This window comes from Paenibacillus sp. 276b, from assembly GCF_900107875.1.
GTDB lineage: Bacteria > Bacillota > Bacilli > Paenibacillales > Paenibacillaceae > Paenibacillus > Paenibacillus marchantiae.
Genome location: NZ_FNRR01000003.1, coordinates 230,687 through 461,372, shown reverse-complemented (window position 1 = coordinate 461,372; position 230,686 = coordinate 230,687). Strand labels below are relative to the sequence as shown.

At 48.3% G+C, this 230,686-nt stretch carries 195 protein-coding genes and 1 pseudogene (2 of these 196 cut by a window edge); 127 read left to right on the top strand and 69 right to left on the bottom strand.

The genetic code is table 11. The features are described from left to right. Positions 1-2,478, top strand: the 3' portion of a protein-coding gene (locus tag BLV50_RS18030; protein ID WP_090809200.1) for a DUF2339 domain-containing protein. It extends 90 nt beyond the left edge of the window; 2,478 of the gene's 2,568 nt are visible here — the last part of the coding sequence; its start codon lies beyond the left edge, outside the window; it ends in the stop codon at positions 2,476-2,478. A 413-nt stretch (positions 2,479-2,891) separates the two neighbouring features. On the opposite strand, the gene BLV50_RS32830 is transcribed toward BLV50_RS18030, so the two are convergent. Continuing rightward, positions 2,892-3,047 carry a hypothetical protein gene (locus tag BLV50_RS32830; RefSeq protein ID WP_170867836.1) on the bottom strand — a complete coding sequence of 52 codons (156 nt, stop codon included), beginning with the start codon at positions 3,045-3,047 and terminating at the stop codon, positions 2,892-2,894. Between the two features lie 222 nt (positions 3,048-3,269). Here BLV50_RS32830 and BLV50_RS18025 point away from each other — a divergent pair, with 222 nt between their 5' ends. Further along, entirely contained in the window at positions 3,270-3,941 is a 672-nt protein-coding gene (locus BLV50_RS18025) for an FHA domain-containing protein (protein WP_090809198.1), read from the top strand. Between the two features lie 156 nt (positions 3,942-4,097). Then, positions 4,098-4,676: a class I SAM-dependent methyltransferase gene (locus tag BLV50_RS18020; protein WP_090809196.1), complete on the top strand. Its 579-nt coding sequence runs from the start codon at positions 4,098-4,100 to the stop codon at positions 4,674-4,676. Between the two features lie 226 nt (positions 4,677-4,902). Here BLV50_RS18020 and BLV50_RS18015 read toward each other — a convergent pair whose 3' ends face one another. Genes BLV50_RS18015 through BLV50_RS18005 form a run of 3 tightly spaced genes read right to left on the bottom strand, consistent with a single transcriptional unit; the run spans position 4,903 to position 8,744 of the window. Continuing rightward, a complete protein-coding gene (locus BLV50_RS18015; protein WP_090809194.1) occupies positions 4,903-7,227 on the bottom strand; it encodes a carbohydrate-binding domain-containing protein in 2,325 nt (774 codons plus the stop codon). 22 nt (positions 7,228-7,249) lie between these two features. Next, positions 7,250-7,933 carry a DUF4956 domain-containing protein gene (locus BLV50_RS18010; RefSeq protein ID WP_063567759.1) on the bottom strand — a complete coding sequence of 228 codons (684 nt, stop codon included), beginning with the start codon at positions 7,931-7,933 and terminating at the stop codon, positions 7,250-7,252. Beyond that, positions 7,926-8,744 (bottom strand): polyphosphate polymerase domain-containing protein, encoded by an 819-nt coding sequence (locus BLV50_RS18005; protein ID WP_063567760.1) that lies wholly within the window; start codon positions 8,742-8,744, stop codon positions 7,926-7,928. The genes BLV50_RS18010 and BLV50_RS18005 overlap by 8 nt, the downstream gene beginning before the upstream one ends. A 251-nt stretch (positions 8,745-8,995) precedes the next feature. Here BLV50_RS18005 and BLV50_RS18000 point away from each other — a divergent pair, with 251 nt between their 5' ends. The 3 genes from BLV50_RS18000 to BLV50_RS17990 are packed head-to-tail and all read left to right on the top strand — an operon-like array spanning position 8,996 to position 11,343. Beyond that, positions 8,996-9,673, top strand: coding sequence for a response regulator transcription factor (locus tag BLV50_RS18000; protein WP_063567761.1), 678 nt, complete (start codon positions 8,996-8,998; stop codon positions 9,671-9,673). Beyond that, the gene (locus tag BLV50_RS17995; protein ID WP_063567762.1) at positions 9,673-10,974 is read left to right on the top strand and encodes a sensor histidine kinase; all 1,302 of its coding nucleotides are present in this window, start codon (positions 9,673-9,675) and stop codon (positions 10,972-10,974) included. Before BLV50_RS18000 ends, BLV50_RS17995 begins: the two co-directional genes overlap by 1 nt. A 45-nt stretch (positions 10,975-11,019) precedes the next feature. Beyond that, complete coding sequence (locus BLV50_RS17990) at positions 11,020-11,343, top strand: hypothetical protein (RefSeq protein ID WP_231952847.1); 324 nt, start codon at positions 11,020-11,022, stop codon at positions 11,341-11,343. Between the two features lie 127 nt (positions 11,344-11,470). Here the strand turns inward: BLV50_RS17990 and BLV50_RS17985 are convergent, their stop codons facing one another. Further along, positions 11,471-12,238: an SDR family NAD(P)-dependent oxidoreductase gene (locus tag BLV50_RS17985; RefSeq protein ID WP_063567763.1), complete on the bottom strand. Its 768-nt coding sequence runs from the start codon at positions 12,236-12,238 to the stop codon at positions 11,471-11,473. 195 nt (positions 12,239-12,433) lie between these two features. Between BLV50_RS17985 and BLV50_RS17980 the strand changes: the two genes are divergently transcribed. Next, on the top strand, positions 12,434-13,072 hold the full coding sequence (locus tag BLV50_RS17980; RefSeq protein WP_063567764.1) for a TetR/AcrR family transcriptional regulator: 639 nt from the start codon (positions 12,434-12,436) through the stop codon (positions 13,070-13,072). An 18-nt stretch (positions 13,073-13,090) separates the two neighbouring features. Here the strand turns inward: BLV50_RS17980 and BLV50_RS17975 are convergent, their stop codons facing one another. The 4 genes from BLV50_RS17975 to BLV50_RS17965 form a co-directional block, all read right to left on the bottom strand. Next, the gene (locus tag BLV50_RS17975; protein WP_063567782.1) at positions 13,091-13,603 is read right to left on the bottom strand and encodes an acyl-CoA thioesterase; all 513 of its coding nucleotides are present in this window, start codon (positions 13,601-13,603) and stop codon (positions 13,091-13,093) included. Between the two features lie 128 nt (positions 13,604-13,731). Further along, entirely contained in the window at positions 13,732-14,058 is a 327-nt protein-coding gene (locus BLV50_RS17970; protein WP_090809193.1) for a helix-turn-helix domain-containing protein, read from the bottom strand. Continuing rightward, on the bottom strand, positions 14,006-14,473 hold the full coding sequence (locus tag BLV50_RS32510) for a hypothetical protein (protein ID WP_063567766.1): 468 nt from the start codon (positions 14,471-14,473) through the stop codon (positions 14,006-14,008). The genes BLV50_RS17970 and BLV50_RS32510 overlap by 53 nt, the downstream gene beginning before the upstream one ends. Before the next feature lie 184 nt (positions 14,474-14,657). Next, the gene (locus BLV50_RS17965) at positions 14,658-15,281 is read right to left on the bottom strand and encodes an acetate uptake transporter (protein WP_063567767.1); all 624 of its coding nucleotides are present in this window, start codon (positions 15,279-15,281) and stop codon (positions 14,658-14,660) included. A 472-nt stretch (positions 15,282-15,753) separates the two neighbouring features. On the opposite strand from BLV50_RS17965, the gene BLV50_RS33700 reads away from it, so the two are divergent. Both BLV50_RS33700 and BLV50_RS17955 read left to right on the top strand, forming a co-directional pair. Continuing rightward, on the top strand, positions 15,754-20,949 hold the full coding sequence (locus tag BLV50_RS33700; RefSeq protein WP_090809191.1) for a rhamnogalacturonan lyase family protein: 5,196 nt from the start codon (positions 15,754-15,756) through the stop codon (positions 20,947-20,949). A 346-nt stretch (positions 20,950-21,295) separates the two neighbouring features. Next, positions 21,296-21,472 carry an aspartyl-phosphate phosphatase Spo0E family protein gene (locus BLV50_RS17955; protein ID WP_053782597.1) on the top strand — a complete coding sequence of 59 codons (177 nt, stop codon included), beginning with the start codon at positions 21,296-21,298 and terminating at the stop codon, positions 21,470-21,472. Between the two features lie 118 nt (positions 21,473-21,590). On the opposite strand, the gene BLV50_RS17950 is transcribed toward BLV50_RS17955, so the two are convergent. Then, positions 21,591-22,520, bottom strand: a complete 930-nt coding sequence (locus BLV50_RS17950; protein WP_064641662.1) for a response regulator — start codon at positions 22,518-22,520, stop codon at positions 21,591-21,593. 447 nt (positions 22,521-22,967) lie between these two features. Here BLV50_RS17950 and BLV50_RS17945 point away from each other — a divergent pair, with 447 nt between their 5' ends. Next, the gene (locus BLV50_RS17945; RefSeq protein ID WP_063567770.1) at positions 22,968-24,386 is read left to right on the top strand and encodes an alanine/glycine:cation symporter family protein; all 1,419 of its coding nucleotides are present in this window, start codon (positions 22,968-22,970) and stop codon (positions 24,384-24,386) included. A 207-nt stretch (positions 24,387-24,593) separates the two neighbouring features. On the opposite strand, the gene BLV50_RS33825 is transcribed toward BLV50_RS17945, so the two are convergent. Beyond that, on the bottom strand, positions 24,594-25,052 hold the full coding sequence (locus tag BLV50_RS33825) for a methyl-accepting chemotaxis protein (protein ID WP_371121638.1): 459 nt from the start codon (positions 25,050-25,052) through the stop codon (positions 24,594-24,596). Positions 25,053-25,719: 667 nt separating this feature from the next. Between BLV50_RS33825 and BLV50_RS17935 the strand changes: the two genes are divergently transcribed. Then, entirely contained in the window at positions 25,720-26,412 is a 693-nt protein-coding gene (locus tag BLV50_RS17935) for a Crp/Fnr family transcriptional regulator (protein WP_063567772.1), read from the top strand. Positions 26,413-26,564: 152 nt separating this feature from the next. Here the strand turns inward: BLV50_RS17935 and pepT are convergent, their stop codons facing one another. Next, the gene (gene pepT, locus BLV50_RS17930; protein ID WP_079695424.1) at positions 26,565-27,803 is read right to left on the bottom strand and encodes a peptidase T; all 1,239 of its coding nucleotides are present in this window, start codon (positions 27,801-27,803) and stop codon (positions 26,565-26,567) included. Between the two features lie 318 nt (positions 27,804-28,121). Between pepT and BLV50_RS17925 the strand changes: the two genes are divergently transcribed. After that, complete coding sequence (locus BLV50_RS17925) at positions 28,122-29,156, top strand: NADH:flavin oxidoreductase/NADH oxidase (RefSeq protein ID WP_063567774.1); 1,035 nt, start codon at positions 28,122-28,124, stop codon at positions 29,154-29,156. Between the two features lie 181 nt (positions 29,157-29,337). On the opposite strand, the gene BLV50_RS17920 is transcribed toward BLV50_RS17925, so the two are convergent. Beyond that, positions 29,338-30,120: a class I SAM-dependent methyltransferase gene (locus BLV50_RS17920; protein WP_090809189.1), complete on the bottom strand. Its 783-nt coding sequence runs from the start codon at positions 30,118-30,120 to the stop codon at positions 29,338-29,340. 328 nt (positions 30,121-30,448) lie between these two features. On the opposite strand from BLV50_RS17920, the gene BLV50_RS17915 reads away from it, so the two are divergent. The 8 genes from BLV50_RS17915 (at position 30,449) to BLV50_RS17880 (ending at position 42,560) form a co-directional block, all read left to right on the top strand. Continuing rightward, positions 30,449-30,871, top strand: a complete 423-nt coding sequence (locus tag BLV50_RS17915) for an SRPBCC family protein (RefSeq protein ID WP_090809187.1) — start codon at positions 30,449-30,451, stop codon at positions 30,869-30,871. Between the two features lie 216 nt (positions 30,872-31,087). Continuing rightward, a complete protein-coding gene (locus tag BLV50_RS17910) occupies positions 31,088-34,186 on the top strand; it encodes an ATP-binding protein (protein WP_090809185.1) in 3,099 nt (1,032 codons plus the stop codon). A 98-nt stretch (positions 34,187-34,284) separates the two neighbouring features. Further along, positions 34,285-35,445 carry a response regulator gene (locus BLV50_RS17905; protein WP_063567778.1) on the top strand — a complete coding sequence of 387 codons (1,161 nt, stop codon included), beginning with the start codon at positions 34,285-34,287 and terminating at the stop codon, positions 35,443-35,445. A 27-nt stretch (positions 35,446-35,472) separates the two neighbouring features. After that, positions 35,473-36,819 (top strand): cryptochrome/photolyase family protein, encoded by a 1,347-nt coding sequence (locus tag BLV50_RS17900; RefSeq protein ID WP_090809183.1) that lies wholly within the window; start codon positions 35,473-35,475, stop codon positions 36,817-36,819. 250 nt (positions 36,820-37,069) lie between these two features. Beyond that, a complete protein-coding gene (locus tag BLV50_RS17895; RefSeq protein WP_063567780.1) occupies positions 37,070-38,245 on the top strand; it encodes an acyltransferase in 1,176 nt (391 codons plus the stop codon). A 624-nt stretch (positions 38,246-38,869) separates the two neighbouring features. Further along, entirely contained in the window at positions 38,870-40,453 is a 1,584-nt protein-coding gene (locus tag BLV50_RS33820; protein ID WP_371129264.1) for an HNH endonuclease, read from the top strand. 285 nt (positions 40,454-40,738) lie between these two features. Next, positions 40,739-41,398, top strand: coding sequence for a TVP38/TMEM64 family protein (locus tag BLV50_RS17885; protein WP_063568231.1), 660 nt, complete (start codon positions 40,739-40,741; stop codon positions 41,396-41,398). Between the two features lie 88 nt (positions 41,399-41,486). Further along, on the top strand, positions 41,487-42,560 hold the full coding sequence (locus BLV50_RS17880; protein WP_063568230.1) for a DUF1835 domain-containing protein: 1,074 nt from the start codon (positions 41,487-41,489) through the stop codon (positions 42,558-42,560). Between the two features lie 55 nt (positions 42,561-42,615). Here the strand turns inward: BLV50_RS17880 and BLV50_RS17875 are convergent, their stop codons facing one another. Beyond that, positions 42,616-43,134 (bottom strand): cupin domain-containing protein, encoded by a 519-nt coding sequence (locus BLV50_RS17875; RefSeq protein ID WP_063568229.1) that lies wholly within the window; start codon positions 43,132-43,134, stop codon positions 42,616-42,618. Between the two features lie 147 nt (positions 43,135-43,281). Here BLV50_RS17875 and BLV50_RS17870 point away from each other — a divergent pair, with 147 nt between their 5' ends. Next, positions 43,282-44,289, top strand: coding sequence for an NAD-dependent epimerase/dehydratase family protein (locus BLV50_RS17870; RefSeq protein WP_072733789.1), 1,008 nt, complete (start codon positions 43,282-43,284; stop codon positions 44,287-44,289). Positions 44,290-44,449: 160 nt separating this feature from the next. On the opposite strand, the gene BLV50_RS17865 is transcribed toward BLV50_RS17870, so the two are convergent. Further along, the gene (locus BLV50_RS17865) at positions 44,450-44,623 is read right to left on the bottom strand and encodes a CsbD family protein (protein ID WP_064506464.1); all 174 of its coding nucleotides are present in this window, start codon (positions 44,621-44,623) and stop codon (positions 44,450-44,452) included. Between the two features lie 191 nt (positions 44,624-44,814). Here BLV50_RS17865 and BLV50_RS17860 point away from each other — a divergent pair, with 191 nt between their 5' ends. The 13 genes from BLV50_RS17860 to BLV50_RS32820 all read left to right on the top strand — a co-directional run bounded on the left by BLV50_RS17860 (position 44,815) and on the right by BLV50_RS32820 (position 59,883). Beyond that, positions 44,815-45,747 carry a cysteine peptidase family C39 domain-containing protein gene (locus BLV50_RS17860; protein WP_072733788.1) on the top strand — a complete coding sequence of 311 codons (933 nt, stop codon included), beginning with the start codon at positions 44,815-44,817 and terminating at the stop codon, positions 45,745-45,747. 43 nt (positions 45,748-45,790) lie between these two features. Beyond that, positions 45,791-47,584: an RNA polymerase sigma factor gene (locus BLV50_RS17855; protein WP_090809181.1), complete on the top strand. Its 1,794-nt coding sequence runs from the start codon at positions 45,791-45,793 to the stop codon at positions 47,582-47,584. A gap of 685 nt (positions 47,585-48,269) precedes the next feature. Then, positions 48,270-48,716: a DUF1641 domain-containing protein gene (locus BLV50_RS17850; protein ID WP_024629786.1), complete on the top strand. Its 447-nt coding sequence runs from the start codon at positions 48,270-48,272 to the stop codon at positions 48,714-48,716. A gap of 23 nt (positions 48,717-48,739) precedes the next feature. Next, positions 48,740-49,921, top strand: a complete 1,182-nt coding sequence (locus tag BLV50_RS17845) for an NAD(P)/FAD-dependent oxidoreductase (RefSeq protein ID WP_063568226.1) — start codon at positions 48,740-48,742, stop codon at positions 49,919-49,921. Between the two features lie 341 nt (positions 49,922-50,262). Further along, the gene (locus BLV50_RS17840) at positions 50,263-50,907 is read left to right on the top strand and encodes an SDR family oxidoreductase (protein WP_079695434.1); all 645 of its coding nucleotides are present in this window, start codon (positions 50,263-50,265) and stop codon (positions 50,905-50,907) included. Between the two features lie 54 nt (positions 50,908-50,961). Continuing rightward, positions 50,962-51,711, top strand: coding sequence for a response regulator transcription factor (locus BLV50_RS17835; protein ID WP_090809179.1), 750 nt, complete (start codon positions 50,962-50,964; stop codon positions 51,709-51,711). Next, positions 51,708-53,084, top strand: coding sequence for a sensor histidine kinase (locus BLV50_RS17830; RefSeq protein ID WP_090809177.1), 1,377 nt, complete (start codon positions 51,708-51,710; stop codon positions 53,082-53,084). Before BLV50_RS17835 ends, BLV50_RS17830 begins: the two co-directional genes overlap by 4 nt. A gap of 78 nt (positions 53,085-53,162) precedes the next feature. After that, positions 53,163-53,960 (top strand): PepSY domain-containing protein, encoded by a 798-nt coding sequence (locus tag BLV50_RS33520; RefSeq protein WP_063568222.1) that lies wholly within the window; start codon positions 53,163-53,165, stop codon positions 53,958-53,960. Positions 53,961-54,101: 141 nt separating this feature from the next. Continuing rightward, positions 54,102-54,728, top strand: coding sequence for a PepSY domain-containing protein (locus tag BLV50_RS17820; RefSeq protein WP_218135406.1), 627 nt, complete (start codon positions 54,102-54,104; stop codon positions 54,726-54,728). A 289-nt stretch (positions 54,729-55,017) separates the two neighbouring features. Further along, the gene (locus BLV50_RS17815; protein ID WP_090809173.1) at positions 55,018-56,520 is read left to right on the top strand and encodes an RICIN domain-containing protein; all 1,503 of its coding nucleotides are present in this window, start codon (positions 55,018-55,020) and stop codon (positions 56,518-56,520) included. Positions 56,521-57,230: 710 nt separating this feature from the next. Then, positions 57,231-58,016, top strand: a complete 786-nt coding sequence (locus BLV50_RS17805; protein WP_063568220.1) for an ABC transporter ATP-binding protein — start codon at positions 57,231-57,233, stop codon at positions 58,014-58,016. Position 58,017: 1 nt separating this feature from the next. After that, positions 58,018-59,679: a hypothetical protein gene (locus BLV50_RS17800; RefSeq protein ID WP_063568219.1), complete on the top strand. Its 1,662-nt coding sequence runs from the start codon at positions 58,018-58,020 to the stop codon at positions 59,677-59,679. 33 nt (positions 59,680-59,712) lie between these two features. Next, a complete protein-coding gene (locus tag BLV50_RS32820) occupies positions 59,713-59,883 on the top strand; it encodes a hypothetical protein (RefSeq protein WP_177031212.1) in 171 nt (56 codons plus the stop codon). Between the two features lie 51 nt (positions 59,884-59,934). Here BLV50_RS32820 and BLV50_RS33695 read toward each other — a convergent pair whose 3' ends face one another. After that, positions 59,935-61,149, bottom strand: a complete 1,215-nt coding sequence (locus tag BLV50_RS33695) for a Leu/Phe/Val dehydrogenase (protein ID WP_177031211.1) — start codon at positions 61,147-61,149, stop codon at positions 59,935-59,937. A 350-nt stretch (positions 61,150-61,499) separates the two neighbouring features. On the opposite strand from BLV50_RS33695, the gene BLV50_RS17790 reads away from it, so the two are divergent. Continuing rightward, the gene (locus tag BLV50_RS17790) at positions 61,500-62,015 is read left to right on the top strand and encodes a DUF2179 domain-containing protein (protein ID WP_053782622.1); all 516 of its coding nucleotides are present in this window, start codon (positions 61,500-61,502) and stop codon (positions 62,013-62,015) included. A gap of 246 nt (positions 62,016-62,261) precedes the next feature. Next, complete coding sequence (locus tag BLV50_RS17785; protein WP_090809169.1) at positions 62,262-63,689, top strand: pectate lyase family protein; 1,428 nt, start codon at positions 62,262-62,264, stop codon at positions 63,687-63,689. Positions 63,690-63,847: 158 nt separating this feature from the next. Here BLV50_RS17785 and BLV50_RS17780 read toward each other — a convergent pair whose 3' ends face one another. From BLV50_RS17780 to BLV50_RS17770, 3 genes are all read right to left on the bottom strand, one after another. Beyond that, a complete protein-coding gene (locus tag BLV50_RS17780) occupies positions 63,848-64,861 on the bottom strand; it encodes a substrate-binding domain-containing protein (RefSeq protein WP_090809167.1) in 1,014 nt (337 codons plus the stop codon). A gap of 203 nt (positions 64,862-65,064) precedes the next feature. Next, positions 65,065-66,249, bottom strand: coding sequence for a glycoside hydrolase family 130 protein (locus BLV50_RS17775; RefSeq protein WP_090809165.1), 1,185 nt, complete (start codon positions 66,247-66,249; stop codon positions 65,065-65,067). Between the two features lie 2 nt (positions 66,250-66,251). Then, on the bottom strand, positions 66,252-67,433 hold the full coding sequence (locus tag BLV50_RS17770) for an AGE family epimerase/isomerase (protein WP_090809163.1): 1,182 nt from the start codon (positions 67,431-67,433) through the stop codon (positions 66,252-66,254). A gap of 223 nt (positions 67,434-67,656) precedes the next feature. Between BLV50_RS17770 and BLV50_RS17765 the strand changes: the two genes are divergently transcribed. The 5 genes from BLV50_RS17765 (at position 67,657) to BLV50_RS17745 (ending at position 73,059) form a co-directional block, all read left to right on the top strand. Further along, entirely contained in the window at positions 67,657-68,970 is a 1,314-nt protein-coding gene (locus tag BLV50_RS17765; protein ID WP_063567577.1) for an ABC transporter substrate-binding protein, read from the top strand. A gap of 248 nt (positions 68,971-69,218) precedes the next feature. Further along, positions 69,219-70,106 (top strand): carbohydrate ABC transporter permease, encoded by an 888-nt coding sequence (locus BLV50_RS17760; RefSeq protein ID WP_072733955.1) that lies wholly within the window; start codon positions 69,219-69,221, stop codon positions 70,104-70,106. Beyond that, positions 70,103-70,942 (top strand): carbohydrate ABC transporter permease, encoded by an 840-nt coding sequence (locus BLV50_RS17755; protein WP_063567578.1) that lies wholly within the window; start codon positions 70,103-70,105, stop codon positions 70,940-70,942. The genes BLV50_RS17760 and BLV50_RS17755 overlap by 4 nt, the downstream gene beginning before the upstream one ends. Positions 70,943-70,964: 22 nt before the next feature. Then, positions 70,965-72,002, top strand: a complete 1,038-nt coding sequence (locus BLV50_RS17750) for a glycoside hydrolase family 130 protein (protein WP_072733776.1) — start codon at positions 70,965-70,967, stop codon at positions 72,000-72,002. A gap of 115 nt (positions 72,003-72,117) precedes the next feature. Beyond that, positions 72,118-73,059 carry a glycoside hydrolase family 113 gene (locus BLV50_RS17745; RefSeq protein ID WP_090809436.1) on the top strand — a complete coding sequence of 314 codons (942 nt, stop codon included), beginning with the start codon at positions 72,118-72,120 and terminating at the stop codon, positions 73,057-73,059. Positions 73,060-73,271: 212 nt separating this feature from the next. Here the strand turns inward: BLV50_RS17745 and BLV50_RS17740 are convergent, their stop codons facing one another. After that, positions 73,272-73,853 (bottom strand): NAD(P)H-dependent oxidoreductase, encoded by a 582-nt coding sequence (locus tag BLV50_RS17740; protein WP_090809161.1) that lies wholly within the window; start codon positions 73,851-73,853, stop codon positions 73,272-73,274. A gap of 207 nt (positions 73,854-74,060) precedes the next feature. Then, complete coding sequence (locus BLV50_RS17735; protein ID WP_063567581.1) at positions 74,061-74,672, bottom strand: TetR/AcrR family transcriptional regulator; 612 nt, start codon at positions 74,670-74,672, stop codon at positions 74,061-74,063. Positions 74,673-74,836: 164 nt separating this feature from the next. Here BLV50_RS17735 and BLV50_RS17730 point away from each other — a divergent pair, with 164 nt between their 5' ends. The 33 genes and pseudogenes from BLV50_RS17730 to BLV50_RS17580 all read left to right on the top strand — a co-directional run bounded on the left by BLV50_RS17730 (position 74,837) and on the right by BLV50_RS17580 (position 106,844). After that, positions 74,837-75,868 (top strand): phosphotransferase family protein, encoded by a 1,032-nt coding sequence (locus BLV50_RS17730; RefSeq protein ID WP_143038135.1) that lies wholly within the window; start codon positions 74,837-74,839, stop codon positions 75,866-75,868. Positions 75,869-75,895: 27 nt separating this feature from the next. Beyond that, positions 75,896-76,894, top strand: coding sequence for a glycosyltransferase (locus tag BLV50_RS17725; RefSeq protein WP_090809159.1), 999 nt, complete (start codon positions 75,896-75,898; stop codon positions 76,892-76,894). A gap of 53 nt (positions 76,895-76,947) precedes the next feature. Beyond that, positions 76,948-77,232, top strand: a complete 285-nt coding sequence (locus BLV50_RS17720) for a hypothetical protein (protein ID WP_063567583.1) — start codon at positions 76,948-76,950, stop codon at positions 77,230-77,232. Between the two features lie 111 nt (positions 77,233-77,343). Next, complete coding sequence (locus tag BLV50_RS32810) at positions 77,344-77,505, top strand: hypothetical protein (protein WP_162842465.1); 162 nt, start codon at positions 77,344-77,346, stop codon at positions 77,503-77,505. Positions 77,506-77,603: 98 nt separating this feature from the next. Further along, positions 77,604-79,538: a ribosomal protection-like ABC-F family protein gene (gene abc-f, locus BLV50_RS17715; RefSeq protein WP_090809156.1), complete on the top strand. Its 1,935-nt coding sequence runs from the start codon at positions 77,604-77,606 to the stop codon at positions 79,536-79,538. 413 nt (positions 79,539-79,951) lie between these two features. Continuing rightward, the gene (locus BLV50_RS17710) at positions 79,952-80,419 is read left to right on the top strand and encodes a hypothetical protein (protein ID WP_090809431.1); all 468 of its coding nucleotides are present in this window, start codon (positions 79,952-79,954) and stop codon (positions 80,417-80,419) included. Beyond that, on the top strand, positions 80,419-80,694 hold the full coding sequence (locus tag BLV50_RS17705; protein ID WP_090809154.1) for a hypothetical protein: 276 nt from the start codon (positions 80,419-80,421) through the stop codon (positions 80,692-80,694). Before BLV50_RS17710 ends, BLV50_RS17705 begins: the two co-directional genes overlap by 1 nt. Before the next feature lie 6 nt (positions 80,695-80,700). Beyond that, positions 80,701-82,098, top strand: coding sequence for a glutathionylspermidine synthase family protein (locus BLV50_RS17700; protein ID WP_090809153.1), 1,398 nt, complete (start codon positions 80,701-80,703; stop codon positions 82,096-82,098). Continuing rightward, a complete protein-coding gene (locus tag BLV50_RS17695; protein ID WP_090809151.1) occupies positions 82,080-82,484 on the top strand; it encodes a DUF350 domain-containing protein in 405 nt (134 codons plus the stop codon). Before BLV50_RS17700 ends, BLV50_RS17695 begins: the two co-directional genes overlap by 19 nt. Before the next feature lie 60 nt (positions 82,485-82,544). Continuing rightward, positions 82,545-83,492: a nucleoside hydrolase gene (locus tag BLV50_RS17690; RefSeq protein ID WP_063567588.1), complete on the top strand. Its 948-nt coding sequence runs from the start codon at positions 82,545-82,547 to the stop codon at positions 83,490-83,492. 209 nt (positions 83,493-83,701) lie between these two features. Continuing rightward, entirely contained in the window at positions 83,702-84,190 is a 489-nt protein-coding gene (gene lspA / locus BLV50_RS17685; protein ID WP_063567589.1) for a signal peptidase II, read from the top strand. 297 nt (positions 84,191-84,487) lie between these two features. Further along, the gene (locus BLV50_RS17680; protein WP_090809429.1) at positions 84,488-85,693 is read left to right on the top strand and encodes an ABC transporter substrate-binding protein; all 1,206 of its coding nucleotides are present in this window, start codon (positions 84,488-84,490) and stop codon (positions 85,691-85,693) included. 25 nt (positions 85,694-85,718) lie between these two features. Next, positions 85,719-86,585: a carbohydrate ABC transporter permease gene (locus BLV50_RS17675; protein ID WP_063567591.1), complete on the top strand. Its 867-nt coding sequence runs from the start codon at positions 85,719-85,721 to the stop codon at positions 86,583-86,585. Then, positions 86,585-87,412 (top strand): carbohydrate ABC transporter permease, encoded by an 828-nt coding sequence (locus BLV50_RS17670; RefSeq protein WP_053782648.1) that lies wholly within the window; start codon positions 86,585-86,587, stop codon positions 87,410-87,412. The genes BLV50_RS17675 and BLV50_RS17670 overlap by 1 nt, the downstream gene beginning before the upstream one ends. 2 nt (positions 87,413-87,414) lie before the next feature. Beyond that, a pseudogene (locus BLV50_RS32505) lies at positions 87,415-87,528 on the top strand (carbohydrate ABC transporter permease); the annotation flags it as partial. A 306-nt stretch (positions 87,529-87,834) separates the two neighbouring features. Next, the gene (locus tag BLV50_RS17665) at positions 87,835-89,241 is read left to right on the top strand and encodes an MATE family efflux transporter (protein ID WP_063567592.1); all 1,407 of its coding nucleotides are present in this window, start codon (positions 87,835-87,837) and stop codon (positions 89,239-89,241) included. A 292-nt stretch (positions 89,242-89,533) separates the two neighbouring features. Next, complete coding sequence (locus tag BLV50_RS32805; RefSeq protein ID WP_177031210.1) at positions 89,534-89,701, top strand: hypothetical protein; 168 nt, start codon at positions 89,534-89,536, stop codon at positions 89,699-89,701. Between the two features lie 214 nt (positions 89,702-89,915). After that, positions 89,916-90,779 (top strand): Rpn family recombination-promoting nuclease/putative transposase, encoded by an 864-nt coding sequence (locus BLV50_RS17655; protein WP_090809149.1) that lies wholly within the window; start codon positions 89,916-89,918, stop codon positions 90,777-90,779. 225 nt (positions 90,780-91,004) lie between these two features. Next, entirely contained in the window at positions 91,005-91,715 is a 711-nt protein-coding gene (locus BLV50_RS17650; RefSeq protein WP_072733766.1) for a response regulator transcription factor, read from the top strand. Continuing rightward, entirely contained in the window at positions 91,712-93,217 is a 1,506-nt protein-coding gene (locus BLV50_RS17645) for a sensor histidine kinase (protein WP_090809146.1), read from the top strand. Before BLV50_RS17650 ends, BLV50_RS17645 begins: the two co-directional genes overlap by 4 nt. A gap of 58 nt (positions 93,218-93,275) precedes the next feature. Then, entirely contained in the window at positions 93,276-94,382 is a 1,107-nt protein-coding gene (locus BLV50_RS17640; RefSeq protein ID WP_079695466.1) for a DUF5050 domain-containing protein, read from the top strand. A 129-nt stretch (positions 94,383-94,511) separates the two neighbouring features. Continuing rightward, positions 94,512-95,420: a LysR family transcriptional regulator gene (locus tag BLV50_RS17635; protein WP_090809144.1), complete on the top strand. Its 909-nt coding sequence runs from the start codon at positions 94,512-94,514 to the stop codon at positions 95,418-95,420. Between the two features lie 395 nt (positions 95,421-95,815). Next, complete coding sequence (locus BLV50_RS17630; RefSeq protein ID WP_256337986.1) at positions 95,816-96,988, top strand: M20 family metallopeptidase; 1,173 nt, start codon at positions 95,816-95,818, stop codon at positions 96,986-96,988. Between the two features lie 4 nt (positions 96,989-96,992). Next, positions 96,993-98,417 (top strand): YfcC family protein, encoded by a 1,425-nt coding sequence (locus BLV50_RS17625; protein WP_256337985.1) that lies wholly within the window; start codon positions 96,993-96,995, stop codon positions 98,415-98,417. Between the two features lie 251 nt (positions 98,418-98,668). Further along, the gene (locus BLV50_RS17620; protein ID WP_064641719.1) at positions 98,669-99,556 is read left to right on the top strand and encodes an oxygen-dependent tRNA uridine(34) hydroxylase TrhO; all 888 of its coding nucleotides are present in this window, start codon (positions 98,669-98,671) and stop codon (positions 99,554-99,556) included. Positions 99,557-99,569: 13 nt separating this feature from the next. After that, positions 99,570-100,217 (top strand): helix-turn-helix transcriptional regulator, encoded by a 648-nt coding sequence (locus BLV50_RS17615; protein ID WP_090809140.1) that lies wholly within the window; start codon positions 99,570-99,572, stop codon positions 100,215-100,217. An 84-nt stretch (positions 100,218-100,301) separates the two neighbouring features. Continuing rightward, positions 100,302-100,505 carry a PD-(D/E)XK nuclease family transposase gene (locus BLV50_RS33815; protein ID WP_072733761.1) on the top strand — a complete coding sequence of 68 codons (204 nt, stop codon included), beginning with the start codon at positions 100,302-100,304 and terminating at the stop codon, positions 100,503-100,505. Then, entirely contained in the window at positions 100,495-100,902 is a 408-nt protein-coding gene (locus tag BLV50_RS17605) for an Rpn family recombination-promoting nuclease/putative transposase (RefSeq protein WP_090809138.1), read from the top strand. Before BLV50_RS33815 ends, BLV50_RS17605 begins: the two co-directional genes overlap by 11 nt. Positions 100,903-101,255: 353 nt before the next feature. Continuing rightward, the gene (locus BLV50_RS17600; protein WP_090809136.1) at positions 101,256-102,305 is read left to right on the top strand and encodes an ABC transporter substrate-binding protein; all 1,050 of its coding nucleotides are present in this window, start codon (positions 101,256-101,258) and stop codon (positions 102,303-102,305) included. A 150-nt stretch (positions 102,306-102,455) separates the two neighbouring features. Further along, the gene (locus tag BLV50_RS17595; protein ID WP_371129269.1) at positions 102,456-103,316 is read left to right on the top strand and encodes an ABC transporter permease; all 861 of its coding nucleotides are present in this window, start codon (positions 102,456-102,458) and stop codon (positions 103,314-103,316) included. A 2-nt stretch (positions 103,317-103,318) separates the two neighbouring features. Then, the gene (locus tag BLV50_RS17590; RefSeq protein WP_063567603.1) at positions 103,319-104,113 is read left to right on the top strand and encodes an ABC transporter ATP-binding protein; all 795 of its coding nucleotides are present in this window, start codon (positions 103,319-103,321) and stop codon (positions 104,111-104,113) included. A 140-nt stretch (positions 104,114-104,253) separates the two neighbouring features. Then, complete coding sequence (locus BLV50_RS17585; protein ID WP_072733757.1) at positions 104,254-105,432, top strand: winged helix-turn-helix domain-containing protein; 1,179 nt, start codon at positions 104,254-104,256, stop codon at positions 105,430-105,432. Between the two features lie 71 nt (positions 105,433-105,503). Beyond that, a complete protein-coding gene (locus BLV50_RS17580) occupies positions 105,504-106,844 on the top strand; it encodes an MFS transporter (RefSeq protein ID WP_072733756.1) in 1,341 nt (446 codons plus the stop codon). A gap of 94 nt (positions 106,845-106,938) precedes the next feature. On the opposite strand, the gene BLV50_RS17575 is transcribed toward BLV50_RS17580, so the two are convergent. Both BLV50_RS17575 and BLV50_RS17570 read right to left on the bottom strand, forming a co-directional pair. Next, positions 106,939-107,520 (bottom strand): hypothetical protein, encoded by a 582-nt coding sequence (locus tag BLV50_RS17575; protein ID WP_072733755.1) that lies wholly within the window; start codon positions 107,518-107,520, stop codon positions 106,939-106,941. Between the two features lie 28 nt (positions 107,521-107,548). Then, a complete protein-coding gene (locus BLV50_RS17570; protein WP_072733754.1) occupies positions 107,549-108,082 on the bottom strand; it encodes a hypothetical protein in 534 nt (177 codons plus the stop codon). Between the two features lie 234 nt (positions 108,083-108,316). On the opposite strand from BLV50_RS17570, the gene BLV50_RS17565 reads away from it, so the two are divergent. The 5 genes from BLV50_RS17565 to BLV50_RS33120 all read left to right on the top strand — a co-directional run bounded on the left by BLV50_RS17565 (position 108,317) and on the right by BLV50_RS33120 (position 116,785). Next, positions 108,317-108,814: a DUF6385 domain-containing protein gene (locus BLV50_RS17565; protein WP_072733753.1), complete on the top strand. Its 498-nt coding sequence runs from the start codon at positions 108,317-108,319 to the stop codon at positions 108,812-108,814. Between the two features lie 48 nt (positions 108,815-108,862). After that, complete coding sequence (locus BLV50_RS33505; protein WP_244552129.1) at positions 108,863-110,410, top strand: DUF6385 domain-containing protein; 1,548 nt, start codon at positions 108,863-108,865, stop codon at positions 110,408-110,410. 80 nt (positions 110,411-110,490) lie between these two features. Further along, positions 110,491-112,863, top strand: coding sequence for a glycosyltransferase family 2 protein (locus BLV50_RS17550; protein WP_072733752.1), 2,373 nt, complete (start codon positions 110,491-110,493; stop codon positions 112,861-112,863). Further along, positions 112,820-114,724, top strand: coding sequence for a tetratricopeptide repeat-containing glycosyltransferase family 2 protein (locus BLV50_RS17545; protein WP_072733751.1), 1,905 nt, complete (start codon positions 112,820-112,822; stop codon positions 114,722-114,724). Before BLV50_RS17550 ends, BLV50_RS17545 begins: the two co-directional genes overlap by 44 nt. A 51-nt stretch (positions 114,725-114,775) precedes the next feature. Beyond that, complete coding sequence (locus tag BLV50_RS33120) at positions 114,776-116,785, top strand: glycosyltransferase (RefSeq protein ID WP_072733750.1); 2,010 nt, start codon at positions 114,776-114,778, stop codon at positions 116,783-116,785. A gap of 84 nt (positions 116,786-116,869) precedes the next feature. Here BLV50_RS33120 and BLV50_RS17535 read toward each other — a convergent pair whose 3' ends face one another. The 4 genes from BLV50_RS17535 to BLV50_RS17520 are packed head-to-tail and all read right to left on the bottom strand — an operon-like array spanning position 116,870 to position 121,182. After that, positions 116,870-117,541, bottom strand: a complete 672-nt coding sequence (locus BLV50_RS17535) for a class I SAM-dependent methyltransferase (protein WP_072733749.1) — start codon at positions 117,539-117,541, stop codon at positions 116,870-116,872. After that, on the bottom strand, positions 117,538-118,971 hold the full coding sequence (locus tag BLV50_RS17530) for a glycosyltransferase family 4 protein (protein ID WP_072733748.1): 1,434 nt from the start codon (positions 118,969-118,971) through the stop codon (positions 117,538-117,540). The genes BLV50_RS17535 and BLV50_RS17530 overlap by 4 nt, the downstream gene beginning before the upstream one ends. 1 nt (position 118,972) lies before the next feature. Next, a complete protein-coding gene (locus BLV50_RS17525; protein WP_083584678.1) occupies positions 118,973-119,884 on the bottom strand; it encodes a glycosyltransferase in 912 nt (303 codons plus the stop codon). After that, entirely contained in the window at positions 119,884-121,182 is a 1,299-nt protein-coding gene (locus tag BLV50_RS17520; protein ID WP_072733747.1) for a hypothetical protein, read from the bottom strand. Before BLV50_RS17520 ends, BLV50_RS17525 begins: the two co-directional genes overlap by 1 nt. A gap of 429 nt (positions 121,183-121,611) precedes the next feature. On the opposite strand from BLV50_RS17520, the gene BLV50_RS17515 reads away from it, so the two are divergent. The 4 genes from BLV50_RS17515 to cydC are packed head-to-tail and all read left to right on the top strand — an operon-like array spanning position 121,612 to position 127,854. After that, positions 121,612-123,027, top strand: coding sequence for a cytochrome ubiquinol oxidase subunit I (locus BLV50_RS17515; protein ID WP_072733746.1), 1,416 nt, complete (start codon positions 121,612-121,614; stop codon positions 123,025-123,027). Continuing rightward, the gene (cydB, locus tag BLV50_RS17510) at positions 123,011-124,027 is read left to right on the top strand and encodes a cytochrome d ubiquinol oxidase subunit II (protein ID WP_072733951.1); all 1,017 of its coding nucleotides are present in this window, start codon (positions 123,011-123,013) and stop codon (positions 124,025-124,027) included. The genes BLV50_RS17515 and cydB overlap by 17 nt, the downstream gene beginning before the upstream one ends. 1 nt (position 124,028) lies before the next feature. Further along, positions 124,029-125,903 carry a thiol reductant ABC exporter subunit CydD gene (gene cydD / locus BLV50_RS17505; protein ID WP_072733745.1) on the top strand — a complete coding sequence of 625 codons (1,875 nt, stop codon included), beginning with the start codon at positions 124,029-124,031 and terminating at the stop codon, positions 125,901-125,903. A gap of 1 nt (position 125,904) precedes the next feature. Next, entirely contained in the window at positions 125,905-127,854 is a 1,950-nt protein-coding gene (gene cydC, locus BLV50_RS17500; RefSeq protein ID WP_072733744.1) for a thiol reductant ABC exporter subunit CydC, read from the top strand. A gap of 200 nt (positions 127,855-128,054) precedes the next feature. Here the strand turns inward: cydC and BLV50_RS17495 are convergent, their stop codons facing one another. The 4 genes from BLV50_RS17495 to BLV50_RS17480 form a co-directional block, all read right to left on the bottom strand. Then, the gene (locus BLV50_RS17495; RefSeq protein WP_063567347.1) at positions 128,055-129,014 is read right to left on the bottom strand and encodes an MraY family glycosyltransferase; all 960 of its coding nucleotides are present in this window, start codon (positions 129,012-129,014) and stop codon (positions 128,055-128,057) included. Positions 129,015-129,119: 105 nt separating this feature from the next. After that, on the bottom strand, positions 129,120-129,797 hold the full coding sequence (locus BLV50_RS17490; protein WP_079695485.1) for a hypothetical protein: 678 nt from the start codon (positions 129,795-129,797) through the stop codon (positions 129,120-129,122). A 1-nt stretch (position 129,798) separates the two neighbouring features. Further along, complete coding sequence (locus BLV50_RS17485) at positions 129,799-130,668, bottom strand: ATP-binding cassette domain-containing protein (protein WP_090809132.1); 870 nt, start codon at positions 130,666-130,668, stop codon at positions 129,799-129,801. 7 nt (positions 130,669-130,675) lie between these two features. After that, positions 130,676-131,062 (bottom strand): GntR family transcriptional regulator, encoded by a 387-nt coding sequence (locus tag BLV50_RS17480; RefSeq protein WP_072733740.1) that lies wholly within the window; start codon positions 131,060-131,062, stop codon positions 130,676-130,678. A 251-nt stretch (positions 131,063-131,313) separates the two neighbouring features. Between BLV50_RS17480 and BLV50_RS17475 the strand changes: the two genes are divergently transcribed. Together BLV50_RS17475 and BLV50_RS17470 are read left to right on the top strand one after the other, a co-directional pair. Continuing rightward, positions 131,314-132,018, top strand: coding sequence for an ABC transporter ATP-binding protein (locus BLV50_RS17475; RefSeq protein ID WP_090809130.1), 705 nt, complete (start codon positions 131,314-131,316; stop codon positions 132,016-132,018). After that, complete coding sequence (locus tag BLV50_RS17470; protein ID WP_090809128.1) at positions 132,018-134,342, top strand: ABC transporter permease; 2,325 nt, start codon at positions 132,018-132,020, stop codon at positions 134,340-134,342. The genes BLV50_RS17475 and BLV50_RS17470 overlap by 1 nt, the downstream gene beginning before the upstream one ends. A 248-nt stretch (positions 134,343-134,590) precedes the next feature. Here BLV50_RS17470 and BLV50_RS17465 read toward each other — a convergent pair whose 3' ends face one another. Further along, positions 134,591-135,406 carry a hypothetical protein gene (locus BLV50_RS17465; protein ID WP_072733737.1) on the bottom strand — a complete coding sequence of 272 codons (816 nt, stop codon included), beginning with the start codon at positions 135,404-135,406 and terminating at the stop codon, positions 134,591-134,593. A 63-nt stretch (positions 135,407-135,469) separates the two neighbouring features. Beyond that, entirely contained in the window at positions 135,470-135,787 is a 318-nt protein-coding gene (locus tag BLV50_RS17460) for an ArsR/SmtB family transcription factor (protein ID WP_090809126.1), read from the bottom strand. Between the two features lie 161 nt (positions 135,788-135,948). On the opposite strand from BLV50_RS17460, the gene BLV50_RS17455 reads away from it, so the two are divergent. Continuing rightward, positions 135,949-136,323 (top strand): polyketide cyclase, encoded by a 375-nt coding sequence (locus BLV50_RS17455; RefSeq protein WP_090809125.1) that lies wholly within the window; start codon positions 135,949-135,951, stop codon positions 136,321-136,323. 379 nt (positions 136,324-136,702) lie between these two features. Here BLV50_RS17455 and gntK read toward each other — a convergent pair whose 3' ends face one another. The 4 genes from gntK to BLV50_RS17435 form a co-directional block, all read right to left on the bottom strand. Further along, positions 136,703-138,253, bottom strand: a complete 1,551-nt coding sequence (gene gntK / locus BLV50_RS17450; RefSeq protein WP_090809123.1) for a gluconokinase — start codon at positions 138,251-138,253, stop codon at positions 136,703-136,705. Positions 138,254-138,528: 275 nt separating this feature from the next. Further along, a complete protein-coding gene (locus tag BLV50_RS17445; protein WP_063567342.1) occupies positions 138,529-139,356 on the bottom strand; it encodes a carbohydrate ABC transporter permease in 828 nt (275 codons plus the stop codon). A 19-nt stretch (positions 139,357-139,375) separates the two neighbouring features. Then, positions 139,376-140,242, bottom strand: coding sequence for a carbohydrate ABC transporter permease (locus tag BLV50_RS17440; RefSeq protein WP_063567357.1), 867 nt, complete (start codon positions 140,240-140,242; stop codon positions 139,376-139,378). A gap of 129 nt (positions 140,243-140,371) precedes the next feature. Further along, positions 140,372-141,646, bottom strand: coding sequence for an ABC transporter substrate-binding protein (locus tag BLV50_RS17435; protein ID WP_063567341.1), 1,275 nt, complete (start codon positions 141,644-141,646; stop codon positions 140,372-140,374). Between the two features lie 322 nt (positions 141,647-141,968). Here BLV50_RS17435 and BLV50_RS17430 point away from each other — a divergent pair, with 322 nt between their 5' ends. The 5 genes from BLV50_RS17430 to BLV50_RS17410 all read left to right on the top strand — a co-directional run bounded on the left by BLV50_RS17430 (position 141,969) and on the right by BLV50_RS17410 (position 148,209). Then, the gene (locus tag BLV50_RS17430) at positions 141,969-142,736 is read left to right on the top strand and encodes a GTP cyclohydrolase II (protein WP_090809121.1); all 768 of its coding nucleotides are present in this window, start codon (positions 141,969-141,971) and stop codon (positions 142,734-142,736) included. Positions 142,737-142,995: 259 nt separating this feature from the next. Beyond that, on the top strand, positions 142,996-143,574 hold the full coding sequence (locus tag BLV50_RS17425) for a glycerol-3-phosphate responsive antiterminator (protein WP_063567339.1): 579 nt from the start codon (positions 142,996-142,998) through the stop codon (positions 143,572-143,574). Positions 143,575-143,597: 23 nt separating this feature from the next. After that, complete coding sequence (gene glpK / locus BLV50_RS17420) at positions 143,598-145,085, top strand: glycerol kinase GlpK (RefSeq protein WP_090809119.1); 1,488 nt, start codon at positions 143,598-143,600, stop codon at positions 145,083-145,085. Between the two features lie 392 nt (positions 145,086-145,477). Beyond that, positions 145,478-147,136 carry a glycerol-3-phosphate dehydrogenase/oxidase gene (locus tag BLV50_RS17415; protein WP_090809117.1) on the top strand — a complete coding sequence of 553 codons (1,659 nt, stop codon included), beginning with the start codon at positions 145,478-145,480 and terminating at the stop codon, positions 147,134-147,136. A gap of 68 nt (positions 147,137-147,204) precedes the next feature. After that, the gene (locus tag BLV50_RS17410) at positions 147,205-148,209 is read left to right on the top strand and encodes a Gfo/Idh/MocA family protein (protein WP_090809115.1); all 1,005 of its coding nucleotides are present in this window, start codon (positions 147,205-147,207) and stop codon (positions 148,207-148,209) included. A 115-nt stretch (positions 148,210-148,324) separates the two neighbouring features. Here BLV50_RS17410 and BLV50_RS17405 read toward each other — a convergent pair whose 3' ends face one another. Beyond that, entirely contained in the window at positions 148,325-148,612 is a 288-nt protein-coding gene (locus BLV50_RS17405; RefSeq protein WP_062321783.1) for a winged helix-turn-helix transcriptional regulator, read from the bottom strand. A 424-nt stretch (positions 148,613-149,036) separates the two neighbouring features. Between BLV50_RS17405 and BLV50_RS17400 the strand changes: the two genes are divergently transcribed. Further along, positions 149,037-149,423, top strand: coding sequence for a DoxX family protein (locus tag BLV50_RS17400; protein ID WP_177031209.1), 387 nt, complete (start codon positions 149,037-149,039; stop codon positions 149,421-149,423). A 180-nt stretch (positions 149,424-149,603) separates the two neighbouring features. Here the strand turns inward: BLV50_RS17400 and BLV50_RS17395 are convergent, their stop codons facing one another. The 3 genes from BLV50_RS17395 to BLV50_RS17385 all read right to left on the bottom strand — a co-directional run bounded on the left by BLV50_RS17395 (position 149,604) and on the right by BLV50_RS17385 (position 151,276). Next, positions 149,604-150,122: an AbrB/MazE/SpoVT family DNA-binding domain-containing protein gene (locus tag BLV50_RS17395; RefSeq protein ID WP_064641751.1), complete on the bottom strand. Its 519-nt coding sequence runs from the start codon at positions 150,120-150,122 to the stop codon at positions 149,604-149,606. 105 nt (positions 150,123-150,227) lie between these two features. Then, entirely contained in the window at positions 150,228-150,908 is a 681-nt protein-coding gene (locus tag BLV50_RS17390) for a CidB/LrgB family autolysis modulator (RefSeq protein ID WP_063567333.1), read from the bottom strand. Then, positions 150,905-151,276, bottom strand: coding sequence for a CidA/LrgA family protein (locus BLV50_RS17385; protein ID WP_063567332.1), 372 nt, complete (start codon positions 151,274-151,276; stop codon positions 150,905-150,907). Before BLV50_RS17385 ends, BLV50_RS17390 begins: the two co-directional genes overlap by 4 nt. Before the next feature lie 287 nt (positions 151,277-151,563). Here BLV50_RS17385 and BLV50_RS17380 point away from each other — a divergent pair, with 287 nt between their 5' ends. After that, on the top strand, positions 151,564-152,448 hold the full coding sequence (locus BLV50_RS17380; RefSeq protein WP_090809111.1) for a cidABC operon transcriptional activator CidR: 885 nt from the start codon (positions 151,564-151,566) through the stop codon (positions 152,446-152,448). 193 nt (positions 152,449-152,641) lie between these two features. Here the strand turns inward: BLV50_RS17380 and gcvPB are convergent, their stop codons facing one another. The 12 genes from gcvPB to BLV50_RS33690 form a co-directional block, all read right to left on the bottom strand. Further along, complete coding sequence (gcvPB, locus tag BLV50_RS17375; protein WP_090809109.1) at positions 152,642-154,210, bottom strand: aminomethyl-transferring glycine dehydrogenase subunit GcvPB; 1,569 nt, start codon at positions 154,208-154,210, stop codon at positions 152,642-152,644. A 27-nt stretch (positions 154,211-154,237) separates the two neighbouring features. After that, positions 154,238-155,638, bottom strand: coding sequence for an aminomethyl-transferring glycine dehydrogenase subunit GcvPA (gene gcvPA / locus BLV50_RS17370; protein ID WP_090809107.1), 1,401 nt, complete (start codon positions 155,636-155,638; stop codon positions 154,238-154,240). 48 nt (positions 155,639-155,686) lie between these two features. Beyond that, positions 155,687-156,469, bottom strand: coding sequence for an SDR family NAD(P)-dependent oxidoreductase (locus BLV50_RS17365; RefSeq protein ID WP_090809106.1), 783 nt, complete (start codon positions 156,467-156,469; stop codon positions 155,687-155,689). Then, positions 156,462-159,593 (bottom strand): beta-galactosidase, LacZ type, encoded by a 3,132-nt coding sequence (locus tag BLV50_RS17360; protein ID WP_090809104.1) that lies wholly within the window; start codon positions 159,591-159,593, stop codon positions 156,462-156,464. The genes BLV50_RS17365 and BLV50_RS17360 overlap by 8 nt, the downstream gene beginning before the upstream one ends. Before the next feature lie 31 nt (positions 159,594-159,624). Next, positions 159,625-160,437, bottom strand: a complete 813-nt coding sequence (locus BLV50_RS17355; RefSeq protein ID WP_076287438.1) for a carbohydrate ABC transporter permease — start codon at positions 160,435-160,437, stop codon at positions 159,625-159,627. Next, entirely contained in the window at positions 160,437-161,423 is a 987-nt protein-coding gene (locus BLV50_RS17350; RefSeq protein ID WP_063567326.1) for a carbohydrate ABC transporter permease, read from the bottom strand. The genes BLV50_RS17355 and BLV50_RS17350 overlap by 1 nt, the downstream gene beginning before the upstream one ends. Positions 161,424-161,447: 24 nt before the next feature. Continuing rightward, on the bottom strand, positions 161,448-162,710 hold the full coding sequence (locus BLV50_RS17345; RefSeq protein WP_090809102.1) for an ABC transporter substrate-binding protein: 1,263 nt from the start codon (positions 162,708-162,710) through the stop codon (positions 161,448-161,450). Between the two features lie 129 nt (positions 162,711-162,839). Next, positions 162,840-164,024, bottom strand: coding sequence for a response regulator transcription factor (locus BLV50_RS17340; RefSeq protein WP_090809100.1), 1,185 nt, complete (start codon positions 164,022-164,024; stop codon positions 162,840-162,842). Further along, entirely contained in the window at positions 164,002-165,747 is a 1,746-nt protein-coding gene (locus BLV50_RS17335) for a sensor histidine kinase (RefSeq protein ID WP_090809098.1), read from the bottom strand. Before BLV50_RS17335 ends, BLV50_RS17340 begins: the two co-directional genes overlap by 23 nt. Positions 165,748-165,940: 193 nt before the next feature. Further along, on the bottom strand, positions 165,941-167,647 hold the full coding sequence (locus tag BLV50_RS17330; protein ID WP_090809096.1) for an amylo-alpha-1,6-glucosidase: 1,707 nt from the start codon (positions 167,645-167,647) through the stop codon (positions 165,941-165,943). Positions 167,648-167,939: 292 nt separating this feature from the next. Beyond that, entirely contained in the window at positions 167,940-169,928 is a 1,989-nt protein-coding gene (locus tag BLV50_RS17325) for an LTA synthase family protein (RefSeq protein ID WP_256337984.1), read from the bottom strand. 307 nt (positions 169,929-170,235) lie between these two features. Continuing rightward, positions 170,236-170,733 carry an antibiotic biosynthesis monooxygenase family protein gene (locus tag BLV50_RS33690; protein WP_090809094.1) on the bottom strand — a complete coding sequence of 166 codons (498 nt, stop codon included), beginning with the start codon at positions 170,731-170,733 and terminating at the stop codon, positions 170,236-170,238. A 366-nt stretch (positions 170,734-171,099) separates the two neighbouring features. On the opposite strand from BLV50_RS33690, the gene BLV50_RS17315 reads away from it, so the two are divergent. The 3 genes from BLV50_RS17315 to BLV50_RS17305 all read left to right on the top strand — a co-directional run bounded on the left by BLV50_RS17315 (position 171,100) and on the right by BLV50_RS17305 (position 175,883). Then, the gene (locus BLV50_RS17315; RefSeq protein ID WP_090809091.1) at positions 171,100-173,421 is read left to right on the top strand and encodes a helicase C-terminal domain-containing protein; all 2,322 of its coding nucleotides are present in this window, start codon (positions 171,100-171,102) and stop codon (positions 173,419-173,421) included. 166 nt (positions 173,422-173,587) lie between these two features. Further along, positions 173,588-175,066: an alpha-amylase gene (locus tag BLV50_RS17310; RefSeq protein ID WP_090809089.1), complete on the top strand. Its 1,479-nt coding sequence runs from the start codon at positions 173,588-173,590 to the stop codon at positions 175,064-175,066. Between the two features lie 202 nt (positions 175,067-175,268). Next, positions 175,269-175,883, top strand: a complete 615-nt coding sequence (locus BLV50_RS17305) for a hypothetical protein (RefSeq protein ID WP_090809087.1) — start codon at positions 175,269-175,271, stop codon at positions 175,881-175,883. A gap of 87 nt (positions 175,884-175,970) precedes the next feature. Here BLV50_RS17305 and BLV50_RS17300 read toward each other — a convergent pair whose 3' ends face one another. After that, positions 175,971-176,717: an MBL fold metallo-hydrolase gene (locus tag BLV50_RS17300; RefSeq protein WP_090809085.1), complete on the bottom strand. Its 747-nt coding sequence runs from the start codon at positions 176,715-176,717 to the stop codon at positions 175,971-175,973. A 204-nt stretch (positions 176,718-176,921) separates the two neighbouring features. Here BLV50_RS17300 and uxaC point away from each other — a divergent pair, with 204 nt between their 5' ends. The 4 genes from uxaC (at position 176,922) to BLV50_RS17280 (ending at position 182,708) form a co-directional block, all read left to right on the top strand. Next, the gene (gene uxaC, locus BLV50_RS17295; RefSeq protein ID WP_090809083.1) at positions 176,922-178,364 is read left to right on the top strand and encodes a glucuronate isomerase; all 1,443 of its coding nucleotides are present in this window, start codon (positions 176,922-176,924) and stop codon (positions 178,362-178,364) included. A gap of 200 nt (positions 178,365-178,564) precedes the next feature. Then, entirely contained in the window at positions 178,565-179,107 is a 543-nt protein-coding gene (locus BLV50_RS17290; RefSeq protein ID WP_063567315.1) for a MarR family winged helix-turn-helix transcriptional regulator, read from the top strand. Continuing rightward, positions 179,104-180,831, top strand: coding sequence for an ABC transporter ATP-binding protein (locus tag BLV50_RS17285; protein ID WP_072733715.1), 1,728 nt, complete (start codon positions 179,104-179,106; stop codon positions 180,829-180,831). The genes BLV50_RS17290 and BLV50_RS17285 overlap by 4 nt, the downstream gene beginning before the upstream one ends. Next, positions 180,828-182,708: an ABC transporter ATP-binding protein gene (locus BLV50_RS17280; protein WP_090809081.1), complete on the top strand. Its 1,881-nt coding sequence runs from the start codon at positions 180,828-180,830 to the stop codon at positions 182,706-182,708. The genes BLV50_RS17285 and BLV50_RS17280 overlap by 4 nt, the downstream gene beginning before the upstream one ends. A gap of 100 nt (positions 182,709-182,808) precedes the next feature. Here BLV50_RS17280 and BLV50_RS17275 read toward each other — a convergent pair whose 3' ends face one another. Beyond that, positions 182,809-183,399 carry a hypothetical protein gene (locus BLV50_RS17275; RefSeq protein ID WP_063567312.1) on the bottom strand — a complete coding sequence of 197 codons (591 nt, stop codon included), beginning with the start codon at positions 183,397-183,399 and terminating at the stop codon, positions 182,809-182,811. 239 nt (positions 183,400-183,638) lie between these two features. Here BLV50_RS17275 and BLV50_RS17270 point away from each other — a divergent pair, with 239 nt between their 5' ends. Next, positions 183,639-184,766 (top strand): serpin family protein, encoded by a 1,128-nt coding sequence (locus tag BLV50_RS17270; protein ID WP_143038133.1) that lies wholly within the window; start codon positions 183,639-183,641, stop codon positions 184,764-184,766. A gap of 13 nt (positions 184,767-184,779) precedes the next feature. On the opposite strand, the gene BLV50_RS17265 is transcribed toward BLV50_RS17270, so the two are convergent. Continuing rightward, positions 184,780-185,361, bottom strand: a complete 582-nt coding sequence (locus BLV50_RS17265) for a GNAT family N-acetyltransferase (protein ID WP_090809078.1) — start codon at positions 185,359-185,361, stop codon at positions 184,780-184,782. A gap of 84 nt (positions 185,362-185,445) precedes the next feature. After that, positions 185,446-185,985 (bottom strand): TetR/AcrR family transcriptional regulator, encoded by a 540-nt coding sequence (locus BLV50_RS17260; RefSeq protein ID WP_256337983.1) that lies wholly within the window; start codon positions 185,983-185,985, stop codon positions 185,446-185,448. A 264-nt stretch (positions 185,986-186,249) separates the two neighbouring features. Between BLV50_RS17260 and BLV50_RS17255 the strand changes: the two genes are divergently transcribed. Together BLV50_RS17255 and BLV50_RS17250 are read left to right on the top strand one after the other, a co-directional pair. Next, positions 186,250-188,481 carry an MMPL family transporter gene (locus BLV50_RS17255; RefSeq protein WP_090809073.1) on the top strand — a complete coding sequence of 744 codons (2,232 nt, stop codon included), beginning with the start codon at positions 186,250-186,252 and terminating at the stop codon, positions 188,479-188,481. 278 nt (positions 188,482-188,759) lie between these two features. Beyond that, a complete protein-coding gene (locus tag BLV50_RS17250) occupies positions 188,760-189,713 on the top strand; it encodes a nucleoside hydrolase (RefSeq protein WP_063567354.1) in 954 nt (317 codons plus the stop codon). A gap of 161 nt (positions 189,714-189,874) precedes the next feature. Here BLV50_RS17250 and BLV50_RS17245 read toward each other — a convergent pair whose 3' ends face one another. The 3 genes from BLV50_RS17245 to BLV50_RS17235 form a co-directional block, all read right to left on the bottom strand. Further along, positions 189,875-191,593, bottom strand: a complete 1,719-nt coding sequence (locus BLV50_RS17245; RefSeq protein ID WP_090809071.1) for a methyl-accepting chemotaxis protein — start codon at positions 191,591-191,593, stop codon at positions 189,875-189,877. Between the two features lie 272 nt (positions 191,594-191,865). Next, positions 191,866-192,603, bottom strand: a complete 738-nt coding sequence (locus BLV50_RS17240; RefSeq protein WP_177031208.1) for a DUF3105 domain-containing protein — start codon at positions 192,601-192,603, stop codon at positions 191,866-191,868. 267 nt (positions 192,604-192,870) lie between these two features. Continuing rightward, positions 192,871-193,785 (bottom strand): zinc ribbon domain-containing protein, encoded by a 915-nt coding sequence (locus BLV50_RS17235; RefSeq protein WP_090809067.1) that lies wholly within the window; start codon positions 193,783-193,785, stop codon positions 192,871-192,873. Positions 193,786-194,088: 303 nt separating this feature from the next. On the opposite strand from BLV50_RS17235, the gene efeO reads away from it, so the two are divergent. Genes efeO through BLV50_RS17220 form a run of 3 tightly spaced genes read left to right on the top strand, consistent with a single transcriptional unit; the run spans position 194,089 to position 198,213 of the window. Continuing rightward, entirely contained in the window at positions 194,089-194,985 is an 897-nt protein-coding gene (efeO, locus tag BLV50_RS17230) for an iron uptake system protein EfeO (RefSeq protein ID WP_090809066.1), read from the top strand. A 4-nt stretch (positions 194,986-194,989) separates the two neighbouring features. After that, complete coding sequence (gene efeB / locus BLV50_RS17225) at positions 194,990-196,264, top strand: iron uptake transporter deferrochelatase/peroxidase subunit (RefSeq protein WP_090809064.1); 1,275 nt, start codon at positions 194,990-194,992, stop codon at positions 196,262-196,264. A 53-nt stretch (positions 196,265-196,317) separates the two neighbouring features. Further along, positions 196,318-198,213 (top strand): FTR1 family iron permease, encoded by a 1,896-nt coding sequence (locus tag BLV50_RS17220; RefSeq protein WP_256337982.1) that lies wholly within the window; start codon positions 196,318-196,320, stop codon positions 198,211-198,213. A 165-nt stretch (positions 198,214-198,378) separates the two neighbouring features. Here BLV50_RS17220 and BLV50_RS17215 read toward each other — a convergent pair whose 3' ends face one another. Then, entirely contained in the window at positions 198,379-199,440 is a 1,062-nt protein-coding gene (locus BLV50_RS17215; RefSeq protein ID WP_090809062.1) for a LacI family DNA-binding transcriptional regulator, read from the bottom strand. 506 nt (positions 199,441-199,946) lie between these two features. Here BLV50_RS17215 and BLV50_RS17210 point away from each other — a divergent pair. From BLV50_RS17210 to BLV50_RS17130, 15 genes are all read left to right on the top strand, one after another. Further along, positions 199,947-200,840, top strand: a complete 894-nt coding sequence (locus BLV50_RS17210) for an ABC transporter permease (RefSeq protein ID WP_240321538.1) — start codon at positions 199,947-199,949, stop codon at positions 200,838-200,840. 16 nt (positions 200,841-200,856) lie between these two features. Next, positions 200,857-201,738, top strand: a complete 882-nt coding sequence (locus BLV50_RS17205; RefSeq protein ID WP_079695531.1) for a carbohydrate ABC transporter permease — start codon at positions 200,857-200,859, stop codon at positions 201,736-201,738. 56 nt (positions 201,739-201,794) lie between these two features. Further along, a complete protein-coding gene (locus tag BLV50_RS17200; RefSeq protein ID WP_090809058.1) occupies positions 201,795-203,402 on the top strand; it encodes an ABC transporter substrate-binding protein in 1,608 nt (535 codons plus the stop codon). 98 nt (positions 203,403-203,500) lie between these two features. Next, the gene (locus BLV50_RS17195) at positions 203,501-204,982 is read left to right on the top strand and encodes a glycoside hydrolase family 32 protein (RefSeq protein ID WP_090809056.1); all 1,482 of its coding nucleotides are present in this window, start codon (positions 203,501-203,503) and stop codon (positions 204,980-204,982) included. 19 nt (positions 204,983-205,001) lie between these two features. Continuing rightward, complete coding sequence (locus tag BLV50_RS17190) at positions 205,002-205,895, top strand: ROK family protein (protein ID WP_090809055.1); 894 nt, start codon at positions 205,002-205,004, stop codon at positions 205,893-205,895. Positions 205,896-206,303: 408 nt separating this feature from the next. Beyond that, on the top strand, positions 206,304-206,648 hold the full coding sequence (locus tag BLV50_RS17185) for a Na-translocating system protein MpsC family protein (RefSeq protein ID WP_024632855.1): 345 nt from the start codon (positions 206,304-206,306) through the stop codon (positions 206,646-206,648). Positions 206,649-207,125: 477 nt separating this feature from the next. Continuing rightward, positions 207,126-208,196, top strand: coding sequence for an ABC transporter substrate-binding protein (locus BLV50_RS17175; RefSeq protein ID WP_063567243.1), 1,071 nt, complete (start codon positions 207,126-207,128; stop codon positions 208,194-208,196). 107 nt (positions 208,197-208,303) lie between these two features. Next, a complete protein-coding gene (locus BLV50_RS17170; RefSeq protein ID WP_090809051.1) occupies positions 208,304-209,242 on the top strand; it encodes a nucleoside hydrolase in 939 nt (312 codons plus the stop codon). Positions 209,243-209,441: 199 nt separating this feature from the next. After that, entirely contained in the window at positions 209,442-210,260 is an 819-nt protein-coding gene (locus BLV50_RS17165; protein WP_063567190.1) for an ABC transporter permease, read from the top strand. A gap of 4 nt (positions 210,261-210,264) precedes the next feature. After that, positions 210,265-211,056, top strand: coding sequence for an ABC transporter permease (locus BLV50_RS17160; RefSeq protein ID WP_024632851.1), 792 nt, complete (start codon positions 210,265-210,267; stop codon positions 211,054-211,056). An 18-nt stretch (positions 211,057-211,074) separates the two neighbouring features. Next, the gene (locus tag BLV50_RS17155; RefSeq protein ID WP_063567191.1) at positions 211,075-212,133 is read left to right on the top strand and encodes an ABC transporter ATP-binding protein; all 1,059 of its coding nucleotides are present in this window, start codon (positions 211,075-211,077) and stop codon (positions 212,131-212,133) included. 120 nt (positions 212,134-212,253) lie between these two features. Further along, positions 212,254-214,011: an adenine deaminase gene (locus BLV50_RS17150; protein ID WP_090809049.1), complete on the top strand. Its 1,758-nt coding sequence runs from the start codon at positions 212,254-212,256 to the stop codon at positions 214,009-214,011. Between the two features lie 522 nt (positions 214,012-214,533). Beyond that, positions 214,534-215,274 carry an HAD family hydrolase gene (locus BLV50_RS17140; protein ID WP_090809045.1) on the top strand — a complete coding sequence of 247 codons (741 nt, stop codon included), beginning with the start codon at positions 214,534-214,536 and terminating at the stop codon, positions 215,272-215,274. Between the two features lie 337 nt (positions 215,275-215,611). Beyond that, a complete protein-coding gene (locus BLV50_RS17135) occupies positions 215,612-216,091 on the top strand; it encodes a Dps family protein (protein ID WP_090809042.1) in 480 nt (159 codons plus the stop codon). Between the two features lie 128 nt (positions 216,092-216,219). Beyond that, positions 216,220-217,425 (top strand): nitric oxide synthase oxygenase, encoded by a 1,206-nt coding sequence (locus BLV50_RS17130; protein WP_090809040.1) that lies wholly within the window; start codon positions 216,220-216,222, stop codon positions 217,423-217,425. A gap of 343 nt (positions 217,426-217,768) precedes the next feature. Here the strand turns inward: BLV50_RS17130 and BLV50_RS17125 are convergent, their stop codons facing one another. Then, positions 217,769-219,040 carry an MFS transporter gene (locus tag BLV50_RS17125; RefSeq protein ID WP_177031206.1) on the bottom strand — a complete coding sequence of 424 codons (1,272 nt, stop codon included), beginning with the start codon at positions 219,038-219,040 and terminating at the stop codon, positions 217,769-217,771. 257 nt (positions 219,041-219,297) lie between these two features. Between BLV50_RS17125 and BLV50_RS17120 the strand changes: the two genes are divergently transcribed. From BLV50_RS17120 to BLV50_RS17105, 4 genes are read left to right on the top strand one after another with little or no spacing between them, the layout of a single operon-like run. Then, positions 219,298-220,407, top strand: coding sequence for an ABC transporter ATP-binding protein (locus BLV50_RS17120; protein ID WP_063567198.1), 1,110 nt, complete (start codon positions 219,298-219,300; stop codon positions 220,405-220,407). After that, positions 220,397-221,230: an ABC transporter permease gene (locus tag BLV50_RS17115; protein ID WP_024632841.1), complete on the top strand. Its 834-nt coding sequence runs from the start codon at positions 220,397-220,399 to the stop codon at positions 221,228-221,230. The genes BLV50_RS17120 and BLV50_RS17115 overlap by 11 nt, the downstream gene beginning before the upstream one ends. Then, a complete protein-coding gene (locus tag BLV50_RS17110) occupies positions 221,205-222,011 on the top strand; it encodes an ABC transporter permease (RefSeq protein ID WP_063567199.1) in 807 nt (268 codons plus the stop codon). The genes BLV50_RS17115 and BLV50_RS17110 overlap by 26 nt, the downstream gene beginning before the upstream one ends. Then, entirely contained in the window at positions 222,008-223,081 is a 1,074-nt protein-coding gene (locus BLV50_RS17105) for an ABC transporter substrate-binding protein (protein ID WP_063567200.1), read from the top strand. Before BLV50_RS17110 ends, BLV50_RS17105 begins: the two co-directional genes overlap by 4 nt. Before the next feature lie 365 nt (positions 223,082-223,446). Here the strand turns inward: BLV50_RS17105 and BLV50_RS17100 are convergent, their stop codons facing one another. Both BLV50_RS17100 and BLV50_RS17095 read right to left on the bottom strand, forming a co-directional pair. Beyond that, positions 223,447-223,947 carry a hypothetical protein gene (locus BLV50_RS17100; RefSeq protein WP_063567201.1) on the bottom strand — a complete coding sequence of 167 codons (501 nt, stop codon included), beginning with the start codon at positions 223,945-223,947 and terminating at the stop codon, positions 223,447-223,449. Positions 223,948-224,136: 189 nt separating this feature from the next. Beyond that, positions 224,137-225,180, bottom strand: a complete 1,044-nt coding sequence (locus BLV50_RS17095; protein WP_090809036.1) for an AraC family transcriptional regulator — start codon at positions 225,178-225,180, stop codon at positions 224,137-224,139. Between the two features lie 134 nt (positions 225,181-225,314). Here BLV50_RS17095 and BLV50_RS17090 point away from each other — a divergent pair, with 134 nt between their 5' ends. Next, a complete protein-coding gene (locus BLV50_RS17090) occupies positions 225,315-225,947 on the top strand; it encodes an NAD(P)H-dependent oxidoreductase (RefSeq protein ID WP_090809034.1) in 633 nt (210 codons plus the stop codon). A gap of 114 nt (positions 225,948-226,061) precedes the next feature. Here BLV50_RS17090 and BLV50_RS17085 read toward each other — a convergent pair whose 3' ends face one another. From BLV50_RS17085 to BLV50_RS17075, 3 genes are all read right to left on the bottom strand, one after another. Next, a complete protein-coding gene (locus BLV50_RS17085) occupies positions 226,062-227,063 on the bottom strand; it encodes a cation diffusion facilitator family transporter (RefSeq protein WP_090809032.1) in 1,002 nt (333 codons plus the stop codon). Between the two features lie 199 nt (positions 227,064-227,262). Then, a complete protein-coding gene (locus BLV50_RS17080; RefSeq protein WP_090809030.1) occupies positions 227,263-228,033 on the bottom strand; it encodes a DODA-type extradiol aromatic ring-opening family dioxygenase in 771 nt (256 codons plus the stop codon). Continuing rightward, positions 228,033-228,710: an alpha/beta hydrolase gene (locus BLV50_RS17075; RefSeq protein WP_090809028.1), complete on the bottom strand. Its 678-nt coding sequence runs from the start codon at positions 228,708-228,710 to the stop codon at positions 228,033-228,035. The genes BLV50_RS17080 and BLV50_RS17075 overlap by 1 nt, the downstream gene beginning before the upstream one ends. Before the next feature lie 212 nt (positions 228,711-228,922). On the opposite strand from BLV50_RS17075, the gene BLV50_RS17070 reads away from it, so the two are divergent. After that, the gene (locus tag BLV50_RS17070) at positions 228,923-229,471 is read left to right on the top strand and encodes a helix-turn-helix domain-containing protein (RefSeq protein ID WP_064641803.1); all 549 of its coding nucleotides are present in this window, start codon (positions 228,923-228,925) and stop codon (positions 229,469-229,471) included. Positions 229,472-229,690: 219 nt separating this feature from the next. Here the strand turns inward: BLV50_RS17070 and BLV50_RS17065 are convergent, their stop codons facing one another. Next, positions 229,691-230,410, bottom strand: a complete 720-nt coding sequence (locus tag BLV50_RS17065) for a 3-ketoacyl-ACP reductase (protein ID WP_064641804.1) — start codon at positions 230,408-230,410, stop codon at positions 229,691-229,693. A gap of 74 nt (positions 230,411-230,484) precedes the next feature. After that, positions 230,485-230,686: the end of a DUF4097 family beta strand repeat-containing protein gene (locus tag BLV50_RS17060; protein ID WP_177031205.1), read on the bottom strand. 701 nt of this gene lie beyond the right edge of the window; only the last 202 of its 903 coding nucleotides appear in the window; the start codon falls outside the window, past its right edge; the stop codon is at positions 230,485-230,487.

The window sequence follows — 230,686 nt, the reverse complement described above, 5'->3', positions numbered from 1 at the left end:
TCCGATGACCTGATCGTGCAGAACGAACAACTGCGAACGCAATATGAAGCGCACCAACTCAAGCTGCAACAGCTTGAAGTACGCACACGGAAAATGGAAGAGGAGAATGCCCGTCTTCGCATGGCTCTATCCGAACAGATGCTGGATGAGAAATTGAATCTCATTCGTGTATCCCAGGAGAAGATGGAGACCTACTTTCGGGGAAAGACGAGTGTACATAATGATCGGCTCGTGGCGCATGAGCACCGCGCCAAAGTGAATTTGAATGCCATATTCAACCGAGCTTCAGAGGAACTTCAGGGTGACGCCAATGAGATGAAGGAAAGAATTGCTCATCTGGCTGCTGAGGTGCAGGAACGTATTGCATTGCATAGGCAGACCCTGTGGGAGAGGGAAGAGGCGCTGCGCGGACAGATGCAACAAGGATATGAGCATATGGCAGAAGAAGGCTTAAGCGAAGAGACCATTCAGCGGCGCATTCGCCAGAATCGGATGGAGATGAAGATTGGCCTGAGCTGGATCAACAAGGTCGCCATCCTGCTGATCATTCTTGGCGTTGGTGCAGCCTTTCAGTACTCCTACAAGACCTGGTTCAGCGATGAGGTGAAAGGCGTAGCGTTCTTCCTGCTTGGTGCGCTTATGCTTGCCGGGGGTGAGTGGCTGTTCCGGCGTAAAAGACAGACGTTCGCGATGGGGCTGCTGGGAGGTGGGATTTCCGTTCTATTTGGCTCGATCTTCTACAGTTACTTTTTACTGCATATTATCGGGTTATATACGGGACTTGCCTTGTCGGTGTTGGTTTCGGCCATATCCGTGCTGCTATCGTTGAGGTATCAGTCCAGGACCATCTGCTCACTTGGTTTGGTTGGAGGATATCTGCCGTTAATCTCCTATGTGGCCTATTTCGGCCTTCAAGGCTCGGCTGTGTATGTGGCCATGATTTATCTGTTGCTCCTGAACGGAATTATTGTATGGATTTCATTTGGCAAACGGTGGCCAATCGTGCACTATATCAGTTTTCTGTTCAACACACCGTCCATGCTCATCCTGTTATGGCTCTCACCAAGTGAGAAGATCGGCATGGTGTATTCCATTGTGACATTTGCATTATATCTCGGCATTACACTGGCGTATCCGTTTAAACATCGGGTGAAGTTAACCTGGTGGGACTTTGCACTGCTCGCCATGAATACGAGCATCAGCTGCCTGATGTTATATGTATTGTTCGATGCAGCGGGCTGGAATGACGCACAAGGTTTGCTTGCTCTGATTTTTGCTCTGGTCTATTTCGGGCTCGCCCGTTTTATCCAGCAGAGGATGCCTCAGGAAAAGCAGACCCTTCTATTGTTCTACGTGACTTCACTGACCTTTGCCATTCTGATTATACCGTTCCAGTTTGGTGCGAAGTGGCTGTCTATGGGCTGGCTGATCGAAGGAATTCTGTTGGTTACGCTCGGACATCTGAAGCGGTTCAAGTTGGTGGAACGTGCTGGATGGGGAATCGTGCTTCTGTGCATGTTCACCTTTGTGTACTATGACGTGCTGGTGCTGTTCATCATGGGGGAGCAATCCTATTTCATGCTAAAATACTCCTGCATCACGCTGGGTGCGCTGCTTATTACACTCTATTACGCCTTGGATCGCAACGGCTCCCTATCCGGAGAGAAATATCATTATAGCCAGATAGAGCTTGGCTTTTTGAATGCATTCAAGTACATCACACTCGCCAATCTGTGGTTATATGTGCTGTATGAATCGAATGAATTGTATATGAAAGCAGTTGATGACTCATTCCTGTTATACCTGTTCTACAAATGGCTGATGTTCGCTGCGCTGACCATTGCCATGGCCTATGGATTGAGTAAAGTGAGGCTTTTGCGTGATCGGATCGTGCAGGGTTACATCGTCTTCCTGCATGCGGTGGGCTGTTGTATTGCACTGGCAGTAACGTTATCCATGCCGGCACTTCAGCCGGATGTTCAGCAGCACACAGCGGCTGAAGTCGTAGGTTTACTCGTATTAATTATCTTTAATGTGGGCGTGTTTTTTGCAGGAAGGGATCTGCTGATCACGGCAATCCGCGGGCAGTTCAAGAGCGTTGAATGGTATCCGGTGATCGCAGGGTTCTATCTGCTGGGTGTCATCACCATGTTCTTGACGGTCCAGTTCCATTGGGGAGATGTAGGGCTGATGTTCAGCCTAATCTATCTGCTGCTTGCGATCCTGTATATCGCCTACGGGTTCCGAAGAAAATATGTGATGATTCGGCGCCTCGGTCTGGGCCTGACGTTATTTTCCACCGGGAAAATGGTGTTCTATGATGTGGGATTGCTTACATCGGGCAGCAAGATCATTGCCTATTTCAGCTTTGGCATACTGCTGCTTGGCATTTCTTATCTGTATCAGAAGGTGTCGAGTCGGATGGAGGAAATTCAGGCTAGAGAGATAGAACAGTCTAATGAATCCGATCTGCCGTAGGATAAAAAACCAATTTCAGGATATTCGATACATCATTCACAATTTTTGGGGGGAGGGATACAACATGGGATTTGATCTGAGTATCATGTTATGGCAATTATTATGGATTGCTGGCTCTGTAGCTCTTATTGTGTATGGGTGGAGGAAACTTGGTATCAGAAAAAAGCGGCGCTGAGGGCGGGGGATGCCGTTGCAACATCGCTTTTGACATAAGTCATTATCGGATGAACTGATTGGTATCCATATCATAAATATGCATTAAAATGAGGCTCTTGAGCGCTGGTTTTTAGCGTCCAGGGGCCTTATTCTGATGAACGGATTATGATCTGAACCTCATTCAGAATAGCATGACCCAGCATAAGATGACATTCGTGAAACGTTTTTTCTGTTGATCACGTTATAATAGAGTATACTTACGGCTGGGTATTCAGTTGCAACCATGAAGTTTCGGTTGTGGTTGTGCCTTTCAGTGATTCTCCGTGATCATCATTGATGCGGGAGAGCACTGTTAATGTAATGGATAGGGTGAAGGCGAGCAGCACATATATGAAAATGTTTTTTTTGTTCATGATGAGGGACCTCTCTTGTTGATTGGGCTAGGGCATGGATACGACTGTTATGAGAAAAAAGGCACAACGTCTGGTATAGTAGAGAAAAGCATATAACGATGCCTGTATACACTATATAAATTATTATGGATGCAAACAATGGAACAAATCTGATGAATTTATCATTATTTATGAACGGGACGCTCATAGAGATAGAGTGATATTTGAAGGTGGGAGAATAACATGCGGGAGACGGCAAAAATCGTCATTCGTACGCCAGGGCAGGAAAGTGACGGTTCGTTCGCTTATGTCAGCCAGGGGCGTTCTATTACAGTGGGGCGTTATACGGGTGGAGATGAACTGGACTTGTCTGTCTACAATCAGTTGATATCGAAGCGGCATTGCCGCATTCATTATGATGTGCAGCAGCAACTTTGGATTGAGGATCTGGATAGCAAAAATGGAACGGAATTGAACGGGCATCGCCTCGTTCCTTATGAGAAATACCCATTTGCCGAAGGAGACAGCTTGACCCTGGTCAACGGCTTGATTCAGCTTCGCGTAGAAGGGGACCTCGAAGAAACGAGAGAATATCGGCTATCTGACCTGCTGGGCGAGGGCGTGCGTTTACAGGATCACCTGCAAACGGTGCAGATTGGAGAAGTGGAGATTCCACTGTCCAAGAAAGAGTACCAACTGTTCAAGCTATTGTACAGCCAGTTGGATCACTTTGTGACACGGGAGCAGATTGTTGGCCAAGTGTGGCCGGAGCGAAGCATGCTGGAGAGTGAACCGGTAGGCATTGACGAGATTAACTCGCTGATCTACCGGACGAATCGCAAGCTGGGCGTACATTTTACAATCAAATCGGTGTACAAAAAGGGTGTATACATGAAGTCCCATGTGCCGGACTGAATGCGTGGAATGAGCAGCGGGATGGAATGGAGATACAGCCAAAATAGAATAACAAGAAGGAAGCTTCTGTCAGGTTTTTTAGACCTGGGGAAGCTTCTTTTGTTATGATGAAAGTGCAAATGCCACCTCTTAATTAAAATCCAAAGGGTTGAGGTTATGTTCATATTTCAATTTATCCCATGGCTGATTGCTGTGGTGACACTTATATCGGTAGTATCCATCGTGCTGGTCAGTTGGAAAAATGGAATCTCACCGATGCCCACATCCAGCATCGTCAGGCAGGCAGTCATTCAAGAGGTCAACCGTATTCGCGGTTACGGTGACGTGATTGAAGCAGGCTCCGGCTGGGGAACGCTCGCACTGGACGTAGTGAGGCATTGTCCAGGCAAACGGCTAACGGGTATTGAGAATTCAATTGTTCCCTTATGGGCCTCCCAACTGATTGCTTTTCTAAGTGTCCGTTTACGGCGAGCGAAGGGAAAGCGCCACTCTCTGGAGGGACGGTTGCGATTCATCCGTGGCAACATCTATACCAGTTCATATGAACACGCAGATTGCGTCATCTGTTATTTGTTTCCTGGAGCAATGAATCGACTCGTCGACAAGTTCACTCGGGAGCTGCCTCCGGGAGCAAAGGTGATTAGCGTCTGTTTTGCATTGCCAGGCAAGGTACCGCTACGGACAATCACATGCCGGGACACGTTGCGTACCAAGGTGTATGTATATACGTTTTGAGTACTAACAAACCTACCGCATATTAAAAGGTGAATAATTAAGGAATGCAGCATTTAATGAACATCAGCAACGTTATTCCTTCATCCAATGGGAGCGGATAGCTTGTACGAGCTTCTTTAGAACAAAATAGCAAAAACAAGGGATGTCCTCCGTCATATTCATGACGTATGGGACATCCCTTGTTTTTAATCATTTATTTGTTGGCTTTTATGACCTGAATCTTAACTTACTTCGCGGTATCCGTAGTGCCCGTTGTACCTGTAGTATCGGTTGTTGTACCCGATTGCGGTCTGTTTCTTCCGCCGCCGAATCCACCTTGGCCACCGCCTCCACCTGGACCCATACCTGTATTAGCAGTTGTAACACCAGATTCATTCACCCAAGTTACATTGCTTGTGGATTGGAAGGCAACCACTTTGGTTCCACCACTATACGTTCCGTCTGTATAGAGTCCATCCACTGCTTTGCCCGTCGATGTTCCGCCGGAGTAAATCACGTAAGATCCATCCTTCTTCAGATCAGGGGAACTAACCACAACAGATTGATAATCTTTCGCTGGAGCAAAGGTCAGGATGTTATTGCCTTCACTGTCTTGCACATGAACGAGTGTGCCTGCTTTTTGTGTTTCAGGGTATGTCATCACGATTGTATTTTGAGTTGATGTATCGGATGTACCTTGTGCCATGCCGGAACTGCCGGCAGCGACCAAATATCCACCACTCATCTCGAATGTACCATCATAGTCGAGTGGACCGTTGCCATTATCCGTTGGACCGTTCACAATGACCGTTCCGTCTGTCATATAGATGGAGCCATTCGAATCCAGTCCATCGCCGCCTGCATTTACGGTGAGGGAACCGCCGTTGATATGAAGCTCACTGTTGCTGGCGGATTCACCCGGCATACCACCTGGCTCACCGCCTTGTGGGCGAGCATTGCTATTCGCGTCTGTACTTTGATTGGACTGATCCGTAGTTGATGTTGTGCCAGTCGTCTCTGTAACAGAAGCGTTGGAAACTGCAGTTGTATCGGTATCGGCTGCTTTAGTACTGTCATCTGCAGTGGTTGCAGCATCGGCATTAGCATCAGCGTCAGTTGCAGTTATGTCACCCGAAGCATTCACGCCATCATCTGATGCAGTCACATCCACATCCCCATCGTTCAGGGTGATGATTGCACCTTCAAGGCCTTCATAGCTCTTGGCAATGGTGATCGTTCCGCCGTTAATGGTAAGCGCCTGATCTGCATGAATCCCGTCATCACCGGATTCAATGCTGAACTTGCCGTCATTGACAATTACATTGTTGTTACTGTGCAGGGAATCATCCATGGAATCAATGGTATACGTACCGCCATTGACGGTGAGGTCAACTCCAGCTTTAAGTGCTTTGGCACTCGTCGTTTCTTCTTCTGTTGTTGTGCTTGTGTCTGCATCCGCATTGGAATCAGCAGGTGCTTTGGCATTTGTAGAGCTGGATGGAGCTGCGCCTGTTGCATTCGTGCCATTATTGCTCGGCATATCAGCAGGTGGTTCACCATCCGGAGGTGTACCCATATCGGTTGGAGGTGTACCGCCACCCCATCCGCCGCCACCGCCGCCAAATGGCCCTTCTTCTACTTTTTCTGGTGCATTGGCACTGCCGCCTCCGGTTACGATGTTAAATGTGCCGCCATCCGTAACCAATGCGGTTTCCGCTTGAATGCCGTCGCTGCCGCTCTGGATGTTGAATGTACCTCCAGCAATGGCAACGAAGCCTTTAGTCGTATCCGTATCGTTTGTGGATTTAATGCCGTCACCTTCTGAATCAATGGTAATGGTACCGGCTTGAATGGCCACCATATCTTTACCTTTGATGCCATCATCCGCAGATTTGACGTTAATTGTGCCACTGACGATTTTCAGATCATCCTTGCTCGTAATACCTTCATTGTAGTTGCCTGTAACCGTCAGCTTGCCTGTACCATTGAACGTCAGGTCTGCCTTGCTGAAGATGGCTGCATCCGGCTCATCCGTTGTAGCGTCGGCGTATACGTATGTCTTGCCATCGGAGACAGCATTCTCGGTTCCTTCCTCCAGCGTAATGATAGCTTTGCCCGCTTTCTGGATATAGATGGCTGCACTGTCGTTATCATTGATTGTTGCCCCGTTTAATACGAGATGTACGGTGCCCTTATCAGCAACATTAACTACAATCTGTCCATCGGTAAGTTTGCCGCTAAGTACATAGGTACCTGCTGCGGAGATGGTTACTGATCCGTTTGCTGCTTTTGCACCCGATCCTGTGATGGAAGCGGTCGTCCCGTTCAGCTTAATCGTTGTGGAATCTGTTGCACTCCAGCTAACGTTGGTATCGTCTGCATCCATTGTGACCAGATCGGCATACTTCACCGAGGTTTGTTCACTGACGGATACGGTTTTGGTTGTCCCTGTCGTTGACACTGCGGCGTTTGCAGTGCTGCTGGTTGCTGCCGGAGCGCTGCAAGCTGTAACCATTGCAGTAATCATCGCGACGGACCACAGTTTGCTGCCAGTTATGATTTTCTTTTTCATATTATATCGTTCCCTTCGAATTTTAATATTCAGTGGCTGTTGGACTCATAGTTAACGAGATATCCAGATTACCGTTTCGGGTACGGATCATGTCGAGGAATTCTTTTTGATTGACACTTTCATGAATGGTTACGTTGTAGACCAGCTCGTACAGACTGCCAAGTTCGGTTGTTCTGATTTTTTTGAGCTCATGTACGACATTGAATTTGTGGAATACTTCGTCCAGTGCTTCTTCGTAACTCAGATTCTCGGGAATAGTCACTTTCAACGTTTTTTGCTGGCTTTTCTTCGCTCCGAAGTTGAAGCGGCTCAGGACAAACATCAGTACACACAGGATGATGGTGAACATTACGGCATAACCGAATGCGCCTACACCGCAGGCAAGACCGGAAGCCATGGTGAACAAAACATAAGCAATATCTTTCGGGTCACCAGGCGCACTTCTGAATCGGATGATGGAGAAGGCACCGGCGAGGCTGAATGCACGGGCAATGTTGCTGCCGATCAGAAGAATGATAATGGCTACGATGACTGGCAAAACAACCATGGTTAGCGTAAAGCTCTGGGAGTAGGTGCTTTGATTGGTCTTCATGTATGTCAGGCTGATAATGGCCCCCATAATGATGGCAAGGCCGATGGTAACAATGGCATTGCTGAAGGTCAGAGTTGTATCGGTTAGTGCGGAACTAAAGATGGAATCAAGCATACAGGACACGCTCTCTTTCTGTGATTGTTTTTTCTTGTTCTATGGATGGGTTGAAATCGGTACCCGGCAGCAATTCTCGTTCAGTCTGGTAGTTCAGGTTGGTTGTTCTGGCCAGATGTCTGTACTCATTGCCGTATTTCGAGAATCCGGTGCGGTAAAGACCGTGTTCGGATAACAGTTGGGAGAGCCACATCGGAACGGTTTTCTCGGCTTTGACTTCCATCAGCCAGCGTCCGTCTTTCACCAGCGGCTCACCATAATCTCCTTGCTCCAGCTTCAGATCGTATCTACGACTGCGGATGTTGGTATCAAAGGTGATGCGGAGATCGCGGCTGTTCTTGTCGAACAGTGCCTTGCGTTCATACGCCAGATATACTTTTGGTTCCAGATCGTACAGCCGGAGGAAATACTTGATCTCTTCGACAACCTGTTTGTTCATGTAATCGGCGAGATCAGGTGCTTTGCCTGTCCGAACAAATTCGTAGGCTTCATCCAGCTTCAGGGCAGTTCGGCGTTTGTTCACCAGGCCAAATACTTTCTTTTTGATCTCCAGATATACCTTCGCATTCTCTTCAGGAACTCCGTATGCCCGCAGTCTCAGCTTCTCCTTGTATTTAGGTTTAGAGAGACTTGCGCGGATCAGGGAGTCCTGCGGAGTGTCGAAGTACAGATTGCTGATGGAGTAAAACTCGTGTTTCTTGTTAAAGGCGTCCAGTTCCATATACTTCAGCAGATCGGTGTAGAAGTTCTCGTATTGCTCATCTGTCAGGAGATACTTGCTCTCATATCGGTTGAATACTTCAATTGCCATTGGGGTTCAGTCCTTTCATCCATGTTTTGTATGTTTTGTTGCATCGTGTATTGCTTCCATGTTTGTATCTTAGAGCGCCAACCTTGAATGAATCTTAAATGATTTTACATTCCGTTGATCTTTTTTTACCTTCCTTTAATAGTTCGCGAAAAAACTGAAATTAAGATTGATTCAAGGTTCGGTTGCTACAATCGTTGGTATAATAGATTGACATATATCGAAACCAATTCATGCAGAGGAATGAAGAACCGATGAGAATACTAATTGCGGAAGATGAGGTTCATTTGGCAGAAGCCGTATCGCAAATATTGAAAAAACACAATTACTCTGTAGACATGGTGCATGACGGGAGATCGGGTCTGGATTATGCGCTAAGTGGAATCTATGATCTGTTGCTGCTGGACATTATGATGCCGGAAATGGACGGGATTACCGTGCTGAAAAAACTGCGCAGCGAAGGCAATCATACGCCTGTCATTCTGCTCACAGCCAAAGGAGAAATTTCAGACAAAGTGACCGGGCTGGATTATGGAGCCGATGATTATATAGCAAAGCCCTTTGCCACGGAGGAATTGCTCGCACGGATTCGGGCAGCCTTGAGAAGGAAGGGAGAAGTTGTTCCAGAGGATGGACTGAAGTTCGGTGACATCGAACTGAACACGACGCAGCTGAAGCTGAGTGTGCAAGGCAAGGAGATCAAGCTGAATCTGAAAGAAAATGAACTGCTGGAACTGCTAATCACGCGCAAACAGGCCATTACTTCCAAAGAGCAGATTATTGAGAAATTGTGGGGTTTCGATTCGGAAGTGGAGTATAACAATGTGGAGGTGTACATCTCGTTTTTACGCAAAAAATTAACCTTCCTGAACTCCTCGGTCCGCATCAATACGATTAGGGGTGTGGGGTACGTACTTGAGGTGACGTCCTGATGTTCAAGAAACTCAGAAACCGATTTCTGATCGTGAACCTGGTATCCATATCAATTATGATGCTGGTTGCCTTTGCCACGATCTACATCATTACGTACCAGAATGTACAGCGGGAAACCAACATGGAACTGTTCAAAGTGTCGGATTTCTATCATGGGCCTTACAACTCCAGCAAGATGCCTCGCGGTGATGACAGAGATTCGGGGACGGGATCACTACCGTCCGATTCCATTGCGAATGGAGCTCCAGGGAGTGATCCGAATTCACCGCCAGGACGCTCTGTATCGTTCATGGTCAAGACGGACAGTGAATGGAAAATCACGGATGCACACTCCAGGTTTGATATGGATGACACGTTCTATACTGAAGCTTTGCAAAAGGTGAATAAAGTCGACGATCTGGATCGCAAGACCGGACAGTTTACACTCAATGGAACGGACTGGGCTTATGTGATCGACCCGAGCAGCACAGGGCATATGATTGTGTTCATCGATGTGACGGCCCAACAGGGCATCCTTACGAATCTGATTTATACTTTTGCCGTCGTAGGTTTGATCATGCTGATCGTCATCTACTTCCTGAGCCGTTATTTCGCCAATCGATCTATTACCCCGGTTAAGGAAGCCTTTGAAAAGCAAAAGCAGTTCATAGCCGATGCTTCACATGAGTTGAAAACGCCGCTGGCGATCATTAATACCAACACAGATGTGCTTCTCGCGAACCGGGAGGATACGATTGAGAATCAAGCCAAATGGCTGCATTACATCAAGTCGGAGACGGAACGCATGTCGGGACTGACGAATGATCTGTTATATCTGACTCAAATTGACGATTCAAGATCCTCGATGATTCATGCCAAATTCAATATGAGCGATGCGGTGGAGACGATTATCTTAACGATGGAGGCCGTGATTTTTGAGAAAAATATATCTCTGGACTACAGCATTGAGCCGCAGCTCATGGTCCATGGCAACAGCGAACAGATCAAGCAGGTCATTCTGATTTTGCTCGATAATGCTGTGAAATACTCCAGAGCCAAGGGCTCGGTCAACGTATCGTTGAAGAAACAGAACAATGACGTTGTGCTGGCCGTTTCCAACACGGGAGAAGGCATTGCGCACGAACATCTGGACCGGATCTTCGATCGCTTCTATCGCACGGATGCCTCCAGAGCACGGAAACATGGTGGACATGGATTGGGTCTTGCGATTGCAAGGTCGATCGTGGAGCAGCACAAAGGTGAGATTTACGCCCGCAGTGTAGTAGGGGAAGGTGCAACATTTTACGTTCGTTTATCCTAGGGATAAGGAATAAGGCATGTCTGTTCTGGGTTAACCTATGCTACAATGGCAACAGAACGTATGAATCAAGGAGCTGACTTTAACGTGACTGAAGCAAATTCAATGAATGAACAGGAAATGAAGGCATATATTGCAGAGAAGACGAAGGCAAGCGAAGCGAATATCGCTCTTGTCCTGAAGCATGAGCAGGCGTACATTAACAAGGCGCATGAAAATGCCAAAGGCGACGTGGATATCGACGGTGACGATCTGGCCGACTACATTTTGAGCCGCAAAGATGTAAAGCTGGATGAACTAACCGTTGAAGGCATACTGGATGCTGAAATGGACTACTTGATGGAAAAAGGTCTCGCAGGCTACGTGGATTAAATTTAAATCAATCTATTAAAAAAATGACCTCAGCCTCCACGTTATTGTGGGAATTGAGGTCATTTTGGATTGTACACTCGGAAATACCTTTTAAAGCGTCAGCCAAGTTAGGCTAGCCCCATTCTTCTTATTGACCCATCATACCGCCATCGACAGTATAGAGCGAAGCGGTGACATACGAAGCTTCTTCGGATAACAGGAAGTTCATGATGGCTGCGACTTCTTCCGGTTCACCATAGCGGCCCATCGGAATTGCGGATACGGTAGCTGATTGATAATCTTCCACATTACCGGAGTTTGCTTCGATTTGACGCATCATACGGGTATTAATGGTGCCTGGCAATACCGCGTTAACCCGAATACCATGAGGCGCGAGTTCATTCGCTGCTGTGCGGGTGAGGCCAATCACGGCATGTTTGGACATAATATATGGAGATACGGCTGGAGCACCCATCAGACCTGCGAGGGAAGAGGTATTCAGAATCGCACCAGATTTTTGTTTTTTCATGACAGGGATGACGTTCTGCAAACCAAGGAATACGCCGCGCACATTGACGTTATATACGAGGTCGAGCGCTTCAACGCTCAGATCCTCGATCAGTCCGGTTGGACCTTCAATGCCGGCATTGTTGGCAAAATAATCGATACGACCAAACGTATCAAGTGCTTGCTGCACATAGTTTTTCACGTCGGCTTCCTGAGATACGTTTGCTTTCACTGCAATGGCGTGCTCTTTGTCGAGTTTCAGATCCGTGATGGTTTGCTGGATGGCTTCTTCGTTCAGGTCGACCAGCACCAGATTAATTTTGCGTTCAGCAAGGCGGCGTGCCAATTCTTTACCGATGCCTCCGGCTGCTCCTGTAATAACGGCTGTTTGGGTATATGATGTACTCATCATGTATTCGCTCCTTATAAAATGAAATCAGGTGAACTGTGAGTGAACATTCAACCTGTGGTCTATCGTTCCTATCTCAATGTTAAGATATACATAGTAATGTGACAATCATCATTGACAGCGCATATGTCAGCTATCGGACAGAGATGTAAGCGGTGTTCATTTAGGTTACAATAATGGACAGAGGAGGTGGAAATGTTGATTATCGAACACCCTCAGGATCGGAGAGCACGAAGAACGCAGGATGCCATCATTGCTGCGGCAGTTTCTTTGATATTGGAAAAGGGAGCTGAAGCCGTCACGATTCGTGACATTACGGAGCGGGCAGATTATAACCGGGGAACGTTCTATTTACATTTTCCTGGTAAACCCGAGCTATTGCAATTCATTCTGGATGATTTCATGCAGGGCGTGGGACAAGCTTATGCATCACCTTACGCGGAGTTAAAAGAAGTGGATATGACGGCATTGCTGCCATCAACGATGCCTGTATTTGAATATATCGAAGCACATCAGGATATCTTTCGAGCCTTGATGACGATGCATGGGGATATGGGAACGAGACTCTGCAATATGTTCAGAACATATTTAACCGAGGATTTTGTATTGGTGACCGAAGATAGCGACTACACCATTAATTACGATATCATGCTAAGTTACCTGGTATCTGCGACCGTTGGTGTGATTATGCACTGGGCGGAGATTGGGTTCAAGTATTCTTCCCACTACATGGGAGAACAGTTGACCGCGCTAATTAACATCAAACCGACCCGTCTCCTGATTGAACCAGGGCAGAAGGGCCGGACCATTCATGAACGCATGCTTCAGGACTAAATAGCGTGCCTGATTCTCTTATTCCCAAGGATAACTAACGGTGAGGAAGTCGGCGAAGTTCTTGCTTTCTGCCCGCCGTTGTTTCCGCATGGCCGCCCGGGCTGGAGCAGTCTCGTATAATTTCTTCTCTTCCTCCGTCTCCGGAATGATGCGAGGGACAATGAGTTTACGGTTATTTTCATCCAAAGCGACAAAGGTAAGGAATGCGGTCGCCGCAATCTTCTTCTCCCCCGTCTTCAGATCCTCGCGGATCACCTTCACAAAAATCTCCATCGAACTTCGTCCCGTCCACGATGCGAAGGATTCCAACGTCACCGAATCCGTCGGATTAATCGGATACAAGAAATCGACCGAATCGGTCGAAGCCGTAACGGTATTTACCCGGCACAACTTGGATGCGGCGATGGATGCAATGTCATCGATATAGGACATGAGTTTGCCGCCAAACAAGGTATTATGGTTATTTACATCGGTTGGAAATACTCTTGCCGTCTTGAAACAACGTGTTTCGCGCACATACTTTCTCTCCACTTGATCTAATTCCGTAGGTTTAGGTATCTCTCTCATTCTTTGTAGTCCTCCTGACAGTATAGCTGATGGACGCTGCAAGATATGCCGCGTCCATCCTCTCTATATGTTAGTTCTAGTATAGGTGTCGGTCACTTCTTCCTCGCCATCAGGAACCAGTCAAAGCGCAAGCCAAGCGCAAAAGCCACCTTCTGGAGCGTATCGAAGCGCGGAATCTGCGCGGAGCTCTCCAGACGGGCAATAGCCGACTGCTTGAGTCCTGCTCGTTCACCGATATTATCGGAAGCTAAGGCGCTTCTAGCGTCGACGACATGCCGTCTGATGTACCAATATAATAGACTGTCATACACTGTTACATTTCGAATCCTTTTTTGTGAATAATCAGTCGTAACGGATTTTAATGTTTTATGCGTTAGCTTCAGTGACGCTATTGGAAGCGAATGCAGACCACTTTGCATTTACACCACTGGAACAATGGAATGAGATGGTATAATCACCACCGCGCATACCTTGCGGATAATCCGCCGTGCTTCTCCAAGTATATGCTGCTCCCGGCTTAACAGTAGCTGCAATATACTCTAATCCTGATGAGTGTGTCATCGTAACAGTTAGATTGCTTGTTCCATTGTTTAGGAAGTAGAATTTACCATGTCCGTAACCAGCTGGAACCGAGAAATAAGCGGGGACGATAGAAGTAGCAGCGCTCACAGTTGTGAGCGGCTGTTGGTTACCAACAGAGAACGGAGTAACAATTGGTGGCGTTGTCTCATCTGCCGGATTTGCTTGGACGCTATCAGCGCTAACTACTGCTGGAATCGCCAAAGTTGCGGCTAGTGCTAAGGATAAAACTGCCGATCTTGCTTTGTTTCTCATTTGTTATAAACTCCCTCACCTAGTAGAATGTTGTATATGACATGTTAATATTATACTTTTTTTCAGAAAAAGAAATAAAAAAATGGTAAAAAGTAAAAAAGAAGCTGTATCCCTATTCAAGTGAAGCATAATTCAAAAAAACCGCCAGGCGCGGACCGGCGCGCTGGCGGTTTGATGCTGTATATTAAGCCTTGGGTCTGAAAATGCCAGCCGGCTTGCCGATGGGCAAGAACGTATAGCCGAAGTGAGCGTTCAGTACGGAAGCACCTGTGCCGTACAACGACACGATTCCGATTCCCATTTCAGCATAAGCTGCGATGGTATGGAAGATATGAGGAGCTACGCCGAAAGCGTCAAAGGTCAGGCCAAGGAACAGGAAGTCAATGAGAATGAAAATGATGAGCAATACTTTGTTGGCTTCCACGGCACCCAGCGTCATGAACAGGGTGAACACGAGGTATCCGGCAAAAGCAAATCCGAGCTGCTTGCCATCTGCCTGTTCCGCAAGAGTGGAGCCAAACACGCCCATTTTGATCAGCCAGTTGGCACCCATCGCGAACCAGAAGAATGCGTATGCGCCGAAGGCAGTTGTACCAAAGGTATTGTTGCGTTTGGAATCTTGAATGCAAGCGAACAGCTGGGCAAAGGCACCGAGGAAAATCGCCCAAGGAATGGCGTAGCTAAGGCCGTCTGTAATGCCAAGCTTTTGGGAGGAAGCGACCAGAGTGACGATGGCCAACCCAAATAATCCCATCGCGCTGGGATCGGCGTTTATGATTTTGACTTTAGTCTGTGAATCGGTTTGCATGGTGTTGATGAGCCTCCAAATAATCAAATCAGGATGATCCGTTCGAACTGAACCGTCCTCTATACTTCGTATTTCGTATCCGCCTGGTCCGGACACACACATCGCCCTATTGTACCTGAATGTATTTCGTATGAAAAGGGATTTTATTACCTTTGGGGCATTATCCCTTCCCTTGTAAGGCTTGTGTTAGAGATCAAGAACGAAGAGATCGGTTTTTTGGTGGAAAAAGACGGAAAATTACATGTTCATTCCCTGGAAGAAGGGATAGTATCGAGGGGAAATGAAAACCTTTGCCTCAAAGTTTACTGATGTGAAGCATTAAAGAATTTGAAAATTAAAAATTAAAGAGGTGATCCGTTAATCAAAAAGTAGTTCTTTTTTTAAACGACAAAATGCAAGCGCTTACTTATGGGTTGTACCATCGTTCTGGCTTTAATCATTCTATGATGAGGAAACGAAAGGATGGGTGTTCATGATCGCGAAGACGCGGCAGGTTGGTTTGGTTTTGCTCCTATGGGTATTTACAATTTCCAGTCTGGGGTGGGGAACAATGTTTGGCACACCAACAGCAAGTGCAGCCGTATCGGCTGATGAAGCTGCCGGTGGAGGCACTTATAAATTCGATTTTGGTTCAGGAGCTGTTGCGAATGGATATACAGGTGTGGACGCAACATCTGCTTATTCGGCGGAACGTGGCTATGGATTCACCGATGTATCCAAGGTAACGGTACAGGATCGGGGTACAAGTGATCCGATAAAATCCGATTTTGCCAAAATCGCCGATGGGAGCGGATTTAAGGTGGATTTGCCAAACGGTGATTATACCGTCTCCCTTGTCGCTGGCGACAGTGCAGGCAACACAGATATTGCGATCAAAGTGGAGAGCATGAACAAGGTTCAGCAGAATACCAAGCCAGCGGGTGAATATCTGGAGATGAGCTTCGATATTGCCCTGGTGGATGGGCAGATGAACTTTGAATTCTCCGGAACGGCCGCTAATATCAATGCGCTCGTGATCACCAAACAACAGGAACGCGAGGCAGGGAACAAACCTGCTGTGTACCTTGCGGGTGACTCCACGATGCAGACGTATAATCCATATTGGGAGCCCCAAGCGGGTTGGGGACAAATGTTCCCGTCCTTTTTCAGTGATGCCGTGGAGATTAAGAACCATTCCATCGGTGGACGCAGCTCCAAATCCTTTATTTTCGAAGGCCGATTAGATGAGGTTCTGCGCCTCATTCGTCCGGGAGATTATCTGTTCGTGCAGTTCGGACACAACGATGCAACGATCAGTGTTCCTGACCGTTATGCTTCACCCGCCGATTACAAAAACTATCTGAAAACCTACATAGACGGCGTGCAGCAGCGGGGAGCTACCCCAATTCTGGTCACCCCAATGGGTCGCAGGGACTTTAACGCAGACACAGGCAAGTTCAATGTATCCTTCCCTGAATATGTGCAGGCGATGAAAGAGGTGGCTTCGGAGAAAAATGTGAAGCTGATTGATCTGAGCGCACTCAGCATTGCGTACTATGATTCCATTGGACCGGAAGCGACATTGTCTGTTTTCCTCCATGTATCACCAGGCATCTATCAGGCATTCCCGAACGGGGCAACGGACAATACGCACTTCCAGGAATATGGAGCGATTCAGATTGCCCGTCTGGTTGCAGGTGCGGTTCGTGAACTGGATCTGCCATTATCGGAAGCGGTTCAGGATGCTGAAGTTCCGGCTGAATCGCCAGCCAAACCTGCTGGGCTGAAGGCAGGCAGCATCAGCAACGCGGGAGCGGTATTGAAATGGACGGCGGATGACACCGCAGACATCTACAAAGTATACCGTAAGCTCTCAACAGAGCCGGAAACTGCTTACAAACTGGCAGGAACGGCAACCGTACCTACTTTAACGCTAAGCGGTTTGGTTGAAGGTAAGTCGTACACGGTTCGAGTAACGGCTGTGAATGGCCGCGGCGAATCCGATCCTTCGGATGAAGTCAGCTTCACCACCAAATCGGCAACGTATCGATATGACTTTGGCCCGGTAGGTTCTCCGGTTGCTGAAGGGTATACGGAAGTCAATCGGAATACGTTGTATACACCAGAACGCGGTTATGGATTAACGTCTTCCGCCAATATGGCGGATCGGGATCGTGGCAGTGCGACGGATAACCTGCGTCGTGACTTCGTGATCTATTTTAACGGATCATATGAATTCAAAGTGGATCTGCCGAATGGTACCTATTCGGTCAAGACGTACACTGGGGACTGGATTGGGTCAGCAAAAACCAACATTAACATCGAAGGCAAAGATTATGGAACCGTATCTTCAGGTGCCCAGAATATTGCCGAAAAAGTGATCAACCAGATTACCGTGCAGGACGGGCAGATGAATCTGGTCTTCAGTGGGGCTACGGCGCATCTCAACGGACTTGAGATTACACCTGTATTGGTGGCCCCTTCCAATCTGAAACTGAATGGCCTGGATCTGGAGAGTGATCCGATCACCGCTGCATTGTCGTGGGATGCTATTGCCGATGACGTACAGTATAAGGTATACCGTCAGTCAACTGGAGCGGCCAAGGCCGAGCTGCTGGGAACCACGGATGCAACAACCTATACCGATAATAAGATTGACCTGGGCATGAATTATGTATATACGGTAACGGCTGCGGATCGTACAGGTACGGAATCGGTAGCATCCAATGCATTGCCTGTATCGACGATTGATTCATCTGTAGACAAGGCAGAGGTTCCTTCAGGTCTGTCGTTACAAAGCATCAACAAAAATGACGTCTCCATCACTTGGACGGAATCAACAGGAGCGCGTGCATACCAAATCTATCGTGCTGTGAAGCAGGATGGACCGTATGATCTAATCGCTCGCACCAAGGAGACGGCATACACAGACTCCACCATTCTCAGCACCATTCCTTATTTCTATAAAGTGGCGTCTGTGAATGCGGGAGGGGTCTCCGAACTTTCGGCTGCACTCGAAACACCAGTAGCAACGACGCTGAATCGTGAAATGGAGTATCTGGACCGTGCTCCGGTGGCTGTAAAAACAGAAAACGGCAACTATATCGGCTGGCGCATGCTAGGCTTGGATGCCGAGACCATTGCTTTCAATCTGTATCGGGATGGTGTGAAGCTTAACGATGAACCGATAACGGGAAGCACCAACTTTACGGATGCCGAAGGTACGGATGCATCCAAATACCGGGTCATGACGGTAGAAAAAGGCATTGAAAAAGCGGCAACGAAGGAATTCGGCGTTTGGCAGGAGCAATACCTGTCTGTACCTCTGCAAAAGCCTGCTGATGCCTATACGAAAGACGGGCAGCCGTATTCGTATTATGCGGGTGATGCCAGCGTGGGCGATGTCGATGGTGATGGCGAATATGAGATTGTTCTGATGTGGTCGCCAAACAACGGCAAGGATAACTCCCAATCCGGATATACCGGTATTGTCTATATGGATGCCTATAAGCTGGATGGAACAAGATTGTGGCGCATCAATATGGGGCCGAATATTCGTGCGGGTGCGCACTACTCTCCATTCCTGGTTTATGACTTCGATGGTGATGGCAGAGCCGAACTGATGATGCGTACCGCAGATGGTACCGTCGATGGACAAGGAAAAGTCATTGGAGACGCCAATGCAGACCACCGGAACAGTTCCGGTTACGTTCTGCTTGGTGATGAATTCCTGACGGTGTTCGATGGTGAAACCGGAGCAGCACTGGATACGGTGGAATATGATCCGCCGCGTGGAGATGTTGCTTCCTGGGGCGATGGCTATGGAAACCGGGTGGACCGTTTCCTGGCAGCGGTAGCGTATCTGGATGGCGAACATCCAAGTGCCATGTTCAGCCGTGGATATTATACGCGTACTGTGCTGGCATCCTACAATTTCCGTGATGGAAAGATAAGCAAAGTATGGCGTTTTGACTCAAGCGACGATGGCTACGGCGAGTATGCAGGCCAAGGGAATCACAATCTCTCGGTTGCAGATGTGGATGGCGACGGCAAGGATGAGATTACATTTGGTGCGATGGCCATCGACGATAATGGCAAACCGCTCTACAATACGAAACTCGGTCATGGCGATGCCATGCATCTGAGTGATCTGGACCCGACACGTCCAGGACTGGAAGTATTCGACGTACACGAACATAAAGATTCTAAGTATGGTATGGAAATGCGCGATGCGGCTACAGGTGAAATCCTCTGGGGTGTGTTCACAGGCATCGATACCGGACGTGGCATGGCTGCCGATATTGATCCGAACTATCCGGGAGCTGAGGTATGGGCTGCAACCATTACCAATGCTGAGCATATTCCAATCACCGGGCTATACAGTGCTCAGGGGAAACTGATCACGACGAAGATTCCATCGTCCACCAACTTCGGCATCTGGTGGGACGGTGACCTGCTGCGTGAGCTTCAGGATGATATTCGTATCGACAAATGGGATTATGAGAACCAAACGACAGTTAATCTGCTGACGGCAACAGGTGCAGCTTCGAACAATAGCACCAAAGCGAACCCGAGTTTGCAGGCAGATCTGTTTGGAGACTGGCGTGAAGAAGTGATGTGGCGCAGTCAGGACAGCTCGGAATTACGCATTTATACGACGACAGATGAGACGGATGTGCGTATTCGCACGTTGATGCATGATCCGGTCTACCGCCTTGGGGTAGCTTGGCAAAATGTAGCCTATAACCAGCCGCCACATACCGGCTTCCATCTTGGAGTAGGCATGGAGCAGCCAGCGGCACCGAATATTCGTTATGTAGGTGGTCCGCAAGAAGTAGAAGATACGACACCTCCGGTCATTACAGGCATGCCTGCGGAACAGATGAGTGAAGAGGATGTACTCCAAGTTGATGTGAAGGCAGAAGATCCGGAGTCCGGGATTACTCTTCTGGAGTTGACTTGGGACGGTGAGGCCGTAGAACAGGGTGATGAGATTGCACTGACGGGTCTGGTGGGAAAACACACCTTTACAGCCAAAGCAGTTAACGGCGCGGGACTCATCACCGAGCTTTCCGTGGAAGTGACAGTCATCGCCGCAGACCAAGCCACAGGTGCACCGGGTGTACCTTCCTTGTCCGACGATAACCAACATGGCGACGGTTTGGCGGATGGAACATACACCATCACCATGAATATGTGGTGGGGGAATAACGGTACACAGTATAAATTGTATGAGAACGGTGAACTGATCGATACGCAGAAGCTCACGGCTTCAAGCCCTTCTGCCCAAAAGGCATCCACGGATATTTCGGGTCGGGTAAACGGTACGTATGTATATACTTGCGAACTAATCAATTCAAAAGGGACGACCGAATGCGCTCCGCATACCGTAATCGTTCGTGATGCAGCACCAGGGAAGCCGGTGCTCTCTCATGACAACTGGGATGGGGATGGAAACTACACGATTACGATGAATATGTGGTGGGGCACAAATGCCACCTCCTATCGTTTGTCTGAGAACGGTCAAGAGGTCGACAGCCAACCGTTGACTGCAGCATCTCCGAATGCACAGACAGCAACAGCAGTGATCAAAGATCGTGCACCTGGCGAGTATGAGTACGTTGTGGAATGGATTAACGAAAGTGGATCGGTTTCTAGCGAAGTCATCACAGTGAAGGTCACACATTGATTAAAGTGATCTAACGATAAAGCACCTCTCTATCGATATAGGGTAACCCCTTGGGTAAGCCTTAGATAGAGAGGTGTTTTTTTTGGTTTTTTTAACATACACAATAATGACACAACTGTTTGATTATGAAGTTAGTGGGGAAAATTTGCTCGTGAAATTGTAATCCAACCTTCAATTAGGCGTTGCAGAGCCATTTTCGGATCGTCTTCTAGGGATAGCTATAGAGACTTTCAAAAATTGGAGAAGGATACAAAACATCCATGTGAACTATGCCATATGTTAATCCAACTATAGATTGACAGGAAAACCTAAAATGTAACACAGAAATAGGGAGGGATTAGACGCGATGGTTATGAGTTTGGAATTGAAAAATCAAATAGAGAAAGCCAGACATAACCTTCATATGTTGGTAGAGCATAACGAGGGTAGATTTGGACATCCCGATGTGCTTCAGCAGTCCATGGTACTGGATGAATTGATCAATGAGTATAATCGAATGCACTTAAGCAAGCCGAGGGCTTGATGGATATAGATGAGCTTTTTTTGCATGCGCACATGATAATAGCTGGAATAGACAGCAGGAAGAACGAATGCTGTATCATTCCAGTTCAATCATGAGCGCATGTTTTTTTTGTTACTCCTCAATGCAACAGCCGCTTGGCTTCCAGATAAAGTACCTGAACGAACTTTTTGGTATTAATGCGGGTCTGAGACAAGGAGGGCTCCACATTGTTTTGTAGTTCCAGCATTTTCTTGCGAATCTCCGTAAAGTCAAAGAACTTCGACGCGTAATTCTCAAACTTCGGATGTGTGTAATCCGTGAGTCCGAGCGATACGACATGGCTTAATGTTTGGAAAATTGCACGGCGAACGCGCTGCTCAGATGCTTTAATCTCCTTCGTTACTTCCGCTGGTGAGGCATCGGAACCCAGTTTGCGTATGGCTACATTCTGGAAGATATCCTTAAGTGATGGGAACGTGTATGGAGAGAGCTTATGCTCCTCCGTTTCAATCTGCTCCAGGTATTCCAGCATGTCCAGCAAATCTCTGCTGCCCGCTTCTCCGATCATGCCCATCTCGGATAGTAGGAAATGTCCTGCTGTGGTAATCGTTTTGTCGGGGGCTGGTGTTGAAGCACGTTCGGAAGATTGCAGTCTGGACAGTCCTTGCAGCGTACGCTGAATATCTGCGATGGATTGCTGCATACGCAGACGTTCGTCCACCAGACGCAGAACAGACAGGATCTCCAGCCGATTAATCGGCTTCGTAATATAATATTCGATGCCAAGCGAATAGGCTTCCCCGATCATATTTTTCGACTCAATCTGGGAGATCATCACGATCTTGCCATCGAACCTTCCTTCAAGTGCACGTATCGTCTGAATCCCGTCTCGCTGCGGCATGAGCAGATCAATCAGCAGTACATCCACCTTATGCAGCTCCAGCAGTTCAGCATGAATATGAGCCCCATCTTCAGCTTCCCCCGCAATCTCGCCGAGCCCCTCATCTTCAATAATATCCATCAGCATGGATCGAACCCCAGGATCATCATCCACAATAAAATAACGCATTTCCGTGTCCTCCTTTCTGATTAAGTTAACTCCTATATATTCCGTTCTCTGCATCTATAAATGATCTTTCCCTGCTATTAATGTCCCCTATTATCATACTTGGTTGTATATCCCGATGTGAAGACCCGTGCATGCTAACAAATATGTCAGATAAAGTGACAGTGAATGGATAAACGTTGCTTATTTATAAAAAATTTAAATGTTTCTGTGTAGGTATTTGTCGGTTTCCGTAGATGCCCCTGTAGTATAGGTAACATCCGAAAATGTGGATTCCGAGATATGCAGAATGGTACAAACGATCTCTTAACCTATCGTACTTCAGCAGAAAACGGTCCGTCTGAGGCGATAGAACTGCATGCCTTTATGAAGTAGTATGAGAATTTCTCGCTCAGTCATACAACTGGGGAACGCTTTTTAACGAACCATCAACGAAAAGGGGCATTGCCAATGGAGCAAACAATACAAGATATTATTGCAGTTTTCAATGATTTTCTATGGTCCAAGCTGTTAATCATCTTGTTGGTCGTATGTGGTTTGTATTTTACGACCAAGACCCGGTTCATGCAATTCCGCATGATTGGAGATATGGTGAAAGTGCTCAAGGAGCCAAAGAGCAAGGAGCCCGGCAAAATTTCGCCGTTTCAGGCATTCTGTATCAGTATGGCAGCGCGCGTGGGAACCGGGAATATTACCGGTATTGCACTGGCAATCGCACTGGGGGGACCAGGGGCTGTATTCTGGATGTGGGTTATCGCGATTTTTGGTTCGGCTTCGAGTTTTGTGGAGAGTACGCTTGCTCAAATTTATAAAATCAAAGATAAGGGCGGATTCCGCGGGGGTCCTGCTTATTATATGGAGCGTGGCCTCGGGAAACGATGGATGGGGATATTATTCGCAATTCTCATCACGTTGTCGTTCGGTTTGGTCTTTAATGCTGTGCAGTCCAACACGATTACAGTGGCATTCAAAAATTCATTCGGCATCGATCGGTTGACGGTAGGTATTATTATGGCCGTTGTGTTTGCGGCAATCATCATGGGTGGTGTTAAACGGATTGCCAAGGCGTCCGAATACATCGTCGTTGTTCTTGCTGTGCTGTATATTGGCGTGGCTGCATTTGTTGTTCTGTCGAACATCACACAGCTTCCGGCCATGATTGCGCTGATTGTGAAAAATGCCTTCGGCATTGAACAGGTCGCTGGTGGTACACTTGGAGCCGCGCTGATGAATGGTGTCAAACGTGGTTTGTTCTCCAATGAGGCGGGTATGGGTAGTGCGCCGAATGCTGCGGCTACGGCGGATACAACACATCCGGTTAAACAAGGGCTTATTCAGGCGTTTGGCGTGTTGACGGATACCTTGGTCATTTGTACAAGCACGGCCATGATTATTTTGCTATCAGGTGTATACAAAGGTTCCAATCTGGGTGGAATTGAATTAACTCAAGCGGCATTAAGTGTGCATATGGGTTCATGGGCGTCCGGATTTTTGGCAGTCATGGTGTTCCTGTTTGCCTTTAGTACGCTCATCGGGAATTATTACTACGGGGAGACCAATATTGAGTTTATCAAATCCAATAAAGGTTGGCTGTGGGTATACCGTGTGTGTGTTATCGCGATGGTGCTGTTCGGTGCCGTTGCCAAGGTCCAGCTGGTATGGGATTTGGCCGACCTATTCATGGGGCTGATGGTTGTGGTGAATCTGATTGCCATCCTGATGCTGTCCAAGGTGACATTCGATGCGCTGAAAGATTACAAGAAACAAAAGGCCGAAGGACGTGACCCGATCTTTACTCGGGACCGTATTCACATTCCGGGCGAAGTGGAATGCTGGGAGTCGGAGGCCGAGGTAGTAGGAACAAAATGAAGTGAAGTTGCTAAATAACGAAGAAATAACGGATACAAATACAACAAGAGATCCACATACACTACGATAAAAAGACAAATGAAACAGGACTTAGAATTTCCGTCACGGGGACGGGGATTCCAAGTCCTGTTTATTACATATAAAGTAGTTAATGTTCAGTATATCTGGTGGAATGGGTAACCATCCTATCGGGAGATGTACCTGCCCTTAATCGTTCACAGAGTAACTGATGAGTTGTTCAGACAGAGCTTTCATGCGTTCTCCGGCTTCATTCAGCTTCTCGATGACATCCGTAAAGGAGGATACGAGCGTGGCTTGCTCTTGAGAAGAAGCTGCAATCTGGGATACTTCGACTTCCATCTGTTTAATAACCTGTTGTACATCTTTTAAGCTGATATCAATATCGCTGGTAGCCTGTTTGGCATCGACAGAAAGTTTGCGCACTTCCGTTGCGACCACACCAAAGCCTGCTCCGGCTTCACCTACACGCGCAGCTTCGATAGCGGCATTAAGCCCAAGCAAGTTGGTCTGTTCCGAGATTTCACGAATGAACCCGGCAACCTTGTTGATCTGAGACGAATTCTTTACCGCCAGGCGTGTATTCTCCAGAATCTGTTCGCTGGTGGCCTGCAATTCCTCCGCATGAGCGGCAACGTGCTGGACCATTTCAACCAGGTTTCCATTAATCGTTTGGTTTTCTTGTATAATAGCTTCAAGCTGATTCTGGTTCGATTGATCATACGATACGCAGAAAATAGCAACGACCTGATGATTGTCATCAAAGATCGGTATATTAAGGACATCCAGCTCAATACCGTAGTATTCTGCCGGCAGGTGGGTCAGAGAGGCTTCGTTTCCGTTCTTGAGAGCGGTGAAGTTCTTATATCCATCCAAAAGAGGATCGCCTTCGTTGAATCCGAGATTGAACTTTTCAGTGGAGACAGAATACAATACCTTCTCGTGATCATACACCGTTAGACTGGCTGGTTCTCTAAGAATCAGACGGATATAAGGCATTACTTTCAAAAGGGCATCTACAACGTTCATAGTAGGTCGAACCATCCTTTCTTTATTTGGATTCTAAATTAGCAGTTGTAACTATGCTTATCGCTTTATCTTTCATCGGATAAGAGTGCGCTATCATGTACTCCATTTTCCATAAAATATTGTCATTTTGAAGGCTTAATTTTAGAATATTTCCCATTTGAATGAATGTATTGGATATAAAATCTAGTTGTAACTATTTTTATATCAAGATATTTGTACGAACCTATATCGTTTATGGGACATGTGTCCATTGTATATGTAGATTCACACAGGGGGTTTATCCGAGATGAGAGAAATTATGGACTTTGGATTGCTGCGCCAGCTTGCGCGGGAGCATGGCCTGGATCAGGTGCTCGACGAACCTGCGCTTGCTGAATTAAGGTTGCTCGAAGCCTCCAAAGGTGAGATTATATGTGCCAAAGGTGAACGTCCCGAACGATTATATTTTCTCGTCCAGGGTAAGCTCAAGATTTATACAACACTGCCGAATGGAAAGTCTTTGTTGCTTCGTTTCAGTATGCCTCCTGCGCTGGTAGGTGATCTGGAGCTGGTCAATGGCAAGGAAGCCAAAAACACGGTGGAATCCGTCAATAAGAGCCTGCTGCTCGGCGTAAGCTATCGCTATCTCAAGAATACATATGCTGAAAACCCGAAGTTTCTCCATTTTATGCTCAGTCATGTGACCCACAAATTATATACCTTCTCGAATCTGTCGAGTCTTAATCTGCTTTATCCTGTCGAGAGCCGTTTTGCAAGCTATTTGCTGTCCACGATGGAGCAGGGGGAGCAGATCACAGAAGAAATCCAGACTTCCAAGCTGACAGAACTGGCGGATATGCTGGGCACGAGCTATAGACATTTGAACCGAGTGATCCATGACCTCCGCGACCGTGAAATCATCCGCAAAGAACAGCGCAACATTGTCATCTGCAATCTGGAGCAGTTGCGCGAAATTGCGGGAGGTAATATGTACGAATAAATAAGGATAGTTCTGCTATTTTACAGCATTCTTAAACCATTAGTACGACAAAAACACCCTCTGCATGTCCTATGCCAGAGGGTGTTTTGCATCCACCTGTCGGTGGATGATCCATTTGAATTGCTGTGCTGTAGCTTTATGTTTGAATTGGATTAAATATCTCCACGCTGTTCAAATAATTGAGCAATTTCCACGATGACCTGTGTGGCCTTCACCATATTATCAACCGATACATATTCGAATTTGCCGTGATAGTTCTCTCCGCCCGTGAAGATGTTGGGTGTAGGCATACCCATGTACGAGAGCTGGGAACCGTCTGTACCTCCCCGAATTGGGCGGATGACAGGCTCGATATCCAGGCGAGTCATCGCTTCATGTGCAATATCGACGATCTGGCGCACAGGTTCGATTTTCTCACGCATGTTATAGTATTGATCATTCAATTCAATGGAAATGCTTTTCTCGCCATATTTGCTTTTCAATTCGCCCACGACATCCAACAAATACGCTTTACGTTTCTCAAACTTCTCCCGGTCGAAGTCCCGGATGATGTAGCTCATCTTGGTCAGTTCGACGTCTCCCTCGATAGATAACAAATGATAGAATCCTTCATAACCTTCTGTGAATTCGGGAGCTTCCTCCGCAGGCAGTCGGCGGTTCAACTCCATCGCAATTTTAGCGGAATTGACCATCTTGTTTTTGGCTGTGCCCGGGTGCACGTTGGTGCCCCGTACTGTGATTTTGGCAGCAGCCGCGTTGAAACTTTCGTATTCCAGCTCACCGAGAGGTCCGCCGTCCACCGTGTAGGCATATTTGGCGCCAAAAGCAGGCACATCGAACTTATGCGGCCCACGGCCAATCTCTTCATCCGGGGTAAAAGCAACACGAATCTTTCCGTGTTTTAATTCCGGGTGTTCAATCAGGTAGGCCATTGCCGTCATGATCTCGGTAATACCGGCTTTATTGTCCGCACCAAGCAGTGTTGTGCCATCTGTTGTAATCAGAGTGTGGCCTTTATATTCACGCAGTTCAGGGAAATCAGTGGTGGATAACACTACATCCAATTCCTGATTCAGCACAATATCCTGTCCATCATAGTTGTCGATGACCTGTGGTTTGACATCTTTGCCTGTGAAGTCGGTTGCTGTATCCAGATGTGCGAGGAAACCGATCACTGGAACATCCTTGTCGGTGTTGGATGGCAATGTCGCCATTACGTAGCCGTTATTATCCATGGTCACTTCCTGCAATCCAATGGATTTACATTCTTCAACCAGGTATTTACCCAAGACCAGCTGGCCTGGTGTGGAAGGGCAGGTTTCACTATTTTCATCAGATTGCGTATCCATTTGAGCATAGGTTGTCAGTCTTTGAATTAAAATATCTTTCACCAGTAATCGCTCCTTCGGCTCGGTTTATTATAGTTGGGTATATTATAACCTGTATGTCTGTATGGCTATCATATCATGTTTTAGATTCATTTCGAGTTGTGGTGAATGCATCAGAGGAAAGGGTCGACTAGGTATAAAAAAGGGTACTATCTCACAAAAAAGTACGTACTTGTATTTCTATAGGTTAGGTTCATAATAGTGATTGAGGATTTGAAGCAGGACGACAACTGCGGCAAGCATGGGCAGCTGTTTTCCGATCTGGAAAACAAGGAATTGCCTCAACATATATCATCATATTGAATAGGAGATGTAATTGAAATGACAGAGAAATTATTTTCCCCGTATCAATTCAAGGGACTTCAACTAAATAACCGTGTCGTCATGGCACCGATGTGCCAATATTCCGTTACTGCCAAAGATGGTATTCCGAACGATTGGCATCAGGTACACTATGTAAGCCGTGCGGTTGGGGGTACAGGATTGATCGTGATTGAGATGACGGATGTTGATCCGGACGGACGTATTACCGACAATGATTTGGGCATCTGGTCAGATGAACACATTCCTGCCTTTACCAAGCTGGTGGATGGCATTCACGCTTATGGCTCCAAGGTGGCGATTCAGATCGCGCATGCTGGACGTAAAGCAGAGGATGCGGCTCGACCTGTAGCTCCATCGGTGGTTACCTTCCCTGGAGAGAGCTTCAATACGCCACATGCTTTAACTACAGAGGAAACACAAGCCATGGTACAGAAGTTTGCGGACGGTGTACGCCGCGCAGTAGCTGCTGGGGTCGATGCTATTGAGCTGCATGGTGCACATGGTTACCTCATCCACCAGTTCCATTCTCCGCTGATGAACCATCGCGAGGATGCGTATGGACAGGATCTTTCCCGTTTTGGTGTCGAGATTATTCATGCAGTGAAAAAAGAAATGCCTGAAGATATGCCTCTGATTATGCGGATTTCGGCAGTGGAGTACGCTGATGGCGGATATGATATTGATCATACCATTGAAATTTCCCGTGCCTATCAGGCAGCAGGCGTGGATATATTCCACATTAGCTCCGGTGGTGAAGGGGCTTCCGGACAACGTAAACCGGGTAACTACCCTGGTTACCAAGTGCCTTTTGCTCGTCGTTTCCGTGAAGAACTGAACGTTCCTGTCATTGCGGTAGGTATGCTTGAGGATTCAGCACTGGCTCAAGCAGTTATCGGCAACGGTGATGCAGATCTGGTCGCGGTTGGCAGAGGTATGCTGCGCGATCCTTACTGGGCGACTCATGCAGCTCTGGAACTGGGTGTTAGCAAAGATAAAGCGCCTGTTGCACAGCCATATTCCCGCGGATACTGATCTTAATTAGAACATTTATATAAATGCAATTAAAAAGGGATGTCCCATAAGTCATGAACATGACGGAGGACATCCCTTTTCTGTATCATTACGATCTAACGAACCGTAGGCACGTTTCTTCCTCGATCTTGGATCCTTCCCGGTGAGATCGATTCGTTAGCGCTTTGGCCTGAAAGTGAAATCACTTCGAGGGTATTCCTCGTGTAGCTTCAAACACAAATTTCTGATCAGAACGCGAAGGTGCCTGTTTGGGATCGAAGTCAGCATATACAACTACGTCGATGAAACCGATCTGTTCCAGAATCATACGCAGCTCCTCCACACCGTACCAACGTAATGCAAGTTGTTGCAGTTCTGTGGCTATGAGGGTGCCATGGCGCCACTTTTCATAGCGAATTAAACTTACTTTGTACTGCTGAAGCATATTGACTTCGATGTCTTTGCTCTCCATTGTAATCGTATCGCCGTCCGGTAATTTAACAGTCGAGGTGCCTGAGTAGTATGAAGTCGTATTTGTTACATCGGGTAGAAAGAGGTCCAGCACAAGTCGACCTCCCGGTTCCAGATGTTGATACAGATTACGCAGGGCCTTTATGGAAGCCTGCCTGTCTTGAATAAGCAGCAGGGAGCCTGCGGCAATTATAATGACTTCATACCGGTAAGGAAGATCAAGTGTCTCCAGATCAGCAGCGAACAATTCAGGCATGGGCAATTCCCGCATGGAGCAAAGAGCACGGCATGAATCGAGCATATCCGTTGAATAATCAAGACCGTCTACGTTCAAACCAGCCTCAAGTAATGGAATCAGCACTCGACCTGAGCCAGACATCGCTTCCAGGATGCGTCCATTGCAGTTCGTCAGATAATTACGGTAAAATTCAATATCGCCTCCAAGGGAGTGGCCAACAGGCTTGGTGGCATTATAAACCTCAGTACATAATGGACCATAATAACTAAAAGACATGTAACGTTTCCTCCACAACATAATTAAAATGAGAATGTGGAAGGGACTAGCTACGAAATGTTTATCCCTTCCGGCAACGGTTGGAATTGAATTTTTCAGAGCAGACTATCATAGGGAATCACGCACCTTTTGTGTAATATATTCCAATTATAGGGTGGGGTTGAGAGTGGGTCAACAGAGTACCTGCCATAATACCTGTTGTTAGCAGAATTTATTTGACACTCATCACTTCATTTCGAACAATAAGTTAAAAGGGGATTTTGCATCAATTCCATGAGCGATAAATGGAATGATGCAAAATACTGATATATATCTAGGAGGAGATATCATGGAATCTTCAAGTGCATTGCCAGATATTCGGGAGCAGCTGTTGCTTCACGCGCCTGTGGAGAAAGTATGGGGGATTGTATCGACGTCAAAAGGCTTGGAATCATGGTTTATGCCAAGCAATCTAGAGCCAGTGGAAGGGCATGAATTTATACTGGAAGCTGGACCCTTCGGAAAATCACCGTGTAAAGTTACGGAAGTTCAGCCGCCACGCAAGCTGTCATTCCAATGGGGTAAGGACTGGACGCTTACGTTTGAACTGACGGAGCAAGGACAAGACACCGACTTTACCTTGATTCACAGTGGCTGGGACGCGGACAAACTGACTGAATTTGGACAGGCTCATGCCATCATTCGTGAACGGATGGAGCAGGGATGGACTGGAATTGTGCAGAAACTGGCCCAGGTCGTTGGACAAGCGTAAGGAAACGAGAAAAGTAAAACAGATAGCCAACAAGTTCAAAAAAGTCACAGGTCCTACTCCGGTCTGCATTCCGGTAGCTGAGCCTGTGGCTTTTTTGACGTTAAAATATCATGTAAGAACTATTTCCGTCAGCAACAGAAACGTGTAACATGGAGTTATAGGTATAAAACGACAAAATTAGACGTCTCTCGCCATGGAGGCGGAAGGATTACATAGATGAGAAAACACTGGATTATGCTCACCATTAGCTTTATATGTATTGTTGTTTTTCCTCTGGGTTCCATTGTACAAACGTTATTTACCGAGCGCGGCAACCCTCATGCGAATGATGGGGTTATGGACCTGACCGGCTGGAATTTCGATAGACAGGGGGCTGCTTCCCTGGATGGTACGTGGGATTTCTATCCGGGCCAATTGTTGGCACCCGTTGACTTTGAGGCGGATGTCTCCGGACGCAAGCCACTTTCCAAGCCTCTCCCCATCCATGTCCCATCCCGATGGAATGGAACTCTTGGAGAGGCGCACGGGTATGGGACCTATCATTTGCGTGTTCGCATTCCCCCGAGATTAGAGAAGAACGATTATGGGATACGTACTCAAAATATCCGCATGGCCCATCGTTTATTCATAGATGGCAAAGAGATTGGCGGCAAAGGGCTGCCAGGTACAACGGAAAATACCGATATTCAGCTCAATTTGCCTTTTACGGGATTTACCTCCATAGAAGGTGATGTCGCAGATATTATCATTCAGGTATCGAATTACAGCTACTCGTCTGGCGGCATTGTTGCATCCATTTTGTTCGGAGACGAGCACAGCATTCTGAAAGGCCAACAGCAGGACTGGCTCAAGGATCTGATGACACTGTTCGGATTTATTCTGCCAGCGGCCTTCTTCCTGATGCTCTTCCGGCTGCGGCGCAGTGAAAAAGAGCTTCAGTATCTGGGATTATTCAGCCTATCCGGTGCGTTGTACGCATTGACTCATGGAGAGAAGTTGCTGGGAACACTGTTACCGTTCTTACCGAATAATGATATTCTGCGGCTGCAATTAATCAGCGCAGCTCTTGCGTATTATTTCTTGCTCCGTTATATGGATGCACTGGTACCTGGAGCTGTTCATCAATGGTTTGTTCGCTTGGGTGTGGTTCTGGTACTCGTCCAATGCACGGTGGGTCTAACATTGTCTCCTGTTCTGTTCTCCATGCTGGAGCTGCCCATGCTGCTGATCTCACTCGTGGTGATTGGTTACACGCTGCGAGCCATGCTCCATTGGCTGAAAAGTCGACCGAATGACGGTCATTTTGTCTTGATGAGCATGATGAGTATATTCATGGTGGTTGTGCTGCACACCGTTGGTGCTTTCACTACCGTGGATACGACATTTCTAGCACTGTATGAGCTGCTGTTATTTGTCTTTGCACAGATGATTCTAACAGCGATTCGGTTTGCACAGTCATTCCGTGAAGTTGAAGCGTTGTCTGAACGTTTACTTGCCATCGACAGTCTCAAGGATGAGTTTATGGCGAATACGTCCCATGAACTAAGAACTCCCCTTCACGGCATCATTAATATAGCTCAATCGATGCTGGAAGGGGCGGCCGGGGCGGTCACACCCAAGCAGGCCAAAAATCTGTCCATGATCACCTCAACTGGAAAGCGGCTTTCGCTGCTGGTAAACGATATTTTGGACTTTTCCAAGCTCAAAAATGGTGAAATTGAATTAAAACGGAGTGCTGTGGACCTCGAATCAGTTGCCCGATCGGTCGTTGAAGTCTCTGGTTTTACCTTTGAAGATAAACCGGTTGTACTGATCCAGCAATGGCCTCCAGCGTTGCCGTTGGTTGAAGCGGACGAGGATCGCCTAAGGCAGATTCTGTACAACCTGCTGGGCAATGCGTATAAGTACACGAAGCAGGGTGAGATTCGTATCTATGCTCGTGTGGATGGAGCTATGGTGACGGTATCTGTCGCTGATACAGGTGTCGGTATCACCCAAAATAAACTGGAAGACATATTTCAGTCTTACGAACAGGGCAATGGAACAAGTGAGAGGGTTAACGGGGGAACTGGTCTTGGACTGAGTATCACTCGCAAACTAGTCGAGCTTGGCGGAGGGACCATCTGGGTAGATTCGGAGCCAGGTGAAGGTTCGACCTTTCATTTTACCCTGCCAGTTGTGCAGTTTCCTTTGCTGCAAGCGAGTTCGAGGCCTGTTGCAGCCCAATATGTATCTACTCAAGAAAGAAGAACGCAGGATACGGCAGCAGCAATGGATTGGGATGAGACGGATGATAATCTGGAAGCAGAGCATACCATTCTGATTGTGGACGATGATCCTGTGAATCGACAGGTATTGTTCAATCTTCTATCCACGGAACGTTACCGTGTCATTGCAGCAGATAGCGGGGCAGCAGCACTGAAGCTTCGTGAAGAACACCCCTCCATTGATCTTGTCATTACAGACTGGATGATGCCGCAAATGTCCGGGCTTGAGCTGTGCCGTAAGCTTCGTGAGAACAGTTCCTTGTCCGAGTTGCCCATTCTAATGCTGACAGCTCGCGGGCTGCCAGAGGATATCAAAATGGGATTCCAGGCAGGAGCAAATGATTTTCTGAGCAAACCTGTGGATGCAGGTGAATTGCGTGCAAGAGTACGGACGTTAATTGAGATGCGTACCTCGGTACAGGAGGTTGTTCGTACGGAAATGGCTTTTTTGCAGGCCCAGATCAAACCGCACTTTCTATATAACGCGCTCAACGTCATCATAGCGACATGCGCCGTCAATCCGGATAAAGCGACCGATTTGCTTATTGAACTGAGTCATTACTTGCGAGGAAGTTTCGACTTCCAGAACCGCGACCAACTGGTTCCACTAGCGAAGGAACTGGAGTTAGTGGAGTCCTATGTACATCTGGAACAAGCACGTTTCGAGGAACGTTTGGTGGTCCATTATGATATCGACCCAGATGTTCGTCTTTACCTGCCACCGCTTAGTATTCAACCGCTTGTGGAGAATGCGATTCGTCATGGGGTGATGGAACGTGCTGCAGGCGGCATGGTTAACCTGGGCATTACCAGGGAGGATGAACACATCGTCATTGTGGTACAGGATGATGGAGTAGGCATACCTCCTGAGCGTTTGGCTCAGGTAAGTTCAGGGCGAATCGAAGGTCCTGGAGGTGTAGGGCTACAGAATATTAATCGGCGCCTGTTGTCTTTATATGGTCAAGGGCTGGAGATTCAGAGTCATTCGGGGAAAGGAACGCTAATACGGTTTCGCATACCTGTGGAGAAGAAAAATGGTTCCAAATAATGGGCCGAGTTAGGCGAATTTGGTTAACAGATTATTAAACGAATGCCAAGATAATCGGTATTCCCATTGAATAATTCACGGCAGGAGGCTGGAAGAGCATGAAAGCCATTGTAATCGATGACGAGAAACCGGCGCAGCTTCATCTGGAACGCCTGTTACGATCGGATGGGCGGATTACCCCCGTGCAGTGTTTTTCAACAGCCCGTGCCGGTCTGGATTTTCTGGCAAAAGAGCGTGTGGACGTTGTGTTTCTGGACATTGGCATGCCGGAAATGAATGGACTGGAAGCGGCTGAATATATACAGCAATTGGACAGCAGTATTCGCATTATATTTATAACGGCTTACGCCGATCATGCGGTTGAAGCCTTTGAACTTCAGGCGCTGGATTATGTGCTGAAGCCGGTAAGTTCAGCGAGGCTTGCCAAAACGATCGATCGCATTGCCGCAGGCATGATATCCTCATCCTCTCAGGTTGCTGCAACCGCTGAGGTTCAGGAATCTGAGGCTGTGGAGTTGGATACCCGTGTGCCTGGATTGCTTACTTTTAAACATCTGGATATCTACAGAAGCCTGGATCAGGAAGCAGAGAAGCACAAGTGGCGCACAGCCAAATCGCAAGAACTGTTTGCTTTTTTGTTTCACCATAGAGGGGATTGGGTAAGCAAAGAGATTCTGCTCGATAAGTTGTGGGCGGATGTCTCGCAAGAGAAAGGGCTAACGCATCTGCATACTTCCGTTTATCAGATCCGTAAACTGCTGAAAGAATGGAACATGACGGGCAAGTTGGAATACAACATGAACCGCTATCGTTTGTTATCGGGTAATCTGGTGAGTGATGTAGAGCAGTTCGAGCAAGGTATGGCATACGCTGACGTTACATCAGACAATGTCGATCAACTGCGGGATATCGTCCCCCTCTACCGTGGTGACTATCTGGAGGAGCATGATTATCGCTGGGCTCAAGCCAAAGCGAGAGATCTGAGAAGTAAGTATATAGGACTGGTTATGGATATCGCGGAATGGGACATGAAGCATGGACGGGGCAAGGAAGCGATGGAGCAGTTGAGTGAACTACAGGAACGGGAGCCATATGCCGAAGAAATCTGCCGATTAATGATGAGGGTAAGTGCATCCATGGATGATCAACAAGCCATACTCAGAATATATCATTCATTTACGCTGACCCTGCTTGAGGAACTGGGACATCAACCGGAGCCGGAGACAAGCAGGCTGTATGAAGATTTAACGGCAAAGTAGGCAGAAGTTCAGGCAGGAGGATGAAGCATGAAGTTATTCATACATCGCAAAGATTTGCGCACAGATGACCTGGTCGCATTCGATTATTTACTGCACCAGGATGCAGAGAGTCTGCATGTGCTCATCTATGATCCGTTTCTGCTGCGGCAAGGTCGTGAACAGGAACATAGTGGAGTGAATTTTCTACAGCATGCTGTAGAGCTTGGTAAGCGGTACCGCAAGTCAGGCCGTACGCTGCACATGGCTTATGGCAAACCAGCTGAGGTGATTGATTATATTCTCGAACAGATGCAAGGTCGTATAGATGAAGTTGTAGTTCATCGGGATATGACCCCATATGCAATTGAACGGGACCGTGGAATACGCAAGGTAACCGAGGAACGAGAAGTCACATTTACGCAGCTGACGGATCATCTGCTGATGGATTTGAAGGGATTCGCTGATTTTACGGGCAAGTCCGAGCCATATAAAGTATTTGCTGCCTTCCACCGACGCTGGGTGGAATTCATGAATGAGCATCCTAATCCAGCTTCAACCACTACGGTTGCAGAGGTGAAGGTCAGTGATCAGCAGATAGAATGGCCAGAGACCTTCCAGGTACCACAACAATTGCTGGCATATGATGTATCTGATTTGAATGATCCTCATCTAATGTTGGGTGGGTTTTTATCTGATAGAATTGCCGATTACGGCGACCATCGGGATGAATATGAAGCTTATGAACCGAGCCGGCTCAGTTCTTATGTAGCTGTGGGGGCTGTATCCATCCGCAAGATGTACGATGCTGCGAAACGCACGGAGCATTCGGACGAGTGGATCAGACAATTGTGCTTCCGCGACTTCTACCTGTATCGGGCAGTGTATGAGAGTCATTATTTTACATATGAAAAGGTATATGATCTGTCGCTGCTCAGCGAGGTTCACTTCGAACGATGGTGCAAGGCCGAAACAGGCATTCCGATTATCGACGCAGCGATGACGGAACTGAATGAGACTGGACATATGCCGAATCGGCTTCGTATTTTGACCGCAATGTTTCTTACCAAAAATCTGCAGTGCCCATACACGCTGGGTGAAGCGTATTTCAGACGTAAGCTCCGTGACTATGACAATATTCAAAACCGGGGCAACTGGCTGTGGTGTGCATCACTTGGCGAGAATGCAGCTCCATACTTTCGGGTGAACAATCCGGTGACACAGTCAGAGAAGTATGATCCCCAAGGGGATTATATCCGCAAATGGCTGCCTGACCTGAAGGGTTTGCATAGCAAAGAGATTCATCAGCCTCGCCAGGATGCCATTGTGGATCTGAAAACCTCAAGACAATCGGCTATTGAGATCTATAAACAAATTCTAGCTAGTCGTCAGCATTGAAGTTTACCATTTTCATCCCAGTGAACCAGCAATATTTTGGACAGATACGAAGCAAGCTCGCAGGCCGCGTCATAGCGGTCTTTTTTACATATATAGACATGAAAAGACTGTGAAACATGTTGAATATTTAGGAACTTTTAAGAATTTGGACTACCCATCTTAAGCTTTATGCTTTTTAATAGATAGTGTGCTTATCGTATTAAGTCATCTTAGACATATCAACGAAACATATTAAGGAGAAACGCTAATTATGAGTGAAACAATCAAAAGAGAGCGAATCCCAGAGCTGAATCTCGTGCGGGCAATGGCTATCATCGGCGTGCTGTGTGTGCATTCCACTTCATATGCGACGGTGGACATGACGGGTTCAGGGTATTACTGGCTGTACAATTTTATTAATATTTTTATGAAATATGGTACACCAACGTTTATTTTCATGAGCAGTTTTGTACTGTTCTATAACTATTATTCTCGCCCGCTAGATAAGAAGCTGGTCAGCAATTTTTACAAAAAAAGATTTGTTTACATTTTACTACCGTATTTTCTATTTTCATTAATGTATTTTGTTATCCTGCACTTCACGCATTATCAGGGCCGTCCGTTCGGTGAATCAGCAGTAAGCTTCATAACGAAACTGTTCACTGGCAAGGCGTATACGCATCTGTACTTTGTATTTATTAATATGCAATTCTATCTTTTATTCCCGTTGGTATTGTGGCTGCTTAAGAAATATCCCTCAGTTGTCAAATGGTCGGTACCGATTGGGTTGCTCATTCAGTGGGCATTTATCGTAAGTAATAAATATGGCTTCCAGGTGCCGAACAAGGGAAGTTGGGCATTCTCGTATTTCTCTTATTTCATGCTGGGTGCATTTATCGGGGTATACTTTCCGAAGATTAAACAATGGTTTGTCATTAGTCGGGAAAATGCAACCAAAGCTCGTGTAGTTTCATGGATTTTGCTGTGGGCGGTATGGATTTTTGCCGGACTCGGCCATGTATACATTTATTATCTGTTGCGCCTGAAGATTGCGACATATAACACGCTGTGGTACGAGTTTTTCTGGAATCTGCATACGTTCGCCTGTGCGTTGGTGCTCATTCAGATTGCGTACCTTCTCTATCGTAAAGGACCATCGCTGATCGTTAAGCCGCTCAATCGGCTTGGGGCACTGTCCTTCGGTATTTATCTGATTCATCCATTCTTCCTGTTGATCTATCGGAATTATCCACCACAAACCGGGGTATCCTGGCTGATTCACCTGTGGTACGCCGGAGGTTTTGGTGTGGCGTTAATCGCATCGTGGATTGTGGTTGGACTCACGGCAAGATTTGTTCCGTTTGCATGGGTAATATTCGGCAATTTGCCAAAACCGAAGCCACGTCTGGTACCACAACAAAACTCGGGACAACTCGACGTTCGTTAAAATATTTATGCTAATACAGGAATAATAAACCGTTTCTTGGTCGACCATTAGGGTTGAGCGGGGAACGGTTTTTTTGATTGCCGATTAGATTCATACATGGGGAACGGATGTTTCTTTTTCATAAGCGAAGGGTAATGAGAAGGCGGAACACATTTTAAATAATTTATAAGTCTAATCTAGGTTTGAATAAAAAATACACACTAACGGAGAGGGCAGAAAAAACCTGAAGAAGCGTAGCGCTCGCCTTTAGCACCGGATTTTACCTTTTAAAAAGGGGATTAAAGAAATCTGGGGGTAACAGCGATCGGAAGGTTGTTCTGCCAGCGTAGTAAAACAGTGTAAATTCATTTATTCAATGGATGTATTGACTTTTAAGAACAGGATTAAGGTGAGAACAATGACAACATGTGAACAATGCGGGAAACCGATGCAAGATATATTGGAATACGTGGAACACATCCTTCACGAATGCGTGGGGCAGACCCAGGAGTACAAGACAAAAGACTATGGGACATCTGGCTATGAGTGTGTTGGCGAGCAGATGTGATACAATAGAAAGAAACCGGATTCATACGGAACCGAGGTGACAACATGGAGATGGGCTCGGCCCCTTTCCGGCAGGAAATGACGGAACATGAAGCGCAACTGACCAAGACATGTATGTATTGCGGGCAAAAGCGACCTTTGTCCGAATTTCGACGAAGAACCGGAAAGCGGGCTGGCCCGGGAGCCAGACGTGGCGCTTGTCGTCACTGTCGTCAGCTCGGTGGACAAGCCGATAACGATAATACCTCACTCCGGCCTACGGATGAGGCGATAAAGAGTCATAAAGGTGCTGCGGCTGCACGGCCTTCTGCATCTGCAAGTCATACAGCAGAACGGATCGTGGATACAGCAAATAGTACGCCTTCTGTTGCTTCTACTTCAGAAAGACATGGGGAGTCTAAGCCGTCCGTATGTTCATCTTCTTCGATGGAAGGTGAAACGGCTGACTTCGTTGCTTCTTCAACTGTTTCTTCGCCTTCGGGCAACCGCAAGAAGAGGAGAAGGAGGAGAAAGGCGAAGCGCCCAGAGCTGCATTCGGGTAATGAGCAAACGGAGCCGCTCTCCGGAACTGAGGTGGAGAGCGAGAAGGTAGATCAGCCGCAGACGAGGGCTGATCTGCAAGAAAGGGATTCGCAGACGCATACAGCGAATGCTGATCCATCTGCGAAGCGTGCCCGCGCGCGTATAGCCGCTGGCACGGATCGGGCCGCCGAGCAGGAGATTGCGGCGGCCAAAGCTCTGCTGCCAGCTAAGCCGCAAGGCCCGGCAGCAGAGCCAGGGGCTGCGGATCAGCCGACCGCAGCCAAACGCAAACGCAAGCGGCGCCGCAAACGTGCTGCCGCGCTGCTGTCCGGCGCAGGACAGGCCCGCAGCATAGCTGAGGCCAGTGCGCCTAACCTGAGCGACCGTGGCGATGCCTCGGTCGCCGGACCCCCAGCGGCGGCCGCACAGCCTGCCGCTGCTGCAAAGCCCGCCCCCGGCCAAGCGCCGGGCACGGCCATGGAGGCTGCGCCTCCTGCACCCGGGCGCCAGCCAGGCTCGCCCGGGTCGAAGCCGCGCCCGGCACGCAAGGAGCGTGCGCCTAAGGCAGGCGGCGAAGACGCAGCCCGTGCCGGATCATCCGGGCAGCGGGCGCCTGCACATTCCAGCCGCAGTCACGGGGCTGGAACGGAAAGCCGTCCTCGCCGTCATACTCCGGCGGTGCCTGTAGCGATTGATCCGGATGATCCGTCATCGCTTCGGACGAATCGGCAGGGCATGGTGCGCATGCGTGGCAAGACGGACAAAGGGCGGCGCTGGCATCAGGAAGTGGATATGGAGCTGGCGGTCACGTTGGTCAAGGAAAAAGCCGCTGTTGTGGTTAATCGGTACACGATCCGTCGATTGTTTAGCAACAAGGATTTCAAACGGTTTATTTTGACCCGTGATAACTATACCTGCTACTTCTGTGGATCGTATGGAGACACGATTGACCATCTTCTGCCACGAGCTAAAGGTGGGCATACCACCCCACTTAACTGTGTCTGCGCCTGCAATCTGTGCAACCAGTCCAAAGCAGCGATGGATGCCGAAGAATTCATGCGTTCCGGTATTCCCGAGTGGAATGCTGCGCATCAGGAAGAGCTGAATGAATTGGCAATGCAGGAAGCTCAGCTAGAATAAACGGTTTATGCGAAATACAAATACTTCCCCAAGCTTGTTCACCATGGGTTTCAAGCGGGGTATCCGATATAGAGAGCACACCAAGACTGAACGGGTCAGGGTGTGCTTTTTTGTTTTTTAGCTTCGCTGGTGAAATTTCTTCAAATTGACAACGGTACAGCGCTCATATGTACGTTATACTGGGGAGAAGTGAGTCGTGAAACTTCACATCGGTTTACCAGATGTATTTTATAATGGGCACCACATCTTTAGTAAATTTGAACTGTATAGATTGGAGGGAAGCAGATGAACCCGGCATCTTTGGACATCATGTCCTATATTACGGAAGAGAATATTCGTTTTTGGCTGGAGAAGTTTCGCTCCCTGGGCCCTTTACCGGCAATTTTGCTTACCTTTATGAAATCGTTCGTGCCCCCGCTGCCTACACTGCTCATTGTTGGGGTTAACGGAGCGGTGTACGGGCTATGGGCAGGATTTTTATATTCATGGATCGGGATGGTACTCGGCTGTACCGTTACGTTCCTGATTGTACGGGAGATTGGGAAGTCGGCTTTTGTGGAACGTTGGGCTAATAAACCCCGTGTGCAGCGCAGCATGGTATGGATTCGGCGGAATGCATTCAGTTATGTGTTTTTGTTGAGTATTTTTCCGGTTGGTCCGTTCGTCATTATTAATGTAGCGGCAGGTATTGCGCGGATGAGATTAATGTCCTTCCTGCTTGCGGTGAGTTTTGGTAAAGCCATTATGATCTTCTGTGTGACGTATATCGGTTCCAATGTAGCTCAGTTTATGGAGCACCCTGTGCGATGGGGCGGCGTGTTGTTGTTTATCGCGGTATCCCTTTGGGCAAGTCGGAAGCTGGAGCGGCATTTTACCCGTTCGTCATCCAATCGTGAGGAAATGAATGATCTGAGTCACTCCTCTGGAAAGTCTATTTCGTCGTAAACTTACGATGATACAAATACGTACGTTCGATTTTGTATGGTTTAGTCGCAGATAACCATCGGTTTAGACTGTTTGGAGGGGGATAAACATGATTGACAATATCTTTGATTTTGATCAGGAGCTGTACCGTATGGATGAGGACGAGCTGCGTTCGTTATTGCGTACGCTCTATCTCAGCGCAGATATGGCAGTCAGTGATCAGTCAGCGGAAGAACATTCTGTTCATTTTGCAACGAAAATACAGTCGATATTTAAGACATTGGATGAGAATCGGAACCGGGAGAAAGCGGAGCAACAGGCATTAAAGGCACAGATACCACGTGAAATTCATATAGCGATTGGTGAATCGCCACTAGGTAGCATTAAGGTTGCGATGGGCAAGGTTCCAGGTCGCTCGGAGCGGCGGTTTTTCTCTATGAATGACTACTATGCCATCGGTCCATTGGGCGATCTGACGAACAAGGCGGATTTACACCGCAGGCACCTCTGGCTACTTGAGAAACTTTATTTGGGTGAGCATGGAAGTTATGCCGTCCAAGGCATGGATAAGCTGCTTCAATTAAACAACATGTTGAGTTCAATTGATGAAGATACGCGAATCACCATTTGGTATGCGAATAATGCTCATGAGAGAACGGGGCTTTTATATGCCATGCATTTGCTACGTAAAAGGCTGGGGCCTATCTATTTAATCGATACCGGTGCATTATATCAGGAATTATTCAAACCTTCTGAAGTTCAGTATGATGTTCCTAGAACAGGTGAAATTTTTTCTGAGAAGTTGTTATCGATGTGGCAACACTGTGTGAATGCTGAACCGTTGTCTGTGGAGGAACGAAAACACATGGAGCAAGAGTGGGTGAATCTGGCTGTACAGCCAGGACTTCTGCGATTAATGAAGGATGGCCAGATTCAGAGCGTGCCCGAAGACGCGATTGATGAGTACATTATGCAGAAGGCTAGAGAGGTCACGTTAACCAGACAGCCTGGCGAGTTTATAAAATCAGCCCGCGTCGTAGGTGAGGTGCTGGGCCATCTTGAACAAGCTGTCGGAGACGCATTCATTGAATACCGTGTTCGACAGTTGATCATAAAGGGACGGCTTGAGATGGAAGGGAAGCCACATGCCATGCGATTCTACAGTGTGAGGCTCCCCCAGTAACCGAAATGGACTGTTCCCGGTAGTTTTTTTATCCCGGAGCAGTCCATTTATTCTTTCATGTCTTATTCTGATTCCATAACTCCAATAGTGGCCCCTCTTGCCCATAGACTGGATCTGTATCCGGAATGGGAACCTCCTGAATTTCACGCAGAACTTTGGGACGCTCCCCCGGTTCACCCGTTCGGGTATTATAGCTCATGCCACCTGGATAGGCCCCTGCAATGCGGAAATCACGGCTCGCACTCAGCCGCTTATGTCCGGTTCCCGCAGGTAATACGACCACATCTCCTGCATGAAGACGCACAACCTTTCCATGTTGCCCACCAAGAATGAGCTCAACCCAGCCACTAACCACTGCAAGTACTTCATGAGCATTGCTGTGAAAATGATGATAATCAAACACACCGTTAATCCAGCTGTTTCCCCATCCATTTTGGTTCAGTAACGACTCTGCACGAGCGGAATTTGTTGCCCAAATTCCTTTATACAGAAGTACAGGCAGAATCGGATGATTGGGGATCACACCATCGTCCTGAAATAACATCGTTTGTACATTGTTGATGGCCTCTTTCATCGTAAATATCACCTCTCTATGGCATTACCCGTTTATTTCTGGTGAAGAACAAAAAACAATTGTAAAATGATACAAAATGTATCACTATAAGGTTATAATCAGAACATAGACTCTCTTCAGTAACTTGTTGTATTAATCCAAGGGGGAATGTGCTTGAATATTGTCATTACAGGGGCTTCTGGATTTGTAGGATTTAACCTTTCTCAGTATTTGGCGCAAAAAGGACATCGAATCACCCTGGTGGACCAGGATGATTATTGTCAGAGGCTTGTTCACAGCTCTCCACTTCATGAGATGGCCTTTATCTGTTGTGATCTCGCGAAGGACAGATTTAGCTTGCCGCACGAAACAGACTATATTATTCATCTGGCAGCGATGCCACACGTAGATTATTCGTATCATCACCCCGGAGAAGTGTTTCGTAACAACACCCTCAGTACACAGGCCATTCTGCAATACGCTTCCGATCACCATATTCCCGTGGTGCTGGCTTCATCTGTTGAGGTATACGGAGGGGAGATGGGCAGAGTGTATCATGAATCCGATGAATATGCTCCGGTATCCCCTTACTCCGCTTCCAAAGTAGCCTGTGAGATGCTCGCACGATCCTACGCTCAATGTTACCAGCTTCCTATAAAAATATTTCGTTTAACCAATCTTTATGGACCTTGGCAGTTGCCGGACCGGATTATCCCGCGTAATTTTGGCCGAATGATGGACAGCCTTCCTCTGGATATTCAGGGATCAGCTGTACGTGATTTTTTGTATGTAGATGATGCGCTGCGAGCGATTGAACAGATTATGCTGAATGGACAAGATCAGCAGATCTATAACATTTCGACAGGGCAAGGAACAACCATGCAAGAGATCGGAGATCTTTTGCACCAATTGCATACTTCTAATGGAACGGCGGAGATTCGGGAGCAGGAGCCCACCCAGTCCAGAGGTTCGAGTCTGGTCGTTCACTCGGGAAAATTACGATCAGAGACCGGATGGTTTCCCCAGATGACGCTGGAGCAGGGACTGGAGCAGACCTTTCGATGGTATCAGGAACATCCCGAATGGGTAAGACAATTCAGCCGTGAATACCACACGACAAGAGAAGCACGCAGCTTTATTATCGATATGGCGAGATATGCAGTTCCGGCTATCTAACCAGGGCAAAAAAAGCCAGGGAAGGGTGTAGTGAATAACACCTTCCTTGGCTTTTTTGCGCCCCCGTCGAATCCCGGCTTTCAACCGGTATGGACGGTCGGGCAATGATCCTATATTTACTGCACGAATTGTCGTGCGTGTTCACGTTTAACAAATGGATCTAGTGATGTTTTTTTACATCAGCAATTTTGTCCTGCACAGCACCTTTGGCTTTGTCTTTCTTGCCCTCAGCCTGAAGGGATCTGTTGTTAGTCGCATTACCGATCTGATCTTTCACTTCGCCTTTGGCCTTGTTTACGCCTGCTTTAATTTTATCGCTAGTTGAATTACTCATATCGAACATCTCCTTCGTTTCTGGTGTAGTCCTTATTAACCGGGATGCCCGTATTCTAAACGTTGCTATTGTGATAAGGGCAGAAATTTGTTCTGGATATTCTGTCAGAAATGATCAGTACGAAGAGTCAGTATAAGTATAGGCATTGCATAACCGCGTGCTTCATTAAAGAAATGAGAGGATGTTATGATATGAGCAATTATATTGGAAATGGTGCATATTGCTACGCTAATTCAGCTTCAATGCTGCTGTCGTCCATTGGAGAAAAGGTAGACCCCGGTCTGCTTGAAGCAGTCGGTGGCTTTTCACTAGGGGCCTTTCGAACGCAGGAAGATATGCTTTTTTTTGATAACTGTACCTCTAGTCCTGATCTGGCCATCAGCAAAGCGATGAGCATTCTGGGATTTAGTGTGCGCGAAAGTGTGCAATCACCGGGTACAGAGATGCCTGTAGATGAGCTAAGAGAGGCTTTGAAGCAGGGTCCTGTGATGATGGGTCCGCTGGATATGGGCAAACTCGTCTACAATCCCAACTCTCCCAACCTGGGTGGTTGCGATCATTATGTAGTGGCGTTGAGCATGGAGGGCGATGAAATATGCCTGCATGATCCTGCTGGATTCCCGAATGTCTTCCTGACACTGGATAAACTTGAGGAAGCATGGAAGTCTGAATTCCCGTGGAGTAGCGGTGTGTATCGACGATGGTGGAGTCCTGAACGCATTGAACAGCCTGATCTGGAGGAGATTAACCGTCGTGCTTTTACTTGGTTCAAATCAACGCTTACAGAACAGATCCATGATATTGCTGCACAGGAAGGACGAACAGGAGCTTCAGCGATTCTTCATAAGGCGGAACAGGTTCGTGCTGATGCAATCGATGGTAATGAGTGGGCTCATTATGTGTATTTTGCTCTGCCAGTAGGCGCGCGTCGTGCCCATGATTATGGGTCATTTTTTAAAACAATCCATCCTGACCTTTCTGCTTTGAAATACGCACAATCGCGCCAATTCGGGGAATGCCAATCCCGTCTTGTCTCCCGGAACTGGGAGGCTGCTGCGACAATCATGGTGGCACTCGCGGAGACGGAAGCCATGATCGAAGCTGCTATTTTGAAGATGGAATAATGTAATTGTAAGTGAAGCAAGGCTATGAGAAGGGGAGATACACATGAATGAATTAGCTGACAATCGCCATATCAGGCCAGGGGAAGATGAGACATTCGAGAATCGGCAAAAGGAGTCGGATGTCGCGCTTATCCAACGAGCCCAAACTGGGGATACAGAGGCTTTTGGTGAATTGATTCACCGTTACCGTGGGCAATTGTTCCGTTATGTGCGAGCACTTACACATGATTCTTATCTCGCAGAAGATATTTTACAGGATGGGCTTATTCGGGCGTTCATTCATATGGGGCAGCTTCAGAATGCCGAGCGTTTTATGGCTTGGATGCAGCGCATTGTGCGTAATCAGGCGTACTCACATATGCAACGCCGAGAGCAGCAGCGTGAACAACATTTTTCTTCTTTCCTTGCATTTGGAGCCGATGATCCCTCATGGAGCGATCAAGACTCGCTTGACATGACGCTGAACCATCTTTTGAATGACACCGAACGGATGTCGCAGGAAACAGGCTATGATCCGTATCAAGCTGTTGCTCAGCAGGAAATGAGGAATAATCTCTACAAGCTGCTGGGATGTCTGAATTTAAGAGAGCAGCAGGTCTTCACATCGTATTGGATGGAGCAGCTGTCACCGCAAGAAATTGCCTGTAAATTCAATCTGACAAGTGCCAATGCGTATCAAATTCTGTCCCGTTCACGTAAAAAAGTGTCGCAGCTTCATATTCATTTATCCGTAGAAGAAATGCTGGCAGAGTGGAATTCACTCGGGCAAAATCGAGTGATTCTGGAGGAGCCCCTTTCGTTTCGGGCTCCCCAAACCTGGAACTCGGCAGCAGCATCCATTCAAGAGATGTTAGGTTATATCGGTTCATCTCCATCTCTCCCCATGGTTATGGGGATGAGTGGACTTTCTTTTCGTCTGACCATCCTGCCTCAGGACATACATATCGCTGGACCCACCGCCTATAACTTCAAAGAGGTACTTATCAGAGGATTGCACCATATGGGTTATCGTTCCCATGCGGTTGAGGCTTTGGCGAGCGAAGCGGGACTCAATGCCAATCTGATCGATCCTTCGATGCTAGAGGAGAAAGCGAAGGGGAAAAGGTTGCTAAATCCAAGGCTTGTTCGGGCCCTCTCCTTGATTCGTTACTCCATTCATCGGGGAATTCCGGCCGTAGTATGGGACCTGAATATTCCCGAATTCGGATTGATTTATGGCTATGATGATGCAGCCCGGACCCTGTACGGTACAGATTTCATTAAATCAGGAACAATTATCTATGATCATGTAGGCCGGGGGGTGAATCAGGAAGTATTTGTACTGGCAGCGGAATCAGATGGCATGATAAGAGAAATGAACTTGCGCGCGGCACTGACAGCTGTTTTGGCTCATTATCGTGGGGAGGACCCATATACCTTGCCGAACACAGTCAGTGGTCTGGCTGCTTATGCGGTCTGGAGAGAAGCCCTAGAATATAGACGGGTAGAACCGAACGGTCATGCCTATAACATTGCGGTTTTGTGGGATGCAAGACGTTATGCAAGTGAGTTTTTCAAAGAACTTTCTGTAAAGTGGGCTTCGATTCCCCGCTATTCCAGCTTGATTCCATTCTGTCTTCAGGCGGAAGAGTTATATCGAAACATGTCCCAAAGGTTAAACGTGCTCAAACAGTGTTTTCCTTTTCCTGAAGGCGGAAAGCCAAACGAGAAGCTTCAGGTCGATCAAGCTATCTCGATACTTCTGGAGGTGGAGGAATTAGAGCGAGCTGCTGTCGTTGCAATAAAAGCGTTGCTTGAAGAAATGGATCAGCATTCCCCAGAAATCGTTATGGTGTGACCTGAATGTAATGATTAGATCGGGCAAACAGTGAAACAAATATCAGGAAGGCAGGACGATCCGTCAGGCCTTCTTTCTGTCTTTTTTGCTTTCGTGCTAGGATAGGTTCATACTTGAACAAGAAATGATGTCATTTCAGGAATAAGGCTGCACCCCTAGCTGCATAATAACGACAGTGACCAATTTCGTTGCATGAAATTCATGGTTTTGGAAAACAATTCCTGAAAAATTCAGTTGAAAAAATCCTTCCTTGTGTACATATCGCACATATGGTCATATGTGATCTTGTCTTCATACCACATGTGGTAGGATTACGGATCTGGGACAGGAGAATAATCGATTTTAATCCGACCACAATGCTTGACAAAAAAATCGATTTTGTTACAATGTTCACAATATCTTCACAAGTGTAAAAAATTTCTTTTTCATGTTCATGTGTAAGAGGTGTAATATAGGGGTATAGAGTTCGGTTTCGGCCTGCTTGTCGTTTTGCGTCAACACATGTTGTCCGCAATAGACCCAAGATACAATACACGATGTGGGAACGGCCCTTGGGCTATGCTCATTCTATTGTGTGAAATTTGGTACATTTAGTTGTATTGGATGTATTTGTGGTTCGGCTCTGCTTGACAGGCATCATGAAAGTCGCGGACTTCTATCCCAAAGTAAAGGAGGACTTTCTCTTATGTCACAATCGCCTACTCAACAAGAGGTGCCGGTTACAGAAGGTGCCGACGTTTCCCAACGCCAGTCCTTGGACGTACTGGATCAATTGATGAAGCCTGAGGTACAGGAGTCTCTGACCGTTCTGGTGGAGAACTTGCCTAAACTGGCTGAAATGGTCACTGCTATGACCAAAGCTTATGACTTTGCACAAAGCGTAGCTACAGACAAAGTTCTGATCAGCGACACAATGAGCGCAATGGGCGAGTTTGCTAAACCTGTTGTAGACAAAGCTAAAGGTGTAGCTTCTGCTGCCATCGAAGCAAGTGATCGTGCGCAAGCTGAGCAAACTTCGGTTGGTTTGTTCGCTATGCTCAAAATGCTTAAAGATCCAAACGTACAACAAACGCTGCGTTTTGCTCAATCATTCTTGAGCATCCTGAACGAGCGTCAACAACAGCAACGTTAAGATTAGAAGAACGGAGGATGGATATGTCGAAGCAAATTTTGATCTTGGGCGGAGGTTACGGTGGTCTGTTGACTGCGCTGACTGCGCGTCAATACCTGACACCGGAAGAAGCGACTATTACAGTCGTGAACCGTTACCCTACGCACCAAATTATTACGGAACTGCACCGTCTTGCAGCAGGAAGCATTGCTGAAAAAGCAGTTGCCCTTCCACTCGAAAAATTGCTGAGTGGTAAAAATGTGAACTTGAAAATCGATACGGTGGATACAATCAAGCCGGACGAGAAAAAAGTTCTCATGACCAGCGGTTCTACTTACTCTTACGATGCACTCGTTGTTGCCTTGGGCAGTGAAACGGCATTCTTCGGAATTCCGGGATTGCAGGAGTACAGCTTCACGCTGAAATCCGTTAGCGATGCTAATCGCATTCGTGCACACGTGGAAGCTCGTTTGGATGCTTACAAACAATCCGGCAACAAAGCAGACGCTACGTTTGTTATCGGTGGCGGTGGTTTGACAGGTATCGAGCTTGTTGGTGAATTCGCTGACCTTCTTCCGGCTGTATGCCAAGAAAAAGGTATCGACTTCAAAGAAGTTTCCCTGTACACGGTTGAAGCAGGTCCTTCCATCCTGGCAGGATTCCCGCCAGAACTGGTTGAGCGTGCAAAAGCGAGTCTGGAAAAACGTGGCGTTAACTTCATCGTTGGCGTAGCGATTACCGAAATGAAAGAAAATGAAGTTCTGCTGAAAGACGGAAGCTCGATCCCTACGAACACACTCGTATGGACAGGCGGCGTTCAAGGTAATGCAGTTGTTGCCAACAGCGGAATTGAAGTGGATCGTGGCCGTGCGAAAGTTACGGAAGTACTGCAATCCACATCCCATAAAGACGTGTTTGTTGCTGGTGACAGCGCAGTGGTCTTCCCTAGCGAAGGTGCTCGTCCATACCCTCCAACAGCACAATTGGCTTGGCAAATGGGTGAAACTATTGGTCACAACTTGGGCGTAATGTTCAAAGGTGGCGCAATGGAATCCTTCACACCAGTATTCTCCGGTACACTGGGAAGTCTGGGTCGTAAGGATGCTGTCGGCATGATCGGTGGCAACCAGACTCGTCTGAAAGGTCTGCCAGCAACCATGATGAAAGAAGCAAGTAACATCCGTTACCTTGCTCATATTCACGGTTTGTTTGCACTGGCTTACTAATACCTGTACGCCATGCAGCAGAAAGGCACCCCACGTGGGGTGCCTTTCTTTATTTTTAACCAGCATCCGTAGAGCATAGGGGCTAAGTTCCTTGAAGCGAGATATTGAAATATATTCGTTGTTATCAGAGATGTTTTGAAGAAAAAAGTGCTCGGTATAAACCGTATAGGGTGTATGGTATATTAAAGGAAAGACGTGTTATCCGCATCTTGCCAGATGCGCTGAACGGTAGTAATACATAGCAGCCGGCGCTTAGAAGCGTCGGCTTTCGTTTAAATTAAAGACAAGTCTGTTTTATAAAAGCTAGCTTATAAAAAGGAAAACCGAGAGGAGAATGACATATGAACGTATTAGTAATTGGAGCGAACGGACAAATCGGCAAATTTCTGGTGCAGCAACTGGCACAGGAAGGGAAACATCAAGTCACCGCGATGATTCGCAAACCGGAGCAGGCAGATGCACTGAAGCAGTTTGGTGCCAATGTGGTGATTGGCGATTTGGAAGGCAGCGTGGATGATCTGGCCGAGGCAATGAAAGATCACAATGCCATTGTGTTTACAGCGGGTTCCGGTGGATCTACGGGCGAAGACAAAACATTGCTCATTGATCTCGATGGTGCGGTGAAAACAATGGAGGCGGCACAGCAGCAGGGAATTACCAGATATATTTTGGTCAGTGCGTTTGGGGCAGATCAGCGGGAGAAGTGGTCCGACGCCATTAAGCCGTATTACGTGGCGAAGCATTATGCCGATCGGGCGTTGTTCGCAAGTGATCTGAATTACACGATTATCCGTCCAGGTGGTTTGAAAAATGAGCCGGGTACCGGCAAAATCTCTGTAGGAACAGATCTGAAACCGGGAAGTATTCCACGTGAAGATGTGGCTCGTGTAATCGCTGCTTCCCTCCAGGAGGAGAAGACGTATCGAATGGCTTTTGATCTGATCGCCGGGGATGAATTGGTAGAGGATGCCTTAGGTAAATTGTAATTCGTATTGTAATATAACGGGAGAATGGAATGACGGAATGAGGGGGAGCTCTGCATGAATGAAGCCGTGCTGGTGATCGAGGATGAGCCCAAAATTGCACGCCTGCTTGAACTGGAATTACAGTATGAGGGATATCAGGTAGGCAAGGCAGGCAGCGGAACGGAAGGGCTGGAGATGTATGGGGAGGGGCAATGGGATCTGATTCTGCTGGATATTATGCTGCCGGGTCTGAGTGGGATTGAAGTGTTGCGACGGATACGTGCCAAAGATGCGACCGTGCCCATTCTGATGCTCACAGCCAAAGACTCTGTGGAAGACAAAGTATCCGGACTCGATCTCGGAGCCAACGATTACATTACTAAGCCGTTCCGTATTGAAGAGTTGCTTGCCAGAGTACGCGCTGCACTGCGCCTGAGTGCTGCATCGGCTGCTACCCACTCTGCCACTTCGGTCCCACGGGATACGGCGCAATCATCGGAGCACACGGCGGAAAATGAGACAGGCTGGCTCACCGCAGGTGGATTGAAGCTGAATGAAGGAACTCGTGAGATATCCCGGGATGGTCAATCGATTGAGCTTACACCGCGTGAGTTCGATCTATTGGTGTATCTGTTGCAAAACCAGCGCCAGGTGCTGAGCCGGGACCAGATTGTTCAGGCCGTCTGGGGATATGATTATTATGGAGATACCAATGTGGTGGATGTGTATATCCGTTATGTGCGCAAAAAAGTCGATAACGGATTCACACCACCCTTAATACATACCGTTCGGGGTGTTGGTTACGTTCTGAAGGAGCAAGTATGAGTCTGCGCAGCAGAATCTACGGATATTCGTCCGTATTGTTTGCCGTGCTGCTGATTGCCGTCAACCTGTCGGTGTATATCGTGTTCGAACGGATGTCGATCGATAACGAGATCAAGCGGGTAGAGGCTGAGGCCGAGTCTATTGTAAAAGGAGTGCGCCAGTCTGCCGGTTCCATTCCGCCGGACGACTTGCTCCGGGCCTACGCGCCGCTGGACGGCATGCTGCGGATCGTCAATGAAGACGGCACCAGCTCCCCGCCGGTGACGACCTCGGCAGAGGAGCAGCTGAGCAAGCTGTCCTACAAATACGAAAGCGAAAAAAAATCGGAGTATACCCAAGTTGAACAAATCGGTTATGTCTGGGTCTCTGTTCCAGTGATCTGGCCGGATGGAGAAGTAGTGAATCTACAAGTCACCGAGAGCATTGAAGATACCGAGAATCGCCTGTCTGTGCTTCGTACAGTTCTAGTTGCCGTTACCATCATCGCGCTGATTCCGGCCATCATCTCCAGCCGTATTCTTGCGAACCGGATGACAAGGCCGATCCAGCAGATGACACGTACAATGAGTGATATCCAGTCGAGCGGCCAGTTCAAGCGACTTCCGCTCGATGAAAAATCGAAGGATGAGCTGAAAACGATGGGGCAGACGTTCAACCGTATGATGGATCTTCTCGAATCTAACTTCGAGCGGCAGGAGCGTTTTGTTTCTGATGCTTCTCATGAACTGAAAACACCACTCACCATCATTGAAAGTTATGCCAGTCTGCTGCAACGAAGGGGCAAGGAACGTCCCGAAGTATTCGACGAGGCGGTAGAAGCCATTCTGTCCGAATCCGTGCGCATGCGGGAGATGACCGAGCAGCTGCTATTGCTGGCAAAGCAGCCAGAGCAGTGGAATGTACAGCTGGAGCGGGTGGATATCACCCAACTTGCGCTGGATTCCACACGTGCATTTCGCGAAGCCTATCATCGGGAAGTCCACTGCGATGACCCAGGCAGGATATGGGCGATTAGCGATGTGAGCAAGCTGAAGCAGCTGCTCTTTATTTTGCTGGACAATGCTCGTAAATATAGTGAGGATGCCATTGAAGTCCGGCTGGAGGCAAAGGGGCAGGAATGTCGGATACGTATTGTGGATAAGGGAATCGGTATGCGGGAAGAGGAACTGTCCAAGGTGTTTGACCGTTTCTATCGTGTTGATCAGGCCAGAACACGCAGCGGCGAAGCAAGCGGTTCGGGTTTGGGGCTTTCCCTGGCCAAAGATATCGCAGAAGCCGTGGGCGCACGTATTGAATTGAACAGCACCGAGGGCAGAGGAACCGAGGCTTCGATTATTTTGCCCACATCCGTACAGAACGGATCACTCTCATGAAAATCTCATTCTTCTCTTATATACTGATAAACACAGTAGGATTACGGATCATAAGAGAGTGCGTAAGGGGGAGCCGTGATGGAAGAGCATGAGGGGCGTCCGGAAATGAAACGGGAAGAACAACGACGCAAAGGATGGGCGAAGCCAAGACGTTCATTTTGGTGGGGTGCGGGGCTCCTGGCTCTCCTTGTCGTTATAGCGGTCATGTGGTGGAGGCCGTGGCAATCAGACCGCGTGATGTTAACAGCAGATGCAGCGGCCCAAGCGGTCTTGGATCAATATCCGGGAGAGATCCTGAATTCCACGTTGAAGGACGGAACCTACATCATGCAGCTCCGCTCAGAAACCGGACTGTATGACGTACAAGTTGATGCTGTTACGGCGACCGTGAATTCCATTAAACGGCTGGAGTCCAACCCACAAGCCGAGGAGAAGACGTTATGGAGCCGAGAACAGATCAAGACGGAATTGCTGAAACAAACGGATGCCGAACTGGTGTCGCTCGAACTTGTCGAGCAGCAGGGGAGCCCGGTGTATCTGGCGGTATTCAAGATGAAGGACAATGGTCGGGAGCAATGGACCATTGATCCGTATAACGGGGAGAAACAGTCTTCAAAGCCGCTGGAGGCATCTTCGCCCGACCCGACAACAGGGGAAGGCACCAAGACTTCATTTCTGAGCGAGAAAGAAGCAGAGCAGAAGGCACTGGCTAAGGTTCCTGGTGAAGTGGATGATATCGAACTCCGTGGAACGAATAGTGGCAATCCGTATTATCTGGTTGAAATTGACCTGGATGACGGTCGTGAGGCTATTGTGCAGGTGAATGCCATTTCAGGCGCGATTCGTTCGGTCACATGGGATGATGACGAAGATTAAAGGTATAGAAGCCATTCTGTGAGATTCTCACTCATTTTCTCATCAAATTTTAATCTGACTCTCGCTGAACTCTCATTCGTACAGGTTAATCTATAACTGTAGACGAGAACGAGAATAACAACGAGGAGATGAATGATGATGATGAATAAACATAAACTATGGATTGGCAGCTTGTCGGCAGCGGTGTTGCTCGGAGGATCAGCCGCTCTGGCTAGTGGGAATGTAAACGGACAATCGGTACAGCCTACGCAAACGTCCACTACACAATCAGTAACACAAACCCAGAACAACACAGGTACATTGCTGACGGTCGCACAGGCCAAAGAAGCAGCCTTGAAAGCAACGGATGGTAAAGTGGATGATGTGGATCTGGAGCGCAGAAACGGCCAAACGTTCTATGAAGTTGAGATCGACAAAAAAGGTAGTAATGACGTTGTCGTTCGTTTGGATGCTTACACGGGTAAAATCCTTGCCGTAGTCGATGATGAAGATTACGATGACGACGATGATTATAATGGAACTGTGGCAGGTACGTCTTCCAATCAAGCTGCTTCAAAACAGGTTAAACTGACAGAGGTACAAGCTTCAAACATTGCCCTGAAACAGGTGACAGGCGGAAAAGTAACCGAAATCGAACTGGATCATGATAACGGCCGTTGTGTTTATGAAGTGGAACTAAGAACAGCAAACGGTGAAGCCGATGTAGACGTCGATGCCAATACAGGCAAAGTGCTTTCGTTTGACCAGGATTTTGACGACGAAGATTAAGAAATAACGTATATTATAGGGATTTAGATTGTGTATAACAGAGGACGCTTCGGATGAAGCGTCTTTTTGCTGTTCACTCCATAAGTTCAGTGTTTATTCGTACATGTTCCGCCGTATTGTTCACTATTCGAGCAGGGGGATGGCGGATACAATCGTAATCAGGAGGTGAGTGCCGAGCCAGTCTGAGAAACAGGTAATCCTATGAAATGCATCATCGATCGGAGGAAGAAGAGACGTATCGATTTTATTGTAAGCGCTTTATAAATTAATTACGGAGGTGCATTGTTCTATGAATGAGGGTTGGTTGAAAAAGAAAACAAAAACACATCGTTACACTCGTCGCCTTTGTTATCTGCTTGCTCTAATCCTGGCGCTACAATCGCTAGGTATGCTGGTCGCTCCAGGACAACAGGCTTCCGCTGCTCCACTCAGTGTAATCAACGGGGTACAGTTCAAGGATACAAACGGCAATGTCATTCATGCCCATGGGGGCGGGATGATTAAGGCTAATGGGTACTATTACTGGTTTGGGGAGAATCGCAACCCTAATGGAACGTTCAAGGCGGTATCTGTATATCGTTCAGCAGATCTGAAAAACTGGGAGTATCGCAATGATGTGCTTACCAGCAGCTCGGCTGCCGAGCTGAACATTTCCAACATCGAACGCCCGAAAGTCATTTATAACAGTGCAACAGGCAAGTATGTTCTTTGGATGCATAAGGAAAACGGGGTTGACTATGGTGAAGCGAGAGTGGCGGTAGCGACCTCAAGTACAGTGGATGGCAATTATACGTATGTGGGCAGCTATCGTCCGCTTGGCTATGATTCGAGAGACATGACGGTATTCAACGACAACGGAACGGCTTATCTCATCTCGGCGACCAAAGTGAATGCTGACCTGAATATCTACAAGCTGACTCCTGATTTTCTCGGTGTGGAATCGCTCGTAACGACGCTATGGCCGGGTCAATATCGTGAGGCACCTGCCATGTTCAAAAAGGGTGGCGTCTATTTCCTGATCACATCCGGGGCTACGGGATGGAACCCGAATCAGGCAAAATATGCGACTGCTACCAGCATAACTGGCACATGGAGCGGCCTGAGCAACTTTGGGGATAGTACAACCTATGGTTCCCAATCGGCGTATGTGCTTCCCGTGGAAGGCTCACAGACAACATCCTATCTCTACATGGGCGATCGCTGGGCTGGCGCCTGGAGCGGGCCAGTGCAGGATTCTAAATATGTGTGGCTGCCGTTGTCTTTCCCAAGTGCAACCAGTCTGGCGATGAACTGGGCAAGCAGTATTACCATAGATGCAGCCACGGGTTCCGTAACCGGAGTGGATACGCCCGATGTATGGGACCCGAATGCTTCGTATCAGCTGATTAGTCGCAAAAGCAATAAATTGCTTAATGTCATCGGTGGTTCTGCGGATAACGGTGCGGATCTGGAGCAGCGGGCAGACGGCGGAACGACCAGCCAGCAGTGGCAGATCACGGATGAGGGTGGCGGTTATGTCAAAATCATCAATCGTTCCAGCGGCAAGCTAATCGGTGTAGAGAATGGTTCCACAGCAGATGGAGCTGTTATTGAACAGTGGAACGATGGCGGCTGGGCCAGTCAGCAATGGCAGTTGGTTAGTGTGGGTGGTGGTTATTATAAATTGAAAAACCGCAGCACAGGCAAGGTGCTTGATATTTCGGGACAATCCCTGGCAGACGGGGCAGCTGCAATCCAGTGGACAGATAATGGTGGTACGAATCAGCACTTCCAGATTGTTAAGGTTCAATAAGGATTGATTGTTTTGTTGGTTAATCATCATAAAGATTCACAATTAAACCCTTGTCCCTCATTATGAGTGGGACAGGGGTTTAATTGTGAAAAATATGAAGCTCTATAAGCTAGAGATTAAACATTCCAATTGAACCTTTTATTCTAACTTTAGATTATCAATAGCAGAAATAAGGTATTAGTATAAATAACGGAAAAGCTTAATCCTCAGGACGATTACATTGCTAAGATATATTATTGGTAGGATCCTGCCACAAAATAAAAATGGTAAAACACGGGTGCGAGTTAGGAGGTTAGCAAATGTACGTTATTCTTCCTTTTTTGTTGTCGACATTAATCTCTGGATTGCTAGGTTATCTAACCTATAGAATATTATTAAAAAATAGAGCTGGGATTATTGTGACGTTGATATCATCCGCGTTTATAGCTTATATTTTTATAGATTTATATGCTTTTTTTGGAGTGGTAGGAGGTGTGTTGTTTTACATTTTACTAATAAGAATTTCAACTAAATAAAAAAATAATAATTACCAGACTTAATTGATAAATTAACAAAAATCAAATTCTATTCTATAAATTCAGGATCTTTGTTATGCACTTCTTTGTGCAGAGCAAAGGTCTTTTAATTTTTCTTTATCCCTCTCTGTTAATCCAATCTGTGGTAAACTAGTAGAATTGTAGAAATAGTAGAGACAGGGGCTGGATAACGAAGTGAGTGAAAAACAAGTACTGTCAATTGAAGGCTTGCGTATGCGGTATAACGGGCGTTATGTGCTAAATGGGATTGATTTAGAAGTGAATCGGGGCGAGATGATCGGATATATTGGTCCGAACGGTGCGGGTAAAAGCACGACGGTCAAGATTTTGCTCGGACTAGTTGAGGGATATGTGGGTACGGTCCGCATCTTTGGCAAGGATATCGCAGATGGTGACGCGGAATATAAGCGAAGAATCGGTTATGTACCGGAAGTCGCGGAGCTATACGAGCAATTAACCCCGGCAGAGTATCTGACCTTTATAGGAGAATTGTACGGGTTGTCCTATGAAGATGCCGATTATAAGGCGAAGCAGTTGATGGATTGTTTTGGACTGGAAAAATCATATCATTCCCGCATTGCTTCCTTCTCCAAAGGCATGCGTCAGAAAGTGCTGCTGATCTCCGCGCTGTTGCATGACCCGGATTTGTTGTTCCTGGATGAACCACTCAGCGGACTGGACGCCAACAGTGTAATGGTGGTAAAGGAGATTTTGACACAGCTGTCGGCCAAGGGTACAACGATATTCTATTCGTCACACATCATGGATGTGGTGGAGAAGATCAGCAGCCGAATCGTTCTGATTGCCGAAGGACGCGTGATGGCGGATGGTACGTTCAGGCAGCTCCAGCAGCAATCCATGGAAGGCTCACTGGAGGAAGTATTCAATCAACTGACGGGCTTCAATGAGCATCGGGCAATTGCAGAACGTTTTGTGTCCATCGTGCAGGAGGTGTACTGATATGGCGGAATCCTCCGACTTCCGCACGCTGAAGATTCTGGATCGTTTTCGGCCTATCATCGCCAGAACAGGAGCGGATTATGACGTACTGCGTTTGATTCTACGGGTGAAGTTCCAGATGGATCAGCGGAGGGTACCGACGGTATTGTCAGCACGCAATGGCAATAAGGAGCAGAAAGAAGGCAATCTGTATCTGCGTTCCCTCTGGTTGTATGCACTGATGGGGCTGATTATGGTTCCGTTTGTCGTCTGGGATACGGGACATTATATGCTTCAGATGGGTCTAGTGACCGCCATGCTGATGTTTATGATCATGACCTCCATGATCTCCGACTTTTCTTCGGTACTGCTCGATATTCGGGATCGTAATATCATCATGACCAAGCCGGTAAATGGACGCACTGTTGGCTTGGCTCGTGCCATTCACGCAGGGGTTTATTTGCTGCTCCTGACAGGCTCTCTGACGGCTGCGCCGCTGGTAGCCGGATTGATTGCCCACGGGATCGGCTTTTTCCTGCTTTTTCTGGTGGAACTGGTGCTGATTAATATGTTAATTCTGGTGACCACGTCCCTGATCTATCTATTCATGATGAAGTTTCTGGATGGCGAGAAGCTTAAGGACATGATCAATATGATGCAAATCCTTCTTTCCATCGGCATTGCCGTAGGCTATCAGCTGGTCATACGTTCGTTCAGCATCATCGACTTTAATATGGTGTTCACACCTGCCTGGTGGCAGTTACTGCTGCCTCCGGTATGGTATGCAGCGGTTTTTGAGCTGCTGTTCGGCGGCGGGGGAGATGCCTGGCTGTATACTTTCTCAGCGCTTGCTGTGATCGTTCCAATGGTCAGTCTGTTGGTGTACGTGAAGCTGATGCCTTCCTTCGAATTGTATTTGGAGAAAATGTCACACGCAGGTCAGGCCTCTGGACGAAGACGTGGGAATTGGGATCGCATCATGGCGAAGGTATTCTCCCGTTCCAGAGAAGAGCAGGCGTGCTTTCGTTTGTCTGCCAGTATGATGCGAAGTGAAAGGGAGTTCAAGTTGAAGGTATACCCGTCGATGGGTTTATCTTTTGTATTGCCCTATGTATTCTGGTTCACCCAATTGCAGAGTTCTTCGTGGGCAGAATTTAGGGAAAGCTCCTTCTTTTACACGCTATATATTGTGCTCTTGCTGATTGTGTCTGTTGTGACCATGCTGAAGTATTCCGGACAATACAAGGCGTTTTGGACTTTCCGGGCAGCCCCTCTGGCCAACGAGAATGTGCTATATAGTGGAGCGCTAAAAGCTTTCTTATGCAACATGTTCTTACCCGTATTTATATTGAACGCCATTGTATTTGTGTGGACCTTTGGGTTAAGAATTCTTCCTGATCTGATCGTAATATTTTTGGTGGCAACTGCACTTATTCCGCTGTCTGGAAAGTTGTTGATGCGAAAACCGCCGTTTTCCCAATCCTTTAGTGTGGCCGGACAGAGTGACGGCTGGCTCGTCTTTGCCTTCTTTCCGCTCATGGCACTGTTATGGGGACTACATGTATTCATCCGCACCATACCAGCAGGCATCTGGATCTATGTAGCACTCCTAGTATTTATTAACATGCTATTCTGGACGATGCTGCATCGGGTGAAGCGGGCTTCTGTAATGGTTGAAGTTTAAGGCGGGCGGTAGTAGGTTGGTTGAGGTTGCCTGATGAAGTTTAGCAGATGGAATCCTGAAGAAAAGCTGATTAAAGCCAATCCGGTGTTGATGAATCGGATTGGCTTTTTTACGTTTTTTCTAATTCTTTACGTGATGCGATGTACTTTAAAGATGGAGAAAATAAATGATATGCGAGCTGTAACAGTGATCTGGATTCTGTAGCACTTAAACGATTGGGAGATTGAATTAGTGTGTTAAATCGGTATCGGTATGCTAAGCATGGGGGTTTCCGCTTTGCAGGACAGCTTCTGCCAGCTGATCGGCTGCATCCGCCGTGGAGAGGGCAGATTGCTCTGCTATCGCATAGACCTTGGACAGCGTGCCCGCAATCCCCGCCACCTTTTGGCGGATCAGGTCTGGCCCTGCGCCTTCCAGCTCGTAGGCGGTGCTGATGATTCCGCCTGCGTTGAGCACATAGTCAGGCGCGTACAGGATGCCGCGCGCCTGCATGCCGCGAACAACCAGCTCCCGATGGCTGAGCTGGTTGTTCGCCGCCCCGGCAACGATGGAGCAGCGCAGCTCCTCCACCGTTGCCGGGGTCAATACGCCCCCTAGGGCACAGGGGGCGAACACCTTGCAGTCAGCGGCGTGAATATGGGCCGGATCGGCCGACATGGCGCCGCTGAACTGCACAAGGGCACGTTGTACACGTTCGGGTACAACGTCTGCCACAATGAGCCGTGCCCCGGCTGCATGCAGGTAACGGCACAGGGCATACCCGACCTTGCCCAGTCCCTGGACGGCAACGCAAATGCCCTGCAAGGCGTCAATGCCCTGCAAGGCGTCAATGCCCTGCAAGGCGTCAATGCCTTGGTGACGCAGCGATGTCACAATGCCAGTGTATACACCGTAGGCGGTCATCTCGGCTGTGAAGTCATCCTGTGCGCCAAGCGATCCGGTCGTGTCCGTCACATGTACCGTCTCCAGCCGGATCTGGTCCATATCTGCCGCCGTAGTGCCCAGATCCAGCCCCGTCACATAACGTCCGTTCAGTCGTTCCAGATAGCGGCCCAGAGAACGGAATGTTTCGGCACGCCGGCAGGCTTGTAGGCTGTTTTTGGATGTCTTATCTAAATCCTTATCTAATCCGTTCGATGTATCCTTGCCTTTTTTGGGATTCAGATTGTTGTCTGGGCTGGCATCGCCCGATTTGATGATCAATTCGGCTGGCACATCCCACACCACAGCTTTGCCCCCGCCATATGGCAGACCGGAGACCGCCGATTTGTAGGTCATGCCCTTCGCGAGTTTGATGGCATCCCGAACCGCTTCTTCCTCCGATGCATACGTCCAGCAGCGGCATCCCCCGAGTGCGGGACCCAGCACTGTACTATGGATGGCGATAACGGCTTTAAGCCCGCTCCGTGGATCATGGCAAAATATGAGTTGTTCCATACCTTCCCGCTGCATCTCGTGCCACAACTGCATGACAGTTCCCCCTTTTGGTAGCCGTCGTTTCCCGAACCTTTTTGCCTGTACGCCTCAATCGAATTGCTGTTGGTTCAGCATATTCAGACACGCCGCTTTTCGCCCCTGGGTCTCAGGCCGGGTTGATAATGAGTGAAAAGGGCTCTATAATGTCAGTTCCGGCTTGCCAGTGCGCAGAAAATAGAAAATGCAGTCCAATTTACGTTCAACCGTTTAAAATGACCGCATAACGTCCAATGATGGAGATAGAGTAAACAGGCAGAAGAATAAATGATATGTAGAGGAAGCGGAAAGAAGGCACGCAACAAACGGCCCATTTCGTTGTGAAAGTCAGGAAAGAGGGATTGCGATTGTTTAAAATATTGGTATTTATCTTTTTGATCCAGATTGTGTATGTATCTGCTTATACACTTCGGATGATTCTGACGCTCAAAGGACAGAAATATATTGCTGCGCTCATCAGTATGGGCGAAATTGTGATCTACGTACTCGGTCTGAATCTGGTACTCAAATATCTGACCCAGCCATCTGCGTTAATTGTATATGCTGTTGGTTATGGGCTGGGGGTATTGCTGGGTGCCTGGATCGAAGAGAAGATTGCGCTTGGTTACGTTACCGTTAAGGTTATTTGTAACCAGATGGGCGGGGATGTAGCGAATGCCTTGCGGGATAAAGGATACGGTGTCACCGCCTGGGTTGGTAGTGGACGAGATGGAGACCGGCTGGTTATGGAGATTTTGGCGAAACGAAAAAACCAGAAACTTCTATATCAGACGATTCTGGAGCTTGATCCCAAAGCATTTGTCATCACCGTTGAGCCCAAACAGTTCCATGGCGGGTTCTGGACACGTTCCATCAAAAGATAAATTAGGAATATTCGAGATAATAGTGAGCCCCTTTGGGGGCTTTTTTTCATGTCTATAAGTTGAAATGGGAATGCTCCGGGTTAAATCGGGTGTTATTTGAGGACTGATATCAGGATCCCAAAACGATCTGAGATAAGGATTATTGTTGTAATCGCTTCCAACATTTACATTGAGGACATGTCCTTCGTGACTCGCGATGGCAGAGATGGACAGACGCAATCATTATAATTAGGGAGGAATGGTTTTATGAAAAGCAAAATTCGAACATGGTGCAGTGCCGCGCTGGCTCTGACGTTGGGCTTCACCCTACTGTCTGGACCGACAAGTGTACAGGCAGCAGGCAATGCAGATTACAATCTTACAGGTTTCTCCCAAGGCAATACGGGTGGAGGTACCATCAGCGAATCGGACACGTCCAAGTATAAGAAGGTATACAATGCAACGGATCTCGCAGCGGCGCTGAAAAAGAACTCCGGTGTCAAAGTCGTCGAGATTATGAACGACCTGAATCTGGGATGGAACGAAATTCCGAGCGCTGCACAGACATCGCCTTTTGCCAAGCATAATGATGCACTGACTCATCCTGTATTGAAGCAAACGGGTGTCAGCAAGCTGACGATCGACAGCTTTAATGGCCTGACCATCTTCTCAGCCAACGGGGCCAAGATCAAGCACGGAGCCATCAGTGTCAAACGCAGTTCCAACGTTATTATCCGCAACCTCGAATTCGATGAGTTATGGGAATGGGATGAAGCGACCAAAGGTGACTACGACAAAAACGACTGGGATTACATCACCCTTGAAGAGAACAGCAACGTATGGATTGATCACTGCACATTCAATAAAGCCTACGACGGGCTTGTCGATTCGAAAAAAGGAACGAGCGGTGTGACCATCTCCTGGTCCCTCTTCAAAGGGGATGACGGCAGCTCAAACAGCTGGGTTACCCAACAAGTTAACGAGTTGGAAGCGAACAAGGCTTCCTATCCGATGTACAACTACCTGCGCAGCAGCGCGGTTGGGCTTAGCAAAGCCGATATCATTGCCATTTCATCTCCTCAGAAAAAAGGTCATCTGGTTGGTTCGACCAGCTTCGAATCGGCCAATGCTAATCTGTCCATAACTCTGCACCATAACTTGTACAAAGATATCCAGGATCGCATGCCGCGTCTGCGCGGAGGCAATGCGCATGCCTACAATATTGTGATGGATGCGACAGGGGCACGTGCGGCCAAATCCAGAATCACTTCTGCGATGGCAACGGCGATTTCGTCCAAAGGGTATCATTTTGATATCATCGGCAACGGAGCTATTTCCACTGAAGATGGTGCAGTACTGGTCGAAAAGTCGGTGATCAAAGACGTACTGTTCCCGGTCCGCAATAACCAGACGGACCCGGCCGATGCAACATATACTGGTAAAATTCAGGTGACTGACACGATGTATTCTCTGGATGGAAGCTCATTCCGTGGAAACAGTGATACATCCGGCAGTCCGCTCAGCCCGGTTCCGGCCGCAGTGAAAGCTTTCTCCTGGAACGGATTCTCTTCACTTCCTTACAGCTACGCTACCGATGATCCAGCGACGCTGAATGCACGCCTCACCGGTTCGAGCGGAGCAGGTGCAGGCAAATTATCCTGGTCCAAAGACAACTGGCTGAAGACGAGTTACTAGGCTGTAACAGGAGTTAGGTTTTTGGAATCGAGTGGAGAGTGGCCGTGATCTGTAGTGGTTCCTGACTACTTTCTCTTTTTTTCATAAGCAAAGAGTGCTCCTGCAGCCTTAATGGCCGGGAGCACCCTTTTTGTGGAATGGGAAGTCTTCGTACCTTTTTAGTCAGATACGTTATCCGAAAGGGCAGGTGCTGCACTCACCGAATCACGATAAATGATATTGCCCTTCACGTGTACGCGGCCGAAGCTGCGACTCGGGTTATCGATCTTTTTGAGCATGGAATGAACCGCAGTGCGCGCCATCTGTTCCACATCGACTTCAACCGTAGTTAATTTGGGCTCGGAGAGTGTGGCATAGATATCATTATCGAACCCAACCACAGAGCATTGTGCAGGCACCTGAATACCCAGGGAAGTCAGTTTCTGAACGAGCAGATGAGCCACCTGATCACAATTGCATACAAAAGCCGTAGGCAGCTGCTCTGGCAGATCAATTTCAATAAACGTACCTCGCTCATCGCGGTCATTAAGCACAAGATCCGGATTCATCGGCAACCGATGCTCCAGCAATGATTTGTAATAACCGAGGAACCGGTCCTGAATGCTGCTAGTAGAATAGAGATTCCCCACATAAGCGATACGGCGGTGTCCCTGCTGTACCAGAACGTTTGTCAGCTCATAAGCAGCGTAAAAGTTATCGGTAACGACAGAATCAATATCAGAATGCTCATCGTAGAAATCGAGAAACATTTTGGGTACCTCCATCGACTGGACCAGCTCGATATATTCCTTGCTGACTTGTCCAAGCACAATGAAACCATCCACTTTGTTGTCACTATAGAGCTTCGGCAGGATTAATTCCTCTTCGTCCTCCACATTCAGAATGTGCAGAATACCGTAGTATCCCTGATCCTCGAGATGTTTGGTGATGCGCTGGAATACACGTACATAGAACGATTGTGTAGGTCCGGTAAAACGCTCCGGGATAATAACACCAATATTATGAGTTAAGCCTTCCTTCATCGAACGGGCTGCGGCGTTATACCGATAGCCCATCTGAACGGCAAGCACTTTAATTTTTTCCTTCAATTCGCCACTGACGCCATCTTTATCATTTAATGCTTTCGAGACCGTCACACTGCTAACTCCGAGCTTGTCGGCGATATCCCGCATGGTGATATTGTTCTTCAGCTTTGGTCGCCTCCTTCAAGCCGGTTTACGTACAATGTGCTGTCATTATGGTTAGCGCTTCCTTCAAACATAACAACAATCCATATTAGTATACATCGTTACCCACATGGAATAAAGAAATTCTGGTTAGCGCTGCGCTAATTTTTCAGCATGCCACATTTTCCGTTGAAGGCTGATCTTCAGTTTTAAACCATTTGCTTTTGGAGAAGCTTCTCATTCCGCTCAATCAGGTCACCGCGCTGGTTGGCACAATCCAGGGAACGATAAGGATCAGATGGGGTATTGAAGGTGTAATCGACCAGTTTATCCAGCGTCGTTGTGGCCACATGACAGCGGGTATCGCTGGATGCGTAATAAATGAAGACCTCACCCTGTTCGTTGACCACCGCACCATTGCAGAAAATAACATTGGACACATCGCCTACGCGCTCGTCGTCATATGGAGCAATGAAGTGTCCGCCCGGCTTGGCGATGATGCGTGCCGGATCATTCAGATCCGTGGCGAACGTGTACAGCACATAGCGAAGACCCGCCGCCGTGTTGCGCACCCCGTGGGCAATGTGAATCCAGCCGCGATCCGTTTTGAGCGGAGCAGGGCCTTGACCATTTTTCACTTCGTATACGGTATGGTATTTCCGTTCATCGATGATTGTCTCTTCCTCAATTACTGGATTCAGAATATCATCGCACAGACCAAAGGCAATCCCGCCGCCGCTGCCTGTGGAGATGAATCCGTCCTGTGGCCGTGTATAGAACGCATATTTACCATTTACAAATTCGGGGTGCAATACAACATTTCGCTGTTGAGGAGAGTTGGTCGTGATGTTGGGCAGACGCTCCCAGTTGAGCAGATCGCGTGTCCGGACAAGTCCTGCCTGGGCTACGGCACTGGATGTATCAAATGCTGGTGCTTCAGGGTCTTTGCGCTCCGAGCAGTAAATACCATAGATCCAGCCATCTTCATGCTGAACCAATCGCATATCATATTGGTTGGTTTCGTCGGCATCGATATCTTCCCACACTAAGGGTTTGCCTGTGAAGCGAAATCCGTCGATGCCGTTATCACTCTCAGCTAGAGCGAAGATGGATTTACGGTCCAATCCTTCGGTTCGGATGACCATCACGTATTTGCCATTGAAATAGATGGCCCCCGGATTAAGCGTAGCGTTAATGCCCAGACGCTCCATGAAGTGGGGGTTCGTCGTTTCGTCCAGATCAAATCTCCAGTGCAGCGGTACATGATGGCGTGTGATTACCGGATAACGGTACCGATCATATACGCCATTGTAGAAGGAAGAGTCAATTTCATTTTGGCGCGTAAGCAGCTGCTCCTGTTGCTCCAATAATTCATTGTATTTGGGGTGTATCATCGTTATCCCATCCTCTCAATTAGTTCAATGCAGAATCGGCTATTGTGATATGGGCATTTCCACGGTCCGGCGATTTCGCTTTGATCCGGTGTGCCGTTCCCGTCTACCGACCAGTACCATTCCCCGCCAGCGCGGTGATCGATAATGTGTTCCTTCGTATATGTCCACAAGCGTTCTACTCTCTCCAAAAACAAACGGTCACCTGTACGCTCATAGGCGTTGTAGAAGCCGACCATCGCCTCGGCCTGAACCCACCATATCCGTTTCTCATCCACACGGTCACCCTCTTGTTCATTCATCAGGGAGCCATCGGCCTGTACAGCCACATTGGAAATGTTATAGGCAATATCCGTAACCATCGCAGAATACTCCGGGTGTTGATCCAGACGCAGCACTTTCAACGTTTCGTCGATCAGCCAGCTGGCTTCAATGTCATGCCCGAATGAGCGTAGATCGATGATGGAGTCCCAATCCTTGTTGAAAAATACCCCGAGAAACTTCGTGTCTTTGTCATACACCCGTTCATATAAGATGCCGAGCAAGCGTTCCAGCGCCGTCTTCACCTGCTGATCTGGCCACACTCGGTAGAGCGTGGTATAGGCCTCCAACACGTGAATATGCGTATTCATCGTGTAATCCGCGATCACACCATTCTCGCTCAGCATTTCATTGGGCTGTTCATTCCAGAAGCGATCAAATTGTTCCTTGTATGCAGGTAATTCGGCATTCAGCCCTTGATCCTCTATCAGGGCAAAAAGCGTTTTCGCAAGTTCCAAAGCAGATGCATCCCCAGTGGCACGATAGTACTCACTCAGTGAGTAGACGCCGAAGGATTGCGTATATACATGCTTGCTCGTGTCCATTGGTTCTCCTTTGGCATCCGCCATCCAGTACATGCCGCCATACTCCGTATCTATCACATGGTCCACAAGAAAACGGTAAGCATGTTCAGCGTGATCACGCCAGATTTCATTTCCGGTTACCCGGTAGGCTGCTGCAAAAGACCATAATTGTCGTGCCGTGGCGATTCCGCCCTTGGGAGCGAGTGGATCGACCTGAAGGTCATTACCGACCCAGCCGTAGAATCCGCCGTTGTTATGATCTTTGAGGGCAGACCAAAATGGCAGAATATGACCTTCCCAGTGTTCTTTTATTTCAGTTTTGGTGTCATTGGTGTGAGTCATAAGTGAGCGCTCCTTCAAAGTACAGGATTCAATTGATATTTAAGTTAACGTTAACTTTATTTATTAATATTAGTGTCGGGAAAATACGTTGTCAACGAATCTTGTGATAAAAACTTTTGCTAAGTAATAAATAATTTAATTGACAGGTAAACACTGCCATAATAAAATTCATTTTGTAACCTTAACGATAACTTAAATTAACTTAGAAAAGGGGTAGAACCAAATGAGAAAAAACAAAGGCTGGATGCTTCTGCTTACCATGCTGCTCATCACTTCTCTGCTCGCAGCTTGCTCTTCCGGGGGTGGATCTCCACAGGCAGGAGAGGAAATCAGTACAGATCCTGCGGATATTAAGGGTGAAATCACCGTTCTCACGCAGCGTACAGATATTGTTGATAGCGTATTCAAAGATTACGCCGCGGAGTTCAATAAGGAATACCCGGATGTCAAAGTAAACTTCCAGGCACTGGCCGATTATGAGGGACAAGTGAAGATTCGTATGAGTACCAAAGATTATGGTGACGTGCTGATGATCCCCACCAGCGTACCGATTGCCGACATTCCGGACTTTTTTGAACCACTAGGCACGTACGATGAGCTGAAAGAGAAGTACACAGGCATCGAAGAACGTATGGTGGACGGTCAGATATATGGAATTCCAACCGTTATCACGTTCTCTGGCATCATCTATAACAAGCAGGTGTTCAAGGACGCTGGCATTGCGGAAGTTCCCAAAACGCCTGAGCAGTTCCAGGCTGCACTGCAATTGGTGAAAGACAATACGGACGCAGTTCCATTGTACACCAACTATGCCTCCGGCTGGGCTTTGACACAATGGGAAGCAGATCTGCCGACGGTTGCAGGCAGTGTGGACTACGTAAACATTGACCAACCGAACACGGATGAAAACTTTGTGGCTGGCAAGCCGCACTATGAATTGTACAAAGTGCTTTACGACGCAGCCAAGAATGGCCTGATTGAGAAAGATCCGACCACAACCGACTGGGAAAGCTCCAAGGCTGATCTGGCGAATGGGAAAATTGCAACGATGGCGCTTGGATCTTGGGCGATTACCCAAATTCAAGGCTTGACGGATACACCGGATAATATCGGATTCTTGCCATTTCCTACGAATGCAAGTGATGTTGTCGTTCCACTCGCAGCAGACTATAACATCGGCATGAACGTGAACAGTGAGAACAAACCTGCTGCGAAAGCCTGGATTGACTGGTTCCTGGCGAAATCGAATTACGCGGTTGAGCAAGGCGGGGGTATGAGCGCAGACAAAAATGCGGAATTGCCACCGATTTTGGATCAATACAAAGACGTTACATTCTCCACACTGACTCCTGCCAAAGAAGGACAGGAAGGTCTGGTTGACAAAATCGACAACGAAGGCGAGATTGGCCTCTGGCAGCCTGACTTCAAGAAACGCATTATCGAAGCTGCCATCGGTAATCGCAGCGAATCGTACGACGACATCATGAAGGATCTGAATGATAAATGGGTTAAAGCGCGGACAGAACTGGCGAAATAAGCAGATTGCGGGGATTCATCGATCTGTAAAGGCGCTACCTGTTGGCCGACCACCGCTGAAATACAGCGAGGCACCACGCCTTGGCTGAGGGGAGAGGGTCTCCCCTTTTCCCACGGCATTTTGCATCTGGATGCAGCATATCGGATGTGAAATGCCACCTTCGGTGGTTGATTATCCAGCCGGATTTGTTCATTGGACGGGAGTCTTTCGATATAAAAGCGGCAGAACCGCTTGGAGGTGTGGAGAGCATGAAATACTTGAAGATTTCGAATTGGGGCTATTCAGCGCAACGCATATTTATCATCTGTGCCTTCTCGATCATTCCGCTGGCACTGCTGTTCACGTTTGCTTATTTGCCTGTCATTAATATGTTCAAATACAGCTTCACCGATTGGAACGGATATAGCAAAAGGTTCGACTATGTGGGGTTTGAGAACTACTCGCGGATATTCAGTGACCCTGAGTATTTTAAAGTGTTTATTGTCAGTTTGTATTATTTTGTGGCTACCTTCGTACAAATGGGTCTGGCCCTCTACTTTGCAACGATTCTAAGCTTCAAAATCCGCGGCAAAAACTTTTTCAAAGGCATATTGTTCTTCCCCTATCTGCTGAATGGCGTAGCCATCGGATTTATCTTCCTCTTTTTCTTCAAACCGGACGGGACCCTCGATACACTTATGCAGGCAGTCGGTCTTGGGCAGTACACCCAGCTCTGGCTTGGGAATCCGAACATTATTAACGTGTCGCTCGCAGGCGCATCGGTATGGAGATACATGGGCTTTAACTTCATCATCTTCCTGGGTGCGATCTCTTCCATTCAAAAAGATGTCTATGAAGCATCAGATATTGACGGGGCTAATCGCTGGCAGCAGTTCCGCCATATCATCCTGCCGAGTATCACACGCATCCTGCAGCTCAACCTGATTTTGGCGATTAGCGGCGCAATCAGTGCGTTCGATATTCCATACATTATGACAGACGGTTCCAATGGCAGTGAGACATTTGTGATTCAGACCGTTCACTTGGCATTTAAATACGGCAAGCTGGGCTTGGCATCGGCAATGGCTGTTGTGCTGTTGTTTATTGTCATTCTTGTTACGCTGGTTCAGCGTGTCACCATGAAAGGGGAGGAATGAACGTGCAACCATTCAAATATACCCTTGCGAGCATATTTAAATATGCTTCACTCATTCTCGCAGCGTTCATTGCGCTTGTACCCATCGTTGTGGTGCTGTTTGCATCGCTCAAAACCAATGCAGAATATGCGACCAGCAGTCCGCTGGCCCCACCAGCCAACTGGCTGAACTTTGCGAACTATACCAAGGCTTTTGTGGACGGCAACATGCTGGTCGGTTTCAAAAATACGATTATCATCCTGATCATCTCCATCGTGGGTGCCACTTTAACGGGTTCCATGATCGCGTATGTGCTGGATCGTTTTAAATTCAAAGGCAAGAAAATTATGGTCGCCGCGTTTCTGCTCGCTACCCTCATTCCGAGTGTGACGACGCAGGTCGCCACATTCCAGATCATCAACGCGCTCGACCTGTTCAATACCAGATGGGCAGCCATTGTGATGTACCTTGGTACAGATATCATCGCGGTATATATCTTCCTGCAATTCCTGGGTTCCATCTCGAATGCATTGGATGAATCCGCCATGCTGGACGGCGCTTCCTACTTCACAATTTATTGGAGAATCATTCTGCCACTTCTGAAACCGGCGATTGTAACGGTCATTATCGTGAAGGGTGTCAACATCTACAATGACTTTTACACACCATTCCTGTACATGCCCAAGACAGACTTGCAGGTCATATCCACGGCTCTTTTCAAATTCAAGGGACCGTTCGGATCACAGTGGGAGGTCATCAGCGCAGGTATCATGATCGCCATCATTCCAACGATGATCATCTTCCTACTGCTACAGAAGTACATCTACAACGGCTTCGCACAAGGCTCCGTTAAATAAAAACGAAGGGAGAAATGAAACGATGACAGTTGTTGATACGAAAAACGTACACATTGTTGGGGATGCATTGCCGAATATGCCTTGGGAGGATAAACCGGAGGGAACGGAAGGTCCTGTATGGAGACACTCCGCCAACCCGATTGTGCCGCGTAACCCGGTCAAGGGAGTTGCCCGTATTTTCAACAGTGCGGTGATTCCTTATGAGGGGAAATTCATCGGAGTATTCCGCGCAGAAACCATTAATGGACGTCCACACCTGCACATGGGATCCAGTGAGGATGGCCTGAAGTGGAATATTGAAGAACAACGAATAACTTTTGTGGACGAGAACGGCGATTCCTTCATGCCGAACTATGCATACGACCCGCGTCTGGTGAAAGTGGAAGATACGTATTACATCATCTGGTGTACCGATTTCTACGGTGCAGCGCTGGGCTTGGCGAAGACGGAAGATTTCAAAACGTTTGTACGTCTCGAAAATCCGATGCTTCCGTTCAACCGCAATGGCGTGTTGTTTCCACGCAAAATCAATGATAACTATGTGATGTTGTCCAGACCAAGCGACAGCGGACATACGCCGTTCGGGGACATTTTTCTGAGCGAAAGTCCGGATCTCGTGTACTGGGGCAAGCACCGTCATGTCATGAGCAAAGGCGGTCAAGGCTGGTGGCAATCGGTCAAAATTGGCGGCGGTCCGGCACCGATTGAAACGTCCGAAGGCTGGCTGATGTTCTACCACGGCGTAACCGGAACGTGCAATGGTTTTGTTTATAGTATGGGCGCAGTCATTCTGGATCTGGATGAGCCATCCAAAGTGAAATATCGTTCCTCCAACTTCGTACTGACCCCGGAAAAATGGTATGAGGAGCAAGGCTTTGTGGACAATGTCGTCTTCCCATGCGCCACATTGCATGATGCAGAGACAGGACGGATTGCCATCTATTATGGTGCAGCCGACACATACGTTGGAGTGGCTTATACCACTGTCGAAGAGATTGTGAACTACGTTATCGAGACCGACGAAGTCATTGCCGGAGACCGTGAGGAAGGCAAATTATAATTGAAGTGAAACAATTTTAAATAAAGCTGATGGTACTGCAATCGTAGTTGGACGTGTATACATTCGGTCATTCATTTTACATTAATTGAAAAAGGGGCATTGCGGAATAATGCATATGGAATACATCAAGGGATTTACATTTGGCTGGATGAGTGGTAGGGGAGACTTCCGCAAGCCGGAAGCGAAAGAATCCTTGCGTCTGATGGCTGAACGCACTGGTAGTTCGCATGTTATTTTTGCACTGGCGGCACATCAGGATCGTCCGCAGGCTGTAGAGGTCAAATATGAGGGTGAACATATGGTGGAAGACGATGAATTGGTGGATATGATACGTTATGCCCGCACACTGGGACTGCGGGTCATTCTGAAACCAACCGTCAATTGCACCGATGGCACATGGCGTGCACACATTAACTTCTTTGATATCGATGTGCCGTGTGAGCCGAAATGGAAAGACTGGTTCCGCAGTTATACCGTGTATCAGAAGCATTATGCAGCCATTGCAGAACGAGAGAAATGCGAGATGTTCATCGTGGGCTGTGAGATGGTGCAGTCTGAGCGTCGGAGCGAGGAATGGCGCGAGGTCATCGCGGGAGTGCGTGAAGTGTATTCCGGGCTAGTATCCTACAACACCGACAAGTATCAGGAAGGGCAAGTGAAATGGTGGGATGCCGTGGACGTCATCTCGTCCAGCGGGTACTATCCCATCGGAGATTGGGAAGCGCAATTGGATCGGATTGAACAGGCCATTGCACCTTATGGTAAACCCTTTTTCTTCGCAGAAGCGGGCTGCCCTAGCCGCAGTGGATCGGCACAGGTGCCGAACGACTGGGGATTGAAAGGTGAAGTGAATGCGGAGGAGCAGGAGCAGTTCTATGAAGCCATGTTCCGTCATGGAAGTAAGCGGGACTGGGTACGAGGCTTTGGTCTGTGGGACTGGAGCGCAAATCTGCATCAGGAGCAAGATGCCTTGAGTGATGATGGATACGGAGTTTATGGTAAACCAGCCGAGAAGGTCATTCGTCGGTTCTATGAAGGCATTGCATTGGAAGCTTAGTCTGTCTTGGAGTTGAGTTATCCCATCTACTTGAATAGCGTTTATATATGGACAAAGATACTGCTGTGCTTATGCACGCAGTATCTTTTTTGGTTAAGTTTAATTTCTTTCTATTAAATGTAAATAGTCTCGAATATAAATTGTTAGAAGAATATATTGTTTAATTTAGTGATAACATTATATGAAAATCCCTTCAAGAACGAGTTGTTTTTTTACCCCAATTTCTGTCCAAGCTGCTCAATTTTCTCCAGCCATTTCTTTCTCTGTTCCTCGGACTGTTTGCCGACCAGATCTACAGGTGTTATGCGCACAGGTTTGATGCCTGTCAGAGCAAAGGTGGAGATCTTCATCATTTTGTGTGCAGGTTCACCCTGGAACCATTTGTAGTACCAGTTCGGACCATCCATGGTGGTGATCATGCGTGCGGTGCGACCTTTAAGCAGTTGATCAGGGAAAGGTTTTCCTTTTTGATACTTGAAGGCATAGCCTGGCATAAAGATTCGATCAATGAACCCTTTTAACAGGGCAGGGGGGCCTCCCCACCAAATCGGAAACACCCATACGAGATGCTCTGCCCATTTAATCGCCTCTTGGGCTTCCAGCAAGTCGGGTTCAAGCGGAAGTTTATTGCGGTATCCACCGGCTAAATTCATGTTGAAATCCAACTCATTTAGGGTGATCATACGAACCTCGGCACCTGCCTGCACAGCGCCTTTACGATAAGCTTCGGCGATTGCGCCATTGTAACTTGGGGAGACGGGGTTGCCTTGAATAATTAATATTTTCTTCATAATGATGACACGTCCTGACTATTTTAGTTAATGAACACTAACCTCATGTGCAAAAAGAAAAGGTCACGAATGACCTGGTAAATATTCAGGAACCTCCTGAAAGTCAGTTGAAGCCGGCGCTTCTAATTTAAAAGAATGTTTTTACACAGGAGCACTGTGCGATCAGATGCATCTCTTGATCGCCGACAGACCGGAACGATCTTCGCAAAGCTATTCCGCCCGCTTCTGCCCCATATCATTTGCCCCCTGGCCCAACATCGACACAAGGCGGTGAACGGTTTCTCCGGTGTATGGAACAAGCAGCTCTGGCAGTTCACCTTGCATACTGGATACGGCCAGGCGCGTAATAGCACCAATGACCAGAACGGCCGTGAGCCGTGAATCCTGAGCGGGCAGCTCACCTCGCATAATTCCCTGATTGATTAGATCAATCAACGCATCCAGCGGTTGGCGGTAATCCTCACTGCTTCCAGCTTCAATGAAAATCTCATGATTTTGTGAAATCAGCAGCAGTCCGTAGGGATCTTCATCATGCAGGTGGAGAACTTCGGTAATCAGTTGTCGGAAGCGTTCCAGCACCGGGCCCTCCTGGCGAACATACCCGTCAATCAGGGCGGTATAGTCCGCACAATATTGGGTGAAAGCCTCAAGGGCAACGGCATCTTTGTTTTTAAAATGTTTGTAGATCGCCGCATCCGTTACTCCGGCGGCGTCACCGATCTCTTTGACGGAAATGCCGTCAACGCCTTTGGTTGCAAACAAGCGCATTGCCGCTTGTAGGATGTCTTTCTTTTTGCTGTCGACATGAGGTTTGTTCTTCATGATTGTATAGTAAGTGATTACTAACTAAATTGCAACTACCATTTCAGAATCTCTTATTTAACGCTAGGAAAAGTGCTTTCGCTCAAAGCTTGCAGGCTTATGAACGGCAACGTATGATGGATAGAAATAATAACGGATAGACGGGCAAAGGAGCTTGGACAGAAGTGGGGCTGCAAAGCAAACATCAGCGGCACCAGCTCCAAGCCTGGGGAATGAAATGGAAGGTGAATGGCGTGAATGAAGACGTGCAGGCGCATCGCTGGGTGACTCCCGAAGGGACGTTGAATGAACAATATATAACAAGCCGGAAACGGCTCTACAAAGGCATGAATGGCAAGTATGTGGAGCGTTTCACTGTTCATACCGGGGAAAGTTATATTTTCAAACCGCTTACCAATCCTGCGCAATATGGGCGCGAACAGTGGATGTCCAGGCATGTGCTGTCTGTATTGCCGCCTATATATCCAGCGCTAATTGCTGCATCAGACCGTGAAATTAACGCGGAACAGAGCTGGATTATTTATGAGGATCTGGGCGAACTGGTGCATGATTCGCGGGAAGAGACGTTGCTGGCTGCTGCTGCACATATGGCGGAATGGCACACGTTATCTGTTGCAGATTGGGCTGAGCTGCCCCGGGTGGGTCAGAAACCGCCAATCCGGGACATGCTGGATGATCTGCTTGGGCAAAAGGAATCCACCGCTGATTTGTTGTCCAAACTGGAGATCACGCTGTCACCATCGGATTGGCACAACATCGCCGTGCTAATCCATAAGGCAGAGGAGGAGTTACCTCGTGTTTTGTGTCACGGAGATCTGCATCCCGGCAACATGGCGGATGTGAATGGCAGGCTGGTGATTATCGATTGGGAGCATGCGCATCTGAATACGGCTCTCTGGGACGTGTATCATCTGGTGGATCTATCGCATCCGCTGTTCCCGAGAACCGTTACGCCTGAGCTGCGGGAGCGGATTATCGATGTTTATCTGGACGGGCTGGAGCGCCATAGCGTTCAGGTTGAACGGGTTTCTTTTAAAAAGTGGTACCGCGCATATGCCATTGTATTCTCGCTCTGGATGCTGCGTCTGATTGATGGGGATCTAAGAAGTGCAGACTGTGTATGGCCGGAGGAACAGCTGCGGAACCAGTGGCACGAGACGGCAATGACGCTGAAACAGTGCATGAAGCAGTGTTGAAGGGAATAGAAATGAGGGGTGCAGAACATGCGTAAAGTAGGACTCGTAATGCGTAAAATTCAATTCTCGGAGGCACAGGGCCCGCGCGTATTTGCGGATCGGTTGAAGCAGATCGGGCTAGAGCTGGGCGTGGAAATTGTGTTCATCTCGCCGGAGCGCCATGTCAGCGGGTATGACTGGTTACCGGGTTATGAGCATGAGAAAGGCGACCTGGTGAACTATGATATCGTATTAGACCAGATATATAGCCAAAATATAGAGCATGTCATCTACACCGTATCCGGGTTTACGTTTTTGAAGATGTTTTTACCGAAGAGTGTGTTGTTCCCACACAGTTTTCCCGACCCGGCGCTGACGGGGTATGAGATGATGAAGCCATTTTATACGATGGTGGATAAAGCAATTGTGCAGACGGAGTTTTTGAAAACAGAACTGGGCCGGAATTTCGGTGTACATGACGTGAACGTCATCCCGATCGGCTTCAACGAAGAGCTCGCAAACCGCCACTACGACCCGAGTCAGGTTGTGCATAATCGTGTGCTCTGGATTGGTCGGGATGAAGCAAATCGTCGCCCGGATCTGGTGCTGGAATACGCCCGGCAGAACCCGGACAAGGAAGTATACATGGTATTCGGCGGTCGCCGCTATGAGGAAAGCATGAAGAAATACAACATTCCGGACAATGTAAAATTGCAATTTGCGCTGACACAGGATGAAGTATTTACCCTGATGAACTCGTCCAAGGTGTATTGGAGCTGTTCGGCCTTTGATACGTTTGCGATGCCGCTGACTGAAGCCATGGCGATGGGCAAAATGGTTGTGAAGCCGGAGCATGCCTGCTATGGTCACATTCGATCAACGCATGCCTTTGCAGGCAATGAGGATAACTGGTTTGAACTGGTGAACATGGCTGCTGCTGCACCGCGCAGTGTGTCGGAAGACAACCGTGAGTATGCCTTTGGTGCTTTTTCGCGCACGATCATGAAAGAGGGATACCGGGAGTTCTTTGCCAACTGGTTGAAGTAATGAGAGGTCTGTAGCGAAGGCTCTAACCATTCAGCAAGAAGGAGGAGAACCTTATGGAAGTACTCATCCTGTGGACGCTTGGCATGTGGGCTGTGCAGCTGCTGATCGAATGGCTTATCTATCGGTTGCAGGGACGTCGAATGACCGGTGTTCAATATATACTGCCATGTGTGGCCTTGCTCGGCGGAGCCGTTGTGATCATGATTAGCATTGAGATTGGCGGGTGGAACGGTATCGGTTATGCCTTGCTTGGTGCATCGCTGGGTGCAGCGGGAATGTTGACACTAATTACGGTGGCGATTACGGATGTAGTGTTTCGGCGTCGGAGACGGAATTAATCGGAGGGTTAGCTGCTGTACAGTAAGAGTGAATTGGACGATAGGGCGGTTGCAGGAATGCATTCGTCTGTGATATATTGACATTAATTATGACAAGGGAGGTGAAGACAGGTGAATCACGAGATGCTTAACAACCGTATTAGCCAGCTGCCGATTGCTATGGCTGGCATTGTTCATACTTTTCTGACCAACGGGAGAAGTCTGTCCAATTTTGAATATACGGAAATTAACATTTGCGAGAAGATGCCTGCCTTGACCTCATTCGGACGATAAGCGATATTGCTTGAATTCTGAAGGGCCGCGGAGCTAACCTCCTGCGGCTCTTTTTGTGTTGCGGTCAGGATCTTCCAATCCATAGGAGGAACCTTATTATGATGATTATTAGCGCGCAACAACTGACTCAATACCACGGAGCACATCTGGTGCTGGACGGCATTACGTTTGAAATTATGGAGGGCGACAAGGTCGCCCTGATCGGCCGCAACGGCAGCGGTAAAACGACATTGATGCGTCTGATGGCACGACTGAACCAGCCGGATGAAGGACAATTGATGATCAAGAAGGATACACGTATCGGTTACGTGGCTCAGGTGCCGGAGGGAATGGATAATTACACGGTGCTAGATGTGCTGAGTCTTGGATTCAGGGAGCTTATGGCGTGCCGGAGTGAAATGAAGGATATGGAGCAGCAGATGTCCGATCCGGACTGTGCATCCGATCCGAACCAATTGGAGCGACTGTTGAAGCGGTACGCGGCCTTGCAGGATCAGTTCGAGCGCGAGGGTGGATATGAAATGGATGCCCGGATCGATCAGGTGGCGGACGGTCTGGATATTGCGAAGGAGCATTACGGATGGCGTTTTGGTTCGTTGTCTGGTGGTGAACAGACCCGGGTTGTGCTGGCTTCACAGCTAATTGTAAGGCCTGATCTGTTATTGCTGGATGAGCCGACCAACCACCTTGATCTGGAGCGGGTGGAATGGCTGGAAGGATTTTTGCGTGACTACACAGGTACGATAATTCTGATCTCACATGATCGCTACTTTTTGGACCGTGTAGCATCCCGGACGTTAGAACTGGAGGATGGAGAAGCGCAGACGTCAGCTGGTGGTTATACGGAATATATGAAAGTGAAGGAACAACGACTGATGCAGCAATTCGAGGAGTTCAAAGAGCAGCAGAAGGTGATTAAAAAAATGAAAGAAACGATCCGCCAACTGGAAGAATGGGGCCGAGTCGGGGGTAATGAAAAGTTCTTCCGGCGTGCAGCTTCGATGCGTAAAGCAATCGAACGGATGGAACAGGTGAAACGCCCGGTACTGGAGCGGCGTAACGCCGACTTCGATGTACGCCCTACAGACCGTACGGGAAAACGAGTGGCCGTTATGGAACAGGTCGAAAAGGCTTATGGAGAACGTCCAATTCTGCGCGGTGTATCAGGATTGCTCGAATATGGCGACAAAATTGCCCTTATTGGACGCAATGGTTCAGGCAAAACAACGTTGTTCAAGCTGTTGCTGGGCGAGGAACAACCCAGTGCAGGCAACCTGGAGTGGGGTGCACGTGTAGATGTTGGCTATCTGGCCCAGCAGGAGGAGCCTTCCAATCCGAAGCTGAATGTGTTGGAGTACTTCCGTCTGGAAGCGGGCGTGGAAGAAGGAGAAGCACGCGGCATTTTGGCCCGATATCTATTCTATGGAGCAGATGTATTTCGCTCGGTAGGACAGTTATCCGGTGGGGAATGGACACGGCTAAGGCTGGCTCTGCTGGTTCAGCGCAAGCCGAATGTGCTTCTGCTGGATGAACCGACCAACCATCTGGATATCGCTTCAAGGGAAGCGCTCGAAGAGTCGCTTGTTGATTTCGAAGGCACGGTGCTTGCCATCTCGCATGACCGCTACTTCGTCAATCGACTTGCTTCCCGCGTGTGGGAACTGGAGAATGGGCGGATGACCGCTTATCTGGGAGACTATGAAGCCTATCGCGAGAAGAAGCTTGATCTGCAAATCCGCGCAGCCGCGGCAAATCAGCATATAGCAGTTGTTGCCACTCCATCACGTGGGAGTTCAAAACCGAAACAGGAGACGAAGTCCGGTAGCACGCTTAATACAACGGCCACTTCCAAAAAGCTGTCCGCTGAACAATTGGAGCAGAGATTGGCCCGTCTTGAAGGGCAAATCCAGGAGATGGATCGTCAGCTTGAATCCTTGCAGGATAATCCAAACGAGCTGGAGCAAGTGTGGAACGAACGCGAGCAATTGTCTGGTGAATACAATGATATGTTGGCCCAGTGGGCAGAGCTGTGAGACAGGTCAGATTACGGAACTTATCTTGAAATAGATCTTGAAATAGATGAAGAAGGAAAGAAGGCCGGAGGGAGATCTCTGGCCTTTTTGATTTTCAAAGTTAGCTTTATAACGGGATGATATCCGAGGTAATTAGCTGGTAAAATTGTGTATCGCCACAATCTTATCTTTACTAGCATTTTGCATAATTCGATTCTTATTGTTCGCGGGCAAAAGATCTAGACGAATAGATTCATTTCGATCTATATCTTGCTGATTGAAAACCACTCTTGGGATTTATGCAAAATGCTTTTTTACATGTCATCGGGAATAGTGTAACTTTTTTCCTTCTCATGCGTTAAATACGTTTGTGTGTATTGAAACGGCTCCTCTTAGAGCTCACAGAAAGGCAGGTTATCGATATTTATTATTCATTGACTTATCGGAACTGGTCGGATGACCGGCAGGTGGAGACGGGCGTACTGGAGCAGGTATCAGGTACTCGCGATGAGCTTTTCATGCGCAAGCTGGTCGATGCTACCCTGATGAAAAATAAGCTCTGGGCGCATCTGTCCAATGAATGCGAGGATCGTCGGGAGCATGCAGTTTACGTGACCGAGTATGACAATCAAAAACCTGCGGAATACGGTACAGCGATTGCGGACGCTGCACTGGCAATGTGTAAAATGTCCTCCATGTACAGTGCGGAATACATGCTGTGGAATGGGTGTGCATTTCAGGAATTGGACTTGGCAGAATCCTCCTCGTACACGATGGAGCTTGCCGAGCAACTACTGGACCATTACATGGTCCGGGGCGGTACGACCTATGAATTTGTGTATTCCGTGCTGGATGCGGATCGCAAGAAAGTGTTGTTTTTTATGAAGGAGGTAGATTTGTAATGGACGAAAATCCCAAACCCAAGCCTGGATCACGCGCCAAGCTGGTTGCCTTCTCGCTAATGCTTGCGTTTCCAGCCGTATTATCCGGTTGTAGCAGCAATAGCGACGAGTGTGACCCGGAATACGATACCGGATGTGAATATGACTCCAGCAGTGGGCACTATTATTACGGTGGCGGATCGTCCTATCGGAGCAACAAGGACAGCAGCTCCTACAGCAAATCCAGTTCAAAATCGAGCGGCTTTGGCAGCTTCTTCCGCAGTTCGGGAGGTTAGAACCTGATGAGGCATATCTACCAACTGCCGTTCAGTCATGAAGAAGTATTCAGGGGCGAAGCAGGGCAGCAGGTTCCCTACCATCGCATGTATGGCAAGCAATATTGTGTGCCTGCATTGACGGTTTATTCCCCTGCGGAGATGCAGGAATTGCGTGCAGCAGTTGAGGCTGTAGACGGGATTTATTGCAAGGTGATGCGTTTTATTCAGCAATATATGCCCGACTCTTTCCTGGAGCAGCAGTTGGGCATTCATCCCGGCCTTATTCCGGCGGCTCGTATGGAGATGGTGACAGGCGGGATTACTCGGCAGGACTGGATTATTGGGGAAGCTGGACCTAAATGTATCGAAAATAACACGGATACCCCAACCGGCATACCTGAAGCAGCTGCATTGGAAGGTATTTTGGTGGGGATGGTTGAAAAAACATCGCTCCATGCTCCGTCCAAAGGAATGGATGAATGTATCCGGGAATGCTTTCACCGCTGGCTGGATGCTTACGCACAGCAGGGTTTGCTGGGCCCGGTGACCTTTACTTCATTTGGAGAGCATGTGGAGGATCGGACCAATACGGAGTATCTGATGAAGCTGTGCCAGGAGGCGGGGTATGAAACGTTCTACGCTCCACTGGAGGAGTTGGAGATTATTCCAGGGAAGGCGCTCTACCATCATGGACGCGAGATCAACCTGTTGTACCGGCTCTATCCCCTGGAATATCTAATCGATGATCGAGATGAAACGACCGGCGTGGACATCGGCGCAGCACTGCTTGAATTGGTTCAGGATGGCCGCCTGGGCCTGATGAATCCTGCACAGCATGTGCTGATGCAGAGCAAGGGTTTCATGGCGGCGATCTGGTCACTCTATGAACGCAATGAACAAACCATGGAATATTGCGGGTTTCGGCTGTTTGATGATGCAGAGTTAGCGGCGATTTCGCGTTATCTGCTACCGACTTATTTCGAAGCTGGACCTTTCGAATGGAGCGCAATGCCTTATGTGGCTAAAAGCTATTGGGGCCGCGAAGGTCGAGGCACATCGTTGCTGGGTGAGGGATCGGATCATCATGCGGGCCAAACGGCTGCTTCTCATAAGTTGCACGCCCCGATGAACTCCAACACAACAGACGAACTGCAAGAAGATGAGGAGATCGCAGCCTATTATAATAATCAGCCTAAAATATATCAGCAGCTGGTACCGATGGAACAGGCCGTGATTCAGACAGAGGATGGCGAATACAGCGGTTATTTGCTGACAGGAGTGTTTGTCATCGGTGGACGTTTTGCCGGTGTGCTGCCCCGGATCGGGGAGAAGGTAACCGGAGATATGGCCTATTATTGTGCGGCTGTGGTCAATGAACGGATGGATGACGAGGAGGAGAAGGAATGGACAATTTGGGATTGAACCTGCTGAATGTAGCGGTAGGTGTAGGCATTCTGCTGGTAGTATTGGTATGTGGGTATTTCGCTTTTAGCCAATTGACCCGGTATAAAGATAGCGAGGAAATCGCGAAAGGTAACGAGGCGGCAGGCATGTATATGGGCAGCAAATTGCTGGGCCTGTGTATCATTGTGGGCATGGTGTCCTTCTCCACGCATTCATGGCTGGATATGCTGCTCTGGTCGGCGCTTGGAATCATTATTTTGTGTCTGGTCTATATTATATTTGACTTCCTGATTCCCAAGATGCGGGTCTGTGACGAAATCGCAAGAGGCAATATGGCGGTAGCACAGCTGCTGCGTTCCATTATCATCGGCGTTTCCATCGTCATCGGTACGTTTTTGATGTAAAATAAACCCTAGTGTTTATTTGGAATGAATATCAATTCAACGAAGAAGGAGCGCGGCATCATGAGAAAAGTCATCATCGATACAGATACAGCAGGAGACGATACGATTGCGATCCTGACGGCACTGCACCATTTCCAGGTGGAGGGCATTACGATTACAGGTGGGAACGTACAGTTTGACCAGGAGGTTGAAAATGCCCTGTACACGGTACAGGTTGCGGGACATGGCGGCAAGGTGCCTGTGTACAAAGGGTGCGAACGCCCATTGATGGCCTATGGCAAGGCCCAGCACCGCACGGTGGAAGACGTACATGGTGATGACGGCATGGGCGGAGCCCATTTCCCGAAGGCGGACCAGCGTCCAGAGGCAGGGCATGCAGTTGATTTTATCATTGAAAAGGTACACGCACATCCGGGCGAAATCTCGCTTCTGGCCATTGCACCTCTGACCAACATTGCGATGGCAATCCAGAAGGACCCAACCATTATTCCGGAGATTGCTCACCTCTACATCATGGGTGGAACGAATAATGCACTGGGTAATATCACACCAGCCGCGGAGTATAACTTCTATGTAGATCCGGAAGCAGCCAAAATTGTATTGCACGCAGGCATTCCGACGACCATGGTTGGCTGGGAAATGTGTACTCAGTATTCTGTTATGGATGATGATGATCACGCTGAAATTGCAGCACTGGGTACATCTGGTGCCGATTTCTTCACAGCCATCAACAAAGTGGTTATGCAGTTCAACAAATCGGTACATAAACTGAATGGCACCACTCACCCGGACACGTTGCTGATGGCTGTTGCCGCAGATGAGTCGCTCATGACCAAATCCGGTCAGTATTATGTGGACGTAGAAGCAGCAGGAGAGTTAACACGCGGATATAGCGTTGTGGATATCAACGGACGTTTCGGTAAAGAGCCGAATGTACGTGTCTGCGAGGCCATTGACCGTCCGAAATTCAAATCCATGCTGCTGGATGTGCTCTCTGCTATTCAATAAAATTGTGGTTTTAACTCCAATAAAAGTATTCATCATCCGTGCCTATTCCAGGTACGGATTTTTTTTGCCCATTCCATTCCTATGAGTGTGTACAATGCGCGTTCTCTGTCCAGTTGGTGACAACGCTTCGGGTGTGTTAAAGTGAAGGAAATGTTACAGCGGAGACCCTTTAGTTTAACTTTTGAGCGTCCGGCAGGAGGAGTGGCACAATGTTATTTTATTTTGTAGCACTGCTGGTTACCTTGGTTGATCAGGGAACCAAGATGGCGGTGAGGATGTATATGGAAGTTGGGGACACGATGAGGCTTGGCGACTCGGGAATGCAATTGCAGCATTATGAGAATAGTGGAATGGCAGGCAGCCTGTTTCAAGGGAATGCGCGTCTGTTCGGTGTGGTCGCCATTCTGTTCGTGGCGGGTATGATGTATTATCGGAGAAAAGGTGAGATTCGCGGTTTCTGGATGCAGGCAGGTGCCGGTTTCATGGTCGGTGGTGCTTTGGGTAATGCAATTGATCGTTTTATCTACGCACGTGTAACGGATTTTCTCGTATTTCCGTCGGGACGTGGTATTCTCAATTTGGCGGATGTAGCAATAAATGTTGGTGTGGTTATGCTGGTCATCGGCATGTTAATCCGTGCATTTCAGAGTTACCGAGCCAAGCGTTTACGTAATGCTTTGCCGAAAATAGAGCGTTGATAATGAGTTAACAACAGCTGTGATGTAAGCAGCGTAACTGGATACATGAGGGACATTGGATATTTCCGATGTCCTTTTTTGTTATGTCGACGAGCGGACTCGCGGTCAGTGGGACTGATTCATTTTTGTCGAAACCGTTTTAGGAATAATAGGACACATTATAGTCAACGCTCTAAGTATAAAACGGTGGAAGGATTAACCACGTGGTTACTTCACTAATTTAATGGGTAAATCTTTACGTATATAAGCTGAGGGAGGTACAACATGAGAACATCGCTTACCAAGGCACTCGGGTTAATGCTGCTTTGTGGAATAACGGCTGTATTTCTGTCTTCCTGCACTAGCGGGAATAATGCCAATGGCAAAGTGCAGGTTGAATTTTTTCAGAACAAACCCGAAGCCAAAGGAACCTTTGACGAATTAATCAAAACATTCAACGCCGAACACCCCGATATTCAGGTCACTCAGGTGAATCCACCTGACGCGGAGACGGTGCTGAAGACACGTGTGGTGAAGAACGATGTACCAGACATTATGGCAATGGGGGCAACCGATACCTATTCCATTCTTGCACAGAGTGATATTTTCGCCGATCTGACAGACAGTCCACTGTTAAAAACGATCGATCCCAACTACATAAAGATGCTGAAGGATGTCACGGGCATGGATGAAGTGACAGGTGTTCCTTACGCAACAAATGCAAACGGCATCATGTACAACAAAACGTTGTTTAAAGAAATGGGTCTGGACGTACCCAAGACCTGGGACGAGCTGATTGCTACAGCCAAAAAAATTAAGGATGCGGGTAAAATTCCGTTTTACTTCACATACAAGGATGATTGGCAGACGAATCTGCCGTTCAATGCACTCGGACCTAACTTGGTTGGTATTGATTTCTACCTGGAGCGTCGCGAGAACAAAGTGACCTTCAAGGAGAAATACCGTGAGGTTGCGGAGAAGCAGTTGGAGCTGATGAATTACGGTCACGGCGACAACTTCGGTAAAGCGTATTCGGATGGTAACCGTGCCTTTGCCAATGGTGAAGCTTATATGTACATCCAGGGTACCTGGGCGATCTCCGAGATTCGTAAAGCGAACCCGAATGTGGACATTGGTTTCTTCCCATTCCCGACAGGCAACGATCCGAGCCAGATCAAGTTGGTGAACGGAATCGACTCTCTGTTTACCATTTCAGCGAATACACCAAACAAGGAGCAGGCCGAGCAGTTCATCGCGTTTCTGCTGGAGCCTGAAAATATAGGCAAGTACATTAAGGAACAGACGCTGTTCTCTGCGGTGGAAGGTGTAAAACAAGATGATCCTGCTGTACAGGAACTGACACCTTACATTGAGCAGGGCAAGGTTATCGACTTCGCCGATCACTATATTCCGGCTGCTGTGCAGCTGAATTCCATCGTACAGTCCTTTTTGCAGAACAAGAACATCGACAACTATCTGGATACACTCGACAAAGAATGGGACAAGGTAGCGAATCGGCGATAACGCCTTGTCCGAAGGAGGATGGAGTATGAACAAGCGCATCGCGCCTTATTACTGGATGACGGTTCCGGCGGTAATACTGTTCTTTGTATTTATGACGCTGCCGGCCCTCCAGGGGATCTATTATTCATTTACGAACTACAACGGATTCGGTAAAGGTTATGATTTTGTTGGATTCAAAAACTATTTCAATCTGTTTCAAGATGACAATGTAGGCAACGCCTACTGGTTTACCTTCAAGTTTGCGATCGTTGTAACGATCCTTACGAATATTCTAAGCCTGCTCATTGCACTCGGGCTGAATGCCAAGATTAAGTTCCGTAACTTTTTCCGTGGCATCTACTTCTTGCCGAATATCCTGAGTGTATTGATTGTAGGTTACATATTTAACTACCTGTTCTCCAACGTATTCCCGATCTGGGGACAAAACCTGGGCATCAACGCCCTATCCACCAACATTCTGGGCAGCGAAAGCCTGGCATGGATTGGGATCGTGATTGTAGCGGTATGGCAATCAGTTGCGTTGAATACGATTCTGTATTTGGCGGGATTGCAAACCATCCCTACGACATTGTACGAAGCATCAAATCTGGACGGCGCCGGCAAATGGCGTGAATTCTGGAGCATTACGTTTCCGCTTATTGCCCCGTTCTTCACGATTAATATGGTGCTGGCGATGAAAAACTCACTGATGGTCTTTGACCAGATCGTGGCCTTGACGAATGGTGGACCGGGACGGGCAACACAGTCCATCTCCCATCTGATCTACACGGGTGGATTTGAAGGCGGCGAATATGCATATCAATCTGCGAACTCGGTTATCTATTTCATCGTTATTGCGGTGATTTCGATTCTGCAAATCCGGTTCCTGCAAAGAAGGGAGACGGATCTGTAATGAGAAGCCGTTTACGTACCAACTGGCCCGTTATGTTGTTAATTATTCTGGGTACCTTGTTCATTCTGTTCCCTTTATATATGACGGTTACAATCGCATTGAAAAATCCGGAGCAAATGGCCCAATCAGTCTTTGCTATTCCGACAACGCTTCACTGGGAGAACTTTGCAAGTGCAATAGACATGACAAACTTCTTCCAATCGTTCCGTAACAGTGCCATTGTTACTGCGTCAACGGTCATTCTGACCTTGCTCAGTAACTCTATGGTTGCTTACGCGATTGCCCGGAATATGGAGAAGCGGAAATTTTTCAAAGGGCTGTATTATTACTTTGTCAGCGCGATGTTTATTCCGTTTCCAATCATCATGCTGCCGATTGTTAAGCTGACTGCATCACTGGAAATGACCAATCTTCTGGGTCTTATCCTGCTGCATACGGTGTACGGTCTCGCCTTTAACGTATTTGTATATGTAGGTTACATTCGGTCCATTCCGGTAGCACTGGAGGAAGCAGCCTTCGTAGATGGAGCAACAACCTGGGGCACATTCTGGAAAATCATTTTCCCATTGATGGCGCCGATCAGTGCCACGGTTGGTATTCTAACTTGTCTGTCTACCTATAATGACTTTCTGCTGCCACTCATTATTATTAGTGATCCGGCACAATACACGCTTCCACTGGTACAATATGTGTTCCAGGGTCAATTCAATACTGACTTCAACCTGGCGTTTGCATCGTACCTTCTGGCGTTGCTGCCGATGATCATCATTTACCTGTTTGCACAAAAATGGATTATCAACGGTGTAACGCAAGGATCAGTGAAATAAATTGGGGAGTGATTGGTGCGACACTGATGATTAGCATCCTGCCGATCCTGATCGCTTTCCTCGTCTTGAGCAATCGAATTGTGGAAGGTATTGCTGCCGGATCGGTAAAAGGATAGATCTGAGCACCACACATGAGTTATTGGCTAATTTAAACCTTGGACCCTTACATATCCCGATCCAATAGGGATGTGTGAGGGTTTTTGCTCATCGTCTCGGACTTCGTATATCTCCTGAGAACATGTATTTAGAACGACTATATGAATGTATTTCTTCTCTATAATGCAAACTAAATGAAAGGACTGAAAATACCTATTATTGGAATTTCAAAAAACTTTCAAGTTTTTTCGCAAAACTACTGCATTTTCAAACCACCTGTGCTAACATACCCTAAGAATTAAAGCCCACACGGGAAAGGTGAGAAAATGACAGCAATATCCTCAACCAAAGAGTCCCTGCGTTCGGATGCCAAGGATCTGAATCTGATTCGGCTAACATGGCCTATTTTCCTGGAACTCTTCTTGTTTATGTTGATGGGGAGCGTGGATACGTTCATGCTCAGTTCAGTGTCCGATAATGCAGTATCCGGAGTCGGAGCAGCCAACCAGATTATTTCCATTGCGATTCTTGTACTGGAAGTCATTGGACATGGCGCTGCTATTGTTGTGGCACAATATATTGGTTCGAAGAAGTTGAGTGAGGCGGCACAGGTCACAGGTAATGCGATTACACTAAATCTGATTGTTGGACTGATCCTGAGCGGAAGCTTCCTTCTGTTAGGAGGACATCTGCTTACACTGCTTCATATCCAAGGTGAAATATACGATTTTGCCCGTTCTTATATAAGTATTGTCGGAGGCGGGATCTTCCTTCAGGCGCTGATTAACGCGCTGGCCGCGACGATTCGTACGCATGGTTACACCAAAGAGACGATGTATGTTTCCGTTCTGATGAACGTGATTCACGTCGTTGGTAACTACGCCCTTATTTTTGGCCATTTCGGCATGCCGAAGCTTGGTGTAGAAGGGGCAGCGATCTCAACGGTCGGAAGCCGTCTGATCTGTTTGATTATTTTCTTCTGGTTGCTCTATCGGGTTATGGATGTAAGGGTAGAGTTTAGCTATTACATCAACCTTTCGAAGAAATTTATCAGCAAAATCTTGCGAATTGGTATCCCCTCTGCACTGGAATCCGTTGTATATCAGTCCTGCCAGCTCGTCTTCACACTGTACGTAACCTATCTGGGTGCTGAAGCGATGGCAACCCGGCAATATGCGGGTAACATTTCAAGCTACATCTATCTATTCAGCATGGCGATCGGAATGGGAACTTCCATTATTGTTGGCCGACTGGTCGGTGCACGGCGCAAGAACGATGCATACAAACGCGTATTCGACAGTGTAAAATGGGCGCTGCTCGCAACGGTTGTGATCGATGTAATTATTATTCTCTTCCGTGTTCCGCTGATGAGTGTGTTCACGGATAATCCGGAAATCATCAAGCTAGGGGCACAGGTCATCCTGCTAAGTCTTCTGCTGGAAACCGGGCGAACCTGCAACATTGTGATTATTGGTTCCCTTCGTGCCGCAGGTGATGCGAAGTTCCCGGTATACATGGGACTGATCTCTATGGTCTGCATGAGCCTGCCGCTAGGCTACCTGCTTGTGTTCAAGCTTCACATGGGGCTCGCCGGTGTATGGCTTGCGATTGCCGCAGACGAGTGGACACGCGCTGTCATTATGTATTTCCGCTGGAAGAGCCGGGCTTGGGAGAAACATGATCTGTTGGATCATGAGGAGGAAGTTGGAGCCCAGCCGGTGCCGGCAGTATGATGATGGTTTGGAAAATAATTTCGATTTGAGCGGGGTACAGAAATAAAAAGGCGCCGCACTTGGAGCCGTTAGTCTTATTAAAGAAGAGCCAATCATGGGATGGAGCATTTCTCCTGATGATGGGCTCTTTTTTCGTTAATTTGTGCGTTATTACGTTGTTGCCTTGGAGAGGTTCAGATCATGGGTGCGGTTTGTATCGGAGGTTGTCTCCAGAACAGGTTAGCAAAAATGATCAAAAGCGAGATGTGCAGCCTCACGTGTAGTAAGGATATGGAAAGGGGCTGTACTTTATTTGAATTCATACAGTGAATTGATTCAGCAAAGTCTCTACTTTATTGAAACGAATCTGTACGAGGATATTGGGCTTGAAGAAGTGGCATCTGAAGCTCTCCTGTCACCCTATCATTATCATCAGGTGTTCCGCAGGGCAATGCGGTCATCTCATTCGGGGTTATTTTGAACGGCAAAGGAAAAGTTTGGGTGGATAGTTTCCGTTTCGAAGAGGTTGATCCGAATACACCATTGACTCATATGGAGACAGAGTATGAGATGTCGGACGAGCCAATGAATTTGTCTTTTGAAGAGTGATCAGATGTGAATGCAGGTCCAACGTTAAGCTGAAGAAAGTATGGGAATTATGATATAATCCTGGGTAAGAATGGAGCTGATGCAGGATGACGGATTTGCTCGATCCTCGAGTTGATTTTGTATTCAAACGTATTTTTGGAAGTGAGCAAAGTAAAGATGTTTTGTTAGCTTTCCTTAACAGCACGTTTATTGAAACCGGTGAGTCGCCTCTTACGGAGATTACACTTATTAACACGTTTACGGACAAAGATAGTCCGGAAGATAAACAATCCATTTTAGATATCAAAGCGCGTACGGTGGAGGGTAAGTTAATCAACATTGAGATGCAGCTGTTTAATCCGTATAATATGGAAAAAAGGACGCTGTTCTACTGGAGTGAAATGTACTCTCACCAGATCAAGAAGGGCGAAAACTATAATCTTTTGAAAAAATGTGTGACGATCAATATTTTAAATTACTCATGTCTGGACAATGAACGATATCACAATGTTTTTCATTTACGCGAAGATCATACAGGTATTGGTTTGACAGATGATATAGAAATTCATGTGATGGAATTGACCAAACTGGATCAACACCCTGTCCCTATGGATAAGGGTGGACTGGTGAACTGGCTTTTATTCTTAAAAGGGATTGATCCATCAAACTGGGAGGTGCTGGCGATGAATGAACCGATGCTAAAAAAGGCGATGGACACGCTGGAATTTCTGAGTCAGGATGCAGCTACGAGAATGGCTTATGATGCACGGATGAAAGCACTAAGCGATGAAAAGTCGATGATTGAAGGTGCACGTGCTGAGGGTGAAGCCAAAGGGAAAGTAGAAGGTAGAGTAGAAGGTAAAGTGGAAATGGCTCGCGAGCTTCTTGCACTTGGCGTAGATATGTCAGCTGTGGTGAAAGCCTCCGGACTCTCTGCAGAGGAAATCAAAAAACTGCTGCCTAAGCAGTGATATGAAACTGAAATTACACTTTACAGGGCTAATCCAATTACGGGTTGGCTCTTTTTGTTGTGTTTGGGGTATAAAAAAAGTGGAGCGAAGTCGAAGCTGAGAGGATACAGACGTTTCTGGAGTTTCTCACAAATCGAAAAGTCCTCCATAGCTAATCAGGCCATACCTTGTTAACATAGATCCAAAGAATACGATAACTCATGACACATATAGAGGATGATTTCGATGAATAAAAAAGTATTGGTCGTGGATGACGAGTCAAGCATTGTCAGTGCCATTGCTTACGCGCTGCGGCGCGAAGGATATGAAGTAGAGACAGCAAATGACGGCGAAGAAGCGCTGGTCAAGGTGGCGTCATTCCATCCGCAGGTCATGATTCTGGATGTGATGATGCCCAAGCTGGACGGATACGGCGTATGCCGCAGGCTGGAGGATCGAGAGGATATCGGCATTATTTTGCTGACTGTCAAAAATGATATCGTGGATAAGATCGTAGGCCTGGAAATGGGCGCGGATGATTATATGACTAAACCGTTTGAGATCCGCGAGTTGCTCGCCCGGGTAAAGGCATTGATGCGCCGTGTGGAGAAAAGCAGCCCGTCCCCTGACGACCAGAAGAATCAGGTTATCGTCAATGGAACACTGCGCATCCATATCGCTCACCGCACCGTGACGGTGAATGAGGAGAAGCTGGATTTGACGCCAAAAGAGTTCGACTTGTTGACCATTCTGATGTCCAACCCCGAGCGTGTATACACGCGGGATGATCTGCTGGACCGGGTGTGGGGCATGGAATATGCCGGGGGCACACGCACGGTGGATATTCATATTCAGCGGCTGCGCAAAAAGATCGGCGATACCGACCAGCAAAAATTGCAGACGGTATACGGAATCGGCTATAAGGCATCAGCCCCTGAACCGGGCGGCTCGGTATGAGAATCAGCATCAAGCTGAAGTTCAGCGTTTTTCTAGCTGCATTGCTAATCCTGACCGTCGTTGTGCTCAGCTCGCTGGTATTGCGAGGTATTGAGCGCAACCAGCAGACGCAGATCGAGACCATTCTGTCCCAGCAGACCCGTCTGGTGAATCTGAATGTGCGGCAGTCTTACTATACCGAGTCCGTTCGTCTGGAGCAGGAGGTTTTTTTACAGCAAAATGGCCGCAAGTTGGCTCAAGAGCTTGCAAGCTCCACAGGTCTGCCCATCGCGCTTTATGATATGAAGGGACAGCAGGTTGGTTCATCAATCATGTCTGAGGAAAGTGCAGATATCACAGCGACGCTGAACTATGCGCTGCAAAATAAAATTGCTTATCACGAACAGGGGGATACCCTGCTATATGTAGCACCGCTGGACGGACCGGATGGACAGATGGGTGCTGTGCGCATGCAGTATCCGGTTCAGAGCTATCATGAATTCTATGCCCGTATCCTTCAGTTGTTTATGTGGGCTGGGATTGCGGTTGTTGGGTTAAGCTTCATTCTGGGATATCTCTTCTACAATCGTTTTGCTGTTGCTATAACCCGATTGAAGAAGTCTGCCGATTCCATTCGTGAAGGGCATTATATTACCAAATCACCAGTGAGTCGCAAGGATGAATTGGGCGAACTGGGACAGGGCATTTATTATATGAGCACATCGATTCAGCAAAATATTGAAGCCATGCATGCGGAACAGCAGAAGCTTCAGCTCGCTATCGAGAAGCTTCAGGCTCTGGAGCAGCAGCAGAAACAATATATCGGTAACATTAGCCATGAGTTCAAGACACCACTTACGTCGATTAAGGCATATGTGGAGCTGCTGGACATGTATAAGGATGATCCGCAATTGCTGGATGATGCCACGAGCAATATTGGCAAGGAAACGGAGCGGTTGTACGAGATGGTTGAGAAGGTATTACATTTATCAGCCTTGGAGAAATATGATTTTGAGAATCAAGCGGAAGACGTGGAGGTTCGTGCTCTACTGGAGGATGCCTGTGGCCGGATGCGGGGCAAAGCCGAGAAGTTTGCACTGAACATGGAGCTGGCGTTACTGCCTGCGGTGATCCGCAGCGATCGGGAGAGCCTGATGCATATTTTCATCAATCTGTTAGATAATGCGATCAAATATAATGTGCCGGGAGGTGTCATCCGGGTAAGCAATGAACTGCGAATGCAGGAGCGACAAGCGGTGATTTGCATCTTCAACTCGGGTACGCCCATTCCGGACGAGGCGAGCGAGAAAATCTTTGAACCCTTTTACACCATCAACAAAGACAGGGCCAGAAAAACCGGGGGAACCGGGCTGGGACTATCACTCGTCAAGCAATTTGTAGAGAAGCAGGGCGGCACAATCACATTGTTGCCGAGCGATCCGAAGCATGGGGAAGGAACGACGTTCCAGCTGGTTTTCCCTCTGGCCCATTCAAGTTTACAAGTTGGAAACAAGTCTGAATAACTTTGGAAGTATGCGATGTGTATGCTTGGTCTATAGAAAGCACTCAGGAGGGACCATGATGAATTGGAAGCAGGCGGCTATGGGCACGCTCGGGGCAATTGTCCTATTATCGGCAACAGCATGCGGGGGAACAACGAAACCAGGGGATAATACACAGAACGGGAAATCCGGCACGGATATTACGGTGAAGGACAATACAAATACATCGGTATACCAGAGCTTTAAACTGGAGAAAATCGATAAACTGTCGAATATGCGCGGGGTAGCGTGGCTAAGCAATGACTGGATTTTGTCGGATAAAGTAAACGAGTCCATGAAGCCTGTCACTGTTGAGGGTGAGAAACGTTACCCGCATAACTTATACATGTACGATCTTACGAAGGGCACAGATACACCCGTGAAGGAAAGTGAAGTGAATCTGGGCTCACCACTCGTGTCCCCGGATAGTCAGTATATTTTCTACAGAGAACCAGAGGAATCGACAGGCAAAGGCTTCATTCTGAACCTGCACAACGGGGAAGTGGTTCCTGCAGGCAATGACGATGGATTTGTCTTTGAAGGAGCATGGCTGGATAAGGAGCATGTTGTTTTTCCAAACATGAATGGGGATATCATATCAGCTAGTGTGGATGGAACGACCAAAGCGCTGGTCAAGACGGGAAACTTCAATGTAAGCAGTGTCAGCGTTTCGGGTAATGTGATTTACTACATCACAGGCACGGACGGACAGTTGAATAGCTACGATACGAAGACCGGTGAAGTGAAGCAGGTGTTGAAAAGTGTAGAGAGGGTAATCCCGTCCAACGATGGATCAAGACTGGCGATTGTGAAAAAAACAGCCGACACCAAACGGGCGCTGGTGCTAACCGATCTGGAAGGGAATGAAAAAGCCACGCTTGCCAGAGGCACGCAGATCTTCGGCACGAGCTGGTCTGGTGACGATTCCAAAATCGCCTACACAATCAATTCGGAAAGTGATGATGAAAAAGGGCTGTTCGTCTCTAATACGGAATCGGCGGAGCAGTTCCAGATCTCGGCCGAAATGGATAACGCATCTGATCCACTGAGCTGGAGTCCAGAAGGCAACCGAATTTTGCTGTCACAGGCAGTGCAGGAAAATGAATCATACCACTTTGTCACCTCGGTCATTACGATCTCGCAGTAAATCATCATCGAAGAAGAAGTAAATTAGCAGAGCGGGCCTGACTCATATCGAGTTGGGCTTTTTCTGTACCTTTAACGCTGGTTTTCTGGGTTATACTGAAGAGACGAGAAGTAAAGGGGGAACATGATCATGGATGAAAAGGACTGCCGTCTGCTGCTGAGCGTTTCCGAAGAAAGTAGTCTGACCAAGGCTGCGGAGCGCATGTTTATGACCCAGCCGGCTTTGACATACCGTTTGCAGCAATTGGAGAAGGAATTTGGCGTGCCACTTATCGATAAAACGTTAAAAGGCGCAAGATTTACTCCCGAAGGAGAGCATCTCGCGATTTATGCCCGTAAAATGCTCAATGAGCTTAATCAGGTCAAGGAGCAGCTGTCGAACATTCGGAATGAGGTTAAGGGAACGCTGCGTCTCGGGATTGCCAATCATTATTCGTTGTACAAGCTTCCTCCCTTGTTAAAGCAGTTCAAGGAGCTGTACCCGGAGGTTCAGTTTGCTGTGACCTGTGCTCTGAGTGTGGAGGTTATGGAACTGTTGATGCGGGATGAAATTCAAGTGGGTGTCATACGGGGGGAGCATCCATGGTATGAGGGGAAACATCTGCTGCACGATGAACCGGTCTGCATTGTATCCCGTGAACCCATCAACCTGGATGAACTTCCCGAGCTTCCGCAAATTGCATTTCAGGAGCCCTTGACGAAAACGGGTGGAACTCCTGTGAGTCCTTTCCGAGAGGGAGTAGCGGCCTGGTGGTATGAGCGCTATGAATGTTCACCAACCGTAACGATGCGTGTGGACAGCTATGAGACATGTAAGGAAATGGTGCGTTATGGGCTTGGCTATGCCATTATTCCGGGTATTTTCGTGTCTGATTCGGATGGCCTTCTCAAGCAGGAATTGATTCGACAGAATGGACAGGGATTGCGGCGTAATACGTGGTTAGTGTATAAGGAAAGTGTGCTGCAGCAGGCAACGGTGGGTCGCTTTATTGACTTGATGAAAACGGCTGGAACACAGCATGTTGTGGACGGAAGCTAGATACAGACATAGCGGAATAGATGCATTTCTTTATGCATAATTATCCGATATTTTATTATCAAATAAGGAATTTTATTGCTATTTGGCAGTGTCATTTTTATAGGGAGTACCCATTCGAAGGATGTACATAAGATTAAAATATATACCGATGCCGTCTTGGCTAATATGAAAAATAACCAGTAATATACTGACATCTAATGATATCCATATGTTATTGTCTAGCGAGTCCATAAAATTTTTTATGGGCTATTCCTTAATTTTTTTGAATTTACTTCTGGCTTGGTCACACATACAATATATCCAATCTGATTGTATATTTATTCGATTGAATTGAATATAGAAATGCTGTATTTGGAGAAAGGCGGCAAAACAATATGTATCCTGACCCAGCTCATATGAAGCAAAAAATCAAAGAAACCGTAGATCGGTTGGACCCCGACTTGCGGGAATTATCCCTGCGCATTCACGCTAACCCTGAACTTAGCTTTCAGGAAGTCCAAGCACAACAATGGTTAACCGAACCGCTGGAAGCGGCCGGATTTCAGGTGGAAAAAGGCATTTCAGGCCTCGACACCTCGTTCCGTGCTGTATGGGAAGGCCAGCCAGGTGGACCCACGATTGCACTGCTCGCTGAATATGATGCGCTGCCCCGCATCGGACACGCCTGCGGACACAATCTGATCGGAACCTCTGCTGTAGGTGCAGCACTGGCGCTCAAGGAATCTTGCCCTGATCTTCCGGGACGGATCGTCATTCTTGGCACACCGGCTGAAGAAGAGGGCGGCGGAAAAATCATTATGGTGAACGATGGCGTATTCAATGAGATTGATGCCGTCATGATGTGTCACCCGCAGCAAAAAACGATGGTACTGAGAGGTGCGCTGGCCTGTGTGGACGCAACCTTTACGTTCCACGGCAAACAGGCACATGCTGCCTCATCTCCTGAGAAAGGTATTAGTGCACTGGATGCCTTGGTCAACGCGTACGCGGGTATAAACTCACTGCGTCCTTATTTGAAGGATGACGTTAGGGTGAACGGGATTATCACCAAGGGTGGAGATGCGCCCAACGTGGTGCCTGAGCTGGCTGAAGCCGTATATATCATTCGGGCGAAGACAGTCGAAGAGCTGAAAATCGTCATGGACAAAGTATATCGCGTCGTGCGCCATGCTGCGGAAGGTGTTGGGGCTACGGTAGATATTACGGAAGGCCTGATCTATGCCGAGCGGAATAACAACAAGACTCTGGCGGGTCTGTTCCAGCAGAACCTGGAGGATATGGGTATTGAAGTGCATGATCCACCGCAAACAGGTGGTGTTGGTTCATCGGATATCGGTAACGTAAGCCAGATTACAGCCGCAATCCATCCGTATATTCGGTTAGGAGATGCGACAACACACACACCTGAATTTGCCCGGCTTGCCGGAGCAGAGGAAGGCATGATTGAGCTAAACCGTGCGGCGAAGGCACTTGCACTGACGGCGTTCGATTTGTACGCAGACAAGGCAGCATTGCAGCAGGTACGTGATGAATTTAAAGCATGGAAACAACAGAAGGACGAGGGATGATGAATTGGAAAACATAACAAAACAACCACAACAACGGCGCAAATGGTTTAAGATGCCTCACACCTTCGTCATCTTGTTTATTCTGGTGCTGGTAGCTACCGTGCTAACCTACATTATTCCAGCAGGGGAATTTGATCGGGTTAAGGATGAGGAGACAGGCAAATCCTTGCTCGTTCCGGGTTCATACCATCATGTAGAGTCCAATCCAACGGGATTATGGGATATTCCCAAGTCCATCGTTCGCGGACTGGTTGACTCCGCGGACGTTGTATTCTTTATTTTCATCATCGGCGGAGCATTTCAGATCATTACGAGTACGGGAACGATTGAAGCCCTTACAGGTAGGGTAGCCCGTTCGTTCGCCAACAAGGGATTATGGGTCATTCCGGTATTCATCACCTTGTTCTCAGTTGGTGGATTCACGATGGGCATGTCCACAGAGGTTATGGTCTTTGTACCGATCGGGATTGCCATTGCGCGTGCGCTGGGGTATGACGCTCTAACTGGTACGGCGATGATCTCGCTGGGGGCCTCGTGTGGTTTCACTGCCGGACTGCTCAATCCGTTCAACGTAGGACTGGCTCAGGCCATTGCAGAAGTTCCAATTTTCTCAGGGATGTGGCTTCGTGCGATTATTCTGGTGTGTCTCATCTCCGTGACAAGTATCTATATTATGCGATACGCGTCCAGAGTGAAGTCTGATCCAACACGTGGTTTGGTGCATGAGCTGGAGCAGGAGCAGGCAGCAGATACACCTGCGGTGGACCTGAACAAACTGCCAACGATTCGCATCACACATATTCTGACTATCATTACAATTGTAGCTGGCTTTGCCCTGTTAATCTGGGGTGTATCGAAAGAAGGCTGGTGGATGGAAGAACTGGCGGCTCTCTTCCTGAGCATGGGCGTGATCGCGGGTCTTGTCTCCGGGTTCGGTCCTAGTCGAATTGCAAGTGAATTCGTCAAAGGTGCAAGTGGCATCGCTTATGGTGCCTTTATCATCGGTCTGGCAAGAGGTATCATGGTTGTCCTCGATCAGGGTAACGTGATTGACTCCGTAGTATACGGAATGTCTACAGCGGTTGGCGAATTGCCGTCCTCCGTGCAGGTATTGGGTATGTATTTCTTCCAAAATATCATGAACGTGTTCATCACGTCGGGTACAGGTATGGCCGTGACTACGATGCCGATTATGGTTCCATTATCGGATCTGCTCGGAGTTACCCGTCAGACAGCCGTACTGGCGTTCCAGTTCGGAGACGGATTCACCAACATGATTCTGCCAACGTCTTCAGCCTTAATGGGCAGTCTCGCGGTATCCGGCATTCCGTATCAGAAATGGGTTAGATTCTTCTGGCCGCTGATGGTCATGTGGATCGCTATGGGTATTGTATTTATGCTGATCGCCAATGCCATTCAGTATTCTTAATCGTTCGATTGAGACAAGCAGCGAAAAATGTATTCCATAACTTACATTCCTTTCTATACATTTATATTGACTAAGCTATTCCGCTTCCGATAAACTAGAATGCAGGAATAAAAGTCGAATGTTCAAAGCAGCAGTTCGAGACATTGTTTCGGACGGCTGTTTCTTTTCTTTTTCATAAGCAAGGTTGCAACGTTGTAGTCTTGTCGGATGATCCGGCCAATAACAACATGGAATAGGAACAGGTGATACACATGTGTAACAGCGCGTACCGCGTGCTTTTATATTATAAGTTCGTGAAGATTGAAGACCCTGAAACGTTTACGCAAGAGCATCTGCAATACTGTAAGGACCTGGGTGTAAAAGGACGTATTCTAATTGCCTCGGAAGGCATTAACGGTACCGTATCCGGTACACCAGAGCAAACCGAGCAGTACATGAAGGATATGCATGCCAACCCGCTGTTCAGCGATATGGTATTCAAGATTGATGATGTCGAAGAGCATGCGTTCAAAAAAATATTTGTTCGTCACAAAGCTGAGCTGGTTACATTTCGTGTGGACGAAGACTTGGACCCGAACGAAATTAGCGGTAAACGGTTGTCCCCGAAAGAATTTTACGAGCATCTTCAACAGGAGGATGTCATTGTAATTGATGGCCGCAATGACTACGAGTACGAGATTGGTCATTTTCGAGGTGCGATTCGTCCGGACGTGGAGTCGTTCCGCGAGTTTCCGGAATGGATTCGGGATAACCTGGGCGACATGAAGGACAAAAAGATCATTACTTACTGTACTGGCGGTATTCGTTGTGAAAAGCTGACCGGGTTCATGATTAAGGAAGGTTTTCAGGACGTGGCACAACTTGATGGCGGAATCGTGACCTATGGCAAGGATGATGAGGTACAAGGTCGTTTGTTTGATGGGAAATGTTATGTTTTTGACGAGCGTATTTCCGTGCCGATTAACCGGACGGATGAAGATATCGTGATTGCCAGCTGTTATCACTGTGGAACGACGCATGACCGTTATATTAACTGTCCAACCTGCAACCTCCAGCATGTAAGCTGTGAGGATTGCGAAGAGACGCATAACCGCTTTTGCTCGGATGCCTGCCGGGAGGCAGCACCGGTAACCGCATAAGCAGGGAGAGCAGGTGCTGATCGTGAAGCGCGAAGAGGAACGAACGACGCGTGAACGGATTTTGTTCATGCTGAAGCAGCAAGGCACAATGACCGCAAGGGAAATGACAGCTGAGCTTGGTCTGACCGGCATGGCGATTCGCCGTCACCTCACGGCACTGGAGCAGGAGGGATGGATTGAAGTTCGGGAAGCCAGAGCTACAGCTGGACGTCCCTCCGCCGTATACCATCTGACGGTACGCGGGGATAGCTTTTTCCCAAAATCATATTCATCACTGACCCTGGAACTGCTGGAGGAACTGTCGGATTCAGCGGGCAGCGGTGTCGTGGATGCATTGTTCGAGAGCCGCCGGGACAAGCTGCTTCGCAGCGGACAGCCACAGATGCAAGGTCAGGATCTGGCCGGACGTGTCGAGGAACTCGCGCGCATTCAGAATGCAAACGGATATATGGCCGATGCCTCCAAGGAAGAGGATGGCACCTATGTGCTTACCGAGCTGAACTGCCCTATTGTGCAGGTAGCCAGTGTCTATAAACAGGCTTGCCGATGTGAACTGGAACTGTTCCGTTCATTGCTGCAGGCTGATGTGGAGCGCACCGAATGTTATGCAGACGGTGGCAAAAAATGCACGTACCAGATTCGCGAGGCGGCTGGGAATTAGCATGTATGGAGATTGTTTCGTTCACTCGGAGCAGTCTCTTTTTTTGTTTGGAAAATGACGTAAAAACGTTATATTAAGTATTAGATGCGTGTTATTATTAAATTTACATCCAGCTCAAAAAAATGCGTAGCGATTAACATTGTTAATTTCAATATGCTCGCTAATGATCATTATCACAACGTATTTCATTTAAGAGAAGATCATACAGATATATCCCTGACAGATGATATAGAGATTCATTTTAGGCGAAATTTCGAAGTTAAAAGACAACAACATTATGATGAATGATGGATTAGTGCGATGGCTATTATTTTTAAAGGGGATAACCAAGTCTAGCTGGGAGGAGTTATTGATGCACGAACCGGAACCGGCGTTGAAAAAAGCCATGAGTGTATTGGAGTTTCTGAGCCAGGATGAGCAAGCACGTCAACAATATATCGACCGTCAGAAATTTCTATGGGATGAAGTTTCCATGATTGAGGGCGCACGAGAAGAAGGTCTCAAGAAAGGCTTGGAGGAAGGCATCCAAAAAGGAATCGAAGAAGGCATCAAAGAAGGAGAAGCAGAGAGTAAACGTAAAATCGCAATCAATATGCTCGCTGTGGGGCTTGATCAAGATACCATTATCAAAGCTACCGGGCTAACATTATCTGAACTAGAAGAATTGAAAAAAGAAAAAGAATGATGTGTATTTTCTCTTCACCCAGTTGTATATCCTTTCTTAGCAGAGGCCTTATTGCAAAATTGCAGAGGCCTTTTTTTGTTTTATGTAATGTTTTCTCTCACGTATCTGCAATGAATGCAAATTGGAAGCGGTTCAACCATTGACGGGAAACAGGTCGCACCTTAATATTAGGGAAACAATAAAATACCAACACGAGTCATGGACTTCAGTCGCATGAGAAAAGTCTATATTTGTCTGCTTTTGTCGGTCAAAGCAACAATGCGTTGAAGCGTTCGTTTTGTCCCGCCCTATCGTGTCACTTGGATAACGATGAGGGCATCAACATTTTAGAAGATGGAGAGGGGTTCTCACACATGAAAAAGAAATGGTTAATGTCTCTGATGATGGTTGCATCTATGATCGTAGCGGCAGGTTGCGGAAATAACAGCGGCGGTAGCACAACGACCGAGGGATCAGGCAGCACAACAGGCGAAGGTACGGCAGAAAAATCATATCGCATTGCGATCTCACAAATCGTCGAGCATCCATCGTTGGATGCCACACGTGAAGGATTTATTGCAGCGCTGAAGGATGCTGGTCTTGAAGAGAACAAGAACTTGACGATTGACTACAATAACGCGCAAGGCGATTCAACGAACAACCTGTCCATTGCCCAGAAGATTGCCGGGGATTCCAAAAATGATCTGGTCCTTGGGATTGCAACGCCATCCGCACTGGCCCTGGCTCAACAAGTGAAGGACAAGCCATTGCTGTTCGCGGCAGTGACGGACCCGCTGGGTGCCAAACTGGTGAGTGACATGGACAAGCCAGGTGGTAACGTAACAGGTGCATCGGATACGAACCCGGAGGCGATCGTGCAATTGGCTGATTTTATCGCCAAATATTTACCGGATGTGAAGACGGTAGGTCTGGTTATTAACGAGGGCGAACCGAATGCGGTGGTGATGGCGAACAATGCGGAAAAAGCGCTGGCAACACATAATATCAAGCTGGTCAAAGCACCAGTTACGAACACATCCGAAGTAAAACAGGCAACCGATTCTCTGGTTGGCAAAGTGGATGCCTTCTATATCACACTGGATAACTCGGTAGTTAGCGCAGTGGATACAATCATCCAGACCGCGAACAAAAATAAAATTCCATTCTTCTCCAGTGACCGGGATACCGTGGAAAAAGGGGCTTTCGCAACCGTTGGCTTCAAATACTACGATCACGGATACCAAGTGGGTGAAATGGCTGCGGACATTTTGAAAAATGGGTCGAAACCGGGCGACATGAAAGTCACCGTGCCGGACAAGCTGGATCTGATTCTGAACCTGAAAGCGGCTGAAGCTCAAGGCATCACTGTTACCGATGAGATGAAGGCAGAAGTGAAGGACCAGGATAACAACATTATTCAATAATCTGACCGGAGATCCTCCGGCAGTACGGATGCGAGGCGGACGTGCAGGCGGGTTCGCCTCATTCTTTTCGATAGACAGGGAGGAAGCAATGTGAATTTGACTTGGGGTTCAATTGAAGGGGCAATCGAGCTTGGATTGTTGTATGCACTGATGGCATTGGGTGTATATATTACATTCCGCATACTGGACTTCCCCGATCTCACCGTAGACGGAAGTTTTACAACTGGAGGCGCAATCGCGGCGGTCATGATATCCAACGACTTCTCTCCTTGGCTCGCTTGCTTGGCAGCAATGGCTGGAGGAATGGTGGCTGGCGCCTGTACAGGTCTGCTGCACACCAAAGGCAAAATTAACGGGCTGTTATCCGGTATTCTGATGATGATTGCTCTGTATTCAATTAATATGCGTATTCTCGGCGCACCGAACAAATCCATTATGGGCATGGATAACCCCTTCTCGGGTGAGCATGTCATGGTTATCATTATCGTAGTTGTGCTGGTATTCAAAATCATGCTGGATCTGTTTATGAAAACAGATATCGGACTGGCACTGCGCGCCACAGGTGACAACAAACGCATGATTCGCAGCTTCGGCGCGAATACGGATGTGACCACCATTGTTGGTGTCAGTCTGTCCAACGGACTTGTTGCGCTGTCTGGAGCATTTATTGCACAGCAATCTGGTTTTGCAGACATTACGATGGGAATTGGGATGATCGTTATTGGACTGGCCTCCGTTATTATCGGGGAAGCGATTCTGGGTGCAAGAACCATATTCTGGGCCACTCTTGCGGCAGTTGTCGGTTCAATTATTTACCGGATTGTGGTCGCGATCGCACTCCAGGTCGAATGGTTCGACACATCCGATCTGAAGCTAATCACCGCGGTGATCGTTATTATCGCACTTGTTTTCCCAACCATGCAGCGCTCCATGAAGCAGAAAAGCCTGGCTCGCAAACGAACCGAAGAGCTTATGGGCTCGTCGAGCCAACAGGCGAAGGGAGGCATGTGATTATGCTTGAGATTACACAAGTGACCAAACTGTTTAATCCGGGAACGACCGACGAGAAGACCGCACTGGTTGGTGTAAATCTGACCATGAATCCGGGAGACTTCGTGACCGTGATTGGCAGTAATGGCGCGGGAAAATCAACGTTGATGAACATTATCTCAGGCGTCATGAAGCCAGATATGGGCGATGTGCTGATCAATGATCGTTCCATCAAAAGCCTGCCTGAGCATAAACGCAGCAGTTGGATTGGCCGTGTGTTTCAGGACCCGATGGCGGGTACAGCACCGCATATGTCCATTGAGGAGAATATGGCGATGGCGTACAAACGTGGCAAGGGCCGTGGACTGGGCTTTGGAGTGACCCGTGCAAGACGGGAGATTTTCAACGCCCAGTTGGAGAAACTCGGCATTGGACTCGACAAACGCCCCAATGCCAAAGTGGGCCTTCTGTCTGGCGGTGAACGCCAGGCGCTCAGCCTGCTCATGGCAACATTCACCCAGCCACAAATTTTGCTGCTGGACGAGCATACGGCTGCGCTTGATCCTTCTCGTGCGGAGCTGATCACAGAGCTGACAGAGACGCTTGTACGTGAGATGAGACTTACAACGTTGATGGTCACACACAATATGGAGCAGGCCATACGTTTGGGCAATCGTCTAATTATGATGGACAAAGGCCGAATTATTTTGGACGTTAGTGAAGAGCGTAAGCGCACGCTGACCGTACCTGAGTTATTGGGTGAGTTTGAACGTATCAGCGGTAAAAAAATGGCCGACGATCGCGTGGTGCTGGGTTAAATCCAGGGAGCACCTTGCGATTACCGAAGAGAGCCAGTACATCTCATTACAAAAACCTTTTGCGTTCTCGCAAAGGGTTTTTGTGGTATGTTGAACAGAATAAGGATCACAAGTAGTAAGCATACATAGGAGGGCCAAGCATGTTGTTACAATTCGATGAAGGAACATACACGGTAATCCAGCGTACCGATTCCATCCGCCTGCTGGCGAAGGAATTTGCACTGCTGTATTTTTTGTATGAGAACAAGGAAAAAGCCTTTACTCGCAGCCAACTGCTGGATCGGGTATGGCCCTTGGAATATCCGGTTGAACGCACCGTGGACGACCATGTGTATCGACTGCGCAAGAAACTGAAACGTTGGGAAGAAATTGCACTGGAGACCGTGCGTGGTTATGGTTACCGACTTATCATCCGATCGAATATGGCAATATTGCCCTCTAACCCTTCCGCCCAAGATCAGGAGATGCGAGAAGTGATTCATGGATTGTTCCGCAAATATCATCTGTATGGGCAGGGCAAATCGATGCTCACGCTGCTGGATCAGCAAGAAGCACTGGGCATTGAGATTGATCCATTTTATCAGTTGTATATTCACTTTATTCAGGGAGATCTGGAATGGTTGATTACAACGACGGAAATTCCCTTCGAGGAACGTTTGTATTGGCTGCTAATTTTTACACATACCCTAATTGAACCATCGGAGAGTCTGCCCTTGTACGAAAAGGCTCTGAAATCATCCGCTTTGTCTGCCGATCAGCTTCGTGAACTTCGTATTCTGAACATTGTTGAAGTCTACGCAGAGGTGGGCCAGTATGAACGAGCCAAGGCTCGACTCATTGAAACGTATCACGTGATGGAGAAAGATGAACTGGTTCATTTCAGACTTCCGGTAAAGCTCTCAGCGTTGTATGTGGAACTGTGGGGTGGCAGCGGCGAAGCGGTAGAGGATCAGATGTCTGCTCTGCGTTCCGGGTTGAAAGATGCGCCATACTTGCGGGAAATCGGACGCTTTCAAGTTATGGAAGGCCTATGGTTGCTTAGACAAGGGAGAATCCGAGAGGCAGAGCCTAGAATGGACGATGGTCTGGACGTATTGAAAATGACATTGAACGCACCGCTATATCTCAATTCGGCTTACCAAATATTGTTGTTCATGGCACACCACCGGATAGAGGGGCGACTTCGCACTAAATACCATCAAATTTATGCGGATATCTCCAAAAGTTACGGCGTGCCTATTTATGGACAACAAATTGTGGATGAAATCCGCACATTTTTATCCCCGTTTGCTCCATCCTCTGATCTTCCTCTGATATAACACCCTTATGATTACAGCCAAGGAACATATAAGCCAGCAACAAGGCTGTAATCAGGGGAGGAAGTATACGTATGAACGTCATTTCAAATGAACCCAATCCATCATCCATTTCGTCCAATGGTTCATCCAAAAGCCTATGGACCAACTTCCGCTTCATGCGGATGTTTATTGCTTATTCGCTCGCAACCTTTGGAGATTGGTTTGACGCGCTCGCCATCCAGGTAATGGTCGCTTATCGTTGGGGTGCTGATCCTCTGATCATAGCCCTTATTCCGGTATGTATGGCTGTTCCGGGGATCGTACTTGGCTCGGTGGCAGGTGCACTGGCTGATCGTTTGCATAAGGTGAAAATCATGATGATATGTGATGTGATCACCGTCTTATTAACGATTGCAATTCTGTTCGCGCCAAGTGCGGCTTGGCTGCTGCCGCTTCTTGCTTTACGAGCGATGATGGGGGTATTCCATGTACCTGCGCAGCAGGCACTTACGCGTCAAGTGGTAGCAGAGGAGCATTTGTTTCAAGCATCGTCACTGAACGGTTTTGTGAACCAATGCTCCAAAGTAGCGGGACCGCTGCTGGGTGCAGTCATTGTGGCCGTCTTTTCACCGCAAGTCTGTATTTTAATCAATGCTTGTACACGTTTGTTGTCCGGAGTCGTGTTATGGCCTTTACGGCGTCTAACAGAGGATCCAGAACCTTCTGCATCGGATGGAGGTCCTTTGGAAACGGGGGAGACCGCGGAATCTCTATTCATTCAATGGCAGAAGGGTTGGCGTTTTATCCAGAGCAGCCGCACCCTTCTGAGTACGATTCTGTTTGGTTGCTTTGGATTAATGGCGATCCTCATGATCGATTACCAGTTTACGACGCTGTTTCGGGAGATCAAGCCTGGCAACGAAGCTCTGATCGGCTGGCTGGGATCATCCGCTGGGGCAGGTGCGGTTGTGATTATTCTACTATTGAATCGACTTCCGCGAATAGGGTATGGCTGGGGGTTGGGTGGAGGATATTTGCTGATTGGTGCCGGAATTGCTGCGCTTGGCTGGGTCAGTTCCCAAACGTCCGAGTTCTGGATTATCATCTGGGGCTTATGCATCGGAGTGGGCAATGGACTGTTCATGGTGACGTTGAATTACTTGCTGCAAAAAGAAACCCCTCCTGCCTTTGTCGGCCGTGTATTCGGTATTCAAAACTCGCTTTCGAGTGTCGTGCTGGTCGTTGCTCCACTTGCTGGAGGTGCCTTGATTCGGAGCGTGGGGCCCAGTCCCACATTTCAATATATTGGCATGGTGACACTGGCCATTGGTTTGGCCGGCATGTTGCTGCAACGAATCTTATGGAAGGGGGAACAACCACTTCCGGCAGAATCGACTGGTGAACATGGGCAGAAGCCAGTCAGACAGCCATAACTGCCATCGTTACGGTAAAAAGAAGATCGAACGATGAACAGCCGCTACGGTTACTTATCCGTAAGCGGCTCTTTCCATCTAATAGGGCAGTACATCATACTTCCCACCAAGAGAAATAGGAGGTGGAGGCCATCAGCCCCCCAACTGAGAGTGAGCCACTCACCGACAGGTTAATGGACTGACCGGGAGGAACCACGTAACGTCCTAACTCATTGGATAGAAAGGGACCTACCTGCAAGGGCATAGCCAATAAGGTTGTGGTACCCGTGGGAGCGGCAGCGGAGAATCGCACCGTTGCAATGCTCGTGTTACTGCTTGATAAATTATTGTTTACCGGTGTGAGTGTGCTCGGTGATGTCAATGTTCCATTTGCAGACAGAGTCATGGTACCACTGAAGGAAGAAAGCAAGTTGAGCGCGACTGTGATTCCGCCAGAAAGCCGTGATATATATACATTTTTACCGCTCCCGGCTGGGTTGGTCAGTTGGACAGTAGCAATAACACTGCCCCCCAGCAATCCTAGTGTTGTGGAGTTGGTTGAGCCTGCATTGTACAGATTGCCAGTACTACCTGCATTATTCTCAGGTGGAGCCACAATGCCGGGAGAGGTAAACGTATTCGTAATGGATGTATAAACGGGACGGTTTAGCGGGTTGAACACGTGATCATTCGGCATTGTGCACACTCCTTTTTTAAATGATATGTCAGAATTCCCACCAGGAAAGATTAATGGAGGCGGTTTGGGAGCCTGTTCCCGCACTGATGGATAGTGTCTGTCCTGGAGGGACGATGATAGAACCGTTCAGGTTTAACATATACATGCCCGCTGTAAGAGGAATGCTTAACAAGCTTGTTAATGTTCCCGTTAATGTGCCGGTATTTTGCCTTGTTGTCATTACACTCGTATTGGTATTGCCCAACAATGTATTGACTGGCACAGGTGTGGTACCACCTGTAATGGTTCCGCCGGAATAGACAATGAGTGTAGCAGCTGCGGTTGTGCCTCCGCTGATCCTAGAGACGTACAAGGTACGCCCACTGCCCACTGCATTAACGACCTGCAGCAACAGATTTAGTCCAGCACCTACACTGACATTATTGGTAGTCAGTGCAAAAGAACTGCCTGCGGCTGCCGCCCCGCCCTCTGGAGTGGACTCAATGCCAGGGGCAGAGAATGTATTAGTCAGTTGAGTATATAAGGGACCGTTAGATTGATTGAATACATTGGAATTGGTCATATAATCCACCTCCAATCTGCCTGAATAAGATAACCAAAGTGAATTTTTTGGAATGTGCTGCTTCTATGAAATTTTGAAATAGAGACGTGAAGAGGTTGTACTTGCAGTGTATGTGGGAAAAAGGGGAAGGGTTTGGGATACAAACAGTAAATCCTCAAATAACGGCGTATGCCGTGCCCGTATTTTACATGCAGGCATACGATGCGTAAGCACATTTTTTAAGGGGAAATCGATATGAGTCGAACAGCGAAGCGTAGCAAGAAGAGAACGAACCAAACAACTAAATATGTCAGCCGTCGCCAATCCCGTCGTTCCTGCCGCGCTAAATTGCTGAAACCTCCTTGTTCCCGGATTACTCGTCCCCGGTTCAAGCAGGGTACTTCCTCACGTACGACACTCCCTGGTGCTACTCACTGTTTTACAGAGCATACGTATGTCGGAGCCGAGACAAACGGTAGTATGAATTCTCTTCCGGCTCAAGACACCTCATCGCTCAGCATGTACACATATGGCATTGTAAATCGGGGCGAACATCCGGCTCTTGTGCAGATTCAGATCAGCCCTAATGCCAGGGACTATGCTGTGGACAGCCAGGAAGTGATTGCCGGAGGGCAGACCAAAGCGCTTGTGCCGCTGCGATTCCTGCGTTATACCCGGCTGGTTATCCAATCGGTTGAACCGGATCAGCCGACCCGGCTCGATGTTTATTTTCAGGCACAGCGTATGCCGTAAGAACGTGGAATTCTACAACCGATTTGACCAGGGAGGAGGACGAGGCATATGCCTAACTTTACAACGTTTAACACGAATCCGGATAATCTGAGAACTCTGATTTTTGGTCATGATAGTACAGGCGCAGCCCAGCCGGTTCACACCGATACAAGCGGGAACGTACTCGGAATTATTTTGGATGGTACGATCAGTAATATCTCAGGTCTGACTACCGTTACGATTAATGCCGGAACTATCACAAATATTCTTAACGGAACGATTACCAGCGTCCTCGGAGCAACGATCACGGCGGGTACAATTAACAGCGTGCTTGGCGCAACCATCACAGCCGGAACATTAACAAACCTGCTGAATGGTACAATCACCAGTGTTTTGGGAGCCACCATTACTGCCGGAACGATCACAAGTGTGCTCGGGGCAACCGTGACGGCGGGGACATTAACAAACCTGCTCAATGGTACCATCACCAGCGTGCTTGGAGCTACAATCACCGCAGGAACACTGACGAACTTGCTGAACGGTACAATTACCAGTGTACTGGGAGCGACGATCACAGCCGGAACGATCACCAGCGTGCTTGGAGCCACAGTGACCGCGGGAACACTGACGAACTTGCTGAACGGTACAATTACCAGTGTACTCGGGGCGACGATCACAGCCGGAACAATTACTAGTGTACTGGGAGCAACGATTACGGCGGGTACAATCAATAGCGTTCTAGGAGCCACAGTGACCGCAGGGACACTGACGAACTTGCTGAACGGTACAATCACGAGTGTACTGGGAGCGACGATCACAGCCGGAACGATCACCAGTGTGCTTGGAGCCACGGTGACGGCGGGGACGCTGACGAACTTGCTGAATGGTACAATCACAAGTGTACTGGGAGCGACAATCACAGCCGGAACGATCACCAGTGTACTGGGAGCAACAATCACGGCAGGTACAATCACCAGCGTGCTTGGAGCGACGATTACCGCAGGGACGCTGACCAATCTGTTGAACGGTACAATCACAAGTGTACTTGGAGCAACGATTACAGCCGGAACACTGACGAACTTGTTAAATGGTACCATCACTAGTGTACTGGGAGCTACCGTGACAGCGGGAACGTTAACGAATTTGCTGAACGGTACGATTACCAGTGTACTTGGTGCCACCATTACAGCCGGAACGTTGACCAATTTGTTGAATGGTACCATTACCAGCGTATTGGGAGCCACGATTACGGCGGGTACACTCAGCAGCGTGACGTCCATCTCGCAAAAAAGCTTTCAGGAATCACAGCTTCTCAGCACGCCAACGGCAAACACGTTTACACCGCTTCCGGCGGTCACGACGAGTGTATTCGGCACTTATTCTTTCTTTGTATATAACAGGGGGCCGGGGCTTAACCGGGTCGATGCCCGCGTGGAAATCAGTGCCAACGGTACCAACTGGTACGATGATGTGGACACGGTGACCGGGATTTTGCCAGGCTCGGTCGATGTTCTGGTGCCGCAGCGTTTTCTCAAATATACACGTCTTTCCTACCGCTCCAGTCTGCTGGGAGCATCCAGCACGATTGATGTGTTCTTCAATGGACAAGGCACATAACCCGGTTTGTTGTCATATAGGTACATGGAGTCCCTTTGGTGGGCTTCATGTACTTTTTTTTGCATTGGAGGTGGCTGCATATGCAGAACAGGTTACTCGGAATTCATATGATTGTGCAAAATGAAGAACATCATCTGGCCCGCTGTCTCGACAGCTTCAAGCCGATGGGCAGCGAATGCTTCATTACAGATACCGGGTCAACAGATCGTACACCGGAGATCGCCAGACATTATGGAGCAACGGTGCTTCACGCCCGTTGGGAAGATGATTTTGCACATGCCAGAAATATAAGTTTGCCTCTCGCGAGCACGGAATGGATTCTGTGTCTGGACGCGGATGAGTATGTCATACAGGGATTGGAAGAGCTTTTGGATTATCTACCGAAGGTCCATAAGAGCGTTTCGAGACTGCGGATTACGATAGAGAACCGAATTGGCGAGGGAACGGGAGAGAGTGTCATCTTCCAACCTGTGCGTCTTTTTCGCGCCCACCAAGGATATCGGTATGCGGGGCGTATCCATGAGCAATTGGTTCGTGGAGGAGCAAAGGATGATGGAAAACAAGAAGAAGGCGCTCTGGAAATAAACGACTCCTCTACCCGTGAGGAAGACGGGATCGCTGAGCATGAACCCTTGGCTCCACTGTGTTTGGTTCATGATGGTTATTTGCCGTCCACGATTGCTCTAGGACATAAACCCTTGCGTAATCTAAAGCTTTTGCAGCTGGAATTAGCTGATCGTCCGGGGCAACCTTTTCACCTCTATAATGTGGGGGTAACATACTGTCAGCTAGGGAATATCGAACAGGCAGCAGAAGCCTTTACTGAATCCTTTCTTCATACACCCCTGCAAGCTCCGTATCGCTCCACTCTGGTTCGGGACTATGCCAAGGTTCTTCTGGCAATGGGGCGCTATGACGAGGCTCATGGGTTATTGGCGGTAGAAAGACAGCGTTATGCAGGGTATGCCGACCTGCATCTGATATATGGAGAGATTTTGGAGCAACAGGGTCTGGAGGAGAGGGCCTACAAGTCTTATGCAAGAGCAACAGATTGCCGGGAGGGCTTCAATGGAGCTGATCTCAAGGACAATAACAAGGCAGAGATTCGAGGCGTACATCAGCAGGCAATTGAACAAACAGATAAACCAGGAAGCGATGAATTATGTGAGGGCAAGTCCTCTGAAGATGTTCACAGAGAGCCAGCTCGAATGGAAAGATATTACGTAACGGATATAGGTTGCGATAGCTACAAGGCCTATACAGCCATGGGAAGGCTTGCACAGAAAAGAGGCTTTCTGCAGGAGTCTGCTCATCTGTACAGCCTGGCTCTGGGGAGCGAGATCACGTATGCTCCTGCATGGACAGGGTTAGCCGATGTATTGCAGCAATCCGGAGAGACGGATGAAAGCATAACAGAGACATTACTCGCACGCTGGAAAGAGATTTCAAAGAAAGAGCGCTCAAAGGAAGAGGATTCAGATCCGAGCGTAATAACATACGAGGATGATCTGGCGCATGTGGTTTATGCACTTGCTTCCAGTGGAGCGTATGGGCAGGCATTGAACTTGCTACATGGAGATGCCCGAAATACGCGTATAAAAAATGAAGAGTACCTGTATTGGATGTTATGTGACAACAGGGTATCAGATGCGTTGCAGTACGTGCAGAATCAGTGGAGTGAGGAACTGAGTGAGGCTAGGAACCTCCATCCTGAGCAACGATCGGACTTGGCAGTGACCTTTTGGACAAATGAATTATCTGTACCGGAATCATTGGTGGCAGCAGCAGAACCACAGGAAAGGGAAGGCTGGAGGCTGCTGAATGACCTGCTGGATACGGGAAAACGGGTGCATGTCGTGGATGACAGAGATGGGAAAACAGCTCATCAGACGCTTCAGGTTGCAACGGAGCTGAGTAAGAACATATTGACTCGGGCAGTGCAGATGGGGCAACTGGCGTTTGTCAGGAAGCTGTACGAGAAGATGGCTTCGACTAATCCTGAACACGACGAAAATGATGTTCATAGCCAATGGCTGGCCGCTGTTCTTTACCGCCAGGGATACACCATGGCGGCCGCAGATCTGCTCATTCAATGTATGTCACAAGGCGATTTGGATGCGGAAAGCCTCTTTTACCTTGGGGAAGCCGTGTATGCTAAAGGGCATTACAATCAGGCATTGATTCTTTTCCAGCAGGTATTGGAGAAGGATTCAGAACAGCGACAGGCGAGAGCTGGAGCTGCTGTCTGTTATATGAGGTTGGCGCTAGAGGTTATCAGACAGGAACGAACTCGCTCACCCGCTGACAAGGTACTTTTGGCACAACAGACTGTTTTGGAGCAGCAACTACGCACCGCAGAGGGTATCCCTTGGCGCACGGTGTTCCGTGCGAAGGAGAGGAGGAACCAGCTTGCCGACCAAGCACATTTCATTATGCATGATCGTGAAGGATGAAGAAGAACTGTTGCCTCATTGTCTTGAAAGTGTCCGCGGGGCGGTGGACGAGATCATTGTTGTGGATACCGGTTCGTCGGACCGAAGTGCTGCCATTGCCAGGGAATATGGGGCAGTAGTTGTGCCGTTTGTGTGGAGCGACGATTTTGCCGCGGCACGAAATGCTGGGCTGGAGCGGGCTTCGGGCGAATGGATTCTTTTTCTCGATGCGGACGAGGCGTTGGATGAGAATGCACGGGAGCAGATCAGAAGCTGGACGGCAGCCAGCGGATGTGACGGATTGTTTTTAAATATCCATAACTATACGGGTTCAGGTCAGCAGGGGGTGACGGTAAATCCGGTATTGCGCCTCTTCAGGAACGAGCCGGAGCATCGGTTTGAGGGTCGGATTCATGAGCAGATTGCGGTGGCAATCTGTCGGAAGAATCCACAGGCTGCTTTTCACGTGACAGACATGATCATTCACCATTACGGGTATCAGACAGCCATTGTGGAGCGCAAGGATAAGGTGAACCGGAATTTGCGTTTGCTTCAACAGGCGGTGGAGGAAGAGCCGGAGCAGCCATTTCATCACTATAACCTGGGTGTCGAGTATCTGCGGATGGGGGAAACGGAACAGGCACTGAAGACGTTTGGCGTAGCAAAAGCGGGAATTGATCCAACCCTGACAAGTTATGCGCATCTGTTGTTCAAATATGAGATTCGCTGTTTCCAGCATTTGAGTCGCTGGCAGGAAGCATTGGATCATATCCATGCTGCTCTTGAACTCTTCCCAGAATACACGGACCTGCTGCATCATCGCGGAGTATGTGAGGAGGCGCTGGGGGAGACCGAAAAGGCAGAACTATCGCTGCGTGAAGCAGTTCGTATGGGACCGCCGCCACCCATATTTCATACAGAAGAAGGAATTGGAACCTATCAGACCTGGTATACCTTGGGTAGGCTGCTGGAGGGGCGGGCGGATCTTGAAGGTGCTGTGGATGCTTATGTGGAAGCAGTCCGTGCGAAATCGAGCCTGCTGCCGCCGTTGTACCGGATTTTTCGGATCATGCGGGTTTCGGGTCAAGAGCAACACTTGGTGGAGCTGATTAAGGAGCGATTTGCAATTACTTCAGAAGAGGCGATCCAGAAAGTATTGGGCATTCTGGAGCAGTGTCGTTGCTATGATACAGCTGTGAAGTTGTTGCCAGACATATCTTCAGACCTTTCCGGGGAGATGCGGGAGAGGTTATCCATGGCTGAGGCTTTGCTTCAGATTCAACAGGGGAAATGGAACAAGGCACGCCTTAAGCTGGACACGGTACGGCGAAAAAAAGGAGAGCTTTCTGTATCAGCTACCCATTGGATAGAGCGACTAAACTGGATTGAAGGTAGACCAATAGAGGGGAAAGATCAACTGACTGCGTGGCTGTATCGTCATTCGCAACCGGGTACGGAGTCGGAGCGATATCAACAGACAGAACGAATCGGGAGTTCACAAGCCGATGCCCAAAATGACGACACAAACGTGGCTGCTGGAACAGCATATAATGGCTGGCAGGCAATTGGATTAATGATGGAGGGATGCGTGTCATCCGGTAAATGGGATGTCCTGCATGCGCTGGTTCAGCTTGGTCAGGGGCAGTTGGCAGAAGGAGTATATCCATTGGTGGAAGGCGCCCGGCAGGAAGCGGGAGAACCCTTTGTTGGAGCCTCCGATTCACGTGTGGGAACCAGCTGGTTGGTGAAAGGGCTTGTCAGTGCTGCCGATCATCACTTCGAGGCATATGCTCAAGGGACAGAAGGACAGCGAGACCGTTGTTGGCCTGTGGTTCAACAGATTAGGCTGGATTTACCGGGGCCGGATGGTTTTGAGTTTTGAAGATTGAATGAAAGAGAGCAGAACCCCGTATAGGAAGGAGGGAGGATGAACATGCAGACAGGAATCAGCCTGTGCATGATTGTGAAGGATGAGGCCCGGTCGCTTCAGCGATGCTTGGATGCTATTCAGGATGTTGTGGATGAGATCATCATTGTGGATACGGGATCAACGGATGAGACGATCGATATTGCCCGTCGTTATGGGGCGGTTGTCATCAGTGCGGCATGGACCGGAGATTTTAGTGCTGCCCGCAACCTGTCTCTTGCTGCGGCCACTCATCCTTGGATTCTGGTACTGGATGCGGATGAAGTCTGGATGCAGACCGAGCACAATCTGACGAAGATGAAGCGGCTGCTGACCTCAAGTCAGGACGACGTATGGGGCTACTGGATACAGGTCACGAGTTTGCTCGGAATGTCTGGAGAAGAGCGTGTGACGGATGCGGTGTGTCGTTTATTTCGGAATGATCCCCGGATTGCTTTTCAAGGCATGATTCATGAAGAAGTGGCATCTTCGATTCTATCCTTCGCTCCGTGGGGTGTGGTCGATTCCGAGCTTGAGATTATTCATTATGGCTACCTGGAGCACGTTATTGTTGGCAAAAATAAACCCGAGCGCAATATGCGGCTGATTCGCTCCGCTCTCCATAAGTCGCCGGATCAACCGGAACTGTTATATGCCATGGCTGCCGAGTGGTTTCAGCAAGCGAGATACGATGAAGCGCTCAAGTTGTTACAATCTTTGCTGGCAAAGCTTACGCCGGAATGTGGCTATCATTCGGATCTGGTACTCAAAACGGCTTATGCCTGGCGGGAACGTAGCCGCCCAGAGAGAGCACTCGCTATCGTTGAGGAATGGAGGCCGCTATATGCTGACTTCCCTGACTTGCTGGAGCTTGGTGCTGTGTTGGAGCTCGATCAAGGACGGGATGCTGCGGCGCTCGACTGGCTCAAGCAGGCCAAAGCAGCAGCTTCCACAGCCAGTCGATATACGTCCGTTTCCGGTGCCGGAACGTATCGCAGCCTGACTCTGGAAGGCATGGCCCATGAACGGCTGGGCTGCTGGCAGGAGGCAGCTAAGGCTTATACATCTGCGCTCGCCGTACAGCCCGGCAGCTTGCCAGCATTGCAGCGGCTGTTGCTGCTGGCCGCAGCTAGCGGGCGGCCGAACGCCATCGCAAGCGCAGCCCAGCGGATCAGTCTGCCGCCTGCGGCCTGGCAGGCGCTGATCCCGGCCGCGCTGGATGCGCATCGGCCCGAATGGCTGCTGCGCCACGCGGCATCGCTGTCCGCCGCGCTGCGGGCGCAGCCCCTCGCCGCCGGGCTGGTGCTGGCCCAGCTCGGCGAGGACGCCGCTGCCCGGGCGGCTTTGCAGCCCTGGGCGACGCATGCGCAGCACGGGCCGGAGGCGGCGCTGGTGCTGTGGGCGCTCGGCCACAAGCAGCCCGGCGAGCCCTTCGCCAGTGCTGCTGCGGGCTCAGCGCGAGGCGCAGCCGCGTCGCCGCCAGCGCGGCGTAAGGCCCGCCAGCAGGCAGCCACGCCCGATGCAGCCCGCGCAGCCGATGCGCTGCTGCGGGGCGCTCCGGCCAGCTGCGCCGCGCCAGCGCCGCAGGCCGTGCACGCCGCGGCGCTGGCGCTCGCACGCGTAGGCGCCTGGGCCGCATGGCTGCGCCTGCTGCAGGCCCTGGCGCCCGGCCAGGCGCCGGAACTGCTCGCGGCGCTTCCGCCTGCGGCCCGCTGCGGGCTGCTGCGCGCGCCCGCAAGTGTGCGTGAAGGGCTGCTTGCGCTGTTCGGCACGCCGCATGGCGCGCAGCAGTCCTTCACGCACGAAGTGCCCGCCATGGTACTGGCGGGCACGCTCGCTTTGCTCGCCGGGCGGCAGCGCACTGCGCGTGATTGGGCCGAATGGGCCCAAGTCACTGCACGGCAACCTGCCGCTTCCGGCAGCCCGACGACGACAATCCCGCCGGGCCTGCACACCCTGCTGCGCCTGACATCACCCGGCGCAGCATCCACCGAAGCATACGCTAACCAGTGCAGCATGCTGCTGGTTCATCTCTAACGGCTTCGGTATTCAAAAAATTTAAGGATGTAGAGTTAATCTTAATCTATGCCCCTGATCCGTGATCCCGTTTATCCATCCCAATTACTCTTTACGAATAACAGCACGAAAACAACGGATTGCCGGGCCGTACATGTCAGACCAGATGGCATCCTCTGGTTCTTTCACGCTCAGCTTGCCTTCGATCGTCAGTCCGGTAACAGCCATAATCGTCTCCAGCAGGTCTGGACGCATCTCGGGCACATCAAACGTGGCTATCAACCGTCCGTCCGGCTTCAGCACCCTGGCGAATTCGCGAAAGGCGCGCAGCATCGTGCCTGTATCCAGATGCTCCAACACAGAGATGCAGAATACGCTGTCAAACATCTCCGATTCATACGGAAGCTGAGCCAGATTGGCCTGCGCAAGATTTAGTCGGTCCAGGCTCGATTCCGGCAGGTCACGTGCGGCCTGTTCACCAAAATCAGAAGCGATATCCAGCCGGATCGCTTCTCTGGACAAAATACGCTCATCCCAATCACAGGCATGAACTTCCCGGCAGTGCTCTGCCAGCCAGAATTTGAACGGATGGGATATACCACAGGCAGCGTCGAGTACGACGTCTTCCTGCCGCGCAAACAAGCGTGCCCATTCGTACTCGTACGGACGGCTCCACCACGCAGGATGCAGTGGAAAAACCAATGTATCCGTTTTGGGGTCACCCTCCCGAATGTATCTTGATTCCGTGAAATCCGTTGCATTTGGCGTATCCATCATCCCCGAATTCCCTCCTTTAATCCTGCTTCTGCCAAAAAAGATTCCAATACCGTACTCCACCTGCGCCGCCAGTGGGATATGTCGTAGGACAGCGCCGTCTCGCGGGCATAGATACCCAGCCGCTCCCGCTCAGCCCGATCCTGAACGAGGCGTACCAGCGCAGCGGTCAGCGCTTCTTCACCTGGAGGTACCAGCAGTCCGTTGAAGCCATCCTGAATCAGATCATTCAGACCGCCAACATTGGAAGCAACAACCGGAAGCCCACAGCTCATCGCCTCCAGACAAGCGTAGGATGTTCCTTCCGAGAAGACGGTCGGAATCACGGCGATATCTGCCTGATGGTAGGCCTCGCGAATATCCCGAAAATCATACGTGCGCTGTATAATTCGATCCGCATGAGGGTGCGTGCGATGCCAATACCGGAAGGATCGGCCCACCGTGCTGCCTTCAACCAGCTCTCCGGCAAATTCGACCTCTAGATCAGGAAAGGCACCGAGCAGTCGGTCAGCTGCCAGCATCATCGGAATAATGCCCCGTTCCATGCTGATGCGGCGTGGATATAAAATGCGTAGTGGACGGGAAGGGCTCACATGGATTGCAGTCGTTGTTTCATCCTCCTGCTCCTTCAAATGATTACCCGTTAGCACATTTGGCTGGTGACCAGCCATGCCCTGTCTGATATTTGGCGAGTCCAGTTCTTCAGCGATTACTGTCACCTCGGATCTGTCCGCCCGCACCATGCCGTTTCCATCGCTTCTTTCCTCCACGGATGACGGAGCATTCAACCCCGAGATGGCAGCTTCACTATGATCTTCATGACTTGCAAGATCCTTCTTCCACGCTGCCAACCATTCTTCTTCCTGTTCATGCTCGAATGTACGCCTTGGCGGAGCAGGCGTGAAGTAGGAGGTATCCACTGCATTGGGAATGAGCACAACCTGACCGGCATCGGCAAACGTACAAGCAGCACGGCAAAAGGTCTGAAAATGTGAATCGACCGACACGATGCGTACAAGTCCATCCAGTGCCAGCTGAATATGCTCAGCGACTTGCTGCTTGGTTTCGAGCGGCAGCGCGGGACGATCCCAGTTAATACCGTGGCAGATGCCGAGACTGCCCGGCTTGTAGGCAATGGGCTGCCACAGGCAGCTTGCATAGATCACAGGTCCTCGTGCTGCGGCAGCCATTCGGGCAAAAGCTTCGGGCACATCATTCATATCGTAGGCATATCCGTATACATCAATCTGTTCCGTACGGGTCTGAAAAGCTTCAAAATAGGACAGTTGATGAACCTCGGGGATGTGTCCCAATCCGCGGATTACACTGCATAAATCCAGGACGTAACGCTCCAGACCGCCCCCGAACACCCGGCTGAATTCCCGGTTATATCCATCGGTGAAGCTGTGTGTCAATATGCTGACCACGCCCATTTCACTGCTCCTCCTTCCACGGAATCAGTCGGGGCTCCGGATCAAGAATCGATTCATAGTGCTCCAGGCTGCCCCACTCGCCGTGTGGATCAATTCGTTTATAACGCAAATATTTCCGAACCCGATCCTCCAGACTTCCGGCCCAGCCCAGATGCTGGACTTTCAATTCTGTGCTGATTCCAGGCAATACAGTGCAGGGCAAGGGAAGACGAGGCACATGATGATTTTGCTGCGGATAAAAGTAAGGATAACCTGGCATATAACGGACCAGGGAAGCGGTATGACGTCGGTGAAGCCCCCAAAGGTCATCTTCCCGATAGTGGGTTCGTCCGCCCCACATATCGTAGAAGCGGAAAGCGATCCAGTCCGCGTGGTCCTGGTTAATCAGAGCGCGTATCGCTTTCTTCGCTTCCGTGCTGTATAGCTCATCGGCATCAACCGAGAGCAGCCAATCCGGGGAGGTACCTGCCGCTGCTTGCCATAGAGCGTTGCGTAATCGCCATTCCTCCGCAAATAATGGCTTTTCCAGCACTTCCAGACGAACGACCTTTGGATAGGCTCTGCATATATCGGGTGTTCCATCAGTGCTGGCATCGTCCACAATGACGATCTCATCTACGAATTCACTCAGATCGTCCAGCACTTCCTCCAGATATCGCCCGCGCTCGTTACGTACCTGAAGCATGGCGGTCAGTTTATTGCCCTGACTTTTACGAACCCGACGAACGGAAAACGGCTCTCTGAATAGGCCTGTGTCCTGGCGTTTTACAGCATCCTGCTGATCCCCTTGCCCCTCTGGGTCAGCATGCAGCGATTCCAGCGTTTCCGTTGGAGTATGAGTTGTTTCGGATCGTATATCCTTATGCACCATCGGTCCATTCACATGTTGTCTGCGCTTCTTCGGGTCCAGCATCATGGCACCTCCCCCAGCAATTGCTGGACGGCTTGATCCAACAGCTCCATCTCGACGATTCGTGCAAGAGCATCTTCATCCTCCAGTGCCGTCTCCAGAAATTGTCTCACCGCCCCGTGACGTTCTCCGCGCAGAGCCAGAGCTAGACCCGATAGCTGCCGATAATCCTGTCGGCTGGGGCTATCCTGAATATCCACTGCATGCACCAAATCTAATGCATCTTCCACACGTCCAGTCTCCTGATAGATACGAAATTTCCAATGCCGCGCCGTTTCGCCTCCGAGTTCATCCAAAATGTGCAATGCATTTCCATAGTCATCATTCAGACGCAGCAGTTCTGCCCGGACAAGCTGTTCCTCCCCGGCCTCAAGCCAGCGACAGAGTTGTTCATAATGGTGCCGTTCCTGCTCGTTACCTGCGCTGATTCCATACACCTGCAACGCATTCTCGATTTCCCCGGCCCTTGCATGAATGGCGGAGAGGAATCGATAGTGGGAGCTTACACAATCATTGCGCCCGTTTAATACCGCGTGAGAGAAGGCTTCCTTGAGTGAAGTGGCCGCTCTGGAATCCTCTAGCACATATTCATAGGCTGCCAGCAAAAAGGAAATCGTCTCATGCGCTCCTGCTTTGGAACGAAGCTGACGATAGAAGTCGGCCCGCACACTGCATTGCAGCTGGGTGACCGTATCCTGAACACCCGAGAGCGTCTGTCGCAGCGCATGCAGGAATAGCAGTTCATAGTCCCGGAGAGGGACCTCGAGGTCATCCTTTTGCATGACACCAGCAGGAGAGGTATCCTCTCCATTCAGCCAGATGGCGCGTACGCCCTGGAATACCAGCTTCATATAGCGTGTTTCTGAAGTCGTGCCCACCAGATCGGCGATACCGACCAGTCTTGAAATGCAGCTCTCCCATAAGGGAGACTCCGCTTCTTCACCAACTGGCTCGGGAAGAAGTACAATACAGAGCCCCGGATGGAGCGAGGCTGTGGCGGTCAGCCAGTAGGGATGCGCAACCACAGCAACCGTACGGGGCTCCTGCAGCAATTGTTCTGCTTCGGGAAGCGTGATGACGGTGATATTCGCAGGCATTTCCTCGGAGCGCTCCAGGCTACTGACATAGTAGACAAGCCCTTCCGCAACCATCAGAGCAGCGATGTCTGGATAGGGAAAAGCAGACCATCCTCCCTTCCGGGGGAAAAGGACATAACGAAAGGCAGGCAGGGCCGTACTTAACTCTTCTGCATCTACCCCTTGATGAGGCTCCGGGTCTGGGATCGGAGACAGCTCTTCCATCGATGAATCACCTCACTTGATTTGCATTTTTGTCCGTTCATGGATTGAAGCAGCACCATCTGATAAACATCGGATTGGCGCTGCTTTGAATGATATCAATGAATCCAATAATTCAATATGTAATGCCTTTTTTGCCCGGCGTATTTTATGCCTGAGACTAACATATGGGCGTTCCGTCCTAAACATGAGCATCTTCCGTGAATAGACGAAGCTGGCAAGCTCTAACATTAGGCTTGTTTTTTTCTATTGTGTGACCATCATCACTTTTTTTTGCTGTCATGGCAGGGTTTGTGATAATTGTCACATGTATAAAATAGTCTATCTGGCACAATACGTTCATCAATACGTGTTTGGCTGACAGAAACTGAAGAAGGGGCTTCAATGCCAAATACGAAAACTGCGATATGAACAGAAAGAAGGGGTAACGGTATGGATCCGATCATGTTATCGCGTATCCAATATGCGCTCACAACGATTTTCCATTTCTTTTTTGTACCGCTGTCCATTGGTCTTGTACTGCTGGTAGCAATTATGGAGACGTTGTACGTAGTAAAGGGTAAGGAAGTTTACAAAACGATGGCCAAATTTTGGGGCAAACTGTTCCTGATTAACTTTGCCGTCGGTGTGGTCACAGGTATCTTTCAGGAATTCCAGTTCGGCATGAACTGGTCCGAGTATTCCCGGTTTGTCGGGGATGTGTTCGGTGCGCCACTGGCGATTGAAGCCTTGCTGGCGTTTTTTATGGAGTCTACCTTTATTGGGCTTTGGATTTTCGGATGGGATCGCTTGTCCAAGAAAGTGCATCTGGCCTGCATTTGGCTGGTATTCATCGGTACATTCTTGTCCGCGCTGTGGATTCTGGCAGCCAACTCATTCATGCAGCATCCGGTTGGCTTCGAGATTAACAACGGCCGCGCCGAGATGAATGATTTCTTTGCACTGATTACGAATGGTCAGCTACTAGTGGAGTTCCCACATACGATCTTTGGCGCATTAATGACAGGTGCTTTTGTGGTAACTGGGATTAGTGCTTACAAGTTGATGAAGAAGCAGGATGTGGAGATCTTCCGCAAATCGTTCAACATTGCCATCATAATTGGTCTGGTTTCCTCGCTGGGGGTTGCCTTCTCGGGTCACTTCCAGGCGCAATATCTGGTGGAGACGCAGCCTATGAAAATGGCGGCCAGTGAAGGAACATGGACGACGACGGAAGATCCGGCACCATGGACGGTGGTAGCCTTTGTTGATCCGGACAAACAGGAAAATTCCGGCGAGATCAAAATCCCTGGATTGCTCAGTTATCTGTCCTATAGCAAGTTCTCTGGCAGTGTCAAAGGCATGAAGGAGCTGCAAGCGGAGTATGAGCAAACGTATGGACCAGGGGACTATATTCCACCGGTACGGACGACGTTCTGGAGCTTCCGCATCATGATTGCTGCGGGCGGATTGATGATTTTGCTAGCGATCTACGGTACATTCCTGGCGATGCGCCGCAAATTAGAGGGAGCAGGCAAATGGTTTATGCGCTTGATGGTGTTTGCCATCTCTCTGCCGTTTATCGCCAATACATCGGGATGGATTATGACTGAGGTAGGAAGGCAGCCGTGGACGGTATTCGGTTATATGACGACGGAAGCCGGGGTATCCCCGAACGTAAGCGCAGGTCAGATTTTGTTTTCCACCATCGCATTTACAGTCACTTATGCAATCCTGGGAGCGGTGATGGTCTATCTGTTCGTTCGTGAAATCAAGGCAGGGCCATATGCAGTCGAAAAGCCGGAGGAGCATGATGAATCGGCCGATCCGTTCGGCGTGGATGGGGGTTATTCTGTTGTCACTAAGTGAATTGTGGTTTTTGCTGATTGCCGTCTTGTTTGTTGGTTTTTTCTTTCTGGAAGGTTTTGATTTTGGTGTGGGCATGTCCACTGCAATGATTGGCAAAACGGATCGTGAACGTCGTACTCTAATCAACTCGATCGGTCCGTTTTGGGATGGCAATGAGGTCTGGCTGATTACGGCAGGGGGTGCAATGTTTGCAGCCTTCCCGCATTGGTACGCCACGCTGTTTAGCGGGTTTTATCTGCCACTGGTCGTGGTGCTGCTGGCTTTGATCGGCCGCGGAGTTGCCTTTGAATTCCGCAGCAAGATGAGACATGAACGCTGGCGCAAAACATGGGACATCATTATCGTAGTCTCCAGTGCGCTACTGCCATTCCTGTTCGGGGTTGTTTTCGCTACCTTGATGAAAGGACTGCCTATTGATGCGCAGATGCAGCTCCGTCCCGGCTTCCTGGACATCGTCAATCCGTATACGGTTGTAGGTGGGTTGAGCGTTACGTTGTTGTGTCTGGTGCACGGTTTGCTGTTTGCTTCATTGCGGACCGTCGGAGATCTTAGAGAACGTGCCCTGAATATGGCCAAAAAACTGATGTTGCCGCTGGCCGCGATCCTCGTGATCTACGCTGTGATGACATACTTCATGACCGATGTGTTTGCCGTACGCGGCTGGGCTCTCTGGATTATGGTTGTCCTTGGCGCTGCTTCATTGGGTTTGGCCGCTTACTTCGTGCGACAGAAACGTGAAGCCTGGGCTTTCGGCATGACTGGAGCCGTGATTGCAATCGCGTTTGCCTCCGTATTTATCGGTCTGTTCCCAAGGGTCATGGTGAGTTCAATGGGTTCGGCGTTTGACCTGACGGTCTACAATGCTTCATCCGGTGCATATTCGCTAAAAGTGATGACGATTGTGGCTTGTACGCTGCTTCCGTTTGTACTCGGTTATCAGATCTGGAGTTATTATATTTTCCGCAAACGTCTGAACGACCAGCATCACCTGGAGTACTGATATGGGACGGGGGCTGTTGAAGCTGCCGGGCATTCGACCGGTACTGGCGCTGGCTTCAGCGCTGGTACTGTTGCAGGCAATGACGATTATCATGCAGGCGAAATGGCTGGCACAGGCGATTACGGCATTGTTTCAAGGTTCACCTGTAACGGAGCAGTACCCAGTGCTGCTGTTGTTCCTGGCCGCTTTTGCCGCCCGCTATGCCCTATCGTTCTGGTTGCAGCTCATCGCTTCGCGGTACGCGGAGAAGACAGGGAACGATCTGCGTAGACAGATGGTGGAGCAGTGGTTCCGGCTGGGGCCGCGTTTTGCCAAAACGGAAGGAACAGGGCACCTGGTAACCTTGGCACGCGAAGGAACAGCCCAGTATAAGACGTATCTTGAACTGTTTATTCCCCGAATGCTGGGGATGGGGTTCACGCCAATCGTTATTCTGTTCTATGTATTCAAGCTGGATATGATGTCCGGGGTTATTTTGACGCTGACGCTGCCGATCCTGATTGTGTTTATGATTTTGGTGGGGTTGGCTGCACAACGCAAGATCGATGGACAGTTCAAGTCGTACAAAGCGCTGGCCAACCATTTCGTAGATACGCTCCGTGGACTGGAAACACTCAAAACACTGGGACAAAGCGTTAAGCATGGAGAAACAATCGTTCGGGTCAGTCAGCGATATCGCAAGGCTACGATGTCTACGCTGCGTATGGCTTTTCTATCCTCCTTCGCACTCGATTTCTTCACCATGCTGTCGGTGGCTTCGGTGGCGGTTGGATTGGGGCTGCGCCTGACGGAAGGACATATGCTGCTTGGACCAGCGCTGACCGTACTCATTCTCGCGCCGGAATACTTCCTGCCTGTACGAATGGTAGGCGCAGATTACCACGCTACACTGGACGGTAAAGAGGCCGGGGAATCGATCAGCCAGATGATTGAACGAGGGAAAATGGCCGAACGTAAGCAAAAGGAAGCATACACGAGTGCTGTTCTGCATGGGGTGTCAGAAAAGAACGGAGAATCCTCTTCTTCTGAGCTTTCTTCTGGCCTAAGCGGTGTGGCTCCATCCACCATACGGGTGGTCATGCGTGAGGTGGATGCCCGAAGTGGTGTGGCTGCTTTCTCATCGAAACCCTCTTGGGAGGCAGCGAGCAGACTGGCGCTCACTAACGTACAGGTACGGCATCAGGAAGACGGGCCATGTTCGCTGAATGATGTGACGTTTCAGGTTTCTGGTCTTGGTAAAGTAGGGATTATCGGAGCGAGCGGAGCAGGGAAATCGACCCTGATTGATGTACTGGCGGGTTTCCAGCAGCTTACTTCAGGTCAGATTTTATATAACGGCCAGCCCTTATCTCCAGAGATGATGGAAGATTGGAGAAAACAAACGGCGGCGATTCCGCAGCATCCAACTATTTTCAGTGGCAGCTTAGCGGATAATGTTCGGTTCTATATGCCTGAAGCTTCGGATGCGGAGGTGGCTGACGCCATTCACGCAGCAGGTCTGCATAAGCTTACCTCCTCTTTGCCGAATGGGTTGCAGGAGCCGATCGGGGCTGGGGGAAGGCAGCTCAGTGGGGGACAGGAGCAACGGGTAGCTTTGGCGAGAGCTCTGCTTAGTGCGCGCCCGATCCTACTGCTGGATGAGCCGACTGCGCATCTGGATGTGGAGACCGAGTATGAACTGAAACAGACGATGTTAACGCTGTTTGAGGGTAAGATGGTGTTTTTGGCAACACATCGACTGCATTGGATGCCCCATATGGATCGCATTATCGTGATGGAGGGCGGCACGGTTGCAGAGACAGGAACACATGAGGAATTGTTGGCCCGACAAGGCGTATATTACCAGATGATTCAGGCCCAGATGGAGGCGGTGTAAGATGAAAGCCGGATATGAGCAGACAGAAACAGCCCGGAGCGGGAGCAAAAAGAATAGCTGGATCACTCCGTACGTGGCACAGTACCGCTGGAGACTCGTGGCAGTCATTGCGCTGGGGATATGCGCTACATTATGTGCTGTGCTGCTGCTCTTCACCTCCGGGTTTCTGATCTCCAAGTCGGCGCTCCGTCCTGAAAATATTTTGATGGTATATGTACCTATCGTGGGTGTTCGTGCATTTGGGATTTTCCGTGCCGTATTCCGGTATGTCGAACGTCTGGCCGGACATGATGCGGTTTTGCGTATACTGGCGGATCAGCGCGTGAAGCTGTATCAAATTTTGGAGCCGCAGGCATTGTTCCTGCGCTCTCGTATGCAGACGGGAGACGTACTTGGTGCCCTCGCAGAGGACGTAGAACGACTGCAGGATATTTACCTGCGTACGGTATTTCCAGCGGTTACCGCGCTCATGATGTACGGTGGAGCTGTTGTGGTCTTTGGCAGCGTTGATCTGGGGTTTGCACTGTGGATGGGGTTGTATATGCTGTTTCTGGTTGCCGTGCTGCCTGCCATCTCCCTCCGCGTGACGTGGAAGTTGCGGGTGCGACTAAAGCGGGAGAACGCCAAGTTGTACACTCGTCTGACAGATGGTGTGCTTGGCCTCGGTGATTGGATAGCGAGTGGACGAGCTGAAGAATTTGTGCGTCAGCAGGAAGAGGCTGAAGGACAGGCGGATATGATTCGACTCCGCTTGCGGCAATGGACGCGCTGGCGTGATCTGGTTGCGCAGTGCGTGATTGGACTGATGGTGGTATCCGTGACCTTATGGGCGGGAAGTGCGGCTTCTGCCGGACAGCTGCCTGCGGTTATGATTGCTGCATTTGTGCTGGTGTTGTTTCCACTCACGGAAGCACTGCTGCCCGTAGGAGATGCGGTGGAGCATATCCCGCAGTATCGTGAATCGCTGGAACGATTGCAGCACTTGGAAGGTGAAGAGCATCTGCCAGAACAGTCTGGAACTGAAGAAGCGAAAGCAGCAGCCGGAGCCAAAGATGATATGACGACAGGTATATCAGGCAGCAATCCTGTAGAAGGACAACAGCTGGGTTCTCTGGAGCGTAAGGAAAAAGCGTCGGACCGACGTATCCGCCTACGTATTCCTCCCAGATTGCGAGCCGATATTCAGATCGATCAGGTGAGTTATCGTTATACGTCAGGTGCTCCATTGGCTGTGCAGGAGGTGTCTCTTCATCTTCCGCAGGGCAAACACTTGGCTATACTCGGTCGCAGCGGCGGTGGGAAATCAACCCTTCTGAAGCTCATTCAGGGAGCGTTGCTCCCATCTGCCGGGAACATATTCATCAATGATCTTCCAGTACAAACGATGGGCGAAAATATAACGGATGTCATTGCGGTGCTGAACCAAAGTCCACATCTATTTGATACAACAGTAGCTAACAATCTGCGGATCGGCCGTCCGCATGCAACAGACGAGGAAATCCAGCGAGTGGCTGCGCAAGTAGGTTTATCCGATCTCATTGAATCTTTACCGCAGGGTTATCATACCCCGATGCTGGAGACAGGACTTCGTTTCTCTGGTGGAGAAAGACAGCGGATTGCACTGGCTCGGGTACTTCTTCGCGAAACGCCTGTCGTTATTTTCGATGAACCGACTGTAGGACTTGATCCTGTAACGGAGCGAGCGCTCATGCGGACGATTCTGGACAGCATGCAAGGTAAAACAATGATCTGGGTCACCCATCACCTGATGGGAGTGGAACGGATGGATGAACTTATTTTTATGGAAAATGGACAGATCACCATGCAAGGTTCTCACGAACAATTGCTAGCCCGGGAAGAGCGTTATCGCCGTCTCGTTGAACTTGATCGACCGGGTTGGACAGATGGGCAGCAACCTGTGGTCCTTCTACCACCTGTAGCCTCAAGATAAGAGCGAATATAAGGTGCAGATGCAGGCAGGGCAGGGATCGGATAGAGTATGGCGCGTTGACAGAAGTTTGTGCATGAATCGGTAGTTACTCTATTAAAAGGATAATTCACTTCGTCAGTGAAATAGCAAAGAGACGAGCCACAGGATCAGTGGGCTCGTCTCTTTTTTTACATCTTTTGTTGAAACGTTTGTTACTAATATTACATCTCTACCAGCATCAAAATAATGGAAGAGAGGCATAGACAGGTACTGATGAGATACAGGACGCCAACCACCTGTTTGTGATTCAGACCAGCGCGCAGCAAGCGATAATGGGCTTGACTTGCATCTGCCTGATAGATGGCTTTGCCTTGAATGAAACGTTTGATGACCACAAAAATGTTGTCGAAGATCGGCACACCGAGTGCCAAAATCGGAATGAAGATAGACAGCATGGTCGCTTGTTTGAAAGCACCATCCAGGGCGATTACCGCCAGGATGAAGCCGAGAAACGTAGCTCCTGCATCGCCCATGAACACCTTGGCGGGGGCTTTGTTATATTTCAGATAACCCAGGGTGACCCCGACCAGCGTAATGGCCATAAGGGCAGAATCGGTTTGGCCTTTGGTCATTGCCACGATAAACAGTGTAATGGCTGAGATGGCGGACAAACCGCCTGCCAGTCCGTCCATGCCGTCCGTGAAGTTAATGACTGTTGTCACACCGAAGATCCACAGGATCGTCAGAATAAATTGCAGCCAGATCGGAAGCATAATGTATTCGGAATTGAAGGGATTCACGAACCCGGTGAACGCAATGCCGGAAGCAAATACGAGCACTGCGGCAGAGATCTGTACGAGCATCTTGGGCAGGGCAGGGAAGTCTTTGCCTTTGGTTTTGTACCAGTCATCAACTGTACCAATCGTTAACAGAAGCATTCCGCCGGCGACCAGGGCCGCCGTTTCCCATGAAATTTCTTTCGTAAGAACAATGTATGTCAGGAAGAATCCAGTAAATATCGCGTAACTCGCCGTCAGTGGAATGGGCTGCCTGTGCAGCTTACGCTCCACATCTTCTCGGGGCTTGTCCACAAAATCGAGCCGATGTGCCAGTCGACCAAGCGGCGGAATAAGCAGAACCACGACAGCAAAAGACAGCATAAAAGCCAGTATGTATACCATAAATTCGCTTGATTCACTCCTATCTACCAATTTCCCCCTATTATACGAGCTAAACAGGAAATCTGTCGATGTCATTATTGTAACCTAAGCTTCTACCCAGATAGTTTAGTATGTTCTCCCCTTTGTGAAAAACCAACCACCGGCTACGAACACGATGAAAAGCACAAGATTAAATCCAACACCCTTGATTAGTGAGTCGTTGAATAACAATGCTTCGAAAAAAGAAACAACATGAGCGCGTAGCGCGGGAATCGCTGTTCCGGTTGGAATCGCCACAATGAATAGCACCCACAGCAGCCAGCCGACAAGGTGGTGGTAGCCGGAGATTAGCATGCTTAGGAGCGCCATCGTCATCAAATAAAAAATAGTTTGGTAGAGAAAAGAACCTGCCACGCCAAATTCGTTCCAATGAAACGCTTCAATAAGGTTTACGGTGTTTTTGTGGAGTAGATTCACTTCAAGCATAGGCCATAAAGAATTAAATAAAGCGATGGCCACTGCCCACACAGCATAAACGAATTGAAGACCAAAAAAATATTGCTTTCGGCTTGCTCCTAAATGTACGATGCGGTTGTAATAGCTAAGCGGAAGTACGATTGCGAAAATGAGCAAAATAAGCAGCAGCAGGTTGCCATCCGCGATTCCTGTGTTCTGACTGCTGTCTATAAAGAGGCCAACAATGAATTCTGCCAACCTGCCAAGGAGGATTAAAATAATGACCATCCATATATAAATCCTCATTTGCAAATAGGTCGCCTTTAAATGAACGGTCAATGCACCCAATTTAACGACCTCCTTCGATCAAATACGAAAAAAACTTCTGAAGCGTCAAATTTTCAATAGTTATGTCTAGTTTGCGGGCCTGAAGCCTGTCCTCATCGTTAAATTTTTCGTAGATGGCGGCAAGCTTTCCGTGGCCGTAAGATTCTGTATGTAATACTCGCTTTCCTTTTGTAAACAAAGCTACGGCATCTGAATTTCCACGAATCAAATAAGCTGCCATCCGTATCCGATTCATCTCGTCATGAAGCAGGAGAGAGCCCTCATCAATGATATAGACTCTTTCTGCGATTGGGGCGATTTCATCAATCAAATGCGTAGAAATTAAAATCGTACGGGGATGATTGGCGTAATCCTCCAAAAGCTCCTTGTAAAACCTTTCCCGCATCAATACATCAAGGCCAATCACTGGTTCGTCGAATAATGTCAATGACGATCGGCTAGACAGACCGATAATGTTTCCTACGAGTGATTCTGTGCCTCTTGAGAGCTGCTTGATTTTTTTGTTGGGATCAAGCTCAAACGTTTGAAGAAGCTTATGAGCAAACGTCCAGTTCCAATTGGGATAGAAATTTGCAGCGAACTGCAAAATCTCAATCAATCGAGCTCCTCCAAATAGCTTATTATTCTCCCGTACGAAACAGCAATCTTCTGGTAAGGCTCCTTTACCCAACTTTTTACCTCTTATCTCAATGGTGCCGTCATTGGCGAAGAGTCCACCTGCTATGATGTTTAGCAAGGTTGTTTTGCCTGCGCCGTTTCGTCCGAGCAAGCCATGAATAACGTTTTCCTCGAGCTGTATATCCAGATCCCGTAATGCATAGGTTCGACCATATTTCTTATTTAATTTGTCGCAACTCACCAAGATGCTCACAATGAATTCATTCCTTCCTTAATTGTTTAATCATCTCAATGATATCCTCGGTTGCCAGTTCAAGTTTGTCAGCTTCACAAATGAGATTGGACAGCAATTCCTTATAAAAACGATTTCTTCGCTTATTCTTAATCTTTTGTTTGGCATCAGACGAGACATACATACCAAGCCCTCTTTTTTTATACAATATTTCTTCATTTACGAGCAGGCCAATTCCCTTCACAACAGTCGCTGGATTGATTTGAAAGAGCTGAGAAAACTGAGCAACGGAAAGAATTTGCTCATCCTCTCGGTAAGTTCCGTTGAGAATATCGTCCTCAATGATATCTGCTACTTGTTGAAAAATTGGCTGCTTTTCGTCGAAAGTGACGTTCATTACCTCACCACTCAGCATTGTAGTTTGTTACACATCTAGCAGGAAAACATAACTTATATGCGAAAATTTGTCAATAAACAATCGTTCTGAAGGGTAAGTGATGATTTTTTTACACCGAGTCCAGTTATTGACAATTGATTGCGATGGAATTATAGTATGCTACATGAGTGACATACTCATACACTAACATACCTACATAAATAAAAATACACTTGCAATAGGGAGCGCTCCAGAAGTATGTCAAATAAATAATGGGGAGAGAGAAATTTATGAAAACATTAATTGAATTTAAAAATGTAACGAAAGAATACAAAATTGGCGAAGTGCCGATCAAAGCGCTGAACGGTGTTGACTTTACCATTAACGAGGGTGAATTCGTTGTTGTTCTCGGTGCAAGCGGAGCCGGTAAAAGCACGATTCTCAATATACTTGGTGGCATGGATACGGCAACCTCGGGTAAAGTGACTGTTGGCGATAAGGATATTACTAGCTTTAACGAGAAGAGGCTTACGGGATATCGCGCCGAGAAGGTAGGGTTTGTCTTTCAATTCTATAACTTAATTCCCAATTTGAATGCTTTAGAAAATGTTGAATTCGCCACTGAAGTATGCAAAGACCATTTGGATGCCAAAGAGATATTAAATAAAGTCGGTTTGAAGAATCGGATAAAAAACTTCCCGTCCCAGCTCTCCGGAGGAGAGCAGCAGCGAGTTGCTATAGCACGCGCCGTTGCAAAGAACCCTCTGCTATTGCTATGCGATGAGCCGACTGGTGCGTTGGATTATGTAACTGGCAAGTCGGTTTTGAAGCTGCTTCAGGATTTGAATACGGAAACGAAAAAATGTGTTGTGCTGGTCACGCATAACTCCGCGATTGTGCCGATGGCGGATAAAATCATTCGGGTGAAAAGCGGAAAAATCGAAAGCGTAACGGTCAATGAGCATAAACAAAGCGTTGAAGGGATTGAGTGGTGATGAAATTATTCAAAAAATTGATAAGGGATATCAAGCAATCAATCGGTCAATTTCTGGCCTTTGTATTGGTTATCACCATAGGCGCTTTTTTCTACACGGGGCTGGTAACGTTAAGTGATAACCTTAGCTCTTATTCAAAGAATTACTTTCAAACTCATAATTTAAGTGACTTAAACGTTTACTACGACCAAGTATCCAAGAAGGATATGTCGAAGTTGAGTGGAATTGAAGGGATAAAGAAGGTGGAGGGACGGTATACCTTTGATGCGACGCAATCATTTGGTGATACTAAAGCAACTTTAAAGATCCACTCCATCCCCGAAATCAATAGCATTAATACGCCTACTATAATTGAGGGCAACATTCCGTCTCGCCAGGATCAAATCTTGCTTGATTCCCATTACGCCAAGGAACATCAGTACAGAGTCGGGGATCAAATGAAGTTAAGCGTCAATAACGAGGATGTGTCATTCACCATTAGCGGCTTGGGCGAAAATGTGGAATATGCCAAAAAAAACGAAACTCAGGACCATAAAACTTCCGGATTCGCATATGTGGCTGAAGCGGGAATTCCTCGAATCGCAGGTAGCCTTTATTATAATGAGGTTTTGATCGATGCGGAAGAAGGGTACAATTTAGACCGGTTAGGACGAAACGTTGAAGCGCAATCCCAAAAGCTTTCTTATGTAAGCCAAATAAGTAAAGACCGAACATTCAGTTACTCGCAACTCCAACAAACAGTCTATAACAATAAATTAATGAGCAAGGTTATTCCGCTAGTTCTCTTTATAATCGAAGCCATCATTCTCTTCCTCACCATGTCTCGGATCATCGATTCACAAAGGAACCAGGTAGGAATTATGAAGGCTTTAGGAGTGAAGAACAGCAGTATCATGCTCCATTACATGGGGTTCCCGATACTTGTCGGTATCATAGGTTCCATTCTTGGCTGTATCGTTTCGGCAATCATATTTGTTCCAATGATTGAGGCGTCAAATGCTAGATCCTACTCTTTGCCGAACATAACATTCTCCTTATCCCCCTTCTCGATCATTATGCCTATCCTGTTCTCGAGTGCATTCGGCATGCTGGCTTGTTACTTGAGCGGCATAGGTATTCTGCGAGAACACGCAGCACAGGCGATGAGGCCTAAACCGCCGAAGAAGATGAAAAAACTGCTCATTGAACAGCTTCCGAAAATTTGGGGAAGTATTCCCTATAGCAATAAACTCATTTTGAGAAACATCTTTCTTAATAAGCAAAAGGCGATAGCAAGTTCCGTTGGCGTTGTTGTGAGCACAGTGTTGTTGATCACTGCGTTCGGGACACAAACGTCCTTACAAAGGGTCGCCGACCAGATCGAAGAGGTGAATACCTATGATCTGAAGGTTGAATACACGAGTGGGGCAGAGCTAGAAAAGGTGGAATTACCCACTGGGATTGAAAGCAGTTATTATCAATCGACCTTTCCTGTGGAATTCGCCAAGGGAGATGATCATGAGAATGCCACTCTAACCGTTACGCAGAAGTACAACGCACTTATCCAATTTTTCGACGGGAAAGATAATCCGATAACACTTATGGACAGTGGTGTGCTGGTACCAAAATCATATGCGGATCACTATAAGGTTGCAATAGGGGATACGATCCGAATTCGATTCACTGATCCTTCGTTTGCGAATAAAACGGTCGATATGAAGGTTGCACAAATATCTAATCAGTATTCCAATCCGTCTTTCTTTTGCTCGATAGCGTATCTGGAGAGTTTTGGGATCGACTACAACCCAACCACAATTCTAGTGAAAGCTAGCAATGCCACAGACCTTACTAACGTACGACAGTTCTTCGAACAAGACAATCTGGTAGATACAATCGCGGACAAGGATGATTTGAAAAAATCTGCACAATTTATTATGAAGCAGAATAGTTTTATCTTTATCATGTTTATCATTAGTGCTGTCATTCTTTCGTTTGGTGCCATCTACACCATATCCTCCATCAACATTTATGAAAGAAATCGCGAGCTGGCTACTCTTAAAGTATTGGGTTATCAAAAAAATAAAATAAATCGACTTATCTTCTCTGAGAACATGATACTCACCACCTTTGCGGTCATTATAGCACTGCCAATCAGTGTATATATGTATTCCATTATTATTGAGGCGCTGTCGAGTACCCATCAACAAATCCCAGATCAAATAAATATGTTTGTTATGCTGATATCAATCATTATTGCATTTTTACTTACCGGGCTCTCTAACTTGATGCTTCAGAGAAAGGTCTCCCGAATTAATATGATTGAATCGTTAAAAAGTTTAGAATAAATCGGGCGGTAAAGAGTGGATTATTGCCAATAATATAAAAAACGACAAGTGTGAATTGATTCCACACATAGTAAGTCGTCCTTCAAATATGTCTTGATTCTTGATGCCTATCGGAAAATTAATGGTCAATTTTTGATGAAACACTACGAGCCTCCAAGCTGTAGTGTTTTTTACTATATAGACCTAAGTATTTGTTTGTTATTCATATAACCGGCTTAAACAGATCTAGAGCTGGGCTGTTTAAGGGCTTAGAGTTTCTGGGGCAGATAGGAACCAAAGAGGGAAATCGCCGCATCTGCGCTGTACCCATCATCGCCCTGCCAGGTTGCTGCAAAGTGGAAGTCGCTGTACCCGCCTCTGCTTTTTCGTGGCGTATCCTGCGGAACAAGCAGACCGGATGCACCCCAGATTTCGAGGATCGCGTCGCGTTCCTGTTTGCTCGAAGGAAACAAGCCTTTCCAGCGTTTCTCCAACCCGCGTGCACTCTCATGGGGTTCGCAGGTTTGCGCTGCTTCAAGCATGCTCACAAGTATAGCGATGTCTGCGTCAGTCACTTCATAGATGGCTTCCTTGCTAGCCAGCAGTAGATCCAGATCCATCAGGCAGTATAACAGGTTGTTGTGGCGAACCCCGCCCCATTTCACCCGTTCAAAGTTCAATACATTCAGATCGACGTCCGTGTACGTCTTGTCCGATTGCAGGCGCAGGAAGTTGCAATCCCCGCAGGAGCTGGTGTTGGCATGCAGTGCACGGCGTTCCTCGTAGGTATGCAAAGGCAGTTGCGATGTTAAAGCCCAGCTGGAAAGGGCGCTGCGCAGATAACCTTTTTTGGTAGATAAACTGTGTAAAAATGCTGATACTACCCGTCGCTTGATGGAGTTGTCCTGATGAATCTCATGCAAACGTGCGACGATCTCATCATGGGTAATGGTCAGTGGATCGAACATAACACCTCTGCTTTTGGCATATTCAAAGTCATCCCCCGAGAAGGGAGCAGATATTGTTTTCCAGCCGCCGCTTCCCCAGAAGGTGCCCAGGAGAATTTTTGCCGCTTTTTTATCCAAGAAATCAACCTCCTTTATACAATCCATAAGATGATGTATCGCAAGATTCAAGCTTCGTTTTCCTTAATGTACATATTCCTCGGTTGTATTCAGAATCAGTTCAACAAGACCGGGAAAAAGGGAGTTCAAATCGTCCTTTCGTAGAGAATAAAAGTGCTGTTTGCCTTCAATGCGAGGCCGGATAAGGCCTGCTTCACGCAAGATTTTGATGTGATGAGACAACGTTGATTTGGAAATATGGTCTACTTCGAAGGCGGAACAGTTTTTCTCGCCAGAGCTGGCCAGACAGTGTGCAATTTTCATCCGTACCGGATCACCGAGTGCGTTGCAGACCGTGGTCAGATTCAATTCCGAAGCCATAGGTATCGTTGGAGTTTTCATATCTATGACGGTAGCATATTCGACAATCTCTTTCAATGTTTGATTTTTTTCGAACTGAGGGTTGTTCTATGGACATAAAGTGTGGTACATTTCTTCTAGATTAGTTTGAAATTTTTCGAACTGAAATCCAAATCAGCTTATCAACCTCAGGAGGAATACCCATGACTACCTTGTTAAACAACTATTTCCGTTTATTTGACGCTTCCCGTACAGACGAACGCGCGATGCAAGATTTGTTGTCCCTGTTTACACCGGATGCAGAGATTGTGTTGAACGGCACCAGCAGAACGGGATTTGATGGTTTTATGAAGGCTTTCTATGAATACAATAGCGATGTGAAACACATGTGGGACCAATGGAAGCTTCAGCCGGACGGTAGCTATCAAACGAACTGGGCGGTATGCGGACAAGCTGCGGACGGAACGGTGTATGCCAAAACAGGCATCGATATCGCTCGTGTGAATGAGGCGGGACAGATTGTGTATTTGGAAAATGTGCCGGCAGATAAGGATGCATTCAGCAAATATAATGGATGATTGCAATAATTAGGATATAGATGCATATCCAGATTGAAATAGAAAGGGAGCAACCGATCGATTACTTTTCGATTAATTGTTCTCTTTTTTTGTCGTACTCCGGATCAGTTAGGCGTTAACTTATTTCCTACAGATAGTTCAAAGTTAAGTGTTTTATTTGGATGCATAAATGTTCTTTTGTGGTTCTTCTTATTGAGATACTTCGTTATCTATCTTGCATATCATGTCACCATTGCTGATGGTGTGGTGGGCAATGCAACTATGGTACTTGGGGTATTTGTACAAAAAAAGTACATGAAGAAGGGCCATCCCACATGCCATAGATATGGCATGTGGGATGGCCCTCTTTAACGTGCAGCGATTCGTTGGCGTAGCTAACTCACTTCTGCATCGTTTTATTCTGAAAAGCAGCGATATCGGCATATTCCTCTTCAAACTTGCGGGAGATGCGGATGAAGATCGGCAGCAGTTCGCGATAGACGCGAACGCTATCCGGGTCTGGCTGATGCCGATGCGTCGATCCAATCATGCCGGAGACGGCGCTGAGGGAATCGATGCGGCCAAGAGCATATAGCCCCAGTACGGCTGCCCCTAGGCAGGAACTCTCGATACTTTCGGGAATGATGACATCTTGGTCAAAAATATCAGCCATCATCTGGCGCCACAGCTCAGAGCGGGCGAATCCGCCCGTGGCCTGAATCTTTTTGGGACGTCCGATCTTCTCTTCAATCGCCAGCATGACGGTGTACAGGTTAAACAAGACACCTTCGAGAGCAGCGCGAATCATATGCTCCTTCTTATGATGCAGCGTCAGGCCGAAGAACGAACCGCGTGCATTCGGATTCCAGAGTGGGGCCCGCTCACCCGTCATGTACGGATGGAACAGCAGGCCTTCCGAGCCTGGAGGTACATTTTCGGCGACACGGGTCAATACTTCATACGGATCAATGCCGAGTCGTTTCGCTGTCTCTACCTCAGATGCCGCAAACTCATCCCGAATCCAACGGAATATCACCCCGCCATTGTTGACCGGACCGCCAATCACCCACGCATCCTCAGTGAGCGCATAACAGAAGAAACGCCCTTTCGGATCAGTGACTGGCTTGTCCACGACGGTACGAATCGCTCCGCTGGTACCGATAGTAACGGCCACGACGCCTGGATCAATGGCGTTTACGCCCAGATTGGAGAGCACGCCGTCACTTGCCCCGATGACAAATGGCGTCGAATCCGCAATACCCATCTCCTTGGCATACTCAGGATTCAAGCCTTTCTTGAGTACATGTGTCGTCGGCACGAGGCGGGACAGATGATCCGGAGTGATGCCTGCGACATGGAGAGCTTCCTCGTCCCAGTCTAGCTTTTCGAGATTCATCATTCCGGTGGCTGAGGCCATGGAATGGTCAATCACATACTCGGAGAACAATTTATAAAATACGTATTCTTTCATTGAAATAAATTTGTGCGTCTGTTTGAACAGCTCAGGTTGATCTCTGGTTAGCCACATGATTTTGGTCAAAGGTGACATCGGATGAATCGGCGTACCGGTTCTCAAATAGATTTCGTGACCGTTCATTTCGGTTTTGAGTGCTTCCGTCCACTCGGCACTGCGATTGTCTGCCCAAGTCATCGCCCGCATCAGTGGTTTGCCGTGTTCATCAACAGGCAGAATGCTGTGCATGGCTGAACTGAACGATACAAACAGGATTTCATCCGGTTTGATGCCGGCCTTGGAGGTCGCTTGTTTAACCGATTCTACTACCGCTTTGAAAATATCTTCTGCATCCTGCTCTGCAATCGCAGGAGTAGGGGTATACAGCGGGTAATCGGCACCGCCTTGAGCCACAATGGTTCCGTTCTCTTCAAACAGGACGGCCTTGGTGGAGGTGGTGCCGATATCTACGCCGATCATATAGGGTGAAGAAGCCATTTTGTCATCCCTCTTTCTTGAATATATAAGTGAAATGAATGCTGTTACACGTTTACACTCCGGGTACAGAAAGCCTTCCGATCGCCGTTATCCCCAAATTTCTTTGATCCCTCTTCAAAAGGAGAAATTTGGTTATAAATGCGAACATTTCATTTCTTCAGGCCTTTTCTGTCCCCTCCGCCCACGTGGCGCTATTCATCCAACTTATATGGCATCTGGTATTTATCTATAGATAAGAATATCAGACTTGAGGGATGGATCAAAATGCGCGATCCCTAATCCTTTACAGCTCCTGCGGCAATATCGGAGATAAACTGGCGGCTGATGAACAGGAACATCACGATCAGCGGAATAACAGCCAGCAATGTACCCGCGATAACCATCGCGTAATCCGTATTGTACAGTCCGTTTAATTGAGACAACGCAATCTGCAGCGTATACTTTCGTGCATCCGTCAGGACGATCAGGGGCCAGAGATAATCATTCCATACGCCAATAAACGTGAACGCACCGAGGAAAGCAAACGCAGGTCGCAGAATGGGCAACGCCACGTTCCAATAGAGCCGAAAAAAGTTACAGCCGTCGATTCGTCCGGCATCCAGCAGGTCATTCGGTATGGACTCCGTGGCATATTGGCGAATCCAGAATATGCCGAAGGCGTTCACCATGCCCGGAATAATGAGGGCTTTGAAGGAGCCAACCCATCCGAACGTCGCCATGAGCACAAAGGAAGGGACCAGCGACAGCTGGGAAGGCACCATCATGGTGGCGAGCAGTAGGACGAAGAGCCATTTTTTACCCGGGAATTCAAACTTCGCAAACGCAAACCCTGCCAGTGAGTCAAAAAACAGCACCAGTACCGTCACCAAGCCCGATACAAACAACGTATTCATGAATGCGCCCCAGAAGTCGATCTGCTGTAGTACTCGACTAACATTATTCCATAGCTCGCTCCCAAACCAGAGCTGAGGTGGGAACTTATAAATGTCGGACGTCGTCCGGGTGGACATTACAATCAGCCAATAGAACGGGAACATGGAAATGAGCATGCCCCCGATAAGACCGGTATACAACACCAGCGATTTGAGAGATTTGGACGTCATGAGCGCTCCCCCCTTCACTTCAGGATGACTTGCCTTGAACGAGCTTCCAGTTCACAATCGAGAACAGGGCGATAATGAGGAACATACCCCAACCAACCGCAGCACCGTAGCCGAAGTAGTTATTAATGAACGATTCTCGGTAAAGGTACAATACAATGGTCATTCCGGCTGCGCCTGCGCCGCCATCGTTACCCACGAGAATTTGTGGCTCGGTGAATAGCTGCATGCCGCCGATCGTCGATGTGATCACAGTGAACAGAATGACGGGACGCAGCATCGGAATCGTAATTCGGAAAAAAGACTGTATCCCGGATGCCCCGTCAATCTTGGCAGCCTCGTACAATGTCTGCGGGATGCTCTGAAGTCCAGCCAGATAGATGACTGCGTTGTATCCTGTCCAGCGCCAGACCACCATGGAGGAGATTGCCACTTTGATGCCCCATGGCGCGTTCAGCCACTCCACCACTGGAAGTCCGACGGACTGTAATAGATAGTTGAGAAACCCGTAGTTGTTGGCAAATAGGGCACCGAAGATAATGGCGACGGCCACGATGGACGTCACGTTCGGCAGGAAATATCCCACGCGAAACAGCGTACGGAACTTCACAAAAGGTGCATGCAGCAGAAACGCAATGATCAGGGCAAAGAACAACATCGGGATGGTTGCGTATATCCAGATCATGAACGTATTGCCCACCGCTTGCCAGAATTCTGCATCGGTCAGCATATATTTAAAGTTGTTTAGTCCGTTATAGGTCATCACACCAATGCCATCCCATTTGTGGAAGGCCAGATATAAGGAAAAACCGATCGGAAACAGTCCAAACACGGCAAACAGAATGTAAAAAGGGGAGATCGCCACATAGAGTGCACGTTGTTCCCACATCCGGGACAAGAGTGATTTCTGCCGATCCAAATCCGGACTTACCTTTCCGGGATCCGGAGTGAGGCGAGGTTCGGTTACAGCCATATGAATTCCTCCTTTGCGGATTGCCATCTCATAAGAGTGTTTGAATTAACGCTGTAACTCCCGCTCAACACGGTGAACCGTATCAGGCCAGACCTGCTCCGGGTTGGCATTTTGCTTCGCAATATCATTCAGCCGCCGAGTAATGATGTTGTGCACCGAAGGGTATCGTTCGCCAAAGAAAGCCTCGGGCACATGCTGTGCCGATTCGGCAAATACAGGCCCAGTTGCCTGTCCGCCGAAGAAGGGTTCTTCTTCTTTCATCGCCGGTGTATCGAACACACCAGGTGCCGAAGGAAACAGGTTCAACGTCTTATATTGTTCAAGCTGATTATCCGGGCTTTGCAGCCACTGGATGACTTCAAACGCTTCTTTTGGGTGTTTGCTCGACTTCAAAATGGACAGGAATGATCCACCGTTGTTGCCGTCTCCACCAGGAGCGCGAGTGACTCGCCACTTGCCAGATGTATCCGGCGCGGCTTCCTGCAGTACCTGCTTCATCCAGACGGCTCCCACAAAGGAAGCAATCTCACCATTATTCATCGCTGCGTTCCAGCCCGGGGTCCAGCCGTCGGCATTAGCGAGCAGCCCTTTTTGCTTGAAGGATACGGCGGTATCCCAGCTCTGCTTGACGAGTGGAGAATCCATGCCGATAAACGAGCCGTCAGGACGGAAATACCGTTCGGTTCCTTGCGATAACACTTGATTGTAAACGGTTCCAATATTGTCGGTTAGAAATACCTTGCCTCCGAACTTTTCCTTGATCTTTTCTCCTGCAGCAGAATAGGCATCCCAGTTGTTGATCTGACGAGCCACTTCTTCAGGCTCGGAAGGCAATCCGGCCTCTTTAAATAGATCTGCACGGTAGAAGAGGGCTGTCGGTCCCGTATCCATAGGGAAACCGATCATTTGTCCACCTGGTGTAACGCCTTGCTTCCATTTCCAATCCAGATATTGGTCTTCGACGTCACCTGCGCCGAGATCATACAGATTATAGAAACGGTCCTCGCTGGGAAAGAGCTCCATGATCCAATCGTTCAATGCGACAATGTCGGGCTCACCTGAGCGCGCAGCGAGTGTCGTTTTGAGTTTTGCTTTGAAATCACCACCGATTTTCTGAGCGGTCAGTTCAATATTGGGGAACTTTTCCTTGGCCTTGGCAATCAGCTTATCATCGATGGAACGGTTCCAGTACCATAATGTAAGCGCTACCTTTTTATTGCTCGATGAATCGTTCTGTCCCGGCCATATGGAGCATCCGCTCACCAGCATGACACAGACTAGCAGAATGGCTGTCCAGCATGTTCTTTTCCGGCGGATCATGTGATAACCCCCTCATCGTTAAGTTCGAGGCATGAAGTGCGATGGACTACAACATAAGTGTATGAGCAGTTTATAAACTCATACCCAATATTCCTGAAATGAAACACAAATTTGTGTCGGTTGCGTATCATAAATTTATTAGTTACTTTAGAAACAAAAGTTACTTGACACAACATAATTTTTATTTTAAACTTGCTTACATAAAGTAACTAATGATGATGACAATAATATAGATACGTATGATATGCAATCCAGTGATCCATTTTCCGTCTGGATGCGAATCAATTCATAACCAAGATGGCTTAACAGGAGGAACTTACTAATGATTAATTCACATATTATTCAACTGCTTGCCCCCAAAATCCAGACTTTTCCGAGTGGAAAAGAATTCATTTACCTCGTTGGGCCGATTAAGCTTCCGGTGAACCTTGATGGAGAGACACACACCTTCCAGTGGTACAGCTGGATGAAATCGGAGAAAGCTATGGAAAGCGGCGAGCTGATTGAATCTCTCGCTACTGCCGAACTGGCTGAACGTCAGCAATCCAGCGTATTAGTGTACGGTGATTTTGCCGAAGCACAGGAAGCACTGATTCGGATGCACAGCATCTGTCATACGGGCGACATCTTTGGCAGCAAACGTTGTGACTGCGGCTTCCAACTGGAGCAATCGATGAAGATGATTGCTGCCCATGGAGCAGGAGCACTCTTTTATCTGGCGAATCATGAGGGCCGTGGCATCGGTCTGTTCAGCAAAGCGATGGCATACCTGTTGCAAGAGGAAGGTCTGGATACCGTTGACGCTAACCTGCAACTTGGGTTTACAGACGATGCGCGTAATTATGATGATGCCATTGCCGTATTGCGTGCGCTTCGTTCAGCTCCTGTTACATTGATCACGAACAATCCACGCAAGCTTGCTGCTTTGCAGGAAGCGGGACTGAATGTAGGTGGACGTGTGCCACTGTGGGGAGATCGCTCGTCCTTTAACGAAAAATATTTGCAGACCAAAGTGAGCCGTTCTGGTCACTTGGCAGAAAATGATGCATGGGCTGGCGAAGAGACCTTGCTTCCACACGTCCAAGCCTAAAAGGTTGATCCCGATCCCGATCGATCGTTCAATATGATTTTGACATAAAGCCTGTTTGCCATTCTGTTCAATAGACAGGACAATTTAAGCTGTTTGTGTATGCTCCTTCTGGGGTGTACATGAACAGCTTTTTTAAGTTTAGAGAATGGAACGGTCCCGTCTCACGCCAAGAATTAATCTGACGGTCCTGACTTTGCTTGCCGTTCATACCATACGAACTATACAATATAGGCATCTGATTTATGCGGGAGGAACGAAGGTGCCATTTGAGGGACAGTATGTGTTACCGGCTGCCAAGAGCATGAAGCAGTTTGAAGCAATGATTGAAGGCCCTTACACTTATGGGGTTATGCTGGATACGCATATTGCACAGCTTCATAGTCTGCTGGAAGAAGCACGGCGACGTGGCAAGAAAATAGTGCTGCATGCCGATCTGGTGCAGGGGCTGAAGAACGATGAATATGCCGCAGAGTATTTATGCCAGCATATTCGTCCGGCAGGACTGATTTCGACGCGAGCCAGTGTAATTCAGAAGGCGAAACAGAAAGGGATTACAGCCATTCAGCGTGTTTTTCTGCTGGATACAAATGCGCTGGAGAAAAGTTATCTTTTGCTGTCCAAGACCCAACCGGACTATATTGAAGTACTGCCCGGTGTTATCCCGCATATTATTGCAGAAGTATCCATACGGACAGGTATACCCATTATTGCAGGTGGGTTGATCCGCTCAACGGAAGAGGTTGAACTGGCGCTGGAAGCTGGAGCTACCGCAGTAACCACTTCCAACGTGGACCTGATTCGGCACTACAAGAAATCGCATACAGAATATAAGCAGTAATCCCACAACAGGAGGTTGTCTGTATGGAAAAATATATATTGGCCCTAGATCAGGGGACGACAAGTTCCCGGGCTATTCTATTTAACCGGAGCGGGGAGATTGTACATATTGCACAGCAGGAATTTCCACAGTACTTTCCCAAGCCGGGCTGGGTGGAGCAGAACGCCAATGAAATTTGGAGCTCCATTCTGGCAGTGATGGCTTCATGTCTGGCCGAAAGTGGAATCAAGCCCGTCCAGATTGCCGGCATCGGCATTACAAACCAGCGGGAAACGGTTGTGGTATGGGACAAAGAAACGGGCCGGCCCATCTATAATGCAGTAGTCTGGCAGTCCAGACAAACGGCTGATATTTGTGATGAGTTGAAGGCGAAGGGATTGGGTGACCTTTTTCATCGCAAAACAGGCTTACTCATTGACCCTTACTTCTCGGGAACCAAGGTGAAATGGGTTCTGGATCATGTGCCTGGTGCCCGGGAGCGTGCAGAGAAGGGTGAACTCCTGTTTGGTACGATCGACAGTTGGCTGATCTGGAAGCTGAGCGGTGGTACTCATGTCACCGATGTATCTAATGCTTCTCGCACCTTAATGTACAACATTTATGATCTGCAATGGGATGATGAATTGCTGCAAATTTTGGACATTCCCAAAGCGATGCTGCCGGAAGTGCGCGGTTCATCCGAGGTGTACGCACACACGGTTGACTACCATTTCTTTGGTCATCGGATTCCGATTGCCGGAGCAGCAGGAGATCAGCAGTCGGCATTATTCGGTCAGGGCTGTTACACAAAGGGAAGCATGAAAAATACGTACGGCACCGGCTGTTTCATGCTTATGAATACTGGAGAACAACCCGTACAGTCCAACCACGGGCTGATTACAACTATTGCATGGGGCATTAATGGTAAAATCGAGTATGCGCTGGAAGGCAGTATTTTTGTTGCCGGTTCGGCGGTACAGTGGCTGCGTGACGGCTTACGGATGCTTCGTTCCTCAAAAGACAGTGAGGATTATGCGGCACGTGTACCCTCTACAGACGGCGTTTATATGGTGCCTGCATTTGTGGGTCTGGGCAGCCCTTACTGGGACAGTGAAGTTAAGGGAGCTGTGTTTGGTTTGACGCGAGGAACCACCAAAGAACATTTTATCCGTGCAACCCTGGAAGCACTGGCGTATCAGACCAAGGATGTACTGACGGCAATGGAATCCGATTCAGGTATTCCGGTGAATGCCTTGCGTGTGGATGGGGGAGCGGCTGCCAATGATTTTCTGATGCAATTCCAGAGTGATATTCTGAATATTCCTGTGGAGCGTCCCAATGTGAACGAAACGACAGCATTAGGTGCGGCTTATCTGGCAGGACTTGCAGTAGGCTATTGGAATAGCGCGGATGAATTGGCGAATCACGAGAATACGGAGCGTGTCTTCCATCCGGTTATGGCTGAAGATGAGCGTACAGGACTGTATGCAGGGTGGCAACGTGCAGTGAAGGCAGCGATGGTTTTCAAATGAGTGGATTATATTTCGAATGGGCATTTGTACTTTTTCGTTAAAGTTCTACAATAAATGATATTTATTGGTGGAAAATGATGCATAACTTACAGGGGTTATTTTCCTGGAGAAGAGAAAACATATACCCACTATAAGGAAAAATAAATGATTAGTGGATCAGCTTGAAATTCCATCCGCAGGCAGAACAACTTTTTGAAATTTTTTTGAATAATGTGTCATTTCAGGCCTTCACGCCGCCTTAATTGTGTGATAGGATTAAGTCACAAGTTAAAAAAATGATGTCTGGAGATCGGGAGAGACCACGTACCGCTCAGCAATTGCTGAAGCGAATGACGTGGTCTTTTTTTGTGCTTTTGTGGGTAAAACAGAGGTAATCAATGGGAGGAATCAGGATGACAACATCGTTCTCGGCGGAAAAGCGTACGGAATATCTGGATCGGATGGCGAATGCACATTTTGACATATTGATTATTGGTGGGGGAATCACGGGAGCCGGGATTGCGCTGGATGCAGCTTCCCGTGGATTAAAGACAGCACTGGTGGAAATGCAGGATTTTGCAGCAGGCACATCCAGTCGTTCGACCAAACTGGTGCATGGCGGTCTACGGTATCTGAAGCAGTTTGAAGTGAAAATGGTGGCTGAGGTGGGACGGGAGCGAGCGGTGGTGTACGAGAATGGACCGCATGTGACGACACCCGAACCGATGCTGCTCCCCATCTATACGGCGGGTACCTTTGGCCGCTTCAGCACATCCATGGGCCTGATGGTGTATGACCGGCTTGCCGGAGTGAAGCGTAGTGAACGACGTCAGATGTTAAATGCCGAGGCCGTCTCAGACAGTGAGCCATTGCTGCGCAAAGATGGGCTGCTGGGTGGTGGACGTTATGTGGAATACCGCACGGACGATGCCCGGCTTACCATTGAAGTGATGAAGGAAGCGGTACAGCGCGGGGCACAGGCCGTGAACTATGTAAAGGCAGCAGCATTCCTGAAGGAGAATGGGGTCATTACCGGAATTCAGGCTGTGGACCAGATCAGCGGTCAATCTTATGATTTGCGGGCAACCAAGGTGATTAATGCTTCCGGTCCATGGGTGGATGAGCTGCGCAAGATCGATGGGTCTCGCCAGGGCAAAACGTTGCAGATGACCAAAGGTATTCATCTGGTATTCGACGGTACGCGTTTCCCGTTAAGGCAGGCTGTATATTTTGATACACCGGATGGACGAATGGTCTTTGCTGTCCCGCGGGATGGGAAAACCTATGTGGGAACCACAGATACCGTATTCGAAGATGATCCCGCACACCCGTTAATCTCTGAGGCAGACCGGAATTATGTCATCGATGCCGTCAACGGCATGTTCCCGGACGTTCGGATTCGAGCCGAGGATGTGGAGTCCGGTTGGGCAGGTGTGCGTCCGTTGATTCATGAGGAAGGCAAAGGACCTTCCGAAATTTCCCGCAAAGATGAAGTGTGGGTAGCCCCTTCGGGGTTGATCACGATTGCCGGGGGTAAATTAACCGGGTACCGCAAAATGGCCGAGATGGTTGTTGATCTCGCTGCTCGCCAATTGGAGCAGGAGACGGGAAAATCGATAGGACCATGTATAACGAAAGAGATGCCAATCTCTGGAGGCCACGTTGGCGGTTCCGCCGGATTTGGCGCGTATGCAGAACGCAAGATTAAGGACGGCGTAGCACTTGGGCTCGACAGATCTACTGCGGAACGGTTAGCCCGAGTGTATGGTTCCAATGTGGACGCACTGTACGAGCGGATGCCTGATCCGCGGGCAAAGGCAGAGCTGCATGGTATGTCGCAGGAGCTGCTGCTGATGCTGCGTTATGCCATTGACGAGGAGATGGCTGTGACACCTGCAGACTTTTTTGTGAGACGCACCGGAGACCTGTTTTTCCGCATTGACGAAGTCCGTCAGTATAAGGCAGTAGTGATTCAGTTTATGGCTGAACGCCTGGATTGGCGAGAGGAGCAAGCGATACGGTATACGAATGAACTGGATCAGTTGCTCTTGGAAGCATCGGGCAAAATGTAATGCAGGATTTCGCATCTGGGGGTCGAATGGAACATGTAAGCGTGTAACAAGGAGAGGGGTTTACATCTATGACTTTACAGATTGGAATCATTGGAACAGGTTGGTTCAGCAAGGTACATGCAGATATTCTGGCACGAATGGAAGGCGTTCGTGTAGCAGCTGTCTGTGGAACAACGCTGGAAAAGGCGGAGGCTATGGCTTCCGTTTATGATGCTGTTGGCTACGGTGAACTTGAACATATGCTGGATGGTGAAAAGCTGGATGCAGTCTATATCTGTGTTCCTCCGATGTCTCATGGATCGATTGAAGCTGAATTGATTCGTCGGGGTATCCCGTTCCTGGTGGAAAAACCGCTGAGTACAGGCATGGATATTCCTCGTCAGATGCTGGATCAGGTACAGAAGTCTGGATTGTTGACATCGGTAGGTTATCATTTCCGTTATCAGGAGGCTGCACAGGTACTGAAAGAAGCGATGAAAGAGCAGACCGTCGGCATGGCGCTTGGGCGCTGGATGGGCGGAATGCCAGGAGTCGCCTGGTGGCGTCGCCAGGAAGGATCCGGGGGGCAGTTTGTGGAACAGACGACCCATATCGTGGATTTGCTGCGGTACTGTGCTGGTGAAGTGACAGAGGTATACGCTGCAGCGGCCCAGCGCAGCATGCATGAGAAGCACGAACATGTCACGGTAGCCGATGTGGCGAATGTAACGCTTAAGCTAGAAAGTGGGGCGATCGCGAGCATTGCCAACACTTGCCTGCTGCCAGATGGTGAAGGCGGCGCAGGGCTCCAGTTTTACACAGACGCCGGAGTCTGGGATTGGACGCCTGAACGTCTTCTTCTGCCAAGTGCTGCCCCTCATGCGATGGCAGGTCTGGAGATTCCAGCAGGGCATAACCCGTATGAGCGGGAAAATGAAGCGTTCATTCACGCCCTTCGTACCGGAGATCGTTCACGCATTTTGTCCGATTATGCGGATGCCTGCCGTACACAGGAAATTACAACGGCGGCATTGGTTTCGGCAGATTCGGGATTGCCGATACAGCTTCAGCGCTCCAAACATCTCTCTCATTAATCCTTTTATGACGTAACCAGAAATATAACCACATGAAAAAGACGCCTGAATCTGGACTGATCCGAAGATCAGTTCAATTCAGGCGTCTTTGTGTTGTACATGAATCAGAATCTGGCTACTTAGTAGACTGCTGCTGTTTCAACCAGTCTGAGGACCAGTTGTAAATCTGATTGATGACGGGTTCGATGGCTCTTCCTTTGGGCGTCAATTCATACTCTACGCGGGGCGGAATTTCAGGATACATATGCCGGGTTACGATACCTTCCATTTCCATCTCCTTTAGACGTTCGGATAATAACCGACCGCTAATCGCCATTTCTGCTTCCAGCTCTGTGAATCGTTTCGGTCCGGATAACAGTTGGTACATGATGAGCAGTACCCATTTCTTACCGATGATATCCATGGCCTGAGTAATGAGACAGGGACTTGGTGATTTTACTTTTCTCAGCTTCAACGTGTTCACCTCGATTCAAGTATTGATGGATTTCTTCGTATATTCGTATATATAAAAGTGCGTGGCTTTCTGCCGCTCTGACCAAAGTAAGGGACAATGAAGTCAACATGTTACTACAAAATGTACTGTAACATACCTTTTGTATGTATTATACACTATTCGTCAAAAAATTACTTGAATAAATAATGTTATTATTATATACTCACTTCATAAAAGTAAGTTAATGATTATTAATATGTATAATATCAGCACGTACCTTTTTTTGCAGTGCAAACTGCCCATTTTAAAAATAGAGTTACGCAGTAACTTTTACATAGATTGCTTTTTATACAACAGATGGATATGGACATTCATTTTCAGGAGGATTATACATATGAACAAGGGCTTAAAAATTTTGGGGTATATTGCGTTGGTTGTGCTTGCAGGTGTGTTTGTAATGGCGGGGGTTAACAAGGTTAGTGGAGCAGAGATGATGGTGCAGACTTTCGAAGGTTTCTCTTATCCTACATGGACGATGTATCTCATTGGTGCAGTAGAGCTGCTCAGTGCGGTGGGTCTGTTGATTCCACGAACTCGTATTCTGGCTTCAGGAGTATTGACGTTTATTCTGATTGGGGCTGTGGGAAGTCATCTGATTTACGGACAATATACGGCTGTTCCTTTCCCGGCAGTGCTACTGGTTGCCAACATTGTCGTTCTTATTATGGGCATGCGTAAACTGGAAGCAGAAGAAATGGATATGGATCTCGTGCAGGTCTAAAGAGTTAGACGCTGGAGTAACGAATATTGAAAAAGATGACCACTGTGATTAAGCGGTAGTCGTCTTTTTTACGTTTATCTCAAAAAAAAGAAGAACCCACGGATTTCAAAGGGTTCTCTTGCAACGGGACTTCTTGAAACGGAAGGTCTCCTGATTAATAAATAATCGAATAAATTCCTATTATAGTAGTTTTTTAAGTTGGGAGACGCGTCCTTGGCTAATGCCAAGCTTTTCCGCAATTTGCTGTTGAGCCAAACCAGGATTCTGTTCAACAATTTCCTTCATCTGTTGCAGCATGCGTGCCGTCTTCGGCCGCAGGTCCGGGTACTCATGGTTGGCAGCTGTAGTCCCTTCTTCCCATGCGGGAGATGAGACTGTGGCGGATTCGGTAGCAGGACGCTCCACGGGTGCAGGAGCCTGTTTGTTTGGAGGAACGAACCAATCGGGAGTGTCATCCGGGTGTTTTAATTGAATTGCACAAGTCCGGCAGATGAATTGCTCTTTGAAATACATTTCAGTATCCACATCACCGCAAAAAATACACAATGTTGATTTGTACTTTCTCAAAATCAACTCTTTCCCTTCAATGAAAAACTCGAGCGGATCGCCGATATGGATTTCCATCGTATCCCGCATTTCTTTGGGAAGGACAATTCGTCCAAGGCGGTCCAGAGATCTCTTCATTCCGGTTCTTTTCATCGCATCTCCCCCGCAATATTCACAATTAAAACCTGTCCTTATTGTAAGGAAGAAAGGGCTTTAATACAACAATAATATTTCAAGAAATAGGGTTAATTCCATCTATTATGGGAAAATAAGTTTGGATAGCACGGGTGCAACCGCTAATGTGAACAATGCGGCCAGTACCATGGAGATGCTGGAGATGGTTCCTGTCAGTGAACTGAGCTCAAAAGCCTTGGATGTGCCTGTTCCATGGGCACCGGTTCCAAGCAGCGTTCCACGCGCAATCTCGCCATCAATACGCAGCATTTTCACAATGGATGGCCCCATAATCGCTCCCAGCAGACCGGTCATGATGACAAAAACCGCCGTAACCGCCGGAATGCCTCCAATGGTAGCCGATACATTCATGGCAATAGGGGTCGTGATCGATCTTGGAATCAGACTATGAATGAGTCCGGAGTCCAGGCGCAGCCATTTGGCGAGCAGGGCAGAAGAGAGGACCGCCACAACGGAGCCCGTCATAACGCTGAAGACGATCTCGGAAATATGTTTTTTGAGTACATGGAAGAATGTATAGAGCGGAATAGCGAAGGCTACCGTTGCCGGTTGAAGCAGCAAACTTAGCCATTTACCACCACTGCTGTAGGCTGCGTAATCCGTGCCTGTTGCGAGCAGCACACCGACGACAAGAAGCGGCGTAATCAGCAGCGGAGACAGATACACTTTGGGCAGGTTGCGATACATGCGTTTGGCGACCAAGTAAATACCGACGGTTAACAAGAGACAGAGGAATCCAATCATCCGGTGTGACGCTCCTTTCGTTTGGCGATTCGGGTGGCAACAAGGCCTGTGCAGGCCATGACCAGAAATGTGCTAAGCAGAACAATAAACAAAATTTGCAGTCCATCTTGCTCCAGCATGGGCATGTAGTTCATAATGCCGACGGCTGACGGGATGAAAAACAGCAGCAGCTCACCGAGCAGCCAGGCAGCTCCAATTTCGATCCAGCGCAGCTTCACGACCCGGGTCTGAAGCAGAATGAATAGCACGATCATACCGAGTATTGAACCTGGTACAGGTAGATGGAGAGCACGGGCCAACTGGTCCATGAGCAGTGAAAAGGCCATCAAGAGCGCAACTTGCAAAATGCCAAGGCCCCATTTCTTCACTTCAATCCCTCCTTGTATAATGAACGTGATGATTTTGAGTTGTTTATGAAAATGAATGGAAGCGTTGTTTGAATCAATTTCATAACTCACTAAAAGTGAATTTAAGTAACTAGATATAGACAAATTGAATCGTTTTGATCTATATCTAGCCCTGATTGAAGCAGCCAAATGTATTATGAAAATGATTCATTTGATATCACAAATTTTACATCGCATTCTTTCATGAGTAAAATGCATATTAAGAATGTTTACCATTCCATTTATCTATGAGAGATGGGGATCAGACGATGGATATCCGCCATTTGCAATATTTTCTGGAAGTTGCGCGGCAGCAAAGCTTCACGAAAGCAGCCGAAGTGCTGTTCATTACACAACCGACGATTAGCAAAACCGTCAAAAGCTTGGAAGACGAATTGGGCGTAACTTTGTTGGATCGTTATGGCAAGAAGGTAGCGTTAACGGATGCAGGGCATGTCTTTTTTCGGCAGGCGCTGGAGATTGAAAAGTCATTTCGCAGCTTATCGTCCGAATTGGATGACTTGATGAATCTGAAGAAAGGACACCTGCGGATCGGCTTGCCGCCGATGATAGGTTCGAGCTTTTTTCCGATGATTATCGGTGAATTTCATAAAGCTTACCCACAGGTAACCATTCAGCTCTTCGAAGACGGTGCCAAAAAAGTAGAGGCCGATGTGATTAGTGGTGCACTGGATATTGGTGTCTCCGTTCTGCCTACCGTGGATGAACTCGCGGACCACTTTGTTTTTGTGGAAGAGAAACTGAATCTGATCGTACACCCTTCACACCCGCTTGCGGGCAAAGAGTCCATCGCGCTGCGCGAGCTGGAGCATGATGCATTTGTGCTGTTTCGGGAAGATTTTGCGCTGCATGACCGGATTATCGCCGCCTGTCAGCATGCGGGATTCCAGCCTCGGGTGGTGTACGAGAGTTCCCAATGGGACCTGCTCAGTGCAATGGTAGCGGCCAATCTGGGTGTGGCTTTGCTGCCAGAAACGATCTGCCGTGAGGTGGATCATATGCGTGTGCGCATTATACCTGTGATGGAACCTGTGATTCCGTGGCAGCTCGGCATGATTTGGCGGAAGGACCGATATTTATCCTTTGCAACCCGGGAGTGGATCAGTTTCACACAGTCCATGCTGAGTGAATAAGAAAATAGGTGTAAACGGGGAAGAGGAACCGGAGAGATCGTTATCTTAACTCCACTGAAAGCTATAGAATCATATTAAAGCGCCCCTCAACACGGTTGAGGGGCGCTGCTTTTCTGTCTATTTATAAAACGAGTAATATTAATGTTCCTCTATATGCACAATAAGAGTAGCTACAGCGTACATGCTAATGCAGTTAGTGAAGCTCTGGCTGTGTTTTTTTCAAATATGCACGCCAAGTAATACACCATTGTTTCGGGTCGTCCAAAGATGATTCGTCATTGCGATGCACCGTGCTGTTATGCGGAGCTGATTTGACGATATCTGGCTGAGTATAAGCTTCATTTGAGATATGCTCCAGCGCATGGATATATTCGTCGAGATCCTCCTTGGAATAGGATTCCGTTGGCTCCAGTGTGAACGGCTGTGGAACAATATACGGGTGATGAGAGGTCCAGTAATGCAAGCCAAAATCGCACATTCTTCGCGTAATATCCTCCGTCGTCACTCCAGTCTCATCCGTGAGCTGTTTCCAGCTGTAGCGGACCTGTTCTAAACGGCGTCCTTGGACATACGGGGCACTCGCTCCGCGTATTTGAACAATTTTATGATATAGATAGTTGTTATTCAGCACCGCCACCTGAGCGACATCCTTCAGACCGTCCGGTCCGAGGCTCATAATCCAGGCGTAGGAGCGGAGTACAGTTTGGGCTACACCGTGAAAACTCCGTACCTTACCAATGCTGACTTCCGTTTGATCTCTCAAAATATAACGTCCGTCATCTTCCTTATCCACCAAAGGGCCGGGCATGAAATTCTTCAATTCTTCCGTCACTCCGAGAGCGCCCGTAGCAGGACCACCGCACATATGGGGCGCAGCAAAGGTTTTGTGAAGATTGAAAAAGCACATATCAAAACCCGCTTCCTTCGCTCGTGTAATTCCGAGCAGGCCATTGGCGTTAGCCTGATCATAGTAGCAGACACCACCAGCTTCGTGCACGACATCCGTAAATTCGCGGATACGATAATTGTAGATGCCTGTGTCCTCTGGATTAGCCACAACAAATCCGGCAGTCCGCTCGGAGACAACGTTCTTCAGCTTCTCAAGGTCCGGGAATCCATTCTCGTCTGGATGCAACGTAATAATCTTATATCCCTTAACCGCAGCTGTAGCGGCTTGCGAAGGATGAGAGAAGATCGTTGTAATAATCTCATCACGTTGCTCACCTTCACCGCGCGAATCATGATAGGCGCGAACGATGGAGGCCATAGCCAGAAGTGCCTGGGTTCCGCTACTCGGCTGAAAGGAGAACGCATCCATACCCGAAATCTCTCGCATTGCCAGATCGAGATTGTGGAATATCTCCAGCATCCCCTGAACAGAATCCACATCTTGTAGCGGATGAAGCTCGGTCATACGTGGATTTCGGATAAGCATTTCGTTAATCCGGGGAATATATTTCATCGTGCAGGTTCCCTGACCAATCTCCACGTTCATATCCGATCCCAGCGTTTCCTGGGATAATCTCAGATAATGCCGCAGTACCTTTGCCTGCCCGATTTCTGGCAAAGCGGGAATAGTGCGCCGCCACATGGATGCCGGTATGTTGTCTTCTGCGGAGCCTACTTCAGCTGCTACAGTCGCTTCCGTTCCCGGCGGCACGACGCCTCGCTCCCCGGGTCGGTGAAGTTCAAAGATAACGGGCTCATCCCATTTAGCTTGGTGAAACTTCCGAACCTTATGATCTCTGCGAATTCGTTTCATGGCGTTCAGTCCTCCTCTATATGATCGTTATGATGTGCTGACAATGGAACGAAGAGTATCGACAAGTCGGTCCAAATCGGCCTGGGTATGCGTTTCCGTTACGCAGTACAGTGCACATTGACCCCATGATGGGTAGGATAATGACAGATCCTTACCTCCGAAAATCCCTGTTTCCATTAATCTCTGGTTAATCTCATTAACGGTTAGACCAATTCCATTAAAATCAACAACAAATTCTTTGAAAAAGGTGCCATTTTCGAAGTGAAGAGATACACCTGGAATTCGTGATATCTGTTTTGCAGCGTAATGCGATTTCTGGATAATGGTGCTGCCAACCTCTTGCATTCCAGCAGGACCGAGAAGAGCCAGATATACTCCTGCCGTAATGCCCCATAATGCGGTCTGAGTTCCTACCGATTCCTTGCCTTTCTCCCGAAGAGCGAATGATGTACGTTCATAGGCCACATCTCCGAAGCCATATTCGCCTTCCACTTCGGTTGGCACGATGCCAAATAGCCGGGAAGGGTATTCCATGACGTATTTTTCCTCATCACGTGTTGCAATGAAGCCAGCCTGCCCACCGCCAAAGTTCATATGCATACCCAGCGGCTGTAAATCTCCGCAAATGATATCGGCCCCGTAATGGCCCGGAGGCTCCAGAACTCCAAGTGATATGGGATCAACACCTACAATAGAAACGGCATTAATCTTATGAGCTAGTTCAGATATCTCGGCACCCTGATCCTCAATGATTCCAAGATAACCGGGATTTTCAAAGTATACTGCCGCCGTATCGTCATTTAATTTGCTGCGCAGATCATTCAGATCCATTCGTCCTGTTACCTGATCGATGTCAACATACTGAATGTCCATGACCGGAGTACAGTAATTACGAATAATCGCCGCCTTATCCGGATCTACGGAACGCGGGAGCAACACGGTTTTGCGCCTTGTAATACGCCCGGCCATCCGAATCGCGGTGGAAGCCGCCTGAGCCCAGTCAAAGGTTGGAACATTTACGACATCCATGTCCACGAGCTCGGCAAGCAGGCTCTGATATTCGAATAGGGCTTGGAATCGACCATGGTCTTCATAAGGTTCTCCGGCATAGGCCGTCACGAACTCAGAACGCTGATTGATCTCGTCGCATACAGCCGGGATGAAATGCTGCCAGCATCCTGCACCCAGAAAATTAAGATAATCTCCACTGTGCTTGTTCTTTGCTAACAGTCCATCAATATATCGGCGCAGTTCATACTCGTTCATGGCTGGCGGAAGGTCCATCTCCCGCTTCAGCTTCAGGCTGTCAGGGATCGCGTCGTGGAGTTGCTCCATAGACGTTAAACCAATTTCTTTCAGCATCGCGTCCCGGACCTCCGGAACGGTATTTGGAATATAGGGATGGGCATATGTTTTGTTGTCAGCCACAATTAACGCCTCCGTTCATATGTTGGGAAAATGGTAATTCTTATCGTCCTAAGCGATCCCGCCTCCGTCAACAACGAGCACACTGCCTGTTACCCATGAGGACAAGTCACTCGCCAGGAACAATACGGCATTCGCGATATCACGCGGTGTACCTAGACGCTCCAGCGGTCTGCCTCCTGCAGAGGCAACCAGAAATGCTGACTCATCCTGCTGTAGCTGCTTCGCTTCGTCACGCAGGAGAGGTGTATCCGTATCCCCTGGTGATACACAGTTGACTCGAATATTCGCCGCTCCATGGTCGATAGCCATGGCACGTGTCAGATTGACAACGCCTGCCTTTGCTGCGCAATACGCTGCTGCGCGGTCTCCACCTTTCAGTCCCCAACCTGAGCCTGTGTTAATGATGCTACCGCCACCGCTTTGCTCCATAATGGGAATTACATATTTAGAGAGGAGGAAGACACCTTTGAGTGAGACATCTAGTACAAGATCCCAGTCTCTTTCATCCAACTCGGTAACCGTTTTGCGGCGAATAACCCCTGCGTTATTGAACAGGACATGAATCCCTCCAAGAGCTGATTTAATCTCTGAGGCTGTACGTTCACAATCTGCGGCAGAGGTCACGTTACAGCAGTAAAAGCTGGCCTGGCCTCCCTGTTCACGGATACTGGCGACTGCCTCGTTACCCGCAGCCTCATTAATATCAATCAAGACAGCATGTGCCCCGAAGCTCGCTAGAAGCTCAGCGGTGGCCAGCCCAATGCCTGATGCCCCACCAGTAACGACGGCTACCTTGCCAGATAAATTCAAAACGTCCTGTGTATTAAGCATCTTTATCTTCCTCCATTTCATATTGCATCGCTTCTGTACTCATTCGGCGGCTCAGCCTTGTAGGCGCGCTATCCTCCGCCATATACGCCTGAAGCAAGATGCGGAACCGGAACGTTTCCGGTTTAACTGTATTCTCAGGCGACTGTGCTGGGCCGCAGCTGTTACTTCCCAGTCCGTTCTGTCGGTAATCCAGATTCAGAGTAATGAAATCACGAGGTGCCAAATCGCTCATATGCTGCGCCTTCTCCAGATCACCATCCGTGTAACGTCTAGCGCTGAAATCAAGCGTTGGCGCTCCTGCCGCCAGCAGACCGATTCCTGCTCCATCGGCAATCGAAACCCATCTTACATCTGTCCGATTTCCATTCTCTTGGGGATAAATATATGACGTGAACAATCCATCTACACTGCTCTGATATACGCCGAAGCGTCCGGCCTCCCGGCTATCCGAATAGCTCTCTCCCGGCCCACGGCCATACCATTTCACACGATCTATATCACCGGGAACTTTCATCTGAAGACCGATTTTCGGGAGCATAGCAGGTGGTGTTCCTTCCGGCATTCCCTTCACATCTATAATGATTAGTCCGCTTGCAGTAACCGTATAGGACGTTTCACAGCGGAAGCCCCAATCGTAGACAGGAGGTGCTATGCGTGAAGTCCAAGTCATACGCACAGATGTTTCATTCAATCGATCCCAGCGGAAGTCGTCTATCCGCTCGGTCAGTCGATCGAGGTGTGCCTTGCGCCAATCCGGGAGCACATACATATCGTTATCAATGGGAGCACGCCAGAAATTCAGTCGTGGTCCATGTTGAATGAGTTCCTTTCCGTTCAGGTGAAGTGAGGTGACCCCTGCACGTAGACGATTAAAAGAAATACGGAAACTGTCATTCGTAAGGATTAGCTCTCGCCCTTCTTCGGTAACTGACAACTTCTGCTCTACAGACAGCAGGGATGAGGGAGATACGGCTGAGGTGGAATGATTCGGCAGTGCAAACTGCGCCCAAGCCACCTCATGCCCCTGTGCCGCCCAAGCGCAGTCTGCTGCCAGCGTAAATCCGACATTCAGCCACATCTCCGTACCCGGCTCAAGATGAATCGACTGTTGATCTGTTAAATTCAAATGTGGAATCAATACGTTTGCGCTATCACCCGGACCAATCTGAGGAAGTACGAGTGCACCACTGTTTATGGTTCTTCCATCAGCCGTGACGCTGTAGTGAATCTGTAGATGATCTAATGTCACAAAGTCATACCGGTTCGTTACGCGAATTTTTCCTGCGTCTATCATTTCGACCCTTACAGGTTCGATGATTTTCTTATATTCAATGAGTCCCGGAGAGGGGGTGCGGTCTGGGCGAACCAGTCCGTCAATAACAAAATTACTGTTATTCGGTACATCCCCGTAATCTCCACCGTAAGCGTAGTCAGCCTTGCCATCGATTGATTTTCTGCTAAGCCCATGATCGATCCATTCCCAGACAAAGCCGCCTTGAAGACGCCGATAAGCATCAAAGGTGTCAAAATACGTCCGTAACCCTCCGGGTCCATTACCCATCGCATGGGCAAATTCGCATAGAATATGCGGTTTCGGATGATCGGTTAGCTGGCCGAATCCTTCCATTTTCTCCACCGAAGAATACATCGTGCTCACCACATCACATACTTCCGCTTCACGGTCTTCTTCATAATGGATAAGACGTGTGGAATCATTGGCTTTGCACCACTCAGACATCGCACGGAAATTGCAGCCGAAGCCCGATTCATTGCCAAGTGACCAGAAAATCACGGAAGGGTGATTCTTGTCGCGCTCCACCATACGGCGGATGCGGTCAACATAAGCATCCTTCCAAGCGGGGTCATCGCTAAGCCGTGAAATATTACCCAGCGGCTCAAAGCCGTGCGTCTCCAGGTCCGTCTCTTCCATAACGTATAACCCATACTCATCACACAGATCATAGAACCGCGGGTCGTTCGGATAATGTGCTGTCCGCACCGCATTGATATTGTGCTGCTTCATCATTTGAATATCTTCGAACATGGTGGTTACCGTGACGGTTCGTCCCGTATCTGGATGATGGTCATGCCGGTTTACTCCTTTGAGAAGGATCGGTACTCCATTCACCAAGAACTGTCCATCCTTGACTTCCACACGGCGGAACCCAACTCGCTGGGCAATCGTTTCTATAACCTGATTCTTCGAATCAACCACTGAAATGATTAGATGATATAAATAAGGAGATTCAGCATTCCATAAAAAAGGCTTCGCCACAGGCAGATTGAACTCGACACTTGCAGGATGGTTTAGATTCTTCTCAGCAGACAGGATCTGCTCGCCAACGTTATTCAGCAGTTGCAACTGTACCTTGCCCTGAACTTCTTCTCCATCCAGATCTAAGCGGACCGACAGTACCGCATTGGTAAACTCTGTATCTAGCTCCGTTACAATTCGATAATCTGTAATACGGGATGCTGAAGGCTCGGAAACCAGATAGACATCCCGGAAAATGCCACTCATCCACCACATATCCTGGTCCTCCAAATAACTACCGTCAGACCACTGGTATACCCGGACCGCCAATCGGTTAACTCCCGCCTGAAGGAAAGGGGTCAGATCGAACTCTGATGTCAGGCGGCTGCCTTGGCTGTAGCCGACAAATGAACCATTCAGCCATACATGAAAGGCGCTATCTACACCGTCGAACTTAAGTGAAACAACTCTTCCGTCCCAATGGTCTGGCAGCGTAAATTCCCTTATATAGCTGCCCGTTGGATTATCATTAGGTACATGAGGAGGATCAACAGGGATTGGGTACTCGAGATCCGTGTAATGCGGATTTCCGTAGCCTTGCAACTGCCAGTGGCCAGGGACACGAATATCATCCCAACCTGAGGTGTCATATTCATTTTGATAAAAATCCGGGGTGGCCAGATCTGGCCCCTCAGCAAATTGGAACTTCCAAATACCGTTCAGCGATTTGAACCACGGAGAGCTTCCTCTGTCATAGCTCAGAGCACTTTCTTTATTGGAATGAGGAATAAAATAGGAGCGACTCTTCGCACGGTTTCTCTCCAGCACGCTGAGGTTATCCCAGTCGCGCTCAATGTTCATAACAGTCATGATCGTCAATCCTTTCCTCTATCTGTGTGTCCTATCCTTTAATACCTGTCGTGGCAATTCCGCCGACAATGTAACGCTGGGCGAAGAAGAAAATCGCAAGTGGCGGAATCGAAATTAAGCAGGTGATGGCCATGATGGATTGCATATCAACACCGTACATGCCCTTAAATTGAGATAGGCCTAACGTTAACGTATATTTCGTCTGATCATTTAGGAAAATGAGAGGCCCCAGATAGTCATTCCAACAACTCATGAACTGGAATACGGAGACCAGGATCAGCGAAGGTCCCATTAGCGGCACGATGATTCGCAGCAGAATCGTCATTTTACTAGCGCCGTCAATCGTCGCTGCTTCATCCAGCTCCCGGGGGAGGGTCATAATGAACTGCCGCAATAAAAAGATATAATAGGCAGAGCCGAACCACGATGGAATAATCAGCGGTTTGAGTGTGTTAATCCAACCCAAATAGTTAAACTCCATATACTGCGGAATCATCGTTACTTCCCAAGGGATCATCATGGTAGCCAGAACGACAAGAAACAGGAAATCACGACCCTTGAACTGGAATCTGGCGAAGCCGTAAGCGACGAGCGTACAGGATATCAGCTGTCCAAGGGTGGATAAGACCGTAACGATCAGTGTGTTTTTCAAAAATAAATTAAAGGGCTGGATGTTCCATGCCTCTGCGAAGTTACTGAATTTCCAGACGGACGGAATCCATTTGGGAGGGAACAGATAGAGCTCCTGCGGTGATTTCAGTGCCGTGGTTACCGCCCAGAACAGTGGGGCGATGAACAGCAGTGAGAACCCAATCAGCAACGTGTATGCAACTATTTTTTTCATCAGGACCGCCCCCTTGTACTGGCCTTAAGTTTCTTCTGCGGCTGCTTTTTCATTTCACCTTCATAGAACACCCAGGCTTCCGAAGATTTGAATACCAAAAATGTCAAGGTAAGCACGATCAGAAACATAAACCAGGCGTTGGCGGCAGAGTAACCCATCTTAAAGTATTTGAAAGCGTTCTCATACATGTACATCGCATAGAAATAGGTTGATTTCATTGGCCCGCCTCCCGTAAGTAGCAGGGCGAGAGTTAACTGCTGGAATGCTGCAATAATCGATGTGATGAGATTGAATAGAATGGTTGGCGTAATCATCGGAATGGTTACACTCAAGAACTTTCGGATTTTACCTGCTCCGTCGATTGAAGCCGATTCGTACAGGTCCTTAGGAATGCCTTTAAGTCCAGCTAGGAAAATAAGCATCATCGATCCTTGTCCCCAGAGGCTGGCAACGACCATTGCAACAAGCGACCAGTTTGTATCATTCAGCCAATCGGGCCCTTGAATACCCAGGACAGACAAGAAGTAGTTCAGAATTCCATAGTCTCCGCTGTATACCCAGGACCAGATCATAGCAAGCGCAACACCTGAAATTACAGAGGGGAGATAAAATGCCGTACGGAAAATGGCGCTTCCTTTAACCCTTTGATTGAGCAGCATGGCAAGTCCGAGTGCGACTATAATATTGAGCGGAACGAAGAGGGCTGCAAATTTCAAAGTTACAAATAAAGATTTCCAAAAAAGCGGATCATTCGAAAACATCTCTACGTAGTTGTCTAGCCCGATAAAAGTTACCTTACCGACGATTGGCCAATCAAAAAATGAAATGACCAATGAGAACAGCAGGGGGCCTAAAGTGAAGAAAACAAATCCAAATATCCAAGGGAAGATAAAGAGGTAGGGTGCAAGCCCACCCCATCTACGTTTTTTCAAGGCCTTAAGGGTAGCTGTCGGTTCTGATGTATTCTGCAGGTAGGTCTGAGCCATCTCCTAACCTTCTTTCTACAAGTGTTATTTCAAATATCGTTCGCTGTCCTTAACTGCCTGATTCAGCGCTTCTTGGGCATTGCTGCCGTGCATAACTGCTTCCACTGCAGCCGACAGCTGTCGGTTCACTTCATTCCACTTCGGATTGAGTAGAAATGCAGGTGTATTGTCCGAACGCTCAAGCATGGTGTAATAAGGTTTGTAGAGCGGATCTTGATCCTTCTTGAGTTCGTTTACAACACTTTGTCGTACTGGCAGGTCAGCAACACGCATTTTGATCGATTCATTAGAGACATAGAATTTAACGAATTCCCATGCCAGATCTTTGTTCTTGGAGTCTTTGGCAATAGACAGGGCAGATTCTGCAAGTACACCTTTAACCGGTTTGCCTGGAAAAGCCGGAATTTCGACCGTACCTACATCAACTCCCGCTTGTTTGAATGATTCGAGCGGCCAGATTCCGCTTTCCCACATGGCGATCTTACCGCCTTTAAAAATATCATCACCGCTTTGCTGGCCTTTACCACCTGTAAGTACGGCGGTGCCGTCCTTCACCATATCACCAAACATTTGGATGGCTTCAGCGGTTTCTTTACTGTTCATGTAGCCCTCGATGGTTTTACCATCTGGGGAAATAAAGGAGCCACCGTTGCTCCAGACAAAGCCCTGCAAGTCATACGTATCATTCTCGGCACGGGCACCGAAGCCGTACTGCTTCTTGGAGGTGTCCGTCAGCTTCTTAGCGATATCCTGGAAATCGCTCCATTCCCATCCGTCTTTAGGATAAGGGACACCGGCAGCATCAAAGAGCTTTTTGTTATAATAGACGACACGAGTCGTGAAGCCGGCCGGAATGCCGTATAACTTATCGTCAATTTTTCCATAGTTGAACAATCCTTTGTAAAAATCATCTATCTTCAGGTCTTTATCTTTTTCTGCAAAGTCATCCAGTGGTTCAAGAGATTGATGGTAAGTAGGGAAGTCCCACATGTACATGACGTCTGGCGGGTTGCCCGCTCCAAAGCCTGCGGCAAGCTTCTGGTCAAATCCGTCCGCATAGGCCTCAACCTGCACCTTTGTACCGGGATGTTCTGCTTCAAACTTCTTGGCGATATCCTGCTCAATTTTGAGCGCGTCTCCCGTATCCCAGGTTGCAAAACGAAGCGTCTTCGTCTGATCCGAACCGCCGTTCTCCGGATTGGCTGTTCCAGCGTTACCGCTGCATGCAGACAGTATAGATACCATCAGCGTCGTTGCAAGGACAATGAGTGAAATTCTTTTTTTCATATTGTCAGCTCCCAGTCAGTGAGGTTTATAATAATTGAACCGCTTTCATCGTAACGCCAATGAAAGCGGTTCAAAACGTGTATCTATTCGAATGTTGTTGTGATTTTGTTCGAATTATTGAAGCAGGTGTCAATCTGTTCGAGAGCTGTCGTCTTTTTGTTGGGCACGGTAATGACTCGGTGTCTGACCCGTACAGCGTTTGAACCATTTGCTAAAATATTTGCTGTCTCCTAGTCCTGTTCGCTCCGCAATTTCCTGCATAGTTAGATGTGTATCCCGCAGTAGGCCATATGCAAGGCGCAGTTTCCGTTTATATTGGAAGGCAATGAAGCTATCGCCGACAGCCTTCTTAAAGAGAATGGAGAAATGACTGCGGCTGAGCCCAACCTCTTCCGCCAGTTCGCTGGCTGACCAGTCAGCTGCGGGATTAGCATACAGTAGATTCACGGCTTTCCAGATCGGATCTGGCCAATGATTTACGGATATCCCATACAGCTTCTCTAGCTCAGCTTCTTTATGAAGGTTTTGGAACGCCTGCTTCAGATCATCGCTGTGGAGCAAGGATTCTTTACGAGTCCACTTCAACTGACTGCATTTGCTCTTACTCTCTACCAGCAGGCTTTCTGCAGACCCTCGCAGCGTATCAGGAACGATCCAATAGTAGTATTCTTCTCCATAAGGAATGATCGTACCCTTGCGCATGCTGCGGTCATTCTTCTCAGCTTCTTGTAGTAGCTCGGTCCAAGATGCTCCGCATTCTGCCGTTCGAATCAGATATATCAACAGCGGCTGACCATTAACATGCGATTGACCGCCATGCAGCTTCTCCAGCTCCTCTGGAAATTTACAGCTATGTCCGTTCAGCCATGCAAAGAGCAGTGTTTCCATACGCACTTCATCTTTTGGGGAGGGGGGAGCGGAGACAGACAGTTCCTGCTGGAACTTCTTTAACATGTCTTCAAGTTCTTCGTCCTCAAAAGCGGTTTTCAAAAGATATCCGGAGGCCCCAAGTTGAATTCCCTGCTGTGCGTATTCAAAGTCGCGGTGACAACTGAGCAGAATTATTTTGGTCTTCGCCGCCATCTCCTTTATCTTGCGAGACAGCTCGATGCCATCCATCTCTGGCATTACAATATCTGTTATTACAATTTCAGGCTGATGCTCCAGGAAGGCTTCCCAGGCTTTTTGTCCATTGGGCGCGTCAGCTATAACTTCCATTCCATATTTCTCCCAAGCTACGGTCGAACGTAGGCCTTTCCGTACAATACTCTCATCATCTGCAATCAGCACCTTAATTCTCTTTGCTGTATCCATCCGGACGCTCCTCCTCTTTGGGCCAATGAATGACAATCGCTGTACCTTCACCCTTAGTCGAAAATACCGTAAGCCCGTACTGCGGGCCGAAATGCAGTTTGAATTTCTGGTCTGCGTTCTGGACGCCTAATCCTCCGCGTCCACGACGTTTTGGATCTGGAACAAGCAAACGCTCCCGTTTTTCTTCCGTCATACCCGCTCCATTATCCCGGAGAGTCAGCAGAAGCTCATTCTTTTCTACGGTGACATCGAGCTTAATTAGACCTATCCCATCTGTGAAGCCGTGGAAAAATATATTTTCAAACAGCGGCTGTAGAGTCATACGCGGGATCAGATACTGCTTCAGTGAGTCCTCGCAATTCAGCTCATAGCTGAACACATTTCCGTACCTGATCTCCTGAATTTTCAGGAAATGCTCAATCATGCGTAGTTCTCTGCCCACCGTGATCAGTTCCTGCGATATATCCAGATTTCCTTCCAGCACCATCGTTAAGTGATATAACATCTGACGGATATCATCAGCCCCTTCCAGACGGGCCTTCCACTGAATGGAGTTCAACGTATTGAACAGCAGGTGGGGGTTAATTTGATAATGAAAAGCCTTCAGTTCCGCTTCCTTCTTGAGTCTTTCGCTCTGTTCCACTTCTTGTACAAGCGATTGAACGCCACTTACCATCCGGTTAAAACTCATATCAAGGCTACCTAGCTCATCTCTGCCTTCGATCGGCATCCGTGTATCCAATTTACCGAAGCTGACCTTCTGCATCGAATCCTTTAGCGTACGAATACGCGCTGTAAACCTCGATGAGAACAGATAGGCGAATCCAAAGGCAAGCAGACATGAAATAACGGCCACAACAATGGTATTCGACCGAATAATGCCCGAGGACAGGTAGAAGGCTTTGGCAGGTAATCTCGCTTCTATGGTCCACTGGTTCACGGCAAGCTTCCGAATCCATGTAATATCACTATCCTTCTTCGTGAAATTGGGTGCGCTTTCATATATAATTCTTCCGTCCGAAGCTTTAATGGTCAGATGCGACTTCGTATCTGTCTCAAACAGCTTGAACATTTGGATCAGTTCCTGCCCATTCTCCTCTATGAGTATGGTGCTGCCGTTTTGCGTTCCGTTGGAATTATGAATCGGAACAGCGAGCCCAAGGACGGGGAGATTCGAATCGCCTGAGCTGCTCATTGCGTGATTTTGCATATAAAAGCCAAGCCAGTATAATCCTTTATAAGAAGCGGGTTTTGTCTTCCATTCTGGTATATTTCTCAGCTTGGCAACATCCAAATTGTTCTCTCCATAATAATAGCCAGAGGGTGTAATGATATAGATTCCTGCGGTTTGGTCCGTCCGCAGTGATTTCAGTAGTGCTTCAAAGTCATTCTTCTCAATGATTTCACTATAGCTTGCAGGTGCTTGATTCCTTAGATCGGTATGGGCGGGATCAAGCAAATACGAATAGATCGTTTCACTCATTTGTTTCATTCGGCTTAAAGATGAGCTCGTTTGTTGCTCCAACTGCGCTACAGCATTTTCACCATATTTGCCAAACTGGGAATTAATGATTTTGGCGGATTGGTAATAGGACAACGCACCAAGCGAGAGCAGCGGAATCAGAGTCACGATGAGAAAACAGAAGAGCAACTTGGTCCGTATACTGCGGTAGGAACCAGAGAAAATGCGTTTATTAAGCTGCCTGATCCATTGGATGTTCATAAACGGTTTCCCCTCTCGCTATAACTATATCTACCTGCATTCTAGCATGGACAGGTAGCCTATAGAAGAATCCAATCATTTTATGGTAACGCTTTCAATTTGTTGTTTGCAAATAAAATTTTTCGAGGAAACGGGAAAAGCACCTCCCCGGAAAGCTGTTTAAAACAGCAGCCAGGGACGTGCAATAATGGTTTTAAATTGTGTACTCGTGCCCCAGAACCAGGAACACACTCGATGTCCATGTGAATGCCCTGTCACGTAGGCCTTCACCAGTCAGCGCATCGAAGTTCTCCGCCATACCACTCCGGTTAAGCATACTGCAGAAGCGGCGGGATACTTCCCGAGCCAGTTCCAGGTCACCGGCTGCAGCTACGCCCTCCACGAGCAGCATGGTTGATGGAGCCCAGATCGGTCCACGCCAGTACCCGTCTGGGATATAGTAAGGGCTGCTTATGCTCTCGGTCGCCCAACCATTTTCCGTTAGGAAGCGATTCTCCTCCCGTAACCCTTTTAGAAGAAGATCTCTGATGGGTTCAGGCAGGCGTTTGCCCAGTAGAATCGGAATGAATAACAGCAGACTGTCTCCAGCTGAAGGTTCATGTGTACCTGAGCGTAAGGAGATAAATCTATCCTCTTTCCAGAAGTGGCTGATCATCTTCTCCAGCGTATCATCCGCCAGTTTTCTCCATTCAGAAGATTCCGTGGTAAGCCCAAGCAATCCAGTAATTTCAGCCAGAAGCTCTGTCTGGATAATCAGAAAGGCAGCCAAATCTGGACTTTCTACAGGAATTCCATTATTAAATGCGGTGCTGTTATCCCAACCGGAATCATTACCGTGGTTATATTGGGGAATACCATCACCATCATCATCACGATACCGGAACCACCATTTCGTCCACTTGGACAATGGGCCGTACACTTCACGAAGCTGCGCCTCGCGGATATAATCCGTACGTTGCATCATCCAAGCCAGTGTCCATCCATGAATAGGAGGTTTGTTGCAGTTCCACAGCTCATATTTATCGTTCACAAAGTCAGGAATTAATCCACTCTCATCTTGCCGATCAAAAAAGATCATGAACTGGTCCCACGCAAGCTTTGGATCATGGCGAACAAGCGTCATCGCATTGAAACAGTGGTCCCAGCTCCATATATTTGTCATCCAGTTCTTTGACATATACATAGCTGGACGCGTCAGACAACCCTCCGCCGGAACGAGGCAGGACCAAGTAATGTAAGCCGCAAGCTCGCGCGCATCCTGCCAGCGATCAGGGATCGCAAGACTGCTGTCCAGCCAGTGGCTGAATTCAGTCCGAACCGCTTCTACGTCATCATCAAAGGACTCCCATTGTGGGCGAGGCTCCCATACTGTGCGGAACTCCTCAACGGCAAACTCAGCTGTATTCGTGTCTGTATCCGGATTGAACTCTGCGATTACGCGTGAGCTCTTGATTTTATCCCACGGCACTTCCAGCTTCATGTCACCTACAATTCCAGTCAGCATGAAGCGGCATTCATGGGTGAAGCTATTTACTTCCCAGCTGTTCTTATTCACCTCATATGCATAATCATAAGTTGACGGGATAAAGGTCAATCTGATCCCGCACCCTTCCGAACGGAATCGGACCGTGCGACTATCCGAAATACAGATTTCCGCAAAGATTGCGGGCTCTGGTGAATTCAGCTGGACAGTTTCTGGAGAAGCTTCTGTCGTGAATGGAATCGTCTGATTCTGCTGATCCAACAGTTCGATACGGAACGCCTCGCCAAATTTATCATCCCCACCCCGCACAGTTCGTAGGTAGAGGCCCTGCTGTCTATTCTTGCCTTCAGGCAGAAGAGAGACGGCAAGGAACGACTCTCTGCGGCTGAAGGGTACAAAGTTCAGATCGAATTTCATAATTCTCCTCCTTCAACAAGGAATAATACGCTTTCATTGTAAACCGCTGCTCAAGGAACAGGAACGTCCAGGTGTCTTCACTAAAGAGGGGAATTTGTTGGCAATGGATCATTCGGGTAGTTATAGGTGTCTTTTTGTTAGAGGATTGGGGAGAATGTGTTAGATATAGAGGTCAGAAGGAATGGAAAGAGCCCATGAATCAGGTCGTTTCAGACCTTTCTTGGGCTCTTGTCTTTTTTCATGATGGATTAAAATTGTTAAAGTTAAAAATAAGTTCATTTCGCATGTTGGATCATTTTAATGCATTTCGATTCGGTAACTGACTCAGATAACTGTTGGATAAGTGTAGAAGATCCAAAGCCCGATCGTACTGTTCCTTCGTAATATATTCGGGAGAGGTCGATTCTTCTTCAGATGGTATGGCAGATGCGGGCAAGGCCGGTTGATCCTCCAGACTGTCTGGAATCGTTCCCTTCTCCTGATCAAGCTCTGCCGAGACGACATCCTGTCTCCCGGCATCCGCAAGGGAGTAATGAGTACCGTCACCGTACCCCGTCTCAGGAACGAACAGTGAAGCATCGTTCAGTACGGAACCGGAGGGCAGATAATAGCGCTCTGGCAGCAGATTATTTCCATCACGCAGCAAATCCTGCCCGAAATACAGTTGGTTTTGAAGAGAGGCACCGGTCAACCCGGCGATCGTTGGCAGAATATCCACCTGTCCTCCGATCTGTTCCAGCTGAGCTGCCGGCGTGATGCCAGGAGCCGTGACGATAAGTGGAATATTAATCATGTCCGCAGACGTGTACTCCCGACCGTAGATTTCCTGCATGAGCTTCTCGTCAGTCCGATCCAGCGAGTAGATAGGCAGACCCAGATGGTCACCGTAAACGACCAGCACGCTATTTTCCCATAGTCCACGTTCCTTAAGTCCCTCAATAAATTGTCCCACCGCCTGATCGGCATAATGCTGGGATACAAGATAATCCCCTGGCAACGTATTAACGTACCGTTCCGGCAACGTCAGACTTTTCTTATCTTCTGGTAAATGGTAAGGATGGTGCGCAGACATGGATATGATTTGTGCATAGAAAGGTGATCCCGTGTCCTGCATGTCCTCCAGTTTATCAAGTGTTTTGCTGTACAATACTTCATCCGATGCCGAGAAGGCGATTGAATCCTCTGTTCCGAAATAATTGATGTCATAATACTGATCAAATCCAAGCGCCTTGTATAACTGATCGCGATTCCAGAAGTGCACATCATTCGTATGGAATGTGGCTGTCTGATAACCGTTCGCGGACATCAGTCTGGGCAGACTTGGCAATTCTTTATTCGCGTAGACGGTAGCTGCGGCCCCGTTGGGCGGTGTATAAAACGATGTATTCACGACAAACTCGGCATCCGACGTGTTTCCCTGTCCCACTTGCTGATAAAAGTTGGGGAAATACAGGCTTTGCCCTGCCAACTTATTCAGATTGGGTGTAACTTCCTGTCCGTCCACCTGCAATCCGATCAGGAAGTTCTGGAATGATTCGAGCTGGAGGACAATGACGTTGCGTCCCTTGGCTGCACCCTCCTCCACAACAGCGGGTAGTGCTGTCGTTTGTTTAATCTCGTCGATATGATTCTGATCGATTTGATCAAAGGGCACGGGTTTGTCAGGCCGATCAGCCAGGATGGTGTACGCTTCGTAACCGAGAATCCCCATCTGCTCCGCCTGTGTAATCTCGCTCATACTCGCCCGATTGGGGTATATGTTGAGCATGCACAGCATCATCGACAGAATCAGAATGACTGAGGCAATCCGTCTTCTGGCCCTTCGTTCAAGCGGCACTCTGCCTGGACGTTCGGTCCCGCCGAGCTTGATCCGCCGACGAATCAGAATCCCCGTGATAACCAGAATATCTGCAAAAATAAACAAATAATACGGATCGAGCAAAGAGAACATGCTGCTCTTGACCGAGGTTACCTGATTAACCTGTGCGAGCGCGTGATAATTAACAATAACACCATAATATTTGTAATACATGATAGCTGCGAAGAAGATGCCCGATAGCAACAGATTTAGTCCGAGATAGAGCCACATCCGGCGTTTGGCTGCGAACCATTCAATCAGACAGAAGCAGATCCAGATCAGCGGCAACTCTGTCAGTAGCGGTTTCCAGACGGGGATGTCATCGAAGATCACAATCCAGGCCAGAGAGCTTTTGATCATCATAATAACGGTGAACACTATAAACGGTCCGCTTAGAAACCGGGTGAGTGAATTGCGTGACAAGTTACCGCCTTCCTTCCTTTCCGAAGTTTCATTTAACAAGTATTATGCTATCTCATGGCATGTCGTGTCAAAAGCACCGAACTTATTGGTTGCTCAATTCTTGCAATTATTGGAAAAAGGAGAGAGGAGCTTGGGATCATTCTTGACCTCACGTATACAAAAAGCCCCTTCCATTGAAGAAGAGGCGGAAGGGGTTATCATTTTAAAGTACAAATAATTAAATGATGCTTACCCAAAGTGTAATCACAGTATATTTGTAGACTTGCATACAGGTTCTGGGGCGTAACATCAGGTTTTTCCCGTTCGTTTACTCTATGGTGAATGTCGTGACGAATGAAGGTCTTGGAAACATGGTGGGCTTCTGTGCAGTCAGCCCTTCACTCGTGCTGCGGTTGCGGTGAGCATGGTTATAGGCTTGGGACTGCTGCCAGTTTTTGAAATGATCCTCGGACTGCCAAAGTGTAAGTACGACATACGTATCGTCCTTTAAAGGACGAAGCACACGAATGCCGACAAAGCCGGGTTCATCCTCCACTTTGCGCGCACGGTTCTTGAAACGTTCCTCAAAGTCGTTCCGTCCATCTTCGGTTACCGGTATATTGTTGAGAACGGCATAACCGCCGCCTGTCCAGGAGCCTGCGGCATCGAAGGCTTCGTACGCCGCTACGTTGTCATCGGACTCGATGTTCATCAGACGTTCTGTCGATTCAATGGCCAAACGAACCTGTTCCTCACTGCGCAAAGTCAGATGCGGAAATGCAGCAAGTGAATCCGGAATCGGTGAAGGGACCAAATAGATATACATAGAAGATGCCTCCTTATAAGTACATTCAATATAAGTTTAACTACACTTTTACACGAGAACGTAGAGGACAGAAATAAGCTGGAGAAGCGAAGCGTTCGCCTGAAAGCTTTCTGAAAGAAAGCTGCATCGGAAGCATACGCTTATCCCCGGATGTTTACCTTTGTAAAAATGAATCAAAAAAATCTGGGGATAACAGCGATCGGAAGATTGTTCTGTCATCGGAGTGGCAAGTGTAACTTTATCTAGTTCAACTTATACACCCCAACATAGCATATGGGAAGGGGCGAGTCCAATCCGCTAATTGGCTGGTTTGAGCACCGCTTTTCGTGATAAAGTATAGTCACTACAAACAGAACGGGTGATCGCATGACAACCGCAATTCGAATATCAGTCAGGCCTTTGGTGGAATATGTGTACCGCAGTGGTAGCATACGTCCAGGGTTCCGCTCGAATGCATCGATGCAGGAGGGAACCCGGATACACCAGCGAGTGCAGAAGGATTACACAGAAGAGGATTTGAAAGAAGTGGTTCTCGAAGTGGAACTGCAGCATGGAGACTTGACCTACGTGGTGGAGGGACGATGTGACGGACTGATTCGTCTGGATGGTCAGCTGACGGTGGATGAGATCAAATCAACTGCGGGCAATCTGGACGATCTGGGCGATGGGGCCCCCGTACACTGGGCGCAGGCCATGATGTATGCCTATATGTACGCCGTTCAGCATGATGAACCCCGTATGCAGGTACAGCTTACATACGTGCACACCGTGAATAATGAGGAAAGACGGTTTCGGCGGATGCTGGAACGGCAGGAGCTGGAACAGTTTGCAGCAGAGCTGGTCGCTGGTTACGCGCCATACGCAGAGATGATTGTGGCTTATGAAGAGAAGCGCGATATAAGCGTGCGAGAGCTGCCTTTCCCTTTTCGCAAATACAGAGAGGGACAGCGCAAGCTGGCAGGAGCCGTATACAAGACCATCCGCGAGGGGCAGGGACTGATGGCGAAAGCGCCAACGGGTATTGGCAAAACGATGTCAGTCCTGTTTCCCACGGTCAAGGCCATTGGTGAAGGAGAAGCCAAACGATTGTTCTATCTGACCGCAAGAACGACGACGCGAGTGGCGGCAGAAGAGGCTTTTGCCCGGATGCAGGCGGAAGGATTGAAGATGCATGTGATCAGTCTGACCGCAAAGGACAAGATCTGTTTCAAGGAAGAGGAAGCCTGTGATACGGGACAGTGTGGCATGTGCGAAGGATATTATGACCGTATTAATGGAGCCGTGCTGGATATGCTGGAACATGAGACGTTAATGACACGCCCGGTTATAGAACAGTACGCACGCAAGCATCGGGTATGTCCGTTTGAATTTTCACTGGATGCTGCGTATGCAGCCGATGCGGTGATCTGCGACTATAACTATATTTTCGATCCGCGTATCTCGCTCAAACGCATGCTGGAGGAGCAGAAGCGCAAGACGGTATTACTGGTCGATGAGGCACATAATCTGGTCGATCGGGGCCGAATGATGTTTTCGGCAGAGCTGGAGAAGGCCGTCTTTCTGGATGTCAAAAGGGAATTCCAAACGCTGGGCAGCAGTGTGACCGCGGCTAAAGCCATCGCGGATCGGACGGGAGCCATCGACAAATACCTGATTACGCTTCGCAAAAACGGTGGGGATGAGGGCAAATTGCTGCAACAGGAGGCGCCAGAGGAACTGATTGAACTGCTGGAGCCTTTTGTCATGGTTGCGGAGCAATGCCTTGTTGAAGGCGGTTCGGGAAATGCCGAGACGGATGAATTGCTGCTGGCAGCCTACTTCACCGCACAGAATTTCCTGCGTATTGCCAAGTTGTACGATGAACGCTTCATTACCTATGCGGAATGTGTACGAAGTGAAGTACGAGTGAAGCTGTTCTGCCTGGATCCATCTGTGCTGCTGCGCCAGACTGCCAAGGGGTTCCGCTCTACCATTCATTTCTCTGCGACATTGTCACCTCTTGGTTATTACCGGGATATGCTAGGTGCGGAGGAAGAGGATTATACCTTGCGTATTGCTTCGCCTTTCCAGCGGGAGCAGCTAGATGTGAGATTGCTGCCATTATCGATTCGCTATCGGGATCGTGAACGTTCCAGACAGCCAATTGCCAATATGCTGCGCCAATTGGTTGCAGAGTGGCCACATAGCAACCTGCTCGTCTTTTTCCCATCCTATCCTTATATGCGCGAAGTACATGCGACGTATATGGAACAGCCGGGTGAGGCAGAAGTCGTGATGCAGGAGCAGGGCATGAGTGAAGAGGAACGGGAGGCGTTTCTGAGCGCGTTCCAGCCACATCCTGAACGAACACGATTGGTATTTGCCGTTATGGGCGGTGTATTTTCCGAAGGTGTGGATCTTCCGGGTGATCGTCTGAACGGAGTGGTGGTGGTGGGGGCCGGACTTCCCCAGATTGGTCTGGAGAACAACGTACTCCGCGATTATTATAGTCGGACAGGGCGCAACGGATTTAATTATGCCTATGTTTTCCCCGGCATGAACAAGGTATTGCAGGCAGGTGGAAGGCTGATACGTACGGAAGAGGACAAGGGCGTACTGGTACTGGTCGACGATCGATTCACCGAGGAACCGTATCGTTCATTGCTGCCAGAGGAATGGCAAGACTACACACGGATCTCACCCCAATAACGATATATAGCTAAAGATCGATCGCAGACTTTTTCAGCTTTCTTTTCTATGCATGATTGAAGGATAGGCCGAAAAGGGTATTACTTGGATAGCATACGAACGAACAAGGACGATACAGATGCGTGCCGTGGTCCGCTTCGAAAGCAATCAAGGAGGTCGGTTGGGAATGAAGAGAAATCATACGATGATGCAGTTTTTTGAATGGCACCTGGCCGCAGACGGAAATCACTGGAAACGATTGGCCGAAATGGCGCCAGAACTGAAAGCCAAAGGCATTGACTCCGTGTGGGTGCCTCCGGTGACCAAAGCCGTGTCTGCCGAGGATACCGGTTACGGCGTATATGACCTGTACGATCTGGGCGAATTTGACCAGAAAGGCAGCGTGCGCACCAAATACGGTACCAAGCAGGAACTGGTGGATGCGATTGCCGAGTGCCAGAAGAATGGTGTTGCCGTCTATGTGGATCTGGTGATGAACCATAAGGCGGGGGCCGATGAGACGGAAGTCTTCAAGGTGATTGAGGTTGATCCCAATGATCGATTGAAGGAAATCTCCAAACCGTTCGAGATTGAGGGCTGGACCAAATTCACATTTCCGGGCCGCGGGGATCAGTACTCCTCTTTCAAATGGAACGCCGAACACTTCAACGGTACCGACTTTGATGCCAAGGAAGAACGGAGCGGTGTGTTCCGCATTGCAGGGGAGAACAAGAACTGGAATCAAAATGTCGACGATGAGTTCGGCAACTATGATTACCTGATGTTCGCCAATATCGATTACAATCACCCGGATGTCCGGCAGGAAATGCTCAAATGGGGAAAATGGCTCATCGATACGCTGCAATGTAGCGGTTTTCGACTGGATGCGATCAAACATATCAACCACGAATTCATCAAGGAATTCGCTGCTGAGATGATCCGCAAACGCGGGCAGGACTTCTACATTGTAGGTGAGTTCTGGAACTCCAATCTCGATGCATGCCGTGAATTCCTGGATACGGTGGATTATCAGATTGATCTGTTCGATGTGTCCCTGCATTACAAACTTCATGAAGCCTCTCTGGCTGGCAGGGATTTCGATCTTTCCAAGATTTTTGATGACACCCTGGTGCAGACACATCCAACGCATGCTGTAACGTTTGTCGATAACCATGATTCCCAACCGCATGAAGCGCTGGAATCCTGGGTAGGCGATTGGTTCAAGCCGAGCGCATATGCGCTGACGCTGCTGCGTCGTGACGGTTATCCGGTTGTCTTTTACGGTGATTATTACGGCATTGGTGGTCCCGAACCTGTCGAGGGCAAGAAGGACATTCTCGACATTCTGATGTCAGCCCGTTACGACAAAGCTTATGGAGAGCAGGAAGATTACTTCGATCACGCGAACACGATTGGGTGGGTACGCCGCGGGGTGGACGAAATCGAAGGTTCTGGTTGTGCAGTAGTTATCTCGAATGGTGATGATGGTGAGAAAAGGATGTTTGTTGGCGAACACCGTGCTGGCGAGCTCTGGACCGATCTGACGCACAGCTGTGAGGACGACATCACTATTGAGAAAGACGGTTGGGCCACTTTCCATGTATGTGGTGGAGGCGTCTCCGTGTGGGCTCTCCCGAATCAGGGTGAGGAATCTTCCGCTAAATAATACGTTGAGGATCAGTAAATCTTCATATAGAATGTTAAACCACCTGAACTGGCGATCTATCTGCCAGGCAGGTGGTTTATTTATGTTAGGTAGACTAAGCTTATTCGTGTTATCCTTATATGGAATAATAAACCAATATAATGATTGCTATTAAAATAGATTCGTGATCATTTTAGATCGATCATACCGAGGGGGAAATCGGGTGAGGAAATTAGTACAGTTGGGGTTGTTTCTGCTTGTGCTGGCGGTTTGTCTGGGGGCTTGCAGTTTGGGAACAAACAAAGGGCCAAGGGGAGAACCGAAGCGAACGGATGATTATACGCTGAATACCGAGCGAAGAGATTTGACCCAGCGTTTGCTGAAAAATCCAGATTCCTTTCAGGAGCGTTTGCCAGATGATTATAGCTTGACTGCTACCGTTAGGGTTAATCATGAATCGGATCTGGACCGCATTATATATGAAATTTCTGTTCAAGAGGCCCGGGTACCGATGGTCAATGTAATACAGTCTTTTACACTTGATCCATCCTTGATGAACAGCATTAACGCAACTGAGCTCCTCAACTCCAATGCGGTAAATACGCACGAGACTACTCTGGGTCCTGGAAAAGAACCATTGGGATTAAGTTTACTCAGAGATTATATTTTGAAGCCCAAAGCGGAGATCCATAGCAATAGCATTAAAACGTATCAGGATATGTATATCAAAATTTCCTACGGACCAAATGATCAGCGTACGGAAGATTACATTCATGTTAAAGCCAAACCATCTCCTGAAACTATTGAATATATGAAATCATGGAATGCAGATCAATAGAAAGGCAGCACCCGAAAAGCTCCTTCAAAGGAACCTGAATGGATGCTGCCTCTTTATTTTGGTGATATATATCGTTCGAGTTACGTACTACACTTTCAATTCAAACGACTCCAGCGTGCCCACCATTCTTAGATCATGTTCTTGGTTGAACTGTGCCCGTTTGTCCGCATCAGCGTATTCATCATGATAATGCATGAGCACAGTTTTCTGTCTCACTTCGGCAGGAAGTTGTTGCAGATCCTTCAGTGAGGTGTGTGATTTGATCACCAGATCATGCATATGACATTCGTGGAAAATTAGCTGTACGTCTGCGGCGGCCTGCTCAACCCGTTCCTGATCCAGCGTGCTATCTGCGCTATAGTAGAAGTAGGGTTTTGCGAGAAGGCCATTGCTGACCATACCCGGCACGTGCTGTGTTCGAAAAGTCTCAAACGTTACGCCCTCCAGCTCAAATGTGCCTCCATCCGGTAAAGGTACGATATCATAATAGTCGCTCATCGTACGCTCCCCATCGGTTGTATAACGCATGCCTGGGGATAAAATGTTCCATAACGGATCAACCAGTTCTTCGTGAATAAACAGACGTGGCTTGCGGTCGCCCACAATCTGTGAATAATATCCGAGCATCTGTACTCCGTTAATATGATCTTCATGCAGATGGGTAATAAACACATTGTGAATATCCGTCATTGGAAAGCCGTATTCCTTTAATGCTTTTGCATTGGATTCCGGAAAATCAATTACCAGATGTGTATCGCCGAATTCGGCCAACATACTGTTGTGGTGTTGCTCTACACTGAACATGTCTCCTGTACCGAGAAATGTTATTTTCATCCATTTCATCTCCTTCTATCATCTTCAGATCAGCATTAATTAGATTAAAACCAGTATACCTCGTTCCATGAAATATGCCTAAATCAACCTTTTGTGATAACGCTATCATTTTATATTGAACTTTGTGGGCAAACAGTGTAGCGTAAAGATTGGGAAGTGAACCCATATGAACGTAAACTCACCTAAAGGGAGCGTGCGAGGCGAATGAAGTCTTTTCTGGATGAACAATTTTTGCTGCACAATGAAACGGCGATCAAGTTATATGAAGACTATGCGAAGGACATGCCGATTATTGACTATCACTGTCACTTGAGTCCACAGGAGATCTACGAGAATAAAACCTTTGGCAATATTACAGAGGCTTGGTTATACGGTGATCACTACAAATGGCGGCTGATGCGCGCAAACGGGATTGAGGAGCAGTACATTACGGGAGGAGAGGGCGTAACCGATTATGATCGTTTTCTGGCGTACGCCAAAACTGTACCGATGATGATTGGTAATCCGCTGTACGCGTGGTCCCATCTGGAATTACAGCGTTATTTCGGTGTCTATGAAGTGTTGAATGAGACGAGCGCCCCGGCCATCTGGGAAAAAGTAAATGCCAAGCTGAACAGTGACGGATTCGGTGCACGTGATCTTATTACCAAATCCAATGTTACCGTGGTATGCACGACGGATGATCCATGTGATTCCTTGGAATATCACCTGAAGATTCAGGAGATCGAAGGTTTCGATACCGCTGTACTGCCTTCATTCCGTCCGGATAAAGGATTGGAATTGAACCGTGACACCTTCTCGGAATGGGTAGGCAAGCTGTCGCAGGCAGCCGGAACGGCGATTTCCGATTATGACTCATTCCTCTCGGCCCTAGAGTCCCGGGTAGAGTTCTTCCACTCCGTAGGAGGCCGGGTGTCTGACCATGCACTCGATTATGTACCTTACGGCACGGCCACACGTGAGGAAGCAGCAGCGATTTTTGCCAAGGCTATTGCAGGGGAGAAGGTTAGTCGTGAGGAAGAGGACAAGTACAAGACGGTAACACTGACTTTCCTCGGCAAGCTGTACGCAGATCGGGGCTGGGTAATGCAGTTCCATATTAATGCGGCCCGCAACAATAACAGCCGTATGTTCGCCCAGCTTGGCCCGGATACCGGTTATGATTCCGTTAATGATACGCCGCTTTCCTCAGCCATGATCGGATTACTCGATGCGCTGGAGCAGCAGCAGGCGCTGCCGAAAACGATCCTGTATTCCTTGAATCCTCGGGACAATGAAGTGCTCGCAGCGATTATCGGCAGCTTCCAGGGCGGCGGCATTCCAGGCAAAATCCAGCTTGGTGCAGCCTGGTGGTTCAACGATACGAAGGACGGCATGCTTGCTCAAATGAAGGCGCTGGCGAATGTAGGTCTAATCAGCCGTTTCGTCGGTATGCTAACCGATTCCCGCAGTTTCCTCTCCTACACACGACATGAGTATTTCCGCCGCCTGGTCTGCAACCTCATCGGTGAATGGGCCGAACAGGGCGAGGTACCACATGATATGGAACTGCTTGGACAGATCGTACAGGGCATCGCCTACAACAATGCGAAGGAGTATTTCCCTTTTGCTTCCGCGTTGAAAACTGTTTCTGCTTCACAGTCCTGATTCTTATATTTTGGTTCAAAACCGTGACTTTAAAGTCACGGTTTTTTGGTGTGCATTTGCTATTTGACATTCAACTTTTGCAGGAATATACTTAGTACACCTAATTAATTGATTGGCTATTTAATTGGAATGCTATTTAATAGATGTCCTATGATGTTGGACGTCTATGGAATGATAATGAAATTAAAGGGGGGACAATAATGACTGGCATAGATCCGGTAGCCCAGAAGCTTTTGTATTCCATCATGCAGTTTAATAAAGGCAAATGGAGGCAACATAAACCACATGGGCGTAATCACAATGAAATTATGGTACTGGGTTGTTTGCTCCACGGCATGCATCCGGGAGAACGATTGAATTGGCAGGATAATCCTCCTAATTTCAATGACACACTACATTCAAATCATCCAGGACTAAAAGTATCGGAAATTAGTGCTTTGTTGCGTGTGAAATCGCCGACGATTACTCCTGTCATTCGAGGACTTGAAGACGAAGGGCTGGTTGAACGAACCATGGACCCGGAGGATCGTCGCGCAGTCCGCATCACCATTACCGAAGCAGGTCGTGAAATTATTCGGGCGGCACATCAGGAGCGCATGGAGATATTTAATAAGCTCGTTGAGCATCTGGGTGAGGAAGACAGTCTTCAATTAGCGGCATTGTTGACCAAGGTGTACACCTTTTTTGATACAAAGGTTTCCCAACAGATGGATGCGTCCACACAAGGAGATGATAAGCCATGATGAAATTGTTTCGCATGCTTAAGCCTTACCGAGTCCCCATTTTCTTCATACTGGGTCTGGTGCTGTTACAGTCGTTAGCTGAACTGTATTTGCCAACCCTGATGGCGGACATCGTTAATGGCGGCATAATAAAAGGAGATGTTCCATACATCTGGCAGATTGGTGGCTGGATGCTGGTGATTGCGATAGCAGGCACGGCTTGTTCCATCACAGCCAGTTACCTTTCATCCCGCACAGCGGGTGGATTTGCCAAACAGCTGCGCAGCAGAGTATTCCGCCATGTGGAGAACTATTCGCTGCAGGAATTTGATAAATTGGGTACAGCTTCACTAATTACCCGTACCACCAATGATATTACGCAGGTCCAGAACGTATTAACGATGATGCTGCGCATGATGGTTATGGCTCCGATGATGTGTATCGGTGGTATCTTCATGGCGGTATCCCAGGATGCCAAATTATCGACCATCTTCCTGGTTGTCTTGCCTGTACTGGCTGGAGCCATTGCACTGATTGGTGCGAAAGGTCTACCTTTGTTCAAACAAATTCAGAAAAAACTCGACCGACTCAATCTGGTCCTGCGTGAGCAACTAACTGGGATTCGCGTGGTTCGTTCCTTTAATCGTGGGGAACATGAACGTGCTCGCTTTAATGGAGCCAATACAGATCTGAGAGACGTTTCCATTAAAGTGAATGTGCTCATGGCAACATTAATGCCTGTTATGATGCTGGTTATGAACTTTTCAATGATTGCCATCCTGTATTTCGGTGGACAGCGTATCGACAGCGGGAATATGAATATTGGTTCATTAATTGCCTTTATTCAGTATGCGATGCAAATCATGTTCTCCCTCATTATGGTTTCCATTATCTTTGTCATGATTCCAAGAGCTTCGGCTTCGGCAGAGCGGATCAACGAAGTATTGGATATGCATCCGGATCTCAGCAACCCAGAGCAGCCTCGTGAGATGAAATCGTTGCAAGGCACGATTGAATTCGATAACGTGACATTCCGTTATCCGGGTGCGGAAAATGCTGCGTTGTCAGGCATTTCATTTACGGCACGCCCGGGTGAGACCACAGCGATTATTGGTGGTACGGGCTCAGGTAAATCCACATTGCTCAGTCTCATTCCACGTTTCTATGATGTAACGGAGGGCAGTGTACGGGTAAATGGAACAGATGTCCGTGAGCTACGGCAGGAAGATCTGCGGGCCAAAATCGGATTTGTACCACAAAAAGCGATTCTTTTCACCGGAACAATTGCGGAGAATATCCGCCACGGGAAGGATGACGCTACGATGGAGGAGATTGTTCGAGCCGCTCAAACGGCCCAGGCAGAGAACTTCATTACGGAGATGAAAGACGGTTACGATAGCGTCATTGCGCAGGGAGGTAACAACGTATCCGGTGGACAGAAGCAGCGTTTGTCCATTGCACGCGCACTGGTTCGCCGTCCGGAAGTATATATTTTTGACGACAGCTTCTCGGCTCTCGATTTCAAAACCGATGCCAAACTTCGTGCTGCCCTGAAGTCCGAAACGACTGAAGCAGCAGTGCTTATTGTGGCTCAGCGCGTAAGTACGGTTATGGATGCAGATCGCATTCTGGTTATGGATGAGGGACGGATTGTCGGTTCGGGAACACATAAAGAGCTGATGGAGCACAATGAAGTATATCGCGAGATTGTATCCTCCCAGCTGACAGAGGAGGAGATCGCATGAGTGAACGTACAGAACGCAAGTCATCTCGTCCCCCTGGCGGGCCGGGTCATCCCGGAGGCGGAATGGGCATGCGGCCTCCCGTGGAGAAAGCGAAGGATTTCAAAGGTACACTGCGACGCTTGATGCGTTATCTTCAGCCCCACAGCTATCGTTTGCTGGGTGTGCTGGTTGCTGCAATTCTAAGTACCGTGTTCAGCATTATCAGCCCAAAGGTTATGGCAGAAGGTACGGATATTCTCAGTAAAGGCGCTATTGCCATCCTTCAGGGTGTACAGGGGGCCGGCATTGATTTTCCTGCCTTGATGAAAGTATTGTATCTGCTTGGGGGACTCTATCTGTTTAGTGCAGCTTTCATGTACATTCAGCAATATCTGATGGCTGGTGTTGCTCAGCGAGTTGTGTATGACATGCGTGAGCAGATCAGTGCCAAGGTTGGACGTCTGCCACTGAAATATTTTGACTCCCGTACCCACGGGGAAACATTAAGTCGGGCGACGAACGATGTGGACAACATCAGTAATACGCTCCAGCAAAGTTTGGCGCAGTTCATTACGTCTGTAGTCACCATTGTCGGGGTTATCATCATGATGTTGACCATTAGTCCATGGATGACCCTGATAACCATTTTGACACTGCCATTAAGTGTAGTTGTTGTTATTCTGGTGGCATCCCGTTCGCAAAAACACTTTGCAGGCCAGCAGAAATCACTTGGTGAATTGAATGGCCATGTCGAGGAAATGTACACCGGACATAAGGTGGTCAAAGCCTTTGGACGGGAAGAACATTCGGTAGAGCAGTTCGAAAAAGTGAACGAAGAGCTGTATGAATCCGGTTGGAAAGCCCAGTTTATCTCAGGGATTATTATGCCACTGATGACGTTTGTAGGTAACCTTGGTTATGTGCTGATTTGTGTGGTCGGTGGGATCTTTGTTACACGTGGTGCCATCTCCATCGGGGATATCCTTGCATTCACACAGTACTCCCGTCAGTTCACTCAGCCAATTAACCAGATTGCCAACATCTCGAATATCATTCAGTCCACCATCGCTTCGGCGGAGCGGGTATTTGAATTGCTGGATGAAGAGGAAGAGGTTCCAGAATCTTCGAAACCAGTACAATTGCAGTATCCACAGGGTGCCGTTGCATTCCATGGTGTGAATTTTGGATATAAAGCGGATGAGTTACTCATTCAAAATATGAATATTGATGTAAAACCGGGACAGACAGTGGCCATTGTCGGGCCGACTGGAGCGGGTAAAACAACGCTGATCAACCTCCTGATGCGTTTCTACGAAATTCAGGACGGCCAAATTACAATTGACGGTGTTAATATTGTGGACATGGAGCGCGGCAAGCTGCGCAGCCTGTTTGGGATGGTGCTTCAGGACACATGGCTGTTCAACGGAACGATTCGTGACAACATCGCCTATGGCCGAGAAGGCGCAACGGAAGAAGAAGTTATCAAGACAGCCGATGCGGCCCATGCTGATCACTTCATTCGTACTTTGCCTGATGGATATGATACGGTGCTGAATGAAGAAGCATCGAACATTTCACAGGGGCAGAAACAATTGCTGACTATTGCGAGAGCAATTCTGGCGAATCCGGCCATTCTGATTCTCGATGAAGCGACGAGCAGTGTCGATACACGGACCGAAGTGTTCATCCAGAAAGCGATGAATGATCTGATGAAGGATCGCACCAGCTTTGTCATTGCCCACAGATTGTCCACCATTCGCGGAGCCGACCTGATTCTTGTCATGGATCATGGTAACGTGATTGAGCAGGGTAATCATGAGGAACTGATGGAGAAACAAGGCTTCTATGCTGATCTGTACAACAGTCAGTTTACGGAGCAACAGCCACAGGCGATCTGATCCTAGATGGCGTTAACATAATAGCCGGGTTCACCATTTAGGTGAACCCGGCTATTTGTTTGCTGCCGCGGAAAGTCCCACGATATAATTTCTTCTTTCTTTAGTCCTTTTTCGAATCTTCTGGAGCTTTACCTTCGTTGTCGCCGGATGACGTCTTTACCTCCAGCTTTGGATCTTCGTCTGCTTCCTCAAGCGCAGAAGGTGCCGGCTCGCCCGGTAGTAATTCACGCTGCTCGATCATACGTTTCACGACCTCATAACAGTCCTCAACATGTTTGTTGCCGACATACCGCATGGCTGTAAAGCTGAGCGCGGCAGCCAGTCCTTGACCTGCAAAAGGTACAAATTTGGCGACTGATTTGGTAGCTACGCGTACTCCGACCCTTTTTAGCACGACTACTACCAGTTCTTTGGTTACCATACGTCCAATAACTTTACTTCCGATGGACATGACGAATCCGTAGATCATGGATTTGGTCTCAGGGTCCAACCCGTCGAGCTGTTTTTGCGATAATCCGAATTTATTGTTTATGGCAGGCAGTAGCTGCATGAGCATTCCCACATCAGCCAGGACGTCTGTACCTGGAAGAGGAACGAGTGTTGTACCAGCGGAAGCGGTGGCTCTCTTTTTGACCATGGTGCGGCATTCCTTGCGAACTTGCTCTAATTGTTCCAACGTTGCTGGAATCATAGGGAATCCCTCCATTCGTATATGGTATAGATATAACCGTTTTGACTCGTTTTGAATGGTGTTTTCTACAGTAGAAATTGGTGACCTTAGCATATGAGTGTAAAGTAACCTTTTTTCTCAACCGTACGTCTAGTAAAAAAAGGGAATCAGTAAATTGCTATGACGGGTATCTGAGTATTACGGAGGAGTCAGAACGAAAAGCTGCTCTGAAAGAGATCGAACCTGAAACAATCCAATCCATGAACACCATGGGACTGCACATCCTTCAACAGATGGGCGCAAAAGAGAAGACTGATGGGAATAATCTGCTCATCTCTCCTTATAGCATTGCGGCAGCGATTGGCATGGCATATAACGGTAGCGTAGGTGAGACTAGGCGAGAGATGGCAGAGGTCATGGGCTGGTCGGAGCTAGAAATGGAGCAAGTGAATGCTTCTCAAGCGGCTTTGCAGCAGTTGTTGACCCATCCGGGAAAAGGCATACAGATCGGTATTGCGAACTCCATGTGGATGAAGGACGGAATCCCGGTAGAGGAAAATTACCAAACAGCCGTACAGAAAACGTATGAAGCTGAGATCAGGACACTCAATGGACAACCAGTACAAGCAAAGGAAGAGATCAATCAATGGGTGAAGCAGCACACCGAAGGCATGATTCCAAACTTGATGCAGGAGCCACCTGCAAAGGAAACCCTGATGATTCTTGTGAATGCCATTGCATTTGATGGAAACTGGATGGCTGAGTTTGACCCGGAGTACACGACGGATGATGAGTTTAAGCTGGCAAATGGAAAGGCATTATCTGTGCGGATGATGCATCAGACAAAGCAGTTCCAATACTCGGAGAATGAGGATTGGCAGGCGGTGAGGCTGCCTTACGGAGATGGCCAGATGCATCTGCTTGTCGTTTTGCCACGAGAGGGGCGTACGCTGGATGAGGTTCAGCAGCAGTTGCTGGATGACCCAAAACGGCTTGATCGTGGCTCCGAATATAGCCTAGTTGAGCTGTCCTTGCCACGTTTTCGTGCGGAGTATGGCATGAACCTGAAAGAGACGTTGCAGCAGATGGGGATGGAAATGGCCTTTGATCCGTATGCTGCCAATTTCACGGAAATGATGTCTCCCGGGCCGAACTTGCAAGCATACATTGGTCAGGTACTGCATCGTGCCGTGATGGAAGTGAGCGAGCAAGGGACTGTAGCGGCAGCTTCAACGCTGGTAGAGATGCAGGCTGGAAGTGCTCCACCAACTGATCCAATCAAGATGGAGGTTAATCGTCCATTTATGGTTGCTGTAGTGCATAAATCCACTGGAGCATGGTTATTTGCCGGGAACGTAAACCAACCGGAAGAGATTCCCTCCCGGTAGCACGTAGTCTTCGTTATCCAAGTATGCTGACATGCCGCTCTCGGAATTCATTCTCCAGCATGCTCATCTGAATGGCATCGTGATATTGATGATTGTAATACAAGGCATCTCGCCGTAAACCTTCACGTTGAAATCCTAGTTTCTCATATGTACGAATCGCACGTTGATTGAAGGCATACACTTCAAGCTCGATTCGGTGCAGATTGCAGATACCGAAACCATAATGCAGCATAAGCAGCAATGCCTCACTGCCATATCCTTTTCCTTGATGCTCTGTATGATCAATGGCGATTCGGATGTGCGCACTGCGATTTTTGGTATGCATATCCATCAGGGCAATCTCTCCGATGACCTGGTCATTCTCCTGCAAGGCAATCAGCAGCATCAGGCGTGAGTCATCCTGGGCCGCGTTTTCGATGTAACGTTCTACTTGGGTACGGGTGAAGCTGTTTTGTGTTCCAGTAAGTCTGCGCATCTCGGCGTCAAACAATCCGGGGAAATAGGTATCAATATCAGTCGATTCAAATGGACGCAGATAGATGCGCTTAGTTTCCAACAGACGTGGGATGCGTGCGGATGGTGTTGGTTGGGACATGGTTTACTCCTCCTATGGGTTCAAATCGTCATGCAGGACTGATTGAGCTGGTATCGCGGCATTGGCAAAAGCATGGAAAGATCTTTACGCCTTGTGAGCGGCTCCGTCCAAAAATAAAGCGACCAGCTCACGTGCCAGATCGGCAATCGTTGCATGCATGTCGCGTACGCCTTCGCGGTTTGCCAGCATCAGCAAGGACGTAAACGCATGGGCAAGCAGCATCGGATTGGCAGATCGCAAATAACCGTTGTCCATCTCCCGCTTAAAGTGGGTGGCGAGGACTTCAAAGATGCGGACTTCGGCTTCACGGATCTGGGCCAGCTGATCTGCATCCAGATAGGTATTGGCTTCACGCATCATGGTCTCGGTATCGACGTGGGATTGTTGCATCCGTCCTTCCGCAACTTTCTCCAACCGCTCTTGCAATGCACCTGGTGCATCCATACGAAGAGCTGTCTGCTGCATGCCCATGGCCATCATACTGGTGATGGCGACGGTGAACAGCTGCGGTTTGCTGGAAAAATGATAATAGATCGATGCCTTGGTCACGCCGCATAGCGAGGCGATTTGCTGGAGAGAGACGGGCTCATACCCGTATTCCATAAATAGCCGCGAGGCGGTCATTAGTATTTTTGACTGGGCTGATGCCTGATCGGCACCGGCTTTGGGCCTGCCCGGCGAGCGGGGAGGGTTCGTTTTTTTGCTCATGGTTGCATACCTCTTTACTTATTCATGTTGGCTGTACAAAAGTGTTCACAAAATTAGTATTTGCAAAATTAACCTTCCGGTATATATAATTAAGTCAATTATACTATGACCCGTGGTTCATTTCTATATTTATCACATAAAAACGGCTTCATAGAACCAAAATAGGGAGATGAAGAGACAATGCAAGAAGGTTCGGGCTACGGCCGCTGGGTTGCTGGCAAACGAAGCAAATGGATTACACTGTTGGTATGGATCATCATCGCGGTTGTTCTTGGTGTGGTGTGGCCTGCTGTTGGTGACCGTGAAACGAATAACGCGCAGGATCTGAGTGATTCCAAGCCCTCGGTGCAGGCGGCAGCAGTTGCCCAGAAAGAATTTCCCGGCGGCGAAGGTGTTCCCGCTCTTATCGTATGGCGTCAAGCCGGCGGGCTGACGGATGAACAGATTAAGAACATTCAGGCGTTAACGGAGCGACTGGATCAAGATCCGGTGGAGCAGCAGCAATCTGTGGTGCCACTATATCAGTTGCCGCCAGAGGCTCTGAAAGGTCAGCTTTCGGAAGACGGAAGCACCTTGGTTATGCCGCTCTTTTTCAATCAGGAAGCTGATTCGTCACAGTTGAAAGAAGGCATTGAAGCGCTAGAGCAGAAAACGAAAGATATTTTTGGCTCCGATCCATTTGATGTTGCCATTGATGATGCGAGCGCACTAAGTGCACGGGTTACAGGTCCGGTGGGGATATCGATTGACGCAAGCGGATTATTCTCATCTGCGGATGTCTCCTTGCTGATTGCAACAGTTGTGCTGGTACTCGTGCTGTTGCTGTTGATCTACCGTTCGCCCGTACTGGCGATTATCCCGATTATTGCAGTTGGGTTCGCTTATATGGTCACCAGTCCGATTCTCGGATTTATGGCGGATCAGGGCTGGATTACAGTGGACGCGCAGTCCATCTCTATTATGACGGTGCTGTTGTTCGGCGCAGGAACGGACTATTGTCTGTTCATGATCTCCAGATTCCGTCAAGTTCTCTATCATGAGCCGGATAAAAAGAAAGCACTCTTCCAGGCGATTACCGGATCGTCCGGTGCGATTGCCATGAGTGGATTTACAGTTGTTGCAGCATTGCTTGTACTGCTGTTCGCAGAATATGGTGCCTATCACCGTTTTGCCGTACCATTCAGTTTATCCATCTTCATCATGTTTATTGCGAGCCTGACACTGGTTCCGGCTTTGCTCGCGATCTTCGGTCGGGGTTCATTCTACCCGTTTGTACCGCGTACGCATGATATGGAAGTAGAACGTACGAAGAAAAAAGGCAAACCAGCGCCTGCTCCGCGTAAAATCAAGGAAAGCTGGATTGGCCGTACAGTAGTAACCAAACCGTGGACAGTACTGGCGATTACACTGGTGTTGTTGGGTGGACTGGCTGCTTTCTCTAGCCAAATTAAATTCACGTATGACTTGCTATCATCCTTCCCGGAGAATGTTGCTTCTCGTGAAGGTTTCAAAGTCATTGGAGAACAGTTCTCGGAAGGTGAACTCGCTCCGGCGAAAGTGATTATCGATACAGAAGGCAGCCAGACAGATCTGAAACAACGCCTGGAATCGCTGGATTACGTAAGCAAGGTAGGTGAAGCGCAGCAGGGTGCTGAGAATGCAAACATCACCGCTTACGATGTGGAATTCAATCTGAATCCATACTCTATGGAGGCGATGCAGCATATCCCGGATCTGCGGGCAACGGCTGAACAGGCATTGAAAGATGCTGGAATAACAAGCGTGGACAGCCATGTCTGGATCGACGGTCAGACGGCTGAGCAGTATGATATCGAAGTCACTGGAGAGCGGGATGCCAGCATCATTATTCCAGTGGTGATCGGAATGATCACATTGCTGCTGCTGTTATACCTGCGTTCCGTCGTAGCGACGGCGTATCTGATTGCGACAGTAGTACTGTCCTACTTCTCCGCATTGGGCCTGGGTTGGCTCATTATTCACTATGGACTGGGAGCAGACGCCATTCAGGGAGCGATTCCGCTGTATTCCTTCGTATTCCTTGTGGCACTGGGTGAGGACTACAACATCTTCATGATCTCAAGCATCTGGCAAAAACGCAAAACGATGCCACTTCGCCAAGCGATCAAGGAAGGTGTGGGTGAAACCGGATCTGTTATTACTTCCGCAGGTCTGATTCTCGCAGGTACGTTTGCCGTACTGGCAACACTGCCCATACAGGTGCTGGTGCAGTTCGGTATTATCACGGCTGCGGGTGTCTTGCTTGATACGTTCCTTGTTCGACCGTTCATGGTGCCAGCCATTACAACGTTGCTGGGCAAATGGGCTTTCTGGCCAGGCAAGTATGTGCCTGTTGCAGAGAAGGCCAAAGAGAAACAAAAACAATCCATGTAATCGATGGATAGATTCAGACAAGGACAGTGGGGCCTCTAGCCCACTGTCCTTGTTTTTTTTCATTTTCCTATTGGAGTGCAGGCTGCTTCGGGCAAATGCTGAGATGGAATGGGGGAACTGTAAAATATCAGCAGAAACAGAACTGGTCGTTATTTTCTTTGTACGAGGAAGGTTTACGTGGCCAAGGGTTTTGGGACATAATAGAGGTAACGTCAGCCACAGGCAGACGGACGGGATGAACATCAATGGGACAACCAGGGGGAAGGATGAAAACAAGCATGACGAACCAACTTAATGTGTACTTTAACCATGACGGCGGCGTGGATGACCTCGTATCGCTGTTCATGCTTCTGCAAATGGACAATGTAAATGTAACCGGTGTATCGGTTATTCCGGCAGATGGATATCTGGAGCCAGCTACAGATGCCAGCCGTAAAATTATCGATCGCTTCGGCACATATTCCGTAGAAGTAGCGAAATCCAACTCCAGAGGGAAGAATCCGTTTCCTGCGGCGTGGAGATTGCACTCCTTCTATGTAGATGCACTTCCAGTACTGAACGAGTCCGGCAAAATGGAAGCTCCTTTGTCTGCCGTTCCGGCTCACCAGCATCTGATTGAGAAAGTGCGCAACACCGAAGGCAAAACGCTGCTCCTGTTCACAGGACCGCTGACTGACCTCGCGCGTGCACTGGACGAAGCACCAGACATTGAAGAGAAAATCGACAAGCTCGTGTGGATGGGTGGAACGTTCGAAAGAGGGAACGTTGAAGAGCCTGAGCATGATGGTACAGCAGAATGGAATGTATTCTGGGACCCGGAAGCGGCTTACCGTGTATGGCAGAGCGGTATCCAGATTGATCTGGTTGCCCTGGAAAGCACGAACAAAGTACCTCTGACACCTGCTGTACGTAACCGTTGGGCTGCAGAGCGTCGCTTTGAAGGCGTTGACTTCCTGGGTAACTGTTATGCAGGATGTCCACCACTGGTATACAGCGAAACGAATTCCACGTACTATCTGTGGGATGTGTTGACTACCGCTTCCGTTGGACGTGAGGACATCGTGAAGAAGAAAACGGTGAACTGTATTGTTATCCCGGATGGTCCAAGCCAGGGCCGTACGGTGGAACAAGCAGACGGACGTCCAGTACAACTCGTGTATGATACTGATCCAGAAGCGTTCTTCACATACATGACGGATTTGGGCAAAAAAGCTGCTCCGCAGCGTTATTAATTCAGGTAGCCTCAAGGCCAGCCTCCATTAAAGGTAGAACAATAAAAAGCCGCAGGCAGAGTGAGCAGGAATGGGGTAAACCCCATGTTCCTTTTCCCTGCCTTGCGGCTTTTTTGTATTCATCTGGTGGGCTCCCATGGATTGCCCACCTGCATTCCGATTTATATTTTGAATCGGCTTATCAACCCGTTCAATTCACTAGACAACACACGAAGGGATTCCGCGGACGTACTCATCTCATCCATCGATTGAAGTTGCCCGTCAGTTGCAGCCGATACTTCCTGAATGCTGGAAGAGGACTTGCGCGAGATATGTTCCATATCCTCAACGGAAGCGGATACTTCTTCTGCACTGGCGGAGAGCTGTTCGGAAGCGGCGGACACTTCGTGCAGGCGTTCATTCATCGTCTCAATGCCGGAATGAATGGACGTGAATGAACGTCCTGCTTCCTGAACAACAGCAAGACCGGCTTGAACTTCTGAGGTACTGGCCGACATATGCGAAGATAAAACGGCAGTCTGTCTCGTCATTTCGGCGATCAGTTCAGTCACATGCTGGGACGATTGCTCTGATTCCCCCGCAAGCTTCCGAACCTCGGAAGCAACAACGGCGAATCCGCTGCCATGTTCCCCGGCCCGAGCAGCTTCAATGCTTGCATTCAATGCCAGCAGACTGGTCTGGGAAGCGATGCCCTTCATCATGTGGGCTACCGATTCAATTTTGCTGGAGTATTGTGCAAGCTGGGAGGTGGATGCTTCCATCTGTGTGTTGGCCTGATGAATCTTGTCCATGCGGTCAATCGCGGTGTTGATGTTGGTCTGGCCCTGTATCGCGTTATGGGTCGTCTCCTCGGATACATCAGCCACCATGGAAGATGAATTCGCAATATGCTGCATGCTGCGTGTAATTTCCTCCATCGCTACAGTAACTTCGCCTGCCCGTGCAACCTGCTCCGCAGCGCCTTTGGCTGTGTGGTCTGTGTGCTCGGCAATGCGCTGGCTGGCTTCCACTGTCGCCTGCGAGTGTCTGGATACCCCTTCGGCTGCTTGCAGCAGGGAATCGGAGCTTTTGCGGATACCTGTCATGACATCTCGTGTATCTGTGACCAGATGTTTGAACTCCGAAGCCAGTTGTCCAACCTCATCCTTCCGTCCAAGCTCGACATCGACGGTCAGATCACCTTTGCCTACCTCAGCAATGATCTTCTTCAGTTTCACGAGAGGACGGGTCAAATAATGAGCAAATCCATAGACCAGCAGCACGCTGAGTAATACGATGGCAAGGGCAGTCCAGATCATGGTCATCCGATTGCGTGTCATTAACTCGTAGACGGCGGTGGAGTCGAGGTCGGCGCCAACCAGACCAAGCAGTTCCCCATTAGCCCCGTGAATTGGTACATAGGCTGTAATCGTTGCGCCGTATTCATCCTGGGTCAGATCGCCCCGGAAAGGTTCGTTTTGTGCAAAGGCTTGCAGCATTCCCGCATAGTGGTTCTCTTCTGAGGACCCGTAGGGAGAGAAATCATCCTCTTCCACATCCGGAGCAGCGCCATCCACCACGTAATAATACGATGCGGCTCCGTTATCTTCACGCTTACCAAGCGTGTATAGATACTTCAATCCATTGGCCTGACGAAGCTGGCTGAGTTGTTCGCGCAATGTATCGTAATACTCGGTTTGATCCTGTCCTGTACTAAGCGGCGCATACAGGGAGGTGTCGATGGATTGCGCTGCTCGTTCGGCAACAGCCTGTGCCTGCATGCCCATCGATTGTTCAACCAGCTGTGCAGATGAGCGATACATGGTAATGCCAAGAACGGCTCCTGCCGCCAGCATCAGACAAGAAAAAAATAAAAAGATACGCATAAACAAACTGTTCATTAGTAGAAATGTTCCCCCTTGATATATAAAACTATGAATTCTTATATTGAAGTTGGATGAATCGTCATATTGGAACTGCGTTTCCTTCTTTGCTAACGTACATATGTATTTCATTTCTATTTAAAATATCGGCATCTGCATGATAAAGAATTAGCCCCCGGATCAAGTAGATCCAGGAGCTTATCTTGTTTGAAACGTATAAATGGATATCTCATCTCTTGGACTCCCCATGATTGCAGGAACCATTTGCTGCTGTTACTACAAAGAGGGCATTACATCGTCCCGCCACCCTGGCGGATGGAGGCAGGGATCTTCTCAGGTCCCTGATTAATATATTTATTAATAAAAGTGCCTACTTTGGTATCATTGAATTGGTCCAGCTTCATCGTTTTGGTCCATGCCGTTACGACGACTTCACTACCCTCGGGGATGTCCTTGTTCGGTACAGCGAGAATACCTGATCCAGCTTTGCGGAACTTGGCAAGGTATTTCAGATGCTCCTTCAGCTCATCACTTGCATTCTCACGGTAATAAATGATGATATCCCCATGCTCTAGATTATGTACTAGATATGGATAGCCGGGGAAATCGGTGTAGAATCCAAATTTGATATCATGCGGGTTATGAGGCCCCGATGTCGGGATGGTCATCTCATATTGAATCGGCTCTTCCGTATGATCGGCTCCGTAGTATTTATCGTCAGTCACTTCGATCGCAACACCGGCATTCAGATCCGCAACGTCATACTTGGTAAATGCGCTCTGCATGAAGAAAAGAACAAACGCAATGATCGATACCCCCAGTAGTGCATGAGCAGCCAGGCGGATGGATCGGGTTTTCTTTTTAATCACAGCTCGTTCATTCTTCTTCATATGTGCCAGTACAGACTTCTGGGTGCGTGAAGACCAGATATAAGCTGCGATGGAGAGCAATAGAACGACTGCCCCAATGATAAGCCAAAGATAGGATGTCCCTGCCTCGTGCTCCATTTGCATATGATTCATATTCATGTCCATATCAATTCCTCTACCCTTCTTAATAAAATGAATGATCACAACCATACACTACATAATGTAGTGTTAATGACAATGGTGCAGATCCGATATAAGCATGGAGTGTTTCTCACCTCATATCCTTACGTAAAAAAGGACATACCTTTTACACTACACATTATAGTGTATGGAACGCAACGAGTGCAATCTGCTGACGTTGAAAACAAAAGAAGACCCTCCTCGCATAAGCAGGGAGAGCCTTCGTCAGAGCTTTTGAACTAGATACTACATACGACCGTATGGAGAAAACATCAAACTAATCAATCCAATGATTGTAGTGCCCAGAAAGCGAGATAGAATAAAAAACAATACAACATTGGCAATCAACACGCTGTACATGCTATCGATGGCTGCCTTCGTACGATTCAGCGGATATTGGAACAGCACCGTGTTAAGAGATACAAAGATAATCAAATACGAGACAACGAGGAAGAAGATAGCGATGGAATACGAGATAACAATAAACAGATTCGCCAGAACGAGCGACGCTACAGCGGGAACTAGTAATGATCCAAACTGGGCAACCAGCGTTTTGGGGCGAAACGTTATTTTCTCAATCTTCAGTATGGCATACATCAATGCGATCGCAACGATCAAGGAAATGGGGGTGAACAATAGCGGTCTGATAAACCCGCCAATGAACAATCCGTCCATATCCATCCGGCCGAATGTAATCAAAAAGTATGTAGAGGATAGGACCGCAATCAGAGCCATCGTGATCCAGCCGTTAAGAGAGTGCTGTTCACCAACGGTTTTCATGGTTTGATAAGGACGAGTGAGCACACTAAGGAAATAGGATAGATACTGTTTGCTTACTTCTTTGGCTTGCTGAACTTTCTCATTTTGTACGATGTTATTCCACTGATTGGTGTTTTTGTCTCCTGAAGATGAAGCGCCCTCTGTGCTGGAAGAGTCGGATACATGTTGTACAGGTCTGGGAGCAGAAGGTGTGTTGGGAGAAATGGGAGCGTGAGAAGGTGTCGTCTGTGTGCTCGACCAACGGGTATATTCAGGTTCGGCAGCAGCGGATTGTTGCTCCTGAGCGGAATTTGCAGTAGGGGAGGAGGGGGCTAGATTAGCGCCGCACCTCTCGCAAAAACTGGCATTTCCATTTTCATGATTACATACTGGGCATTTCATGGCATGAGCCTCCAATTTGATAAATTAAAGTAATCTAGACATTTTGTCTCATTTTAACGGCTGATGACGAAGTTTGTCTATGTTTTCAAGGGAATTAATACCCGGTATTTTCCACCTTAGTATATGATTAAACCGGTCCCCTTATTTTCATATTGACATAAGTATGCGCCGGAATTATGATGTCATTACCGAAATTGATAATCATTATCATTAAATGAACGTTAATCCAAGGGTTTGTACTCATCGACATATTAATCGCACGAGTATAGACAAATCAGTCTAACCAATAGGGAGTGTATCGTGTTGAAAAAAATATTGGCATTGCCGGCTGTTGTGCTGGCAACTTCGGTTTTACTCGCCGCTTGCGGCAATAATGAAGCGGCTTCGGACAAGCAGGCAGAAACACCGGTTGCTCAAAGCGAAAATCAAACTTCCACAGAAACCACGGATGCAGCGGATCAGGAAGTGGCCGGGAGCGATTATACAACCGCAGTGGATGGCTATCGCGCATTTGCAATTGAGCAGATCGATGAATTCGTGAAGCAAACGGAGAAGTTCACGGATGCCGTGAAAGCTGGTGATCTGGAGACTGCCAAATCATTATATGCACCAGCTCGTATGTATTATGAACGCATTGAACCGGTAGCCGAAGCACTTGGGGATCTGGACCCGAATATCGATGCACGTGACGGAGATGTGGAGGCTGCCGACTGGCGCGGATTCCACCGGATTGAGAAATCACTTTGGGAAGACAAGACGACCGAAGGCATGACTGACTTTGCGGATACATTGTTAAGTGATGCGAAGCTCCTGCGTGCTAAAGTCGAGACGATGGACATCGATGCGAGTCTGATGGTAACGGGTGCGGTAGAACTTCTGAATGAGGTTTCCTCCAGCAAGGTAACCGGTGAAGAAGAACGTTATTCCCATACGGATCTGTATGATTTTGCAGCGAATGTAGAGGGAGCACGCGAGATTTATAACCTGCTCAAGGATGATCTAGCTGCCAAAGACAAGGATCTGAATCAGCAAATTGCGGACCGATTCGATGCGCTGGAGAAAGAGCTTGCTCCATTCAAGGATGGAGACGGGTACGTTTCCTATGAGAAGCTGAAGGATGAAGACGTGAAGAAGCTGAGTCAGAACCTGGATGCATTGGCCGAGCCGCTGTCGAATATGGGACAAGTACTGGGAGTGTAGAACAATGACTGAGCAGAAAAAGGATTCGCCGAAAAAGCCGTTGTCACGGCGTGAAATGCTGAAGCTGACCGGCGTGGCCGGATTGGGTCTGCTCTTGGGCGGAGGCGGTGCCAGCGGACTGATGGTGCTGGGCCGCAAAAGCAGTTCGGCGGTAGTGAAAGAGGCCGCGCAAGACAAGGGCCTGCCCTTCTATGGCAAGCATCAGGCGGGCATCACCACCCCGGCTCAGGATTTCATCTGCTTCGCCGCCTTTGATGTGACGGTGGGAAGTGCGGATGATCTCCGCCGTCTGTTCAAGAACTGGACGGCTGCCGCCGCTGCCATGGCCGCCGGAGAAATGATTGGCGAACATAATACAACGCTGAATACGCCCCCTACCGATACGGGCGAAGCGGCAGGCCTGACACCGTCACGAACCACGTTGACGTTTGGTGTGGGGCCCTCTTTGTTTGACGGGCGCTTCGGGCTGCAGGGCCGGAAGCCCAAGGGCCTGCGCGATCTGCCGGCATTCGCCGGAGATGCGCTGGACCCGCAGTGGTGTGGTGGCGACCTGTGCGTGCAAGTCTGCGCAGACGATATGCAGGTCGCCTTCCATGCCATCCGCAATCTCGCGCGCATCGCACGCGGGCATGCGGTATTGCGCTGGACGCAGGAAGGATTCCAGCGCACGGGCCGAGCTGACCCTGCGGGTGGAACACCGCGCAACTTGCTCGGCTTCAAGGATGGCACCGGCAATCCGGATACAACGGATGCCGTGCTGATGGACCAGACCGTCTGGGCGCAGCCTGCTGACGGTCCGGGATGGATGGCCGGCGGCAGCTATATGGCCGTCCGCCGGGTTCGTATGCGTGTGGAGGTGTGGGACCGCTCCACACTGAAAGACCAGGAGGCGACATTTGGCCGCCACCGGGATAGCGGAGCGCCGCTCGGCAGCCGCGGCGAGTTCGATCCGGTAGATCTGAAGGCCAAGTCTGCCGATGGACAGCCTGTCATTCCGGCAACGTCACATCTGCGTCTCGCGAAGGGTGATGGCAGTCAGCAAATTTTACGCCGCTCCTACTCGTATTCGAGTGGGCTCGATGCCAAGACCGGACAGCTGGATGCAGGTTTGCTGTTCATTAGTTATCAACGGGACCTGGAGAAGCAGTTTATTCCGATTCAGAAACGACTGGCAAAGAACGACAAGCTGAACGAATATACCGTGCACACAGGCAGTGCTGTATTTGCCTGTTTCCCGGGGATTACGAATGGCGGATATATTGGGGACACCTTGATTTAATAGAAGGTTAGATGGCACTGATCGGTTTCAGAGGAATGGGGAGGATGACAAAGATGAGCAGGATCGCAGATCGGAAGGCGCAGAAGCGGCTGCTGCACAAAGGAAGGTTGATGCGCTCCTTGCTGATGCTGCTGGTGTTTCTGATGGTGGGGTCCAGTGTAATTCGTTTACCGGGCATGCCACACGCTTCTGCTGAGGGGCTCCAAAACAATGAGCAGTCCGTGCAAAAACAACTGGATAGTCTATTGCCGCCTGTGGGCAGCGCCTTGGTTGAAGCGGGACAGGGCAAGCTGGCAGAAGCCACGGAGGACGTCGCCGAATTCCGGCAACTGTGGGATGCTGCCAGCACGTTGGTGCCGGAGCAGAACGCAGATCAGGTTGCGACGACCGCCAGCGTTGTAGTTGAAGCTTTGTCTAAAGCGGAACAGGCACTGTCGGGCAATGATTCTGATGCTGCCAAGAAAGCACTGGCGGATCTTGCCCGTGCGACCAATCAGTACATTGAGGCGTTTCAGGGTGCGGAAGAGAGCAGGGACGCAGGCCGTAAAGCGGCCGAAAGGCTGCTGCCGGACGCACGTAAAAGTTTGAGTGCAATGGAACAGGGCGATTGGACCCAGGCAGAGCTTGCCTATAAACGGATTGTTACGGCCTGGAAAGGCACCGAAGCTCCGATCCGTCAGGATCATTTTGGCGTATACAGCCAGTTGGAGAAGGACATCAGCCTGGTTCGTATTTCAATGCAGGCCGAGCCTCGCAAGGAAGAACAGGCAACAGAGCGTATGCAGGAACTGGTCACGTTGCTCACGGACTACAGTGCAGGGACACTCAAGGAAGGGGAAGTTGAGGATACGTCGGCATCCTCTGGTGTTTCTTCATTGTCCGACCTGCTGAAATTACTGGAGCAAATAGAGCAGCAGATTCAAGGGGGGGATACCACTTCTGCTGCAACGGGATTGGAGCAGTTTATCGTGGCCTGGCCTTTGGTTGAAGGTCAGGTGCAGATATCATCTCCCGCTTCATATACGGCTATTGAGAATGAAATGGCGGAAGCATCCGGATATGTCGTCTCCAATCCGCCAAATACGGCGAAGGCAACCGAGGTTGTAACCCGAATGATCAATCGGCTGGAGCCGTTAACGGCTACCACCTCATACACGGCATGGGATGCGGCATTGATTCTGCTTCGCGAAGGATTGGAAGCCATTCTGGTACTGGCTGCATTGCTCGCTTATGCCAAGAAAAGTGGCGAGACTGCGGCCCGGCGCTGGATCTGGGCTGGTGCCGGTAGTGGTCTGCTGCTTAGTGCGGCGCTGGCCGTTGTACTGTCGCTGACCCTTGCTGTGGCATCATCGGGTAGCACACGGGAGATGATTGAGGGGTATACGGGGCTTGCAGCCGTTGTACTAATGTTGACGGTTGGGCATTGGATGCATAGCAAATCGAATACCCGCTCCTGGAATAGTTATGTACAGCGACAGGTAGGTGGTGCACTGGCAAGGGGGAGTCTGTGGTCACTCTTTGCTGTGGCGGGACTCGCCATATTGCGAGAAGGTGCGGAGACTGCGATCTTTTATATTGGCATGGCGCCTGCAATTGATACCTCGCAGATGTTGATCGGTATGGGGGCAGCATTGCTCATCCTGATTGTATTGGCTGTGGCTATTATTCAGTTCAGTGTACGTCTGCCTGTACGATGGTTTTTCCTGACCGCCACGCTGCTGATTTATTATCTGGTATTTCGTTTCCTTGGAGAGAGTATTCACTCCCTTCAAGTCTCAGCAGCGCTGGGGGCTCATGTTGTGCCGAGTCTGCCAACGATTGGCTGGCTTGGCATGTATCCGACATGGGAGACCTTTATTCCACAACTCGTTGTGCTGGTCTTTATGATCTTTAATTTGATTCGTACAGAGGTACGTTCGGCCAAAGGAGCATCCAAGGCATCGGTGTAGCACGGAGCTACGAATCCCGATTAGAGGCTGCTTCCTGTTCGCATCATATTGTGAATGCATCATACAAAGGGCATATAGAAGTCCCTTTAAAAAAGCCGTATCCTTCACGATCTACTCTGCGTGAAAGATACGGCTATTTATTTTTTTAGAGATTCATGAGATAAGTTAAACGGTCTGTGGATTGGCATTCATAAGTGTGGGAGTGGACTCCCGTATGATCGGTTTGGTCACGATATGCGAGACCTGATAAGGCTGAGACGGATGGTCAATCCGGGATAACAGCATCTCCGCAGCCTTGATGCCCATTTCGTTGCTGTAGATATGAACCGTCGTTAATGCAGGCTCAATAATCCGTGATTCAGGTGCGTTATCGAAGCCGCATATGACGATATCCTGCGGCACTGTAACACTCCTCGCTCTCAAAGCTCTGATGAGATCGACTGCGATAAAGTCGTTGGCACACACATACGCATCAGGTAGCGACTTCAGCTCTGCCACGCGTTCGTTCAACCAGCCAGGCTTTGAGAAAAACAGGCGGTCATCATCCACAATGCATTGGGATGGATCGACCTGTAGCCCCGCTTCCAGCATCGCCCGCTGATATCCTACCCAACGTTCATTGAAGCTTTTGCAATGATTGTAATCCCCGGCAAATCCAATATGGTTATAACCGCTTTGAATTAATTTTCTGGTTAACTGATACGTGCTGTGCTCGTTCTCCATGAGCAGCAAATCTGCATGAAATTCCGGATAACAGATGTCGGAAGCGCAATCGATGAAGATTGTGGGAATTCCGAGATCGGTAATAAGCTGAGTATATTTCAGATTGAACAACTCAATGCAAATGATACCGTCCACGTTGGAAATATCAAAATTGTTGGGAAGTGTAAGTGAGTCCTGATCAACCTCACGTACGATATGAATGGAGAGATTGTATCCCTCTGCGCTGATTCTTTTCTCCAGACCACTGATTAACATCGAACCAAAGTGAGATGTATTAGGCAGATTCTCCGTTAACAGGGCGATATTGCTTGGAGCTTTGGTTAGAATATGCTCATTTTCCATATAGGCAAACTGTTTATATTTAAGTTCAATTGCTTTTTTAATTACACGATTACGTGTCTCATCCGGGATATTTCCGCTATCATTCAAGGCTTTGGAAGCTGTATTCCGGGAGATGCCCAAAGCATCCGCGATGTCCTGTATCGTAACCTTTTCTTTTGCCATCTAGTGCTTCACCTCTAATGATCATATGGTCGTCCATAGTATTATCTTAGTCAAATGTATAATAGATCGAAACAAATAGCAATCACAATTTTACATATGCACAATTCAGTTTACATTTTTAATTCAGATAATGCGCTATTATTTATATTCAAAAGTTTCGTTACAAATGATAATTAGTTCGCAGTATTCTACTGATGATAAGGGGAATGACAGATTTAAGGGAATTAAACAAACGTTATATATACCATTTAATGCACATTTATAACTCGAAAAATACACAAAATGTTATCAAATGCACAATTATTTTTTACAAAATGTATTGACTAATGCCTAGATTACCTGCTAAATTGTAAATTATTAAATGAGCAATTGTAAATATTGAAAGCCCTTACTACAAACAATTGTCAACTTCAGGAATGAACGGAGGTCATGTGTTGGATAACACGGTGGATACCAAAAAGGGTACAGGAAGGGCGTTGAAAGAGAGGACATCAACCGGTCACAGGATGCAGCAGTTCAAAAAGAATTATTTTTTGTATTTGTTACTCGCACCAGCTCTGATCCTGACCCTTATCTTCAAATACATCCCGATGTACGGAGCCATTATCGCATTTAAGGATTTTAGTCCAATCAAAGGCATCATGGGCAGTGAGTGGGTAGGACTGAAGCATTTCGAGAAATTTATAGCTTCACCCAATTTCGATATCATTTTAATGAATACGCTTAAACTGAGCTTTTTGGGGTTGATATTCAGTTTTCCGGTGCCCATTCTACTTGCTCTTATGCTCAATCAGGTACGTAAAGCCGGAGTGAAAAAAAATATTCAATTGTTTCTGTATGCACCCAACTTCATATCGGTTGTTGTCGTTGTGGGTATGCTGTTCATCTTCCTATCCCCGACAGGACCGGTTAACCAATTCGCGACATGGATTACCGGTCATCCAATCATGTTCATGTCCGAGCCGGAATATTTCCGCTGGATCTACATTTTGTCGGATATTTGGACCGGAGCAGGCTGGGCTTCCATCATTTATGTCGCTGCTTTGGCCAATGTCGATCCGGAACTTCACAATGCAGCCAATCTGGATGGAGCCAATCTACTTCAGCGTATTCGCCACATCGACCTTCCGACGATTCGTCCGATTATGGCTATCGTATTTATTCTTGCCGCTGGCGGAATCATGTCGATTGGATTTGAGAAGGCCTACCTGATGCAGACGTCCATGAACCTGCCTTCCTCCGAGATCATTGCCACGTATGTCTACAAGGTGGGCTTGCAGTCCGGAGATTACGCTTATTCTGCGGCAGTGGGATTGTTCAACTCGGTCATCAATGTCATTTTGCTGGTGACTGTGAATCTGATTGTGAAGAAATTGAATGAAGGCGAAGGCCTCTATTAGGAAAGGAGTATTATCCATGGTAGTCAAACACACGGGAATGGATCGTCTGATCCTCGCACTGAACGCCATCTTTCTCACCTGTGCTGTACTGGTTGTGGTCGTTCCTTTGATTTACATCGTTATCGCCTCATTTATGGACCCTACTGTGCTGCTGAATCGGGGATTGTCCTTCAATGTATCCGACTGGAGTCTGGATGGGTATCAGATGATTCTATCCAATCCGGCCATGATTCGAGGGTTTGCCAATGCGGTGCTGTACTCGGTTTCCTTTGCACTCGTAACGGTGACTGTCTCGATATTTGCAGGTTATGCCTTGTCTGATGAAAGGCTGGCTGGGCGGGGATTTTTCATGATTATATTTATCATCACGATGTTCTTCGGTGGCGGTTTGATCCCTACCTATCTGCTTGTTCGTAATCTCGGCATGCTGGACACGGTATGGGCCATTATCATCCCAGGCGCAGTCAACGTATGGAACATCATTCTCTCCAGAACCTTCTTCAAAGGGGTACCGCGAGAACTGAAAGAAGCCGCCAATGTGGATGGCGCCTCCGAGATGAAGATTTTCTTCCAGATCGTCATTCCGTTATCAAAACCTATCATTTTTGTCCTCGCGTTGTACGCGTTTGTAGGGCAGTGGAATTCCTATTTTGACGCCATGATCTATCTGGATAATCCGAACCTCCATCCGTTACAACTCGTACTGCGCTCCATTCTGATTCAGAATCAGGCTGCACCGGGCATGATCAGTGATCAGCTTGCGATGGCAGAACTGAAACGGCTCTCGGAAATGATCAAATATTCAGCCATTGTCATTTCGAGTCTGCCACTCATCATCATGTATCCGTTCTTTCAGAAATATTTCGAAAAAGGTGTCATGGTAGGTTCGCTCAAATAGTGAACAGCCTGAAATATAGCGCGCTCGATCCAACATAATCCACGGAGGTCATTATCATGAAAAAAGTGAACAAGTCCAGAAAAGCCGCTACAACGGCATCCATCTCCATGTTGTCAGCTATGCTCCTGCTCTCGGCCTGTGGCGGGGGAGGAGGCGGTGCAGCGAGTGAAGCCCAGTCGCCTGATGGCAAAGTGACATTGAATTTTATAACACAGAGTTCTCCGCTGGCCCCTGCTGATCCGAACGAGAAGTTGATTAACAAGAGACTCGAAGAGAAAACCAATGTGCATATCAACTGGAAAAACTACACGAGTGATGTGTTCGCGGAAAAAAGAAACCTGGCGGTAGCCAGCGGTGATTTGCCCGATGCCATCTTTGATGCAGGTTATGGGGATTATGATCTCCTGAAACTGGCGAAGGACGGGGCCATCATTCCACTGGAAGACCTGATTGAGCAATACATGCCGAATCTGCAAAAGGTGCTGGAGGAAGCTCCCGAATACAAAAGCATGATTACGGCTCCAGACGGACATATTTATTCCTTTCCCTGGATTGAGGAGCTCGGAAGTGGCAAGCAGCGCATACAGGCGGTTGATGACTTGCCCTGGATCAATGTGGAGTGGCTGAACAAGCTTGGATTGAAGATGCCAACGACGACCGAAGAGCTGAAACAAGTGCTGATTGCGTTCAAAACCCAGGATCCCAACGGTAATGGTAAGGCGGACGAAATCCCGTTGTCTTTCATTAACAAGCCTGGCGGAGAAGATCTGACATTTCTCTTTGCCGCATTTGGACTTGGAGAGAACTCGGATCACACGGTTGTAACCAACGATGGAAAAGTGGTATTCACGGCAGCTGATGAAGGCTACAAGGAAGCGGTCAAATATATTCACGAATTGGTTCAGGAAGGTCTCGTGGACATCGAAGCGTATCAGCAGGATTGGAATACGTATCTGGCCAAGGGCAAAGACAACAAGTATGGCATGTACTTCACTTGGGATAAGGCCAACATTACAGGCATGAATGATACCTATGATGTTCTGCCTCCGGTTGCCGGGCCCAATGGAGAGGTTAATGTTGCACGTACGAATGGTATTGGTCTCGACCGGGGACGTATGGTTATTACGAGCAGCAATAAAAATCTGGAATCCACAGCGAAGTGGGTGGACCAATTGTACGATCCGCTCCAATCCGTGCAGAACAACTGGGGAACCTACGGCGATAAGACACAGCAGAATATATTTGAATTCGATGAAGCCAAAGGCATGCTGAAGCATCTTCCGCTGGAAGGCTCTGCACCTGTTGAGCTCAGACAGAAAACGAGTATATCAGGACCACTGGCCATTCTCGACAGTTACTATGATAAATACACGACCAAACCGGATGATGCCGCATGGCGTATGGAATTGCTTGACAAAGTTATGGTTCCACATATGAAAGCAGAAAACGTCTATCCAAAAGTGTTCTTCTCGATTGATGAACTCGACCGCCTCTCCACGATTGAGACCGATCTGTTCGCCTATGTGCTGCGTATGCGCACGGAATGGTATCAGAACGGAAAGATCGATCAGGAGTGGGATGCTTATCTGAAAGAGCTGGATCGTCTTGGCTTGCAAGAGTGGCTTCAAATTAAACAAGCGGGATATGACCGCAATACCCAATAAAACAAACTCGATGAGGAGACTCTGCCGTACATAGCATTAAGGTGCGTGAGTGAAGCAAGTCTCCTCTTCAACGGTTTGAATCAAAGGAGTAAACCAACATGTCTACCATTTCAACAACGGATTACCGGGGCGCCTATCACTTCTCGCCCAAGAAAAATTGGATGAATGACCCCAACGGTATGGTATTTTTCAAAGGCGAGTATCACTTGTTCTATCAGCATCATCCATTTGGCACAACATGGGGACCGATGCATTGGGGACACGCGGTGACCAAGGACCTGGTTACCTGGGAAGAGCTGCCTGTGGCTTTGGCGCCGGATGAGCATGGCATGATATTTTCCGGCAGCGCCGTGGTGGATTGGAACAATACGTCCGGATTCTTTGACGATGAGCCAGGACTGGTGGCTATTTTCACCCATCATCAGGAGGTGCCAAACAATCCTCCCGTTCAGTCTCAGAGCCTCGCATATAGCAAGGATAGCGGCAGAACATGGATGAAATACGAGGGCAATCCGGTACTGGAGCATGAGTCGTTCGTGGATTTCCGTGATCCCAAAGTGTTCTGGCATGAACAGACCAAGGAATGGATTATGATTATCGCTTGTGGTCAAACGGTATGTCTGTACCATTCCTCCAATCTGAAGGATTGGACACTGGGCAGTGAATTCGGCGCAGGGATCGGTTCGCATGATGGCGTATGGGAGTGCCCTGACCTGTTCCCGCTGGCCGTGGATGGAGATGCGAGCCAGGAGAAATGGGTGATGCTCGTCAGCATTGGTGCAGATCCGGCCTTCAAAGAAGGCTCCAGAACGCAATACTTCACCGGAGATTTTGATGGCATTACATTTGTTCCTGATGAAGCTTCCCATACCGTTCGCTGGCTTGATCATGGTCGGGATAACTACGCAGGGGTCAGTTGGTCCGACATTCCGGCCGAAGACGGCAGACGTCTGTTTATGGGCTGGATGAGCAACTGGATGTATGCCAATCAGACACCAACCGAAGCATACCGCGGCGCGATGACCATTGCGAGAGAGCTGACAGTGGAGAAAAGGGACGGAGAAGTCCTGCTGGTTCAGCGTCCTGTACGCGAGCTGGAGCAAGCACGCACGCCAGTACTGTGCTTACAGAATACTTCTATTAGACAAGTGAGTGAGCAGTTGAACACCTTGGGCCTTGTAAACTATGAGATTCATGCAGAATGGCCTTCTGATCAATCTGTTCAGTTTGTATTACGAAGTGGTGCGGACAATGAAACGCTCATCGGCGTGGACGTTCGTCAGAATGAGGTATATGTTGATCGCAGTCGATCGGGTATTAGCGATTTCCATGAACATTTCCTGGGCCGCCATGCAGCTGGATTAAAAGCAGTGGACGGCAACCAACATCTGCGTATTTATGTGGATTACTCATCCGTAGAGGTATTTGCCAATGACGGTCAAGCGGTTATTACGGATCTGATCTATCCGGATGCGGGTTCCGAGGGAATCTCTGTTCAGTCCGAGAATAAGGATGTAGTATTTGCTTCGCTTCATATCTACGAGCTATCCCCCATCCGAGTTGAAGGTCAGTGGGAATAATCGCGAGGGGGACAGTAAGATGCGTATAGGAGCAATAGAAGCCGGTGGAACGAAGTTTGTATGTGGTGTAGGTAACGAGCGAGGGGAAATTGAAGATTGGTGCAGCTTTCCAACGGAACATCCAGAGACCACACTGGCGAAGGTTATTGACTATTTCAGGGATAAAGGAGTAGCCGCAATCGGAATCGGCTCCTTTGGTCCGATTGATCTGCAACCCGATAGCCCCACCTATGGTTACATTACAACAACGCCCAAGCCAGGGTGGGGAAACTGTAATGTTATTGGAACCTTGAAGCGCGAATTCCCGATTCCCTTCGGATGGGATACGGATGTGAATGCAGCGGCCCTTGGAGAAGTCACTTGGGGAGCAGCAAAGGGATTGGAAAACTGTGTGTATTATACATTCGGCACAGGTGTTGGGATTGGACTTGTGGCGGGAGGTAAACGTGTGCATGGATTGCTGCACCCAGAGGGTGGACACATCCGGACGAGACGGCACCCGGAGGATCATTTTGCCGGATTATGTCCGTATCATGGCGATTGCCTGGAGGGCATGGCTGCGGGGCCAGCCATTCAAGCCCGCTGGCAGAGCCCTGGCAGCGAACTGCCGGCAGACCACCCTGCCTGGGAGATCGGATCCTTTTACATTGCGGAGTCCATCACGACAGCCATTCTGCTTCATTCCCCGCAAAAGGTCATCTTGGGCGGAGGGGTGATGCAGCAAAGTCATCTGTTCCGCATGATCCGGGAGCGGGTTGTACGAAATCTGAATGGTTATGTGAATGCAGCCTCAATAACGCAACATATCAATCAATATATTGTCCAGCCGGGATTGGGCCAGCACGCAGGACTATGCGGTGCGCTTGCATTGGGTTTAGAGGCATTGCAGCAACATCCAACGTCGGCTTTATAATTTCTTATATTAATAATGTCCCAGAAGGGACGGATGCAGGTTCACTTGGCTATGTGACCTCACCGTCCTTTGTGGGATTTTTGTCTCATTTACTACAAGAAAAAGTACGCCACGGTTCAAGGCGGATCAGGAAAAGGTGATGCTCAGTCGTTTTGAGTTTCATCCAGAGAACGAGTATCAAAATTGGGTTTTTAAGCAAGAATAATAGAGAAAAGAGATACAGGTAACGCTAAGCGCGCTCACGGTGAATATTTACGAATTGTTTTCGCTAGTTTATACCTATCGTTCGCTTTTATGTGTTATTTGCATGTTAACTATATCTTTTGGGTTGCCTAAAATCGTAGATATATGTATAATCAATCGTGTTAACACGTCGAACGTACGGTAGTAAATGATGTGGGTGAGTTCATGGAACTGCTGGACAGCAATGAGAGCAAGAAGAAGATGTGCCAGTATTATAACGAAATTTCGAAGGAACTGTTCGGCTTTGGGACCACTCTCCTGAGAGTGACCATTGATCAGAACATTGTAACCTTCTACGCGAAGCACCGACGTTCACCGCGCTCTGACGCCCTGGAAGGGGAGGCCCCCGGCTTGAAGCTGGAAGTGGACTTCCGCATGTCTGTCTTGTATAAGAAGAAATTCAGGGAGAAGTTGGAGCAGCACATGGGTTTGCCAATCGAAGCTGTATTACGGGATTACGATGCGTCCACGCAGTGGGCCATCACGAATGTGATATTGGAACAAGCATAGGATGGATCGACAGGTTCGATGCATGCGGTGCAAACGATTCTAATTCATCATTCGGGTTCCAAACAATTTCATATGATGGCGTCTGACTTCGGATTGATTCTGAAGCAGAAACCGATGATGTACCGGCAGCGGGTGTCGCTTTCCTTTGTTTACGAAGAAAAGTGTTCTTGTTTATACAAGAATGCTTTTCTTTTTGTTTTTTTAAGTTGAACTAGCCCTAAATAACGCATGTACCCTTCGAAAATCAGAAGACCTTCCGATCGCTGTTATCTCCAGATTTCTTTTATTCCCTTTAATAAAGGTAGAAATCTTGTGATAGCTTATGTTTCCGAAGAAGCTTTCTTTCAGAAAGCTTTTAGGCGAACACTTCGTTTCTCCAGGTTCTTTCTGTTTTCTACGTGAAATGCGTTATCAAGCTAGTTCAACTTAATGGTTTGGGTTGTTAAATCACACATATCAGGGGGAATCAGGATCATGATGAAAAAGTGGATTAGCGGTTTGGCGGCAGTGGCAATGACATCGGTATTACTTGCAGGATGCGGCAGCAGCACAGAGAACGCAACAGGCGGATCAGGCAGCGGAGGCACGGCGCCAACCAAACTGGTCATCTCCACTTGGGGGTTCTCGGAAGATTTCTTCAATGAAGAAGTATTTGGTCCATTTGAAAAAGAACATAATGTAGACATTGTGCTTGAAGTGGGTAACAACGCTGAGCGTTTAAACAAAATTCGCCAAGGTACATCCAATGTGGATGTGATCTATTTGTCCGATTACTATGCACAGCAAGGTATTGATGAAGGTTTGTTTGAGAAAATCGACCGCTCTAAAATTCCGAATGTGAATGATATTTATGATATTGCCAAAGCACCGCTTGGCGAAGATTACGGCCCGGCCTATACGGTTGGACAGCTCGGAATCGCTTATAATCCAGACCTCGTTAACAAAGAAGTCACTTCATGGGCAGATCTGTGGGACCCGGCGTTTGCGGGTAACCTGACCATTCCGAATATTACGGCAACAGCAGGCCCAATGGTATTGGATGCAGCTTCCCGTGTAGCCGGAAACGAAACGTTTAATGAAGATGCAGCATTTGCGGAACTGAAAAAATTAAGCAGCAACGTTGTTAAATTCTACACGCAAACTTCCGAATTCGTGAACATGTTCTCCCAAGAAGAGATTGCGGGCGGACCGATTATGGAAATGTACTTCAAAGACCTGAAAGCGGCAGTTCCAAATGCGAAGTTTGTTACACCTAGCGAAGGTGCATATGCAGTCATGAATACGATCAATGTCGTGAAAGGCAGTAAGAACAAAGAACTCGCTGAAGAATTCATCAACTGGCAGTTGAGCCAGGATGTACAAACCAAATCCGCCAAAGCTAAAGTGGACTCCCCGGTAAATACGAAGGTTGAATTGAATGCCGAAGAAGCTGAAGGCGTAACATATGGTGCGGACGTAGTTGGCAAGCTGAACAAGCTGGATATGGAATTTGTGAATCAACAGGCTAAAGCATGGACAGATCGTTGGAACCGCGAGATTGCACAATAAGCATAATTAGCGTTAGAACGATAAGGTTTAGAGACAGGTATAGATTGTGCTCGACAAACAAAAATTTGCAGCAAGCAATCATTGAACGACAAAGGAGTTGGGAATGTATGAGTGAAACAGGAAATCGCATCATTCTGGATGTGGATACCGGTATTGATGACGCGCTGGCCATCTTGCTGGCCGTCAAGAGTCGGAAGCTGGACATTCTCGGAATTACCACGGTCTGTGGGAATGTATCGCTCCAGCAGGCAACGGATAATACATGCAAAATTCTCGAGCTGGTGGGAGCACCCTCCATTCCGGTCCTTGCCGGAGCGGCTGGGCCACTCACACGCAAGTCTCACTATGAGCACCGGGTACATGGGCAAGACGGATTGGGTGGTGCGCTGCCCGATCCGGCCGTGTCCAAGCAGGCTGATGAAGGTTTTGCCCCGGAATTTATCGTTGAACAAGCGAAGTTGTATCCAGGCGAACTAACATTGATTATGACTGCGCCGTTAACGAATCTGGCGCTTGCGTTAATGAAGTGTCCTGAACTACCTACATTATTGAAGGAAGTCATCTTCATGGGTGGCGTCGTTCGTGGACATGGCAATGTTACACCTACTGCGGAGTACAACACGTACGCCGATCCCGAAGCCGCACGCATTGTATTGCATGCAGGTTTCGAGAAGCTTACGCAGGTGGGCTTGGATGTTACCCGCCAAACGCTGCTGAATGAAAAAGCCATCGGACGATTAACTGATCCGGTGTTGCGCGATTACGTGACACAGAGCACGGAGATTTACATCAAGCGGTATGAAGAAATGAACGGCATACGCGCCTGTGCCCTGCATGATCCACTGGCCGTTGGTGTCGCTCTTGCCCCGGAACTGGTTGGACGCAAATCGTATTACGTTGATGTAGAGACGGCCAGCCGTTTGTGCGATGGTCAAATGGTATGTGACTTCCAAAACCGTTTGGGTGAACAGCCTAACACATTGGTATGCGAAACGGTAGATGCCGAAGCATTTCTTGAGTTGTTTATTAATGCGTTAAATTCTTAATTGCTCGACCCAATAAGATATTTATACGATTGCGGAGAGTGCAGAACCGATCTGGAGAAGCGAAGCGTTCCCCTTTATCCCCCGATTTTCTCCATTGAAAAGGAATCAGAAAAATCGGGGGATAACAGGGATCGAAGGACGGTACTGCAATCGGAGTATCCGAGTATAAATCTCTAATTCTTATGTCAGGAGTACCGCGATGAAGAAATCAGTATACTGGCTATTGCTGCCGGGATTTGTGTTTTTGGCGGCATTTATGATCATTCCGATTGTCCTGACGATCGGATCGACGTTTTTTCAAGAAAACTCCTTCACGTTTGAAGGATACATGCATTTTTTCAGAGACCCTTACTTTTTGAAAATATTGCTTACGACGCTGCAGGTCAGCGTGGTCACCACCATCGTCTGCGTGGTGCTCGGATTCCCGACAGCTTATTATATTTCACAGAAAGCGCCGCGTCGCAAAGGAATTCTGCTCGCGCTGGCAATCTTCCCGCTGCTTACGAGCCCGGTTGTGCGCTCGTTTAGCTGGATGATTATTCTGGGACGCAAAGGGCTGATTAACAACGCCCTTGTTGGGCTTGGTATCGTGGACAAGCCGCTGGATATTCTTTATACGCCGGCAGCCATGATGATTGGTTTGACCCATCTGTTCCTGCCACTTATGATCATTTCCCTGGTCGGTGTGCTTGAGAACATCGATGGTGATCTGCTCAAGGCAGCACAGAGTTTGGGTGCATCCCGCTTCACGGCATTTCGCCGGGTGGTGTTCCCGCTGGCTGTGCCAGGGCTCGTTATCGGAGCCGTACTTGTTTTTGTCGGAAGCCTGACGGCTTATACAACGCCTGCACTATTGGGAGGCAAACAGCGTGTAATTGCGACGTTCCTCTATCAGAACGCCATGACCCTGAACGACTGGTATCTGGCCTCGGTCGTTGCTGCGATTATGATTGTCATTACGTTTGTCGTGGTCGGTGTCATGAACAAAATGGCCAAAACTTTAAATCCGAAGGGGTAGACATATGCGGGAGAAACATATCGGGCTGGGCCTGTTCAGTCTGCTGGTCTTTATCTTTCTGCTGGGCCCGCTTCTGATCATCTCGGTGACTTCGTTTGAACCGGGGACGGTACTCAAATTTCCGCCGGAGGGCTTTTCCCTCCGCTGGTACGAGAATATTTTCAACACAGGCGGTTTCCTCCGCACGTTCCAGACGTCCATCATCATTTCCCTGCTGGGGAATTTGCTGGCGCTGTTGCTCGGGGTTCCAGCTGCGTACGCACTTAGTCGTTATGATTTCAAAGGCAAGTCCGTGCTGAATGCATTGTTCCTGTCTCCGGTACTCATTCCGGGAATTGTGCTTGGTTTTACATTGATGAAATACCTGATCGTAATCTATCATCTGCCGATGTATCTGGGTCTGCTGATCGGTCACACGATTATTATGCTTCCATTTATCATTCGCGTTATCGCATCGAGTCTGTCGAGCTTTGACTTTGCAGTAGAAGAAGCAGCCCTGAGTCTCGGCGCAGGACGGGTTAGAACGTTCTTCCAGATCGTGCTGCCCAACATTCGCTCAGGAATTCTCGCGGCGGTGCTGATTGCCTTTCTGGAGTCGTTCAACAACGTGGACATTTCCGTGTTTATGACCGGACCAGGTGTAAGCACATTGCCAATTCAGATGCTGACCTATGTAGAAAATTATTTTGACCCAACCATTGCAGCCATTTCCGTGCTTTTGATGGTATTAACTGGACTTTTAATGTTCGTGATCGAACGGATCATGGGCGGATTCTCATACTTTACTAAACGTTAATTGGAGGCGCAGAACGCTATGGCATTGCTGACATTGGATCGCGTATCGGTGGCTTACGATAACCAGACGATCCTGAAGGATTTTCAATTGGAGCTGGAAAAAGGTAAGCTGCTCTCCCTGCTCGGACCGAGCGGTTGCGGCAAAACAACTACGCTGCGCCTCATCGCCGGATTCCTGGAAGCAACACAGGGCAAGTTTATGTTCGGCGGCAAGGATTATACGAAGGTTCCGGTAAACAAGCGGAATTTCGGATTTGTATTTCAGAGTTATGCGCTGTTCCCGCATCTGTCTGTCTATGACAACGTGGCCTTCGGCCTGCGGATGCGCAAGGTAAAAGACAAGGATATTTCTTCACGCGTAATGCGCATCCTTGAAGTGGTGAACCTGAACGGCTTCGAGAAACGCTTCCCGCAGGAACTGTCCGGTGGACAGCGTCAGCGTGTGGCGATTGCCCGCGCACTCGTCATTGAACCGGATTTGCTGTTGTTTGATGAACCGCTCAGTAACCTGGATGCCAACCTGCGGCTGAATATGCGGGTGGAGATCCGCCGGATTCAGCAGGAACTGGGCATTACGACGCTTTATGTCTCTCATGATCAGGAGGAGTGCTTCTCCATCTCGGATCAGGTAGCGATTATGAACAAAGGCGTTGTCGAGCAGCTCGACCGCCCGGAGACGATTTTTAAATACCCGGCCACAGAATTTGTAGCCCAATTTATCGGCTTCCACAATTTTATTGAATTCGCAGAGCGCAGTGATGCAGGAGAGGTGATCACGCTGAAAGCGGGTGGTCGTTTGTTCACGGCAACAGCGCATCCCGGAACAGCACGTCCCGGTGCACGCAAAGGTGCGATTCGTCCGGATGATCTGATGGTTAGCGGAGATACCTCTGGGGACATGGCAAATGCTTTGCCAGGGATTATCAAAGTAAGCACGTATCTTGGACGCAGTTATCAGTACGTCATTGAGACAGAACTTGGCGACTTCACAGCCAATCAGGAGATGGAGACACCTTATCTCAGCGGACAGCGGGTTAATCTGATTTTCCCGCAGGATAAACTTGTCCTTGTGGAATAGCCGCAGGAAGCAGAAGCAGCAAAAGAGGCATTTTATCGGCTGACTCCAGAGCAATATAGCTAGTTGTAACTGCTGCTCTGGATCGCTGTAAGATGCTCATGAAGAAGGAGATTATGCCCCATGCGTGCAGATCAACTAATTAAGAATGTACATGTGTATAACAGTTATTATAAACGATTCGAAATGAACAACGTGGCTGTACTGGACGGTAGATTTATGTATGTTGGTCCAGTCGGCCCGGAGATGATTGAAGCTGATGAAGTGATTGATGCACGTGGACGTTACATGATTCCGGGCCTTATTGATATTCATCTGCACATTGAGAGTACAATGGTGACACCAGCAACCTTTTCCCATGGCCTGATCCGCTGCGGAGTAACGTCCATTGTGGCGGAACCGCATGAGATGGCGAATGTGTTTGGGCTGGAAGGTGTGCAGGAGATGATGTCGGCAAGTCGTGAGACAACAGTGGACATGTTCTACGCTATCCCAAGCTCCGTTCCGGCGACACCGATGGAAACAACAGGTGGTTCAATCGAAATCGAAGACATGGATGTGCTGCTCGCTACTGGAGAGATCATCTGTCTCGGTGAGATCATGAACTATGTGGACGTCATCCGTGATCCGGAATGCAAGACCAATCAGATTCTTCAGCATATTCGCAAAAACTATCCAGATCTTGTGATCGAAGGTCATACACCGAAATTGCTTGGGCTGGATCTGCACCGACTGATCTATGCGGGCATCGATTCTGATCATACGCATCAGAGCATTGAGGGCTTGCAGGCGCGAATTGCGGCAGGTATGTTCATTGAAATTCAGGAAAAATCGATGACGCCAGAAGTCATGGAATACCTGATTCAGCATGATGTCGCTCAGCATTTCTGCTTCGTAACAGACGATGTTATGCCAGATTCGCTAGTGGAACGAGGACATCTGGATCATATCGTGCGTAAAGCCATTCGGATGGGGATGCGCCCCGAAGATGCGATTTACGCTGCAACCTCAACCCCTGCATCCCGGATGAAAATGACCGATCGCGGTAGCATTGCCCCAGGCAAAGTGGCGGACTATGTGCTGCTGTCCAACTTAGATACACTTGCAGTAGAGCAGGTATACAAAAATGGCCGTAAAGCTTATGACGACTACGAACCGTACAAGCAGGACCGAATTAGTGGACAGTTCCCGCCTCACTTTTACCAAAGCGTGCAATTGGATCTGCTGGGAGCCGAGGATTTTGCAATCCGTTTGTCTGATCCGAAGGTGAACGGGCAAAGTCAAGCATCTGACTCAGACACGCAGTTATCTGAAAATGGTTTAAACAACTGCCGGGTTATGATGGTGAAGGATGGTTCAACCTTTGTGGAAGAACATATCGCACAGGTTCAGGCTGCTAATGGTGAACTTCTCTGGGAAGAGAGTGGATATGGACAGATTGCGACCTTTGAACGTTATGGTGTGAACGGTAACCGAGCACATGGTTTGATTGGTGGAGACACGATCAAGCGTGGTGCCATTGCAACAACATATTCACATGATAACCACAACCTATTGGTCGTAGGACGTAATCGTGAAGATATGATATTGGCAGCTAACACAGTGATTTCGAGCCAAGGTGGGTTCTGTGTGGTGGAAGACGGGAAAGTGTTGTCCCATCTCGAACTTCCAGTGGGTGGTATATTGACGGAGGAACCGCTGGCTGTAGTGTCACACCAAGTGAAAGAGCTGCGTGCAGCGATGTTATCTCTTGGTTACGTGCACTATAACCCGATCATGTCCATCAGTACCCATTCCCTTGCGGTAAGTCCGGCTCTGAAGATTACGGATCACGGCCTGATTGATGTGAATGCAGGCAAGGTTGTACCGTTGATACTTTAATTGGAATACACATAATCCGTAGGTATCTCTAATTAGATGATTGATCGCGGAATACTGTAAATAAGTTAAAGTGAAGAATTAGAAAAAGGTAGGTATACTGTAGAGAAAGAATACAGTGCACTTACCTTTTTTTTTGAAGCTCATTTATGGCAATGATAACATTTATATATTCGATGTGAATTATCAATGCGTCTTCATTTTCTTGAGAGTTGCTGCATAGTACACTGATCTTATGGCACAACTGATCATAGGACCCATGAGTATTAAGTTGCTGTATGTTGGAACAGTAGTGTAACTATAATGGATATAAATTAGCACTGATGTCGAAACAACAAAAAGGAAGAGATTTAACACTAAGTTGTATACTTTTCGCTTGTGTTCTTTGGGATATAAGGAGAATGCCATATAATCTACCTCCTTGCAATATTCGTTATAGAAATATGCTAGCATTTATCAGGATTTATTTCCACATTATTGTAATTATTAATTAAATTTTATGAGATCGAATAAGGGAGATCCATCATGTTATCTAACGACAACGCCCCAAAAGCTATATTTTTCGACGTAGACGATACCTTGTATGACCACTTGCAGCCGCTTTGTGGCGCTTTACAGCAAGTTCTTGGTTTATCAGATGAGTTCCCATATGGGGAGGCATACCATCGCTTCCGTTATTATAGCGACTGGCTGTCTGCCCAAGAAGACTTGTCTGCTGTACCCGAACCGGAAGCGGTGGAACGGATGCGTCATCGCAGATTTGAGCTGACCATGGCGGAATTTGGACATCCTCTACAACCGGGGCAGGCTGAAGAACTGCAAGCACAGTATTTGAATAGACAGTTTCAGATCCAGCCCTTTGATGGAGCATATGAGCTTATTCGAAGACTTCTTGCAGAAGGTCATATGGTAGGGTTAATTACCAACGGAGAAGGAAAACATCAGCAGCGGAAGCTCGAAGCGCTGGATGTATTCAGTCTTATTCCCAAGGAACACATCTTCATATCGGGTACCCTTGGTTACGCCAAGCCGGATCGTAGATTGTTTGAGCATGTAAGCAGGCAGACGGGATCGGATTCCGGTTCCAGTTATTATATCGGCGATTCCTGGCGCAATGATGTTGTCGGTGCAGTGGATGCTGGATGGAAAGTGATCTGGTTCAACCATCGTGATGCTTTGCCAGAATCAGAGCATCAGCCTCATCACGTTGCTCGTAGTTATGAAGAGGTAAGCCGTATCCTTACATCCGAGTTGATTCAACAATAAAGCGTGCGCTATGTGCGTTGGTGCAGTCCTGATCCTCAATGAGGATTAGGGCTGTTTTTTTATATACGACGTGAGGATTGTCATTGTACATCGGTGAAAATCGAGGTATAGATACTGTGTGTAAAGATGTTTAAAAGGGTCTTCCTACCCAAGCCAAACATGAAGGCAGCTTCATGGAATCTTCATTCGAAAGAGTAGGCTAAAGTCTTCACAAAGGATAAGGGCAGTGTTATAATTAAAACAAGATTTAGATTAAGTCTAAATTAAACAAACGGAAGAAAGTTAATTTACGTTATCAAATTCAAAACTATATCGTATTCGAGAGGGGATAAATTCCATGAGCACAATCCAAACTAGAAACAATACTTTTGCAAACCATGCTACTGAACTTCAAGAGGTCCTGAACCGCCAGATCGCTGGTTGGGCTGTACTGTATACTAAATTGCACCACTTCCACTGGTATGTGAAAGGTCCTCATTTCTTCACACTGCATGCCAAATTCGAAGAGTTGTATAATTTGGCTACGGCGAATATGGACGAAGCCGCAGAACGTCTATTGGCGATTGGTGGACGTCCGGTCGCAACGATGGCTGAACAACTGCGGTTGTCACCTGTTGAGGAAGCACAGGGACAGTTGTCGGCTGAAAAAATGGTAGAAACCGTAGTTACTGATCTGCAAGCGATGGTGGGTGTAATTAACGAGGGTATTCAAGCAGCTGGCGAAGCTGAGGATAATGCAACTGAAGATATGTTGATTGGATTCACTGCTGTATTGGATAAAGAGGTCTGGATGTTAAACGCATTTCTGGGCAAATAAGCTAAGTTACCCTGCATCCTGAACAACGATATGTAGAGTCCGTGAACAAAGTGCCCGTTCGCTTACAAATCCGGTGTGCTTGCCGTATAATGATGGCATTCAAGATGTATAGATTGGTGGAGTGAATAATGCGGACAGACCTGGAAGAACTGCGGGATGAAGCTGAACGGTTTATATATAGATGTTATGAAGAGCTGGGCCATTCGCGTGAAGACGCGCAGGCCCGGCTTGTTGCAGTTTTGAACGAGATTGAGCACACAGGCACATATGTTCATACTGCGGATGAACTGGAGCATGGCTGTAAAATGGCATGGCGGAACAGCAATCGCTGCATCGGGCGGCTATTCTGGGATAAACTGCGCATCGTTGATGCACGTCATGCAGATACGGTTGGAACGGCAGCGGATGCTGTGATGACGCACATCAGAGCGGCTTCCAACAAAGGGAAGATTATTCCCATGATTACGATTCTTCCACCTGATGGACCGAAGGGAGCCCCTGTGCGAATTTGGAATCACCAGTTAATCCGTTATGCCGGATATGAGACGACGGAAGGCATTGTAGGTGATCCTGCCTCCGTTGAGCTAACGAAGACAGCAATGTCGCTTGGCTGGCTGGGGGAAGGCACGCCTTATGATGTGCTTCCATTGATTATCCAGGCTAAGGGGCAAGCTCCAGAGTGGTATCCTGTGCCCAAGGAAGACATAGTGGAAGTGAGGATCGAACACCCGGAGCGTCCTGAGATTGCTGAACTGGACATGCGCTGGTACGGTGTACCGATGATTGCCGATATGCGGCTGGAGATTGGCGGCATATCCTACCCGGTAGCACCATTCAACGGCTGGTATATGGGCACTGAGATTGGCGCACGCAATCTGGCAGATACGTTTCGGTATAATAAACTACCAGCGGTAGCGGCAGCACTTGGCTTGAATACTTCGAGTGAAACGACGTTGTGGAAGGATCGGGCTCTGGTAGAGCTGAATGTAGCGGTGCTGCATTCGTTCAAGAAAGCAGGCGTTAGCATTGTGGATCACCACACAGCGGCAGCGCAATTTGCCTTGTTTGAGCAGCGGGAAGAGAAGGCCGGGCGCGAACTGACAGGCGATTGGGTCTGGCTGATTCCGCCGGTGTCGCCGGCAACGACGCATATTTTCCACAGTTCCTATCGCAATGAGATTGTGAAACCTAACTTTTTCTATGGAGATCATTCTTACACATTGGATTCAGAGAAATCGGAAGCTGAATGGATGGACAGGGAAAAACAACAACCCGGGGGGGATCAGCAGCCTCAGACTGAGAACCCACCAATGAAATGCCCGTTTGCACACTGATGTGTGAGCGGGTTGTTTTTTTGCTGTTTTTTCATCAAAGCACGGACTCTAAAATAGGAAATAAAGCTGAATATTCTTTCTCTATATGGAAATTAATTGAACTTCTATAATGAGGATCATGACTTAATATAGGAGGCTTACCCATGCACGAAGTTTGAAGGTGATTTGAAGCCCGATGGGGTGGAAGTTCTTGAAGCAAAGTTTTACAAGCCGACGGAATTGCCTGAGAACACAGACCCTTATTTGAAAAATAAAATCGAAGAAAATGCGCTACATATAGCAACTTTATTAGGAGTAAATAAATGATTGGAGGCTGCCCACTGATGTGGGCAGTCTTGTGTGTCTACACACGTTTCGATCTGTAACGGCTGCGCATCACTGCCTGAACGGCAATGGCAGCAGCAATCAGAAGCAGATTGAACACAAACACGGTATACAGCGATCCATGCTCCACAAGCAGAGCAGCCACCAGAGGGGATACGATGGAACCGATCTCTGCCACAGAGACAATTTTGCCTATGACGGAGCTCCTACCCTCGTCCGGGATATGATCCCCGATATGAGCAAAGAACGAATCCATGTAACATGCACCGCCTACGCCACCGATCAGCATGCCCACGTAAACCAGCACATACGAAGATGTGCTCAGAAAAACGACCACTTCGATACCAATCATCAGCATGCCGAACATGCAGAGCAGCAGACGATCACCCATCCGGTCAGACAGGTAACCGGCTATCGGAGCAGCCGCGAGTGTAGAAATACCAACGACGGTAAAGGCAAGACTGATCGCAAACGGGTCCCACTGCATGATATGAGCTGCATACAATGCAAAATAAGTCAGAAACACGGCATAAGCACTCATTTCCAGGAAATGAACCGTACCGTAGCCAATCAGTTGCTGCCTCCGGGTAAGTCCGGTGGACGGTTCAGGAATGATTGGGCTAGGAGTAGCGTTTACTGGAGAAACTGTATAATCGGCAGGCGTTTGCGTTGGTTTGGCATGCGTTGGAGACTCGCTTAAGTCGTGGCCGTCCGCCACATTTTCAGATACAGGATTGGGCTTTGCTGCTGTCTTCATCCCCATTGCTGCAACCACAGCCATCAGGCAGCACACGGTAACGAGTAAAAAAGGCACCGATAAGGGCCAATGCAACGAGAGCCAGCCGCTGATGACCGGACCCAGCACCATGCCCCCGCCTTCACTGCTGCTGATGTAACCGTTGTACAGCCCCCGGTTGTCGACATTCCCCTCATCCCCGATGATGGAACGCACGACGACTGTAAGTCCGGTAGAAGCGAGCCCTTGCAGCAGCCGCAGCAGACCGAATACGAGCGCCGCAGAAGATACAGCGAAACCGCCCATACAAACAGCGAGCAGCAGCAGCATGGCAATAAGTGCCCGCTTGCCCCCAATTTTTCGATAGAGTGCCGCAGCGGGCACCCCGCCAATCACTTTACCGACATAAAAGAGTGCAAAAATAACCCCCATCATCCAGCCGGACAGGCCGAATTCCTCAATAAACAAAGGGAACAGGGGCAGGATCATGAAACCGCCCATCTGACTCAGAAAACAAATGATCATCAGCAAAGGCAGGTTACGGCGAATATCCACGAACAGGACTCCTTTCACATGACTTGATTCCGAAATCCTCATGAAATCGCTCTACTGGGATGCGTAGATATCGACATATACCCGTAATGTATGCTGTATTTGTGAGAATAAGAAGAAATAACACATGGCGTTTACATCAAAACCATTGCGGATATAGCTGAATCATATATAATAGATGGGATTTGTAATGAAGCATGCATGAAAAGAAGTGTACAGGCTCAAGGTATACCTCAAGTTTAAAGGGGGCGAAATGAAGCATGTCAGAACAACAACCGATTATCCGGTTCGACCGGGTGACCCAGCAATACGATCAGGATGAAGCCGTATTGAAGGAGGTCAGCTTCGAGATTGAGCGGGGTAAATTTTATACGCTACTCGGCCCGTCAGGCTGTGGGAAAACAACGATATTGCGCCTGATCGCCGGCTTTGCGGAGCCGACACAGGGCAGTATTTATTTTAACGGTGCACTGATTAACCAAGTGCCGGCTCACCAGCGGCAGGTGAATACCGTATTTCAGGATTATGCGTTATTTCCACATTTAAACGTATTTGAGAACGTAGCTTTTGGTTTGCGGATCAAAAAAATGAAAACCGCTGAAATTCAAGGCAAAGTGCTGGAAGCACTCAAGTTCGTCAATCTCTCTGGCTATGAAAACCGTGAAATTGGCGAGATGTCTGGCGGACAACGGCAGCGTGTCGCCATTGCGCGGGCGATTGTGAATGAACCCGAGATTTTGCTGCTGGACGAGCCGCTCTCGGCGCTCGATCTGAAACTGCGGACAGAAATGCAGTATGAACTGCGTGAGCTGCAACAGCGATTGGGCATTACGTTTATTTTTGTCACGCATGATCAGGAAGAAGCCTTGGCGATGTCAGATGAGATCTTTGTCCTGAACGGCGGCGTCATTCAACAGAGCGGAACACCGAATGATATCTATGATGAGCCGATTAACCGTTTTGTGGCGGACTTTATTGGTGAATCGAACATTGTATCCGGCAAAATGAAGCAGGATTTTGTGGTGGAATTCGCTGGCGCAGAGTACGAGTGTGTCGATCAGGGTTTGCAGCGGGACGAGCCTGTAGAGATTGTGATCCGTCCAGAGGATATGGAGATTACAACCGAGGAACAGGGCAAGATGCAGGTCAACGTGGACTCCCAGCTGTTCCGTGGGGTGCACTACGAGATATCCACATACGATGATGCGGGTAATGAGTGGCTGGTGCATTCCACGAAGAAAGCCGTCGTAGGCGCTCGTATTGGACTGTATTTTGACCCGGAAGCCATCCACGTCATGCGCTTTAACGAGACGGAAGAAGAGTTCGATAAACGTCTGGAAGCCTATCAAGAGGCCGTTCATGCAGACTAAGGCGAGTACACGCAATGCGTATCTGATTCCATATGTATTATGGATGGTGTTGTTTGTAGTTGCTCCGGTTCTGCTGGTGGTGTATTACTCGTTCTTCGATGTGGAAGGTAATTTCACGCTGGGTAACTACGCTCGGTTCTTTACACCTGTGTACATGCAGATGACCCTGAGCTCGTTCTGGTATGCATTTCTGATCACGGTGTTCTCGCTGTTGGTCTCGTATCCGACGGCGTATCTACTGACTCGTACGAAGCACAAGCAGCTGTGGCTGCTGCTTATAATTTTGCCAAGCTGGATCAATCTGTTGTTAAAAGCGTACGCCTTTATCGGCCTGTTCGGCACGTATGGCTTGACCAATTCCTTACTGGAAGTGGTGGGTATTGGCACGCAACAGATTTTGTTCACCGATTTCAGTTTTATCTTTGTCTCGGTGTACATCTTCATTCCATTCATGATCTTGCCGATCTTCAACGCGTTGGAAGAGATGAATCCTTCGCTGATCTATGCGGCCCGGGATCTTGGGGCATCGTCATGGCTGACGTTCCGCCGGGTTATCTTCCCGTTGACGCTCAGCGGAGTGAAATCCGGCTGTCAGGCCGTATTTATTCCGGCGCTATCTTTGTTCATGATTACCCGCCTTATTGCGGGGAACCGGGTAATTACGCTGGGAACAGCGATTGAGCAGCATTTTCTCGTCACCCAGGACTGGGGGATGGGTTCGACGATTGCCGTCTTTTTGATTATTGCGATGGCGATCATTATGTTCCTGACTGGATCAGGCAAGAAGGAGGTGCGTAATGGGAAGAAACGGAAAGCTGTCTAACGTCTATCTGGCCGTTGTATTCGCCATACTGTACGCACCGATTGCGTATCTGATCTTCTATTCCTTCAACAGTGGCGGGCATATGCGCGGTTTCGAAGGATTTACATTGAAATGGTACAGGGAAGTATTTGCCGATACCCGGCTGCTGATCATTGTACTGAATACGTTCATTATTGCGCTCCTGTCCTCTGCGATCTCGACGATGCTCGGTGTGGCAGGGGCACTGGCGATCTACCATGTGCGGCGCAAACGGACCAAGAATACGTTGCTGTCACTCAATAACGTGCTGATCGTTAGTCCGGATGTCATCATTGGTGCATCCTTTCTGATTCTATTCACCATGATTGGCATCAAGCTTGGATTCACTTCGGTATTGTTGTCTCATATCGCATTCAGCGTGCCGATTGTAGTAATTATGGTACTGCCAAAGCTTCAGGAGATGAGCCCGACCTTGATGGATGCGGCGCGCGATCTGGGTGCTGGATCATGGCAGATCCTAACTCGTGTCGTGCTTCCATACGTTAAACCGGGTATTTTTGCCGGATTCTTCATGGCATTGACTTACTCGCTTGATGACTTTGCGGTAACATTCTTTGTCACGGGTAACGGATACTCCACACTCTCTGTGGAGATTTATTCAAGAGCAAGGCAGGGTGTGTCATTGTCCATCAATGCGCTGTCCACGCTGCTGTTCCTGCTGACGGTGCTGCTGGTGGTTGGGTATTACTTCATTAACCGCCGTGCAGCGCGAACGCCTGCGGGAAGGGGGCTGCGTCCATGAAGCAACTGGTTCGGACATTTGCGATTGTATTTGTGGCTGCCTTTGCCTTGATGATTCTCGCTTCGTATCTGAACAAGAGTCAGGGGTATTCCGGCGGCAACACGCTGACGATTTACAACTGGGGCGATTATATCGACCCCGATTTGCTGAAGGAATTTGAACAAGAGACCGGCATCAAGGTGATCTATCAGACGTTTGATTCGAACGAAGCGATGTTAACCAAGATTGAGCAGGGCGGAACGACGTTTGATGTGGCGATTCCTTCTGAGTATGCGATTAGCAAAATGAAAGAGGAAAACCTGCTCATTCCGCTGGATCACAGCAAGCTGCCCAATCTGAGCAACATCGACTCCCGGTTCATGGACCTATCCTTTGATGAGGGCAACAAGTACTCCATCCCTTACTTCTGGGGAACGGTGGGTATTGTGTACAACCCTGAACTGGTCGATGGGTTAACGTTTGAGAGCTGGAATGATCTGTGGGACCCACGTTTGAAAAATCAAATCTTGCTGCTCGACGGTGCCCGTGAAGTCATGGGCATGGGGCTGAACAGCCTCGGGTATTCGTTGAACGATACGAACGAAGATCATCTGCAGGAAGCTTTGAAGAAACTGTCCACTCTCACGCCTAACGTCAGAGCGATTGTCGGAGACGAGATCAAAATGCTGCTGGCAAACGAGGAAGCGGCGGTAGGACTCGTATGGTCCGGTGATGCGTCAGAAATTATGGATGAGAACGACAAGCTGGATTACGTGGTTCCGGAGGAAGGTTCGAACCTTTGGTTCGATAACATGGTCATTCCGAAGACCGCGAGTAATATTGAAGGTGCTCATCAGTTTATCAACTTCATGCTGGACCCTGATCATGCGGCTCGTAATACTGAATATGTAGGGTACTCTACACCGAACGCCGAGGCATTGAAGCTGCTGCCGGAGGATATTTCGGAGGATGAACGATTCTATCCAGATGAGACACTGACGGGTAAGCTGGAAGTGTACAATAATCTGGGCAAAAAAATGCTCTCGCATTATAACGATTTGTTCCTCGAATTTAAAATGCATAGCAAATAAAAGGTATTCGAGTGAGATGTATAGTTAATAACCACCAATAGCGCGTGTACAGTTCGTTAGAATAAATAGGGGTGCAGCTCGTCATTTCAATTGAATGACGAGCTGCACCCCTACATTTTTACTCTGCCTCAGAGCAAATAGCTCAAGTGTTTTGTTCTATTTAGTTTACACGTTAACGGAGAGGACAGAACAAACTGAAGAAGCGAAGCGTGCGCCTAAAAGCTTTCTGAAAGAAAGCTACTTCGAAAGCATACGCTTATCTCCGGATTTTTCCCTTTATTAAAGGAGAATCAAGAAAATCTAGAGATAACAGCGATCAAAAGTTGTTCTGTCATCGGAGTGGTCAAGTGGAAACAATCAGAAGTTTACATGCGCTTTTTGCGACCCACAATGATCCACGCCCCACCCATAATCAGCACAATCGCCACGAATGGCTGGATAAAGGACAGACTGTTCAGCATCGTGCCAATCGACATGACGGCGAAGAATAACAGTGAGATAACCGTCAGAATGTTGATCGGAATCAGCAACCATTTGTTACGGCCACCGAACCAATATAATTCGAACAGACCTACCGCTACCGCAAGAATGAAGCCGGGCCACATCGTGCTCCAGTTACCAAAAAGCATGGCGATCTGGGAGACAACACCTACCGTAAGCAAGATGCCCCCGGGAACAAGTAATCCGATCCCTCGTCCAATCATGGAGAAGTACAGCCAGTGGAAGAATAAACCCAATGGAATTACAAATAGGGTGGGCCAGAACGTGGCAAAGATTGTACCTGGACCGAGTGAACCTCCCTGGTTCAAAATCAGGTACACGCCGAGCAAAATAAGCACAGGCGCAAGGATGGTGCGTTTAGCCATGATATCTCTCCTTTTCAATACAAGATCAATTCCCGAACGGTCATGGAGTATGTTTTCTCGTTATTCACAGCATACCATGAACCGCAAAAGGGTATCCTCGGTCTTTGGAGTTAAACTTCACCTAGACTAAAGTCTAGGTTCAAAACATGTAATCACTAATCCCCTTAGGAGGATTGGATTCGGGATTATTCAACTACGGGGCTGCATGGGCTGTTTGAGACTGGAACGGTATTGCCCGGGAGTCTGTCCCGTCCACTTTTTGAAGGCATTCTGAAACGCGCTTTGCTCCGAAAAATGTAAGGCATACGTAATATCCCCCACGGAATAGGTTCCCTTCTGCAAATATCGCAATGCCATTTCCTTGCGTACCTGAACGGATATCTCATGATACGTTGTATCTTCTTCACGCAATCGGCTCTGAAGTGTGCGAATGCTCACGCCCAGATACTCTGCGGTGTGTTGTAATGTGGGAAAGAAGGTTGGTAGGCTCTCCATCATCCATCGACTTACTTTGCCAGAGAAGGATTGAGATGAATGAAGCTCATCTTTGCTTTCCTGAGCCATGGTTTCAAAGACCTTCAGCATTCTTGCATCCGAATATAATACGGGCTGATCCAGAATGTCTTTGTGCATTCGCAGGAGTGTATGGGTAGCCCCGAATTGCGGCTCTATTCCTAATATGCCAACATAAGGAGATAGATCGCCTGAAGCATCGGGGGCTTGATGACTAAACTGAACCTCTTTTAACTCCACCCGGCGATTCGCCAGTTTGCTGATCAAATACACCATCGAGACAGCCATATCTTCCACACAATGACGGGACATCTGCTTCTCCGAATTTTGCAAAGACAATTGAAGGACCAGATCCGTTCCGGCTACTTTCCAATCCAGATTAAATCCACTATATAGAATGATGTTATATCGTTGATAAGCAGCGAGTGCATCTCCAATCGTCTTGGAATGCATCATGACGTAACCAGGAAGGCCAAGGTCCGCAAAGTCCAGCAGTTGTCCCTGGTTCAATCCAAAATACAGATCATCCGAGTATCTCGCAGCATACTGCATAATCCGTTCCAACTCTTCAACTGGAATACGTGCTTCCGGATTCTGCATAATAGCAGGATCTAAGCTGACGTACTCGAAAAACGCTTCGGATTCGTACCCTTTGTTCACCAGCGTCTTCATAATCGGATACAACATGGAAATGGACACACCGTGATTATGGTTGTTCATGCTACCCCCTTTTGCGCGAATCAGCAATGTTTTGGCGCCGTTGATCATTTGTTTATGTATGCGTTCATTCTATGCTTGTGATATGCCTGCTTCTTCGGCCTTCATGAACTTTATTATACAGGAGGAACAGATGTATGAAGTCAAATATTTTGGTAATTAATGGTCATCCGGATCCGCAAAGTTACTGCAAAGCACTGTCAGAAGCCTATATAAAAGGAGCCCGACAATCGGGCAGTTCTGTGGAACTGATCGACCTGAGCCATATTCAGTTTAATCTCAATCTTCAGTACGGGTACCGTCAGCGGACGGAATTGGAGCCTGATTTGGTGAGAGCTCAGGAATTGATCCGATGGGCGGACCATCTGGTGTTTGTATATCCGACGTGGTGGGGAGTGATGCCTGCTATTTTAAAAGGGTTTATTGATCGGGTGTTTTTGCCTGGATTCGCGATGAAAGATCGGGAGGACTCACCCCTATGGGACAAATTGCTGAAAGGAAGGTCTGCCCACATCATTGTGACCATGGATACACCACGCTGGTACAATCGATTCATTTACAGACATGCAGGGCACCGGGTCATGAAATCCAATATTCTCAAATTCTGCGGGGTCTCCCCGGTACGTGTAACCGAAATTAGTCCAATCAAAGGCTCCACTGAGGCGTTCCGTCTGAAATGGCTGGATAAATTGATGAAGATGGGCATGAAGCAAGGTGGCAGAAGTAAACCCCATGCTGGTCACTCAGCGAATTCTAACCAACAAGTTTAGCCCAACTTTAGCAGCCATGGAGTTATATTAGCTATGTCACGTTGTTTGCTATGTAAAGAAGCCCACTCCGCGAAGAGTAGGCTTCTTTTATCTTTTATAAAAGGGAACAGACCCTTATTTCACCACATCAGAATGTTTCTTGCCCCAGCTGTTCACACCATCATCTTCGATAATCGAGATGGCCGCATCGGCGATGTCTGGATCTGTCATTAACTTCTCTTGGATACGGAACTTGATATCATCTGCATCGGCAAGGCTCAATCCTTTGGTCAGTTCGATCAGACCCTCAACGTGGTAATAACGACCTTCCTGAATAATGCGCATCATCTGGATATCTGCAACATGAGAGTCTGCCAGAATGGTCTGGGATACTTTATCCTCAACATCCTGTGGAGCCGCTACACCAATCAGTCCGATCATATTGTCATAACCTACACGGAAAGCGACAGCGATCATCAGGCATCCAATAATGGTCGTCACGATTCCATCGAGCAATGCAAAATTGGTCAGTGCAATGACGACGACAGAGATTAGTGCGAGTGTCGCACCGAGTACCGCTACAATATCTTCGTAAAATACAAGGCGTGTTGGCGGCGCGGCACGTCCTACATTTTTGATCGCAGCAGGGAACAGGGCGAGGCCTGACGCTTTGGGCGCACGTGCTTCGTGTAGAATTTCTTTCATTGCTTTAATCAAAATGGCTCCATCGATCACAATGTTAAGCACCAGCACGCCGATGTTAATCCAGATACCGCCGGAATGAGCAGCTGGATGCAGTAACAGGTGAATCCCTTCATGGATCGTTTCATACGCCATAATGGTAACAACGATAACGGCAATCATACAGAAAATGTTGATGACTCGCCCGAATCCGGTCGGAAAGCGGCGTGTAGGTTTTTTCTCGGACAACACACTTCCTACAAAGACAAACCCTTGGTTGATGGCATCGGCTAGAGAGTGCATCGCCGAGGCGAACATGGCGCCACTGCCACTGAATAGAAAGGCTCCTCCTTTGCACAGTGCAAGTACAGCATTTCCTGCCATAGCTACAGCCGAGGATGTGTTCCCCTTTTTGACGAGAGACATTAAGCTCTCAGACTTTGGTTGTTCAGCCACTTCGAATGTTCCTCCCAGAAAGATGTGATAGGTGTAGAATGAGTATTCCTTAATTACAGCTTGGTCATTTCCACTAAATGTTATTATAGCTTGCTTTACAACTCCCAGCATTATGCAAAAAAGGTCATATCACTAAAAACACCCGTGCGAGTTCGCACGAGTGTCTGGTTATTTTTAGATAAGGTGTTATATAAATCGATCAATCAAATCTCCAGCAGGACAGGCTCAGGTTGCCATACTGATAGGCTTTGAACAGGAGTGATGCCTGCTTGTTCTGATCTCCCGCACCCATGGCGAGCAGCAATGGTACAAAATGCTCTGGCGTAGGCACGGCTGCTTGGGCTGATGGTGCTAGCTTGTCATAGGCGAATAGGGACGCTGTATCCCAGCTCACAAGTTTGTCTTGCAGCCAGTTGTCAAACGCCATGGCCCAAGGGTCAACGCCTGCGCTTTCCCAGTTTAACTGACGCAGGTTGTGTACCGTCCCACCACTGCCAATGACGAGAACGTCCTGCTCACGCAATGTGGCGAGTGCCTGCCCAACCTGATACTGCTGTTCATTGGACAGATAACGGTTCACGGATAAAGCAACGACCGGAATGTCCGCATTTGGATAGAGCAGGCGAAGCACAACCCAAGCACCGTGATCCAGACCACGAACAGAGTCGCTTTCCACCGGAATACCAGCATCCCCGAACAGGCGCTGAATCTCCGCTGTTGTCTCTTCATGTCCTTGTGCAGGGTATTTGATCTGATACAGCTCGGGCTGGAAGCCGCCAAAATCATAGATGGTCTCGTAGTTGGCTACTGAAGAAACCAATTGAGTTGTAGATTCCCAGTGAGCAGAGAACAATACGATCGCTTTGGGTTTCGGCAGTTCCTGTCCAAGTTTTTGCAGAAACTCAGTGTATGCATTTTCCTCCAGTGCGAGTGATGGTGCACCGTGAGCAATAAACAGGGATGGCATCATTATGAATTCAGTCCTTTCGGGTCTTCAGCAGTCAGCTTGGCGGCATCCGTCCGAAGCCATTGTTGAAATTGTTGATATAAGTCGGGGGTGACTTGGTGTCCACCGTGATATGGAACATACGTAACGTTATTGGTCTGTTCCCGGAAGAAGCTGGCGTTATCTTCGCCAAGTTGCAGCGGGAAGAGATGATCCTGATCGCCATGCGATATAAATACAGATAACTCCGAGTTGGGCTGTATCTTGTATTCGTCTTTCACAAATTGCGGAATGTAACCACTCATGGCTACAATTCCCTTGATTGCATCTCCCATGATCAGCGAGAGCGTCATCGCCATAATGGCTCCTTGACTGAATCCGGCGATATAACGCCGTGCGGGATCAATGGCATATTTGGCAGACAAGTCAACCATTAGCTGTTGCAGTCCCTGAACAGAGGCGTCGAACAACTCACGGACGGGGTTGCCAATGCTTATAATTTGAAAAAAGGCGTAGCCGCTACCCTGAACAATGGGCCCACGTATGGCAACGATAATAAAATTGGACTGAAGAGGCTCCATTAAGCGAAGCATATCCTGTTCATCCGAACCCATGCCATGCAGGGCAAAGATAACGGGATATTGTTGTTCTGTATTGTAATCGGAAGGAAGCCGAACCTCGTAAGTCAATGAATAATTCAATGCAACCACCACCTGATAAGAAATGAGTAATCAAAATAAAGTTCACTAATATGAAATTAATATTCTTATTGATGAACAAAATTTATCATGATTCCATTGTAGGGTCAATATTTTTTTTGTATTATGAAAATATGTTCCGTATAAGAAATCTATAATGCTCAATAACGATGGTTGGGTATCGGATATACAGATCAAAGGGGGAGGATTGCAATATGGATATTGGTCTAGCCATTCGTACGATCCGCAAACAAAAACAGATCACCATCATGCAAATGTGCGAGGGTACGGGGCTGTCCAAGGGGTTTATCAGCAACGTGGAAAATAATAAAACATCACCGTCCATCGCGACGCTTGAAAGTATCGCGGATTATCTGGAAGTGCCACTGCCATACTTGCTGCTGTCACCGGAGCAGCGGATGAACGTGGTGCGCAAGGATGAGCGCAAAGAGACGACTGCCGGAAGTGGGCAGATCAAAGTACAGCATCTAACGGCAAAGGGTGCTATGCGCATGTCCATTGTAGAGCTGCCAGCAGGTGCATCGACTGGGGTTAATAAGCACGCCGGAGAAGAGAGTCATCTGGTTCTGCAAGGCCGAATTCGCGCAGAGCAGTGTGAGGACGTAGAGATTCTGGAAGCGGGGGATTCATTCAGCTGGAATGCCATCGTTCCCCACGAAGTAACCAATATTGGGGAGGAACCCGCGGTAGTACTGATCGCCGTGTCCAAGGAATTGGATTTGGACCATTTGTGGAACGCATAAGCAGAGAATCGTGGAATGGAGAATGAGAGAAGTAACGCTGCATTAATCATAAGGGTAGAGATTCAGCGTGATGAATCGTATTCGGACACTTTGGCGGCTACTGAATATATAAAAGGCCGCCCAGAGGTTTCTCGGGCGGCCGGATGGCGACGGAGTGCATCATTAGAAATGGTTGCTTCGTCATTCATTGTTCTTTATAAATGGTCTGACTGCTCCTGCTTACTGTGGGTTAGTTGTCCAGATGCCTGCGGCTTTAACAAATACACGGTCCGACAGTTTGAGCGTCGCCAAAGCCAGTTCAGCTACGTCTTCCGCTTGCATCATGCGGTCTTCGTCTCCAATTTTGAGTCCGGCATTGGTTGCCAGCTCCGTGTTCACTGTACTTGGTGTTAACGCAGTAACCCGGATATTGGATTTGCGCACTTCCTGCATCAGGGATTCGGTCATGCCGAGCAGTGCGAATTTGGAAGCACAATAAGCTGAGCCTGTAGCAAATCCACGCTCGCCTGCGGTGGAGGCGATGTTGATAATGCTGCCGCTGCTTTCCTTAATCATGCTTGGCAGTACAGCACGAGTTACATAGTATGTACCCATGACATTAACATGCAGGATACGTTCCCACTCTTCCGGGTCCATGTCCAGCAGTGTGCCGAAGCTTGCAATGCCTGCATTGTTGATCAGAATATCGACTGCGCCAAGCTCCATCTCAATCGCAGCTACGGCTGCTTCAGCCTGAGTACGATCAGAAATATCCGCAATAGCACTGGTTACTTTTACACCATATTCCTGGCTTAGCGATTGCTGGAGAGCCTCCAGATCGGAGGCCGTCCGAGCGATCAGTCCGAGATGCACACCTTCCTTGGCAAGTGCTTCAGCAATGGCACGGCCAATACCTTTACCGGCGCCAGTGATGACAGCCGTTTTATTTTTAAGTTCCATGTGGGTAACTCCTCCTTAGAATTGGACTAGCATTTAATTATACTATATTACCCACAGTTCGAATATTTGCTTCATCATGATTGTTTGATTTTGATACTGCCTGAGGTAGTGCGAGCTTTGATGACCTCACGGCTTACCATGGGGGAATCAGGTATATTTACATCACCGGAAGTGGCCTGTGCATCGTAAATGCCGTCAAAATCGGGCGCTGCCTGTATGGAAATATCTCCTGACTGTCCCGATACATCAATTGGACCGGAAACTTCTTGCTCAATT

Bases quoted from the DNA above. Each gene is read 5' to 3' on its own strand.
- BLV50_RS17095 (WP_090809036.1), bottom strand. From the start codon at position 225,180: ATGAACAACCATAATCACGGTGTGTCCATTTCCATGTTGTATCCGATT.
- BLV50_RS17620 (WP_064641719.1), top strand. From the start codon at position 98,669: ATGTGTAACAGCGCGTACCGCGTGCTTTTATATTATAAGTTCGTGAAG.
- BLV50_RS17950 (WP_064641662.1), bottom strand. From the start codon at position 22,520: ATGCGTTATTTTATTGTGGATGATGATCCTGGGGTTCGATCCATGCTG.
- BLV50_RS17915 (WP_090809187.1), top strand. From the start codon at position 30,449: ATGGAATCTTCAAGTGCATTGCCAGATATTCGGGAGCAGCTGTTGCTT.
- BLV50_RS17780 (WP_090809167.1), bottom strand. From the start codon at position 64,861: ATGCGGGATATCGCCGACAAGCTCGGAGTTAGCAGTGTGACGGTCTCG.
- BLV50_RS33120 (WP_072733750.1), top strand. From the start codon at position 114,776: ATGCAGACAGGAATCAGCCTGTGCATGATTGTGAAGGATGAGGCCCGG.
- BLV50_RS17115 (WP_024632841.1), top strand. From the start codon at position 220,397: ATGCAGACTAAGGCGAGTACACGCAATGCGTATCTGATTCCATATGTA.
- BLV50_RS17835 (WP_090809179.1), top strand. From the start codon at position 50,962: ATGAATGAAGCCGTGCTGGTGATCGAGGATGAGCCCAAAATTGCACGC.
- BLV50_RS17435 (WP_063567341.1), bottom strand. From the start codon at position 141,646: ATGATCCGCCGGAAAAGAACATGCTGGACAGCCATTCTGCTAGTCTGT.
- BLV50_RS17965 (WP_063567767.1), bottom strand. From the start codon at position 15,281: ATGCAAACCGATTCACAGACTAAAGTCAAAATCATAAACGCCGATCCC.
- BLV50_RS17090 (WP_090809034.1), top strand. From the start codon at position 225,315: ATGAAGTCAAATATTTTGGTAATTAATGGTCATCCGGATCCGCAAAGT.
- BLV50_RS17920 (WP_090809189.1), bottom strand. From the start codon at position 30,120: ATGTCTTTTAGTTATTATGGTCCATTATGTACTGAGGTTTATAATGCC.
- BLV50_RS17755 (WP_063567578.1), top strand. From the start codon at position 70,103: ATGAACGTGCAACCATTCAAATATACCCTTGCGAGCATATTTAAATAT.
- BLV50_RS17700 (WP_090809153.1), top strand. From the start codon at position 80,701: ATGAGGCATATCTACCAACTGCCGTTCAGTCATGAAGAAGTATTCAGG.
- BLV50_RS17910 (WP_090809185.1), top strand. From the start codon at position 31,088: ATGAGAAAACACTGGATTATGCTCACCATTAGCTTTATATGTATTGTT.
- BLV50_RS17250 (WP_063567354.1), top strand. From the start codon at position 188,760: ATGACGAACCAACTTAATGTGTACTTTAACCATGACGGCGGCGTGGAT.
- BLV50_RS33820 (WP_371129264.1), top strand. From the start codon at position 38,870: ATGACGGAACATGAAGCGCAACTGACCAAGACATGTATGTATTGCGGG.
- BLV50_RS17110 (WP_063567199.1), top strand. From the start codon at position 221,205: ATGGGAAGAAACGGAAAGCTGTCTAACGTCTATCTGGCCGTTGTATTC.
- BLV50_RS17720 (WP_063567583.1), top strand. From the start codon at position 76,948: ATGGAAGTACTCATCCTGTGGACGCTTGGCATGTGGGCTGTGCAGCTG.
- BLV50_RS17705 (WP_090809154.1), top strand. From the start codon at position 80,419: ATGGACGAAAATCCCAAACCCAAGCCTGGATCACGCGCCAAGCTGGTT.
- BLV50_RS17430 (WP_090809121.1), top strand. From the start codon at position 141,969: ATGATTAATTCACATATTATTCAACTGCTTGCCCCCAAAATCCAGACT.
- BLV50_RS17395 (WP_064641751.1), bottom strand. From the start codon at position 150,122: ATGAAAAGAACCGGAATGAAGAGATCTCTGGACCGCCTTGGACGAATT.
- BLV50_RS17600 (WP_090809136.1), top strand. From the start codon at position 101,256: ATGAAAAAGAAATGGTTAATGTCTCTGATGATGGTTGCATCTATGATC.
- BLV50_RS32820 (WP_177031212.1), top strand. From the start codon at position 59,713: ATGAAGTTTAGCAGATGGAATCCTGAAGAAAAGCTGATTAAAGCCAAT.
- BLV50_RS17220 (WP_256337982.1), top strand. From the start codon at position 196,318: ATGAGCAGGATCGCAGATCGGAAGGCGCAGAAGCGGCTGCTGCACAAA.
- BLV50_RS17345 (WP_090809102.1), bottom strand. From the start codon at position 162,710: ATGAAAAAAAGAATTTCACTCATTGTCCTTGCAACGACGCTGATGGTA.
- BLV50_RS17130 (WP_090809040.1), top strand. From the start codon at position 216,220: ATGCGGACAGACCTGGAAGAACTGCGGGATGAAGCTGAACGGTTTATA.
- BLV50_RS17570 (WP_072733754.1), bottom strand. From the start codon at position 108,082: ATGACCAATTCCAATGTATTCAATCAATCTAACGGTCCCTTATATACT.
- BLV50_RS17880 (WP_063568230.1), top strand. From the start codon at position 41,487: ATGATTGACAATATCTTTGATTTTGATCAGGAGCTGTACCGTATGGAT.
- BLV50_RS17185 (WP_024632855.1), top strand. From the start codon at position 206,304: ATGGAACTGCTGGACAGCAATGAGAGCAAGAAGAAGATGTGCCAGTAT.
- BLV50_RS17760 (WP_072733955.1), top strand. From the start codon at position 69,219: ATGAAATACTTGAAGATTTCGAATTGGGGCTATTCAGCGCAACGCATA.
- BLV50_RS17995 (WP_063567762.1), top strand. From the start codon at position 9,673: ATGTTCAAGAAACTCAGAAACCGATTTCTGATCGTGAACCTGGTATCC.
- BLV50_RS33520 (WP_063568222.1), top strand. From the start codon at position 53,163: ATGGAAGAGCATGAGGGGCGTCCGGAAATGAAACGGGAAGAACAACGA.
- BLV50_RS17515 (WP_072733746.1), top strand. From the start codon at position 121,612: ATGGATCCGATCATGTTATCGCGTATCCAATATGCGCTCACAACGATT.
- BLV50_RS17380 (WP_090809111.1), top strand. From the start codon at position 151,564: ATGGATATCCGCCATTTGCAATATTTTCTGGAAGTTGCGCGGCAGCAA.
- BLV50_RS17445 (WP_063567342.1), bottom strand. From the start codon at position 139,356: ATGACGTCCAAATCTCTCAAATCGCTGGTGTTGTATACCGGTCTTATC.
- BLV50_RS17160 (WP_024632851.1), top strand. From the start codon at position 210,265: ATGCGGGAGAAACATATCGGGCTGGGCCTGTTCAGTCTGCTGGTCTTT.
- BLV50_RS17590 (WP_063567603.1), top strand. From the start codon at position 103,319: ATGCTTGAGATTACACAAGTGACCAAACTGTTTAATCCGGGAACGACC.
- BLV50_RS17765 (WP_063567577.1), top strand. From the start codon at position 67,657: ATGAGAAAAAACAAAGGCTGGATGCTTCTGCTTACCATGCTGCTCATC.
- BLV50_RS17895 (WP_063567780.1), top strand. From the start codon at position 37,070: ATGAGTGAAACAATCAAAAGAGAGCGAATCCCAGAGCTGAATCTCGTG.
- BLV50_RS17520 (WP_072733747.1), bottom strand. From the start codon at position 121,182: ATGGAAGAGCTGTCTCCGATCCCAGACCCGGAGCCTCATCAAGGGGTA.
- BLV50_RS17860 (WP_072733788.1), top strand. From the start codon at position 44,815: ATGAGCAATTATATTGGAAATGGTGCATATTGCTACGCTAATTCAGCT.
- BLV50_RS17460 (WP_090809126.1), bottom strand. From the start codon at position 135,787: ATGAAAACTCCAACGATACCTATGGCTTCGGAATTGAATCTGACCACG.
- BLV50_RS17365 (WP_090809106.1), bottom strand. From the start codon at position 156,469: ATGCTTAATACACAGGACGTTTTGAATTTATCTGGCAAGGTAGCCGTC.
- BLV50_RS17100 (WP_063567201.1), bottom strand. From the start codon at position 223,947: ATGGCTAAACGCACCATCCTTGCGCCTGTGCTTATTTTGCTCGGCGTG.
- cydD (WP_072733745.1), top strand. From the start codon at position 124,029: ATGGGACGGGGGCTGTTGAAGCTGCCGGGCATTCGACCGGTACTGGCG.
- BLV50_RS17275 (WP_063567312.1), bottom strand. From the start codon at position 183,399: ATGATTCCAGCAACGTTGGAACAATTAGAGCAAGTTCGCAAGGAATGC.
- BLV50_RS17270 (WP_143038133.1), top strand. From the start codon at position 183,639: ATGAACACCATGGGACTGCACATCCTTCAACAGATGGGCGCAAAAGAG.
- BLV50_RS17900 (WP_090809183.1), top strand. From the start codon at position 35,473: ATGAAGTTATTCATACATCGCAAAGATTTGCGCACAGATGACCTGGTC.
- BLV50_RS17585 (WP_072733757.1), top strand. From the start codon at position 104,254: ATGTTGTTACAATTCGATGAAGGAACATACACGGTAATCCAGCGTACC.
- BLV50_RS17440 (WP_063567357.1), bottom strand. From the start codon at position 140,242: ATGTGGGAACAACGTGCACTCTATGTGGCGATCTCCCCTTTTTACATT.
- BLV50_RS17150 (WP_090809049.1), top strand. From the start codon at position 212,254: ATGCGTGCAGATCAACTAATTAAGAATGTACATGTGTATAACAGTTAT.
- BLV50_RS17330 (WP_090809096.1), bottom strand. From the start codon at position 167,647: ATGAAATTCGATCTGAACTTTGTACCCTTCAGCCGCAGAGAGTCGTTC.
- BLV50_RS17775 (WP_090809165.1), bottom strand. From the start codon at position 66,249: ATGATACACCCCAAATACAATGAATTATTGGAGCAACAGGAGCAGCTG.
- cydC (WP_072733744.1), top strand. From the start codon at position 125,905: ATGAAAGCCGGATATGAGCAGACAGAAACAGCCCGGAGCGGGAGCAAA.
- BLV50_RS17205 (WP_079695531.1), top strand. From the start codon at position 200,857: ATGGTAGTCAAACACACGGGAATGGATCGTCTGATCCTCGCACTGAAC.
- BLV50_RS17970 (WP_090809193.1), bottom strand. From the start codon at position 14,058: ATGCAAAGTGGTCTGCATTCGCTTCCAATAGCGTCACTGAAGCTAACG.
- BLV50_RS17355 (WP_076287438.1), bottom strand. From the start codon at position 160,437: ATGAAAAAAATAGTTGCATACACGTTGCTGATTGGGTTCTCACTGCTG.
- BLV50_RS17770 (WP_090809163.1), bottom strand. From the start codon at position 67,433: ATGACTCACACCAATGACACCAAAACTGAAATAAAAGAACACTGGGAA.
- BLV50_RS17635 (WP_090809144.1), top strand. From the start codon at position 94,512: ATGGATGAAAAGGACTGCCGTCTGCTGCTGAGCGTTTCCGAAGAAAGT.
- BLV50_RS17400 (WP_177031209.1), top strand. From the start codon at position 149,037: ATGAACAAGGGCTTAAAAATTTTGGGGTATATTGCGTTGGTTGTGCTT.
- BLV50_RS33505 (WP_244552129.1), top strand. From the start codon at position 108,863: ATGCCTAACTTTACAACGTTTAACACGAATCCGGATAATCTGAGAACT.
- BLV50_RS17935 (WP_063567772.1), top strand. From the start codon at position 25,720: ATGAGAGAAATTATGGACTTTGGATTGCTGCGCCAGCTTGCGCGGGAG.
- BLV50_RS17480 (WP_072733740.1), bottom strand. From the start codon at position 131,062: ATGCTGAGTGGTGAGGTAATGAACGTCACTTTCGACGAAAAGCAGCCA.
- lspA (WP_063567589.1), top strand. From the start codon at position 83,702: ATGTTATTTTATTTTGTAGCACTGCTGGTTACCTTGGTTGATCAGGGA.
- BLV50_RS17840 (WP_079695434.1), top strand. From the start codon at position 50,263: ATGAACGTATTAGTAATTGGAGCGAACGGACAAATCGGCAAATTTCTG.
- BLV50_RS17820 (WP_218135406.1), top strand. From the start codon at position 54,102: ATGAATAAACATAAACTATGGATTGGCAGCTTGTCGGCAGCGGTGTTG.
- BLV50_RS18015 (WP_090809194.1), bottom strand. From the start codon at position 7,227: ATGAAAAAGAAAATCATAACTGGCAGCAAACTGTGGTCCGTCGCGATG.
- BLV50_RS17870 (WP_072733789.1), top strand. From the start codon at position 43,282: ATGTGCTTGAATATTGTCATTACAGGGGCTTCTGGATTTGTAGGATTT.
- BLV50_RS17215 (WP_090809062.1), bottom strand. From the start codon at position 199,440: ATGGCAAAAGAAAAGGTTACGATACAGGACATCGCGGATGCTTTGGGC.
- BLV50_RS17210 (WP_240321538.1), top strand. From the start codon at position 199,947: ATGCAGCAGTTCAAAAAGAATTATTTTTTGTATTTGTTACTCGCACCA.
- BLV50_RS18005 (WP_063567760.1), bottom strand. From the start codon at position 8,744: ATGGCAATTGAAGTATTCAACCGATATGAGAGCAAGTATCTCCTGACA.
- BLV50_RS17990 (WP_231952847.1), top strand. From the start codon at position 11,020: ATGGCAACAGAACGTATGAATCAAGGAGCTGACTTTAACGTGACTGAA.
- abc-f (WP_090809156.1), top strand. From the start codon at position 77,604: ATGATGATTATTAGCGCGCAACAACTGACTCAATACCACGGAGCACAT.
- BLV50_RS32510 (WP_063567766.1), bottom strand. From the start codon at position 14,473: ATGAGAAACAAAGCAAGATCGGCAGTTTTATCCTTAGCACTAGCCGCA.
- gntK (WP_090809123.1), bottom strand. From the start codon at position 138,253: ATGGCTTCTTCACCCTATATGATCGGCGTAGATATCGGCACCACCTCC.
- BLV50_RS17475 (WP_090809130.1), top strand. From the start codon at position 131,314: ATGAAAACATTAATTGAATTTAAAAATGTAACGAAAGAATACAAAATT.
- BLV50_RS17240 (WP_177031208.1), bottom strand. From the start codon at position 192,603: ATGAATATGAATCATATGCAAATGGAGCACGAGGCAGGGACATCCTAT.
- BLV50_RS17665 (WP_063567592.1), top strand. From the start codon at position 87,835: ATGACAGCAATATCCTCAACCAAAGAGTCCCTGCGTTCGGATGCCAAG.
- BLV50_RS17885 (WP_063568231.1), top strand. From the start codon at position 40,739: ATGAACCCGGCATCTTTGGACATCATGTCCTATATTACGGAAGAGAAT.
- BLV50_RS17080 (WP_090809030.1), bottom strand. From the start codon at position 228,033: ATGATGCCATCCCTGTTTATTGCTCACGGTGCACCATCACTCGCACTG.
- BLV50_RS17595 (WP_371129269.1), top strand. From the start codon at position 102,456: ATGGCATTGGGTGTATATATTACATTCCGCATACTGGACTTCCCCGAT.
- BLV50_RS17575 (WP_072733755.1), bottom strand. From the start codon at position 107,520: ATGCCGAATGATCACGTGTTCAACCCGCTAAACCGTCCCGTTTATACA.
- BLV50_RS17695 (WP_090809151.1), top strand. From the start codon at position 82,080: ATGGACAATTTGGGATTGAACCTGCTGAATGTAGCGGTAGGTGTAGGC.
- BLV50_RS17390 (WP_063567333.1), bottom strand. From the start codon at position 150,908: ATGATTGGATTCCTCTGTCTCTTGTTAACCGTCGGTATTTACTTGGTC.
- BLV50_RS17135 (WP_090809042.1), top strand. From the start codon at position 215,612: ATGAGCACAATCCAAACTAGAAACAATACTTTTGCAAACCATGCTACT.
- BLV50_RS17955 (WP_053782597.1), top strand. From the start codon at position 21,296: ATGGTTATGAGTTTGGAATTGAAAAATCAAATAGAGAAAGCCAGACAT.
- BLV50_RS17550 (WP_072733752.1), top strand. From the start codon at position 110,491: ATGCAGAACAGGTTACTCGGAATTCATATGATTGTGCAAAATGAAGAA.
- BLV50_RS17525 (WP_083584678.1), bottom strand. From the start codon at position 119,884: ATGCTGGACCCGAAGAAGCGCAGACAACATGTGAATGGACCGATGGTG.
- BLV50_RS17105 (WP_063567200.1), top strand. From the start codon at position 222,008: ATGAAGCAACTGGTTCGGACATTTGCGATTGTATTTGTGGCTGCCTTT.
- BLV50_RS17065 (WP_064641804.1), bottom strand. From the start codon at position 230,410: ATGGAACTTAAAAATAAAACGGCTGTCATCACTGGCGCCGGTAAAGGT.
- BLV50_RS17120 (WP_063567198.1), top strand. From the start codon at position 219,298: ATGTCAGAACAACAACCGATTATCCGGTTCGACCGGGTGACCCAGCAA.
- BLV50_RS33815 (WP_072733761.1), top strand. From the start codon at position 100,302: ATGCGTGTTATTATTAAATTTACATCCAGCTCAAAAAAATGCGTAGCG.
- BLV50_RS17785 (WP_090809169.1), top strand. From the start codon at position 62,262: ATGAAAAGCAAAATTCGAACATGGTGCAGTGCCGCGCTGGCTCTGACG.
- BLV50_RS17190 (WP_090809055.1), top strand. From the start codon at position 205,002: ATGCGTATAGGAGCAATAGAAGCCGGTGGAACGAAGTTTGTATGTGGT.
- BLV50_RS18025 (WP_090809198.1), top strand. From the start codon at position 3,270: ATGCGGGAGACGGCAAAAATCGTCATTCGTACGCCAGGGCAGGAAAGT.
- BLV50_RS17830 (WP_090809177.1), top strand. From the start codon at position 51,708: ATGAGTCTGCGCAGCAGAATCTACGGATATTCGTCCGTATTGTTTGCC.
- BLV50_RS17875 (WP_063568229.1), bottom strand. From the start codon at position 43,134: ATGAAAGAGGCCATCAACAATGTACAAACGATGTTATTTCAGGACGAT.
- BLV50_RS17985 (WP_063567763.1), bottom strand. From the start codon at position 12,238: ATGAGTACATCATATACCCAAACAGCCGTTATTACAGGAGCAGCCGGA.
- BLV50_RS17865 (WP_064506464.1), bottom strand. From the start codon at position 44,623: ATGAGTAATTCAACTAGCGATAAAATTAAAGCAGGCGTAAACAAGGCC.
- BLV50_RS17845 (WP_063568226.1), top strand. From the start codon at position 48,740: ATGTCGAAGCAAATTTTGATCTTGGGCGGAGGTTACGGTGGTCTGTTG.
- BLV50_RS17530 (WP_072733748.1), bottom strand. From the start codon at position 118,971: ATGGGCGTGGTCAGCATATTGACACACAGCTTCACCGATGGATATAAC.
- BLV50_RS17280 (WP_090809081.1), top strand. From the start codon at position 180,828: ATGAGTGAACGTACAGAACGCAAGTCATCTCGTCCCCCTGGCGGGCCG.
- BLV50_RS17455 (WP_090809125.1), top strand. From the start codon at position 135,949: ATGACTACCTTGTTAAACAACTATTTCCGTTTATTTGACGCTTCCCGT.
- BLV50_RS18010 (WP_063567759.1), bottom strand. From the start codon at position 7,933: ATGCTTGATTCCATCTTTAGTTCCGCACTAACCGATACAACTCTGACC.
- BLV50_RS17565 (WP_072733753.1), top strand. From the start codon at position 108,317: ATGAGTCGAACAGCGAAGCGTAGCAAGAAGAGAACGAACCAAACAACT.
- BLV50_RS17855 (WP_090809181.1), top strand. From the start codon at position 45,791: ATGAATGAATTAGCTGACAATCGCCATATCAGGCCAGGGGAAGATGAG.
- BLV50_RS17495 (WP_063567347.1), bottom strand. From the start codon at position 129,014: ATGGTATACATACTGGCTTTTATGCTGTCTTTTGCTGTCGTGGTTCTG.
- efeB (WP_090809064.1), top strand. From the start codon at position 194,990: ATGACTGAGCAGAAAAAGGATTCGCCGAAAAAGCCGTTGTCACGGCGT.
- glpK (WP_090809119.1), top strand. From the start codon at position 143,598: ATGGAAAAATATATATTGGCCCTAGATCAGGGGACGACAAGTTCCCGG.
- BLV50_RS17265 (WP_090809078.1), bottom strand. From the start codon at position 185,361: ATGTCCCAACCAACACCATCCGCACGCATCCCACGTCTGTTGGAAACT.
- BLV50_RS17070 (WP_064641803.1), top strand. From the start codon at position 228,923: ATGGATATTGGTCTAGCCATTCGTACGATCCGCAAACAAAAACAGATC.
- BLV50_RS17195 (WP_090809056.1), top strand. From the start codon at position 203,501: ATGTCTACCATTTCAACAACGGATTACCGGGGCGCCTATCACTTCTCG.
- BLV50_RS17850 (WP_024629786.1), top strand. From the start codon at position 48,270: ATGTCACAATCGCCTACTCAACAAGAGGTGCCGGTTACAGAAGGTGCC.
- BLV50_RS17170 (WP_090809051.1), top strand. From the start codon at position 208,304: ATGAGTGAAACAGGAAATCGCATCATTCTGGATGTGGATACCGGTATT.
- BLV50_RS17655 (WP_090809149.1), top strand. From the start codon at position 89,916: ATGACGGATTTGCTCGATCCTCGAGTTGATTTTGTATTCAAACGTATT.
- BLV50_RS17415 (WP_090809117.1), top strand. From the start codon at position 145,478: ATGACAACATCGTTCTCGGCGGAAAAGCGTACGGAATATCTGGATCGG.
- BLV50_RS17905 (WP_063567778.1), top strand. From the start codon at position 34,285: ATGAAAGCCATTGTAATCGATGACGAGAAACCGGCGCAGCTTCATCTG.
- BLV50_RS17605 (WP_090809138.1), top strand. From the start codon at position 100,495: ATGATGAATGATGGATTAGTGCGATGGCTATTATTTTTAAAGGGGATA.
- BLV50_RS17725 (WP_090809159.1), top strand. From the start codon at position 75,896: ATGCGTAAAGTAGGACTCGTAATGCGTAAAATTCAATTCTCGGAGGCA.
- BLV50_RS17140 (WP_090809045.1), top strand. From the start codon at position 214,534: ATGTTATCTAACGACAACGCCCCAAAAGCTATATTTTTCGACGTAGAC.
- BLV50_RS17470 (WP_090809128.1), top strand. From the start codon at position 132,018: ATGAAATTATTCAAAAAATTGATAAGGGATATCAAGCAATCAATCGGT.
- BLV50_RS17335 (WP_090809098.1), bottom strand. From the start codon at position 165,747: ATGAACATCCAATGGATCAGGCAGCTTAATAAACGCATTTTCTCTGGT.
- BLV50_RS17945 (WP_063567770.1), top strand. From the start codon at position 22,968: ATGGAGCAAACAATACAAGATATTATTGCAGTTTTCAATGATTTTCTA.
- BLV50_RS17410 (WP_090809115.1), top strand. From the start codon at position 147,205: ATGACTTTACAGATTGGAATCATTGGAACAGGTTGGTTCAGCAAGGTA.
- BLV50_RS17750 (WP_072733776.1), top strand. From the start codon at position 70,965: ATGACAGTTGTTGATACGAAAAACGTACACATTGTTGGGGATGCATTG.
- BLV50_RS17175 (WP_063567243.1), top strand. From the start codon at position 207,126: ATGAAAAAGTGGATTAGCGGTTTGGCGGCAGTGGCAATGACATCGGTA.
- BLV50_RS17745 (WP_090809436.1), top strand. From the start codon at position 72,118: ATGGAATACATCAAGGGATTTACATTTGGCTGGATGAGTGGTAGGGGA.
- BLV50_RS17300 (WP_090809085.1), bottom strand. From the start codon at position 176,717: ATGAAAATAACATTTCTCGGTACAGGAGACATGTTCAGTGTAGAGCAA.
- BLV50_RS17245 (WP_090809071.1), bottom strand. From the start codon at position 191,593: ATGAACAGTTTGTTTATGCGTATCTTTTTATTTTTTTCTTGTCTGATG.
- BLV50_RS18000 (WP_063567761.1), top strand. From the start codon at position 8,996: ATGAGAATACTAATTGCGGAAGATGAGGTTCATTTGGCAGAAGCCGTA.
- BLV50_RS17340 (WP_090809100.1), bottom strand. From the start codon at position 164,024: ATGGATACAGCAAAGAGAATTAAGGTGCTGATTGCAGATGATGAGAGT.
- BLV50_RS17580 (WP_072733756.1), top strand. From the start codon at position 105,504: ATGAACGTCATTTCAAATGAACCCAATCCATCATCCATTTCGTCCAAT.
- BLV50_RS17165 (WP_063567190.1), top strand. From the start codon at position 209,442: ATGAAGAAATCAGTATACTGGCTATTGCTGCCGGGATTTGTGTTTTTG.
- BLV50_RS33700 (WP_090809191.1), top strand. From the start codon at position 15,754: ATGATCGCGAAGACGCGGCAGGTTGGTTTGGTTTTGCTCCTATGGGTA.
- BLV50_RS17735 (WP_063567581.1), bottom strand. From the start codon at position 74,672: ATGAAGAACAAACCTCATGTCGACAGCAAAAAGAAAGACATCCTACAA.
- BLV50_RS17815 (WP_090809173.1), top strand. From the start codon at position 55,018: ATGAATGAGGGTTGGTTGAAAAAGAAAACAAAAACACATCGTTACACT.
- BLV50_RS17535 (WP_072733749.1), bottom strand. From the start codon at position 117,541: ATGATGGATACGCCAAATGCAACGGATTTCACGGAATCAAGATACATT.
- BLV50_RS17670 (WP_053782648.1), top strand. From the start codon at position 86,585: ATGAGAAGCCGTTTACGTACCAACTGGCCCGTTATGTTGTTAATTATT.
- BLV50_RS17290 (WP_063567315.1), top strand. From the start codon at position 178,565: ATGACTGGCATAGATCCGGTAGCCCAGAAGCTTTTGTATTCCATCATG.
- BLV50_RS33695 (WP_177031211.1), bottom strand. From the start codon at position 61,149: ATGCAGTTGTGGCACGAGATGCAGCGGGAAGGTATGGAACAACTCATA.
- BLV50_RS17255 (WP_090809073.1), top strand. From the start codon at position 186,250: ATGCAAGAAGGTTCGGGCTACGGCCGCTGGGTTGCTGGCAAACGAAGC.
- BLV50_RS17640 (WP_079695466.1), top strand. From the start codon at position 93,276: ATGAATTGGAAGCAGGCGGCTATGGGCACGCTCGGGGCAATTGTCCTA.
- BLV50_RS17315 (WP_090809091.1), top strand. From the start codon at position 171,100: ATGACAACCGCAATTCGAATATCAGTCAGGCCTTTGGTGGAATATGTG.
- BLV50_RS17680 (WP_090809429.1), top strand. From the start codon at position 84,488: ATGCTGCTTTGTGGAATAACGGCTGTATTTCTGTCTTCCTGCACTAGC.
- BLV50_RS17310 (WP_090809089.1), top strand. From the start codon at position 173,588: ATGAAGAGAAATCATACGATGATGCAGTTTTTTGAATGGCACCTGGCC.
- BLV50_RS17360 (WP_090809104.1), bottom strand. From the start codon at position 159,593: ATGACTGTTATGAACATTGAGCGCGACTGGGATAACCTCAGCGTGCTG.
- BLV50_RS17405 (WP_062321783.1), bottom strand. From the start codon at position 148,612: ATGGATATCATCGGTAAGAAATGGGTACTGCTCATCATGTACCAACTG.
- BLV50_RS17200 (WP_090809058.1), top strand. From the start codon at position 201,795: ATGAAAAAAGTGAACAAGTCCAGAAAAGCCGCTACAACGGCATCCATC.
- BLV50_RS17235 (WP_090809067.1), bottom strand. From the start codon at position 193,785: ATGAAATGCCCAGTATGTAATCATGAAAATGGAAATGCCAGTTTTTGC.
- BLV50_RS33690 (WP_090809094.1), bottom strand. From the start codon at position 170,733: ATGTATATCTATTTGGTCCCTTCACCGATTCCGGATTCACTTGCTGCA.
- BLV50_RS17630 (WP_256337986.1), top strand. From the start codon at position 95,816: ATGAAGCAAAAAATCAAAGAAACCGTAGATCGGTTGGACCCCGACTTG.
- BLV50_RS17980 (WP_063567764.1), top strand. From the start codon at position 12,434: ATGTTGATTATCGAACACCCTCAGGATCGGAGAGCACGAAGAACGCAG.
- gcvPB (WP_090809109.1), bottom strand. From the start codon at position 154,210: ATGAAACGAATTCGCAGAGATCATAAGGTTCGGAAGTTTCACCAAGCT.
- BLV50_RS18020 (WP_090809196.1), top strand. From the start codon at position 4,098: ATGTTCATATTTCAATTTATCCCATGGCTGATTGCTGTGGTGACACTT.
- BLV50_RS17350 (WP_063567326.1), bottom strand. From the start codon at position 161,423: ATGGCTCAGACCTACCTGCAGAATACATCAGAACCGACAGCTACCCTT.
- BLV50_RS17690 (WP_063567588.1), top strand. From the start codon at position 82,545: ATGAGAAAAGTCATCATCGATACAGATACAGCAGGAGACGATACGATT.
- BLV50_RS17155 (WP_063567191.1), top strand. From the start codon at position 211,075: ATGGCATTGCTGACATTGGATCGCGTATCGGTGGCTTACGATAACCAG.
- BLV50_RS17285 (WP_072733715.1), top strand. From the start codon at position 179,104: ATGATGAAATTGTTTCGCATGCTTAAGCCTTACCGAGTCCCCATTTTC.
- BLV50_RS17645 (WP_090809146.1), top strand. From the start codon at position 91,712: ATGAGAATCAGCATCAAGCTGAAGTTCAGCGTTTTTCTAGCTGCATTG.
- BLV50_RS33825 (WP_371121638.1), bottom strand. From the start codon at position 25,052: ATGGTCCAGCACGTTGCCGCTCATGCGGAGGAATTGCAGGCCACCAGC.
- BLV50_RS17650 (WP_072733766.1), top strand. From the start codon at position 91,005: ATGAATAAAAAAGTATTGGTCGTGGATGACGAGTCAAGCATTGTCAGT.
- uxaC (WP_090809083.1), top strand. From the start codon at position 176,922: ATGAAGTCTTTTCTGGATGAACAATTTTTGCTGCACAATGAAACGGCG.
- BLV50_RS17260 (WP_256337983.1), bottom strand. From the start codon at position 185,985: ATGACCGCCTCGCGGCTATTTATGGAATACGGGTATGAGCCCGTCTCT.
- BLV50_RS32830 (WP_170867836.1), bottom strand. From the start codon at position 3,047: ATGAACAAAAAAAACATTTTCATATATGTGCTGCTCGCCTTCACCCTA.
- BLV50_RS17675 (WP_063567591.1), top strand. From the start codon at position 85,719: ATGAACAAGCGCATCGCGCCTTATTACTGGATGACGGTTCCGGCGGTA.
- BLV50_RS17800 (WP_063568219.1), top strand. From the start codon at position 58,018: ATGGCGGAATCCTCCGACTTCCGCACGCTGAAGATTCTGGATCGTTTT.
- BLV50_RS17925 (WP_063567774.1), top strand. From the start codon at position 28,122: ATGACAGAGAAATTATTTTCCCCGTATCAATTCAAGGGACTTCAACTA.